We start from the raw sequence: 224131 nt of genomic DNA on the forward strand, positions 1-224131 counted from the left end.
TGACTCGCATACTCGCGAGTGGCTTCGGGGGAACAAATGATTTCGGTTCGAAGCAGCCCCGTCGGTCCTGCCCGCCGCTGACGGTACCGTGGCTGAGGGCGACGGTAAACGGGAAAAGACGGCCCGGAGACGCCTTAGAACGAGACGTCCAGGTCCAGCGCGTCCATCTGCTCCTTGTAGCGGTTACGGATCGTGACGACGGTCACGTCAGCGATGTCGGCGATCTCGCGCTGTGTCCGCTGGTCCGAACAGACCAGCGACGCCAGGTACACCGCGGCGGCGGCGAAGCCGGTCGGCGACTTGCCGGCGTGGAGACCGAGTTCGGTCGTCTCTTGGACGATCTCGGCGGCCTTCTGTTGGGTCGTGTTCTCGAGGTCGAGTTCGCTCGAGAACCGCGGGATGTACTGGCCCGGCTCGACGGGCTTGAGCGAGAGCGATAGCTCCTCGCTGATGTATCGGTACGAACGGCCGATCTCGCGGCGCTCGACTCGGGAGACCTTCGTCAGGTCGTCGAGGCTGCGCGGGATGCTCTCCTGTCGGCAGGCGGCCATCAGGGACGCAGTCCCCATCCCCTCGATGGAGCGCCCGCGGATCAGGTCACGATCGAGCGCCTGTCGGTAGATCACGCAGGCGATCTCACGGACCGACTTGGGCACGCCCGTCGCGCTAGCCATTCGGTCGATCTCCGCGAGTGCCTGCTGGAGGTTCCGTTCGCCGGACTCCTGTGTTCGGATACGCTCCTGCCACGTACGTAGCCGCTGCATCCGGGAGCGCTTCTCCGCGGAGAGCTGGCGGCCCGAGGCGTCGGTGTCGCGCCAGTCGATGTCGGTCGTGAGACCCTTGTCGTGGCGGGCCTGCGTCATCGGCGACCCGACGCGGGATTTGTTCTGTCGCTCGGAGTGATCGAACGCGCGCCACTCGGGCCCGTGATCGATGTTCTCTTCCTCGACGATGATCCCCGTCTCCTCGTGGACCAGTTCGCCCTTGTCCGTGCGGACGAGTTCGTCCTCGTCGATGTCCTCGGCGTCGAGGGTTTCGACCTCGTCGTCGAAGCGGTCGTCCGTTCGCTGGCGGTGCTCCTCTCGGCCGTGGGCTCGCGATTTGGGCTGGGTCACTGATCTGGGTTTGAGGTCGTCGCCGCACGCTGCGTTGACACGTCGACTGCTTCGACGTTCGGCCCATCCGGGCCATCGAGACCTCCGTCCCAGTGTCGGACGGCCCCACTAGTTCCGTCCGAGAGAGTGAGTTTGCATTCCGGCATTACACAGATGAGTAAGTTTTGCTACGGTATAAGGATTTCCCCGGAGCGCACTCAGTGATAACACCGATTGAGCGCTTCTAACCCACGAATTCAGCGATAACGAGATATCGGTTAACACCAGCCTACCCGCTTCCGTACGGCGAGTAGGCGGTTACTACTGCTGTGCTAGCATGGGTCATGGTCGGAACAGAACTAAGTAGTGGGGCTTCACAGGTGCAAGCAGGTCGAACGATGCGTTCCAAGACAGCCACACTCGGACTCGCCTGCCACACCAGTGGCGAGTCCGGGATGACCGGAGTGGGCCGGTCCGGCTACCTTGGGATTGCATCCGTACGTCCGCAGGTTCGGTCCGATCGGCTCGCAGCGTGAATCGGTTCACGGCGGCCCGGTCGGTGCGAACCTGCACTCTCCTGAGCCGTCTGTTCACGCCGCGGGCCAACTCCCACGGGAGCTGGTCCCCCAGCACGTTCGAGTCGTGGTGGGAGCATGCGATGAGCACCAAAAGTTCCGACGGGTCGGCGGTTCGCCGTCAGCCCGTGGGCGTCACCTGTACAGTCAGCGTCCCCCGCAACGCCGCCGGCGACCTCGAAACCGGCGTCCGCAACCGCCTCCGCGGCGCCGACGGCGTCGACGCGGTCGACGAGATCGACCTCGAGGGCATCCGCCCCGGTCTGAACGACCTCACGGTCACCGTTTCGGCCTCGCTTGGCGTCGACGACGCCGCCGACGTTGCGGCGGGCTTGGAGGAACGCTTCGGCGTCAGCGACGTCGAAGTCGAGTTACGGACCGGTCCCCCCTGATCGCCGGACTCGCCCCTCCGACACCGCCGGGATCGGCCCTCCACCTTTTTGACGACGCTTCCGCGCAGCTACTGCGGCCCCCACTCCCACGCCTCGGCGTCCTCGTCGGGGTCGGGGGCACCGAAGTACGCCTCGCGCAGCGACTCGCCCCCCCGGTCGCCGCCGAGGTACTCCCGACGGCGATAAGCGTCGTCGATGCGCGCCTGGAACGCCACCAGGCTGTCCCACTGCATCCCGGCGAAGCCGGCGGCGACGAGCACGAACCCGACCACGGCGGCCAACCCCAACTGCTCGCCGAGGAAGAGGAAGCCGATCACCGCGGCGACGACGGGCGTGACGTAGTTGACGACGCTCGCGCGCACCGGCCCCATGCTGTTGAGCAGTTCGTAGTAGAGCAGGTAGCCGACCGCCCCACAGACGACACCGAGGTAGAGCACCGCCCCGACCGTCTCGAAGCGGAGGAGTTCCAACTCCCCCGTCGGCTCGCCGAGGACGACGCTCCCGAGGTGCAGTTGGATCGCGCCGACGGCCATCATCCACGCCTGGGAGGTGGTCGTCGGCAGCGTCGGCGGCAGCCGTTCGAGCAGCACCGACCCGAGCGCGAACGCCGCCGCGGCGCCGAACAGGACTGCGACCCCGACCATCGTCCCGTCGTCGTTGGGCAGCGTCGCCACCGCGTCGCCGGCGACGCCGACGCCGAGCGAGGGCAGCCCCCAGTGTGGCTCCCAGCCGCCGATGATGGCGACGCCGAGCAGGCCGAGCACCGAGCCGACCACGGTACGCACCCCCAGCCGGGCGTCGAGGAGCACCCACGCGAACACCGGCGTCAGTACCGGCGAGACGCTCTGCAGGATCGCCGCGACCGAACTCGGCACGTACTGCTGGCCGACGAACAGGCCGCCGATGTTGATCGCGATCAGGAACGTCCCGCCGATCAGGACCGTGGTCCACTCGTGGCGTTCGCGGGGGAGCACTCGCTCGCCGGCGATGAGGACGACGCCGAACAGGAACAGCGTGGCGGCGTCGTAGCGCAGCCCCGCGAACAACAGCGGCGGAAGCTCACGGAGCCCCACGTCGATGGCCGCGTACGACGAGCCCCAGACCAACGCGAGCAGCGCGAACACGCCGTACTCCCGCAGTCCGGTGCCAGCACTCATGAAGAGAAACTGTCTCAGCCGACACAAGCGAACGGGAAGTATCTGTGGCACCGCCGGGGACACCGCCGCTGCGCGGGAAGGGCAAGGTAGTTACCCGTTCCGCCCCCGACTCCGGCCATGAGCGTACTCGAGGACGCCCGCGCCGTCGACGCCGTCGGGGGTGTCTGTGACGCCTGTCTGGGTCGGGTGTTCGCCGACCGGAGCTTCGGCCTCACCAACCGCGAACGGGGCCGCGCGCTCCGGACGACGATCGGACTCGAAGACGACGAGCCGCCGGCGTCCGTCGAGCCGGCGGACTGTTGGGTGTGTGAGGGCCACTGTGGCGCCTTCGACGCGTGGGCCGAACGCGCCGCCGAAGCCGTCGAGGGCGTCGAGTTCGGTACCTACCAGGTCGGCACCCGGCCGCCGGCGCTGATCGAGGAGAACGAACGGATGCTGCGTGAGGACGCCGGCCTCGACGCCGACGCGGGGGAGCCGTTCAAGAGCGAGTTCAACCGCGAGGTCGGCAAGCGCGTCGGCCGACTCACCGGAACCGAGGTCGACTTCGAGCGCCCCGACGTGCAGTTCCTGCTGGACCTCGGCGACGACGAGGTCGAGGCGAAAGTCAACTCCGCGTTCGTCTACGGGCGCTACCGGAAGCTCGTCCGGGACATCCCGCAGACGAAGTGGCCGTGTTCGGCCTGCAAAGGCAGCGGCCGACAGGGCCGGGAGCCCTGTGAGGAGTGTGACGGCCTCGGCTACCGCTACCCCGAGAGCGTCGAACAGCTGACCGCGCCGGTCGTCGAGGACGTGATGGACGGCGTCGGCGCGACGTTCCACGGCGCCGGCCGCGAGGACGTTGACGCCCTCATGCTCGGCACGGGCCGGCCGTTCGTCATCGAGATCGAGGAGCCACGCCGCCGGACCGTCGACACCGATCGGCTCCAGTCGGACATCAACGCCTTCGCCGAGGGGAAAGTCGAGGTCGAGGGACTGCGCCTCGCCACCCACGACATGGTCGAGCGCGTCAAGCGCCACGACGCCTCGAAACGCTACAGCGCGCAGGTGGCGTTCGAAGAGGCCGTCGACGCCGAGGCGTTCGCCGAGGCCCTCGCCGAACTCGACGGCACGACGATCGAACAGGAGACCCCGAACCGCGTCGACCACCGCCGGGCGAGCAAGGTCCGCACCCGCGACGTCTACGAGATCGAGGGCGACCTCGAGGACAGCCACACGGCGACCGTCGAGGTCCACGGCGCCGGCGGCCTCTACATCAAGGAACTCATCTCCGGCGACGAGGGCCGGACGAACCCCTCGCTCGCGGGCCTCCTCGGCATCGGCGCCGAGGTGACCGCCCTCGACGTGCTCCGGGTCGACGGCGAGAGCGAGCCCTTCGAGAACGCGGCGTTCTTCCGGGACTGATGCAGATCGGCGCCGACGAGGCCGGTAAAGGCCCCGCGCTGGGGCCGATGGTCGCCGGCGCGGTCCGTGCCGACCCCGGCGACCTACCCGCGGGACTCGACGACTCGAAGAAGCTCTCACCGGCGCGCCGCGAAGAGCTTGCTGCTGCGCTGCGCGACCATCCCGCGATACGGGTCGCCACGGCCGCGATCGAACCCGCACGGATCGACGCTCCCGAGACCGACATGAACACGCTGGGCGTCGCCGCGCAGGCGGAAGCGATCGCCGCAGTCGCCGGGGCCGACGACGACGTGGTCGCCGACGCCGCCGACACGGACGAAGGCCGGTTCGGTCGCCGACTCCGGGATGCCGTCGCCGAGCGCGGGACCGCCCTCACGGTCACCGCCGAACACGGTGCCGACGAGGCTCACGCCATCGTCTCCGCGGCCAGCGTCGTCGCCAAGGTCGAGCGGGACCGCCGGATGGCCGAGATCGACACCGAGTACGGACGTGACGTCGGGAGCGGCTACCCCTCGGACCCGACGACACGAGCCTTTCTCGTGGACTACGTCGACGAACACGGGACACTCCCCGGGTGTGCGCGGACGACGTGGGCGACGTGCGAGGACGCCCTCGCGGCCGCCGAGCAGTCCGGCCTGAGCGACTTCTAGAAGCGATCCAACCCCTCGCCGCGCTCGAACGCCAGCAGCCGCCGCTTCGCGTCGACGCCGCCCGGCGCCGAGAAGCCGCCGGTCCCGTCCGCGCCGACGACGCGGTGACAGGGAACGACGACCGGGAGTGGGTTCGCCCCGCAGGCCTGTCCCACGGCGACGGCACCGGAGCCCATCCGGGCAGCGATGTCGCCGTACCGCCGCGTCTCGCCGTACGGGATCGCCGCCATCGCGCGCATCACGTCGCCGAGGTGGCCCGCCGGGTAGTCCACCGTCAGGTCGAACGCCTGTCGCTCGCCGGCGGCGTACTGGTCGAGTTGGCGCCGGACCTCGTCGTCGCTCTCGGCGAGCAGGCTCGTGTCCAGGTCGTAGGCGTCGCCACGCAGTCGGACGCGCATCTACCGGGGGGAGCGTTCCGGCGGACAAAAGGCTCGCGCCCGGTCAGCGGAACGGCGGGAGCGCCCAGCCGTACGCGATGCCCGCGAGTAGCCCGACGAGCGCCAGCGCGGCGACGACGAGGAACGGTACGCCGAGGATCAGGAGCAGTCCGAGCAGGACCGGCACGACCAGCACCGCGAACGCAACGCCGCCGAGCACCTGCATGAGCGCCCACAGCGGCGAGTCACGTTCTTCACGGACGATCCGCCGGACGGCGGCTTCGGTTCCCGGGTCGAGGTCGCCGTCGTCGCCGCTCGCGTCGCTGTCGTCGGTAGTGGAGGGCATACCCACCGGTTCGTGAGAACGGGAGAAAAGCGCTCCGCCGGTCAGTGCTCGCCGGTCAGCAGCGAGCGCAGGATGTCACCGTAGGCCGGCCGCGTGACCAGCACCCCGACGAGCACGCCGAGGATGGTGAAGATCGCGAACCCGCTGAGTTGGCCGAGCGAGAGCACCGCCAGCGGCGAGAGCGCGACGATGGTCGTCGCCGCCGCGGCGCCGATCACCCAGAACGCCTTGCGGAAGCGGCTCTGGAACACCCGCTGGCTGCTCACCTCGCCCTCGCTCATCACCTCGTCGGCGATGATGATCAGGTCGTCAACCCCGGTCCCGATGGCGGCGATGAAGCCGGCGATCACCGAGAGGTCGACCGGGTAGCCGAGCGCGGCGGCCGCACCCATCAGCACCACGACCTCCGAGAGCGCGGTGACGATCATCGGCCCCGCCACCTCGACGCGGCGGTAACGCGCGAACACGACGCCGCTGACCGCGAGCACCGCGGCGACCCCTGCGAGCAGGGAGTTCGTCTTGAAGCGGTCGGACTGCGAGGGGGCGACGTAGAGCATCGAGTTCGAGTCGAGGTCGAGTTCGGCCGGCAGGGCGCCGGCGCGGAGGTTGATCGCGACTTCCTGTGCCGTCGAGAGGTTCCCGGTGGTCAGGCTGAACCGCGGGTCGTTGGCCCACGTCCCATCGCGCATGGGTTCCGCCAGCGTCGAGCGGACGCCGAAGGAGTTCAGCACCTCGCCGTCCTGCACGAGCAGGATACAGGGCTCCGTCGAGTTGGGGCTCTGCCGGTAGCGACACTCCGTGCCGCCCTCCTGTGCGAGGCCCGTGTCACGGAACCGTTGCTGGACCTCCTGTGCGCTGTCCTCGGCGACGACGACGCCGACCTCGGCGCCCTGGCCGCCCTCGGTCTGTCGGGCGTTACCGACCTGCGAGAGGTCGTCGGAGTCCATCACCGTCGTCCGGACGTACGTCCCGTTCTCGTTGCGGTGGTACGCCTGGATCAGCACCTGGCCGCGGGACTCGACGAGTTCGCGCACCTGGCTCTGGTTCGCGTTGGGCACCTCGACGACGATAACGTCGCCGCCGACGACCCGGACGGTCCCGCCCGAGAGGCCGGCCTCGTTGACCTTCTGGCTCAGGATCGACACCGAGGTCTGTTGAGTCACGGCGGAGACGCGGTTCTCGACGTTCTCGGCCGGGTAGCCGGCCTCCGAGAGCGCGGCGTCGAGGTCTGCTGCGGTGACGTTGTCGGCGGTCACCTCGACGACGGTCGTCTGCTGTCTCGTCTCGCCGTACTCGCCGGGGAACCGCACGGTCACGTCAGACGTCGACGCGTTCGCGATGTTACTGGCAACGTCGGACCGAACAGTCGCCGCCTCGGTCCCGGACGGGACGTCAACCCCGGTCGCGTGTACCCCGATCAGGGGTGCTTGGATCCGCGTCCCGCCGGCGAGTTCGAGGCCGTACTGGATGTTCGTGATCCCGGAGTCCTCGACGGCGGCGTCGTCGCCCCCGCCGTTCCCGCCGGAACTCGCGGCGAGCGTCGGCGAGAACAGCGCGAACGTGCTGGCGAGCACGATGGCGACCAGCAGGACGACTCGCCAGTTGCGCTTGATACTGGCCCACGTTCCCTCGTCGTCGGCCATTATCGGTTCACCCCCTCGAACTTCCACCAGCGAAGCAGCGACATGTTCAGCATGTAGGTGTTCAGCAGGTCGGTCGCCAGCCCGAAGACGAGGATCAGTCCGATCGAGGAGAGCAGGCCGATACCGAACGCCGTCGCCACGACCGTCATCACGATCATCGCGGCGATGGAGGTCAGGGTCATCGTGATCCCGGTCTCCATCGCGCGATAGGCCGACTCGTAGAAGCTCCCCTGCCGTCGGAGCACGTGGTTGTTGAGCAGGATGTCCGAGTCGACGGAGTACCCGATGATCATCAGGAGCGCGGCGACCGAACCGAGCGTGAGTTGGATCCCGAGGACGTTCATCAGCGCCAGCGGCACGACCACGTCGGAGAACGCCGAGAGCACGACGGCGATGCTCGGGACGAACGTCCGGAACATCGCGAACACGAGTACGCTCATACCCACGAAGGCGATGGCGATGCCGCCGAGGGCTTGGATCTGTGCCTCCTCACCGAAACTGGCGGAGGTGCCGTCGATGGAGAGCACACTGAACCCCGCGGCCTCGGCCTGACTCTGGAGGGTGTTGCTTTCGACGCCCTCGCCGAACGTCAGGATGTAGGTGTTCTCCTCGGCGATCGGTTGGACGTTGCTCGGTGCGGGGTCGAAGGCGTCGCTGATCTGCTGTTGTGGGTTCGCACCGTCGACGCCGACGCGCATCTCGGTCCCGCCGGAGAACTCGACGCCGAGGTCGACCGGCGCGCCGGTGGTGACCCAGACCCCACCGATGATGAGGAGGGCGACCAGCAGCACGCCGAGGGGGACGGCGATGAGCTGTCGGTTCGTGTACTCGGAGTAGTCAACCTCCGGAAGCCCGAAGGGGAGGTCGGCAGCGGGCACTCACCTCACCTCCCGGACGAACTGGTTCATACCGCCGATTTCCTCTCGCGTGCCGAATAAGCCTTCTCTTACCGTGACGGAGCGGGGGTCGGTGCCGCCGGAACCCCCCGGAGCCAACGTTGATACGTACCGCGGTCCAAGCGCGGGACGATGCTGCTCCAGTCCGGGCTCCTCGATCCGTCGACGCTGCCGTTGCTGCTGGTCGCCGCAGGGATCGCGCTCTCCATCGCGGAGGCGCTGGCGCCGGGGGCACACTTCGTCGTCGTCGGCGTCTCGCTGCTCGCCGCGGGACTGATCGGCCTGCTGGTCCCCGGCTTGGGGGGGCCGTTCGTGCTCGCCGCGCTCGTGCTCCTGTTCGGAATCGTCACGCTGTACGGCTACCGTGAACTCGACATCTACGGCGGCAAGGGACAGGCCCAGACCAGCGACTCCTCGGACCTGAAGGGTCAGACCGCCCGCGTCACCTCCCGGGTCACCCCCAGCGAGGGCGAGGTCAAGATCGACAACGGCGGCTTCAACCCCTACTACTCCGCCCGCACCATCGACGGCGAGATCCCCGAGGGCGAGGAAGTGATGGTGATCGACCCCGGCGGCGGCAACGTCGTCACCGTCGAGTCCCTCGGCGCCGTCGAGGGGAGCCTCGACCGGGAGATCGAACGCGCCCGCGCCGAGAACGCCCGGAAGGACGCCGCAGGCGAGCGCAACGACGACACCGCCGCCGCCGATGCTGACGCGGACTCCGACGCCGACGCCGAGGAGGAGTTCGAGCGCGAGACCGAGTAGCCCGTTTTTCTCCCTCGGCCCGGCCCCTGACTGAACGCACAGTCAGCATTTCGGGAAACTATTAAGACACCAACAGCCCAACCCCGAGCTATGGTTATAGTACCGCTACAGGTCGGTGGCGTCGTCGGTGGCGTCGTCGGGCTGTTGTTCCTCCTCGTCGTGATCGCGGCGGTCTGGCAGGCCGTGGAGATCGTCGACGCGACGGAGAAGAAAGCCCTCACCGTGTTCGGGGAGTACCGGAAGCTGCTCGAACCGGGTATCAACTTCATCCCACCGTTCGTCTCCCAGACCCACGCGTTCGACATGCGAACGCAGACGCTTGACGTCCCCCGACAGGAGGCGATCACCCGTGACAACTCCCCGGTCACCGCCGACGCCGTGGTCTACATCAAGGTGATGGACGCCCGGAAGGCGTACCTCGAAGTGGACGACTACAAGACCGCGGTCTCGAACCTCGCCCAGACCACCCTGCGTGCGGTGCTGGGCGACATGGAACTGGACGACACGCTCAACAAGCGCCAGGAGATCAACGCCCGGATCCGCAAGGAACTCGACGAACCCACCGACGAGTGGGGGATCCGCGTCGAGTCCGTCGAGGTCCGCGAGGTCAACCCCTCGAAGGACGTCCAGCAGGCCATGGAGCAACAGACCTCCGCCGAGCGCCGCCGCCGCGCCATGATCCTCGAAGCACAGGGGGAGCGACGCTCCGCCGTCGAGGAAGCGGAGGGGGAGAAGCAGTCCAACATCATCCGCGCACAGGGGGAGAAGCAGTCCCAGATCCTCGAAGCGCAGGGTGACGCGATCTCCACCGTGCTCCGCGCGAAGTCCGCCGAGTCGATGGGCGAGCGGGCGATCATCGACAAGGGGATGGAGACTCTGGAGAACATCGGTATGGGCGACTCCTCGACGTTCATCCTGCCCCAGGAGCTCACCTCGCTGGTCGGCCGCTACGGCGAGCACCTCACCGGGAGCAACGTCCAGGAGAAAGAGAGCCTGAACTCCCTCGACTTCGACGCCGAGACCCGGGAGATGCTGGGCCTCGACGACATCGAGGACATCCTCGGTCAGATCGACGAGGCCGCCGCCCTCGACACCGAAGCGATGGAGGAGGAGGCCGAGAAGATCATGTCCGGCGACACCGAGCCGGACATCCAGTCCGCCGACGACGTGGTCGCCGAGGCCGACGACGAGATGGCCGACGCGGTCGCCGAGACAGAGGAGTCCGGCTGACGCCGGATCACCCTCACGAATCGTTCCTCGCCATCGAAATTTTCGCCGGTTATATGACTCCCGACTAGTAACGACTAATCATGAAGCGACGCACGTACCTTCGAACCGCTGGCGTCGGGGCTGCGGGGCTACTGGCCGGCTGCTCGGCGGAACCGACCGGCGACGACACGGCGTCGCCGACCGACGGGAGCACCGACACGCCGGCGGGGACGACTACCGGCACCCCCGAGGGGACGCCGACGCTCCGCGTGGGTACCTACACCTCGTTCATCGACGCCCCGAGCACGAGCCCCGGCGCGTGGGTCAAAGAGCAGTTCGAGGCCGAACACGACGCCACGATCGAGTGGTTCGCCCCCGAGGGCGGCATCGACTACTTCCTCCAGCGACGCAACCAGGGGGTCACTGTCGACACCGACCTCTACGCCGGCCTCACGCCGGAGAACATGGTCCGCGCCGACGACAACCTCCAGGACGGCGACTCGCTGTTCGACGCCGTCGACACGGGGAACATCAGCAACGCCGACCACATCATCGAGGAGTACCAGTTCGACCCGCAGGGTCGGGCGCTCCCGATGGGTGCAGCCTACATCAGCCTCGTCTACAACCAGAACATGCTCGACGAGCGCGGCGTCGGCGCCCCCGAGACGTTCGAGGACCTCACGACCGACGACTACAGCGACGCGCTCCTGATCCCCAACCCCCAGAACAGCGAGACGGGGCTGGAGTTCATGTTCTGGACGATCAACGAGTACGGCGAGGACGGCTACCTCGACTACTGGCAGCGCCTGCTCGACAACGGCGCCCGCATCCTCGAGGGCTGGGGGGCCGCCTACGGCGCCTACAGCGAGGGGGAGGCGCCGATGGTCGTCTCCTACTCCACCGACCAGGTGTTCGCCGACATGTCCGACGCCGACATGGCCGAACACCAGATCGGCTTCCTGAACGGCGAAGGGTACGCCTACCTCGAAGCGATGGCTCGCTTCAGCGACACCGACAAGCCGGACCTAGCCGAGTCGTTCATGTCGTTCATGCTCCGGCCCGAGATCCAGGCCGAAGTCGCCCAGCGAAACGTCGCGCTGCCGGCGGTCGACAACGCCGAACTCCCCCAGAAGTTCGACGACCTGACGCCCGAACCCGAGACGGTCGTGTCGTTCGACTACGACCGCCTCTCCGGGAACGTCGACGGCTGGCTGGAGGAGTGGTCACGGCAGGTCGCCACCCAGTAGCGTGGCGGCGATCCGCCACCGACTCGAAGCGGTCACGTTCCCGCTGGCCGCCGTCTCGACGCTCGTCCTGCTGACGCTGCTGTTCTACTACCCCGTGGGTCGGGTACTCTCGGAGGCGATCTGGCGCGAGGGGCGACTCACCGCCGAGCCCCTACTCGTGGTGCTTCGGGACCCCTTCTTCTTCGGCGTCCTCGCACAGGCCGTCGACGACCCGTCGGTGCTGTGGACCAGTTTCGAACCCCACCACCTCGGTCCGATCACGTACCCGTTCCCGAACTACCGGCTGGGGCTGTTCGGCTTCACCGCCTACCAAGCGCTCCTCTCGACGGTCGCGAGCGTCGCGCTGGGGCTCCCGGGGGCGTACGTGCTCGCCCGCTTCGAGTTCCCCGGTCGGAAGACGATCCGTTCGCTGACCGCGGTGCCGTTCGTGATGCCGTCGATCATGGTCGCCATCGGCTTCATCGCCACGTTCGGCCGCAACGGCGTGCTCAACACCGCCCTCACCGGGCTCGGGCTCCCGCGGGTCGAACTGCTGTACACGCTGCCGATCATCGTCCTCGCTCACGCCTTCTACGACGCGCCGCTGATCGCCCGGGTGACGGCGACGGCGTGGGAGAGCGTCGACGCCGGCACCGCCGAGACGGCCCGGAGCCTCGGCGCGTCGCCGCGGCGGGCGTTCGTGGACGTGGTGTTCCCCCAACTGCTGCCGGCGATCCTCACCGGCGCGCTGTTGACGTTCATCTTCTCGTTCATGTCGTTCGCCATCGTGCTCGCGCTGGGGGGTCTCCAGTTGGCGACCGTCGAGGTCTGGGTGTACCACCGCGTCGGCCAACTCGACTACGCCGGCGCCTCGGCGCTGGTGACCCTGGAGATGGTGTTCTCGCTCGTCCTGACGTACGCGTACCTCCAGTACGAGGCACGCCAGCGCGCCGAGAGCGCCGCCCGGCCGGCGCCGCGAAAGCCGCTGTTCGGTCGGCTCAACCTCGACCGAGTGGCCGTCTGGGGCTACGTCGCCGTCGCGCTGGTGGTGTTCGTCACGCCGATGGCGAGCATGCTGCTTTCGAGCGTCACCGGCCCGAACGGGCTCACGCTCGCGCACTACCAGTTCCTCGTCGACCGACAGCTGACCGCCGAAGCGTTCCAGATCAAACCGCTGACGGCCATCACCAACTCCCTCATCTACGGCGTCGGCAGCCTCGCCATCGCCGTCCCGATGGGGGTGTTGCTGGCGGTCGTCTCCACCCGGGACGTTCCCGGGAGCAAACTGATCGACACGCTCTCGATGGCGCCCTTCGCCGTCTCCGGGGTCGTCGTCGGCCTCGGTCTGCTGCAGGGACTCGTGTTCGGCACCGAGGCGTTCGGCTACCGTTTCACCGTCACCGGCGCCGTCGCCGTCGTCGCCGCCCACGCCGTCGGCGCGTACCCCTTCGTTACGCGCAACGTCGCGCCGCTGCTGGCGACCATCGACCGCTCGGTCGTCGAGTCGGCGCGCACCCTCGGCGCCTCGCGGCTCCGGGTACTGCTCGACATCGAACTCCCGCAGGTGTTCGCCGGCGTCGTCGCCGGCGCAGCGTTCGCCTTCGCCATCAGCATCGGGGAGTTCGATTCGACGGTGATTTTGGCCAGTGGGAGTTCGGCGTACACCATGCCGGTCGCCATCGAACGCTTCATCGGCCGACGCCTCGGTCCCGCGACGGCGATGGGCTGTGTCCTGCTCGTCGTCACCGCCGCCAGCTTCCTCGTCATCGACCGCCTCGGCGAAGGGAGGGGGATGTAGATGGCCCGCATCGAACTCGACGGCGTCCGCAAGACCTTCGACGACGCCGTCGCGCTCTCGGAGGTCTCCCTCACCGTCGAGGAGGGGGAGTTCTTCACGCTCGTCGGCCCCTCGGGCTGTGGGAAGACGACGACGCTCAGAACGATCGCCGGGCTGTCGTCGCCGACCGAGGGCACGGTCCGCTTCGACGGCGAGGACGTGAGTGACACGCCCGTCGAGGACCGCAACGTCGGCGTCGTGTTCCAGAGCTACGCGCTCTTTCCCCACATGACCGTCGCGGAGAACGTCCGCTACGGCCTGCGTTTCACCGACCCACCTCGGGGGCTGACCGTCGACGAGCGCGTCGAGGAACTGCTCGAACTGGTCGACCTCCCGGGAATGGGCGACCGTGAGCCCGACGAACTCTCCGGCGGCCAGCAACAACGGGTCGCACTGGCCCGCGCGCTCGCGCCCGCCCCGGACGTGCTCCTGCTCGACGAGCCGATGAGCGCACTCGACGCGCGGCTACGCGAGCAGCTACGCCGTGCCATCAAGCGTATCCAGCAGGAACTCGACGTGACGACCGTCTACGTCACCCACGATCAGGAGGAGGCGCTGGCCGTCTCCGATCGGCTCGCGGTGATGCACGGCGGCGGTGTCGAGCAGGTCGGCACCCCCGTCGAGGTGTACGAACGCCCCGAGACCGAGTTCGTCGCCTCGTTCGTCGGCGAGAACAACGTCTTCTCGGGGCCCGTCACCGACCGCGAGGGCGACGAACTGGCCGTCGAGGTGGAGGGGGAGACGTTCCACGTCGACGCCGGCGACGCCGACGTGGCCGTCGGCGACAGCGTGACGTTCTGCGTGCGCCCCGTGGCACTCGACACCGACGCCGGCCACAACCGATTCCCGGTCGCGCTCGGAACCACGGAGTACCTCGGCGGCACCACGCGCCTCTACGGCGAGTGGGCGGGCCGCGAGATGGTGCTCCGGCTGCCCGAGCCGCCCGACACCGACGCCATCACGGTCGGGTTCGACCCGGCCGACGCGATCGTACTGTAAGCGGGGTCAGCGCCCGTATCGCACGTACGAAATCAGCAAGAACGCACCGACAGCGCCCAGAACGAACCCCACTACGCCGGCGACGCCGGAAACGGACCGGCCGAGGAGGGCGCCGACGACCAACCCGGAGAACAGCGACCCGAACACGTACAGCGCGCCGGTCTGCCACTCCCCGATCAACTCGACCGCCGAGTTCTCGCTCATACGCCACGACCGCCCGCGGATGGCATAGTGTTTCCCCCGTTGGGAAAGCCGGTACGCTGAAGGGCCGAATCCTGTAACCTACGGGTGATGATCACGCTCGCTTCCGACTTCGGCACACCCTACCCAGCAACGATGAAGGGCGTCATCCTCCGGCAGTGCGACGCCCGACTGGTCGACATCGCCCACGACTTCCCCCGGCAGGACGTGCGCGCCGCCGCGTTCTGGCTCCGGGAGGTCCTCCCCGAATTCCCGCCGGCCACTCACCTCGTTGTCGTCGACCCCGGCGTCGGCACCGACCGCGCCGCGGTCGTCGTCGAGGCAGGCGACCACCGCATCGTCGCCCCCGACAACGGCGTCGCGCTCCCGGCGGCCCGCCGCATCGTCGACGACGACGAGGAGATCGAGGTCTACGAGGTCGCCTACGACGACGACGAGACCGCGAGCAACACGTTCCACGGCCGGGACGTGTTCGCGCCCGCCGCTGCGCGGGTCCACGAGGTCGACGAGGTGGCCCACGCCGACGACGTGACGCCGGTCGACGACTGGGTCGACCTGACGTTCCCCGAGCCGATCCGCGACGAGGACGCCGCGACCGGCGAAGTGCTGGTCGTCGACGACTTCGGGAACACCATCACCAACATCCCCGGCCACGTCCTTGACGGCCACACATCCGTTCGGGTCAACGACGAGTTCGCGCCCGTCGAGGACGCCTACGCGGCCCGCGACCCCGGCGAGCGCCTCGTGACCGTGGGAAGCCACGGCTACGTCGAGTTCGCGGTCAATCAGGGCCGCGGCGACGAGGCGTTCGACCTGACCGTCGGGGACGCCGTCGACCTGGACTGGTAGAACCCCACAGGCTCTCCGCGACCGGGTCGTTTTCAGCCTGCGGCCCCAAGTACGTGGGACGTGCCACCAGACGACGATGACGAGTTCGCGGAGCTCCGCGCCGAGGAGGGAAACGCCATCCTCAGGCTCTTTCGGGAGTACGGTCGGGAGCGCTTCCCCACCTTCGCCGGCGGCGCCGTTGCTGCCGTCGTACAGATGCTCATGGAGTTGGTTCCCTCGCTGCTGCTCGCGGTCGCCATCGACTCCCTGTTCTTCGACACGACGGCGTTCTCGTTGTTCCTCGTGCCCGAGTCGTGGATCCCCGCCGAGCCGGGCCCGCAGTTCCTGCTCGCCGGGACGCTGATCGCCGCCGCCTACGCCGTCGGCGCGGGCTCCAGTTGGGTGAACAACTACCTCTGGAACAGCTTCTCCCAGCACTTCCAGCACTCCGTGCGCGTCGATACCTACGACGCGCTGCAGCGACAGGGCGTGGAGTTCTTCGACAACCGCCAGACCGGCGAGGTGATGAGCATCCTGAACAACGACGTGAACCAGTTGGAGGGGTTCCTGACGACGAACCTCAAGAGCTTCATCACCATCCTCGTCCGGGTCGGTGGGATGGGCGTCGTGATGCTGATCATCAACTGGCGGCTGGCGCTCATCCCCGTCGCTGCCATCCCGATACTGGGCTACCTGAGCTACTGGTTCGTCGAGGCGATCCACCCGAAGTACCAGGAGGTCCGGTCGGCGGTCGGGAAGCTCAACAGCCGGCTGGAGAACAACATCGGCGGCATCGAGACGCTGAAGTCCTTCACCACCGAGCGCTTCGAGACCGGCCGCGTGCGTGACTCCTCGCGGGACTACCTCGACTCCCAGTGGGACGCCATCACCACCCGGATCAAGTTCTTCCCCAGCCTGCAGGTGACGACCGCGGCGGCCTACGTCGTCGTCTTCTTCGTCGGCGGCTGGTGGGTGGTGACTGGCTCGCCGCCCCACCCGTTCTTCTCCGGCGGCGACCCGAACGCCGCCCTGAGTGCCGGGACGCTCGTGCTGTTCTTGAACTACTCACGGCGGTTCGTCTACCCGATGCGCCAGATGGGCCAGATCATCAACGGCTACCAGTACGCCGAGGCCGCCGGCGAGCGCATCGTCGGCCTGCTCGACAGCGAGAGCCGTGTGAGCGCCGACGCCGACGGCATCGAACTCGACGAGGTCGACGGCGACGTGGTCTTCGACGACGTGGACTTCGCCTACCGCGACGAGGCGGGCGAGGCCGAGGAGACGGTGCTGCGCGGGATCAGCTTCGAGGCCGACGCCGGCGACTACGTCGGCCTCGTCGGCCCCACCGGCGCCGGGAAGTCGACGACGATGAAGCTCCTCCTGCGCTTCTACGACCCCGATTCGGGGACGATCTCCCTCGACGGCCACGACGTGGCCGACGTGGACCTGCGGAGCCTCCGCGAGCACGTCGGCTACGTGAGTCAGGAGCCGTACCTGTTCTACGGCACCGTCGCCGAGAACATCGCCTACGGCGTCCCCGACTACGACGAGGACGAACTGCGCGAGGCCGCTGAAACCGCCGGTGCCCACGAGTTCGTCGCCGACCTGGAGGACGGCTACGACACGATGGTCGGCGAGCGCGGAGTCAAGCTCTCTGGCGGCCAGCGCCAGCGGATCGCGCTCGCCCGCACCGTGCTGCGGGACCCGGACGTGCTCGTCCTCGACGAGGCGACGAGCCACGTCGACAACGAGACGGAGGCGGTAATCCAGAACAGCCTCGACGCCCTGACCGAGGACCGCACCGTCTTCGCGATCGCCCACCGGCTCTCGACGGTCCGGAGCGCCGACCACATCCTCGTGATGGACGACGGCGAGATCGTCGAGCGCGGGAGCCACGAGTCGCTGATCGACGAGGAGGGCCTCTATGCGAACCTCTGGCGCGTACAGGTCGGGGAGATGGAGGCGCTCCCCCGCGACTTCGTCCAGCGGAGCCTCGAAGCGGAGTAGTCAACCCGCCGGAACGTTTTCGTTGATTGCCAACAATTGGCACGCATGGACACCTACATGGCGCTGGTCGACGTGACCGACGAGACGGTCCAGAACGTACAGGACCTGGCGACCATCTGGGGCGACCTCACGGGCGACATCGAGGCGCTGGGCGGCGAACTCACGGACGCCTACGCCGTCCTCGGGGAGCACGACTTCCTGATCGTGTTCGAGGCCGACGGCCGCGACGCCGCCTTCCAGACCTCCGTCTCCATCGAGCGCTACGGGCTGGACACCCAGACGATGGAACTGATCCCCGTCGACGAACTCGGCGGGCTGGTCGCGGACATCTAGCTTTCGGTCACGTCTCGGGTGGACGGCTGACAATCGCCGCCGCTCGGACCTAGCAACCCTTTTCGAGCCGCGGTAACACGGGACAGTCGTGACCAAACAGCAGCTGTTCGACGACATCGAGGCCGACGAGGACTGGCTGACCGGCCTCTCGACGGATATCTGGGAGAACCCCGAAGTCGCCCTGCAGGAACACGACGCCGCCGAGGCGCTGGGCGACGCGCTCCGGGAGGAAGGGTTCAGCGTCGAGTTCGGCGTCGCCGGTATCGACACCGCGTTCGTCGCCCGTTACGGCGATGAGGGGCCGGTGGTCGGGACGATGGGGGAGTTCGACGCGCTCCCGGGAATGAGCCAAGCCGCGACCGCCGAACCCGAACCGATCGAGGAGGGCGGGCCGGGGCACGGCTGCGGCCACAACCTCTTCGGCGTCGGCAGCCTCGCCGGCGCCATCGCGGTCAAGCGCGCGATCGAGCGCGGCGACGTTGAGGGCTCGGTCGTCTACCTCGGCACGCCCGCCGAGGAGGTCGGCGCCGGCAAGGTGTACATGATTCAGGACGGCGCGTTCGACGGCCTCGACGCCGTCGTCTCGTGGCACCCCGGCTGGACTAACGCGCCGAACAAGGGCTCCTGCCTCGCGGTGGACACTTTCTCAGTCCGGTTCGAGGGTGAGAGCGCCCACGCCGCGGCGGCGCCCGAAGCCGGCCGGTCGGCGCTCGACGGCGTCCAACTGCTCGGCAACGGGATCGAGTTCATGCGCGAGCACGTCGCCGACCCGGTCCGGATCCACTACGTCGTCACCGACGGCGGGCAGGCCGCCAACGTCGTCCCCGCCGAGGCGTCGATGGAGGTCATGGTCCGGGCGCCCGACCGCGCGGCCGTCGAGGCCGTCTCCGATCGTGTGCGCGACGCCGCCGAGGGCGCGGCGCTGATGTCCGGCACCGAGGTCGACGTGACCAAGACTTCCGGGATGTACGGCGTCCTCCCGAACCACACGCTCGGGGACACCATCCTCGCGAACATGGAGGCCGCCGACTTCCCGCTCTCCGAGGAGCAGGAGGCCTTCGCCGCCGACCTGAAGGAGACCCTCGGGAGCCCATCCTACGCCGACGTGCCCGCTGACCGCCGTGACGAGGCCGCCGAGGCGGCGATGTTCACCGAACCACTCGACGCGCCCGACGAGGGAACGACCGGCTCTTACTCGACGGACTCGGGCGACGTGTCGTGGACCGTCCCGCTGGGGCGCTTCCGCGCGGCGACGTGGCCGGCGGGCACGCCAGCCCACTCGTGGCAGGCCGTTGCCGCCGGGAAGGACCTCGGCACCGCGGGGATGCTCTTCGCCGGGAAAGTGGTTGCTGGGTCGCTCTACGACCTGCTCACCGAGAACGAACTGCTCGAAGAAGCGACCGCGGAGTTCGAGGAACGGAAGGGCGACCGCGAGTACGAGTCGCCGCTGCCCGCCGACGCCGACCCCTACGAACTCACCGACCGCTGAGTACGCGGGCTGCTCCGGCGGCCGCTCTCCCCGCGCCGGACCCCGTAGTTTAAACCCGAGAGCGGGCAAGATTCCGGTAATGAAGCCGACGGAGCTGTCGGGCCTCCCCGGCGGCGTGGGCGAGCACCTCGAGGGCGAGGGCGTCGAGGAGCTCTACCCGCCGCAGGCAGAGGCCGTCGAGGCGGGCGTGACCGACGGCGAGAACGTCGTCGCCGCGGTCCCCACCGCCTCCGGGAAGACCCTGATCGCCGAACTCGCGATGCTCTCCGCGGTCCAGCGGGGCGGGACCGCCCTCTACATCGTCCCGCTGCGCGCGTTGGCAAGCGAGAAGAAGACCGAGTTCGAGCGCTGGGAGGAGTACGGGGTCACCGTCGGCGTCTCGACGGGCAACTACGAGTCCGACGGCGAGTGGCTCGGCTCGCGGGACATCGTCGTCGCCACGAGCGAGAAGGTGGACTCGCTGGTCCGCAACGGCGCGCCGTGGATCGACGACCTCTCCTGTGTCGTGAGCGACGAGGTCCACCTCGTCGACGACCGGAACCGCGGCCCGACGCTCGAAGTCACGCTCGCCAAACTCCGCCGACTGAACCACGACCTCCAGACGGTCGCGCTCTCGGCGACGGTCGGCAACGCTCCCGAGATCGCCGACTGGCTCGACGCCGAACTGGTCGACTCCGATTGGCGACCCATCGACCTCCGCACCGGCGTCCACTTCGGGAACGCAATCAACTTCGCCGACGGCTCACAGCGCGAGGTGCCCGTCGACAGCGGCGGCAAGCAGACCCCGGCGCTCGTCGACGACACCCTCGACGAGGGCGGCTCCAGCCTCGTCTTCGTCAACTCCCGGCGTAACGCCGAGTCCGCCGCGAGCCGGCTCGGTAGCGTCACCAGCGACCACCTGACCGACGAAGAGCGCGCCGACCTCCGCGAACTGGCGACGGCGCTCCGGGACGTCTCCGACACCGCGACCAGCGACGACCTCGCGGAGTGTGTCGCCGAGGGCGCGGCGTTCCACCACGCCGGCCTCTCCAGCGAACACCGGGACCTCGTCGAGGGCGCGTTCCGCGACCGGCTGATCAAGGTCATCGCGGCGACGCCGACGCTCGCGGCCGGAGTCAACACGCCCTCCCGTAGAGTGATCGTCCGGGACTGGCGGCGCTACGACCCGGAGTTCGGCGGCATGAAGCCACTCGACACGCTGGAGATCCACCAGATGATGGGCCGGGCCGGCCGCCCCGGACTCGACCCCTACGGCGAGGCGGTGCTGCTCGCCTCGAACAACGACACGAAGGAGGAACTGTTCGACCGCTACGTCCACGGTGACCCCGAGCCCGTGCGCTCGAAGCTCGCCGCCGAGCCGGCGCTGCGGACCCACCTGCTCGCCACGGTCGCGTCGGGCTTCGCGAACACGCGCGAGGACATCCTCGACTTCCTCGGCAACACCCTCTATGCCGTCCAGAGCGCCGGGAGCGCGCAGTTGGAGTCCGTGACCGACACCGTCCTGAACTACCTCGCGGTCAACGAGTTCGTCGACCGCGAGGACGGCACGATCACCGCGACCGAGATCGGCCACACCGTTTCGCGGCTCTACCTCGACCCGATGAGCGCCGCCGAGATCATCGACGGCCTCCGGGGCAGCGAGGGCGGCGACGACCGAACCGGGAACTACGGCTCCCGGGGCGGCCTCGCCGACCCCGACGGCGACGAGTCGGCGGGCTTCACGACCGCGAACGACCTGCTCGACGACGACGCACTCGCGGGCAGCGATGCTGACGAGGCGGGTGACGCCGACGAGGCCGCGGACGACGAGGATGACGACGTCTCCGCACTCGGCCTCTACCACCTCGTCTCCCGCACGCCGGACATGTACCAACTCTACCTCAAGTCCGGCGACCGCGAGACCTACGAGGAGGAACTGTTCGAGCGCGAGACCGAACTGCTCGGGCGCACGCCCTCGGAGTACGACGACGTCGCCTTCGAGGAGTGGCTCTCGGCGCTCAAGACCGCCCGGATGCTCGAGGACTGGGCCAGCGAAGTCGACGAGGACCGGATCGCCGAACGCTATGGCGTCGGCCCGGGTGACATCCGCGGCAAGGTCGATACCGCCGAGTGGCTGCTCAACGCCGCCGAGCGGCTGGCTGGCGAACTCGACCTCTCGAACGTGGTCTCGGTCCGCGAGGCCAAGAAGCGCGTCGAGGACGGCGTCCGCGAGGAACTGCTCGACCTCACGAGCGTCCGCGGGGTCGGCCGCAAGCGCGCACGGCGCCTGTTCGAAGCCGGCATCGAGTCCCGCGCCGACCTCCGAGACGCCGACAAGTCGGTCATCCTCGGTGCGCTCCGGGGGGAGAAGACCGCCGAGACGGTGCTGGAGAACGTCGGGCGCGAGGACCCCTCGATGGAGGGCGTGGTCGCCGACGGCGACGCGAAACGTGCCGGCCGCGAGGAGGCCGGCGGCCAAGCCTCGCTGGGTGATTTCTGATGCGGCTACTCGACGGTACGGCGACGGTCGACGACCTCGACTCGTTCCTCGCCACCCTCGACGACGCCGCCGAAGCAACCGGGACTACCATCCAAGCGTTCGACGCCGACTACGTGGTCTCCGAGGCCCACCTCGAACGGGCACTCGACCGCGCGGATCGGGCCATCGCCCGCGGCGAGAACGTCGCCCGCGAGCGTGCCGTCGAGGTGCTCTGCTACGCCGCGGGGCGCCGCCAGATCAACCGCGCGCTGGCGATGGGCGTCTCTGAGGGCGAGAACCGCGTCGTCGTGCTCGTCGATGCTCCAGACGGCGACGAAACGGCGGAGGCTGAGGCGGTCGAACGCCTCCGCGGGCACGTCGATCCGGCACCGGTCCTCGGGGAGTACGACGAGGCGACCGTTCGGTCGTTCTTCGACGTGAACGACGCCGAACGCGACGCAATCGAGGGCTCGCTCCCGGATCTGATCCTCGAGCGCGTGGCGCTGCTGGACGTACAGAAGTAGCCGCACTCCAGCGATCGGCGCGGGGTTCGGCTACCTCAGCAGTACGGCAACCCCCTTATCGAACCCTTCCGGCAACAGGTACTCGTGAGTGAGTGGGTCTACCGGGAGGTGAATGAACTGGCTGAGGCGATGGACCGGGCGGACCTGCTCCACCCGGACGTGGAGCGACGCGGTCCGCGACCACCTCGCGGCGGACGACCCGTCGTCGGCGCTTTCGGTGTTGGCCTCGCGGTGACTCCCTGTCGGTTGCTGACACGCCTACCTACGAGGTTATTAGCTCACCCGGCGCTGTAGCGACGGGGACACCCGTTCGCCGACTGTCGCCGAACCCGGTCCCAGACGCACCAATGTCCGTAACTAATCCCCTAAGCAACACGTTCGAGAGTACGATCGCCGGTCACACCGTCCGTGGACGGGCCCACAGCCTGAGTGCGTGGTTCGTCCTGTCGCTGCGCCTCATGATGGGCGCGGCGTTCTTCTGGTCGGGATGGACGAAGCTCACCTTCGTCTCCGGCACCCCCTTCGACGCGACGGGCTACCTGCGCTTCGGGGCCGCCGCCAACGGCAGCCCCCTCGCGGGGACCTTCGCCGCGATGTCCGAGATCGGCTGGCTGATGGCCGTCACGAACGTCGCCGTCCCGTGGGGCGAACTCGCTATCGGACTGGGGTTGCTCGTGGGCGCGTTCGTTCGCCTCGCGGCGTTCTTCGGCGCCACGCTGATGACGATGTTCTACCTCGGCAACTGGAGCGTCGAACACGGCGTCATCAACGGGGACTTCGCGTACATGCTGGTGTTCCTCGCCGTGGCCGCGTTCGGCGCGGGCCGCATCCTCGGCGTCGACGCCTACCTCGAAGCGTACGAGGTCGACGGCCGGCCCCTGATCGAACGTCACCCCGTTCTCGACTACGTGCTCGGCTGAGCACCCCGACGGACCACCGAGACGGGGGGTTCCCCCACCGAACTACCGAGGTCACAACTATTGATACATCGGCGTTCCTAGCTCCGCTATGTCCGCCGTCGGCATCTCCGATACACAGATATCCGTCGTCGTGATCGACGACGACGAGAGCTTCCTCTCGATGACCGAGGCGTTCCTCGACAACTACGACGACCTCTCGGTGGTCGCCACAACCGACCACGACAGCGTCCTCGAGGCCGTCGAGGCCGGCACGGCCGACTGCGTGGTCAGCGACTACGACATGCCCGGCATGGACGGCCTCGAACTGCTCGAAACCGTCCGGGAGGCGGACTCCTCACTGCCGTACATCCTCTACACCGGCCGCGGGAGCGAGGACGTCGCCAGCGACGCCATCTCCGCGGGCGTTACCGACTACCTCCAGAAAGGGGGGTCACGAGACGTCTACCGACTGCTGGCGAACCGGATCCGCAACGCCGTCGCCGAAACGCGGGTCCGAGGGCGTGCCGAGCGCTACGAGACCATCGTCGAAGCGCTGGGCTATCCCGCCTACGTCGTCGACGAGGAAGGGGAGTTCCGCTTCGTGAACGAGGCGTTCGCCGACCTCACCGGCTACAGCGTCGAGGAGATCATCGGCGCCGAACCGGCCCTGATCAAGTCCCCCGAGGGCGTCGACCGTGCGGCGTCGGAACTCGGCGACGTGCTCTCTGCCACCGGGGCGGACACCGCCCGCTTCGACGTGGACATCCTGACGGCCGACGGGGAGGCGATCCCCTGCCGGGATCACATGGCCGCGCTGCCGTACGAGGGCGAGGAGTTCGAGGGCTCCGTGGGGATCCTCCGGAACGTCGCCGCCGAACGCGAACGCGAGCGCGAACTCCACCAGTTCCAGCGCATGGTCGAGACCGCCGGCGAGGCGATCGCCGCACTCGACGCGGAGGGACGGGTGACCTACGCCAACGAGGCGTTCCACGACCTCCTCAGCGTCGACGCCGACGACATCGTCGGCGAGCCGTACATGGCGCCGCTGGTGTGGAAGGGCGACGACCCCGACCCGGTGACGGAGCTACTCGCCCGGTCGCCGCCGGCGACGCGAACGTTCGAGACGCCGGTCGCGGGCTCGGACCGACGGGTCGAGACGACGCTTTCGGTCTCACGGGCCAACGAGGAGCGAGTGGTCACCGCCGTCGTCCGCGACGCCGGCACCATCGACGACGACCTCGACGTCGACCTCGGTGCCCGCGTGCTGGAGGAGGCCTCCATCGGCATCACCCTCACCGGCCCCCGCCGTGAGGGCTGTCCGATCCTGTTCGTCAACGACGCGTTCTGTGCGATCACCGGCTACGACCGCGAGGACGTGATCGGCGAGAGCCACAACTTCCTGCAGGGTCCGGCGACCGAGCAGCGCGCCACGGAGACGCTCCGGCGTGGCCTCGACGAGGGGGAATCCGTCGACACCGAACTGCTGAACTACCGCGCCGACGGCACGCCGTTCTGGAACCGTGTCGAGATCGAACCCGTCCGCGAGGAGGACGGCACGGTCACGCACTTCCTCGGCTTCCAGCGCGACGTGACCGACGAGCGGATGGCCGTTCGGGAGGCGTCGCGCCACGAGGAGCGCATCGAGCGACTCACCAGCGACCTGAGCCACGACATCAAGACGCCGCTCTCGGTCGCACAGGGTCACCTCGAACTGCTCGCTGAGGAGGGGAGCGTCGACCCCGAACGGGTCGAAACGATCGACGACGCGCTCGACCGGTCGCTCGAACTGCTCTCGGAGTTCCGGACGCTCGTCGAGACCGGCGCCAGCGTCCACGACCCGGCGGAGGTCGACCTCGACGCGCTCGTGGCCGAGGCGTGGGGCAGCGCCGCCGCCGAGGAAGCGACGCTCTCCATCGACGAACCCGGACAGGTGCTCGCGGACCCCCAGCGACTCAAGCGGCTGTTCGAGAACCTCTTCCGGAACAGCATCGACCACGCCGGCGCGGACGTACACGTCACCGTGGGTGCGCTCCCGAACGGCTTCTACGTCGCCGACGACGGTCCGGGGGTCCCGCCGGCGGAGCGCGACCGCGTCTTCGATTCGGGCTACAGCAGCCGCGACGACGGCCACGGCAGCGGGCTCGCCATCGTCGAACAGATCGTCGACGCCCACGGCTGGGGGGTCGAGGTGACCGGCTCGGAGGCCGGCGGCGCCCGCTTCGAGTTCACCGGTATCCGGCTCCCACGACGGCTCCCGAGCGAGGTGTGAGCCGCCACTCCGACTTCTCGGTCGCCCGCTGAACGGCCGCGGGTGGACGAGAGAACCGTCGTTCGTCGGGGGCGTCACGGTCTCGCTCGGAACGCGCTCACGACGTGAGGTCTTCGGACGTGACGGCGATGGGTGCCAGCGCTTCGACGACGAACGGCCGGTGTGTCTCGCCGACGATTGCGACGCCGGCCCCGCCGTCGTCGGGCAGATGGGCCCGGATCTGGTCGGCCATGTGGCGCTCGCGGATCGGATACTCCACGTGGTTCCAGAGGTCGCCGTGGGGTGTCGCCGAGGCGACGACGACGAACGTGACGAACGCGGCCACCCAGCCGCCGACCGAGAGAATGACGTACACGACGGCGAGGAGGCCGAACACGACGTGGAGCCACTCGAACACCGTCGGGAGGTAGAACAGCCCCGCTGCCCGCTGTTTGCGGGATAGCTCGACGTAGTGAAGCTCCGCGTTGTTGGCTTCCGCCAGCGAGATGGCCGCCCGCTCACACCACGACCCCGGCGGTGAGACCGGGGTGTCCGACCGGAGGCTCGGCGCGAGCCACCCCAGCGGCCGCCAGAGGAGCGCCTGCCGCAAGCTCCGTTCCTCCCGGTTCAACGCTTCGTGGTACACTTTCGTGACGCCGTCCGGTGCCCGTTCGGGGATCCGCCGGACCAACGTCTCGTCGTTGTGGGCGACTCCGAAGACGTGCACGCTCGGCGGTTCTGTCGTCATTCACTTCGGCGCGTCCCCGACGCCGGTCGACACGCTCCCGGCGGGTGGGGACCCCGACCGACGGGCGTGGCGCTCGACGGGTAGTAACGAAGCGAGGACGTGAGTAGTTCCACCAGGATTCGAACCTGGGTCGTTGCCCCCAGAAGGCAACAGGATTGGCCACTACCCCATGGAACTCTTCGACACGACGTCCGTCTGCCCGACGGGTGTGCCTTCGCACTCCCTCGTAGCCCGCTGGGAACCATGAGTGTTTCGGAGTCGATTACGGCGGCGGCGTGCCGCCGCGGGCGCGCCCGATCAGCCCAGCAGGTACGCCGCCCACGGGTAGCGTTCGAGGAGCGGCTTCCCGTCGATCTCGTACGCCTCGAGGTAGGCGTCGACGCCGAGGATGCGACCCGCGCCGAACGCGGCCACGGCGAGGAACACCAGCATGTACGCGAAGTCACCGTTGATGTAGCCGTGGGAGACGCTCCAGTTGCCGAGGTAGAACAGCAACATCATGAACGCGCCGAAGAAGGCGGCGAGACGGGTGAACCCCCCGACGAGGAGGCCGATCCCGATCAGCAGCTCGCCCCACGGCACGGCCACGTTCACGAAGTCGATGAACCACGGCGTCGACCCCATCGCCTCGAACAGCCCCGCGACGGGGCTGCCGTTGGCCTGCGGGGCGTTCTGGAGGTAGCCCGCCGCCGAGAACCCCCCGGCGAGCACCTTGTCGAGACCGCTCTGTAGGAACGCCAGCCCCATCATCAGCCGCAGCGCGAGGATGAACCAGACGCTGAGCGTGTGGAGTCGCCCCTCCGCGGTGTAGCCGCCGAGCGTGCTCCGGAGCCTGATCTCTTGAGTGGACATACCTGAAACGACGCCCCGAGGGGCCTTCACCCCGGACACCGGTTCCCGACCCGCGGGAACTCCGCCTGAACCACCAGCTACTTGCCGACCTCCGCCCCGTCTCCATCCATGTACGTCGGCCGCTTCCTCGTCGCCGCCCCGGGACTGGCAGCCTACCGCGTCTCCTCGCGCTCGTTCCCCAACCGAAAGGTGATCGAACGCGACGGCAGCCTCACCGTCGTCCCCACGGACGACGCCGAGCCGACCGACAACCCCTACGTCTCCTACAACTGCCTCCGCACCGTCGAGCGCGACGGCGAGGAACTGGCCGTGATCGGCAACGGCTCACACGTCGACCCGATCGCGGAGAAAGCGGGGATGGGCTACCCGGCCCGGGACGCCCTCGCGGCGTCGCTGCTCGCGCTCGACTACGAGAAAGACGACTACGACACGCCCCGTATCGCCGCCGTCGTCGGCGCCGAGACGGCGTTCATCGGCACCGTCCGGAGGGACGCGCTGCTGGTCCACGAGGTCACGGAGCCGACCGTCGTGGCGACCTACGAGACCGACAGCCCGCAGGCGTTCGACCTCGACGCCGAGACCGCCGAGGCCGCCGCCGCGGAACTGTACGACCACGCCTTCGAGCACGCCGTCTGCGCCGCGGGCGTCGCCGTCGACGGCGACGGCATCGAAACCGCGATCCACAACGGCGAGTAGCGCACTTTTTCACTCTCGGGCCGTTCCCGTCTGCCGTGCGACTCGGGGTCATCTCTGACGTTCACGGCAACCTGCCGGCGCTGGAGGCGGTGCTCACGGACATGCCGCCGGTCGACACCGTCGTCTGTGCCGGCGACGTGGTCGGGTACAACCCCTGGCCAGCCGACTGTGTGGCCGCGCTCCGCGACCGCGGGGTCCCGACGGTACAGGGGAACCACGACCGGGCGGTGGCCAGCGGCGACGCTGCCGGCTTCAACGGGATGGCGCGGGCCGGCGTCGAGTACGCTCGGGAACAACTCGGCTCCGGCGCGGTCGGCTGGCTCGGCGCGCTCCCCGCCGAGCGCCACGTCGTCGACGACCGGGTGAAACTGGTCCACGGCCACCCCGACGACCCGAACCGCTACACCTACCCCCGGGATTTTGCGCCGGGCCTGCTCGACGGCGAAGACCTCCTCGTCATGGGTCACACGCACGTCCAACACCACGCCGTCTTCGAGGAGGGGATCGTCCTGAACCCCGGAAGCGTCGGTCAGCCCCGGGACGGTGACCCCGACGCGGCCTACGCCGTCGTCGATCTGGACGACCGAAGCGTGGAAGAACGCCGTGTGCCCTACGACATCGACGCCGTCGTCGACGCCGTCGAGGCTGCGGGACTCCCCTCCCGAATCGGCGAACGGCTGCGAGAAGGTCGCTGACGCCGGAACCGGTCGCCGAGCACCCACCGCTGCCCGGGCCGGTCAGTCGGTCGGCGTCGTACGAGCAGGCTGCCGGGAGCCACGACGGATCGGGGATTGACGGATATATCCGGAGCCGGGTGTTCCGACGGGGTATGAACTTCTGCGACGCGTGTGGCTCGATGATGCGCACGGCGGGTGACACGTGGGTGTGTCGCTCCTGTGAGAACGAGGAGCCGCGGGACTCGCGAGCGGAAGCGGCGATGACGACACGGGACGAACAGCAGAACGACGGGGAACCGCCGGTCGTCGACGGCACCAAAGACGCCACCGACACGATGCAGAAACCCTGTCCGGCGGACGGCTGCGACAGCGACCGGGCCTCCTACGAGACCCGGCCGAAGCCGGGCGGCTCCTACGAGGTCCGGGTGTTCACCTGTGTCGAGTGCGACCACACGTGGCGCGAGTCCTGAGGAGGCGGTTCGCGAGACCGCCGTTTCAGAACTGGTCGTGGATGATCTGGAGCGTCTCGTCCCGGTCCTCCCACGCCACGAAGATGGCGACGGAGGTCGCGGAGGTGATCAGGTCGTGGACGTTGATCCCCGCCTCCGCCAGCGGGTCGACAATCGAGCGGATCACGCCCGGTCGGTTCGGCAGTTCGCCGCCGGTGACCCGGACGACCGCGATGTCGTCCTCGACGGTGACCGAGGAGAGCGAGTCGTCGGCGACGACGGCCTCGTGCAGTGTCGCTTCGGCCTCCTCGGCGACCTCCTTCTCGACGTAGTACGTCAGCGAGTCCATCCCGCTGGCGACGGCGTCGACGTTGATACCCGCCCTGGCGAGCGTCTCGGAGACCTCCGCGAGGATTCCCGGTCGGTTCCGGATCGCCCGGCCGGCGACGGTGAGACAGGACAGCCGTGCCTCCTCCATGTCGATCAGGTGCTCGAAGCTCCCCTCGATCTCCGTGCCGCCAGCGAGCAGGTCGCCGTGTTGGTAGTGGACGACCCGGACCGCGAGGTCCTCGTCCTTGTAGACGAGCGCCGATGGCGCCACCACCTCGGCGCCCCGGAACGAGAGGCTCCGGAGTTCGTCGACGGTGATCGAGCCAACGTTGCGTGCCCCCTCGACGACGCGGGGGTCGCCGGTCATCACGCCCTCCACGTCGGTGACGATGACGACCTCGTCGGCGTCGAGGTAGTTCCCGAGCATCATCGCGGTGGTGTCGGACCCCCCGCGACCGAGCGTCGTCACGTCGCCGTCGGGCCCCTCCGCGAGGAACCCCGTGATGACGGGGACGGTGTCTTCGAGCGTCTCGGCCAGCGCGTCGACGCGGCGTTTGGTCTCCTCGGCGTCGACCTCGCCGCGCTCGTTGGTGACGACCGGCCAGCCGTCGCTGCCGGGTTCGACGAAGGTCGCGTCGACCCCACGAGCGGAGAGTGCGGCCTTCAGCATCCGCACCGAGGTTCGTTCGCCCATCGAGACGATCTCGGCGCGGTCGGGGTCGCTCGCGTCGAAGGAGATCTCCTCGAGCAGGTCGTCGGTCTGTGAGCCCATCGCGCTGGCGACGACGGCGATCTCGTGACCGGCGGCGACTGCGTCGGCGACCGAGTCGGCCGCTCGCTCGATCCGCTCGCCCGAACCGAGCGAGGTCCCGCCGAACTTCGCGACTACGCGCATCGGCGACCACCGCCGGCGTCGTGCGTTCCGTTCATACCTCCGTATCGGGGAGGTCCGGGTTAACGCTGTCTCTCCGGGCCTTCCTCTCCGGTGTCGGGAACGTATCCCACGGCTTATCCGTCGGTGCTCCGTACTACACGTATGAGCGACGATTCATCAGGCCGCAAGAACCTGCGGATGCCTGACGACGACCAACTGTTCGGCGTCGTCACCGAGCACCTGGGCGGCAACCACGTCCGGGTCCGGTGTCAGGACGGCAAGGAGCGACTCGGGCGCATCCCCGGGCGGATGAAGTACCGCACCTGGATCAACGAGGACGACGTGGTCATCATCGAGCCGTGGGACTGGCAGGACGAGAAGGGCAACATCGAGTGGCGCTACGACGAGCAGGACGCTGAGCAGCTCCGGCGCGAAGGCCACATCGACTGACGCCGCCAGCACACCGTTTTCGGCATCGCTCCACGGTTCCGTAGCGTCGGCGCCGCTCGGGGGCCGTACGGGCCGGTAGCTATTTGTTTGCCACTGTCTAACATGCAGATGAACCCGAACCGAGGCGGGTTCCGACGGGAACGACCGTCGTAGCGACAGACGGGTGCACCGGCTATCGAGTGAGCGCGATACCGAACAGACCCCGAGAACCGGAACGGCGACACGTGGGAGTGCCGGGCGACCGACGTTGGTCGCCCGGCGGCGTTGTTGTCCGGTTGGTGTGGGGTATATACACCCTTTTGATCCTTCGCCCCCTACCTCGCGTGTGAACGTCGTACCCGACACCAGCGTCGTCGTCGACGGCCGCGTCTCCGAACGCGTCGCCGACGGGCGCTACGAGGGTGTCACCGTCTACGTCCCCGAAGCCGTCGTTGGCGAACTCGAAGCACAGGCCAACGCCGGCTACGATCCCGGTTGGCGGGGCTTGGAAGAGCTCCAGCGGCTCGCCGAACACGCCGACGCCGGCGACATTCAGGTCGAGTACGTCGGCCGCCGCCCGACCGCCGCCGAGACCGAGGGCGCCGGCGAGGGCGACATCGACGCGCTGATCCGCGACATCGCCGCCGAACACACCGCCACGCTGCTGACCAGCGACGGCGTGCAGGCAGAGGTCGCCCGCGCGAAGGGGCTCGACGTCGACTACCTCGAACCCGTCGTCGACACGGAGTCCGCCCAGCCCGAGAGCGAGGGGCTGGCCATCGAGGAGTTCTTCACCGAAGACACGATGAGCCTGCACCTCCGCTCCGACACTCGCCCCAAGGCCAAGCGCGGCGACATCGGCGAGATGCGCTACGAGGCCATCGCCGACGAGCCGACGAGCGACGAGCAGATGGAGGAGTGGGCCACCGAGATCATCGAGACCGCCCGCGCCTCCTCGGAGGGGTTCATCGAACTCAGCGAGGAGGGGATGGACATCGTCCAGTACCGGAACTACCGGATCGCCGTCGCCCGGCCACCGTTCGCCGACGCCGTCGAGATCACGGCCGTCCGGCCCATCGCCAAGACCACCATCGAGGACTACGCGATGGCCGACGAGCTCAAGGAGCGCTTCACCGAGCGCCAGCGTGGCGTGCTCATCTCCGGGTCGCCCGGCGCCGGGAAGTCGACGTTCGCCCAGGCGGTCGCGGAGTACCTCAACGACAACGACTTCGCGGTCAAGACGATGGAGAAACCGCGGGACCTGCAGGTCGGGCCCGAGATCACCCAGTACACCGAACTCGGTGGCTCGATGGCCAACACCGCCGACTCGCTGCTGATGGTCCGTCCGGACTACACCGTCTACGACGAGGTCCGCAAGACCAGCGACTTCGAAACGTTCGCGGACATGCGACTGGCCGGCGTCGGGATGATCGGCGTCGTCCACGCGACCCGCGCCATCGACGCGCTCCAGCGCTTGGTCGGCCGCGTCGAACTCGGGATGATCCCGCAGGTCGTCGACACCGTCGTCTATATCGAGGCCGGCCAGATCCACACCGTCTTCGACGTGGAGACGGAGGTGAAAGTCCCCGCGGGCCTCACCGCCGAGGACCTCGCGCGGCCGGTGATCCTCGTCTCCGACACCGAGACGGGCAAGCCCAAGTACGAGATCTACACCTTCAACCGACAGGTCGTCACCGTCCCCCTCGACGACGAGGGCGAGGACAGCGGCGTCGACCGCATCGCCAAACAGGAGATCGAGCGGGAGATCCACTCGGTCGCCCGCGGTCACGTCGAGGTCGAACTCCAGGGCCAGAACCGTGCGGTGGTCTACGTCGAGGAGGACGACATCTCCTACGTGATCGGCAAGGGCGGCGGCCGGATCACCGAGATCGAGGACCGCCTCGGCATCGACATCGACGTGCGGACCCACGACGAGAACCCGGCGCCGGCCGGGGGCGGCGAGGGCTCGGCGGCCACGCCGCAGGGCGAGATCGTTCAGCCCGAGATCACCGCCCGCCACGTCGTCATCCGGATGGACGAACACGTCGGCGAGACCGTCGAGGTCCGCGCCGGCGGCGACTACCTCTTCACGGCCACCGTCGGCCGCGGCGGCGACGTGCAGGTGTCCCGGGGCTCGGCAATCGCCGAGGAACTCGAGGACGCCATCGACCGCAAACAGCAGATCACGGTCGTCCCCGCCTGAGCGACGCCGTCACGTCGGCGCCCCCACGCTATTCACTCGCGTACCTAACTGATAAGGTACGGAGCACATCCGTCGCCGTCCCCTGAAGTGGGATGCGGCGAACGTTCGCAACACCCTTCGGACCCATCGCTTGCGGACGACCGCCGCGCGTTCCGGCACCTGTCCGTCGGCCCGGTCGCCACAGAGCGGCCGACGACGGGCCACTCCCCACACTTGCGGCGCCCCCCGGCGCCGTTTCCGTGGCTTGGGGTCACCGGAGTGAAAATCAGTTCTCCGCGGTTTCGAACGACAGCGCCGTCAGCTTCCGGAGCGCCGCCTGCAGGTGTTGGTGGAACGTCGGCGAGGAGACGCCGAAGGAGTCAGCCAACTCCGTTCCCGAACTCCGTCGTGGCTGCTCGAAGTAGCCGCCGAAGTAGGCGGCCTCGAGGATCTCGCGTTGCCGGTCGGTGAGTTCGTCGTACAGTCGGTCACGAAAGCCCGTCATCGAGGTGATCGTCCCCTCGGTCTCGCGTTTCGCGGTCAGGTTGTTCTCGGGGACGGCCGCGCTCACCGCCTCGACGATGCTGCGTACGTCCGCCTCTGGAGCGACGACGGCGGTGAGTTCCATCTCCCCGCCCTCGACCGACGCCGAGACGACGCTGGCGCCGTAGCCCGACAGCGCGACCAGCGCCGAGTCGCCGGTGATCGTACACTCGAACAGCCCGGGTTCGTCGTCGTCACCGTCGACGACGGCCCGAGCGTTGGTGACCGTTGGATCGTCGCCGGCGGCCGCGACCAGCGCCGCTGGGTCGGCGTCCTCGACGTGGAAGTAGCCGATGACGCCCTCGGCCGAGGGGACCAGCCCTTCGAGTTCCAGGCTGGCGCCGGTCTCGTCCGCTGCTCGTACGAGGAATTCGGTGTCGTCGCTCACGTCGAACCGGAGCTGTGTCAGCGCGTCGGCCTGCAGCACCCGCTTGCTCTGGATGGCGTCGATGGCGTAGCCGACGGTCTCGCCGAGCAGCGTGAACGCGGTCCGCTCGCGCTCGTCGAACGCGTCGGGGCGCCGGGCGGTGACTACCAGCGCGCCGTAGGTCGTCCCCCGGTAGGCGAGCGGAACGGTGGCGTAGGCCTCGACCGCCGCCTCGTCGGCGAGCGTCCGGAGGCGCTCAGGCACCGCCTCGTTCTCCGCGGCGTGCCGGAACACCCGGGGCTCCCCGTCCTCGATTGCGTCGGCGACGCCGCCTTCGAGGAGGCTGCCGGCGTCGACCCGCTCGGCGTCGAGTTCGCCGGCGGCCTTTCGGACTCGGCCGCTCTCGCCGGTCAGCCCCGCCGTCACCGTGAGCGCGGTCTGGTAGAGCCGGGAGTCCGCCAGTCGCTCACAGACGGCGGCTTCGACCTCGCCGCGGTTCACCTCGCCGAGCAGCGAGTCGATCACGTCCCGGACCGCGTCGTTGATGTCGTTGAGCGTCTCCAGCGTGTCGTTCTGTGCATCGACCCGTAGCTCCGAGAGCTTCCGGTCGGTGATGTTGAGGTGGAGGACGAGGACGTAGCGCTCGTCGCCGTGTTCGAACGGGAGCGCCCGCATCGTGAACCACCGCTTCTCGTTCGGCCCGTGGCAGGGGTACTCGAAGGCGAACTCGGGCCGCTCGCCGTCGAGAACGGCCGTCAGCCCCTCGTAGGCCTGTCGGGCGAACTCGTCGTCGGCGCCGCGACAGACCGCCGGGTAGTTCTGTCCGATCGTGTCGGGCGCGCCGACGATCTCGTTCTCCTCGCCGAAGGCCCGCCACGCGCGGTTGGTGTGGATGATGTCCCCCTCCCCGTCGAGCAGCGCGATCTGTGTCGGCAGCGCCTCGAACGCCGACTCGGTCAGGGACCCTTCGAGCGTCGGCCGCTCGCTGACGAGGTCGGACTCGTCGGGCCACTGGCGCACGTCGTTTGGCTGCTGTGCCATCTGATTGCAGACGCTACTCGGTTGATCGGGATAAGACTGTGGCCAACGCGGGCGCACGCGCGACCGACGGGTTCAACCCTCCCGACTCACTACCACAGGCCGAATGAGCAAGGAGTCCATCGTGGTCCGCGGCGCCGAGGAGAACAACCTCGCGGACCTCGACGTGGAGATCCCGCGCGAAGCGTTCAGCGTCGTCACCGGCCTCTCGGGGTCGGGGAAGTCCTCGCTCGCGTTCGACACCGTCTACGCCGAGGGCCAGCGCCGCTACATCGAGAGCCTGTCGGCCTACGCCCGGAACTTCCTCGGGCAGATGGACAAGCCCCAGGTCGAGTCCGTCGAGGGGCTCTCGCCGGCAATCTCCATCGACCAGAAGAACGCGGCCAACAACCCCCGATCGACCGTCGGGACCGTCACCGAACTCCACGACTACCTCCGTCTGCTGTACGCCCGCGTCGGCACGCCTCACTGCCCGGAGTGTGGCCGCGAGGTCGGCACCCAGAGCGCCCAACAGATGGTTCGCCGGCTGTTCGAACTGCCGGCAGGCACACGCGCGAAGATCGCCGCTCCCGTCGTGCGCGACCAGAAGGGTGCCTTCGAGGACCTGTTCGAGGAGCTGGTCTCGGATGGCTACGCCCGCGTCGAAGTCGACGGCGAGACGTACGACCTCACCACCGACGACCCGGACCTCGACGAGAACTACGACCACACCGTCGACGTGATCGTCGACCGCATCAAGGTCGACGAGGGCGACCGCTCGCGCATCACCGACTCCGTCGAGACCGCACTGGAGGAGAGCGACGGCGTGCTGAAGGTGATCCTGCCCTCGCCGCCCGAGGACCTCCCCGAATCCTTCGGCGGTAACGTCTCCCGCAGCACCGGGGACCTCGCGGGCGGCGACGCCGATGAGGACGACCGCCTCGTCGTCGAGTTCTCCGAGGAACTGGCCTGCACCCACTGCGGGATCGACTTCTCGGAGATCGAGACCCGGTCGTTCTCGTTCAACTCACCCCACGGCGCCTGCCCCGACTGTGAGGGGATCGGCGAGACCAAGGAGGTCGACGAGGACCTCGTCGTCGTCGACCCGGACAAGCCGATCACGGACGTCTTCGAGGCCTGGAGCTACAACCGCTCGTACTACCGGACCCGCCTCGACAGCGTCGCCGAGCACTTCGGCGTCGACGTGACGACGCCGTTCTCGGAGCTCACGGACTCCCAGCAGCGACAGTTCCTCTACGGCACCGACGAGCAGGTCGTGTTCAAGCGCCAGACGAAGAACGGCACCCGGCGCAAGGAGAAGCGCTTCGAGGGCGTCATCCCGAACCTCGAACGCCGGCACGTCGAGACCGAGAGCGAGTCCACCCGGGACCACATCGAGGAGTACATGGCCGTCACCACCTGCCCGGCCTGTGAGGGGACCCGCCTCAAGCCCCAGTCGCGCTCCGTGCTCGTCGACGGCACCGCCATCACCGAGGTCAGCCGCCTGAGCATCGGCGACGCCCGCGAACACTTCGAGGGGATGGAGTCGGACCTCTCGGAACGGGACCTCGTGATCGCCGAGGAGATCCTCAAGGAGATCCGCGCCCGGCTGGGCTTCATGGAGGAGGTCGGCCTCGACTACCTCACCCTCGACCGCGAGGCGTCGACGCTTTCCGGCGGCGAGAGCCAGCGTATCCGGCTGGCCACGCAGGTCGGCTCGGGCCTCGTCGGCGTGCTCTACGTCCTCGACGAGCCCTCGATCGGCCTCCACCAGCGGGACAACGACCGCCTGCTGAACACCCTCGAAGGCCTGCGCGACCTGGGCAACACGCTGCTCGTCGTCGAACACGACGAGGAGACGATGCGCCGCGCCGACCACGTGATCGACATGGGCCCCGGCCCGGGCAAGCGCGGCGGCGAGATCGTCGCCGAGGGCGACTTCGACGACATCGTCGCCAGCGAGGAGTCGGTGACCGGCGACTACCTCGCCGGCCGCGAGGAGGTCCCCGTCCCCGCGGAGCGACGGAGCTCCGAGAACGCGCTCACCATCGTCGGTGCCCGCCAGCACAACCTCAAGGACGTGGACGTGGACCTGCCGATCGGGCAGTTCACCGCGATCACCGGCGTCTCCGGCTCCGGGAAGTCCACCCTGATGCACGACGTGCTCTACAAGGGGCTCGCCCGGAAGATGAACGACAACACGAGCGTCGACCCCGGCGAGCACGACCGGATCGACGGCACCGAGCACATCGAGACCGTCCGGCTCATCGACCAGTCGCCGATCGGCCGGACCCCGCGCTCGAACCCCGCGACGTACACCGGCGTCTTCGACCACATCCGCGAGGCGTTCGCGTCGACCAAACTCGCCCAACAGCGTGGCTACGAGAAGGGCCGCTTCTCGTTCAACGTCAAGGGCGGCCGCTGTGAGGAGTGTGGCGGCCAGGGGACCGTCAAGATCGAGATGAACTTCCTCTCTGACGTGCACGTCCCCTGCGAGGAGTGTGACGGCGCGCGCTACAACGACGAGACCCTCGACGTGGAGTTCAAGGGCAAGACCATCGCCGACGTGCTCGACATGGACGTGGCGGAGGCCTACGACTTCTTCGAGGCCAACAGCCAACTGCGCCGCCGCCTCAAACTGCTGAAGGACGTGGGGCTCGACTACATGAAGCTCGGCCAGCCCTCCACCACCCTCTCGGGCGGGGAGGCCCAGCGCGTCAAGCTAGCGGAGGAGCTCGGCAAGAAACAGACCGGCGACACGCTCTACCTGCTCGACGAGCCGACGACGGGCTTGCACAAGGAGGACGAGCGCAAGCTGATCGAGGTGCTCCAGCGCCTGACCGACAACGGCAACACCGTCGTCGTCGTCGAACACGAACTCGACCTCGTGAAGAACGCCGACAACGTCCTCGACCTCGGCCCCGAGGGCGGCGAGGGCGGCGGCCACGTCGTCGCCGACGGCACCCCCGAGGAGGTGGCCCGTGTCGAGGAGTCCTACACCGGGACCTACCTCCGGGACTACCTCCCGGCTGTCGATATCGAGGGGCCCCGAGCCGACCGGCGCAAGCCCGCGAAGGAGGACGGCGACGCGGCCGGCGAGGAAGCGACCCCCGCGGCGAACGACGACTGATGGCTCGACCCACCCGCCGGCAACTGCTCGCCGCGGCCGGCACCGCCGCAGCCACCGGGCTCGCGGGCTGTACGGCCGCCGAGCGCGCCCGGCTCAACCCATTCGCCGAGCCGCCGGTGTCGATGACGGTGATCCGCGCCGCCGGCGACGAGTCAGAGACGCGCTGCAGCCTCGACGCCGACGCCGTCGCCGAGGTCCCCGAGCTACAGGGCCCACTGGACGAGCTCAACGGCGCCGACGACGGCGAACGGATCGAGCGTGGCCTCTCTATCCCGACCGGCCGGGAGATCTCGAACCTCTTCACCCGGCAGTGTGACGGCGACATCGGCGGCATCTACCGCTACGACGGCGCCGCCTACCTGATCGGGCTCACCTACCGCGACCAGTCGGCCCATCAGGACCACCACGACCGACTGGGCAACGACAGCCACGGCGGCACCGACACCGACACGCCGGGCAACGAGACGGCGACGCCGAACTGACGGGGTCGCCCCCGGCGCTACCTTTTCGACGGGCGCGGCCCACCGCCTGAGCATGTCCACCATCTACGCTGCCTACGGCGAGACCCTGCTCGTCGTCGACGGCGCCGGCGACGCTGCCGACGCCGGCGGCTCCCCGACTCTTCAGGAGCACCGGTTCGACTCCCGCACTCAATCGGTCGCCGTCACCGACGGGACGGTCCTGCTCGGCACGTTCGAGGACGGTCTCCAGCGATCGACCGACGGCGGCGACTCGTGGGAGCGCGCGACCGGCATCGAACACGACGCCGTCACCGCCATCGCGGCCGCACCGGACGACCCCGCGACCGTCTACGCCGGCACCGAGCCGAGCCGCTTCTACCGCAGCACCGACGGCGGCGCGACGTTCGAGCGACTCGACGGACTCACGGACCTCCCTTCCTCGGACGACTGGGCGTTCCCCCCGCGACCTCACACCCACCACGTCCGGTGGATCGAACCCGACCCCGCCGACCCGGACCTGCTCCACGTCTCCATCGAGGCCGGCGCCCAGGTGCGTGCCCGCCTCACCGACGACGGCGTGGACTGGGAGGACCGCGTCCCCGGCACGAGGCGCGACGTGCACACGATGGCGACCCACCCCGCCACGCCCGGCCGCGTGTGGGTCGCGGCCGGCGACGGCTACGCGGAGACGGCCGACGGCGGTGACTCGTGGGAGCATCCGCAGTCGGGGCTGAACCACACCTACTGCTGGAGCGTCGCCGTCGACCCCGCTGGGGGTGTGGAACCGTCGACGCCGCGGGTCCTGCTCTCGGCAGCCTCGGGGGCCAACGACGCGCACCGACGCGGGGAGTCCTACCTCTACCGGCGCGAGGGAGACGCGTGGGAGCGCCTCGATGGCCGCGGAGTTCCGACCGGCGAGGGAGTCTACCGCGCAGTACTGGCCCGTGGCGCCGACGAGGGGACGTTCTGGGCCGCGAACAACCACGGCCTCTACCGGACCGACGACGGCGGCGACACGTGGGAGCGACGCGTTTCGCTCGCCGACAGGGTCGACGCGCCGACCTGCCGTGGCCTCGTCGTCGTCGACTGACCCGACCTTCAACTACGAGAGCGCGGCCAGTCCCGCCCATGACTTGACTGATCGCCGCGGGCCGAACGGGGCTGTCGCCGGACGCACCGGCCCGCGATAGGGAAGCGCGTCGGCTGTACGCTAACCACGAGACATATGTCCCGAGCGCGGATAGGCGGGGGTATGTACGACTTCGCCGTCGTCGGCGTCGGCCCCGCCGGCGCGCGCGTCGCCCGGCGTGCCGCCGAGGCGGGCCACGACGTGATCGCCTTCGAACAAGGGCAGATCGGAACGCCGCTCGCCTGTTCGGGGCACGTCTCGGGGGACATCTGGGAGTACACGCCGGAGGGCGCCCGCGAGGAGTTGCTCCAGAACCACGTCTACGGTGCCGACTTCCACGTCGGCGGCCCGGGGAGCGAGGCCTACTCCTTCTACAAGGACGAACCGGTCTCGAACGTCATCGACCGCGAACACCTCGACCGGGTTCTGGCCGACGCCGCCGTCGACGCCGGCGCCGACGTCCGTGACGGTCACACGGTCACGGGCGTCGAGGAGGGCCTCGACAGCGTCGAACTCACCGTCTCGCCCGACGACGACGAGCCCTTCACCGTCGAAGCGAAGATGGTCGCCGGCTGTGACGGCCCGGTCTCGCGGGTCCGCCGGTCGGTCGGCCTCCCCGAACCCGACGAGAAGCTCCACGGCGTGCTGGGGTTCGACCCCGAACCTGACCACGGCGACTTCGTCGACGTGCATCTGACGGTGCCGAGTTTCTTCGCGTGGCGCATCCCCCGCGGGGAGGCCGGCGTCGAGTACGGGCTGGCGGTCCGCCCCGACGCCGACGAGGACGCGCGAGCGCGCTTCGACGACCTCGTCGACGCCTACGGCGCCGACATCGACCGCTTCTGTTCCGGCGCCATCCCCATCGGGCCGCCCGACTCGGTCACCTCACACCGCGTGTTCCTCGTCGGCGACGCCGCCGCCCAGACGAAGCCGTTCACCGGCGGGGGCATCCTCTACGGCATGCGCTCGGCGGATCACGCGGTCCGACAGATCGACCCGGACGACCCCGCGACGCTCTCGGCCTACGAGACGGCCTGGCGCGAGGAACTGGAAACGGAGATCAGGATGGGTCACTGGCTCCGCCGGGCGTACTCGCTGCCCGGGCCGATCCAGCGGCTCGGACTCCGTGCGACGTCCGGAAAGATCGGGGTCCACATGGATCGGCCGACGACGCTGTTCTCCCGCGAGCACCTGCGCAGTTACCTGCCTTAGGGCTGTCCCAGCGCCTCGCCGTCGATCATCTCCGCTTCGTGGATCAGGAGTTGGACCAGCGGCTCGTCGTCGCCGTCGTCGTCCTCCTCGAACAGTCTGACCCCGCGGAACTCCACGGGAACCCGTTCGCCGTCGGCGACGATCTCGACTTTGACACCCGTCTCACCGCGACCGTTTCGGAGTTCGCGAAGATAGCGTGCGAGCGCCGGTTGGTCCTCCGGCGCGACGTAGGTGACCGGGTGGTCGCCGATCAGGTGTGGCTCCTCGCGTTCGAGCAGCGAGATGGCGGCCTCGTTGACGTACTCGGTCGCGCCGTCCCGGAGCAACAGCACGGCTTCGGGCAGCATCTCGAGCAGCCGGTGGTACCGGTCGCGCGAGCGGTTCAACTGCTCGGCGTACTCCCGAGCGCGAACGAGCGTGTCCAGCCGGTGGCGGAGCGCACGCTTCTGGACCGGCGCCTCGATTGTGTCGTCGACACTGCTACGGACGTGGCCCGGAAGCTGCTCTAAGGCTTTCAGCGCGTCGCCGCCGGTTCGTTTGGGGAGCAACAGCAACACCGGCAGGAACACCGGCTCCATCCGACGCCGCGCCGCGAGGTTGTCGCCGGACTCCGGCAGCGTCGCGGTGTCGAGGATCGCACAGTCGAACTCCGCGTTGAACGCGTCGTCGGAGTCGGCGACGATCGGCTGGTAGCCCGGCTCGTCGGCCAGCCACTCCCCGAGCAGGCGACGGTTCTCCCCGTCCCGCATCCGCAGGAGGACCCGCCGTTCCTCGGGGGGGTTATTGGCCATTCTCGTCGAACGTCGGCGTACCGGTCAGGATGCCCCTGAGGTCGGTGAGTGGCTCCCCCACCTGCACCCCGTCTTCGGTGATCCGGAACTCCCGCAGTCCGCGTTCGAAGTCGGAGGCGCGCTTCTTGAGCACCCCGGCGGCCTTGTGGAGCTGTCCGTCGAGTTCGAGATACCGGAGGAACATGATGTTGTCCGCGAGGTAGCTGATCCGTGCGCTCGTGGGCTCGAAATCGCCGGTGACGCCCTCGACATCGTCGGTGAGGACGACGGTGACGCCCATGTTCTTACAGTACCGACAGAGCGAGTGGAGTTCGCGGACGAGCTCCTCCTCGTCGCCGCGGATCGAGAGTCGGTAGCCCGAGAGCCCGTCGATCATCACCATCTCGGCCCCCTTCTCCTCGACCTCCCTGCGAACCTTGGCGGCGAACTCGTCGGCCGACACCTGCAGCGGCTCCATCTCCTCGACACGGAGGCTGCCGGACTCCATCATCTCCTCGACGGGGATGCCGATGCTCTCACACCGGTGGACGAACGTCTCCATGGCCTCCTCGAACAGGTAGATCACCGAGCGCTCCTCGCGCTGGGCGGCCTCCTTCATGAACGCGGTGCCGGTGGTGGTCTTCCCGACCCCACTGGAGCCGCTGATAACGGTGACCGCGCCGCGTTCGATCCCGCCGTGGAGCATCGAGTCGAGCCCGGTGATGCCCGACGACAGCGAGTGGGCCTCGAACTCGGTCTCGTGCTGTTCGGGTTCGAGGATCGGGAACACCGTGAGCCCGCCCTCGCCGATCTGGACGGTGTGCTGGCCGCTCTGGAAGTCCGACCCACGGAACTTCGGCACCTCGATGACGCGACCCTTCTCGGCGTGGCTCATCGAGATCGTCCCGTCACAGATGAACTGGAGGTCGTCGTCGGGGTCCTCCTCGGTCGGCTGCGTGGAGAACAGCACCGTCGCCCCCCGCTCGCGGAGGTAGCTCATGAACGAGGCGACCTCCTTGCGGAACTGGTAGTCGTCCGGCGAGAAATGTCGAAGCTGGGTCACCGGGTCGACGAACACCCGGTCCGGGTCGTGTTTGTCGACGGCCTCGACGATGCGCTCGGTGACGCCCTCGGACTCGACCTCGTCCGGCGCGAACACGTCGTAGGACTGGGTCTCCGTGAACACGTCCGAGTCCGGCGAGAGGTCGAGGAACTCGACGTCCGAGACGTCGATCCCGAGGCTCTCGGCGTTCTGCGTGATGTTCTCCGTGGTCTCCTCGAAGTTGACACAGAGGGTCTTTTCCTCGGGTTCGGCGGTCAGGAACTGCAGGCCGAGGATCGTCTTCCCGGTCCCCGGCGACCCCCGAATCATGTACGTTCGCTCCGCGACGAGCCCCCCCTGTAGGACGTCGTCGAGTCCGCCCACACCCGTAGAAACGCGTTCTACCGACATACGGTACAGAACCAGGGCGATACCCAAAAGGGTGACTAGACGGGCCGAACAGGGCCGGAACCGTGCGGGGAGGCCTCAGAACGACGGCAGCCGGCCCGAGCGATCGCTTCCGTCGACGAACGGGAGCGACGCCCGGTCGGCCGGGAACTCCACCCCGTCAGCACGGACGGCCGTCACGGTGGCGTCCCGGGACACGAACGCGAACCCGATGGCCGCCGAGCGCGACGGACTCCAGCACGCTCGCGTCAGCCGGCCGACCGACTCACCGCCGTCGACGACCGCTGCCCCCGGGTCCGGGAGGGGATCACCCTTCTCGCCGCCGAGTTCGATTCCGACCAGCCGCCGGTGGGCGTCGTCGCCGGTCGGGAGCCCCGCGGCGCCAGTCAGCCCGACCGATTCGGGTCGGTTGCCCCGTATCTCGGAGGCGAACAGTGGCGTCCCGGCTTCGAGCGCCAGCGTCTCGTAGGTCCGGTAGCCGAAGGGGGCGGCGCCGTTGCCCCGCGAGAGCAGCGTGGTCCACACCTCCTCGGCGTCGTCAGCGGCACAGATCACCTCGTAGCTCTCCTCGCCGCCGGGGGCGTCGCCGGCGACGACGGAGACGCCGGCGTCACCCATCGACCCGCGGACGAACGAGAACGCCCCCGTTGGCGCGCCGGCATTGTGGAGTACAGAGGCGACCTTCTCGGTCGCCATCGGCCCGTGGACGCCGAAGACGCCGAACTCGGTCGTCGCCTCGCGGACGGTCGCGTCGGCGCCGGACTCGCCGAGTCGGGTGACGAGCGCGTCGGCGCGGCCCGGCGGCGTGAACAGCAGCAGTCGCTCGCCGGTCGTGTAGACGAACAGTTCGGTATCGACCGTCCCCGCGGTGTCGAGGACGAGCGCGTAACAGCCCTCGCCGTCGGCGTCGGGCACGTCGTTGGTGACGGCGTCGTCGACGACGGCGTGGCGGTCCTCGCCGCTCACGACAACGACGCCGTAGCCCATCTCGATCACGCCGACGGCGTTACGGACCGCCCGGACCGCTCGCTCGGCGCGTCCGTACTCCTCGACCACCTCGCGGCCGCCGCGCCGACCGAACGTTGCCCCGTGTGCGGCGTGGCTCCCACCGACGAGCGTCATTGCTGTGGGGTTCGACGGCGCCGGGAAAAACTCCGCCGGTTCGCCGACTCAGAGCCCGAACCGGTTGCGGATGATCGACAGGACGCTCGGCTCCTCGTCGGCCATCTCCTCGGGGTCGGCGACGACGCCGTCCGCGGGGTAGAGGACGACGCGGTCGTCCTCGCGTTCGACCTCGATCAGCTCGGCCTCCTTCAACTCCGCGAGCGCGGGTTCGAGTCGGTCGATGTCGGCGTCGACCGCCGCGCGGAGTTCGAGTACGCTCATCCCTTCGTCGGCGCGGTCCGCAAGCGCGGCAAGCACCCCGAACTCGACTTCATCGCGGTCACGGTGCTCCGGACTGACTGCCATAGGCGCCCCTGGGGCCGGGAGCGGCTTATCGCTACCGGCGCCGCCAGCGGCCGGCGCGGTGATCGCCGGCTGGCGGGCAGTGGCGGGGTATTTTTAGCCCTCCGGGCGTCTATCTCCGATAATGGGACTTAGGTGTCTGCTCGGACACGACTTCGACGAGCCGGAAACCGAGCGCGAACGAAACGAGGAGGGTAACGAGGTCGTCGTTACCGTCCGGGAGGTCAAGACGTGTAAGCGCTGTGGGGAGAAGCAGGTCGTCAGCGAGAACAAAGAGATCACCTCCATCGACCAGCTTCGACAGTCCGCGACGGGCGAGCCCGCCGGGTCGTCGAGCCAGCCCGCGAGCGACGCCGGGAACGCCGCCACGGCGGACAGTCCGGGCGACAGCGCGGCCGACCAGTGGAGTGCCGACGAACTCTCGACGGACCGGGACGACGCCGGCACCGCCGGGAGCCGGCCCGAACCGGACGAGGCTGCCGCCGAGAGCGAGTCGGCGGAACCGGAGTCGGCACCCGCGCAGGACCCTATCGACCGCGGCGTCGCCGACATCATCGAACAGGCCGAGAAGGACGACGACATGCTCGCGAGCGAGGCGGCCGAGTCCGAGCCAGACGCCCAGTCCGAGCAGACCGACGAGGACGACGACGTGCCGGTCCACCCCGGCCAGCGCGGCCCCGACGACGACGAGGAGGCGCCCGACGCCGAGAGCGACGACGGCGTGATCCTCGACGACGGCGACGACGCCCGACCCGAGGACGCCCGCCGGCAGTGGGAGGAGGAGGCCAGTCCCGAGGAGGTCCCCGGGGACGACCTGAACGTCGGTGAGCCCGTCTCGCCCGACGGCGAGGACGCCGAGATCATCGACGCCGGCCCCGAGAACAACGCGACACCGGAGCCGGCGAACGAGCCCGAGAGCCAGCCCAGTTCCACGGCCTCCGTCGCGGAGGACGAGGACGCCGAGATCCTCGATGCCGGCCCCGAACCCTCCGAGAGTCCGGAGCCGACGAACGAACCGGAGCCGGAGCCGACGAGCGAGCCCGAACCGGAGCGCGAGGAGACCGAGGACGGCCACATGCCGTGGCCCGCAGCCCCCGGCGAGGACGAGGGCCACGACGCCACCGTACCCGACGGCGAGCCGGCCGACATCGACTTCGGCGGCGGTATCACTCCCAGCGACGCCGACCGGGACCAACCGGCGGCGACGCGGGAGTCGACGGCACACAGCGAGCCGGAGTCCGACCCGGAACCGGAGCCCGAGACGGAGCCGGCGAGCGAACCGGACCGCGCGAACGGCCACCGGGACGAACAGGGTGACTCGACGGCCGCCGACGCGCCGACCGCGACCGTCGACCTGGAGCAGTCCAGCCGCGACGCCGGCCGACAGTACGTCTGCCCCGAGTGCGGGCTGACCCGCGACGTGGGGAACTCCTCGATGCGGGCCGGCGACATCTGCCCCGAATGCCGGAAGGGGTACATCACCGAACAGCAGAAGGCGGAGTAGCGACGACCCACAACTGGTAAACCGTCGCCTCGCGAAACGGCTCGCATGAAGGAGTACAAGATGCGACGGGGCGAGACCCTCGAAGAGCGCATCCCGGACATGGAAGCGACCGTCGAGGAGTACTTCGGCGAGATCTCCGGCACCGAGGAGTACAAGGGGAGTGACCTCTACGTCGTCGAGGAGCCCGACAACCCCGTGTTCGAGCGCATCGTCGCCGGCGCGGTGAAGTACTCGGGTAAGAAGGACTGGCTCGGCGTGGAGTTCGAGGAGCGTGACCCCACCGAACTCGGCCCCGACGAACTCGAAGCCGCCGGCGAGGCCGTCGACGCCAAGAACGACTTCCTGCTCGAAGCCACCGGCCGCGACGCCAAGTCCCGCCGCGAGTCCCTCAAGCGCGAAGTCGAGGACGACGCCCCCGACTACTAGATCGACTCCGGCAGCCAGCCGCCGTCGATCTCGATGTTCTCACCTGACACGTAATCGCTGTCCGAGTCACAGAAAAAGAGCGCCGCGTTCGCCACGTCCTCGACGGTGCCCCAGCGGCCGCGCGGGGCCTCGTCGGGGAACTCGTCGCTCGTCTCGATCACGTACGGCGAGACGGCGTTGACGGTGATCCCGTCGTCCTGCGTGTCGCTCGCGAGCATCCTGGTGAACATCAACACGCCCGTCTTGGCGACGAAATAGGGGAAGTTCGTCGCTCCGGTCAGTGCCTTGTCGCTGCCCGCGTAGCCGACGTTGACGATCCGTCCCCACTCCTGTCCGCGCATCGCGGGGAGCGCCCGGCGACAGCAGAGCATCGTCCCGGTGAGGTTGGTGTCGAGCACCCGGTTCCAGTCCGCGAGATCGATCTCCGACCAGTGGCGCGGGTCGAAGTCGCCGACGTTGTTCACGAGCACGTCGACGCTCCCGAGTTCCGCCTCGACCGCCTCGAACATCCCGTTCACGCTCTCGGGGTCGGTCACGTCGCCCTGTACCGTCGTCGCCGTCACGCCGAGGGCCTCGGCGTCGGCGGCCGTCGTCGCCGCGGCGGCGTCGCTGCTGTGGTAGTGAACCGCCACGTCCGCGCCGGCGTCGGCCAGCGCGAGCGCGAGCCCTCGGCCCACGCCCGAGGCGCTCCCGGTGACCAGCGCGACCCGGCCGTCGAGGTCTGCGTCGTGCATGCTCGTAGGGTCGAACGCCCGAAACAAGCCCGTTTCGCCCCCGGTATCAGACCGCTTATCCCTCCGGGAAGCCACCTTCGAGCATGCGCAGGCGCGAGGCGCTCGCCGTACTCGCCGGCGGCACGTTCTTCTCCCGCACCGCCGCCGCCCACCCGACGCCGGTCGGCACCCCCGGCGAGGGCACACCCCGTACCAGAGAGGACACCTACGGCCCGGTCGGCCGGGTCGAAATCGAGGGGACGACCGACGCCGTCGTCACGCCCGACGGCGCCACCGCCTTCGTCGCCGCTACCACCGGCTACGCCGTCGTCGACCTCTCGGACCCCACTGACCCGACCGTGATCGCCGAGCGCCGCGGCCTCCTTTCGGACCGCGAGAACGGCCCGCTCCGCGGGATCTACGACGTGAAACGCTCCGGCGACACCCTGCTGGTCGTCGGGCCCGCGAACCCCGGCCAGAGCGCCATCGCCGGCGCGCTGGTCGTCGACGTGAGCGACCCCGCGGACCCGCAACACCGCTCGTTCTACGAGACGCCCTACCCGATCCACAACGCCTTCCTCGACGGTGATACCGCCTACCTGACCGCCAACACCGGCGAGCGCCGCCGGCTGGCGATCGTCGACGTGAGCGGCGAGCCAACCGCCATCGCCGAATGGGACCTCACCGACTACGACGACGACTGGGAGCTACCGCCGCCGATCCCACGGATCCTCCACGACGTGTACGTCCAGGACGACGTGGCCTACCTCGCCCACTGGGACGCCGGAACGTGGCTGCTCGACGTGTCAGACCCGAGCGAACCGTCGGTCATCAGCCACATCGGCCGCGGCCCCGAGACCGTCGCCGACGACTTCCGGTACGGCGACGACAGCTACGACGCGCTGCCGGGCAACGACCACTACGCCGCCGTCGACGAGGCCGGGGACCTGCTGGCCATCGGCCGCGAAGCGTGGGCGACCGAGGACCTCCCCGAGGGCGGCCCCGGCGGCATCGACCTCTACGACATCAGCGACCCGGCCGCCCCCCGACAGCTCTCGACGATCCAGCCGCCGCCGACCCCCGACGCGACGCAGGAGGGTTCGTGGACGACCGCCCACAACTTCGAGTTCCGCGACGGCGTCCTCTATAGCGCGTGGTACCGCGGCGGCGTCAAGCGCCACGACGTGTCGGACCCGACCGCGCCCGAACAGCTGACGTGGTGGGCCGACCGCCCCCACGCGGAGTTCTGGACCGCCCGCGTCGGCGTGCCCGGTTCGACGTTCGTCGCCTCCTCACGGGCGACCACTGACTCGGCGGCGGCGCTGTACGTCTTCCCCGACGGGCCGGGCGAGACGACGTGGGGGTTCGGCGACGACCCGGCGGTCGCGACACGGTCGCCGACAGCCATCGGGACCGACGCTCCAAGCGAGACAGCCGCCGACGGACCCGGGTTCGGGGCGCTCACCGGGCTCGCCGGCATCGGCGTCGGCACGCTGGCGTGGTGGCGCTCGCGCTCGGAGTGATGTCTGACCGGAGACAGGACCCTGCCGCTTTTTCACTTCTCGCGCCGTCCGGACCCCGTGCGCAGACGCGACGCCCTCCGGCTGCTCGGCGGCGGCTTCGCCGGCAGCCTCGCGGTCGGATCGCTGCCCGGGAGCGCCGCCGCTCACCCGACACCCGCCGGCACCGACGCCACGGGCACGTCGGCGCCGCGGGTCGACGCCGGCTACGGCCCGCTCGGGCGGGTCGAACTCCCCGGCGCAACCGAGGCGGTCGTCTCGGCCGACGGCACCACCGCCTTCGTGGCTGTCGGTGACGGCTTCGCGGTCGTCGACGTGAGCGACCCCGCGGAGCCGAGCGTCGTCGCCGAGCGCCGCGGGATCAACGTGAGCCGCGACCTACTCGCCGGTGACCTCGGCCGATCGTTCGACAGCGTCACCGACGTCGCCGTCGACGGCGACACCCTCGTCGTCGTCAACGACGGTGGCGGTATCTCGGGCGCGCTCGTCGTCGACGTGTCCGACCCCGAATCGCCCGAGGAGCGGGCGTTCCACGAGACGACCTACCGGATTCACAACTGCGAGGTCGCCGACGGCCGGGCGTACCTCACCGCCGACTACTCCGGCGGTCGGCTGGACGTACTCGACGTGGCCGGGGAGCCCGAACGGGTCGGTAGCTGGTCGATCACGGACCACGACGAGTCCTGGGGGAGCGTCCCCAACGGCGCTCGCGACGTCCACGACGTGACCGTGCAGGACGGCGTCGCCTACCTCGCCCACTGGGACGCCGGAACCTGGCTGGTCGACCTGCAGGACCCCGACAGCCCCTCGCCGATCACCCACATCGGCCGCGACCCCGACGCTGTCGTCGACGCCTACGGGCGCGACGCTGACACGGCCTACTCGATGCCGGGCAACGCCCACTACGCCGCCGTGGACGAGGCGGGCGACCTGCTCGCAGTCGGTCGTGAGGCACGCGCGACCGAGACGCTCCCCGAGGGCGGGCCGGCCGGTATCGACCTCTACGACGTCTCGAGTTCGAGCGACCCGAGCCACCGTGCCACCATCGTGCCGCCCCGTGACCCCGACGGACGTGGCGGCGTGTGGACGACCCCCCACAACTTCGACCTCCGGAACGGGGTTCTCTACAGTTCGTGGTACAACGGCGGCGTGAAGCGCCACGACGTGTCCGACCCCGCAGACCCACGGGAACTGACGTGGTGGGCCGACCCGCCTCACGCGGAGTTCTGGGCCGCCCGAGCAGCCGTCCCGGGGGGCAGTTTCGTCGCCACTTCCCGGGGCACCGGCCGCTCCCCCGCACGCCTCTACACCTTCCCCGACGGGCCGGGCGAGACGGCATGGGGCTACGGCGAGGGGATCCCCGAGGACCTTCCGACCCGTGAGCCGTCGACGGCCGCCGAGGTCAGCGCACCCGGCTACGGCCCGCTGTCGGCGCTCGCGGGGATCGGCGTCGCCGGCGCGCTGGCGTGGTGGCGGGAACGATCGTGACACAGTTTTTTCGCGCCGTTCGCCATGCAGGGAAACCGCAAGCTACCAGTGTGCGGGTCGCCAAGGACAGCTAATGAGCGAGGAGAGCCTCAAAACACGCGTCGAGAACTGGATGGTCGGGCAGATGCCCATCATCCAGATGCACGGCGGCCGGAGCGTCGTCCGGGAGGCCGACCCCGAGACCGGCACGGTCACCGTCGAACTCGGCGGCTCGTGTGCCGGCTGCGGGATCAGCGACCTCACGGCCCAGAACATCAAGCGCGACCTGATCCTCGAGTTCGACGACGTCGACGAGGTCCACGTGCTCGTCCCCTCGACGGGTGAACAGGGCGAGGCGACCGTCGAGGGCGGCCGCGGCGGCGAACTCCAGTACGGGACCGAGAACCCCAACCACTTCTGAGCCGCGCGCCACGCGCTCACGGCTCCCGCTGACCTTTTCTCGATCACCGACCAGTTTCACGGTATGCAGCGTCGTCAGTACCTCTCCCTCTCCGGACTCGCTCTCACCACCGGGCTCGCCGGCTGCACCGCCCCCGACGCGGCGCCGTCGACGCCCGCCGAGCAGGTCGTCTCCGTGACAGCCACCAACGACAGCGACCGGACGCTCGTCTTCACCGTCGCCGTCGTCGCCGCGGGGTTCGGCGGCCTCCGACTTACCGAGCCGGACGGGGAGGAGAAGACGTTCCCGGACGCAGAGACGGTCGAGGACGTCCCCAACGAAGCGTGGGAGCGAGCGGTCACGTTCACCCCGTTGGGTCCCCACCAGCGCCAGGAGTTCCGCTCGACGAGCGGGTCGGGCAGGGGGATCGAGTTCGACTCGGCCGCCCCCGGCAGTACGGTCGTCGTCACCATCGCCGCCCCGGACGAGACGCCGCCACTCCGGAGCATCAGCGCCGGGGCGTGCGGCACCGCGGCGCGAGCCGAAATCGCGGTGCGTGTCGACGCGGGGGGCGTCGTCAGCCACTCGACGACCTGCACCGACGCGGCGGCCGAGTAGTCAGATCGCGCGCTCGATGCTCGAGGCGACGCTGCGTGCCTTTTCAGCCAGCGCCTCGGGCACCTCGCCCGCGGCGACCGCCTCGTCGAGTTCGTCGTCGTCGACGCGCTCGACGGTGCCGTCGGGGTACTTGATTACGTCGACGTGGAGGTCCACGTAGCGCACCGCGTCGGGGAACAGTTCGACGGGCGTGCAGATGTTGACGTAGGTGCCCTTGTGTTCACCGTCGGCGCTGCGATAGGTCGTCGGGTACCACCAGCGCCCCTCGCGGAACTTCGTGAGCGCGGTGTCGCCGGACGCCCGGGGCGTCCCGAGCGCGTCGTAGCTGCCGCCGCCGGATATCTCTCGTTCGACCGCCAGCGTGCCGTCGCCGTCGCGTTCGACGACCTCGCCCTTCCCGAGCACGATCCGCCGGCCCGCGGGCTTGCCGTGGTCGATCCGCACGTAATCGCCCTCGTTCGGGCCGAACTGGTCGGCGACCACCGGGAACGGGAACTCCGCCCCGAGGTCGCCACAGAGCGCCTCGGCGAAGTCGACGCCCGCGCTGGCAGCGTCGGTGCCGGCCTTGACCCGGTGGTGGCCCGGCATCGTCGTCGTCACCGCGCGGCGGCGTTCGTCGAGCGCGAACCGGGACTCGCGGCCGAACCAGAGCCACGCGCCGGCTGTCGGGCTGGCGATCTCCCGGGTCGGCTCGGGGTCGCTGGCGTCCTCGACGGCGGCTTCGAGGTCAGCGGCCCGTGCTGACGCTCGCTCCAGCGCGTCGCCCAGCGTGTCCATGTCCGCGTCGCGGGCGTCGTAGCCCCACTCCAGCCCCCAACCGTCGGGCGGGTCCCCGCCCAGCAGGTCGGTGATCCCTGCGAGTTCGCGGCCGGCGGCGTCGTCGCGGCCGGCGACGCGGATCCCTTCGCGGCCACGGGAGAGCGTCGCCAGCCCCGCCTCGATCCGGAGGTCGGTGTCGAGGACCGGCCGGTCTTGGTCCCACGGCGCGGCGGCGTCGCTCACCTGCACGCGGACCGCGTCGCCCTCGTCGATGCTGCCGTCGACGTTCCGGAACGGGAGGAACCCCTCGACCGCCCCCAGCGTGACGACGGCGCCGCTGCCGAGCGTCTCGCTCACGCGCCCGTCGAACACCGCGCCGACGGGGGCGGGGTCGTCCCACGCGAGCGTGTCGATCCCCGTCCCGGCCAGCAGTTCACGGATCGACTCGACGGCGTCGGCGTCGCCGGCGACGTTGATCCCCTGTCGATCCGGCCCGGTCTCGATGGCGGCGTCGTGGTCGCCCGCGGGGAGGTCGGCGTCGAACCGCCGCCGGATCGGCGGCGAGGCCTGTACGACACGGTGGCCGGCATCGAGCAGCGTCCGCGTGAGCGCGGTGGCGTAGATCCCCCGTACCCGGACGTTCGAGCCCCCGGCCGTCTCCTCGGTCATGGCTCCCTGTTCGCCGGGGAGGAACAGGTAGGTGACGGTTCCGGACGAGACGTTAAGGCGCTCGCCTGCGCTACGTCCGTATGTCGAGCGACCGCGACCCCGTCGAGGCCGCCGCCGACGGCGCCCGGGACCTCCACGGGATCGCCACGTGGGCGCCACGGTCGGCGGCCGACCGTGCGCTCGCTCTCGCCTACGCCGTTCTGCACGCCGGCGCCCGCATCGGCGTCGTCGTCGCCGCGTTCTCCATCCTCGCGAGCATCGGCGGGGTCGCCGCCGTCGCGGACCCGCGGACGGCGGCGCTCGCGGTGCTCTCGGCGGTCCCCGCGGTCGGGCTTGCGGCCTACGTCTGGTACACCGACGTGACGACCGAACCGCTCTGGCTGCTCGTCGGCACGTTCCTCTTGGGGGCGATCACGGCCGCCTTCGCCGCCCGGCTCAACAGCGGGCTCGAACCCTACGTCGCGGGCCTCGGGACGCTGACGCCGGTGCTGTTCTACTTCCTGATCGTCGGCCCCGTCGAGGAGACGGTGAAGCTGCTCGCGGTCCGGCTGTTGCCCTACGGCAGCGACCACTTCTCGACGGTGCTCGACGGCGCCGTCTACGGCGCGATGGCCGGCATGGGCTTTGCGTTCATCGAGAACGCCATCTACATCCGGCGCAGCCTCGCGGTCGCGGAGTTGGAGATGGGCCTCTCGATGGTCGCCGCGGGGAGTGCGATCACGGCGACGCGGGCCATCGCCGGCCCGGGCCACGTCATCTACTCGGCGTTCGCGGGCTACTACCTCGGGCTGGCGAAGTTCACTCCGGAGCACCGTGGGCCGCTCGTGTTGAAGGGGGTGCTGATCGCGGCGTTCGTCCACGGCCTCTACAACGCCACCATCGGCCTCGGTCCCGCCATCGTCGGCGCGGTGACAGGGCTCTCCGGGCTGGGGTCGTTCCTGCTGTACGTCGCCGTCTTCGACGGCGTCTGGGGACTGTTGCTGTTCAGAAAACTCGAACGCTACCGGGCGGCCTACCACGCCGTCGGCGTGGAGGATAATCGGCGATCCACGCCCCCGGGTCAGACACGCTCTGACGACGGTGAGGAGAGCCGCGGGCCCTCGTCTGCCGACCGGACGCAGTCCGATGACGTCGACGCAGCCGCGGCACGCAGTCGGTTTCAGTTCGGGAACGGGGAGTGACCCCCGCGCCGAAAGGCCTCAGTTCAGCTTCTCGCGCGAGATGCCGACGCCCGTCGGGGTGATGACGATCTGGTCGTCGCCCTTCTGGACGATGTCGCCGTCGACCTCCTGGGCGACCTGCCGGAGTTCGTCGATGATGCGGTCGCTGGCGGCGTCGGTGGTGGAGTGACGGGTGATGTCGGCGATCACGAGGTCGCCGTCGTAGACGGCGTCCTTGATGGCGATGACGTCCTGCTGGCCGGCGATCTCCGCGAACTGCACCCGCATGCTGTTGGCCGCGCCCGGGCTGTCGAAGTCCGCCTCCAGATCGAGAGTGACGTAGTCCTCGGTACTGCGGTTGCCGCCCCCGCCGAGGATTTTGCTCATGATTCCCATGTGCCCGAGAACCGGGGCTGCGGCATTAGTTCTTGCGCCGCGGGTCCACGCCGCCGGCTGCCGCGAGAGCACCACTTTTCCCCGCTCCGGCCCCAGACCCGGCCGTGACTTTCAGCATCTGCGTCCGCGAGGAGTACGAGGACGAGGACGGCAACGACCAACTCCGGTTCGGTGTCGCCGTCACCACGCGCCTGCCGGCTGTCGGGACGCTCTGCCCGTTCGCCTCGGAGAACGGCGCCGTCGCCACCCAGAGTCTGGTCAACGTCGAACTCGGGGAGCGGGGGATCGAGTACATCGACGACGGCCTCGCCGTCGAGGACGCGCTCCAGTCGCTGCTGAACGCCGACGAGGGAGCCGAGAACCGCCAACTCCACGGCGTCGACGCCGACGGCGCCTTCACCTTCTCCGGCGAGGAGTGTCACGGCTGGTACGGCCACACCGAGGGGGAGAACTACACCGTCGCGGGCAACCTCCTCGCGGGCGAGTCCGTCATCGAGAACGTCGCCGAGACGTACGCGGACTCCGGCCGCGACGCCCCCCTCGCCCAGCGCCTGATCGACGCGCTCGGGGCGGGCTACGCCGAGGGCGGCGACAAGCGCGAGGAACTGCACGTCCAGAGCGCGGCGCTGAAGGTCCGTACCACCGAGGATGCCGAGCACGACCCCTACTACAACGACCTCCGTGTCGACGCCACCGAGACGCCGATCCAGGACCTCCGGGAGACCTACCGGCTGGCCAGTGACGGCTTCGACGAGGCGATGGAGCGCTACCAGGAGGCGATGGAGGAAGACGACATGGGCGCCGCCGACGACGGCGGCGACGCCGAGGCCGACGCCGGCACGGCGGAGTAGCCGCCCGAACTGCCGCGTCCCACGGATTGATAGGTTCGGGGGATGTTCCCCCGCGTGTGTCTATCGAGGAACCTCCTGAGGACGCGCCCGACGCCTACCGCGACCTCATCGAGCAGAACCGACGCATCTCCTACCTCGGCGACGCCGGCGGCGTACTCGGCTGGGACCAGCAGGTCACCATGCCCGAGGGTGGCACCCCCGCCCGCGCCAAGCAGCTTTCGGCGATCTCGGCGGTCACCCACGACCTGCTGACCGCCGACGAGTTCGAGGAGGCCCTGATCGCCAGCGAGGAGGCCGCCGACGAACTCGACTGGCGACAGCAGGCCGCCGTCCGCGAGATCCGGCGCAACTACGACCGGACCGCCGACGTGCCCGGCGACCTCGTCGAGGAACTCTCCGAGACGACCACGGAGAACCAGGAGATCTGGCAGCAGGCCAAAGCCCAGAACGACTTCGAGGCGTTCGCCCCCCGACTCGAGAAGCTGCGTGACCTCTCCATCGAGCGGGCCGAGCACATCAACCCGGACCAGCGCCCCTACGACGTGCTCTACGAGGACGGCCTGCCCTACATCTCGCGTGAGCGCACCAACGAGATCTTCGACCGCCTGAAGGAGGAACTCGTCCCGCTGATCGACGAGATCACCGAGAACGGCGACGAACTCGCCTCGCCCTACGAGGGCGGCGACTACCCCGAGGAGGCCCAGGAGGCGCTTTCCGAGGCCGCCCTCGACGCCATCGGCTACGACCGCAACCACGGCCGACTGGACATCTCGGCCCACCCGTTCACCTCGGGCACGCAGTTCGACGCCCGCGTGACGACGCGGTACAAGCCCGAGAACCCGATGGACGCCCTGACGGCGACCATCCACGAGTACGGCCACGCGAGCTACATGCTCGGCCTCCCGAAGGAGGAGTACGGCACGCCGCTCGGCCAGTCGCTCTCCTCGGGCGTCCACGAGTCCCAGAGCCGCTTCTGGGAGAACCACGTCGGCCGCACGAAGCCGTTCTGGGACTTCTTCCTGCCGCAGGTCAAAGAGCACCTCGACGGCGTCGACGACCTGACCGCACAGGAGGCCTACGAGGCGGTCAACCGCATCTACCCGAACAACCTCATCCGGGTCGAGGCGGACGAACTGACCTACCACATGCACATCATCCTCCGGTGTGAGATCGACAGCGCGTTCGTCGCCGGGGAGATCGAGGTCGACGAGATCCCGGAGCTGTGGAACCAGAAGATGGAGGAGTACCTCGGCGTCACGCCCGACGGCGTCGGCGAGGGCTGCCTGCAGGACATCCACTGGTCCTCCCGCTTCGCGGGGTTCCAGGGCTACACGATCGGCAGCGTGCTCGCAGCCCAACTCGACGCCGCGATGCGCGACGACATCTCGGACGTGGACGGCAAGATCCGCAACGGGAACTTCGAGCCGATGCGTGAGTGGATGAACGAGAACGTCCACAGCCACGGTCAGGCCTACAAATCCGACGACCTGATCGAGGAGGCGACCGGCGAACCGCTGACGGCCGACTACTTCCTCGACTACGTCAACGAGAAGTTCACCGATCTCTACGGGCTGTAAGTCGGTAGCCGCGGTTCCGGTGGATTCACGCGTTCTTCGTTTTTCGGGCGGTTTTGGTTCCTGACTCTTCAGCTAGCGACCGCGACAGCGTCTCGATCGGGCGCGAAGCGCGTGCGCCTCCGTGCGCGAGCCCAGCGCGAGGGAGGAGGGAGCGACGACGGAGCGACCGAGTCGGTTGGGGACGGTGGGCTGTGCGGGGCGGTGCGGTTACAAGGGGCCAAGCATCGAGACGTCGCCGTCGCTATCCCAGAACATCCCCGTAGAACCACCAACCACGAATACCGGGCGAAGGAGCAAAGAGTCGGCCCGCCCAATTCGCTTCCGTGAAGGAGTACGAGCGCAAGCAACTGCTCGAGCGGGTCGGCCGCGAGGCCGCCACCATCGGCGCCACGATCCCCGAGGAGATCGAGGTACAGGGGGAGACCCTCGAACTCAAGCAGTTCGTCTTCGAGATCAAGCGCCGCGACACCGTCCCGGCGGGCGAGCGCGAGCGCGTCGATCAGGCGAAACGGAACCTCCGCCGGGAGCGCATCGAGCGCCTCGAACTGATCGAGGAGGGCGAGATCAGCTTCGAGGAGGGCGAGGCACTCGCAAACAGCATCATCGGTATCGACCGCGCCCTCGACGCGCTCGAACAGCTCGGGCCGGCAGACGTGGAGGGCGAACGCGCCCGGAAGGAGGCCGTCGACCAGAAGCGCTGGCTCAACTTCCTCAAGCAGGCGCTCGGACAGGACGAGGGCGGCGGCCGGCGCGGGTCACTCTGAGACCAGTCCGACACCACGCCACCGACCTGCTACCGCGACGAAACCGATCTGACACCACTTCGACCCCATACGGACACCATGCCTACAAACGACGAACTCGCGAGCCTCCTCGAAGAGATGGCCGACCTGCTGGAGGCCACGGACGTGGAGTACAAACCGAGCGCCTACCGCCGCGCCGCCGAGAACGTACGTGAGTACCCCGAGCCGGTCGAGGGGCTGGCCGCCGAGGGCGAGGACGCCGTCTCCCGGATCAACCGCGTCGGCGACGCCATCGCCGCCAAACTCGTCGAGTACGTCGAAACCGGCGAGATCGAGGAACTCGAGGTCCTCCGGGATGAGCTACCCGTCGACATGGCCGCGCTCACGAGCGTCGAGGGCGTCGGCCCCAAGACCGTCGGCACCCTCTACGACGAACTGGGCATCACCGACCTCGACGACCTCGAAGCCGCCGCGGATGCCGGGGAGATTCAGGACGTCAAGGGGTTCGGTGCGAAGACCGAACAGAACATCCTCGACGGGATCCCGTTCGCCCGACAGGCCCACGAGCGCACGCTCTTGGGGAAGGGTCGCCCGCTCGGCGAGGCCGCTCGTGACTACCTCGCGAGCATCGACGCCGTCGAGGCGGCCGAACTCGCGGGCTCGAACCGGCGGTGGAAAGAGACCATCGGCGACGTGGACGTACTCGCCGCCAGCGACGACGGCGAGGCGGTCGTCGAGGCGTTCCTCGAGTGGGAGGACTCCGCGGACACCATCGAGGCCGGCACGACGAAGGCCAGCCTCCGAACCGGCGACGGCGTCCGGGTCGACCTCCGTGTCGTCGATCCCTCGGAGTTCGGCGCGGCGCTGCAGTACTTCACCGGCAGCCGCGACCACAACATCCACCTGCGCAACGTCGCCATCTCCCGGGACCTGAAGCTGAACGAGTACGGCTGCTTCGACGTGTCGGGCGTCGACGACCCCGACGCCGGCCAGCGCGTCGGCGAACGCGTCGCCGGTGAGACCGAGGCCGGGATGTACGAGGCGCTCGACCTGCCGCTCGTCCCCCCCGAGATCAGGGAGAACACCGGCGAGATCGAGGCCGCTCAGGAGGACCAGCTACCGGACCTGATCGAAGAGGACGAGATCCGGGGGGACCTCCACGCCCACACCGAGTGGTCCGACGCCGAAGCCACCATCGAGGAGATGGCGACCGCCGCCGCCGAACGGGGGTACGAGTACCTCGCCATCACCGACCACGCCGAGGGGCCGGGCGTGTTCGGCAACACCGGGCTCTCCCCCGAGGCGGTCCGCGAGCAGATGGCCGCCGTCGATGACGCCCGCGAGCGCCTCGCCGAGGCGGGCCACGACCTCGAACTGCTCCACGGCGTCGAGACCAACATCACCGCCGACGGCGAGCTCTCGACGCCCGACGACCTCCTGGCGGAACTGGACGTCGTCATCGCCTCGCCACACGCCGCGCTCGACCAGGGCCGCGAGGAAGCCACCGAGCGGCTCGTCACCGCCATCGAGCACCCGGAAACGGATATCCTGGGGCACCCGACCGGCCGGCTGATCAACCAACGGCCCGGGCTGTCGCCCGATTTCGAGCGGCTGGCCGAGGCGGCCGTCGACGCCGGCACCGCGCTCGAACTCAACGCGAACCCCAGCCGACTCGACCTCCCCGACGCGGCGGTCCGGATCGCCGTCGAAGCGGGAGCGACGGTCGCCATCGACACCGACGCCCACCGTCCCGGCGCGCTCTCGGAGATGCGCTACGGCGTCCACACCGCCCGACGGGGTTGGGCCGAGACCGCCGACGTGCTCACGGCTCGGGACCTCGACGGCGTGCGGGCGTTCCTCGACTCGTGAGCGACCGCGGCTCCGAACGCAGCGGCGGTGACGGTGGCGACGCCACCGACGCCGACGCCGCCGCCGCAAGCCCGCGGTTCCTGCTGGACGTGATGCTCGGGAAGCTGGCGACGTACCTCCGGATGTGTGGCTACGACACCGCCTACGCGCTGGATCACGGGATCGAGGCCGACGACGTGATCCACGACCTCGCAGGCGCTGAGGATCGGACGCTGCTGACCCGTGACGAACAGTTGGCCCAGCGGACCGACGGCGCGCTGTTGCTCACCGAACGCGAGGTCGAGGGGCAACTCCGCGAACTCCGCGACGCCGGGGTGGCGCTCTCGCTGCCCGAGCAACCAGCCCGATGTGCGGCCTGTAACGGCCGCGTCGGGGCCGTCGACGCCGGCGGTGAGCGCCCCGAACACGTCCCCGACGGCGTCCAGCCCTATCGCTGTCGGGACTGTGGACAGTGGTTCTGGAAAGGATCGCACTGGGCCGACGTACGGGAGACCCTCGCCGCGCTCTGAGCTACCGCCGCGGGGTGTAGTCGTCGCAGGCTTCCATGTCGTCCATCATCTCGTCGTGGGCGCCACAGTAGGGCTGCATCCCCTGTTCGGTCTGGATGTACTCGAAGTGCGTACAGGAGCCACAGTAGCTGTCCCGGTCGGGACCGCTCTCGGCTTGTTCGGGCGCGGCGCCGGTCGGGGTCCAGTCGTCCTCGCGCCGCGGCGAGCGACGACCGTTGTCGACGCCTTTCACGTCGCCGGCCGTGTCGGTGCTGCTGGTGCGGGCGGCACTCCCGTCGGCGTCGACACCTTTGACCTCGGTCGCGCCGCCGGAGCGATCCGAACGGCCGGCGGAACCGGACGACGTGGACCTCGATGGGCCGGGGTCCGACGGCCCGGCGGTCGAGGGGCCAGCCGATCCGGACTGTCCCGTGCCGGAGGGGTAACTCGTCCCGTCGGAACCGGTCGGGCCGGCGGGGCTGTCGTCGGTGTCGATGAACGCGCCGCCGACGTCCACGTCGTTGATGGTGTTCGTCGACGCGCCGCCGTCACTGACCGCGCCGTCGGTGCTCCCGCCGCCGGCGCCCGGCCGGTCGGGGGCCTCAACGTCGGGTGTGCCGCCGAGCACGCCCATACTGCCCGAGAACTTCGAGAGTTCGGAGGTCGGGACTTCGATCACCTTCGTCTCGCCCTGCGTGGTCACTTCGACGCGGGCGGTGCCGCCGGGGTTGTTCCGGGACTCGAAGTTGACGATCCCGGTGAACAGACACCAGAGCGTCGTGATCACGCCGGAGGAGTACAGCAGCGCCACGGGCAGGGTCAGCAGCGTCTTGTCGCCCAGGCAGTTGGTCCCGACCCACTGGCAGGGGAACGCGTGGACGAACAGCGCGACCCCGAGCAGCGAGAGCGCGGCGCCGATGATCGCGGCCACGCGAGTCCGTCGCCCCGAGGGGAGCACGGCGAAAATCCCGAGTATCGCGGCCGGGACGCCGATTCCGCCGAGGACCCCCGCCCACTCCCGGGCGACAGTCTGTGAGCCCACGATGCCGGTCGCCGCGACGAGGATGGCGACGACGACGAGCAGGCCGCCCAGCGCGAACAACCCCAGCCCCGCGTACAGTCGTCGGAGGCTGGTCTGGAACTCCGCGTCGGGCTTGTACACCTCCGAGAGACTGGTCATGTCGTGTGCAACAGGCTCCACCGACAAAAATCCGTACGTCAGACATATATACGCATGCCGACAGGTAGGGCTGTCGATGCCGCCCGCATCGAAAGCGTTACCGTTCGGACAGCCGATACGCCGGCTATGAGCGAAGAGGAGACCGAAGGCGAGGAGGAGCCGGCCGTCGAACTCGGCGAGGGGACCGCCGTCGATGGGGCGCCGCTCTCCCGCGTCGCCTCGCGACTCACGTGGCCACAGGAGCGCAGCCGCATCGTCGAGAAGGAGGGCGACGCGACCATCCGGACGCCCGAGGGGCCGAAACCCCTCGCAGACGTGCTCGAAGAAACCGACACGACCTACTTCGACTCCCGGCGGACGTTCGTCGACGCCGTCGAGGGTGTCGTCGGCCGCGGCCCGGTCGCCACCGAATAGTCAGAACTCCAGCAGGCTGGACTGGATCCCCGCCGCCATCGTCGATTTTCGCCGGAGCCGGCCCTGTCCGACCGGCAGGTGACGACCCACCTCCCCGACCGCCGCCGAGAGGCTCTCCGCGCTCCCGTGTTCGCCCTCGAAGGCGTGCCGGATCGCCTCCCGGACCTGCCAGACACCCACCGGCCCCCAGTAGTCGTCGGAGACGTGCCGGAGGACCAGCGCCTTCGCCTGCCGGCCCCGTTCGGAGAGATGCTCCAGTACGCCAAGCCGGGCGGCGTAGTAGGCGCCGGCGGTTTCGTCGACGTAGCCGGTGCGCCCCTCGAACCCCTCGTGGGCGCTGGCGAGGTAGGTGCCCGCCGCGGGGTCGGGGTTCCAGATGCTCCCGGGGGCCTTCATCTCGACCAGTTCGTACTCCCACTTGCCCGGCGCGAGTATCACCCAGAAGCTGTTGCCGAGGTACTCGTTGTGGTGGACCTCCACCTTGTCGACGCTCTGGTTCCCGCGGAGGGTGCCCCGGAGGTACTGGCCGACGGTGTCGTCGACGGCCGTGATCGACCAGCGGGTCGGAACCAGCTTGCGGTTCTTGGCCTGCCCCAGCGCGCCCGCCGAGAGGATCGTGTTGATGTCGTACACGTCGAACCCGCGGCGGTAGAGGTAGTTGATGGCTCCCTGAGCCTGCCAGTCGTCGTCTTCGAGCGTTTTCTCGACGGCCCGGGGCACGTGGGGGTTCTCGGTGAGGTCGGCCGACTGGGCGGTCGCACGCGGTCCTACCGGCGTCGCCACGTCGTCGCGGGACACGTCGTAGTCCACGTCCGGCCGGCCGTCGAGGCCGACTTCGACGCCGACGGGGCGGTCGGCGATGGCGATCTCCCGTTGGACGCCGGTGAAGCCGTCCCACGCGTCGTTCACGTCGACGCCGACGCCGGTGCGGTTGGAGTTCAGCAGGCTCGTCCGGCGTTCGAACACGTCGGCGATACCGACGCCCTCGTCGTACCACTGGCCGCTGGTCTCGAACCGGCCGGCGTCGTCCTCGTGGCCGACCGGCGAGAGGATCCCCGTCGATACCTTCGGGTAGTCCGACCGACCGACGAAGATGGAGGGCGAGACACTGCCGACGAGCGAGTCGCCGCTGACGTGTTCCTCGAAGCGGTTCTCGAAGGACTCCAGGTGGTCGAGTATCTCGTAGCTCTTCTCCTCGGCGAGGCGCCGCCGTTCGGCGGCCTCGTCGGCCTCGTACTCGAGATACTCGTCCAGTCGCATCACTCCCGACTCGGCGCTACACGGGCTTGAAAGTTCCCCGCGGCGCCCGACGGCGCCGCGGCCGGTCGTCGACGATGCCGTCGCTGTCGGCGTCGATGACGAACGGAGAAGCGGTCGGGAGTTCGTGGAACGCGCCGGGGCGGGTCGACTACCCGTGGATTCCCATCGCCTCGATCTGCTCCTGGTACCGGTTCCGGATGGTGACTTCGGTCACCTGGGCCACGTCGGCGACCTCGCGCTGGGTCTTCTTCTCGTTACAGAGCAGCGACGCCGCGTAGATGGCCGCGGCGGCGTAGCCCGTTGGGGACTTCCCCGAGAGCAGGCCCTGCTCGGCGGTCGTGTCGATGATCTCGCTGGCTTTCGCCTGCACCTCCTCGTTGAGGTCGAGGTCAGAACAGAACCGCGGGACGTACTTCTTCGGGTCGACCGGCCGCATCTCCAGTCCCAACTCCTGTGAGACGTAGCGGTAGGTGCGACCGATCTCCTTGCGTTCGACCCGGGAGACTTCCGAGATCTCTTCGAGGCTCCGCGGGATCCCCTCCTTCCGGCAGGCCGCGTAGAGCGCCGAGGTGGCGACGCCCTCGATGGAGCGCCCGCGGATCAGGTCGCCGTCGAGCGAGCGTCGGTAGATCATCGACGCCACCTCGCGGACCGACCGGGGGACGCCGAGGGCGGAGGCCATCCGATCGACCTCCGAGAGCGCGAACTGGAGGTTCCGCTCGCCGGCGTCCTTCGTCCGGATGCGCTCCTGCCACTTCCGCAGCCGGTGCATCTGGGAGCGCTTCTCCGAGGAGAGCGCCCGCCCGTAGGCGTCCTTGTCCTTCCAGTCGATGGTCGTCGTCAGCCCCTTGTCGTGCATCGTCTTCGTCGTCGGGGCGCCGACGCGGGACTTGCTCTGGCGCTCGGAGTGGTTGAACGCGCGCCACTCCGGGCCGGGGTCGATGTTGTCCTCCTCCAGGATCAGCCCCGTCGGTTCGTGGATCAGCTCCCCGTCGGACGTGCGCCGAAGTTCGTCGGGGTCGACCTCATCGGGGTCGATCTCCTCGGCGTCAGCCGTCTCGGCGTCCCCCGCTTCCTCGGTGTTCCCCCGAACACGCCCCCGCTCGGACTCCCGTTGTCGAGTTGGCCGCGACATCCTGTTCGTTGACGACGAAAGCAACTCGGGTAAAAGTTTGCCAAACCCCAGTTGTTCGGTCGCCGTCAAGCGATCGATCCCCCGAACGAACTGCCTATAGTGGCCCGGCGGGTAAGCCGGCCCATGCCGACCGTCACCGTCGACCCCGAGACGGCACGCGAGCGCCTGCAGGATGCGGGCGTCGAGACCACGCCCGGGAACACCGATCACGAACGCTGGCGCGCCCAACACGGCGACGCCGTGGCCGTCGCCTACGACGACAAGGTCGTCGTACAGGGTGCCACACCCACCGACCTCACCCTCCTGCTGAAGGAGGGTGGTGGCCGCGCCCACGTCTACTTCGACGGCGCGAGCCGTGGCAACCCCGGCCCCGCGGCCGTCGGCTGGGCCATCGTCACCAGCGACGGCATCGTCGCCGAGGGCGGCGAGCGGATCGGGCGCGCGACCAACAACCAAGCCGAGTACGAGGCGCTCCTCCGCGCGCTCCGGGCCGCACGCGACCTCGGTATCGACGAACTCGACATCCGCGGGGACTCACAGCTCGTGGTCAAACAGCTCCGCGGGGAGTGGAACACCAACGACCCCGATCTCAAGGAGAAGCGCGTCACGGCGCGGGAGCTACTCCGGCGGTTCGACCGGTGGGGGATCGAGCACGTTCCGCGGGAGATAAACGACCGCGCCGACGACTTGGCGAACGAGGCACTCGATGACCGATAGCGACACCGGAACGGCCGAAACGGACGCCGACGAGGCGGAGCGAATCCCTGACATCCCGGCCGACGCCGCCGACGAGGCCGAACGGCTCACGCGACTGGCTCGTGCGGCCGAGCGGCGGGCCGACGGCGAGGGCGCGATGGAAGAGGCGGCGGTCTACCGTGAGCGCCGTGACGACCTCCTCGCCGACCACGACTACGAGAGCCGCATCCGGGAGGAGGACGACACGCTCGTGCTCTACCCCGAGGAGTGGCTTGAGGAGGGCATCGTCCAGTTCGACCGCGTCGAGGACACCGAGCGGGCGGTCGAGATCACCCTCTCGGGCCCGGGCGACCCCGAGCACTGGCAGGAGATCGCCGAGCACAACGACGGCCTCGTCGACGCCGTCGCCGAGCAAGCGCCCGATCACGCGGGCAACGCTCGCGCGTTCGCCGACTTCGCCAGCAACCACTACGCCAAGCCTGCCGAGAAACTGACCACGGAGGAGGTCCGGGAGTTCCTCACCGAGTACTACCCGCGCAACGCGTGGCCCAGCGAGACGGAGGCGTCGCTGATCGGTGAGTCCGTTCGAAAAGTGTTCGTCGCGGCCGATACTGAACCGCCGGCGTCGGCGGTCGACGCTTAGGCCTGCTCGTCGAGGATCGCGCGAACCTCGTCGGCACGCTCCTCGTCGGTGACGAAGCGCGAGAGGGTCCACTCGATGCTGTCGAGGACGGCCTCGCGACCCTTCTCGGTCAGCGCGTACTGGTTCGTCCGCTTGTCGAGTTCGCTCTTCTCCACCAGTTCGAGCTCGACGAGGTCGTCGAGGTTGGGGTAGAGTCGACCGTGGTTGACCTCGGTCCCGTAGTACCCTTCGAGCTCCCGCTTGATCGCGAGCCCGTACATCGCCTCCTCGGAGAGGATGATGAGGATGTTCTGCTGGAACGCGGTGAGGTCTCGTGCGATACCCGATTCTTCGTTGACTGCTTCTGCCTCTGACATTGTTTTAGTGGCACCGTTCGGTCCCGCCGCCTCAACGCCGCCGCCCTCCTTCCCGGGGCGTCGTCGTCGAACTGCCACGACGGGTATCGTCTAGTGCTCGCGTTGAAAGGTACTCGTCCCAACCTAAAAGCGTTTTCGCCCGGACAGGAACATCCCGAAAGGCATTTGCCCGACTTGGCGGAACGTTCTGAGGCATGACGAACCTCTGGGAAGACCTCGAAACCGGGCCGGACGCGCCCGAGGAGATCTACGCAGTCGTGGAGTGTCTGAAGGGCGAGCGCAACAAGTACGAGTACGACAAGGACGTGCCCGGCGTCGTCCTCGACCGGGTGCTGCACTCGAACGTCCACTACCCCTACGACTACGGCTTCATCCCGCAGACCTACTACGACGACGAGGACCCCTTCGACGTGATGGTGATGGTCGAGGACGCCACCTTCCCCGGCTGCATCATCGAGGCTCGTCCCGTCGCGCTGATGAAGATGGACGACGACGGCGAGCAGGACGACAAAGTCATCGCCGTTCCCAGCGAGGACCCCCGCTTCGACCACATCGAGGACCTCGAGGACATCCCCCAACAGACCCTCGACGAGATCGACGAGTTCTTCGAGACCTACAAGAACCTCGAGGAGGGCAAGGAGGTCACTACCCTCGGCTGGGAGGACAAGGCCGCTGCCCTCGACGCTATCGAGCACGCACAGGAGCTCTACGACGAGACGTTCTGAGCGGTCCCGACCCCGTCTTTTCGCTGCCGTAGCGCGCCCGCGGTCGACACCGCTGGAGCGAGCCGCGTCGCGGCCGGCGCCGATGCGCCCCAGTTCTCCGAGCACGCCGGGACGATACCCCCGAGACATGGATATACCTCTCACGTATCTCCCCGGGACCCTGGATACGTTATGCGTATGGGTAATCTCTTAGGTGGCGAGACCCACACGTCTACCATGGCTACGAGACAACACTCGGTCGGCATCGACCACGTGACCGTCGTTCCCAAGCCGGCGACGCCGGCCGAGGAGACGGCGGACGATTGCGGCTGCGAGGCGTGTGGCTGTGCGACCGAGGACGACGCCTAACGGCTCTCGATCACGTCGCCGACCCGCTCCAGGCCCTCCTCCAGCTCTGCCGTCGGGAGCCCGAAGCCGATGCGGAAGCGGTCCTCGTAGGGCCCGAACAGGTGCCCCGGCGCGAGCACCACCGACGCCTCCTCGACGACGACGCGACAGAACTCCTCTGCGTCCTCGAACCCCTCCGGCACCGTCACGAAGCCGTTGACGCCGACCGGTTCGGTCCACGCCAGTCCGTGTTCGTCGAGCCAGTCGGCGACGATCCCACGGTGCTTCGTGGCGAGGTCGCGGTTCTCCCGCAGGATCTCCCGTTCCTGCTCACCCATGGCCTGCTTGGCGACGTGCTGGCCGAACAGCGTGGGCGAGATGGTGGTGTAGTCCTTCCAGCGCCAGGCACGCTCGACCACGTCGGCGTCGCCGACGACCCAGCCGAAACGCAGGCCCGCTAGCCCGTAGGCCTTGGTGAGGCTCGTCGTCGAGATGCCGTACTCGCCCATCGCCGCCGCGGGCGTGATCGGCTCCTCGGCGAGCAGTCGGTAGACCTCGTCACAGAGCAGGAACGTGTCGTTCTCGGCGGCGAGGTCGTACAGCTCCCGGACCGTCTCCTCGTCGTGGTACTTGCCCGTGGGGTTGTTGGGGTTGTTCAACACGACGACGGCGGTGTCGTCGCGGATCGCTTCTTCGACGCCCGCGAGGTCGACCGACCAGTCCTCGCGGTTCAAGGGCACCCGAGTGACTTCGCCGAACGCCTCCGGCACCGCGTGGAGCGCCTGATAGGTCGGCGTGACTACGACCGCGTGGTCGCCGTGTTCTGAGTTCAGCAGCGAGAGGAAGGTGAGGAAGTTCGCCTCCTGCGTGCCGACGGTGAACAGCACTTCGTCGGCGCTGCGGCCGTAGCGCTCGCCCACGTCGGCGCGGAACTCGGGATCGCCGTTCGTGGGGATCACGTAGCCGAGTTTTCCGGGGTCGAGGTCGAAGCGGTCGGCCGGCAGCGAGCGGATCCCGCTCTCGGCCAACATGATGTCTGCCTCGTGTTCGTACTCCGCGAACCAGCGTTCGAGCCCGAACGGTGATACGTCCATATCGGCTCTGGGTCGGGGCCTCGCAAAAGTGCCGTGGTGCCGGCGGCGTCAGTCCCCGTCGCGCTGGCGCATGCTCTGTCGGGTGAACTGCGGCGTCGCCCGGATCGCGCGCTTGCGTCGGAACGAGCGCCAGAGCGCCAGGACCAGCGGCGCCGTGACCGCGAGGATGCCGACCGACACCCGCCAGTCCTGCCCGAACGCGTAGATCAGCGCCGCCGAGAGCACGCCGGCGGCGACGAAGATCCCCAGGATCAGCCGCAACGCGAGGTCCCTGAACACGTCGTTGCCGTCCTCGACGTTGATGTTGACCGAGAGGTTCTCGCCCTCGATCCCCGTGAGGACCCGGTCGAGCTTTCCGGGCACCGTCACCAGCGCGCTCGCGGTCTCCTGTACCTGCTTGCCGGCCTCCTCGGCGATCCGTCGGGCGGTCTGCTCGCGGTAGCCCTCCTCACGGAGGTAGTCGGTCGCGACGCTGATGAAGTCGAAATCGGGGTCGAGCGTGACACAGACCCCCTCGACGACGGTGGCGACTCGGAGCACGAGCGCGAGGTTCCGCGGGAGCCGCAGCGGGAACTCGTAGATGGTCCCCTCGACCTGCTCGATGATCTGCTGGACGCGGTACTGCTCGATGTCTTCGCCGCGGGCGTCCTCGATGGCCAACTCCATCACTTGGCCCATCACCTGCCGGTCGGCTTCCGGCGAGAGGGTGCCCATCTCCGTGAGGGCGTCGAGGATGGCGTCGGTGTCCTGCTCGGCGATGGCCACGTAGAAGTCGACGATCTTCTCCTGAATGAACGGGTCGACCCGGCCGCTCATCCCGAAGTCGTAGAAGATGATCGCTCCCTCGTCGTCGACCGCGAGGTTCCCCGGATGGGGGTCGGCGTGGAACACGCCGTCGTCGATGATCATCTGGAGGTAGATGCGTTGGAGGCGGGTCGCCAGTTCGGTTCGGTCGATCCCCTTCGCGTCGAGTTCGTCGATGTCGTTGATCTTCGTCCCCGGGAGGTACTCCATCGTCAGCACGGCGTCCCCGGAGGCGTCGATGTGGGCGTCGGGGATCCGGATGTTGGGGTTGTCGTCGAAGTTCGTCCTGATCTCCTCGAGCATCGCCCGCTCGCGCCCGTAGTCCATCTCCTGGCGCATCGTCTGGGAGAACTCCTCGGCGAGGTTCGACAGCGAGAACGAACTCGACTGGTCGACGAAGTAGACGATGATCGGTAGCGACCAGCGGATCACCCGGAGGTCGGCGTTGACCAGGGGCACGATTCCCGGACGGCGGACCTTCACGGCGACCTGCTCGCCGTCGTGGACCGCACGGTACACCTGCCCGAGACTCGCGCCGCTGATAGCCTCGGTGTCGAAGGACTCGAACGTCTCCTCGACGGGGCCCAGTTCCCCTTCGAGGACCTCCTTGGCCTCGGCCCAGTCGGCCGGGGGGACCTCGTCTTGCAGACTCGAGAGCACGTCGACGTACTCCGGCGGGACGATGTCCGGCCGGGTCGACAGTAGCTGTCCGAGCTTGATGAACGTCGGTCCGAGCGTCAGCAGCGTCTCGAGCAGCGTCTCGGCGCGCTCCACTCGGGTCTCGCTGTCGACGCTTCGGCTCCGACCGAACAGCAGGAAGCGGTTACGGTCCCGCGTCCACGCGAACAGCAGCGGGAAGAACCCCTTCAGGACGACGAGGAAGCGCCAGTAGGCACGGAGTGACGCCAGGCCGAATCACCCCCCTCGTCGCGGCGGCTCGGTGGCGGCGGCGACTCGACGGAGCATCAGGCCTCGCGGATCTCGATCGACTCGGCGGGGTCGGCCGAGCGCTTGGGGACCGTCACCGTGAGCACGCCACGGCTCATCGACGCTTCGGCCTCGGTGCCGGCGTCCGGGGGCAGCGGGATCTCGGCGTCGAGGAAGAGCGGGCGGTCCTCCCGGACGTAGTCGAACGCCCCGTCGAAGGACTTCTCGCGGCGTGCCTCGATGTGGAGTCGGCCGCCCTCCGTCCGCAGGTCGGTGGTGTCGGCGGTCGCTCCGGGGAGGTCGATCACGAGTCGGTAGGCCGACTCGCTCTCGAGCAGATCGGCGAAGATCGCTTCCGGAAGCTCTCGGAGCGCCTCACGGACTGTGTCCATAGCCGGGCTATGGGGCGGAGTATCGAAAAAGCCGGCGGTGGTGGCCCGACTGCGCGGCGACGGTCAGGCGCGATGGTGGACGACGGCGCGGCGACGGTCAGGCGCGTGACTGACCGAGAACGCACGCCGTAGCGGGACCGACGAACACGGGAAACGGGGAAAACGGGAGCGTCTACGAACTCGACGGCGTCATCTCGATGTTCATCGCCTTCTGGATGATCTGGATCGAGGCCGTCGAGCAGAGGAAGTACCAGAAGATCCACGGGCGGATCGGCCCGAGCATCGGCTCGGTCCACTCGAGGGCGCCCCAGATCGGGAAGACGACGGTGCCCAGGTCGTAGTGGCTGACCGCCCCGCGGGCGCCGATGGCCCAGTACATCCACAGGAACACCGGGATGGTGAGGAACATGATCCACGCCATCGGGCGGAACTGCTCTTTGAACATGCCGAGCTGGTCGCCCATGGCCTCCATCTGCTCCTCCTGGATCTTCTGCATCGCGGCGTCGTCACCGCGCTCCTTGGCCTCCTTCCGGCGCTCCTGAATGTCCTTCATCCGGTCCTGATACGCGCCCATCTTGTCCATGTCCATCAGCACACCCCGGAGGGCGGTGGAGTAGAGCCCGGTGGTCATGGCCAGCAGGAGTACGACGGCGTAGAACGGCAACACGTCGAGCAGCGGACCCAACGCGAGGTCGAGGGTCTGCCCGACCGCCTGCCGGATCGGGTTGTACGCGTACCCCACCATGAACAGCAGGGTGCCCACGCCGGCCATCTTGTCCCAGCGCGACCACGACGTGCTCTCGACGTCGTCGAGGTCGGCCGACGAGCCGGAGCTCCCGTCGCCGTCGGCTTCCAGCCCCTGGCGGGCGGCCTCGGGGTCCTCGATCCGGAAGCCGGTCTCGCCCTCGACCAGCACCTCCTTCTGGATCAGGCGGCCCCACTGCCCGCTCTCGATTTCGCCTTTCACGTCCGCCCACCCGACTTCGCCGTCGTCGGCGTGCTCGAGCACCGTCTCGACGACCTCCCGCATGGCGGGGTCCTCCGAGACGAGTTCGCGGACGCGTTTCTCGGTCCGTACCATTGAGTCTCACTTTGCTATCGGGCGTTATGAAGCTTTTACTTGTCGCTGCTCACCTTCGCCGTCGATCCGGGCCAAAAACGATCGGCCGGGCCGCTCAGTCGTCGCCTTCGACGGCGTCGCTCAGGCGTTCGAACACGTCATCGGGCGTCCCCTCGCCGTCGATCTCGACCAGTTCGCCGGTCTCACGGTAGTGCTCGATCACGGGCTCGGTGTTCTCCTCGTACACTTCGAGGCGGTCGCGAACCACGTCCTCCTCGTCGTCGTCGCGCTGGACGAGTCGCTCGCGGATCTCCTCGTCGTCGGGCATGTCGAACTCGACGTGGTAGTTGTCGCCGGTCTCGGGGTCGACGCGGCGGCCGGTCAGGCGCTCGACCAGCACGTCGCGGTCCACGTCGAGGAAGAAGACGTAGTCCAACTCCGTCGCGTCGTCGAGGAACTCGACCTGGTCGAGGTTCCGCGGGTAGCCGTCGAGCACGTAGCCGTCGGCGTCGGTGAGCGCGGCCTCGAGCACTTCGTTGACGACCTCGTCGGGGACGAGTTCGCCGGCCTCCATGAAGCTGCGGGGCGTGCCGTACTCCGTCTCCATGTCCTTGTTCGCTCGCAGGGCGTCGCCAGTCGAGACGTGGTCGAGGTCGTACGTCTCGCAGAGTCGCTTCGCCTGCGTGCCTTTGCCGGCGCCGGGCGGACCCAGCAGTAGGATGTGGTAGTCGGCCATACCGAGTCCGACTGGGTCAGGGCATAAAGGCTTGAAGAAAGCGGCCGAGGCCGGGACTGATTAGTCGGCGGCCCGCAGAGCACCGGTATGACCCGCTTCGACGCCGACACGCCGACCGAGCGCCGGAAGCTGTTCGCCGACGCCGTCACCGCCCACCGGACCCGCGGGAGCGCGTTCCTCACGATCGAGGCCGCACCTCCCGAAACGCCGGCGTTCGACCCCGACGGCGACGACGAGGACGAGGAGGACGAACCTCAGCCGTGGCTCCAGTTCGCCGAGAAGACGTTCAACCTCGACACCACCGACGACGAACTCGACCGCGTCAAGGGCCTCGTCGACGAGTTCCCGGAGTTCCGCATCGAGGACCTGGAGTCGCCAGACACCGCCGAGGGGACGAACGTCCGGATCTCCGCGCGCTCCGACGCGAACCGCCTCGCGGATTTCGCCGACCGCGTCTTCCAAGAGGTGTACGAGCGCGAGGCGGACTACCGCGCGTGGGTCGTCGCGGTCTGAGCGGCACCGTTTTCCCGTTCCCGGCGGAGTTCCAGCCGTGACCGCCGAAGACGACGTCGTCCGCCGGGAACTCCTGTTCGCTGTCGTCGGCCTCGGGCCGGCGGCACTCGTGCTCATCGGCGCGACGGACCCGTTCACAGCGTGGCCCGTCGGCGTCGCCGCCGCCCTCCTCACCTGCCTGACAGTCGCCGCCGCGGACCGACTCCCGGGCTGGCGTGTCGTGCTCCCGCTCGCCACCTTCGCCGTCGTCTCTGTCGGCTTCCTCGTGTTTCGCTACCCACTCCCCGCCGGCGTCGTCGGCGTCGCGATGATCGGCCTGAACGCCGGCTGGGCGCTCAACAGACTCGTGTTCGGCGTCGTCCGGCCCGTTCCGGCGCCACGGCTCGCCCGCGAGTCGGCCTGATCACCACGACGTATCGGGGCGGGATCGAACTTCGAGCATCACCACACCCGCCACGTAGCTCAAAACGCCCGCGGCGATCATCCACGGGGCGGCGTTGCCGGTCCCCCGGAGTGTGCCGTCGAGCACCGCGAGAAGCAGGCCGACCCCGGTCAGGATCGCGCCGAGCACCGCCACGGCGGCGCCCGCCCGCAGCGACCACGTCGGCGGCGGCCCGGGCAGGAAGTAGGCGTTCGCGACGAGCAGCCCGAGCATCCCGGCGGAGACGCCGCCGCCGAACAGCACCACGAGCGCGAGCAGCACCGTCCGGTCGGTCAGCAGCCCCGAGAGCGGCGCGCTCACCGTGTGCCCTCCGCCCCGACGGAACAACCGTTCCGGCCGACGGCTAACTGCGCGGAGGCCGGCGTCGGAAGCATACGGGACTCTCGCAGCCGAGAACGGTAAAACCGCGACCTAGCGCTCCCACTGGCGCCGAGTGAGGTCGGCAGCCATCACGAAGTCGGGTTCGTCGCCGATGTCGACGCCGGCGGCGGCGGTGTCGCTGACCCAGCGCACGTCCTCGGGGACGAGCACTCGCGTCCGGTCGGCGCCCGCGGCAGCGGCGTCCCGCGAGATCGCCGCGAACAGCGCTTCGGCGGCGTCGGGGTCGGCCCACGCCGCGACGCCGTACTCGGCGCGGGTGATCTCCTCGCCGTCCTCCTCGCGCTCGGTCGTTCGGGCGCGGTAGCTCACGCCGCCGATCCCACCGTCGGCCGCCGAGACGACCTGTAGCCGATCGTCCGCGGCGGCGTCGCGAAGCCGTTCGCGGGTGAGTTCCGAGAGCGACCACGACTCGTCGGTGTTGAGCGTCAGCCCGCGGAGGTCGTCCCGGGCGTCGCTGCCGGCCCAGAAGCTCCACGCCGCGTCGGGGTCGGCGTCGACGGCCGCCGCCTCGCCGGTGGCCTCCGGTGCGTCGGCGTCGGGCTCGGGCTCGACCCAGCGGAACTCCGTGCCGGCGTCGAAGCCACAGGCCCGCGAGGTTCCCAGTCCGCCGGTGTTCCACGAGAACACCATGTTCCGGGCGACCCGGCGGCCCGTCTCGTGGAGCCAGTGGAAGCCGGCGTCGTTCATCGCCACGGAGAGCCCGCGGCCGCGGTAGTCGGGGTCGACCCGCATCGCCTGCATCCAGCCCTCGTGGTCGGTCAGGCCGACCGCTTGGCAGATACCGACCGGCCGGTCGTCGGGCAGCTCGCCCACGTCGTCGGGGTCGACACCCTCGACCTCGTCGGCGGCGAGGGGATCGGCGGTCAGATCGGCGGCGACAAACGTCTTCGTGTTCGGGTCGTCGCTCGCCATCCAGCGCGGGAACGCGTCGGCGATGTAGTCGCCGCTCTCCCACGTGTCGGCAGTGAAGGCCGCGAGCGTCGGGAGGTCGCCCGGGACGGCCTCCCGGATCGCGATCTCCTCGTCGTCGGTGTACTCGCGGCTCAGACCCACGGCTTGGACTCCTCGGTGAGTTCACCGGCGAGGTCCCGGCCCATGGCGTCGTCGGGGTTCTTGCTGTTCGCGAGCGCCCACATCAGCTTCACTTTCGCCGTGCCGGGGAGCGTGTCGCCACACTCGACGACGCCGGCGTCGAGCAGGTCACGCCCGGTGTCGTAGACGCGGTCACAGACCCGGCCTTCGAGACACTGGGAGGTCATCGCGACCGTCGTGCCGTCCTCGACCAGTTCCTCCAGCCGCGGGATCAGGTCCGTGTGCACGTGGCCGAGGCCGGTCCCCTCGACGATCACGCCGTCCTTGCCGGTGAGGTACTCCCACGCTGCCGGGTCCATGCCCGGCGTCGGCTTGACCAGTTCCACGTCGGTGGTGAGGTCGTCGTTCAGCGCGAGGTCGGTCCCGCCGCGCTCGGCGTACTCGTCGGCGAACTCGACGCCCGCCGCGTCGCCCTGGCCGTCCTTGGCCGCCTCGTAGTCGACGACGCCCATCGGCTGCGCGCCGACGGTCTCGAAGGCGTCCCGGCGGGAGGTGTGGTTCTTCCGCACGCGCGTGCCGCGGTGGAGCGCACAGTGGTCGTCGGAGGGGGTCCCGTGCATGCAGACCATCACCTCGGCGGCGTCGGCTGTCGCCGCCTCGACGGCACAGACGGCGTTCATCACGTTGTCCGAGGAGGGTCGATCGGCAGAGCGCTGGCTCCCGGTGAACACGATCGGGACCGGCGTGTCGAGCATGTACGACAGCGCGGCCGCGGAGAACTGCATCGTGTCGGTGCCGTGCATCACGACGACGCCGTCGGCGCCGTTCTCGATCTCCTCGTGGACGGCCGCGGCGAGGTCCTGCCAGATCGCGGGCTCCATGTTCTCGCTGAGGATGTCCGCGACCACGCGGCCGCGGTAGTTCGCGCGGCCGGCGAGTTCGGGCACGGCCCGCAGGACGTCCTCGGCGTCGAAGCGTGCGGTCACGGCGCCGGTGCGGTAGTCGACGGTCGAGGCGATGGTGCCGCCGGTCGAGACGAGCGCGACCGTCGGGAGGTCCTCGTCGAACTCGACTTCGGAGGCGTCATCGTCGCCGGCGTCGCCCTCCTCGATGTCGTACACGTCGGACTCCAGTACCTCAACGTCGGCGCCTTCGCGGTCGATCCCGACGTTGTAGCCGCCGTCGAGTTTGAGCACGAGGTGCTCCTCGTCGGTGGTGGGCATCAGCACACCCTCGTCGGTGGCGTCGTCGTGATCGACGCGAACGCGGTCCCCGGGATTCATACGCCGTGGTTCCGGTCGGTCGGACTTGAAACTGCCTTCTTCCCGTGGTCCGCGCGTCGCGTGCTCCCGATCACACACCGGCCCGGCGCAAGAACCATACCTTCAGCCGCCCCAGTTCCGGTATGCAGTTGTCACGAGAGCGCGACGGCGAGGCGGAGGGCGTCGACGCCCTCGACGCCGACGACACCGACGAGACGAGCGACGGCGGTGGCCGGCTCGCGGACGTCCGCGGGCGCGTCGGGAGCGTCTTCTCGATCCGCGGGTTCCTGCTCGCGCTCTTGGTCACTGGCGCGGGCGTCGTCGCCGGCGGCGCCATCGGCGGGATGATCCCCTTCCTCGGGACGGTCGGCCGGATCGTCGGCCTGTTCGCGGCGACGTTCCTGCTGGGCCTCGTTCGCTCACACAGGCAGTACCTCGAAGTCGGCGCAGCCGGCGCGGCGCTTGCGGCGCTGCTCGCGATCACGTCGGTGTTTCAGGGGGTGTTCCTCCCGATCGGCGTCGAGTGGCTCCAACAGTACGGGCTCGCGCTGGGCGCGATCGGCGCCGGCAGCGGGGCGGTGGCGGCGGTCCTCGGCTACTACTTCGGCCGGGACCTCCGTGACGGCCTGACGAAATCGATCTAACCGAGCGTCCAGCCGCCGTCGTCGCGCCGTTCCAACAGCCCCCGTTCGGTAAGCTGTTCGAGCGCGTCCTCGACGGCCGCCGTGTCGGCGTCGATATCGTCGGAAATCGCCCGGAGCGTGCCGTCGGTGGTCACGACCGCCGAGAGGACCGCGGCGTAGAACCGCGAGTCCGCCTCAGCACCGATGTGGCCGTTGAGCCGGTCGAGAACCTCGTTCAGCCGGCCGTCGACCCAACGTTGGGCCAGCGAGAGTTCGCGTTCGAGGTGCTGGAGTCGGTCGAACTCCTCGGCCAGCCCCTCCAACCCGTCGGCCTCGGGCCGGTCGTCGATGTCGATGGTGAGGTGGCTGCACCGCCCGGCCATGTCCAGACTCCGGCTGGCCGGGTAAGCGCTCTTGGCCCCGAAACTGTGGGGCGAGACGCTGACTTCGAGCCGCACCGAGCGCGCGATGTGGAAGTACTTCCGGCGCTGGTCGTCGGTGTGGCTCTCGACCAGCCCCGCCTCCTCGAGCTTACGTAGGTGGTCGATGACGGCTTTGGGACTCACCCCGAGGTACTCGCTGATCTCCGTGACGTAGCAGGACTTATGCGAGAGTAGCCGGAGGATCCGCCGGCGGTTCTCGTTGCCGAGGAGGTTCAGCAGTACCGCCGAGTCCATACCCGCGCTTGGCGATAGGGAGCAAAAAGGCTGTCTCACTGCGGGACCGCTCTCGCCCCCGTCCCCGCTTGCGTTTCCGGGGGGCAAAGGGCTAACCCCACGGAGCCACCACCCCCGAGCGTGTACCGACGCGACCTGCGGGACACCAGCTACGACGGCTTGCTCGCCGACATGGCGAGTGCCGACAGCGCCGTCGTCGCCGCGCCCGCACCCGACGACGGCCGGATCGCCTACGCGCTGAACCGTGAGGACCAGACCGACCTCTGGCTTCACGAGGACGGGACCGACGCCCGCCTCACCAGCGAGGGCGTCTCCGCCATGCGGCGTGGCCGCGGCGACACCCAGTGGGTCGCGTGGAACCCTGCGGGCGACCGCATCGCCTTCATCGACGCCGCCGGCACCCTCTCGGCCGTCGACGCCGCCACCGGCGAGGTCGAGGCACTCACCCACGGCGACGGCCCGGTGATCGGCCTCGCGTGGGGCGAACACGGCGTCGCCGCCGTCACCAACGAGGTCTCCCGGGCCGCGCTGGTCCTCATCGACCCGGACACCGGGGGCCAGCAGATCCTGGCGGACGACGACTACCTCTACAGCGACCCGCGCTGGGGCGACGACGGACTCTACGCCGTCCGGGCTCCCCACCGTAGCCTGTTCGACTTCGAGGCCGAACTGGTTCGCTTCCCGATTCGGGGTGGCGAGATCGTGGCCGACGCCGAGGTGGTGTTCAGCGAGGATGCCGTCCGCGTACAGACGCCCCGACCCCACCCCCACGGCGAGGGTGTCGCGTTCGTCCACGACGCGAGCGGCTTCGACGCCATCCACTACGCCGACGCGGACGCCGTCGATGCGGCGGCAGGAACCGGAGCCGAGGAGTCGGCCGAGACGACGACGGTCCACGCCGCGGACGGCGTCGAAGTCGGCGCGCCCGCGTGGCACCCCGGCGGCGACCGGCTCGCGTTCACCGCCACCGGACAGGGCCGGAGTAGCCCCGGAACCGTCCCCCTCGACGACGATGCCGACGCCGACCTGCTGAGCACGGACGACGCGTTCCACACCGGCCCGGTCTGGTCCGACGGCGACCTGCTCACGGTTCGTGGCGACCCCACGACGCCGCCGCAGGTCTGGAACGCCGACGCGGGCGCAGCCGTGGTCGAGACCGGCTCCGTCGGCTTCGCGGAGCGTCTCGCCTCCCCCACCGAGTTCACCTTCCGTTCGGGCGCTACCGAGATCCACACCCTCGTCTACCCGCCGGTCGGCGGCTTCCCCGACGAGCCCGATTCGGTGCCCGTGCTCGTCCACCCCCACGGCGGGCCGACGGCGTTCGACGACTTCGGATGGGACTACCGCTCGCAGTACTTCGCGGCGCTGGGCTACGCGGTGGCCATGCCGAACTACCGCGGCTCGGACGGCTACGGCCGCGCCCACCGGATGGCGAACGACGACGACTGGGGCGGCGGCGACCTCGACGACGTGGTCGACGCCGCCGAGGCCGCGGGCGATGCGTTCCCCGCCGTCGACGCCGATCGCGCGGGGGTCTTCGGCGGCTCCGGCGGCGGCCTGATGACGGTGAACGCGCTCGGGAACTCCGACGCCTTCGCCGCCGGCGCGGCGTTCTACGGCGTCTACGACTACGAGACGTTCGTCGACGACACCGACGACATCGGGTGGCAGCTGATGAAGCGCGAACTCGGCGACCTCGCCACCGATCTCGACAACTACCGCGAGGCCAGCCCGATCCGGACGGTCCCCGACATCGAGGACCCCGTCCTCGTCCTCCACGGCGAGGAGGACACTCGCGTGCCGATCAGCCAGTCCGAACAGCTCTGTGCGGAGTTGGAGAAACACGGCAAGCGCCACGAACTGCAGGCTTACCCGGAGGAGCCCCACGGCTTCAGCCAGCGGGAGAACGTCCTCGACGCCTACACGCGGGTCGCGGACCTGTTCGCCAAGTACCTCCGGATCGATCCGGACGCGGGAAGCAGCCGACCGCACCGACCGGACGAGTAGCCGTCGAGCCGCGGCTCTCAGGGGTCGGCGTCGAGTGCGGCCTCGACCCGCGGGAGCATGCGTTCGGCACGCTTGGCCGCGAGCGAGCCGAGCCCCGGTGGGAGCCCCTCACTGCGTTCGACGACCCTGCTGACGGCCTCCAGTCGGTTCCGGAGCGACCCGAGTCGCCGGTCGGCGTTGTCGGCCCGTCCGTTCCGGGACGCGTCCCGCGCCGCGGCAGCCACCAGCAGCGCGGCGTCGACGCTGCGCAGCACGCCCGAGAATCCTGTTTCGGCCGGGGGACCCCGGTCGCCGTCGTCACCGTCGCCGTCGTCACTGTCGCCGTCTTCGTCGTCGCTGTCGTTGCTCCCCAGCTCGTTCGCCGCCGGCTCGAACTGGTCCTCGAAGAGCCCGTCGCCCCAGCCATCGACGGCGTCGGGTCCGTCGTCCGGCCCCCCCAGCACGTCGGGGCTGTTAGTCGGTTCCGGTGTGTCGGTCGTGTTCTCGACGCCATCCGTGGTGTCGTCGATCACCGTCTCGACGGTCTCGCCCACGGCGTCGACCACGTCGCCGGCGTTCTCGTTCGCGCGTTCGACCGCGTCGGCGACCACGTCGTCGGTGACGTTCTGCCCCGTCGGCACGTCGTCGATGCCGTCGGCGTCGCCGTCCTCGAACACCGCGGCCTGCTGGCGCGTCTCCGCGAGGAAGCGCACGAGGTAGTCCGCGAGCGCCGTCTTCCCGGTCCCGACCCCGCCGAGCGAGAGCGTCTCGTCGTCGGCGTTGGGGTTGACCCGGAGCGCGCCCCGCTGGCCCGCGTCGTCGCGGACCTCCGCGGTGTAGGCGCCGTCCCGGTGGGCGTAGATCCCGAACGTTCCGTCCTCGCCCGGCGGGCGCCCGTCGTACAGCGTCCCGGCGAAGTCGTCCTCGAGGCCGATAGCGGTCAGCGTCGTTCCCTCGTCGGACTCCCCTTCGACTTTGACGGCGTCCTCGTTCGCGCTCATCGGGATGGCCCCCTCGACGCCGGCCCGAGTGGTCCCTCCCTCGTGGGTGAGCCGTTCGCTGTAGGGCGACATCCCCGCCCCGTTGACGGTCAGTCGGTGCTCACCCTCGGGGGGGTCGTCGACAGCCAGCACACCCGAGAACGACGGTACCGCCTCGGGGTCGCTCTCCAGCAGCGCGACCGTCTCGATGGAGGGAGCGACGAGCGCGACGCCGTTGCTCCCGGGAGCGTCGTCGGCACCGGTTGCCTCCCGGACCGCGCCGAGGATACGGCTCGCGCTCCCGCCGGCTTGGACCGGCTCGTAGCGGTCGGCGAGCGCGGCGCGGTGCTGGGGTTCGCTGATGTCCGCGGTGGGGGCGTCGAAGCGTGGCTGGTCCCACGGCACCCCCGGCGTATTGAGGTGGCTGGCGATGGCGTCCTCGGCGAACTGTGGGACGGTGAAGCTGAAGCTGAGTTGCGGGCCGGTGAAGTCGGTGATGTGGCTCACCGCCGCGATGTCGATCAGTTCGTAGCGTTCGTCGCCGTCGGCGTCGTCGCGGGCGTCGGGGACGAACGTGATCTCCCCCTCGCGCTTGGGAATGTCCGCGGGCGGGTTCGCCAGTTCGTCGTAGGTCGCCACGGTGAGGTCGTCGGCGAGCAGGTCTTCGGGCCGGACGTTCGGCAGCCGCTCGTGTTCGTGGAGCCGCTCGCCGTCGTACTCGGGGATGGCGTACGGCAGCGTCAGCCCCTCGTCCCGCGGGAGCCCGTAGGCCAGCGGGAACGCGGCCTCCCCGGAGATGACCTCCACGGGGTCGTTGCTGATGTCGGCCGAGAGTTCGCCGAGGTCCGTCCGCTGGAACGACGTGGGTCGGGCGTTGACCCCGAGCGTGCTGGAGTGAGAGCCGACCTCGCTGATGATCGAGGCCCGTTCGACGCTCGGGTCGAGGTACTCGTTGTTTGGCACCGTCCGGGAGTGGGCGGAGGCGACGAACAACACCGGCTGGCCCACGTCGGTCGTCGCAGACGCGTTCGCGGAGGCATCGGCTTCGGTCGGCGATTCGGTCCCGGCGCCGTCGTCGGCCGAGCGGTCGACGAACACGTGCAGCACCTCCCAGTCGTGCCAGTGGAAGTTCGTCGAGAACTGGTCGAACGCCGAGTACATCCAGAACTGGACGCAGGCCAGCGGCGAGTCCGGGTACTCGACGACGTGGTAGAACACCGTCGGGTGGGGGTAGCTCTCCTCCCGGGCGTCAGCCGAGTAGCCGTCGAAGGCGTCGAAGCCGTCGACGACGGTCTCGCCGTCGCGCTCGCTCTCGTACTCGCGTGGGTCCGTGGGGAACCACTGCTCGCGGGCGCCGTAGTAGAGCGTCGGCGCGTGGGCCTCGGCGAGCCGCCGGGACTCCTCGCCCTCGACGAGTCTGGTCTCGGCGGCTTCGGGCTCCCCCCCGAGGGCGAACGCCCCCGCCCCGGCTGCGACTGCGCCGCTGCCGGCCAGCAGCCCGAGCATCTGCCGCCTATCGAGGCTGTCGAGGTCCATACCGATCTGTGGACCGTTTCCCGACGCGCGCGTATGTGTCTGTTGGCCCTCACCGAAGCCGTGATACCGCGGCCAGCCCATCGCTCGAGCATGGACGCAGCACTCGTGATTCTCGACGGCTGGGGGCTCGCTCCGGCCGACCAGCCGGGACGGGACGCGGTCGGGACGGCGTCGACGCCCACCTTCGACGCGCTCCGACAGGACGGCGCGTTCGGCACCATGACCGCCCACGGGCGCCGGGTCGGCCTCCCCGAGGGCCAGATGGGCAACAGCGAAGTCGGCCACGTCCACCTGGGCGCCGGGCGCGTGGTCAAACAGCCCTACACCCGGATCAACGACGCCGTCGCCGCCGGCGAACTGGGGGCGATCGACGCCATCGACGACGCCCTCGCTCACGCCGAGGACAACGACGGCCGAGTCCACTTCATGGGACTCGTGAGCGACGGGGGGGTTCACTCGGACCAGGCTCACCTGCACGCGCTGATCGAACTCGCCGCCGAGCGCGGCGTCGACGCCGTCACCCACGCCTTCACCGACGGACGGGACACGGCGCCCAAGAGCGGCGCCGGCTACCTCACCGACCTCCAACAGGTGATCGACCACCACGAGACCGGCCACGTCGCCACCGTTACGGGCCGGTACTACGCGATGGACCGGGACCACAACTGGGAGCGCACCCGGGACACCTACGACGCGATCGTAAACCGCAGAGCACGATACGAAAGCGCCACCGCGGTGGCTGCAGTCGAGGAGAGCTACGAGCGCGGCGAGACCGACGAGTTCGTCGAGCCGACGCTGATCACTGGCAGGCCGGCGCTCGCCGACGGCGATTCGGTGGTCACGTTCAACTTCAGGGCCGACCGGACCCGCCAACTCTGTCGGCTGCTGAGCGGCGTCGGCGCCGACGAGTGGCCGTTCGACCTCGACCGGCCCGACGTCGAACTGGCAACGATGACCCGGTACGAGGAGACCTACCCGTTCCCGGTGGCGTTCCCGCCGAACGACCCCGAGGGGACCCTCGGGGAACTGTGGGCCGACGCGGGCATGCGACAGCTCCGAGTCGCCGAGAGCGAGAAAGCGCCCCACGTCACCTACTTCTTCAGCGGCGGTCGGGAGTCACCGTTCGAGGGCGAGGAGCGACGCATCGTCGCCTCGCCGGACGTGCCGACCTACGACCAGCAGCCGGAGATGTCCGCCCCGGAGGTCACCGACGCCGCGGTGGCGGCCATCGGCGACGAGGAGCGCGAACCCGACGCGCTCGTCCTCAACTACGCCAACGCCGACATGGTCGGCCACACCGGCGACTTCGACGCCGCCGTCGAAGCCGTCGAGGCGGTCGATCGGGAACTCGGCCGACTCGCCGACGCCGTCGCCGACGCGGGCGGGCACCTCCTCGTGACTGCCGACCACGGCAACGCCGACGACATGGGGACGCCCGAGTCGCCCCACACGGCCCACACGTTCAACCCAGTCCCCGTGATCTACCGCTCGCCGGTGGGTGACTCGGGCGCCCGATCGATCCGCGAGGGGGGGTCGCTCCCCGACGTGGCGCCGACGCTCCTCTCGCTGATGGGAATGGATCAGCCCGAGGTCATGACCGGCGAGTCGCTGTTCGACTGACGGCGACCCGGCGTACCGACACATGGCGTCCGTCGGTCAGTCGAGTCCGGCGGGCCGATCACGGACGTGGCGGTACGCCGGCCCGGCGAGGAGGAGGAGTGCCGCGAGGCCCGCGGCGGCGATCAGTTCCGGCTGGATCACCGAACCCAGACCCTCCCGCAACACGCGGTCGATCGACCGGCCGGCGACGACGCCGGCGACGGCCCACGGCAGTTCACCGATCGCGGTGCCGACCACGAACGCCCGGAGCGGCACGCCCGAGAGGCCGGCCCCGACCGATACAACGTCAGATGGTGCCGGCAGCAGGCGGCTGACGATCACGCCACGGAGGTCGCCGGTGGCGTCGACGGCCCGCGCGCCGGCGGTCGCCAAGCGCCCGCCGTCGGCCGACCGCCGAGCGAGCAGGAACGGCGGGACGCTGGTGAGTGCGATCAGCGCCAGCGCCACCGGCAGCCCCCGGAACCCCCAGCCGTAGCCGGCGACGACGGCCAGCAGCGTGGTTGGCCACGCCAGGAACGGTCGGACGAGCGCCAGCGCGACCAGCGCCGCGCCGAACCGGAGCGGGTCCGCCGCCAGCCAGTCCAGCCGGGAGAGCAGCCACTGGGGGGAGGTCAGGAACGCGCCGACGGCGACGACGAGCAGCAGACCGACCCCGACGAGGAGACGCGAACGTCGCTGCACGGGTACTCTCCTCACCGAAGGGCGATGGGGCTTGTGGTCGGTGGGACGTCCGACCGGGCGGTGACGAAACCATTTACGGTCACACCAACAGCTATTTGCAACCAAAGTCACTTATCACGAACATGCACAGACGAGCGTTGCTCCGGACAGCCGGTCTCGGCGGGTTGCTCGGACTCGCCGGCTGTTCGGCCACCGCCGGGAGCGGCGGTGACGACACCGCGAGTGACCGCGGTCCCTTGACGCTCGCGACGGCGACGACTGCCTACGACAGCGGGCTCCTCGACGCCGTGATTCCCGGGTTCGAGGCACGCTTCGGTGCCGCGGTCCAGACGCTCCCACGCGGGACCGGCGGGTCACTCGAAACGGCTCGGAACGGCGACTGTGACGCCGTGTTGGTCCACGCCCGCCCGCTGGAGGACCAGTTCATCCGCGAGGGCCACGGGATCAACCGGCGGAGCGTGATGGTCAACGACTTCCTCGTCGTCGGCCCGCCCGACGACCCTGCCGGCGTTGCGGGCCTCGACCCCGCCCCGGCGTTCCGAGCCATCGCCGATGCCGGGTCGACGTTCCTCTCCCGGGGGGACCGCTCGGGCACCCACATCCGCGAACAGCGCATCTGGGAGGAAGCCGGCCTCGACCCCGGCGGCGACTGGTACCAGGAGACCGGACAGGGGATGGGCAACACGCTCACCGTCGCCGAACAGATGGGCGCCTACACCCTCACCGACCGCGGGACGTTCCTCACCGTCCGGGAGGGGTCGCTGACGGCTCACGTCGACCGCGGCATCGACGACCCGCCGGCGCTGCTCCGGAACGAGTACGGGATCATCCCGACCAACCCCGCGCGCCACGAGGCCGCCTACCCGCTGGCGATGGCGTTCGTCGGCCACCTCACCGGCCCGGCCCGCTCGACCATCGCCGAGTTCCGCGTCGACGACCAGCGGGCGTTCCGGCCCCTCGGGGGCGGCGAGGGGCCCGACTTCGATCAGTACGTCCCCACCGAGTGGGAGGACTGAGCCAGTCGGACCGAGAGACACACAAGTCCTCGCGCCCGAACCCGGATAATGACCGAAATCGACGTGGAGCCGGTGGACTCCGTCGACGACGACACTGACACCGTCGACGTGTCGGGCCACGACGACCACGACGCCCCCGAGACGCTCGCCGCGGACACGCCCCTCCCGACCGATATCGACGCCCCGGAGTACGTGCTCTACGGCGGCAAAGGCGGCGTCGGCAAGACGACCTGCGCGGCCGCCACCGCACTCGCTTCGGCCGCCGACGGCACGAAGACGCTGGTCGTCTCGACCGATCCGGCTCACTCCCTTTCGGACACACTCGACACCGACATCCCCGCCCACCCGAGTCGACTCCGCGAGGACGTGCCGCTCTGGGGCGTCGAGATCGACCCCGACGCCGCGATGGAGGAGGGCTTCTTCGCCGCCCAGCAGGAGGAGGGGCCCGTCGGCGACCTCGCGGGGCTGCTCGGCGGCGAGGGCGGCGGGATGGAGTCGCTTCTCGGCGGCACCATGCCCGGCGCCGACGAGGCGGCGGCGATGCAGAAACTGATCGAGCACATGGACGACCCCCGCTTCGACCGCGTCGTCGTCGACACCGCGCCGACGGGTCACACGCTGCGCCTGCTCCAACTGCCCGAGATGCTGGACACGATGGTCGGCCGGATGGTCAAACTCCGCCAGCAGTTCTCCGGGATGATGGACGGCATTAAGGGGGTGTTCGGCGGCGGCGCCGGCGACGACGCCGGGAGTCAGGACCTCGACGAACTCAAAGCCCGCATCGAGCGGCTCCGAACGCTCCTTCGGGACCCCAACCGGACGGACTTCCGGGTCGTGATGGTGCCCGAGACGATGAGCGTCGTCGAGTCCGAACGCCTCGTCGGACGGCTGGAGGAGTTCGAGATCCCCGTCAGCACGCTGGTCGTCAACCGCGTGATGGAGAACCCGGCCGACGTGGCCGACCTCGCCGACCTGGACGACGACTGGGTGGTCACGCCGAACCTCAAGGACTGTGCGTTCTGCCAGCGCCGGTGGTCGGTCCAGCAGGACGCTCTGAGCCGCGCGAGCGACCTCTACCGCGGCCGCGAGGTCAAGCGCGTGCCGCTGCTGGCCGACGACGTGCGCGGCGAGGCGGCGCTGCGCGTGGTCGCGGCCTGTCTGAACTGAGGAGAGAGCGGCCGACTACGCGAGTCGGTTGCGCGCGAACCGAATCGCGGCGTCGACCAGCGAGTCCGGCAGGAACCGTGCCTTCACGAGCAGCCCCGCGCCCGTACCGACGGGCATCCGCGCGGGCGGGTCGGTGAGGTTCGCGGCGTCGAGGATGCAGTCGGCGACGACGTCGGGTTGGATCGCCCCGGGGCCGCCGCCAGCCAGCGTGTCGCTGTCCTCGAAGAGACTCCAAAACCAGTCGTAGGCGCCGGTACGCTCCCGGCCGTCGGCCTCCTCGTTCGCGCGCTCGGTGAACTTCGTCTCCACCGGGCCGGGCTCGACCAGCACGGCGTCGATGCCGTGGCCCTCGACCTCCCAGCGGAGCGCGTCGGTCATCGCCTCCAGCGCGAACTTCGACCCCGAGTAGGCGCCGCCGCCGGGCATCGAGATCCGGCCGGCGACCGAGGAGAGGTTCACGACCGTCCCCTCGCCGGCCTCGCGCATGTGCGGGAGGACCGCCTTGGTGAGTCGGTGGGGACCGTAGACGTTCACCTCGAACTGCTGTTCGAGTTCCTCGGTTTCGAGTTCCTCCGTCGGCGCGAACTGGGCGTAGCCCGCGTTGTTGACCAGACAGTCGATCCGGTCGTCCTGCCTGAGCATCCGGTTGACGACGTTCCGTACGTCGCTGTCGTCGGTCACGTCGAGCGCGTTGATCCTACAGTCCTCGCGCTCGCCGAGGTCGGCGATGTCGTCGGTGTCGCGCGCCGTCGCGTACACCGTCCAGCCGTCATCGAGGAACGCCTCCGCGGTGGCGCGGCCGATGCCGGACGAGCAGCCAGTGATGAGCACCGTCTCCGGTCGCATAGCTCACCGCTGGACCGGCCGAGGGTTAAGTGTGAGCAAAGCGGGACGCGGGAACGCGGTGGTTCGGGGACGCGGCGACGCGGCGGCCGGGGCTACTCGTACCCTGCCTTCACTTCGTCGGCGTAGGCGTCAGCCAGACGCGTGGGTTCGGGGAGTTTGTAGCCCGCACAGAGCGCGTCCACGAGCTTCACCGTCGTCGCCGCCGAGACGCGGTGGCCCGGCGAGACGTACAGCGGGTTGATCGACTGGCTGCGGTCCCACTGCCGGGACTGGTAAGCGTGCCCGATGACGGTGCCGTCCGGCGCCTCGACGTTCGGTCCCGCTTCGATCGGCGTCGACCAGCCCGCCGGGCGGTCGTCGACGGCCTCGCGGGGCTCGCCACAGAGGAGGCTCTTCGCGACGCCGATGCTCGGGAGGTCGAGGATGACGCCGACGTGGGTCGCGATGCCGGCCTCCCGGAAGTGGATCCGGCCGGAGCCGTCGAACACCGCGAGGTCGGGTTCGGCGCTCAGTTCCTCGAAGGCGGCGAGGATCGGGCCGCCCTCGCGGAACGCGAGCAACCCGGGGATGTACGGGATCGACAGCGGGCTGACCGCGTGGGCCCGTTCGATCACGGCGCCGTCCTGGATCGCGACGACCGCCGAGACCGCGCGGCCGTCGAGGAACGCCTGATCGACCCCCACGATGACGGGGGCGTCACTCGCGACGAGGCGCTCGTTCCCGCTCGCGTCGGCGTCGGCGGGGCCATCGAGGGACACGTCGTCGGGGTCGAAGTCGAGATCGTCCGTGAAGACGGCGGCCTCGGCGATATCGCGCTGGAGTTCCTCCATCTCCGCCCGGGAGAGCGCGGGGTCGGGCCGGAACTCGGGTCGGTCGGGGCGCACGTCAGAACCGGCCGCCGCCGCGGCGACCGGGGCCGCCCGGGCCGCCGCCGCCGAACTGGAGGCGCTGTGGCGGCTCGACTTTCCCTTGGACGTACGTGCCGTAGAGCAGGCCGACCGCCAGCCCGGCGAGGTGTGCCCAGTGGGCGACGTTGCCGCCACCCTCGGCGACCCCGAACCCCTGAAGCAGGCTGAACGCGGCGAAGCCGATGGTCAGCAGCCAGATCGGCACCGGCAGTAGGAAGTAGAGGTAGACCGTCAGCCCGGGGTTCAGGATCGTCAGCACGCCCATGATCGCCAGGAGCGCGCCGCTGGCGCCGACGACGCCGACGGAGACGTCGGGGCCGACCAGCAGGATCGTCGCCCCGATCTGGGCGAGGCCGGCGATGGCGCCGGAGGCGAGGAACAGCGCCGCGAAGCGCTTGCTTCCCAGCCGCCGCTCGACCACCTGGCCGAAGAAGAAGATCCCGATGCTGTTGGTGACGATGTGGACGATCCCCCCGTGGGCGAACACCGAGGTGAACCACGTCCAGACGTACTCGGGGTGACTGGATCGGAGGACGAACAGCGTCGCCTCGAGCTCCGGGGCCACCAGTCGCAGCGCGATCTGAGTCACCCACGTCACCCACATCGCCAGCAGGAACACGAACGTCGTGTTCCCGCGGAAGTAGCTCCGCCACGTCGAGGTCGCGCGGTCGCGCACGTTCCCGACGGCCCCGCCCGAGCGGCCGCCCCCGGTGTCGTCGTCGTACAGGCCGACGGGGTCGTCCCACTGTAGCCCCGGACAGTCGTGGTTCTCCGGGAGCCGGTGTTCCGAACAGAAGGTCCCCCCACAGCGCCGACACTCGTAGGGCATGTTCTCTTGCTTGCCACACACGTCACAGGTCGCCATTGGGGAGGGGTAGCAGGCGCCGGCTAATAGGTCTGGGGCTCTCTACCCGAGCAGCTTCCGGAGGTAGCGGTAGGGGGCGAACAGCGCCTCGCCCAGCCGTCCCCGCATCCCGCCGGCCGCCGCCGTCGCGTAGACGATCACCGGCACGTCCCGCTCCTCTGCCAGCGACACCGCGCGGTCGGTCGTCGACCCGAACACCCACTGCCGGAGGAGCCGCGTCCGGGTCGCGCCGATGGCGAGGACGGCGTCGTGTTTCGCCGCCTCGTCGATCAGCGCCCCGGCGATGTTGTCGCTCGTGACCTCGTGGACGTGCACGTCCTCGTCGTCGTCGAACACCGACAGGGTCGGCTCCACGTCCTCGGCGACGCCGCTCTCGCCCTCGGGGTCGACGCTGACCACGTCGATCCGGCTCCCTTCGTCGCCCAACCGCTCGGCGAGGTCGAGCAGCGCGTTGTGGTGCGGCCCACCGCCGGCGCCGATGGTGAGCCGTGCGAGGTCGGCCGGTCGATCCCCGCCGCCGACGAACAGCGTGTCACACGGCGCCTCGTACTCCACCTGCTCGGTGATGTGGGGGTTCTCCTCGGGAATCCCCATCAGAATGCGGTCGACGCCGTCGTCCCGAGCCGTCTGGAGGATGTCGAACGCCACGTCCCGCGAGACGTGCCCCTCTGCGAGCAGGTCCGCGGCGACCTCCCCTTCGATCCCGGCGAGTTCGTCCTCCAGCCGATCCATACGCTCCTCGGCGGTGTCGAGGAACGCCGTCGAGTCGGCCTGATCGGGGACGTTGACGATGTTGAGCACCTTCACGACCGGCGTCCCCTCGTAGAGTGCGCCGATCCGGGAGGCCAGCCGCGCGTGGTCGGTCGCCCGTTCGAGGCGGTTGATCGGCACCAGCACGGTGAACCGGTCCTCGTCGCCCGCCGGCCGGACCTCGCCGCCGCCGATGGAGCTGACCACCTGCCGCTCGCCGGCGGCCCGCTGGACCAGTTCCTCGGCCTCGGGCGCGCCGCCCCAGAGGACGTAGGCGCCGACGACCAGCAGCGTCAGGCCGACGCCGATGATCACGCCGAGCGTCGGGAGCTGGGTCACCAGCGCGACGTTTGCCAGCACGCCGACGACCGGGAGGTAGGGGACGAGCGGCATCTCGAAGCCGCGGGTGAGGTTCGGCTCGTTCCGCCGGGAGTAGATCAGCGTGACGTTGACGACCGACAGCGGCACGAGGAGGTTGAACGTCGCGAAGCCGGTCAGCGGGTCGAGACCGAGTTCGGGGACCGCCTCGATCGCACCCAGCACGCCGTTGTGGCCGAACAGCGTCATGAACACGAGGATGAGGCCGGCGATCACGGCAGTCGCGCTCCCGACCGAGTAGAACGGCGTCCCGTAATCGGGGTGGATGCGGGAGAACTTCCGCGGGGCGTGACCCTGTCGGCCCATCAGGGAGCCGATCCCGGAGGCCGCGAGGATCGACGCGTTCGACGCCGACACCATCGAGAACACCGCGCCGGCGACGATCAGCAGTTGGCCGACCGGGCCGAGGAAGGCCGCGGCGACCTCGCCCATCGCCGTCTCGCCGGCCTGTAGCACCTCCGCGCGCGGTCGGCCGGCGATGGTCGCGGGGGTGTTGACCATCGCGATGATGACGAACGTGTAGAGGACGGTGACGGTGACGATCGAGGCCGCGATCGCTTTCGGCACCGTGTTCTTCGGGTCGATGATCTCGCCGGCGGAGGCCGCGATGGCCGAGAACCCGAAGAAGGTGATGAACGCCAGCGCCGCCACCGAGAGGATATCGGTCGACTGGCCGGTCAGGCTGCCGAAGTCGCCGGTGAACGTCGTCGTCGCCTCGGCGGGGCCGGCGAAGTTGATCGCGCCGCCGATGAACACCAGTAGCACCGCCACCTTCGCCCCCGTGACGATCACTTGGAAGGTACCTGACTCCTCGGTCCCGCGGGCGTTCAGCGTGCCCAGCAGGACGGCCGCGGTGATCCCGACGGTCCCGTGAGGGAGCGCCGACCCCACCCACTCGGGGAGGATGAACAGGAAGAACCACTCGTCCATCGTCGCGAGGTAGAACGCGGTCGTCCCGGTGTAGCCGAGGAACAGCGAGGCGCCGATAGCGTAGGTCAGCAGGTCCTGCTCCTCGAAGGTGCGGGAGGTGAAGAGGTAGCCGCCGCCGTTCTCGGAGTAGATCGAGGCGAACTCCGAGTAGGCCGCGGCGGTGATGCTGGCCACCAGCGCCGCGATGACGAAGGCGATGACGGCGCTCGACCCGATCAGGTGGACCGCCTTCCCCGACAGCGAGAAGATCCCCGCCGCGATCATCGTCCCCAGCCCCAGTGCGAACGCCACACGGAAGCCGAGTGTTCGGGTTCGCTCTACCACGTCAGACCACCCGTCGCCGGCCGGCGGGCGACGGAACGACCCACGTGCAGCGGCGTCACAGACATGGCCCGAGACTGCTCAGTGGGCACGAAAAAAGGCATCGGGTGGCGGACGGTTTGTTGGCTGTCTGACCCGCCTTCGCCATCGTCGGCGATCGAGGTGGCGCTCGCCGCGTTACTGGTACTCCGTGACCGTCACCGTGTAGCTCCCCGACCCGCTGTAGGAGTCCACGTCGATCTGGAGGTCGGTCGAGTCGTCGGGCGCGTCGACCACGATGGTCTCCTGACTGTCGGCGGTGTAGGAGGCGTAGTCGTAGTCGCCCGGCGACGCGTTCGCGGTGGTGCCGGTGTTGAGGTAGAGGTCGAAGTCCGCGTCGGCGGGCCCGTCGAGTTCGACCACGACCTGCGAGGGCGCGTCGTAGGTCCACCCGTAGCTGTAGTCGTCGTAGTCGGCGTAGCTCGAGAGGCTCCCGTTGACCGACGTGGTGGTGGAGTCGCCGGTGCCGCCGTCATCGCCGCCGTCGCCACCGTCCCCCCCGCCGCTTCCGGGTTCGGTCGTCACCGCCGCCGCGGCGTCGACCTGCCCGCTCCCCTGCTGAGTGCTCGGGAGGCCGATGTCGCCGGCCGTCGACTTGAGGTGGTTCCGGAGGTCGGCGTTCGAGAGGCTCCACTGGGCGAGCGTCAGGCCGGCGACGCCCGAGACGACCGGCGTCGCCATCGACGTGCCCGAAAGCTGTTCGTAGCTCCCGCGGGTTTCCGTCGTCGTCGAGAGCACGTCGACGCCCGGCGCGGCGAGTTCGACGGCGTCGCCGTACTGGGAGAACGACGCGAGGTTCTCGGCGTCGTCGACCGCCGAGACCGCCATCGACTCCGAGTACGCCGCCGGGTAGGAGACCGACGAAGAGCCGTTGTTCCCCGCGGCGGCCACGACGAGCGCGCCGTTGTTCGTCGCGTAGCTCACGGCGTTTTTCATCGTCTCCGTGTAGCCGCCGCCACCGAGGCTGAGGTTGACCACGTCGGCGCCCTGGTCGGCGGCCCACTGGATCGCGTCGGCGATGTCGGCGGTGGAGCCGCTGCCGTTCTCGTCCAGCGCGCGACCGTTGATCAGCGTGGAGTTCCCCTGCCCGGCGACGCCGGTGCCGTTGTCGACGACGGCCGCCGCACAGCCCGAAACGTGCGTGCCGTGGTACTCGTCGGCCGGCACGTCCGGGTACGGGTCCGCGTCGCTGTCGACGAAGTCACGCCCGGGGTCGCTGGCGTAGTTGTCCGCGAGGTCCGGGTGGTCGTACTGGGCGCCCGTGTCGACGACCGCGATGGTCACCGACGAGTCGCCGAAGGTCGTGTCCCACGCCGTCGGCGCGTTGACCTGCTCGGGGGCGTACTGGCTCCCGAACTGTGGGTCGTTCGGTGTCGCGAACGCCTCGTGGGTCGCGTTCGTCTCGGCGTACTTGACGTGGTCTTTGGCCGTAACCGCCTCGATGAAGTTCTCGCGTGCGGTGTCGGCGGCCTCGCTCGGGAACTGCACCGCGACGTAGCGAAGCGTCTCGTTCGTGTGGACGATCTCCGCGTTGCCCGGCACGTACTGTGCGACCGTCGAGGGCACGTCCTCCGCCGTCGCCGACACGCCGACGAGCACCTCGTCCGGCTTCGCCCCCGGCTGTCGGCCCGGGGTTGCGGTCCCCGTCCCGGCCAGCCCGGCAGTCAACCCAGCGATACCGACTCCTTTCAGGAAGCGACGCCTCGCCCAACTGTTGTCACCATCTGCCATGGTTCGAACACACAACGAACACGACAGTATTTATTATTTACTGTTAGTACTGTATCTATCTAGATATAGCGTTAAACGATCAACGAAAGTAGTTCATTCATCACGCTATCTAGTAGTTATCGATCGCTCCCGGAAGCGATTTAGAGGGGCGGCCGCAGGGACGGCTATGAGCTTGCTTCGGCGCCTCCTCGGTGGGCAACGCGAGGGCGTGGCGCTGTTCGTCGACGGGCCGAACGTGTTGCGCGAGGAGTTCGACGTGGACCTGGACGACGTCCGTGCGGCCGCGGCCGCGTCCGGCCGGGTCGTCGCCGCACGCCTCTACCTCAACGAGCAGGCACCCGGCAGCCTGATCCGGGCGGCCGAGGCCCACGGCTTCGAGGTGATCACGACCAGCGGCGACGTGGACGTGAAACTCGCCGTCGACGCCGCGGAGTTCGTGCTCCGGAACCGCGTCGAGACTATCGCCATCGCCTCCCGGGACACCGACTTCAAGCCCGCACTCGAGCTCGCGGGCCGGGAGGGCGTCCGCACGCTCGCCATCGCGCCGGGGAGCTACGGCCGCTCGGACGCGCTCCGGACGGCTGCCGACGAGAGCATCACCCTCGAGGAGTAGCACCGACACGCCTATCTCGGCGCCGTGCCGACCCGGGAACGTGAGCGAGAACGCAGAGCGTCGGCTCGCACGGCGCATCGCGGGCGAGGTGGTCCTCTCGGACGACCCCGGTGCGACGCTGCGGAAGTGGCGCACCGACTTCGAGGTGTCCCAGACGGCGCTGGCCGGAGAGATCGACGTCTCCTCCTCGGTGGTTTCGGACTACGAGAGCGGTCGCCGGGAGAGCCCCGGGATCGGCGTCGTCCGGCGGCTGGTGGAGGGGCTGCTGGCCATCGACGCCGCCCGGGGTGGCGCCCACATCCGACAGTACGCACGGGTCGTCAGCGCCGGCTTCGAGAGCGACATCGTCCTCGACCTGCGGGAGTACTCCCGGGCGGTCCCCATGGACGAGTTCTACGCGGCCACCGGTGCGACCGAACTCGCCGACAGCGGCGCCGAACACGTCAACGGCCACACCGTCATCGATAGCATCGAAGCGATCACCCGGCTCTCCAGCGAGGAGTTCTACCGGCTCTACGGCGAGAGCACCGATCGCGCACTCGTCTTCACGGAAGTCACGCGCGGGGAGTCGCCGCTGGTGGCGCTGCGCGTGCTGACGCCGACGCCGAACACGGTCGTCCTCCACGGGATCGAACCCGAGGACGTGTGGGACCACGCGCCCGCGCTGGCCAAGCGCGACGGGTTCTCGCTGGCTACCTCGACCAAGGACTTAGACGAGATGCTGGCGGACCTGCGGGCGCTGCCCTGAGCGGTCGGCGGCGCTCGACACTGGCCCTGTTCCCGCATCGCCCGTCGGCCCCACGCCCCGCCGTGTCACGGTTCCCCGCGAAAACGCGGGTTTAAACCGCCCCAACGGCAATCGGGCGTATGAGCGAGTCCGCAGAGCGTCTGCCGCTTCCCTGCCCGTCGTGTTCGCCGGGCGAGGAGACGGTCCACGAGGTGCTGTCCCCCGGCGGTCAGACCACGGTTCGGTGTACGGAGTGTGGCCACGTCCACAAGGAGAAGATCGAGACCCCTGACGAGGTCACCGTCGACGTCGTCGTCTCGCAGGACGGCGACTCCTACAAGGCGACCCTGAACGCCGTCGCCGAGGAGGAGATCGAAGCCGGCGACGAGTTCGTCGTCGAGACCCCCGAGGCGATCCAGCAGGTCCGAGTCACGAGCCTCGAAATCGGTCCGGAGCGACGCACCGAACACGCCGAGATGAGCGAGGTCGACACCGTCTGGAGCCGCGTCGTCGACAACGTCGGCGTCAACGTCACCATCCACCCGAAGGAGGGTGACAGCCGCTCGGAGAAGTCCCGAAGCACCAAGGCGTTCCTGCCCGGCGACTTCGAGTTCAGCGTGGGCGAGACCTACGAGTTCGGCGACGACGAGTTCGAGGTCGAGAGCATCCAACTCCGCGACGACGTGGCCGACGACTACCGACACAAGAAACTCGACCACGAGGGCGACACCGCCTTCGGCAAGGACATCAAGCGCGTCTTCGGCCGCGACACGAAGACCAGCGCCTGGTCGGCCTGGTAGTCCGGAAAGCCTCTTTTCACCCGGCGCCCGATCGCTCCCGTGAGCGACCCCGCCGCACGCTTCGAGTCGACTGCCGAACAGTACGCCGTCTACCGCCCGGAGTACGACGACCGGGCTCTCGACTACCTCCGCGAGCGATTCGACCTCGACGGCACGGGTCGCCTGCTCGATCTCGGCTGCGGGACCGGCCGCCTCGGCGTCGCGCTCGCGCCCGACGTGGGTGAGGTCGTCGGCGTCGACCCAAACGAGGCGATGATCGAACACGCCCGCGAGCGCGCGAACGTCGTCGGCGAGACGAACACCGACTGGCGGGTGGGTAGTGACGCCGACCTCGCCGGGATGGCCGACGACCTCGACCCGCTCGGGCTGACAGTCGTGGGGCGGTCGTTCCACTGGATGGATCAGGGGCGCACGCTCGAGACGCTCCACGAGATCACCGAGTCCGGCGGCGGCGTCGCCCTCCTCAGCGACACGGAGTGGCTCGCCCGTGGCACTGCGGACTGGCAGGACGCGGTGTACGACGCCGTCGCCGAGTACCTCGACGACCCACCCGAGCGGACTGGCCCGGTCGAGTACGACGGGTCGTGGATTCGGGCAGTCGCCGACCACGGGTTCGACGACGTCGAACGGCACAGCTTCGAGGTCGAACGCGAGTGGGACGACCGGAGCGTGATCGGCTACCTCCTCTCGCTCTCGTTCTGTTCGCCCGCGGTTCTCGGCGACGACCGCGAGGCGTTCGAACACGCAGTGCGGGAGCGACTGTCGGCGTTCGAGGCGCCGTACGAGGAGGCGGCGACCGTCGAACTCATCGCCGGTCGGCGGTAGGGCGGCTACTCCCGACCCAGCACTTTCCGCACGCACGACGGCCCGAACGGACCCAACTCCCCGCTCTCGAACTGCACGAAGTGACCCGTCGAGATGCTCGCGCCACAGCGCCGGCAGTCGTAGTCGCCGTCGCGCTGGACTACGTCGCTACCCATCCGCACGAACGTCCCCCCCGTGCGAGTGCGCAGTCGACCGTCCTCGCGCTCGATCAGCCCGCGCTTCTCGGCGGCGTCGAGGATCTCCCGAGTGAGCGAGGGGCTGGTGGTCACCGCCTCCAGCCGGTCGATCGTCTCCGCCAGCGAGAGCTCCTCGTCCTCCAGATGGGCGAGCAGTTCGAGGCCGAGCTCCTTTTTCGCCTCGCGGGTCGACACGGGCGGGCGTTCTCGGCCGGGGCGCTTGAGCGTTGCGTGGTCACTCCTCGTTGAGTTCGTACTTCATGATCTCGGCGTGGCGGCCGCCGGGTTCCCGTTCGAGGCCGTAGACCTCGCCCGGCACGTCCCGCAGGTCGTCAGTGGCCGCTTCGAGGCGCGCCACGTCCTCGGTGTCGAGGGAAACCTCGGGCGTCCGGACGGTGTCCTCGAGGTGGTCGGTGTTCCGGGCGCCCACGATGGCGGCGCGGACGGCGGGTCGGTCGAGGACGAAGGCCGTGGCGACGTTGGCGACCGAGGCGTCGTGTTTCGCTGCGACCTCCCCCACGGTGTCGAGCAGGGACTGGTAGCGCTCCCAGCCGCCGGCCTCCTCGATGATGAGTTCGTACTTCGTCAGCGAGCGGTTCTCCATCTCCCCCGTCGGCTCGGGGGCGCCGCGGTAGGCGTCGGTGAGGAAGCCGCCGGCCAGCGAGCCGTAACAGAGCAGGCCGATGTCGTTGGCTCGGCAGTAGTCAGCCAGCCTGCGCTCGGGGCGGCGGTCGAGCAGCGAGTACTGCACCTGGTTGCTGACGACGGGGACCCCGGCGTCGACGAGTTCGGCGAGGTGGTCCCGGTCGAAGTTCGTCACGCCGACGTGGGCGATCTTCCCCCGCTCGCGCAGGTCCGCGAGCGTCCGGGCCGCGTCGACGTAGCCCGGCGTGTCGAAGTCCCACCAGTGGAACTGGACCAGATCGAGCGTCTCGACGCCGAGGCGCTCCCGCGAGCGGTCGATGATCCGTTCGACGTACTCGGGGGTAACCTCGTCCAGCCGGCTCCGGTCCGGGACGAACTTCGTGTGGACGTTGATCGGTGCCGGCTCGCCGCGGCGCTCCTCGTAGGTCGCGCGGAACTCCCCGATGAGGGCCTCGACGCCGGTGTAGATGTCCGCGCAGTCGAACGTGGTGATCCCCCGGTCGACGAAGGCGAACATGTCCTCGACCGGCGTCGCGCTCCGGTCGTCGCTGTGGTCGGTCGCGAGCTGCCAGCCGCCCTTGATGATCGGCGAGACCTCGTACCCCTCGACCAGTTGGCGTGACTCCATCGAACGTCCCGTTTGTCGCGTCGCGCTTAACGTTACGCCCCGCGGGTCAGCGGTCGGTGTCGAGGGCCTCCCCCGACACCTCGTCGTGGTCGAAGCGGCGTTTCTCCGTTCGCGTGATCCGGAACACGCCCTGTACGTTCGGGTCCGGCCCAGAGACGCGGGTGTCCGTGGTCATCCAGTCGTTGGGGTGAGTCTCGCGCTGCTTCGCGGGCAGCAGCGGCAACAGCGCCGACAGCGCGTACATCGAGAACGTCTGGCCCTCCGGGAACACCAGTTCCTCGCCGTGAACTTCGAAGTAGTCGCCCACTTCGTAGCTCGCTACCGGTTCGCCTTCGATATCGACACACTCCACTCGCAGGTCGTACAGTTCGAACGCACCCTCGTCGTCGGTCATCGGCGCTTCTCGGGCCGGTGGGGGAGAAAAGCTATCGGCGCAATAGGGAATTCCCTATCGCAGCATGAGGTGTATTCTTCCCTATTCGGCGCCGGGCTCCCCCGCGAAGAACTCCGCTAACCGGTCGGCAGCCTCCTCGACGCGCGGGGTGACGAGCGCGAAGCGGAGCCAGTCGTCGTAGGCGTCGCCGAACCCCTCGCCGGGCATCCCGGCGACGCCGGCCTCGTCGATGAGGCGTTCGACGTTCTCCATCGTTCCGGGGTACCCTTCGAAGCGAGCCATCACGTAGAACGCGCCGTCCGGTCGGGTGTACTCCGCACCGGCGGCGTCGAGCGCGTCGGTGAACGTGTCCACGCGCTCGCGGATCAGCTCACGGGCGGCCTCGTAGTAGGCGGCGTCGGCGCCGTCGAGTCCCCGGAGAACGGCGTGTTGGCCGGGCCGGGTGGTAGCGACGTTGACGAGCATGTGCCGAGCCTTCGCGTTCTCGACGAGCCACTCCGGGAATATCGCGTAGCCCACGCGGAAGCCGGTGATCGCCAGCGACTTCGAGAAGCCGGAGGTGACGATCCGGTGGTCTGAGTCGATGGTGAGTGCGGACTCGAACTCCCCGGAGAGGTCGAAGTGGTCGTACACCTCGTCGACGACCGCCAGCGCGTCGTACTCCTCACAGAGGCGGATGATCGCTTCGACCTTGCTGTGGTCGTAGACGGCGCCGGTGGGGTTGTTGGGCGTGTTGAGCACCACGAGCGCGGTCTCCTCGCTCATCGCCTCACGGTAGGCGTCGACGTTCAGGCTGCCGTCGCGGTTCGCCGGGACGAACGTCGCGTCGCCGCCAAGTATCTTCGTCTTCCCGGGGTAGTAGGGGTAGACCGGATCGGTGAGCAGCACCTCGTCGCCGGCCTCGCGCTCCAGCGCAGCGGCCATCCCGAGGTAGTTCGCCTCGCCGGTGCCGTTGGTGATCACCACTCGCTCGGGGTCGACGCCGCGTCGCTCGGCGATTTCGGCGATCAGTTCGGGCGTCCCCTGGCTCGGCGGGTACTGGAAGCGGTCCGGCTCGAACTCGGCGTACTCTCTCAGCCCGTCCCGGAGCGCCTGCGGTGGCTCCCAGTCGGGGTTGCCGCTGACCATGTCGATCACGTCGCCCTCGGCGTCGCCGACGTAGCCCATCACGTGGAAGAACTTGGGCTCCTCGTACTCCATACCCGGTGCTGCGGCGGGGAGGGGTATGCCGCTTTCGGCGTCGCGGGAGAAACTCGGGTCGCGGTCGCCTCAGTTCCGGACGAGGCTGGCACCGTCGAACTCGGTGCGGGAGAACTCCATCTCCATCAGGTCGAGGATCGTCGGCGCGATGTCGAGTAGGTCGCTGTCCTCGATGTCGGCGTCGGGGGTGTCGATGAACAGCGAGGCGTTGTCGAAGCTGTGCATCCCGTTCCGGGGACCGTCGGCGAACACGTCGCTGCCGCCGGTGAAGCCGGCCTTCAGGTCGAAGCCGTGGTTCGGGATCGCCACCAGGTCCGGCGCGATGTCGTCGTGGTCGCCGCGGAACGCCTCCTCCTTGACGACGACGCGTTCACAGACCTTCCGGCCGTCGGGGCCTTCGAGCGCCTCGAGTTCGGCCTTGAGTTCCTCGCGGACCTCCTCGTAGTCGTCCTTGGGGACGCTACCGCGGGGTTCGCGGTCCTCGAGATTGATGTAGAACCGGCCGGGGATCAGCGAGTACGCCGTCGTGTCGTCGGCGATGTCGCCGAGTTCCTCGTGGCCGTCGTCCTCGTAGGAGAGCCAGCCCTCCTGTTCCAGCCACTCGTTGAAGTGGACCTCGTAGTCGAGGCTCGTGAACCCGTGGTCGGAGGCGACGATCAGGGTGGTGTCCTCCGCGAGGCTCTCGCGGATCTCGCCGATGTACTCGTCGAGTTGGCGGTAGAACTCCATGAACGCCTCCTTGTCCGGGCCGTCGCGCTCGTAGTCCTCGAACAGGAAGTGGTTGACTCGGTCGGTCGTCATGAACACGCCGAAAAAGAGGTCCCAGTCGTCCTGATCGAGGTAGTGGGTGAACGCCTCGTAGCGCTTGTCCAGCGTCTTGTGGGCGTCGGCCATGAACGGCGACTTGTCGTCGTCGTGGCCCTGCTTCACGTCGGCGTCGATCTTGTAGTCGATCGACTCGAGGTACTCGCGGAGTTCGTCGGGGTAGGCGGCCTTCTCGACGCTGGGCGAGAGGAAGCCCGACACCATGCGCTGGACGTTGCGCTGGGGCGGGAACGTCACGGGGACGTTCATCACCGTGGCGTCGCGGCCGTCGTTGGCGACGCGGTCCCAGAGGCGGGTCGCCTGCACGTCACGACCCATCGGCACGTACGTGTCGTAGGTGCCGATCTCGCGGTCCTGGAAGCCGTAAACGCCGGTTTCGCCGGGGTTGACGCCGGTGGTGAGGGAGGGCCAGCAGGCGCTCGATTCCGGGGGTACGATGCTGTCGATCGGACCGGCACTTCCTTCCTCGGCGAGGGCGGCGAAGTTGGGGAACTCGTCCGGGTGGTCGTCGAGGAGGCTGAACGGCACGCCGTCGATACCGAGAAAGACGACCCGAGGCGCGCTGTCGCCCCGGAGTCGGTCGAACAGTCCCATGCCCCGAATTACCGCCGAACACCTTAAGAAGCTTCCCTCTACGGAGTGCCGGGCCGACCCGGTCCCGCGGTGACGGCCGGCCGTAGGCGAGGAGTGTCTGCGGCCCGGACCACCGCCAATTAACTCCGCGCCGGCCAACCGTCGGCTATGGCACGCAGAAGCCTGCTGTTCTCACCCGGCGACCGTCCGGAACTGATGCGGAAGGCGCCCGGCTCCGGCGCCGACACGGTCTGTTTCGACTTGGAGGACGCCGTTGCCCCGGGCCGGATGGCCGAGGCCCGCGAGGCCGTCCACGGCGTGCTCGCCGACCCCGAGTTCGACCCGGACTGTGAGGTGACCGTGCGCGTGAGCACGGCCGCGGCCGCCGACCTCGACGCCGTGCTCGGCGACGACCCCGAGGCCGTCCGGCTGGACGGCGTGATGGTGCCCAAAGTCACCGACGGCGACGACGTGAGTTGGATCGCGGACCTCCTCGACGAACACGACGTCGACGCGGCCGTGATCGCGCTGATCGAAACCGCCCGCGGCGTGCTGAACGCCGAGGAGATCACCGACGAGCGCGCGACCGACGCCATCGCGTTCGGCGGCGAGGACCTCGCGGCGGACATCGGTGCCACCCGAACCGAGGAGGGAACCGAGATCCTCCACGCCCGCCAGCAGGTGCTGCTCGCGGCGAGCGCGGCGGGCGTCGACGCCATCGACACGGTGTACACTGACTACGAGGACAGCGACGGCCTGCGGGCGGAGACGGAGTTCGCCCTCGAACTCGGCTACGACGGCAAACTCGCGATCCACCCGGCACAGGTGCCGGTCATCAACGAGGCGTTCACGCCGGCCCCCGAGCGCGTCGAGTGGGCAGAACGCGTGGTCGCCGCCCGCGACGAGGCCGACGCCGCGGACCGCGGGGTGTTCAGCGTCGACGGCGAGATGATCGACGCCCCACTGATCGCCCAGGCCGAACGGGTGCTTGAACGGGCCGAGGCGGACGAGCAGTAGTCTGTCACGGTCTTTCCCACCACTACTTCGGCAGGCTTATTCGGGGAACCGCCAATATCCTCCCCAGAATGTCAGACGAGGCAAACCCGTTCGAGAGTCTGCAGGAGCAGATCGACGACGCTGCTGCGTACCTCGACGTCGACGACGACGTCATTACTCGGCTCAAGTACCCCGAGCGGGTGCTCGAGACGAACCTCACTGTGGACATGGACGACGGGTCGATCGAGCGCTTCAAGGCGTTCCGATCGGAGTTCAACGGCGACCGCGGCCCCTACAAGGGGGGGATCCGCTACCACCCGGGCGTCGACCGTGACGAGGTCAAGGCCCTCTCGGGCTGGATGGTGTACAAGTGCGCCGTCGCCGGCATCCCCTACGGCGGCGGGAAGGGCGGCATCGTCATCGACCCCGCGGAGTACTCCGCCAACGAGATCGAGAACGTCACCCGCGCGTTCGCCGAGGAGCTTCGACCGTTCATCGGCGAGGACAAGGACATCCCCGCACCGGACGTGAACACCGGCCAGCGGGAGATGAACTGGATCAAGGACACCTACGAGACGCTGGAGAACACCACCGAACCCGGCGTCGTCACCGGCAAGTCAATCGAGGCCGGCGGGAGCGAGGGCCGCGTCGAGGCGACCGGCCGCTCGACGATGTTCACCGCCCGCGAGGCGTTCGACTACCTCGACAAGGAGATGGAGGGCGCCAGCGTCGCCGTCCAGGGCTACGGCAACGCCGGCTGGATCGCCGCCAAGCTGACCGACGAACTCGGCGCCGACATCGTCGCCGTCTCGGACTCCTCGGGCGCAATCCACGACGCCGGCGGCTTCGACCCCGTCGCCGTCAAGGAGTTCAAGAACGAGACCGGCTCCGTCAGCGGCTACGAGGGTGCCGAGTCCATGAGCAACGCCGACCTGCTCACGATGGACGTCGACCTCTTGATCCCCGCGGCACTCGAGAACGCCATCGACGGCGACCTGGCAGAGGACGTCGAGGCCGACGTGATCGTCGAGGCCGCGAACGGCCCGCTCACGCCCGACGCCGACGACGTGCTGACCGGGAAGGGTGTCCACGTCTTCCCGGACATCCTCGCCAACGCCGGCGGTGTGACCGTCTCCTACTTCGAGTGGGTCCAGAACCGCCAGCGCTTCTACTGGGACGAGGAGCGTGTCAACGACGAACTGGAGTCGGTCATCACCAGCGCCTTCGACGACCTCACGACCGCCTACGAGAGCTTCGACCTGCCGAACTTCCGGACCGCGGCGTACGTCGTCGCCATCCAGCGCGTCGTCGACGCCTTCACCGACAACGGCAACTGGCCCTGAGCGCGAACCGAACCGCGATCGCCCGTTACGGCTTTTCCCGTTCGTTAAGTGACACGGAACGCCCCGTATCGCCCGCTTCGGTAGTTCTTTCATCGCCGACGCCGAGGATCGCGTATGACCAATCTCGGACTCGTGGTGGCGCAGTTCAACGCCTCTGTCACCGAACAGATGGCGGACGCGGCGGCCGACGCCGCAGCCGATCGGGGGGTCGATCTGACCGAGACCGTCGACGTGCCGGGCGCCTACGACAGCCCGCTCGCGGCCGACCGACTGGCCCGCCGTGACGACATCGACGCCGTCGCCGTCGTCGGCGCCGTCGTCACCGGCGACACCGACCACGATCAGGTGATCAGTGACGCGACCGCACAGTCGCTCCAGTCTGTGGGGCTGGACCGGGACACGCCGATCACGTTCGGCATCTCCGGGCCGGGACAGAGCGGCGCGGAGGCCCGCGAACGGGTGGAGAAGGGTGCGGCGGCCGTCGATGCCGCGGTCGACCTCGTGGAGGCCCTGCCATGAGCCGCGAGTGGGAGTTCGCCGAGCGCGTCGGCCGCGTCGAGCCGTCGGCGACCATCGCCATCGGCAACAAGGCCAGCGAACTGGAAGAGCAGGGCGTCGACGTGGTCGACCTCTCGGTCGGCGAACCCGACTTCCCGACGCCCGAGCGCGTCCGCGAGGCCGGCCAGGAAGCGATCGCTGACGGCCACACCGGCTACACGCCGTCGAGCGGGATCCCGGAGCTCCGCGAGGCGATCTCGATGGACCTGAAGGGGAAAGGAATCCCCGCCGGCCCCGAGAACGTCGTCGTCACGCCCGGCGCCAAGCAGGCGCTGTACGAGACCGCACAGGCGCTGGTCGACGAGGGCGACGAGGTCGTCCTGCTGGACCCGGCGTGGGTCTCCTACGAGGCGATCATCAAGCTCGCGGGCGGCGACCTCACCCGCGTCGATCTGGGCCAGCACGACTTCGAACTGGAGCCCGCGCTGGACGATCTGGCCGCGGCGATCTCCGACGAGACGACGATGCTGATCGTGAACTCACCGTCGAACCCTACCGGCGCCGTCTTCTCCGACGCCGCACTGGAGGGAGTCCGTGATCTGGCGGTCGAACACGACGTGACCGTCGTCGCCGACGAGATCTACGACCAGATCACCTTCGACGCCGACCCGACCTCGCTGGCCTCCCTCGATGGCATGGCCGAGCGGACGGTGACGGTCAACGGCTTCTCGAAGGCCTACTCGATGACCGGCTGGCGGCTGGGCTACCTCGCGGCGCCCGAGCCGATGATCGATCAGGTCTCGAAGATCCACAGCCACTCGGTGACGTGTGCGGCCAACTTCGTCCAGCGCGCCGGCGTCGAGGCGCTGCAGAGCGTCGAGACCGAGGTGGCGACGATGGTCGAGGCCTTCGAGAAGCGCCGCGACCTCGTCGTCGACCTGCTCGCCGACCGCGGGAAGGTGATCCCGCGCCCACAGGGGGCGTTCTACGCGATGATCCCGACCGATGAGGGGCCGACCGACGACGTGGCGTGGTGTGACGCCGCGATCGAGGACGCCCACGTCGCGACCGTTCCCGGAAGCGCGTTCAACGCGCCGGGCTACGCCCGCATCTCCTACGCCGCCAGCGAGGAGCGCCTCAAGGAGGGCTTCTCGCGGCTGGCCGAGGAAGGCCTGATCTGACCCCCCGGCCGACTCGTTTCTAGCGGTTCCCGTGGTTCCCCGGTTTCCGCGGTTTCAGTAGATCGACGCGCCCGCGTAGAGCGCGGCGACGAGGAAGAGCCAGACCACGTCGACGAAGTGCCAGTACAGCGAGACCAGCGCGACCGAGAGGTCACGCTCCTCGTCGAACTGGCCCTGTTTCCCGCGAACGTAGGTGATCACCAGCAGGAGCGTCCCGAAGGCGACGTGCAGGCCGTGGAGCCCCGTCAGCCCGAAGAAGGCCGAGAAGAACACGCCGCTGGTCCAGTCGACCCCCTCGAAGACGATGAACTCGTTGTACTCGACGATCTGGCCGGCGAGGAACAGTCCGCCGAGGCCGATGGTGATCCCCAGTAGCCGGTGGAACCGCTCCCGGTTCCCCGAAGCCAGCGAGTGGTGAGCGAAGTGAAGCGTGACAGAGGAGAGCACCAACACGGCCGTGTTGCTCACGACGAGGACGTTCAGGAGGTCGATCTCCGGCAACAGCGAGTCCGCTGGCGGCCACGGCCCCGCGCGGATGTCGAAGTAGTAGGCGAACAGGGCGCCGAAGGTAGCGATCTCCGAGGCGATGAAGCCGAGCATCCCCCAGCGCAGCGAGCGGGCGCTCCGGCGGTCGGTCCCACGGGTCCAGAAGTGCGCGATGAAGCCGTGATAGAGCCAACCGTAGACGCCGATCAGCGTGATCCCGACGGCGCCGACGAACGCGATCGGTCCGATCTCGGGCGCGACGATCGAGTTCCGGCCGCGGCCCAGCAGGAACAGCGCGGCGCTGACGTAGACCGCCGCGGCGCCGATGGCGGTGAGGATCGGCCACCACGACGCCTCGCCGACGCCCCGGGGCCAGTCCTCGACGACCGGGTGGTGCTCGTGGTCGTCGTGGACGGCATGAGCGTCGTCGCTCTCGACCGGCTCGGGCTCCTCGGCTGTCTCGAACTGGAAGCCGCTCTCGGCCTCCTGCCAGTCGTCGCCGTCGCTGGTGGCGTCGTCGGTCGACCCGGCGTCGCCGAGGAACTCGAACCCCTCGCCGTCGCCGTCGGCGTCACGACCCATTCGTCCGAAACCCACAGGCCGCGCCAATAAATGCGTCCACGGCCGGAGTCACCGGACCGTGCCGGCTCAGCGGTGGCCCGAGACTTCGACCGGCTCGTAGGGTGCTTCGAGATACTCCATCTCGGAGGACGAGAGCGACACGTCGAGGGCTTCGACGGCGTCCTCCAGGTGTTCGACGCTGGTGGTGCCGACGATGGGGGCGTCGACGGCGTCCTTGTGGAGCAGCCACGCGAGCGCGATCTGGGCCATCTTGAGCCCCTTCTCGTCGGCCAGCTCCTCGACGCGTTCGTTCACTTCGCGGCCGCCGTTGTCGAGATACGGGTGGCGGTCGGCGTCGGACTCGCTCTGCCCGCGCGCGGTCGCCTCAAGCTCCTCGTGGGGCCGAGCGAGGAACCCCCGGGCCAGCGGCGACCACGGGATGACGCCGACGTTCTCCTGCTGGGTGAGCGGGAGCATCTCGCGTTCCTCCTCGCGGTAGAGGAGGTTGTAGTGGTTCTGCATGGTCGCGTAGCGTTCGAGGTTCTCGCGTTCGCTGGTGTGGAGCGCGTCGGCGAACTGGTGGGCCCACATCGAGGAGGCGCCGACGTAACGGGCCTTTCCGCGGCGGACAGCATCGTCGAGTGCCGACATCGTCGTCTGGATCGGGGTGTCGTAGTCCCAGCGGTGGGTCTGGTAGAGGTCGATGGTGTCCATCCCCAACCGGTCGAGGGAGGCGTCGAGCTCCTGTTCCAGCGCCTTTCGCGAGAGTCCGCCGGAGTTCGGATCGTCCTCGCGCATCTGGAAGAAGCCCTTGGTGGCGACGACCATCTCGTCGCGGTCGTACTCCGCGAGCGCGTCGCCGAGGATGCGCTCGGACTCGCCCCGCGAGTACATGTTTGCCGTATCGAAGAAGTTGATCCCGAGTTCGACCGCGCGGTCGATCAGTTCCCGGCCGTCCTCCTCGCCGAGCACCCAGTCGCGCCAGTCGGGGTCGCCGAAGCTCATGCAGCCGAGCGCGATCCGCGATACCTTCATGCCCGTGTCGCCGAGGGTGGTGTACTCCATGCGGGTGGGTTGCACGCAGCGGGCAAAAAGCCACCCACGCCGGCGAACCCCTTAGTCCCGGAAACTCGCGGCGTAGACGAGGAACGCCCCCGTCAACAACACGAACGCGAGAAACGTCACCAGCGAGAGGACGATCACGATCGGTCCTAACACGTCGAGGTAAGCGTCGCCGCCGGCCGTCGCCGACAGCGCGATGGCTGCGAGCAGCGCGGCGATCAGTCCCAGCAGCCAGTCTCTCAGCAGGTCTTCGTACTCCATGGTCTCCACTCCGCCCGTGTAGGGTAAACTCCACCGGCCGGACGAACTTTACCCCGAGCGCTCGAGGTCCCCGCCATGGAACCGCCCCGCTACGCCCCACGTCCCGACCGACGACGACGATGACGCTGTGGCTGCTCGGTACCCACCTCGACCGGACCGCCGACTACCTCGCCGAACACGACCGCGTTCTCCTCGTCGAGGCGACGGCGTTCGCCGACCGCCGACCGTACCACCCGCACAAGCTGACGCTCGTGTTCGCGGCGATGCGCCAGTTCCGCGACGACCTGCGCGAGCGCGGCCTGACAGTCGACTACCGGCAGGCCGAGACGTTCGCTGAGGGGCTCGACGCTCACTTCGACGACCACCCCGAGGACGACCTGACGATACCTCGGCCGGCCGCGCACGGCGCCGAAGACCGGCTTCGCGGGCTCGTCGACGCCCGCGGTGGGAGCCTCTCGTTCGTCGCCAATCCGACGTTCCTGCTCACTCCCGACGAGTTCGACGAGTGGGCCGACGGCCGAACCACGAACGACCCCGACACCTACCGCCTCGAAGGGTTCTACCGCCACCTGCGCCGCGAGACGGGCGTGTTGATGGACGGCGACGAACCCGTCGGCGGGGAGTGGAACTACGACGAGGAGAACCGTGAGACGCCACCCGACGACTGGGAGCCGCCGGAGCCACCGCTGTTCGAACCTGACGAGACCACCCGCGAGGTAGGCTCGTGGGTCGACGCCGAGTTCGAGACGTTCGTCGACGGCGACACAGAGGCCGCACCGTTCCGCTGGCCGGTCACCCGTGAGGAGTCGCTGTCGGCGCTGGAGACGTTCGTCGACGCCCGGTTCGCCGAGTTCGGCCGGTACCAGGACGCGATGGTCGCGGGCGAATGGGCGATGAGCCACTCGCTGCTCTCGGCGTCGATAAACCTCGGGCTTCTCCGCCCGATGGAAGTGGTCGAACGGGCCGAGCAGGCCTACGAGGACGGTGACGCACCGATCAACAGCGTCGAGGGGTTCGTCCGACAGCTACTGGGCTGGCGGGAGTTCATGCGTCACGTCTACCGACGCTCCATGCCGGAGATGGCCGAGGCGAACCAACTCGACCAGCGCGAGGAACTCCCGCCCGCGTACTGGACCGGCGAGACCGACATGACTTGCCTCTCGGAGGCCGTTAACCACGTCCGGGAGCGTGGCTACGCCCACCACATCGAGCGCCTGATGGTGCTCTCGAACTTCGCGCTGGTCTACGGTGCCGACCCCGGAGCACTCAACGAGTGGTTCCACCAGGGGTTCGTCGACGCGTTCCACTGGGTCACGACGCCCAACGTCGTCGGGATGGGCTCGTTCGCCACCGACGCACTCTCCTCGAAACCCTACGCCTCCTCGGGGAGCTACGTCAATCGCATGAGCGACTACTGCAAATCGTGTCCCTACGCCGTCTCGCGGGACACCGGCGAAGGGGCGTGTCCGTTCAACAGCCTCTACTGGACGTTCCTCCGGGACAACGAGGAGACCCTGCGCGGGACCGGGCGGATGGGCCTGATGTACTCCCACGTCGACGACAAGGACGACGAGGAGTGGGAGGCCCTCGAAGCGCGCGCCGAGACGGTCAGGGAGAAGGCCCGGAACGGGACGCTCTGAGCCGGCCCCGCGGTGGCGAACAGGTGGCCCGACGGCTCCGCGAGCCGGTGGGTCACGCTCCCGCCATGTTCGGCCCGCGGCGGCGTTCACCGCACGGCGAGGATGGTCGCGCTATCGCTGAAAAACTCCGGGCGGCGTCGACGGCCCTTGCGGCGCCGACGGCGCAGTCGCTGACGGCCGGTGAAAAACGGGTGAGAAGTGTGGGCGGCGTTAGTGCTGGTGCCCCATCGCCTCGCTAAGCGAGAGCCCGAAGCGCTCCTCGAAGAGCTCCTCGAGCGTGTCGTTGGCTTCCTGGATCTCGTCGCTCGTGCCACCGTCGGCGTGGTGGACGCGGGCGTGGGCCTGCTGGGCGAACGCCTGCAGCACGATGTCGCCGATGATCTGGGAGCCCTGCTCGTTCTTGTCTCGAAGCAGATCGAGCATCGCGGGGGGCACTTCGACCGTGTCAGTCTGTCCGCCGGGACCTTCGATGGTGTAGGTTTCCGTCTCGGCCATACCCGTCGATGGAGTCTCGGACGTAAGGCTCTGTGGGTCTCGGTCGAACGTTCACCTTCCGGAATGGACGCCGGCGGCCCCTTCGTCTCGGGCCGCCAGCGGCGAAAACCCCTCAGTCGTCGCCGATCATCCGCAGCGGCGACACCTTCAGTCGTCCCCGGTTGCCGCCTCGGGCGCGGCCTCGACGCCGAGTTCGCCGGCGCGCTCGCGCTCTTCCAGCCAGTCGTCGGCGTCGAGTGCCGCCTCGCTCCCCATGCCGGCGGCGGTCACCGCCTGCTGGTAGTGGTGGTCGACGACGTCGCCGGCGCCGAAGATACCGGGCACGTCCGTCGCCGTCTGCCCGCCGTCGCGGCCGCCCTGCGTGATGATGTAGCCCTCGTCGTCGCGCTGGACGCCGGTCCCTTCGAGGTAGTCCGCGTTCGGCGTGTGGCCGATGGCGTAGAACACCGCGCCCACGTCCATCTCGAAGGTCTCGACGCTCTCGTCGCCGGCGTCGAGTTTCTCCTTGGGGTGGCCCTCGGGGTGGCGCACCAGCGACGCGGTGTCGATGCCGTCCTCGGGGGTCCCGTTGATCTCGGTCAGTTCGGTGTTCCAGAGGATCTCGACGTCGCCGCTCTCGACTTTCTCCATGATGCGGTCGATCCAGTAGTCCTCGGCGCGGAACTCGTCGCGCCGGTGGGCGATGTAGACGGTGTCGGCGAACTTGGTGAGGAAGTTCGCCTCCTCCATGGCGGCGTCGCCGCCGCCGACGACGAGCATGTCCTCGCCGCGGAAGAACGCGCCGTCACAGGTCGCACACGTCGAGAGCCCGTAGCCCATCAGTTCGTCCTCGCCGGGGACGCCGAGCGTCCGCGCGGAGGCGCCGGAGGCGGCGATGAAGGCGTCGCAGGTGTAGACGGTGCCGTCGCGCATCTCGACGCGGAACGGCGGCGCGGCGGTGTCGTCGTCGCTCTCGCCGAGGCCGGTCACGTCGGCGACGATGCCGTGGTCGGTCTCGGCGCCGAAGCGCTTGGCCTGCTCTTTCATGTTGTTGACCAACTCCGGACCGGAGATGCCCTCGGGGAAGCCCGGGTAGTTGTCGACTTCGGTGGTGAGGGTAAGCTGACCGCCCGGCTCGTCGCCCTCGAACACCAGCGGCTCGTTGTTCGACCGCCCGGCGTAGATGGCCGCGGTGAGCCCGGCGATACCCGTCCCGGCGACGATCAGGCGACGGTGCTCGACCGCCTCCTCGACGTGTTGAGTCATGGATCAGGCTACGGTACTGTCGGGTATGTACGTTATGCTGTTGGTGTACCGTGCGTGCAAGACCGTGGCCGCGAGGGGCCGGCGCTCCGACAGCCTTACCGACCGAGCGCCGGACCTCGGAGTATGCCCGCCGACCTGGAGGAGAAGACCGACCGCTACGGCGAGATGTTGGCCGACGCCCTCGAGGCCGCCGAACCGGCGGCGCCGCCGGGGACGCCGCTGGGCGAGGCTGCCGCCGAGACCTACGAGATGGCCGACTCCTACCTCGACGACGGCCGGCACTTCCGCGCGGCCGACGACCCGGTGAACGCGCTGGCCTCGTTCTCCTACGGCTACGGCTGGCTCGACGCGGGCGTTCGGTTCGGGCTGTTCGAGGTTCCCGCGGACACGGAGCTGTTCACGACCGACACCCAGCAGTAGGCTACGACCGGGCGTCGTCGATCATCTGGGCGAGCCGATCGTCGTAGAACGCCGCCTCGGCGTCTGAGAACGCCCCGATTTCGAGCATGCCGGCGACCGGCGCCACCAGACTCTCGACACGGTAGAGCGACTCGACGCGGCCGAACCCCTCCGGAAAGGGTCGTACCGACCGATAGCCGTCGTAGAACGACTCCCGAACCGACCACTCCGTCACGGGGTCGTGCATCCACGAGGCGTTCACGGCCTTCACCAGGTCCCGGGCGTCGTGGCCGGCGTAGGCTCGGTCGAAGTCGATCACGCCGGTCAGCTCGTCGCCCTCGAACAGGACGTTGTCCGGGCTGAAGTCGTCGTGACAGAGCACCGGCTCGAAGTCGGTCGGTATTCGGTCGCCCGCGTCCTCGAACAGCGCCGCGATCGCGTCGACGGCGTCGAATCCTGCCTCACGGAGTGTGTCGAGGTTGTCCTTGAGTTCAGCGAGCAGCCACGCTCGGTGATCCGACTCGAACACCGGGTCGACCACCGGCTCGTCGCTCTCGAACCGGAGTCGCCCGGGAACGTCGAAATCGGGGCCGTAGGCGTGGATCCGCGCGAGTTCGCGGCCGGCCGCTCGCATCCGTGCCGCCGAGATGTCCAGCTTCGCCGGCTCGCCCGGCAGTCGCTCGACGACGACGTACTCCCGTCCTGCGTGCGTTTCGACGCCGTCGCTCAGCACCTCGGGCACCGGAACCGGGGTGTCGCGGAACAGCCGGTAGCAGCTCGTCCCCAGTCTGAGGGAGTCGACGCCACCGCCCCGATCGGAGGCGAACTGGACGACGACTGCCCGTCCTGCCACGTCGACGAAGTAGGTTTCGTGGAGGCGCCCGACCTCGGCACGCTCGACGTGGTCCGGCGCGGCCCCGAACGTCCGCTCGGCGATCACCGTGACGGCTGGGTCCATGCTCAGTCGAACCGGTAGCTCGGGCCGTCGTCGCTGTCCTCGACTTCCACGCCGAGGGCTTCGAGACGGTCCCGGAGGTCGTCGGCGCGTTCGTAGTTGCCTGCCTCGCGTTCCTCCTCGCGGAGGTCGAGGACCAGTTCCACGAGGTCCTCGGCGATCTCGGCCTCGCCCTCGGTGGCATCGCCGAACTGGAGGCCGAAGACGCCCTCGCCGTACTCCTCGAAGAACTCGATCGCCTCCCGGAGCGCCCGGTAGTCGTAGGGGGCCCCGCTCTCGACGTGGCGGTTGATCGCGCCGGCGACTTCCAGCAGTTCGGCCATCGCCTCGCGGGCGTTGAGGTCGTCGTTCATCGCCGCCTCGAACTCGGTCCGGGCCGCCGCGAGCGTGTCACGGAACGCGGCGTCCTCGGTCTTGGTCAGGGCGTCGGCGCTGTCGGCGTGTTCGGTCGCGGTCTCGTAAGCCCGTTCGAGTCGCTCCCAGCGCCGGCGGGCCTCCTCGATGGTATCCTCGGTGTAGGCCTGCTGGGAGCGGTACTCCGCGGAGGCGTAGAACGTGCGCAGGACGTTCGGGCCGAACTCCCGGACGGCGTCGCCGACGGTGAAGAAGTTCCCCAACGAGGAGGACATCTTCTCGCTGCCGGCCTGCATGAAGCCGACGTGGAGCCAGTAGTTGGCGAACGGCTGGTCGGTCGCGGCCTCGCTCTGGGCGATCTCGTTCTCGTGGTGGGGGAAGACGAGGTCCTGCCCACCCATGTGGATGTCCAGCGTCTCGCCGAGGTGCGTCATCGACATCGCCGAGCACTCGACGTGCCAGCCCGGGCGGCCCTCGCCCCACGGCGACTCCCACGTCTCGCCCGTCGGGAGCGGCCCCTCGTGGTCGTGCTTCCGGTGTTCCTCGACCGCGTCGGCACCGACGCCGTCGGCCTTCCAGAGCGCGAAGTCCGCTGGGTTGCGCTTCTCTCCCCGCTCGTCGGGGTCGCCCTGCTCCTCGACCTCGTCGACCTCCTGGTTCGAGAGTTTGCCGTACTCCGGGAACGCGGTCACGTCGAAGTAGACCGAGCCGTTAGCCTCGTAGGCGTAGCCCTTCTCGACGAGCGTCTCGATCAGGTCGACGATCTCGGGGACGTGCTCGGAGACGCGGGGGTAGACCTCCGCGCGCAGGAGGTTCAGGTCGCGCATTCGTTGGAGCACCTCGTTGGTGTAGTGGCGGGCCACGTCGGCCTCGGTGTCCCAACCCTCACGCTCGCCGACGCGGGCGGTGATCTTCTCGTTCACGTCGGTGACGTTCTCGACGTGGCGCACGTCGTAGCCCTCGTGGGCCAGCCAGCGGTGGAGGATGTCGGCCTGCGCCCAGAGTCGGGCGTGGCCGAGGTGGGGGTCGTCCGAGACCGTCAGCCCGCAGACGTAGAGCAGGACCGAATCGCCGCTCGCTTCGAACGGTTCGCGCACACCCGAGAGGGTGTCGGTCAGCGAGAGAGTCATGGGCGAGCGTTCTCCGGCCGGCGGTTTGAAGCCGTCGGAAACGCCGCTCGCGGGTGCCTCGACGACTCAGACCGGAACCCGGTCGAGAGCGTTCTCGACCGCCCGGAGCGCCGCGACGCCGTCCCGGCGCGGAACGACGACGAGCAGGGTCCCGTCGGCGACGGCGGCGGCCTCGGTGTCGATGTCCTCGGCGTCGAGTCGGCCACAGACCGACGCGAGCGCAGCCACGTCGACCTCGCCGGCGGCGATTACGGCCGTCGACGACCCGGCGTCGGGGGCGACAGCGGCGCCGCCGACCGAGAGGAGCGGGTCGGCGTCGGCTTCAGCGCTGCCGGCCTCGACGAGGCCGACGCCGCTCTCCATCCGGACCCGAGCGTCGACATCGGCAGTCTCGAACGGCGGGAGGTCGTCGGCGAACCGCCGGAGCGCCGTGGCAACGGCGTCGGTCTCCCCGGCGCTGTCGTCCAGGAACTCGGCGGCGGCGGTGTAGTTAACAACGCCGGCCCGGAGCGCGTACAGGAGGAACGGCTGTTCGCGGACCGCCTCGCGGGTCGCTGCTGCGGTGGACATGCGCGAGAATCGCCGGGGGGACGGCAAAAGTCCATCCACCCACGGTCGTTCCGTCGGACCTACTGGGGGCGACCGGTCAGGCCAGCGCGAGCACGACCCCGACGACGGTGATCAGCGCCACGAAGGCGGCGGCGGCGACGACGACGGTGCTCCCGACGCTCACCGCGACGGCGGCCGCCGCCAGGAGCGCCACGCCGGCGAGCGAGAGCAGCGCCACCGTCTCGGCGTCGGGCGGTTCGCGTTGTTCGATCTGTGGGGTCCCGAGGTCGTCGTCCACGTCGATGCCGTAGCCCGACTCCCGCGAGGGCTCGACCCGGACCTCGACCGTCGCCGTCTCCGCGCCGTAGCCGACCGAAATCGTGAGCGTCCCCGTCACCGGCGTCTCGATCGAGCGGGTGTCCACGCGGAGGTGGCCGATCCCGTCGCCCCCGACGTACTGGCTCCCGTCCCGGAGTCGTGCCACCCGAGAGAGCGTCTCGTCCAACCTCACGTGTACGTGTGACCCGCCCCCGTGGTTCTCCACGGCCACGTCGAACGGCCCGTCGGCGACGAACGACGCCGGCGCGTCGATGTCGCGGGGGCGTTCACGGTTCAGGTGGACGGAGAGCGCCGACACGTTTGGCGGGTGAGTATCGAGGGGGCAAAAAGCTTCACCCCGAAGACCGGCCGTGAGGCGGGCGCTGCTCCCGATTTCGGGGTAACGCTTATGCTGACTGCGCCGAATGTTTGGTGTATGGGTGCAAGTAGCACACCGCCCGTCGTTCGCGACGAACCGTCCCGCAACCACGGTCCGGACCTCACGGCCGTCGGTACCGACCTCGTCATCTGTGACGGCGAGGCGATGACCTACGGGGCGTACCGACGGGACCGAGGGGAGTAGACTCCCCGGTTAGAAGGCGCCGCCGTCGAACGTCGTTTCTGCGTGAAGGTCCGTCTTGAGCGCGTCGTGGACCTTACAGAGTTCGAACGCGCGGTCGATGGCCGGCTGGGCGTCGGCCTCGCTCACGTCGGCCTCCGCGGAGATGTCGAACTGGATCGCCGCCAGCTTGTCGTCGTCGTTGAGGTCGCCGGTGATCGAGAGTTCGAGCTTCCCGAGGTCGCCCACGTCGCGCTGTTTGGCCCCGACGCGGAGCGCGGGGACGTAGCAGGCGCCGTAAGCGGCGAGCAGCGACTCCAGCGTGTCGGGGGCGGACTCCCCGCCGGGGTCGATGTCGACGGAGAAGTCGCCGATGTCTGTCGTGGACTCGTAGCCTTCCTCGGAGACGGTGGTGACCTGTTTGCTCATTTGCGAGCAGAAGTTGGGGTGGTCGGGGCCTAAATCTTGCTGCCCCGGCCCCGACGCGAACGGGGCAACCTACTCCGCGAGGGTGTAGGACTCGTCGCCGTCGAGGACGACGACCTCCGCGTCGCTCCCGGTCGCCTTGACCTCGCGGACGAAGTCGTCGGTCTCGATCTCGATCGGCGGGAACGTGTCGTAGTGCATCGGGAACGCGGTGTCCACGTCGAGCCAGTCGACCGCGATGGCGGCCTGTGCCGGCCCCATCGTGAAGTGGTCGCCGACCGGTACCGCGGCGGCGTCGGGTTCGAGGAACGGCCCGATCACGTCCTTCATCTCGGTGTGCAGCGAGGTGTCGCCGGCGTGGTAGAACGTGGTGGCGTCGGCGTCGGACTCCTGTGTCGGTTTCTTGTCGCTGATGACGAAGCCGGCGGGCATCCCCCCCGAGGCGCCGTAGCCCGTGTCGAGTCCGTTCGAGTGGTCGGCCCGGACCATCGTGACGAACGCGTCGCCGAGTTCGACGGTGCCGCCGAGGTTCATCCCGGTGGAGTCGTCGATGTCGTAGTTGTCCGCCAGATAGCCCGTGATCTCCGGCGTGGCGACGAAGTGGGTCCCCTCGAAGCGGTCAGCGTCGCCGATGTGGTCGGCGTGGCCGTGCGTGATCAGGACGTGGTCCGGGTCGACCTCCTCGGGGTCGATCTCCGTGAAGGGGTTGTCGAAGAACGGGTCGATCAGGAACTCGGTGTCGTCGACGGTAACCGTCCAGGTCGAGTGGCCGTGCCAGGTGACTTCGAAGGACATGCGACCGACAGTAGGGTCGGACCCATCCTGAATGTTGCCCCCGATGTGGTAATTCGCCACCGCCGATAGCTCGGCGTCGGCGTCGTCGCCGACGTGCGACATCCATAAGTCCCGAGAGCGGCGAGACCGGGTAATGGGAGTCCACCGACGAGCGGCCGAACTCACCGATGCCGGTGAGACGGTCGCCATCGCGACGGTTACCGAGGTCGAGGGGAGCGCTCCGCGCGAACCCGGGGCGACGATGCTGGTTCGGGAGAACGGGGACATCGAGGGCACCATCGGCGGGGGCACCGTCGAGGCGCTCACACAGGAGGCCGCACTCGAAGCGATCGAGGAACGCGAGCCACGGAACGAGCGCTGGGAGCTGACCCGCGACGGCAACACGGGGATGGTCTGTGGCGGCTCGATGTCGGTGTTCATCAACGTCTTCGTCGGCGCGCCGGAACTCATCGTCGCCGGCGCGGGCCACATCGCGGTGCCGCTCTCGCGGATGGCCGACGAGATGGGCTACGACGTGTCGGTCGTCGACGACCGCGAGGGGTACGCCGATCCGGAGCGGTTCCCCGAGGCGACCGTCTACACCGGCGACTACGACGAGGGCATCGCGGAGTTCGGCATCGGCTCGAACACCGCCGTCGCCATCGCCAGCCGGAGCGGCACGTTCGACCGTATCGCCGCCGCGGAGGCGCTGCAGCGGGGAGCCTACTACGTCGGCCTCGTCGCTTCTGACACGAAGGCCGATCACGTCCGCGAAGGGCTCCGTGAGGACGGCGTCGACGACGAGGCGATGGAGCGACTGCACGCCCCCGTCGGCATCGACGTCGGCGGCGGCGCACCCGAGGACGTGGCCCTCTCGATCTTGGCTCAGCTTAACCGCGTTCGGCACGGCCTACCGGCGACACCGGAAACCAGCGAATAGGAGGCTTAGGCGGGCCTAAAACCGAAGTTCCGAGGTCCGAACATTAAAGACCGTTCAGGACCGCTAATCAGGGTATGTCGACAGACAGCACCGATCCTGACGATACCCCATCCCTCGGCGGGGATGACGACGGCGGGTTCGACGACCCGTCACGCCGACAGGTAATCAAGGGCGCCATCGGGGGCACGCTGGTCGCCGCAAACGCGTACCTGTTCAACAACGTCCGGCAAGTCGCCGCCGACGACGGGAGCAGCGACCCCGGCCTACGGGAGCAGGTCACGGGTCAGGTCATGCTCAACGTCAACGGTCGCCAGCGGACGGCGACGATCGCCGACCAAGAGCGACTCACTGAAACGCTACGTAACCAACTCGGTCTCACCGGTTCGAAGTTCGGCTGTGACCGAGCGATGTGTGGTGCCTGTACCGTCGAGGTCGACGGCAACCCCGTGTACGGCTGCACCTACTTCACCCGTGACGCCGTGGGCACGGAGATCACCACGATCGAGGGCCTGGAGTCCGACGGCGAACTCCACCCGCTGCAGGAATCGTTCGTCGAGGGACTCGGCGGCCAGTGTGGCTTCTGTACTCCCGGTATGATCATGAGCGCGAAGTCGCTGCTCGAGGAGAACCCCGATCCGAGCCGCGAGGAAGTGAAGGAAGCGCTCGCGGGCAACCTCTGTCGGTGCGGTAACTACGAGAACGAGATCGACAGCGTGCTCGCCGCGGCGGAGGAGATGTAACCATGTCTGAGGACTTCAAACACGTCGGCGAGGACTTCGAGGTACCGGACGGCCGACCGAAAGTGACCGGTGAGGCGCGCTACGTCGACGACTACCAGTTCAACAACCTGCTGCACGCCAAGACGGTCAAGTCGCCGTACGCCCACGCCCGTGTCGTCAACATCGACACGTCCGCCGCCGAGGCGATGGACGCGGTGAAGGCAGTCGCGACCTACGAGGACGCCCCCGAACCGGGTCTCGGTCAGCCGGTGCTCGCGGAGGAACCGATGGTCTACGGCTACCCCGTCGCTGCCGTCGCCGCCGACAACGAGTACGCCGCCGCCGCGGCCGTCGAAGCGATCGAGGTCGAGTACGAGGTGCTGGATCAGGTAACCGACCCGATCGAGACGCTCAAGCCGGGCAGCCCGAACGCCCGCCCCGAAGGGAACGTCCCGACCGGCGAGGCTGGCGGCGAGAGCGCCGAAGGGCAAGGCGGCGCCAGCAACCAGGTCGGTACCGTCAAACTCGACAGTGCGGAGTTCACTGACGAGGACGGCAACGATCTGGTGATGCCGCGGAACATCCCCGACGAGGCGTGGAACCTCAAGTGGTCGTGGGGCGACGTGAGCGAGGGGTTCGAGAAGGCGACGGAGATCGTCGAGAACACCGTCAAAGCACAGCCGATCCCGACCAACCCCCTCGAGCCGCGATCGACCGTCATCGACTGGGGGGCCGATGGGCGAGTGAAGGCGTGGGTCTCCAGTCAGAGTATGAGCCTGACCCACACCGGTCTCGCGGGGATGCTCGGCATCAGCCCGGCGAACCTCACCATCATCAACAACTTCACCGGCGGCGGGTTCGGCTCGAAGGGGACCAGTTACCCCCAGATGGGCGTCCCGGCCCTGCTCTCGAAGCAGGTCAACCGCCCCGTGAAAATCCGCGGCAGCCGAAAGGAGGAGTTCCACTGGGGTAACGGCCGTGCGACGATGATCCTTCGATCGAAGATCGGCGTCGACGACGACGGGAAGATCGTCGCCATGGACCTCGAATCGATCGGTGACGCCGGCGCCTACGGCGCCGACGCTCTCTCCACGATCAGTTCCGGCTACAACTGCCTCTCGCAGATCTACCAGCCCGAGACCCTCCGTGTGCGTGGGCTCGGGGTGTTCACCAATACGCCCAAGCGTTGGCCACAGCGTGGCCCCGGGCAGAACCAGGCGGGCATGGCGATCGCGCAAGTGATCGACGAGGCCGCCGAGGCCATCGGGATGGACCCGTACGAGATCAAGCGGATCAACGCCGCACAGCAGGACGCCCCCGACGGCGAGTTCGATCCGGAGAACGCCCCGGTCGCCAACGCCTCGCGAGCGCCGATGTCGAGTGCACACCTCGGTCGGGCCTACGAAGAGGCTGCCGAGGCGATCAACTACGAGGAGAAGCGCGAGCGCTCCGGAACGATGGAGGGCTCGAAAGTGTACGGTGTCGGCTCCGGTGGCGCCTCTCACCACTGTGGGTACATCGGCTTCGACGGCCTCGTCGGCGTCCACACCGACGGCACCGTCGAGGTCCGACAGGGTGCCGGGAACCTCGGGACCGAGTCCTTCGCCGCGGTCGGCCGGATGGTCGCCGAGACGATGGGCGTCCCGTGGGACCAGGTAGAAGTCTCGTGGGGCCGCAGCGACGAGGCCTCCTTCTCGCTCGGGCAGTTCTCCTCGAACACGACGTTCACCGAGGGGCTGGCCAACGTGAAGGCCGCCGAGACTGCGATCCAGTACCTCACGGAGCTCGCTGCCGACGAACTCGGCGGCGCACCCGAGGACTACGAAGTCACCGAAGGCGAAGTCGTCAACGGCGACACGGGCGAGAGCCTCACCCTCGGCGAGACGGCACAGCTCGCCGTCGACGCCGGCGGCAAGTACGACGGGAGCGAGATCCCCCAGAAGTACCAGGAGAGCCTGGTGCCGCTGACCATCGGCGCCGCCCGTGGACTGACCGGGAACGCGCTCGTCGCGTTCGGGAAGTCCACCGGCGAGGACATGGGCGGGTACGTCACCGCCATGGCCGGCGCCATCGCCGAGGTTTCCGTCGACGTTCAGACCGGCGAGGTCAACGTCGAGGAGATGGCCAACTGGAACGACTCCGGCCGCGTCATCCACCCCGAGAGCTTCTCGGCACAGGTGGAAGGCGGGACGATCCAGGGAACCGGCTACGCGCTTATGGAGCAGTACCGCCACGACGAGGACACCGGTATCCCGCTCAACACTGACTTCTACAAGAACAAGGCGCCGGGGATCCTCGACTACTCCGAGACCCCGCTGAAAGTCGGCGCCGTCGGCGCGCCCGACCCGTTCGGGCCCCACGGCGCGAAAGGTGTCGGGGAGCCGCCGTACGGCTCCGCGGCTGCCGCAATCGCGAGTGCCGTGCGTGACGCGCTCGGCGTGACGTTCACGGACTTCCCGATCGACCCGAGTTCGGTACTCGAGAAGATCCGGAACGGTGAGACGGCGATCGACCCGGAGGACATCTAACAATGCAACAGGACATGATTCCGCCGCTCGAACACATCGACGCCACCAGCGTCGATGAGGCGGTGCGAACACTACGTGAGCACGGCACCGACGCCGCGACCATCGCGGGAAACACCGACGAGATCAACTGGATGAAAAACCGGATGCGCACGCCGGAGGTCCTCGTCGACATCAAGGGGATCGAGGAGCTCCACGGCGTCGAGACCACCGGTGACGGTGGCCTGCGAATCGGCGCGCTCACGACGCTCACCGAGGTCGTCGAGAGCGACGCCGTCAACGACGGCTTCTCCGTGATCGCCGAGGCCGCCGAGCAGGTGGCCACTCCCCAGATCCGGAACCAGGGCACCATCGGCGGGAACCTCTCACAGGACTCCCGCTGCTGGTACTACCGGAACGGGTTCGACTGCTACCGTGCGGGCGGGAACACCTGCTACGCCATCACCGGCGAGTCCCGTGACCATGCGGTCACGGACTACTCCCGGTGTATCACGGCTCACCCCTCCGACGGCGCCGTCGCGCTGATGGCGCTCGACGCGGAGGTCGTGATCGAGGGCGCCCGCGGCGAACGCCGCGAGAAGCTCTCGGAGTTCTTCGTGGGTCCCGAGGAGAACATCACCGTGATGAACGACCTCGCCCACAACGAGATCCTGAAGTACATCGAGGTGCCCGCGACGTACAAGGGCGCGAACTTCTACTACGAGAAGGTGACCGACCGCGACTCGTGGGACTTCCCCATCGTCAACATCGCGGCCGCCATCCAGACCGACGGCAACAGCGTCTCCGACGCACGCCTGGTCAGCAACGGGCTGGCGCCGACGCCCAAGCGACTCCGCCGCGCGGAGAGCGCCATCCAGGGCCAGTCGCTGAGTGACGGCAACATCGCCGACGCGAGCGACTCCGTGCTGCCCAACGCGGCGCCCCAACCGGACAACGCCTTCAAGGTCGACCTCGCGGACAACCTCGTGAGCCGCGCGCTGTCGAGCGCACAGTAACGGCTCGCTTCCGTCTCCCGGCCCCGGATTTTTTTCGACGCCCATCGCCGACGAGCGGCGGCGTTGTCCCGGTCGTCGCGCTATCGAACCTGCCCGCTTCAAAACATAACTAAACAGTAAGTTGTTACAGAAACCCACTCACGTACTGCGTTTCCTATGTGTCTCGTTCACGAACCACTATGACTCGGTTTTATTGTTGTCTCCTCGAAAGTCGGTGGTACATGTCTGACCCTCACGGACGACGTAGTGACGAGTCACGATCGACCAGCCGCCGTCGGTGGCTACAGGCCGTCGGCGTCGCCGGCGCCGCCGGGCTGGCCGGCTGTACGGGCGGCAGCGGCGACGACGGGACCGGGTCGCCGAGCGAGACCGAGACGGACGGCGACGCGCTCGGTACCGCGACCGAGCAGTCAACGCCCCCGGCGGAGCTCCCCGAGGTCACGGGGACGTACAACACCGTGCTCTCCAGCCCCGTCGACACGCTCAACCCCCTGTACAACAACGCGAACAGCGCGGGGACCATCATCAGCTACGCCCTCGAGATGGGCTATGGCTTCCAGCCCGGCAACCGACAGCTCCCCCAACTCTACGAGCTGACCACCGAGGACGGCGGGAAGACCTGGACGGGCAAGGTCCGGGAGAACCTTCAGTTCAGCGAGCCCTACGGGCAGGTGACTGCCGAGGACTTCGTCTATCAGGTCCAGGAGCTTCACCAGGCCGACTGGGCGTCGACGGCGAGTTCCAGCCGCTGGCCTGCCGAAGTCACGATCGAGCAGACCAGCGAGTTCGAGTTCGAGATCACGCTGCCCAGCGCGAACCTCCTCTACCCCCAGACGTACGAACCGCTGCTCTACCCGATCCCGAAGGGACTCCTCGAGCCGTACGTGGCCGAGGAGGACGACCAAGGGCTCCAGCAGGACGAAGAGCTACTCAACCTCGAGTTCACGGGGAACCTCGGCGCGTACACGTTGGAGGAGTGGAACCGATCCAGCGGCATGACGTTCACCCGCAACGAGGATTACTACCTGCGCGACGCCACGGACCAGAACGCGCTGTTCGAGGAAGCCCCGTACTTCGAGGGGCTCGAGGTCACCATCGTGCAGGAGCAGGCCTCCCGCCTCGCGGCCCTCGAAACGGGCGAAACGGACACTGCCTCCGTCCCCCCCGAGCGCGTCGAGCGCTTCGACGGCCTCGACAACGTCGACGTGAAGGTCGTCCCGCAGCCGTACAACGAGGTCTGTGTGTACAACATGCGGGAGAACGGATGGAACGCCGGTCCGGGCAACCTCTTCCGCGAGAAGAAGTTCCGTCAGGGGCTCGGCTGTGCGGTCGACAAGCGCACCCTCGTCGAGGGCGTGTTCCGCGATTACGCGAACGTCGAGTACACGTGGCAGCCCCGCTGGTCCCAGTGGTACCCCAGCGAGGCCGACATGATGGAGTTCGGGACCGGCGACCTCTACGGCGCCGAGGCAGCCCAGAGCCGCATCGAGGAAGCCATTGACAACGTCGAGTACGACTACAGCTACGACAGCAACGGCCGACTGCTCAACCCCTCGGGCCAGCAGTGTACGATCACGCTGTACCACAGCGCGGGGCAGAACACCGAACGGTCGATGGCGGAGTTCATCGCCCAGGAGTTCGAGGACAACGCCGGGATCGCTGTCGAGGTCAACGCGATTCAGGGCGCGCAGTTCGCTCGTGAGTACTGGCAGCAGGAGATCCCGGAGAACGCCGACGAACTCGAGTGGTCCAACGGCGCCTACAACGCCGGCCCCCGGGACGTGGCAACGAGCCCGAACGCGTGGGACATGACCGTCGTGTTCGGGCTGAACACCTACCCGCTGAACCCGCTCGCGGGTGAGGTGTTCTTCCAGAAGGACTCGTTCTACAACCCCTACGGCTACTACCCCTCCTGGGACGCCAAGAGCCTCTTCGAGGAGGCAAACGCCGCGGAGAGCCAGGAAGAACTCGAGGAAATCTTCGGCGAGATCTTCGTGAACATCGCCGAGGACCAGCCGATGGGGATGCTCGCGTTCCCCGCCGACACCGTCGGCTACGCTGCTGACCTCGACGGCCCCGTCGAGAACTTCTTCAACGGCTGGGACTTCTCGGCCTGGCACCGCGACGAGTAACGACGACGCTCACGGGCCGCCCCGTGGCCGTGACTACTCCACTTCTTCGCCGGCGATGGCGACCCGGAAGCTGGCGAACTCGCGAGCGTAGCTCGGGACGTCGCCCAGCGTCCGGAACGAGATCCCGACGGTGACCGACTCGCCCGGTTGGATCTGCCGGCCCGGCCGCGTCGACCGGGCGCCGATTGCCGCGCCGTTCTCGTCGTAGAACGTCGCCACCACGTCCGTGAGTTCGCGCGGGCTGTCGCCGCGGTTGGTGATCGTCGCGGAGACGTCGATCTGGTCCTGTGACTGTCTGAGGACTCGCTGTTCGGTTACCTCCAGCCCCGAGACGACCTCGCCGCCCCGGTCGTAGCTCACCGAGGTCTCGACCTCGTCGATCTCGGCCGCCTCGCGCATGTGGACGTTGAACGGCACGACCTCACCAGAAGGGATCGTCTCGATGAGGGTCCGGCCCGTCCGCTCCTCGATCACGTCCCCGTCACGCAGGAACTGGACCGTGACGGTGACGTTGGTGATCGGCCCGTCGTAGCGGTTCGACACCTCACCGACGGCGGTCGGGCGACCCGACCGGTCGAGGTGCGTCGTCGTCTCCTGGACGAACGCCTCGTCGGCCGTGGGTTCGGTGTCGCCCATCAGCAGCGCCTCGCCGCCGACGAGTCCGCCGTAGGTGAGGACTCCGGCCACGATGGCCACGATGAGGACGACGACGTTGCCCTTCATCGGTCACCCTCCGTTGTCCGGGTGCGGTGGGTTCTTCCCGACAGGCCTCCCTGTTCCGGCCGATGACGACGATCCACGTCTACGCGGACCCGCTGGACCCCCGCGGCTGGGGGTCCGAGCCGGCGCTGCGGCGCCTCCGGCTGACGCTGCCCGACGCCGACTGGCAGCTCCGACCGGTGGAGATGGTCCCGGATTGGGACTCCTACACCGGTCCCGAACTCCCGGGTCGTGAGGCCGCTGCGGCCACCTGTGCCCGGGTCAGCGAGGAGAGCGGGATGCCCATCGACGAGTTCCTCTGGTTCCAGAACCCGCCCGAGCGCTCCGGCCCGGCCACGCGCGGCGTGGCTGCGGCGCTGGAGCAGGGCGAGACGGCCGGCTGGCGCTTCCTCCGGGCCGCACGGGAGGCGACGTACATCCGCCGCACCAACCTCGACACGGATGCGGCCGTCGTCGACCTGGCGGCGTCGGTCCCGGACCTCGACACCGAGGCGTTCGAGACGGCTCTCGATGCCGGCCCCGAACTGCCCGACTGTTCGGCTGCGACGGAGGTCCACGGCGTCGGCGACGCCGGCGGGCGCCCCGAGCTCCCGACGATCACCGTCCGTGGCGACGCCGACGAACGCGGGCTCTCCGGGTTCGCCGACGCCGCCTCGCTGGACCACGTCGTGCAGACGGCCACTGGCTCCACCCCCGAACCGGCACGCGTGGGCGCCGTCGAGGCCGTCGAACGGTTCTCCGCGGAGGGATGGCTCGCGCCGATCGAACTCGCCGCCCTCGCCGGCGTCAGCTACGACGACGCCGTCGACACCGTGGCCGACGCCGAGGGGATCGTCGAACGCGGGTTCGCCTCCGAACGGTTCTTCCGGAGCGCCGAGTACGTCGCCGACGCCGGCGAGGCAGAAGACGCCGACACCGACGAATGACGGTCCGCGTGTTCGAACTCCGTGGCGTCTACGTCTTCGAGTACGACGGCGAGGTGCCCCCGTCGATCGAAGGCGCGTACAACGAGTTCGAGGGGCGCTACGAACTGGCGTCGAAAACGGAGTTGGACGGGCTCCCGGAGTCGTACGAACTCGTCGAGGACCCCGACCCGTACCGCGTCGAGTTCCGGGGCGACCCGCCGGACTCGGTGACCGCCGCGGCACTGTTCGTCGAAGACGGTCCGATGTCGACGACCGTACTTTGCCCGGACGAAGACAGTGTCGAGCGTGCGATCGACGCCGGCGGACGACGAGTCGACTGAGCACCGGCGTTAGGCCGCTCGGTCGGCCACGGCGGCGCCGAGGTAGCCGAAGACGGTCCAGGAGATCATCGTCCCCATCAGCGTCGCGAACACGACCGGCCAGAGCGAGACGCCCACGTTCGAGGTGACGAAGCCGGGCCACGCGCCGACGTAGCCGGTCAACAGCACGAGGACGGTGACGGTAAGCGACGCGAACACGCCGGCGACGGCGCCGTCGACGGACCGCGCTTCGGACCGTGCGGAGAAGAACGCGGCGGTCGCCCCGCCGACCAACGGCCACACGACCAGCAGTGCGCCGAACGCGAGCAGGCCACTACCCCCCAGCACGAGCGTCTGGAGCAGCGTGAGCAGCACGATCGTTCCGCCGCCCGCGACGTCCGACGGGATCGGCAGCATCGGCGATGTCGATTTCGAAGTAGCCATGGCAAACACTGTGATTGCGAGTAGGATAAACGTACCGCAGACGACGGGCTACGCGAACCGTTTGACCGCGTCCCAGTACTCCTCCGGGGTGTCGATATCGACGAAGATCCGCTCGTCGTCGACGGCGACTTCCCGGGTGTCGGTGTCGTCGGCGTACACCACCGCACGCGCGCCCTCGGTCTCGGTCGCCGGGTCGTGCAACAGGGCGTCGAACGTCGAAGCGGCGAACAGCGGCGGGTGGCCGCGCCCGCCGTCGGTCGTCGGCTGGATCACGTCGGCAGCAGGCTGCTCGCTGAAGGCGTCGATGACCGCGCTGATCGCGTGGGTCGGGATCAGCGGGTAGTCCACCGGCGAAAGCAGGAGCCCGTCAGCATCCCGGTCCTGTGCTTCGCGCACGCCCTCGCGGACGGAGGAGAGCATCCCATCCTCGTAGCGCTCGTTCTCGACCACCGTCGCCCCCGAGAGGTCGGCACGCTTGCGAACCTCGGCAGCTTCGTGGCCGAGGACGACGACGATGTCCTCGACGCCCGCCCGGTCGTACTGGGCGATCAGGCGCTCGACGAAGCGGTCGCGTTCGACGGTCAGCAGCGGCTTGGGGAACCCGCCCATCCGGGTCGACTTCCCGGCCGCGGTGATGAGGCCGATCAGCGAGGGCTCACTCATCCTCGTCGCCGGAGTTGCGTTCGAGGTGGTCGGTGAGCTCGTCGAGGAAGAAGAGCTTCATCACGACCGACTGGAACACCGACATCCCGTTCATGTTGTCGACCTGTGCGGAGGTGATGCGGTCCTGCTGACCCAGCAGCACCAGCACGTTTCGTGCTTCCTCGACTTCCGCGCTCAGGTCCTCGACGAAGGTCAGATAGGCCTCGGTGTCGAGTTCGTCGTGCTCCTCGGGGACGGCGAGGGCGGCATCGACGGCGGCGTCGAGGGACTCCTCGAAGCCGGTGACGAACTCCCGGATCTGGTCGGTAGAGGACTGCACGGCCTCGCGGCCGACGCCCTGTCCCGCAAAGGAGATCAGGAACTCGTAGGAACTCTCCATCTCTTCGATCTGTGCGCGTAGCTCAGTAACCGGCTGGTCCATACCCCGTTGATGGGAAAGAAGTGGGTTTAGTCCTCCCGGTTCGGCGTCGGTCGCCAGCCGCCGGACGGCCCGCGCTCGGCGCCGCCGGCCGCCCCGAGTTGGCGAAGCGCGATCCGGCAGGTGTCGGGGTCGAGCGTCGAACAGGCCGCCACGTCGGCGACGAACGACTCGCCGACGGCGTCGAGCACCCGTCGGGACTTCTCCGAGAAGTCCTCGCCGCTGAGGTTCTCGGCGGTCCGCTGACCGAGCCCGTAGGCCTGGATCACCTTCCGGCCGTACCGTCCCTCCCGCCAGAGGTCCCGGCCCATGTCCGGGTCGTACCGGCCGAGTACGTCGGCGAACTCCTGGAACCCCTGGGAAAGGTCGATCACGACGGTGTACCGCCCCGCCGTGAGCCGAACGACCGGCGGTGCCGGGACGGATGCCGGCTCCGGTGTATCCGACGTGTCGTCGGCTGTCTCCCCGTCGCCGTTCTCACCCTCCGCATCGTCGTCAGTATTGTCGGCTTCCGCCTCGTCTCCATCCGGGGCCGACGCCCCGTCACCGAGCAGGCGGGCGTCCAGCCGCAAGCGCCCGGGCGTCCCCCGGACCTCGTGTTCGTCGAGCCTGTCGAACATCGCCTCACCGATGGCCAGATCCCGCCCTAATCCCGCCGTCGTACGACGGCTCCCGATGGCCGCACGGATCTCGTCGGCGTCGAGGCCGTCGATTTCGGTACCCACGTCGGCGACGGCGTCGGCGCTGCTCGGGGGCGAGCCGCCGGCGAACGAGGCGGCGTTGAGTCGGTGGTAGAGCTCCATCGCCCCCGCCGGGTCCATCGCGCGCGCCGCGACGAGCGCCTCGCAGGCGACCCACGACGCCGGGACGCCCGCTTTGAGTGGTTCGGCTTCGACCGGGAGGCCGGCGGCGTCGGCGGCCCGTCGGGCGTCGGCGGCGTACGTCGCCGCGGCCTCCCCTTCGAGCGGGTCGGGAAACGCGACGGTCGGGCGCAGCGTCCACGTCAACTCCGGGTACGTGTACGCGACACGTTTCAACGTCGACCGGTGGCGCCAGCCCGCGACCGAAAGCGGGTCACAGAACAGTTCCGCGTGAAGCTCGGCCATGAGCCCTCAGTCGTCGGATTCGGGCTCGCCGCCGTCGGCCGCTCGTTCCGCGCCGACCTGCCAGCTCGCCGGCGAGTACTTCTCGGCGTACTCCTCGACGGTGACCTTGCCGGTGATCATGCTCTTGGTGATCTCCCACTCGTTGGGGCGCAGCGCGAAGTAGACGTGCCCCATCACGAGCGCGAGCATCCCGACCGCGAAGAAGTCGTGTAGTACGAAGCTCCACGAGATCAGACCCAGCGAGTCGGCGGTCCCGAGGCCGAACTCGACGCCGAGGAACGTGAACTCACGGGTCGGCTCCCAGAACAGCGAGAGAACCTCGACGCGTCGCCAGAGAACGAACCCGGTGAAGATGATCCCGAAGGTCGCACCCGTGACCCCCCAGTGGAGCAGCTTCTGGGCGCTCGGGTACTCGAACTGTCGCGGGTACTCCTCTTTGAGACCGATCAGGTTCTGGAACCGCGCGATCAGGTCCTTGACTTCCTTCGTGCCGACCCACATCTTGTCCCACGTACCCTTGTACGCGACGTGGCCGACGTGGAACAGGACGTAGGCGATCAGCACTATCGCGGAGACGATGTGGATGGTGAGCCACGAGATCCCCCCGACCGCCTTCACGGTCACGTCGTTGTTCATGATCAGGAACCCGGAGAGCATCATCGCGAAGATAGAGATCGCCATGACCCAGTGTGACGCGCGCTGTGCGAAGGTGAACCGGCCGATCTCCTCGACGCCCTGTGACTCGAGGGACTGTTCGACCTCACGCTTGGACGGCCCGTCGCTATCAGAGTGCTCCGTAGGGTTCAGTATCTCCCGTAGGACGTAGTGTCCGAGGAAAGTAAGCGTCGCAACGAAGGCCAGAACGAGGAGGACGTCCCAACTGAGGCCGACAACGACCTCGCGTCCTGCCCGCTGTGTGAAACGGAATACGTCGATACCAAATGGCATAGCTTCGGTTATGCGGAGGGAAGGACTTAAACCCACGGACCGCAGCCGTTGCTCGCCGAATATCCCCCCTGTAAGCATCGTTCTACAACGACCAACGGGAGCCCCTCACGGGGTGTGTGTTTGTAGATGGTATCCATGGGTACAGAGACCATGTTACTAAACAACAGGTTTATTAAGGGCATCGGACAATTGGCGAGTCACATGTCTGACCCGTTTGGACGACGTGGAGACGATAAGAATTCGACCATCGACCGGCGTCGCTGGCTCCAAGCCATCGGCGTAGCCGGTGCCGCCGGTCTGGCCGGCTGTACCGGCGGCGACGGTACGGATACCCCCGCGTCGGACACCGATACGGACACCCCACAGAACGCGATGGGGACCTCCACCCCGACGCCCTCGGGCGAGCAGGAGATCCCCGAGGTCGGTGGCACCTACCGAACTGTCACCAGCAGCCCCGCCGAGACCCTCAACCCCCTCTACAACAACGAGGCGGGCGCCGGGACCCTGATCGGCTACGCGCTCGACCTCGGCTACACGTTCAAGCCGGGGAACACGCTCATGCCCCAGCTCTACGACCTGACCACCGACGACGGTGGGAAGACGTGGACGGGGAAAGTCCGAGAGAACCTGGAGTTCGGCGCCGGCTACGGGCAGGTCACTGCCGAGGACTTCGTCTACCAGGTTCAGGAGCTCCACCAGGCCGAGTGGGCGTCGACGGCCGACTCGAGCGCGTGGCCGGCGGAGGTCACCATCGAACAGACCAGCGAGTTCGAGTTCGAGATCACGCTGCCCAGCGCCAACCTGCTCTACCCGCAGACGTACGACCCGCTGCTCTACGCGATCCCGAAGGACCTGATCAAGCCGTACGTCGAGAACGAGGACGACAAGGGTCTCCAGGAGGACCAGGAGCTGCTGAACCTCGAGTTCACGGGGAACCTCGGCGCGTACACGCTCGAGGAGTGGAACCGATCCAGCGGACAGACATACACCCGTAACGACGACTACTACCTGCAGGAGGCGACCGACCAGAACGCGCTGTTCGAGAACGCCCCCTACTTCGAGAGCCTCGAGAACTCCGTCGTGCAGGAGCAGGCCTCCCGCCTCGCGGCCCTCGAGACGGGCGAGACCGACTCCGCGGCCGTCCCGCCCGAACGCGTCGAGGAGTTCGACAGCATGGACGGGGTCAACGTCTACCTCATCCCGCAGCCGTACAACGAGGTCTGTGTGTACAACATGCGGGAGAACGGATGGAACGCCGGTCCGGGCAACCTCTTCCGCGAGAAGAAGTTCCGCCAGGGGCTCGGCTGTGCGGTCGACAAGCAGACCCTCGTCGAGGGTGTGTTCCGTGGCTACGCGAACGTCGAGTACACGTGGCAGCCCCGCTGGTCCCAGTGGTACCCCAGCGAGGCCGACATGATGGAGTTCGGGACCGGCGACCTCTACGGCGCCGAGGCCGCCCAGAGCCGCATCGAGGAAGCCATCGCAAACACCGAGTACGACTACAGCTACGACAGCAACGGTCGTCTCCTGAACCCGTCCGGTGAGCAGTGTACGATCACGCTGTACCACAGCGCGGGGCAGAACACCGAACGGTCGATGGCGGAGTTCATCGCCCAGGAGTTCGAGGACAACGCCGGGATCGCTGTCGAGGTCAACGCGATTCAGGGCGCGCAGTTCGCTCGTGAGTACTGGCAGCAGGAGATCCCGGAGAACGCCGACGAACTCGAGTGGTCCAACGGCGCCTACAACGCTGGCCCCCGAGACGTGGCAACGAGCCCGAACGCGTGGGACATGACCGTCGTGTTCGGTCTCAACACGTACCCGCTGAACCCGCTCGCGGGTGAGGTGTTCTTCCAGAAGGACTCGTTCTACAACCCCTACGGCTACTACCCCTCCTGGGACGCCAAGTCCCTCTTCGAGGAGGCGAACTCTGCAACGAGCCAAGAGGAACTCAAGGAGATCTTCGGCGAGATCTTCGTGAACATCGCCGAGGACCAGCCGATGGGGATGCTCGCGTTCCCGAGCGGCCGTAGCGGCTACTCGGCGGACATCGACGGCCCTGCCGAGAACTTCTTCAACGGCTGGGACTTCGGCGCCTGGCACCGCGAGGAGTAACACCGGAGTCGGCGGGCGTTTTTTCGCGGCCTGGCGGGTCCGCCCATCGAAACACACATGGGGTAGTCATGTCGTACCGGTACACACCGGAGCGATAGTTTCCCACTCATACGCATACGATCCGGCGGCGGCGAAGTCGACAGAACTGACAGCCTAACAGACGGACGGAGTTTACAACATACACATGAGGCGATAAGCAATGGGAATGGAATGGTACATCGTCAGGCGGGTCGCGTGGGCGGCCATCGTGACGTTCATCATCGTGTCGATCACGTGGGGGCTGATGGCGGCGGCGCCGAACCCCGAAGTCCAAGCGGCCGCGACACAGGCGGCGATGGACGGCGACGACCCGACGGCGGCGGCCGAGCGTGCCGAGGCGCGACTCCAACTCGACCGACCGCTCCATGAGCGGTTCATGGACTACGTCGTCGGCGTCTACACGCTCAACTGGGGCTGGTCGAACACGCGGAACCAACCGGTGACACAGGCGATCCTCGAGTCGCTCTACTACACCGTCCAGTACTCGGTTCCGTGGACGATCCTGACCGTGTTGATCGGACCACTCGTGGGGCTGTACTCGGCCGCCAACCAGTACAGCTGGAAGGACCACGTAGCGACAGGCTTCGCGTTCTTCGGGTTCGCGATCCCGAACTTCTTCTTCGGGATCATCCTGTTGCTGTTGTTCGGCGTGACGTTACGCTGGATACCGATCGTCTATCAGACCGACGTACCGGTGTTCAGCGTCCAGAACGCCATCCAACTCGCGGTCCCGGTGTTCGTGCTGGTGACCGGTTCGATCGGGGCCATCATGCGCGTCTCGCGGAACGAGTCCGTCGAGTACACGAACGCGGACTTCGTCAAGACCGCGAGAGCGAAGGGTGTCTCGACCTACCGGATCTACTTCCGGCACGTCCTCCGCCCGACGATGGTGCCGCTGTCGACGACGATCGTCGGCTACCTGCTGGCGCTGTTCACGGGGTCGTCCCTGCTCGTGGAGGTCGTCTTCGGCATCCCCGGACTGGGTCGGACCCTCTACGACGCGGTGGTCGCACAGGACACCAGCCTCGTTCTCGGCTCGACGTTGTTCTTCACATTCGTCGCGACCATCGGGAACCTGATCCAGGACTTGGTGTACACACTGCTTGACCCGCGTATCAGCTTCGAGGATCGATAATGGCGACGGATAGACAAACCTTCGACGACGTCGACTGGGGACAGATCACCGAGGAGTCCGACCGTGAGCTCTCGCCGAACTTCCTGATCCTGGCCGGCGGGACGGCCCTGATGCTGCTGGTCGCCGCGTTCGACTACCTGTTCGTCACGGGTACCTACGACGACGCCATCGGGATGGACTTCGGGGACCAGTACACCCCGACGTTCGACTTCATCGGCTGGGGGTACGACGTGACACAGCTCGACTGGCTGTTCGCGTTCTCCATACTCCTGTTCGGGACGTACGTGATCCTCCCGCTCTACCAGAACCCGCGGATGAGCAAGTACTACTGGCGGGAGATGAAGCGCAATCGGCCGGCCATGGTCGGTCTCGGCTGGCTCGTCTTCATCTTCGTGATGGGCGTGCTCGGCCCGGTCGTCATCTCGCCCCCGCGTGCGGACCTGGCGGTGCAGTACCAGCCGCCGTTCCTGATGTCCATCGACAACCTGTATCCGATCCGCTGTGTCGGGCCCGTCGTCGACGGCGCCTGCCAGGGGACCCTGCAGTACCCGCTCGGGACCACTACCGACGGGAAGGACATCTTCACGATCATCGTCTACGGGATGCAGATCAGCATGAAGATCGGCTTCATCGCGACGCTGATCGTCATCACCATCGGGACCGCCGTCGGCAGCGTCGCCGCCTACGCCGGTGGGCTGGTCGACGAGGTGCTGATGCGGTACGTCGACATCCAGCAGTCGTTCCCGACGTTCATCCTCTACCTCCTGATCCTCTACATCTGGGGGGCGAGCCTGTTCCTGTTCGTGGTCCTGTTCGGGCTGTTCGCGTGGGAGGGAACCGCCCGGTACGTCCGGAGTAACGCCCTCGCGAAGACCGAAGAGGAGTACATCAAGGCCGTACAGCTCAGCGGCGCGAGCACCTACCGGATCGTCCGCGCACACATCATCCCGAACACCGCGAGCAGTATCGTGACCGACATCACGCTGCTCGTCCCCGGGTTCATCCTCGCGGAGGCGCAGTTCGCGTTCCTCGGGCTGGGTGACTCGACGATCCCGTCCTGGGGCGTCCTGATCGCGGCGGGCCGGTCCGACCTCGCGTTCGCGCCGTGGATCACGCTGGCGCCGGGGATGTTCCTCTTCCTGACCATCCTCGCGTTCAACTTCCTCGGAGACGCACTGCTCGACGCACTGAACCCCGAAGCCGACGCGGAGTCCGAATAATGTCAGAGGAACCACTACTCAAGGTCGAGGGACTCACCACCGAGTTCACGACCGACAACGGAACGTTGACCGCCGTCGACGGCATCGACTTCGAGATCAACCGCGGCGAGACGCTCTGTCTCGTCGGGGAGTCGGGGTCGGGAAAGACCGTCGCCAGCGAATCGATCACCCGCATCGTGCCGACGCCGCCGGGGGAAGTCTCCGGCAGCGTCGTCTTCGACGGGCAGGAGATCACCGCGATGAGCGAGTCCGAACTCCGGGGTATCCGCGGCGGGCGGGTCGCCCACGTGTTCCAGAACCCCCAGGACGCGCTCAACCACTGCTATACGGTCGGCTGGCAGATCGTGGAGGCCATTCAGACCCACGACCCCGACGTCACCAAGCAGGAAGCCCGCGAGCGCGCGATCGAACTGCTCAGCGACGTGGGCGTCGCCAACGCCGCCGCGCGGCTGGACGACTACCCCCACGAGTTCTCCGGCGGCCAGAAACAGCGCGTGATGATCGCGATGGCGCTGGTCACCAACCCCGACCTGCTCATCGCCGACGAGCCGACGACGGCCCTCGACGTGACCGTCCAGGCCCAGATCCTGAACCTGCTTGAGGACATCCAGGACAAGTACGACATGAGTATCCTCTTCGTCACCCACGACCTCGGCGTCGTGGCCGGCATCGCCGACGAAGTGGTCGTCATGTACGCCGGCAAGGTGATGGAGCGCGGTGGGGTCCACGAGATCTTCGACAACCCCTCACACCCGTACACGCGGGCACTGCTCGAGTGCCTGCCCGGCAAGGCCCGATCCGCGGAGGGGATCCCCGGATCGCTCCCCTCGCCGATCAACCCGCCGGACGGCTGCCGGTTCGCGCCGCGGTGTGACTACGCGGTCGAGGAGTGCCGTGCGGGCGACCAGCCCCCCGAGGAGCCGCTCTCGGAGAACCACGCGGTCTCCTGTGTCCACTACCAGCAGGGGTACGACCCGTCGGTAGTGCGCGGCGAGGCCACGCAGGGCGACGACGCGACCGCCGGAGGTGTTACCAGTGACTGACGACCCGATCGTCTCCGTTCGAAACCTGAAGAAGCACTACCCGATCACCGAGGGGATCCTCTCGCGGCAGGTCGGCGCCGCCAAGGCCGTCGACGGCATCAGCTTCGACATCGCCGAGGGTGAGACCCTCGGACTGGTCGGCGAGTCCGGCTGTGGGAAGTCCACTGCCGCCTCCTCGATCATCCGCCTCGAGGACCCTACCGACGGTGAGGTCATCTTCAACGGCGGCGGCCGGCAGGGCCGCACCCGCAACAGCGACGGGACCCACCCCAACGACATCACGAAGTTCCAGGACGAGGAGCTCAAGGCGTTCCGCCGTGACGCCCAGATGATCTTCCAGGACCCCTCCTCCAGCTTGGACCCGCGGATGACCGTCGGCAGCTCCGTCGCGGAGATGCTGCTGGTCCACGGGATGACCGACAAGCAGCGCCGCCGCGAGATCGTCGAGGACCTGCTCGAACGCGTCGGGCTGTCGGCGGACTACTACGACCGCTACCCCCACGAGTTCTCCGGCGGCCAGAAACAGCGTATCGCGATGGCGCGGGCGCTCGTGCTCAACCCCGAGTTCATCGTGGCCGACGAGCCGGTTTCCGCGCTCGACGTCTCGATCCGCGCGGAGATCCTCTCGCTGCTGAACGACATCCAGGAGGAGTTCGGCCTCTCGATGCTGTTCATCAGCCACGACATGAGCGTGATCCGGGAGGTCTGTGACCGGGTCGCGGTGATGTACCTCGGCGAGATCGTCGAGATCGGCGACACCGAGGACGTGTTCTCGGACCCCCAGCACCCCTACACCGAGGCGCTGCTGTCGGCGATCCCCACGCCGGACCCGACGGTCGACCGGAAGAACATCGAACTCAAGGGGACTGTCCCGAGCCCGATCAGCCCGCCCTCGGGCTGCCGGTTCCACACGCGCTGTCACCGGGTGATCCAGTCCGACGAGTACGACCTCGAACAGGAGCACTGGCGCGCGTTGTTGACGTTCCGCGACCGAGTCCGGGGCGGCGAGGTCGACCCAGACAGCATCCGGACCGCGCTCTCGGGTGAGGAGCGGGACCCCTCCGACGTGACCGACGAGACGGTCAAGTCCGAACTCAGAACCGAGTTCGACCTCCCCGAGCGCATCTCCGACGCCGACGCCGAGTCGACGCTCGAGACCGCACTCGACGCGCTCGCCGAGGGTCGCTTCGACGACGCCACCGAGACGCTCTCGACGTTCTCCACGCCCTGCGAGAAGGAGGAACCGGGCGAGACCGACCACGGCGACGGGCACCTCTCCTCGTGCCTGCGGAACCAGTCGGAAGTTCGGGCCGAGCCGGCTCCCGCCGACGACTGACTCGTCGGTTCTTCGCGGCTTTTCGTCCCGGTCTCAGTTCTCAACCGCTCCCCGAACCGTCTCCGGGGTGAGTGGCATATCCAGGTGCTCGACGCCGAGCGCGTCGACGACGGCGTTGACCACCGCGGGCGGCGCCGCCACGGTGCCGCCCTCGCCGATCCCTTTCACGCCGAGTTCGTTGTGACTGGGTGTCTCCTGTGTCCGGACCTCGATGTCCGGCAGGTCGTTCGCCCGTGGCAGCGCGTAGTCGAGCATCGTCGCCGCCGCGAGGCCGCCGTCCTCGTCGTAGGTCGCCCGCTCGGTTCGGGCCTGACCGATGCCTTGGGCGACGCCGCCGTGGACCTGCCCGGCAACGATCTGGGGGTTCACCCGGACGCCGCAGTCGTCGACGGCCACGTACCGCTCGATGTCGAACTCGCCGGTCTCGGGGTCGACCGCCACCGCCACCGCGTGCGTGCCGAAGGTGTAGGCCGTGTCCGCCAGTTCGTAGAACGTCGTCGCTTCCAGTCCGGGCGAGAGGCCCTCCGGCAGCCCGCGGCCGTAGGCAGCTCCCGCTATCTCGGCGAAGGTACACTCTTCGGCCCCCTCGCTGGCGACGGCGAAGCCCGAGTCGGTCGGTTCCACCTCGGTCGGGTCGGCATCGAGTTCGGCCGCGGCGATGCGCCGAGCTTTGTCGAACACCGAGCGTGCACTCTCGGCGACGGCGTTGCCGCCGACGACGGTGCTCCGGGAGCCGAACGTCCCCGTCCCGGTCGGAACCTTGTCCGTGTCACCCTCGACGACTTCGATCTCTCCCGTGGGGACAGGGAGTTCCTCGGCGACGATCTGGGCGTAGATCGTTCCGTGACCCTGTCCGTGGTCGTGGGTTCCGGCGGAGACCGTGACGCCACCGTCGGGGTGAACCCGGACGACGCCGCTCTCGAAGCCGCCGCCGGTGCTCTCCACGTAGCTGGCGATCCCGACCCCACGCAGTCGGCCGTCGTCGTCGCGCTCACCGCCGCGGGGGGCACCCTCGACGGCGTCGACGGCGTCGTCGAGCGTCGGTTCGTAGTTCCCGCTGTCGTAGGTCGCGCCGACGGCAGTCTCGTGGGGGAAGTCGTCGGCGCCGACGAGGTTCTTCCGGCGGAGGTCGACGGGGTCGACGCCGAGTTCGTCGGCCGCCGCGTCGACCAGCCGCTCGGTGACGTAGATCGCTTCGGGCCGGCCCGCCCCGCGGTAGGAGTGGACCGGCGCCGTCGTCGTGAACACACAGCGCGAACGGCAGTAGACCGCCGGGATCTCGTACTGGCTGGCGAGCAGCCGACCGTACCAGCCCGGCATCGCGCCGCCGCCGCCCAGTGCGAAGCCACCGATCCCCGCGTGGGTGTCGACGCGCAGCCCCCGGAAGGTGCCGTCCCCGTCCAGCGCCAGTTCGGCCGTCGTCCGGTGATCCCGGCCGTGGGCACCCTCGCGGTAGTTCCCCGAGCGGGTCGCCGTCCACTTCACCGACGTGCCGAGGTCCCGGGCGGCCCAGGCGGCCATCGCCTCGCCGGGGTGGTGGTGGCCCTTGTGGCCGAAGCCGCCGCCCACGTCGGGAGAGATCACGCGGATCTGCCGCTCGGGAACCCCGAGCGTGTGTGAGAGTTTCCGCCGGTGGCCGTGGGGCGACTGGCTGCTCATCGTGACCGTGAACCCCTCGGTACGGTCGAACTCCGCGAGTGCCGCCCGCGGTTCGAGCGCGCTGGGGATCAGGCGGTTGTTCTCCAGTTCGACCGCCACGACGCGCTCGGCGCCGTCGAACGCCCGGTCGGTTTCCTCCCGGTCGCCGAGTTCACCGACCGCGGCGACGTTGTCCGGCGCGGCATCGAACAGCGTCGGCGCCCCCTCGTCGGTGGCTGCGACCGGGTCCGACTCCACTCCGAGCGGATCGTACGCCACCTCGACGGCATCGACGCCGTCGGCGGCGACGTACCGATCGGTCGCAACGACCGCGGCGACGGGCTGACCGTCGTAGCGCACGCGGTCACGGGCGAGCACCGGATGGCCCGGCACCTCGCAGTCGAGCGGCCCGGTCGAGACCGGTAGCTCCATCGGCGAGTCCCCGTCGGCGAGGTCCTCCCACGTGTAGACCGCGAGCACGCCGTCGATGGCCGCCGCGTTCTCGGTATCGATACTGTCTACGTGTGCGTGAGCGTGCGGACTCCGGACGAACGCGAGCGCCGCAGCCTCACGGCCGAAGTCGTCGGTGTAGGTCGTCTCGCCCCGCAGCGCGCGGGCGTCCTCCCGGCGGAGCGGACTGTCACCGATTGAGTCGCCCGCGCCGGACCCGCCCGACTCCGCGGTCGTCGGCACCGACCCCTCGGCTTCGAGGACGCTCTCCTCGCCGCTCATGCGACCACCCCCTCGCGCCCGACGGCACGAGCCAACGCCTCGGAGACCGCCTGCTCGGCGTATTTCGGGAGCAGCGCCCGGCGCTGGTCCGCGGAGACGATGTGGTCCTCCCGGACGGGGGCGTCGACGCCGTCGCCGGCCCGAGTGGTCGCGCTCTCGACGGCCTCGACGGGCGCGCCCGCGTCGGCGCCGGCGAGTCGGTCCTCGACCGCGGCGAGCCGCGTCGGCGCGTCACAGAGCCCGACTGCAGCCACCCGGGGACCGATCACGACGCCGTCGACGACGCGGAGCCGTGCGGCGACGCCGACCGCCGCGTAGCCCGTCGAAGGGTGGGTCTTCCGTGCGTAGGCGCTCCCAGCGTCGGGAGCGAGCGGGACCGAGATTCGGGTGAGCAGTTCGTCGGACGCCCGGACCGTCTCGTGGTCGCCCGTGGCGAACCCCTCGGCCGACACCTCTCGGTCGCCGTCCGGTCCGACGAGGTGGAGCGTCGCGTCGGCGGCGAGCGTCGCCGCGGGGATGTCACTCGCGGGGTGGGCGGCGGCGAGGTTCCCGCCGACTGTCCCGCGGTTCCTGATCTGGGCGTCGCCGACCGCGCGGGTCGCGTCGAGGAGTGCGTCGGCGCCAGTCGGGGCCGCATCGAGCAGGTCGGCGTCGGTCGTGAGCGCGCCGACCGAGAGCTGTTCGGTCGTCGTGTCCCCCTCGTCGGCGACGCGCTCGACACCGCGGAGTTCGTCGAGACCGCCGAGGTCGACGACGGTCCCGGGGCTCACAGATCTGGCTTTGAGCATCGGGATCAGGTCGTGCCCGCCGGCCAGGGGGACCGCGTCGGGCGGCGCGACCGCGTCGAGTGCGGCGTCGAGACTGGTGGGCCGTTCGTAGTCGAACTGTGGCGGGATCATCAGTCGTCGCCCCCGGTCGGTGCGCCCCCGTCGACCGTGTCGGCTTGGCCGGCCGTGCCGCCGTCCGTCTCGATCGGTTCCAGCTTTGCCGCGGCGGCTTCCACGGCGTCGACGACGTTCTCGTAGCCCGTACAGCGACAGACGTTCCCCTTCAGCCCCTCGCGGATCTCCTCGCGGGAGGGGTCGGGGATATCCGCGAGCAGGTCCCGCGCCCGGAGTACCATCCCCGGCGTACAGTAGCCACACTGCAGGCCGTGTTCCTCGTGGAAGCTCCGTTGAACGGGGCCGAACTCGTCGTTGTCCCCGGCCGGCGTGGCGCGGGGATCGCCCGCGTCGACTTCAGCGAGCCCTTCCGGCGCGCCGTCGACGCCGCCGACGGTCGTGACCTCGCTCCCGTCGGCCTGCACCGCCAGTACGCAGCAGGACTTGACGACGTCGCCGTCCATCTCGACCGTGCAGGCGCCACACTTCCCTGACTCACAGCCGACGTTGGGCTGGGTGTAGCCCCACTCCTCCCGGAGCGCGTGGACGAGCAGGCGTCTGGCCTCGACCGTCGCCCTCTCGGCAGAGCCGTCGACGGTCACCGTGACCTCGTGTTCCGACATACTGTCAGGTCCACGCGAGGGACCATATTGGTTGGTGCGGGGGAGCGTTGCCGGTGACCCCCAGCCAGCGCCGCCGACGGGTAAGGCGTATGTCCGAGGGGGCCCAACTCGCGCCGATGAGTGACAGCGCGCCCTGGCTCGTGCTCGGGGGGACACACGGGCAGGACCCGACGACGTTCGTGCTGCTCTCGGCGGCCGCGGTGTTGACGGCGGTCGTCGTCGGCGTCGCCGTCGCGGCGTTCGTCCGGCGGCGCTCGCGGCGCTACCTGCTGGTGGCGCTCGCGCTGTCGACGCTGCTCGCCCGCAGCGCCGTCGGGCTTGGCGCCTACGCGGGCACGATCGGTCCCGGGCTCCACCACACGCTCGAACACGGCCTCGACGTGGCGATGGCGGCGCTGGTGATCGCCGCGGTGTTCCTCGTGGGCCGCCTCGGTCCCACCACGGCCCAGGCCGATGGCGGCGTCGACGGGGGCGCCGGTGGGACCGACGCGCCGACGGCGGACGAGCACGACCGCCGGTGATCGACCTCCCGAGCGTTTCGACGGTCGCACCAGAATCCACTTTCCCGTGGATACCGTATCCAGACTATGAGCGACTCACACGGCATCGACCGTCGAGCGTTCGTGAAGGCGGCCGTCGCCATCGGCGGGGCGTCGGCGCTCTCGGCCTGCCTCGATCGCGGGCCCGAACTCGACGTAGCTCGGGGACCCGAAGACCCCGCGTCGGCGTTCCCCGAGCGCCAGCACGCGTGGAACGCCGCGCTGCCGACGGACGACGCTGGCAACAACCACCACCCGCGCCACCGGATCCTCCTCGCGCTCGACTACGACGGCGACGGGACGCCGACGGACGCCGAGCGTGAGGCCGTCGAAGCGGCGCTCACCGGCGTCGAACGCGCCTACGAGCGCTCGGCAGACGGTCTGCTTCTGACGATCAGCTACTCACCCTACTACTTCGCGCGTTTCGACGCCGACCTCCCCGGGAGCGTCGATCTCCCCGAGCCACGCGCGCTCTCTGACTTCGAGGATCCCGACGCCGACGACGTGGACGCCATCGTCCACCTCGCCAGCGACCACGGCGAAGTCGTGATGGGCGCCGAGGAGGCCCTCAAGGGCGAGGTCGAGGAACTCAACGGCGTCTCCCAGCCCGAATCTGCACTGACCGACGCCTTGTCCGTGCGCGAGCGCCGGACGGGGTTCATCGGTGACGGCCTCCCCGCGGAGAACCAGGACGTGAACGGCGTCCCCGACGACGGACCGGTGCCCGAGGACGCCCCGCTCTACATGGGGTTCGAGTCGGCCTTCGAGGGGAACCAGCCCGGCGAGGACCGCGTGACCATCGAGTCGGGTCCCTTCGCCGGCGGCACGACCCAACAGCTCTCGACGCTGACGCTCAACCTCAACCAGTGGTACGAACAGGACAGCCGCGACCAGCGTGTCTCCAAGATGTTCTGTCCCCACCACGCCAGCGAGGGCACCGTCGAGGGGACCGGCGAGAACCTCGGGAACGACCCACAGATGGACGACTGCGGCGACCCGACCGAGACCGCCCGGAGCGAGGGCGTCGTCGGCCACAGCCAGAAGATGGTCGACGTGCGAGAGGACGACAAGCCGATCATCCTGCGCCGGGACTTCGACTCGACCGACGGCGACCGGGCGAGCGTCCACTTCCTCTCGTTGCAGCGGACCATCGCCGACTTCGTGACCACCCGCGAGGCGATGAACGGCGACGCCGTTGCCGCCGACTCCGCGGTCGGTCAGCGCACCAACAACGGTATCCTCCAGTACATCAACACCGTCCGGCGGGGGAACTTCCTCGTGCCGCCGCGCTCGCTGCGCGCGCTCCCGCCTTCGAACCCAGACAGTGACGCCGCCGACACGGCGGAGGTGGCCCGTGCGTAAGCCCTCCCGCCGGTCGTTCCTCGCGGGCGTCGGCGCTGCCGGGATCGGTGGGCTGGCTGGCTGTGCCGGCTTCGAACTCCAGTCGGGGAACCAGGAGCCGCCGCTGGTGGAGAACCGCCCCGACGCGGTCTACGTCCCGACCCACACCGAGGGGATGGGGATGGCGGGGATGCAGAGCAACGGCGGCTACAGCTGTGCGCTGACCTACAGCTTCCCCCACCGATTCTGGACGGTCGACGGCGATGAGACCACGCAGGTCGAGGTCGGGGGGAGCGACGCGGTCCACCTCATGCCCATCGTCTGGCACAGCGAGACGGGGGTCGTCCCCTCGGACGTGAACCCCCGGATCAGCATCTCACGGGACGGCGAGTCGGTCGTCGACGGCCTCAGCCCGTGGCCGATGCTCTCCCAGCGGATGGGCTTTCACTTCGGCGACAACGTCGGCCTCCCCGAGCAGGGCGAGTACGACGTGACCGTCGCCGTCGGCGAGGGGGGCAGCCGCCGTACCGGCTCGTTGGCCGAGGCCGGCGCCGCCGAGTTCGAGTTCACCCTCGACTACCAGCTCTCGGACCTCAACGAGCTCCCCTTCGAGGACGTCCCGCCGGCGAGACAGGGGACGCTCGGCGCCGTCCAGCCGATGCAGATGGACATGGTCCCGCTGATGCAGGCCCCCACCGAGGGCGAACTCCCGGGCACGGTCCACGGGACCGCCGAGAGCGGCGACGCCGACCTGCTCGTGACGAGCCTCGACGACGCCGCGGCGTTCGGCGGCGAGTCGGGCCAGCAGTACCTCGGCATCTCCGCGCGGACGCCGTACAACCGCCTCCCGGTCCCGCTGATGTCGCTGTCGGCGACGCTGACGCGGGGCGGCGAGACGGTGTACGACGACTACCTCTACGAGTGGCTCGACGCGGACCTCGGCATCCACTACGGCGCGCCCGTCGACGGCGTCGAGAGCGGCGACGAACTGACGATCAGCGTCGACGCGCCCTCCCAGACCTCCCGACACGAGGGCTACGAGACGGCCTTCCTGGACATGCCCGACGCGACGCTCACCCTCTGAGCCGCGGTCAGCCCGACACCCGGGCTCACTCCCCGTCGGTCCGGAGGTGGAAGAAGACGTACGTCTGTGCGTAGCCCGCGTAGGCGTCGACGCCACCCTTGCCGAAGGGGTCCCCGTCGGCGGGCAGATCGGCGCCGAGCCGTTCGCGGATGGCCCGGGAGGTCTCGGCGTAGTTCCCGCCCTCACAGTCGGGGAAGTAGTCGCCGATGGCGGTCTGTATCCACGTGTCGAGCGGGATCGCCTGCAGGTAGCCAAGCGAGAACAGCAGCACGCAGTCGGCCACCTTGTCGCCGACGCCGACGAACTCCGTCATGTAGTCCCGAGCCTCCTCGTAGGGGAGGCCGATGGCGTCCTCGGGTCGGGCTTCCCCGCTCGCAACCATCTCGGCGGTGCGCTGGACGTACGGCGCGCGGTAGCCCAGACTCAGGTCCCGGAGTTCGTCCTCGGTCCGGGCCGCGAGCGCCTCGGGCGTCGGGTAGGCGTGCAGCGTCCGCTCGCCGACGGCGACCGGCGTGCCGTAGTGCTCCCGGAGCGCGTTCTGCATCCCGAAGATCCGGCTCACGCGCATCTGGGCCGAGCAGATGAACGAGATCAGACAGGGGAAGGGTGGGTCGCGGACGAGTCGCATCCCGCGGTAGCGGTCGTAGGCGCGGTCCAGCAGCGGCAGGTGATCGGTCGCGTCGTAGATGGCGTCGAGGTCGTCGTCCAGTCGGAGCAGGTGGGTGAGGATCGACTCGCCGTCGACCGGTTCGGTCGGTGCCCGGGCGTCAGCGGCGCCGTCGGGGACCGCGCCGTCGGCCACGAGCGGGATGCCGCCCGCTTCCCACTCGACCGTCCCGTCGTCGACGCCACCGGTCTGGCGGGCGCGGACGACCGTCGGTCGGTCGGTCAGGTCGGGCGTCGGCGGGAGCACCGTCTCGTACCACGCGTCGCCGCCGTGGGCGACCGCGTCGCTGTACTCCTCGCCGTCGGTGCGCTCCCAGAGGTACGTTTGGCCGCTCTCCAGCGTCGACTGCAGGTCGAACGGCCCGGAAAGGTCGGAAACGTCGATGCGGCCGGTCTCCATTACCCGGACCTGGACCGGCGACGGCTTCGGGGTTTCGGTAGTAGGCGTCGGCGCCTCAGCGGTTCCGGCCGAGCGGGAAGTCGATCCGCTCCGGTTCAGCCGCCGAACAGCTCGCGCCCCGTGCCGTCGGTGACGGCGCCTCGGGCAGTCTTCATCGTTTGGTGCATCTCGGCGAACGCGGCCGTCCGGCGTGTGGAGGAATTCATGTTACTCAACAACACACTCTACCCTTGAGTATCTTCGGGGGGTGTCACAACGGCTATGGGCCGGCCGGCCACAGCGTGGAACATGACCACGAGCGACTGGGGCGACTGGCTCCCGCGAGCGATCAACGCGGCCGATCCCGACGGTGTGGCGGTCTGGTACCTCGGCTGTAACGGCTTCGTGTTGAAGGGCAGCGAGGGAACGACGCTGTTCGTCGATCCGTACCTCGGAACGGGCGACCCGCCCCGAACCGTCCGGATGATCCCCGTCCCGTTCGACCCCGAAGACGTCGCCGCCGCCGACGCGGTGTTCGCCACCCACGAACACAGCGACCACGTCCACGGCGAGTCCCAAGCACCCATCCTCGAACGGACCGGCGCGCCGTTCGTCGCGCCCGACGCGTCGCTCGCGGCCGCACGGGAGGATCAGACGTGGGAGGACCGCTGGGACATCGACGCCGAGCAGTTCCGTGAGGTGGCCGAGGGCGACGTACTGGAGATCGGGGGGTTCACCGTCCACGTCGTCGAGGTGAACGACCCCGACGCCGAACACCCGGTGGGCTACGTGTTCGAACACGACGCCGGCACGGTGTTCCACCCCGGTGACTCCCGACCGGCGGACTCCTTCCCCGAACTGGGCCGGGAGTTCGACATCGACCTCGGCATCCTCGCGTTCGGGACGGCGGGGATGATCCCGGACAAGGAGACGCGGGAGCCGAAGTACACGCAGTGGTACAGCGACGAGGGGCAGGTCGCTCAGGCCGCCAACGCGCTCGGACTCGACCGACTGTTGCCGAGCCACTGGGACATGTGGAAGGGGCTGACCGCCGACCCGACCGCGCTGCACGAACACGTCGCGTCCTTCGACTACCCCCGGCACCTCGAGGTGGCCGAAATCGGTGATCGAGTCGATCTTCCCGACGAGCCGACGACGCGATAGTGTAATTATTCCTAAATACCCGCGTTCTTTATAGGCTTGTCATGAGTCGGTTGCTCCATGACAGAGGGGTCCGAACTGACCGAGCCGGTCTACGCTGAGGAGGGTGGCGTCTCCGTCGAGAAGTCGTTCGTCGACGAGGACTTCCCGGTACCGGCGATCCAGTTCACGATCGTCGCACCGGAGGAGCAGTCGGTCGAGGCGAAGATCATCGACCGCATTCCGGAGTCGTTCCCGATGGACCGCGTCGGCTTCCATCCGGACTACGAGAGCGAGAACTGGACGGCGTACCAGGACCACCGTGTGGAGTTCGAACGCGACCTGGACGCGGGCGAGGAAGTCGAGACGGTGTACGGGATCCGGACCGACGATCCCTCGGACGTTCAGGAGTTCCTCGTCGAACCGATCGTCGAGCGCCTCGACGACGCTGCCGAAGCCGCCGAGGACGCAGTCACCGATGCCGCGGATTCCGCGGAGGAGGGCGTCGAGGAGCTGCTCGGCGAGGACTCGGCGCAGTCGGTCCGGGACGTCGTCGGCGAGGAGGAAGCGGCCCTCGACGGGCTCGAGGAGGCAAAGCGCCAGCGTGCCGAAGCCGAAGCGGCGGTCGAAGGCAGCGACGAGCCTGAAGCCCGAGCGGCCGCGGAAGCGGCGGCGACGGAGGCCGCAGCGCAGGGCGCCGACACCGAAGCGGTCGAGGACGCCGCGAAGAAGGCCCAAACCCAAGCGGAACACGAGGAGGAGGCAGAACGGGCCCGCGAGGACGAGGCCAAGAGCGACGAGCCCGAGACCGCCCCCGACACGGCCCGGAAGGGCGAATCCGCACAGGCTGGCGGGGCCGCGGCCGCCGCCCCCGCCGCCGAGGCGGGTGTCGGCGCCAACAGCGAGGCCGTCGAAGCCGAGCAGGCCGCCGAATCGGCCCCGGACGCGGCCGCCGACGCACACACGGCGGCCGAGACGTCTGAGGAAGCGACGGAGGACACGACAGCGGCAGCGGCGGAGGCTGCCGCTGCGGACGCAGCGGAGCCGGCGGAGGCGGGCGTCGGTGCCAACACCGCCGCCGTCGAGGCCGACGGACAAGCGTCGACCCGCCGGTGGGCCCAGCACAACCCGACCAAGGAGGCACAGGCCTCCACGAAGGAGTGGGCCAGCCAGGAGCCGACGCCGGCGACGACCACCGCACAGGAGTCGACCAAACAGTGGGCCGGTGCCGGACCGACGCCCGACCCCAACGGCACGCAGGCCTACGAGGTCGAACTCGAACCCGACCGCGAGCCCGCCCCCGAAATCGAGGAGCGCGACGCCCAAGCCGCCGAGCCGGCGGAGGCCGGAGTCGGCGCCAACGCCGCCGCCGTCGAGAACGTCGCGCAGGACGCGGGCAGCGAAGCGGTGACCGCCGAGGCCGGCACCGGCGTCGCCGCCGACGCCGAGATGGGCCGGGTCGCCGACAAGCTGGCCGAAGAGATCCGCGCCGGCGACGTGAGCGAGGAGAACCTCATGTTGCTGCGCGAGGAACTGGACTTCGGCGTGCCCAAGAGCGTCGACGTGCGGATGGCGCGCCTGCAGTCCCAGATCTCGAAGCTCGACGCCTACACCGACGCCCTCGAAGGGTTCATCGACGAGGAAGGGTCGGCCGCCGACGTGGTCGGCCAGTTCGAGAGCCGCGTCGCGGACCTCTCCTCGGAGGTCGAGGCGCTCGAAGGCGAACTCGCCACCGAACAGCGCGAGCGTGAGGCCGTCGAGGGCCGCGTCGACAGCGCCCACGAGGACATCGACGCCATCGAGTCCGAGATCGTCTCGCTGACCGACGAACTGGGCGACACGGAGATGACCGTCGAGAACCTCGACGAGGAGTTCCAGTGGGTCAAAGAGGACGTGGAAGCCCACGACAAGGAACTCGAGGAGATGTCCACGGACCTCGATGACGTGGAGTCACAGCTTGCCTCCGTCTCGGGCCGCGTGAACAACGTGATGAGCCGCGTCGGCAAACTCGAGGACGGCCAGCAGAACGTCGAGGAACTCGATAAGGAGATCGAGGCCCTCGAGTCCCACATCGAGGACGTCGAGGCCGAAATCGCGGATATCGAGGAGTTCCGCGACCGCATCAGCCAGGCGTTCGGTCCCGCTCAGTAAGCCGTACCTCCGTTTTCGGCTCCGATCAGTACGTCCAGCGACGCTCGACGCGTGAAGCGATTTCGGGGTAGGTCTCCCGCAGCGTCGTTGGATCGGTCTCGCCGTCGACGTTGATAACGTGGACCTCCCCGCGCTTGCCGTCGTAGGCGTTCTGAAAGTCGTAGACGACGCCGAGGACCTCCACGCTGTCGGGGACGTCCTCGCTCTCCAGAAGGAACTCGACCTGCCGGTCGACGTTGTACTCGACGAGGTGGTTGACCGCGGCCTCCCGGGTGAGTTCGTCGGGAAGTCGCTCGACGCCGGACGCCAGCCCCGGCGCGAGCAGGTCGATGCAGTGTTCGATTCCGGGCGGCTCCGAGAGCCCGTCGGTGAGGTGGTCGTACGTCGCCGTCACCGCGCCACAGCCCGTGTGGCCGACGACGACAGCAACGTCAGTGCCGGTGTGGGCGAGCGGGTAGAGCACGTCACCGGAAACCCGCGGGCCGGCGTCCGTTCGCTGGACGACACGGTTGCCGATGTTCCCGCAGGTGAACAGCCAGCCCGGCTCGTCGTTCCCCCAGATCCCGTCCTGTAGCACCCGGGAGTCCGAACAGGAGACCGTGACCGCCTCGGGGTGCTGTTCGTGCACGAGGCCGTCGAACCGCTCCTCGAACGCGTCGGCGTGGTCGGCGTTGCGTTCGAGCATGGTCAGGAAGGTCTCGTCCATCGACCTCACTGTGTCCGGTCGGCGAATAGCTCCGGCGGTTCCGGTCGCGCCGAAACAGTTAGGACGCTGACCGAACAACGGGTTGTCGTGTCAGGTCCCCGGCCCTCCATCCGGGCGGCAGTCGCGGTCCTCGCCGGCTCGACGGTCGTCGGTGCCGAACTCGCCGCGCTCACCCTCTCCACACGGCTCTCCGTGGCGACGCTCGAAGGAACGATACCGACGACCCTCTCGGCCCTCCCGGTCGTCGCCGTCAGCGCCGCCGCCGTGGGGCTCGTCGTCGGTGTACGTCGTCACGAGGCCGACGGGGTGTGGTTCGTCGGTTCGGGTGTGGGGTTGATCGTCGCCGCACCCGTGACGGCGTTCGGTGGCGGCTGTGCGTTCGTCCACGAGGGGGTCGGCCTGTTCCGAAGCGGCGTCCGGATCGGTATCGCGGTCGAACAGTGTGTGACGTTCCTCAACGGCGCGCTGTTGGTGCTCGGCTACGGCCTGCTCGTCGGGGGGCTGTGGCTCGGGTCTGAGGACCTCCCGGTGCCGAGTGTGGCCACGCGCCGCTCCCCCGAACCGTCTGAGTAATCAGTCCCACGCGATCCGGAACAGTTCCACGTCGAGTTCCTCGCGGTCACGGTCGTGGTGGTCGTAGAGCCGCGGCACGTCGAAGGTGGCCGCGAACGCGTGGGTCACCTCGCCGCCCCGGTCGGCGACGAAGGACTCGACGAACGACTGGCTCCCGGCGTTGTGGATCGAGTACGAGACCGCACAGAGGTCGGCCGCGGCGTCGAGAAAGGCCCGGTCGGCACCTTCGTTCCCGGTTCGGGCGCCGAAGGGGGGGTTCATCACGACCGTCGAAACCGAGCCGTCGGCCAGCGGCGGCCGGGTCGCGTCCCCGCGGAGCCAGTCGACGGGCGTGACGGGAGCGACCGCGCGCTCGTTCTCGCGGGCGACTTCGAGTGCGTCGGCGTCGCGTTCGAGGCCGAGGACGCGGGCCGGCCCGCGACAGGCCGCCGCGAGTGCGAGCATCCCCGTCCCGGTGCCGAGGTCGAGCACCGTCCGACCGGCGACGTCGCCTTGTAAGTCCGCGAGGTGAAGGAGGTGTGCCGCCAGATCCGGCGGCGTCGAATACTGTTCGAACTCGATCTTCGGGTCACGAAACCCGGAGAGCCCGTGGAGTCGTTCAGCCAGCGCCCGCTTGCCCATTCAGGCCGAACCGTCGAGACCCTCGACCGAAAGGGTGACGCCTTCCCGGCGGGCCCGCTCTTCGAGCGCCGAGAGGGCGGGTCGGACCTTCCCGGCGTCGCCGACGGCGTCGACCTCGACGCGCACGACGCCGACACCGAGGAACGAACCAGCCTGGACCAGGTCACGGAGGCGGTCGGCTTCCCGCTGAGTCGCCAGCGAACAGTCCTCCGCGAAGTCGGCGGTCACGCGCAGCGCGGCGGGCTGGTAGCCCTCGGCGGCGAGTTCGGCTTTCAGCTCCCGAAGGTACTCCGGCGCGGTCGTCGACAGTGACGACGCCGTCAGCTCGACGGGCTCGACGTTCGACGGGCGACAGTCCGCGAGCGCGCTCTCGACTGACGTGGGGCTCGTGCTCATACTCACACATATCTACTGGTTATGCAAAAAGGTTACTGAATGTCTGATGGTAATCTCTCGGCGGTGACTACCGGGGCGCGCGGTCGGGGACCGGTAGCGGGGCGAAAACGGGCAACCCACCGCTGTCTTGCGATTAGATTTGTGCCAATTCAAAGGACGGAAAAAGTCTTATCTGTCGGGGTCACCAGAAACCTTTTAATGGAACGTCCGAGCCGGGAGCGACAGCGGGAGTCCGAGTCCGAGTCCGAGTCGGCCGAGGAGGTGCTTACCTGTCCGGAGTGTAACTCAGACGAGGTCGTCACCGACGACGACCAGGGCGAACTCGTCTGTGACGACTGTGGCCTCGTGCTCGACGAGCGCCAGATCGACCGCGGGCCGGAGTGGCGCGCGTTCAACCACTCCGAGCGCCAGAGTAAGTCCCGCGTCGGTGCCCCCATCACCGAGACCATGCACGACCGCGGACTGACGACGACCATCGACTGGAAGGACAAGGACGCCTACGGTCGAAGCCTCTCCTCCGAGAAGCGCAGTCAGATGCACCGTCTTCGGAAGTGGCAGGAACGCATTCGGACGAAGGACGCCGGCGAGCGGAACCTCCAGTTCGCGCTTTCGGAGGTCGACCGCATGGCCTCTGCCCTCGGCGTCCCCCGGTCGGTGCGCGAGGTGGCGTCGGTGATCTATCGGCGCGCGCTCAACGAGGACCTGATCCGCGGGCGCTCCATCGAGGGCGTCGCCACCGCCGCACTCTATGCGGCCTGCCGACAGGAGGGGATCCCGCGGAGCCTCGACGAGGTCGCCGAAGTCTCCCGCGTCCCCCAGAAGGAGATCGGCCGCACCTACCGCTACATCTCCCAAGAACTCGGCCTCGAACTCAAGCCGGTCGACCCCAAGCAGTTCGTGCCGCGCTTCGCCTCCGAACTCGGACTCAGCGAGGAGGTACAGTCGAAGGCCACGGAGATCATCGACGTATCCGCCGAGCAGGGTTTGCTCTCGGGGAAATCCCCGACGGGATTCGCCGCCGCGGCCATCTACGCGGCGTCGCTGCTCTGTAACGAGAAGAAGACCCAGCGCGAGGTCGCCGACGTGGCCCAGGTGACCGAGGTCACCATCCGGAACCGCTATCAGGAACAGATCGAAGCGATGGGCTTCCGCTAAGTCCACTCGCCGGCACTCCCGTTCTCAGACGTTCACGAACACGACCAGCGTGCGGTCGGTCAGTCCCGTGTCCACCTGGTAGCGCTCGTAGCCGGTGAGCTGTCGGGTCAGGGTCCCGCGGTACTCCGGCGTCGTGACGACGACGGGTGGCGCGCTGTCGGGCACCGCATCGGGCGCGGCGACACTCGACGTCTCGGCGTCGGCGCGCTCGACGTACCACGCGAAGGGGAGGCGTCGGGCGAAGGCGTCCTGCTCGGCTTCGGGTACCGGCGGCTGGGCGAGCGTCGCCTCGTCCCCGACGGCGAGGCCCTCGCCGACGTAGAGCACGTCGGTGCCGCCGTTGGCGGTGATGGCGACGGACATGTTCTCGACGACGGCGTGCATCTCCGAGCCGGGCTGTGCGTACCCCGGCAGCGAGTCCTCGGGTGCCGGCTCGTCGTACACCTCACCGGCGACGACCGCACCGGTGTGAACCCCGGCGGCGGAGAGCAACAGGAGCGCCGCGGCGAGTCGGGCGGCGTCGGCGGCGTCGACGGCGGCGCTCGCGTGTCGCCAGAGTGCCACGATTCCGACTGCGGCGGGGACTGCCGCCGGAACGAGCGGGTGGAGCGCGACCCACGGCTCGTTCACCTCGGTCGCCACCGGATAGAGCAGTAGCCCGGCACCGGCCCAGTAGGTCGTGAACGCGACAACCGGTCGGCGGGTGCCGGCGTAGCGCTCCCGGAAGAAGCCGTAGACGGCGAGGCCGACGACCGGCAGCGCCGCCGCGACGAGCACCTCGGCGTTGCCGACGACGAAGGGGAGCAGCGGGTGGTCGTTCGTGTACGTCGGGGGGGAGTGTCGGCCCAACACCCGAACCGAGAGGAAGCGTTCGACGGCGCCGACGGTGCCAGCGTCGAGCGCCGTCAGCACCGTCGACGGGCGGCCGAGGTCGGTCCAGCCCCGCGGAACGTAGAAGAACATCGCGGTGGCCAGCGCGACGACGATCCCACGGAGCAGCGCGACCTGCCTGCCGACGAGCCACGAAGCCAGCCCACTTGCGCGGGCCCTGACCGTCGCGAGGTCGGTGCCGCGGAGTCGCGCCTCGTCGACGGTCAGTACGGCCGCGAGCAGCCAGCAGAGAACGGTTGCGAGGACGAACCCCGACGTGGTGAGTGCGAGCCCGAACGCGCCGGCGGCGGCGTACACCGAACGGCGGTCACCACGGACCCGTGCCCGCAGGGCGAAGCCGACGGCGACCAAGGAGAACGCCGCCAGCGGGAGGTCCCCGCGGAGGACGCGGGAGTAGTAGAGTAGCGGCGGGGCCACGGCGAGCAGGAGGGCGAGGGCGACCGTTTCGGCGTCGGAGAGGCCGACACGGGGCAGTCGTGCGGTGTCCACGAGGGTCTCGCCGGACTCCTCGGTCCCGTCGTCGTCGACGAGCGTCGCACGACGGAACAGGAGCGCGGCGAGGGGCAGCAGGCCACCGATCAGCGCGACGGGGACCCGGGCGGCGGCGTCGCTCGTCAGGCCGAGGCCGAACAGCCACCGGCCGACGACGTAGAGGAACGGCCCGCCGGCCACGGGGCGGTACTCGTAGACGCCGGTATCGAGCGAGCGCAGCGTCCAGTAGCCCACGCGGGCCTCGTCCCAGTGGAACGGCCGCGTCCCGAGGCCGATGAAGCGGGCCACCACCGCGAGCGCCGCCAACGCGAGGACGGCCCGCTCGATCCGATCGAGTCGGCGCATGCCCGTCCCTGCCGCGCGCTGTGCCATGAAGGTTCGGAAGCGCAACCGGCGCCGCGAGGGTTCGAAATCGCCTTCCCGCCGAGGGCGTATCTCCGGACATGAGCGTACTCGACTCCCTGCCGGACCGCCCGCTGACCGACGCCGAACTCGCCTCGTTCAACCGTTCGGACGCCCTCGAAGCCGCCGTCAACGTCGCCGACCTCGAACACCCCGACGGCGACGAGATCGTGGGGCTGCTGCTCGCGACCGAGGACTGGGTCAAGGGGTTGGCCTACGAGATCGACGGCTGGCGCGTCGTCGAGACCCACCCGATCGGCGACGACGAGAACGACCGCTTCGAGGGGATGCGTTCCTGCGAATCCGCGGTCCGGGAGGCGCTCGACTGACGCTGCCGTACCGGGGTTTCTAGCCCCTGCGGTCGTTACTGTCTGCCGTGATGTACGACGACATCCTCGTTCCGACCGACGGAAGCCCGGCCGCGACCGCCGCCATCGACCACGCCATCTCGCTGGCGAAGACCTACGACGCCACGGTCCACGCGCTGTACGTCGTCGACGCGAGCGCGTTCTCCTCGATCGAGGCGGGCTCTGAACTCGTGATCGACGCCCTCGAGGAGGAGGGCCAGCACGCCGTCGAAGAGATCACCGCCGCCGCCGAAGCGGCGGGCATCGACGTCGTCACCCACGTCGTCTCGGGGACGGCCTACCGACGCATCCTCGACTACGTCGACGACGAGGGGATCGACCTCATCGTCATGGGGACCCACGGCCGCAGCGGCGTCGAGCGGTTCCTCCTCGGAAGCGTCACCGAGCGCGTCGTCCGTACCGCCGACGTCCCCGTCCTCACGATCCGGCAGGGCGGCAAGGACGAGGGCGAGGACGGCGAGTAGCCACCGACGGCAGCATAAACCCTTTTCTCGGCTCCCCACGGAGGCGGCGTATGACCGAGCACACCGTGGAGTTCGTCGGCACCGGGGAGACCATCGAAGTCCCCGAAACCCGGCCGATCCTGCAGGTCTGCATGGAGGAAGGGATCGCACAGGAGTACTCCTGTCGCGTCGGCATGTGTCTGGCTTGTTCGGCCGAGATCGTCGAGGGGGAGGTCGAACAGACCATCGTCGAGCAGCGTGCACTCACCGAGGAGGAAGCCGAGGACTACGCGCTGACCTGTATGGCCCGCCCGAAATCCGACCTCAAACTCGACCGCGGGAGCTACCCGCCGAGCATCGAGGACACCGCGGCCGATCCCGACGCCGACGCCGCCGCGGCGGACGACGACTGACCCGGCGACGATGGAGGGCGCGACGTTCCGGGCGGCCGTCGAGGGGACGGCGGACGACGAACTGGCCCGGATCGGCGCCGACGGCCTGTTGATTGCCGTCTGTGGCGGCAAGCCGACCGAACGTGACCTCCTCGAAGCCGCGGCGACCTCCGAACACGCTGCCCACCGCACGTTCTCGGAGTGGGCGACTGACGAGCCGAACGACCGCGCCAGCGAGGCGTTCGCGGCCGTCGCCGACCGGGAGGCGACCCACCGCGAGCGCGTGCTCGCGGCGATTGACGGCGCGTACGAACCGGTCGACGGCGGCGCGCTCCACACGTACCTCCGCGGCCGTGAGGGCGCGCTCGTTCGCGTCGCGGCGGGGATGGTCGGCCGCGGACTGGTGGTGGATCGAACTCACGGCCAGTTGGCCTCGTTTTTCGCCGACGCCGGCGACGACACACGGGCCGCGCTGTTTCGAGAACTCCGGACCGAGACGGTCGCGGGAACGGATCGCGGCGTCGCGCTGCTGGAGACCCTGTGTGACTCCGCCGCCGACTGGGCCGACGCACGCGGCGTCGCCGCCTACACCGTCCAGATCGCCGTCGACGACTACGCCGACGCGCTAGATCGGGCAAGCGTCGGTTCCGAGGGCGACAACCGCTGCTGAGCGTCGTAGCTCCGTCGGAATCGGCCCAACGTTGAAAGGGCTCGATCCGCAACGAACGGAATAGAGGGAATGAGCGTGGGACTACTGAGTTCCATCTCGGACGCGATCTCGGGCGGCGGCGACGGCGACGACGACGTGTTCACCTACCGGTGTGCGTCGTGTGGCGCCGAGTTCGACCTCCCCAAGACGCGCATGATGGGCGTGCGCTGTCCTGACTGTCGGTCGATGGACGTTCGGGACGCGGCCGAGAACTGACCGAACGTCCGTCGGCGGCCGCCGTCGACCGAGCGTCTCCCCGTATTTTCACGTCGGGAGCGGTGCCGCCGACGGCGCCGGTCCCGGTTCGTCGGGGTCGGCCCGATGGACAGCCATATGCACACCGCGCCCCAAACCGACCCGTGCAGTTCGTGGGCTACGATTCGGGTGACGTTGACGGGAGCCAGCGGCTCTCGTCCGCCAACCAGAACGCTTTGCGGTCTGGTGATGGCGGCCTCCTGCTCGCCGACGCCGGCGAGGTCGAGTACGTCGATCTGACGCCCGGCACCGAGATCGCCTACACGCTGGGTGAGCGCCACTGTGCCGGCGTCGTCGACGACGGCGAGCACGTTGCCTGTGACGCCGACGGCGCGCCGTACTGTGACCAGCACAGCCACGTGTGGGTCTGTGCGCGCTGTACGGGCGACTGTCTGAAAGACGAGATGGACTGCTTCGAGGACCACGCGGTCTACCTCGCGGCCTTCGCCCCGGACACGTTCAAGGTCGGCGTCACCCGCGAGTGGCGCCTCGAAACACGCTTGCTGGAGCAGGGTGCCGACCGCGCAGCCCACATCAGGACCGTCGACGACGGCCGTGCCGCCCGGCGGATCGAGGCCGGGATCGCCGAGCGCATCCGCGACCGGATCAGGGTGCCGACGAAGATCGACGGCCTCGGCGGCGCCGTCGACGACGACGCGTGGCGGTCGCTGCTGGCCGATTTCGACCCGATCGAGACGTTCGAGTTCGACTACGGCCTCGACCTTGAGGGGCGACCGGTCGCCGAGACGATGGCCAGCGGCACCGTTCGCGGCGTGAAGGGACGGATCCTCCTGCTGGACCGCGGCGGTAGCACCTACGCGGTTGACCTGCGGGAGTTGGTCGGCTACGAGGTGACCGAGGGGGCGAGCGAACGCGAGATGCAGTCCAGTTTGGGCGCTTTCGGCTGACCGGGAGGGCGACGGTTTATGGTCTCGGCCGTGGAACCACGAAGCATGATTCCGCTTGACGAAGCCGTCACCGCCCGGCTCGAGTCCCACGGCGAGCGCTTCGAGGTGCTCATCGACCCCGACGCCGCCCTTGCGATGAAACGCGGGGAGTTCGACGGCGATTTGGAGGACGTGATCGCCGCCGAGGACGTCTTCGAGAACGCCTCACGGGGCGACCGACCCGCCGAGGCCGACCTCGAGGAAGTGTTCGGCACGACCGACCCGATGGAGATCATTCCGGAGATCGTCGAACGCGGGGAGATCCAGATCACCGCCGAGCAGCGCAAGGAGATGGAGGAGCAGAAGCACAACGCGCTGATCAACAAGATCGCCCGGAACGCGGTCAACCCCCAGATGGACAACGCCCCCCACCCGCCCGAGCGCATCGAGCGGGCGCTGGAGGAGGCCGGCTTCCACATCGATCCGATGGAACCCGTGGAGTCACAGGTCGACGACGCCCTCGACGCGCTCCGCCCGGTGATCCCGATCCGCTTCGACGAGATCACCGTCGCGGTCAACGTCCCGCCGGACTACGCGGGCAGCGCACAGGCGAAGATCCGCCAGTACGGCGACCTCGAACGCGAGGAGTGGCAGGCCGACGGCTCGTGGATCGGCGTCGTCACCTTCCCCGCGGGGATGCAGAACGACTTCTACGACCTCGTCAACGAGGAGACCAGCGGCGAGGCCGAGACGAGCATCGTCAAGGAGAAAGACGACCTGAAGACCAGATAGCCGGGACGACTGCCGGTCACCCTCACGCCAATTTTTATGCGTTTGTCAGAAGTCTGTACGGGGTAGATGTGGCAAAACGGCGAGGGTGGGAACGAGCCGGAGTGGCGTACAGTCGAGACCGAGTTCAACATCAACCTCTTCGGGACGGTACAGACCGTCGAAGGGCCCTACGCGGTCGGTGAGGGTGGACATCTCGTCGCCGACCGTGGGGATGGCTGGGAGGTAATCTTCGACGACGGCCCGTCGACGCGGCAAAACCAACTGCGCGCGATGGACGTGACCGACGACGGCAAGCGGGTCTGGATGGTCGGCTCCTCGGGGGCGATGGCGTGTTACGACGTGGAGGAGCGCAAGAAGTTCGACTACTCCTACCCCAACGAGATGACCTCGACGTGGGAGGCTATCGCCGTCTGTGGCGACCGGGGTAACGAGAAGGTGCTCGCCGCGAACGGCTCCGGCGAGGTGCTGCCGTTCATCATCAGCGGCTACGACGTGAACTGGGAGCCGATGTCCAAGCCCGCCGGGAAGGGCTCGAACGTCGCCGCGCTGGCGGCGACGCCCGACGGCGTCGGCTTCGCCGTCGACACCTCCGGGAACGCGTTCAAGACGACGCCGGAGGGCTGGGAGGACATCGGCGTCGTCAACGCTCAGGTGAAGTTCTACGACGTCTACGCCGGCGAGAACGAGGAGGTGTACATCGCAGCCGGCGACGGCCGGGTCTACCGCTACGACGACTCCTACAACGACTGGACGCCCATCGGCGTCACCGACGAGACGTCGATGCGCTCCATCGACGTCTACGAGCAGGACGGCGAGCGACAGATGGTCGTGCTGGGGAACAACGGCAGCGTCTTCCAGCGCGACGACGGCGACCGGTGGGAGGAGATCCCCTCGCCCACAAGCGCCGCGCTGTTCGACCTGAGCCTCGGTTCGCCCGACATCGCCGTCGGGAAGGCCGGCACGGTCATCGAGCGACCACGCGGCACCACCCGCGACGCCGGCAGTTCGCCCGACGGCGACGAGTTCGACGGTCGAGGCGAGAACGACGACGGTGACCAGTACGGGAGCGACGAGGACGGCTCCACGTCCGAAAACGGCACGACCGACGGGACGGCTGGCGACGACCCGACGGAAGACGACACGGCCGACGACACCACCGAGGACGAGCAGACGGCCGACGACGAGGAGTCACGCTCCGACGAGGAGATCATCGCGGAGATCGTCGACCTGCTGCAGGAACTCAGCGACGGCGACGATGACGACCTGTCGCTGTCGGACCTGTTCTCGTAAGACGCGCGAAGCGTCGTCCGCGGTTTTTCGAAAACGGGATCGTCGTTCAGGCGCGCCGCCAGCCGACGAAGAAGCCGCCGGTGAAGCCGGCGGAGACGGAGATCGTCGAGAGGATCGTCTCGAGCCACGACGGCGGCGTCCCCGAGGCGGCGTCCTGTCCGGCGCCGATGATCCCCGCAGTCAGCCGGTCCCAGTCCACGGTGATGATCCCGCGGGACTCGAGGAACTTGAACAGCGCCATCTCTAGGCCGACCAGCACGGCGATGATCTTGGCCACCTTCTTCGCAGCGAACCCGATCAGGGCGCCGACGACCGCCCCTGTACCGGCTTCGATGCCGAGCTGTTGGAAATCGAGGTCGAGCTGCAACACGACGGGATCCATGCCCCCTACTGGGTCGGTCGCCGTTAAGTGGTTTGTGGGCCGCACCCATCGGGTCAGTGATTGGGAGAAGTGCCTGCCCGTCGGGAGTTCTCCTCGGAAACGTGGGGCCAGCGGCCCGGTATCCGTCCGGCATGGCGGACCCTCCGGGCCGATATCGACGCCGAAGACTGGTCAGGGCGGTCAACGGGAACGCCGACGCCACCGCGGAGAACGTATGCAGTTTCTCGGAGGAACCCGGAAACTGGCCGAACGGCCCGGCGACGACTCCGAGACGGTTCGTGCGGTGATTCAGTCGGCGGCACGGGACGGCGGGGACTGATCGAGGGGCGTTCGATATCTGACCATCAGCGGAGGACTTTTCACCGCGAGTACAGTACGACGGGTGACTATGTGGGATACGGGTGCGGGTACGCGAGAGCCGGCGTGGGAACCGGCCGAGACCGAGTTCGAGATCGACCTGTTCGACGTGGTTCACACCGTCGAGGGGCCGTACGCGGTCGGCGCCAGCGGGACGCTGGTCGCCGACACCGGCTCGGGCTGGGACGTCGTCTTCGACGACGGCCCCGCGACGCGGGAGGCACAGCTACAGGCCGCCGACGTGACCGCCGACGGCCGGCGGGTCTGGATGGTCGGGACCTCCGGCGTCGTCGCGTGTTACGACGTGGAACAGGCACGGAAGTTCGACTACTCCTCCCCCGACGGGATGACCTCGACGTGGGAGGGCGTCGCCGTCGCCGGCCGGAAGGGTCGGGAGAAAGTTCTCGCGGCGAACGGTTCCGGGGAGGTCCTGCCGTTCCTCGTCGACGGCTTCGAGATCGATTGGGGCCAACCCCGCAAGCCCGCGGGCAAGGGGGCGAACGTCGCTGCGCTCGCGGCCAGCCCCGACGGCGTCGGCTACGCGATCGACACCGCGGGCAACGCGTTCAAGACGACCCAGCGGGAGGGCTGGGCCGAGATCGGTATCCTCGACTCCCAACTCAAGCTTCACGACATCCACGCCGGGGCGAACGGGCGTGTCTACGTCGCCGCCGGCGACGGCAACGTCTACCGCTACGACGACTCCTACGAGAGTTGGACCCCCATCGGGGTCACCGACGGGATCGCCCTGCGGGCCATCGACGTCGCGGTGTACGAGAACGGCACCGGCGAGATGGTCGTGGTCGGCGACGACGGCTCCCTCTACGAACGGGTCGGCGACGAGCGCTGGGTCAAACAGCCCACCCCCGTCGATGCGACGCTCCACGGTCTCAGCGTGGGCGACCTCGATGTGGCGGTCGGCACGGGCGGGACCGTGCTCGAACGCCCACAGTCGACCCGCTACGACCGGAGTTCGGCAGACGGGGACACCTACGACGGCCGCGGCGAGACCTACGACGAACCGACCGACCGTCGGCGGACGGCCGATGCCGACGACGCCGCCGACGGGAGCGACAGCGAGGACGGGGACGCGGTGGGCGACGGCGACGACGCCAGCGACCTCACGACCGGCGAAGTGCTCGTCGTGCTCGCCGACGAACTGGACATCGAGGAACTCTCCTCGGCGGCGGGCTACAACACGACCGAGATCCAGCAGCGCCTGATCGAACTGGCCGACGAGGTCGGTGTCGACCCCACGCGGGTCCGCAGTGCGCTGGCCACCGACGGCGGGAACGACTCGTAACCGCGTCGAACCACGTTTCCCGGGCGGATAGGCCCCGGCAGTCGTCACCCGGAATGGTGTGGTGGCTCTTGTCACGATCGCGTCACAAGACTCATACGCCGCGCCCATCCACCAACACGCATGAAGCAGTGGGTCCGCAGCCAGCTTACCCGGGCCTATGAGCGCCTCCTCCGCCGCGAGGGCGAGGGGGGGCCCTCACACGTCGCCATCATTCAGGACGGGAACCGCCGCTACGCCCGCGAGCGCGGCGATGACGCCACCGACGGCTACGACGCCGGCGCCCGAACCACCGAGCAGGTGCTGGAGTGGTGTCAGGACATCGGAGTGAAGGAGCTCACCCTCTACGCGTTCTCGACGGAGAACTTCAAGCGCCCGCCCGAGCAGCGCGAGAAGCTCTACGACCTGTTGGAGGACAAACTCCGCGGTATCGCCGACAACGAACGCATCCACGAGAACGGGGTCGCCATCCGCGCGATCGGCGAGACCGACCGGCTCCCCGAGCGCGTCCGCGAGGCCATCGACTACGCCGAGGGCCGAACCGCCGACTACGACTCGTTCCGGCTCAACGTCGCGCTGGCCTACGGCGGCCGGAACGAACTGCTCCGGGCCGCACGCGACGTGCTCGACGACGTGGCTGCCGGCGACCTCGATCCGGCGGGGATCGACACCGACCTCGTCGACGAACGCCTCTACGGCCGGGAAGTCAGGGACGTGGACCTCATCATCCGCACCGGTGGCGACGAGCGCACCTCGAACTTCCTCCCGTGGCACGCCAACGGCAACGAGGCCGCGGCGTACTTCTGTGCGCCCTACTGGCCGGAGTTCTCGAAGATCGACTTCCTGCGGGGGATTCGCACCTACCAGTCACGCGAGCGCTCCTGGCAGCGCACCCGGAGCGACCGCGCGGCCGCCATCGTGCGCGCCGTCGCCGAGACCGAACTCGCCGAGGCCAGAACCGTCGCCGGCCGGCTCCGGGAGAAACTGCCCGGGGCGGCCCCGGAACTGGACGCTGAACTGGACGCCCGGGGAACCGAGTCGGCCGACTGACTCCGGTCGGCGACGATCGCCGATCCGGACCACTTCTCACTCCCCGAACCGTCGCTGCCGGTCCTCGAACTCCCGGACCGCCCGCAGGTAGTCGCGCTTGCGGAAGTCACGCCAGTTCACGTCGGTGAAGTAGAGCTCCGAGTAGGTCGACTGCCAGATGAGGAAATCCGAGAGCCGTTCGGCCCCGGTCTTGATGAGCAGGTCTGGCTCCTCCGGGAAGACGAGGTGGTCGGTGACGGTATCCTCGTCCACGTCCTCGGGGTCGAGGTCGCCGGCGGCCACGTCCTCGGCCATCTCTCGGACCGCGCGGGCGAACTCCCCGCGACCGCCGAGGCCGACGTTGATCCGGATGGGGGCGTCGGCGCGCTCGGCGTCGTCGGGGCCGCGGACCGCGATCTCCCGGGGGGCGTCGATGGCTCTGAGTTCGCGGATCAGCGTCGGGACGACCGCCTCGTCGAGCACCGACACCGAGACGGTGACGCGGTCGGCGCCGTAGTCGAACGCCCAGCCGAGCGTTCGCTCGAGGGTCTCGTAGGCACCCTGTTCGAGCAGGTCGCGCTCGGTCAGCACCAGCGCGACGTGGTCGGGGCCGTCGGCGTCGGCGAGGCGGTGGCGGAGGGCGAGATAGGCGTCGTACGCTCCCACACCCGCGGTAGCGCTCGCGGACTCGAAAAGGCTTCGGGGCGTCCAACGGCGGCGCCGCCGGCGGGTGATACGGCAACGTAGTGCGGTGTCGGGACCGTTAAGTACGCGTCGGGGGTAGCCGCCGACGTGAACCGGACGCTCAAGCGCGACGGCGGGTTCGCGCTGGTTTCCCTGCTCGCGCTCGCCGCGCCGTTGTTCGGGGCGGCAACGGCGCTGCCGTTCCTCGCCATCGCCGGCGTCGCGGCGTTCCTCATCGACGAGGGGCCCGTCTTCGAACTGTTCGCCCGGCCGCGTGACTGGCAGGCCGGGCGGCTCTACGGCCTCGCGGCGTTCGCGCTGTCGGCGGCCGTGCTCTCCTTTCTCTCGATGCCGCCGGTCACGGCGACCTACACCATGCCGCTGCCGTCGTTCGCCGCCAGCGTCGTCACCGTCGGCGTCGGCACGCTCGGGGCTACCTTCGCCCGCGAGTACGTCGACGAGCCGTTCCTGATCCTCTCGGCGTTCGCCGTGGTGGGGTTCTTCGCGGCGCTGCTGGCACAGCTGACGGTCGTCGCACTCGGGGCGACGCCGCTCTCCATCGTCGCCGTCGCGCCCGTCAGCCTGCCGACGCTGACGTTCCACGCCGCGCTGGCGGCGCTCGTCGGCGCGCTCACCCGATCGCTGCTCGCCGCCGACGACCGCGCCGCGGTGGCGTTCGCCGTCGGGGCGACGATGCTCGTCGTCGGCGCGCTCTCGGAGCCGGTCCACGTCCTCGACGTGGGCCTCGCACTCGGCGTCGCGCTCCTGCTCGGCGGGATCACCTACGCCACCGGCACCGCCTCGGTGGAGGGGATGCTTTCGGGCGTGTTGCTCTGTCTGGTCACCATCGTCCTCGGCGGGCCGGGCTGGTTCGCGCTCCTGCTCACCTTCTTCGGCGTCGGCACGCTCTCGACGAAGTTCCGCTACGAGCACAAAGCCGACCGCGGCGTCGCCGAGGAGAACGAGGGCGCCCGGGGGCTCGGCAACGTCCTCGGTAACGCCGGCGTGGCGCTGTTGGCCGTCGTCGGCTTCGCGGCCGCGGGCGACCTCCCGATCGGCGGAACGCTGTTCGCGGTCGCGTTCGCCGGGTCGCTGGCGACGGCGATGGGCGACACGCTGTCGAGCGAGATCGGTGGGCTGTTCGACACCCCGCGGCTGGTCACCTCCGGCAAGCGCGTCCCGCCCGGCACCGACGGCGCCGTGACGTGGCAGGGCGAACTCGCCGGCCTCGTCGGCGCCGCGGCCGTCGGTGGGCTGGCGACGCTGCTGCTCGACGTGGGCCAGGACCCGCTGCTCGTCGTCGGCATCGTCGCCGGCGGCGGGTTCGTCGGTATGACCGCCGACAGCGCGCTCGGCGCCACCGTCGAGGGCGACGTGGTCGAAAACGAGACCGTGAACCTCCTCGCGACGCTGACGGGCGCGCTCGCAGCCGTCGTCCTGTTCGTGCTGGTCGCGTGATCCGCGACGCCCGCCCGGGGGACCGACCCGCGGTTCGGCGCCTCCAGGCCCGACTCCCGGAACCGGCACCCGACCTCCTCGACCCCGTCGCCGGTGGGAGCCTGCTCGTCTCCACGGCCGACGGCGCCATCGTGGGCTACCTCATCTGGTTCCCCGGATCACCGGTGTACGCCGCGGAGATGGTGGTCCACCCCGACTACCGTCGGGAAGGGCGCGCCCGTGCGCTGTTTCACGAGATGTTCGACCGCCAGCCAGCCGGTACCGAGATCGAACTCCGGGTCGAAGCCGACAACGAGGCTGCACAGGACCTCTACCGTGAGTTCGGCTTCGAGCGTGTCGCCGTCGAACCCGACGCCTACGACGCCGGCGTCGGCTACCGGATGCGTGCGGTGGTCGGCGGCAACTGACCCCCCGATAGCACTACGGTGGTGGAGCGTTGATTGCCATGTGAAACCATGCCGAAGAAGCCAGCCGACTCCCGAGCGGTCGAGTACCTCTCGGAGCACGGGCCGTCCCCGCGGGGTGAGTTGCCGGTGAAGAACCTCGCGAAGAACGTCCGTGCGCTCGTGGGGACGCTCAACATCACCGGCGGGCCGGGCGGCGGTGGCTCGACCGCCGGCGTCGCGGGCGGACTCACCGGGATCGCGTACCTCCGGGGCGAACACGACCTCCGGCAGGTACTCGAAGCGTGGCTGGCGGAGAACGAGGCGCAGATGGAACAGCTCCCGTCCGACTCCGTCAGGCGGCGCCTCCGGGCGTCGGTCCCCCACGAACAGCGCGACGTGGTCAGCGACGTGCTGACCGAAGCGGGCTACGAGGTCGACTACACCGACCGCGGCGGCAGGCAGACCGAACCGTTCGAGTGTGGGCTCTGTGGGGAGTCGGTGCCCGACATCGCCTCCCACCTGCCGGAGTGCCCCGAGCGCTGATCAGGGGAGGAAGCCGTCGACCGGTCGGACGTGGGGCAGTGCCGGCTGCTTGACGAACTCGCCTGTCTCGCGGGCGACAGCGTGTTCGAAGCCGCGTTCGGCCGCGGCGTCCAACGTGCGCTGGTCGAGTGTCCCGTCGAGGACGACCGCGTAGCCGCCGTCGCTCCCGTCGACGGTGTCGTAGGCGTGGCCGGCGGGCGCCTCGGCGGCCGTCTCCAACTCGGCATCGAGCAGTCGGACGGTGTCGCTGTGGCTCCCGACGACTTCACGGACGTGGTCCCCGAGCGTCGGCGCCGGCTCTTCGGCGTCCTCAGCGTCCGCTACGTCCGCCTCGCTTTCGGCGACGTCGTCGGTCAGCGACGCCGACGCGCCGTCGCCGTCAGCGGAGTCCTCGTCGCCTGCGTCGCTACCGGGTCCGTCGGTGGTCGAGGGCGATTCGGGGCTCTCGATCCGGCCGTCACGGATCGGCGGTGGAGTCTCGCCGATGGCCGGTGCCGACCCGTCGGTGCGGGCGGTCTCGCTCGTCCCGCCGGTGGCGACTTCCCGGGCCGACTCGGGGTCGGCGGCGTCGCGGGCCTCGACGTACACTTCGTAGGGCGTCTTCTCCCGGAGCGCCGCGAGCAGTTCCCCGCGGGGGAGTTCCTCGACGGACTTCCCCTCGGGGGCGAAGGCGACGAAGTCCACGTCGCCGACCTGCCCGAGTTCGCGGAGGATCAGTTCACCGCCGCGGTCGCCGTCGAGGAACGCCGTGGTCGTACGCTCGCGGGTCAGTACCGCGACCTCCTCGGGGACGTTGGTCCCCTCGACGGCGACGGCGTTCTTGACGCCGAAGTCGAGCAGGCGGGACACGTCGGCCCGTCCTTCGACGACGACGATGGCGTCGCCGTCCGCGACGTTCGGGCCGGCGGGGTAGCCCTCGTAGTCGTCCATCCGGCCGACCCGAACCGATTCGCGGACTTCCTCGTGGAGTTCGTCGCTGGTGAGGACGGACTCCTCGAAGGAGTCGGCGAGCAGTTCCTTCGCGCGCTGGACGACGATGCGGCGCTTGGCCGCCCGGACGTCCTCGATGTCGGTCACTTCGATGCGGGCCTGACAGGGGCCGACGCGGGAGATGGTCTCCAGCGACGCCGCGAGGATGGCCGTCTCGACCTTGTCGAGCGAGGACGCGATGGTCACGTCGCCGAAGGACTGCCCCCCTTCGGTCTCGACGCTCACGTCGATGCGCCCGACCTTCGAGGCGTCCTGCAGGTCACGGAGGTCCATCTCGTCGCCGAGTAGGCCCTCGGTCTGGCCGAACACCGCGCCGACCACGTCGCTGCGTTCGATGACGCCGTCGGCGGAGAGTTTGGCGTGGATGAGGTATTTGGCTGTGTCTTGCATGGTGAGTGCCCCGGTGGGGGCTGAATGGTGATGGAAACGGCGGCAGTGCCGCCACTCGTTAAAAGACGACAGGGCTGGATATAGCTGTCGTAGGACGGGAGGACGAGCCACACCAACAAGGGCCTGTCAGGCGCCGAAGGCGTGTCTGACGCGTTCTCGCGGGCTGATACGGGGAGAAAACGTTTAACGATCACCTGTGTCGTTCGTCGTATGCGAAAGCGATCCCTCCGAACGCCAAACGCCGATCGGGGTACCCCGCAGACGCCCGTCGACGCCGGCCTCCCGGCCACACCGGACAGGGTCCGGTTGCCCACGGAGCACGGCTCTTCGGCGTCGACGGCCCTCGACAGCGGCCTCGAGCCCACCGAGTCCGTCACTCGCCGGGTCGACGCCGACCCGGTGACGGCGCTGCGCTACCAGGAGTTCGGAGCCCTCCCGCTCACCCACGTCGCCACTGTCTCGACCGGTGATGCCGGCCCGCGCGTCATCGCCACGCTCGCCAACGACAGCGGCGAGACGTGGGCCTACCGCGTCCCGAAAGGGCCGGCACCCTTCGCTGGCGGCCGTGCGACGCTGGGCGACGCCGAAGTCAGACTCGCCCCCGACGAGGAGCCGGCCCCGCTGACCGACGGCGTGCTCCACCCGGGTGAGTCGATCCACTCCGCGGTGTCGGCCTCGGCACTCACCGGCGCCGAACCGGGGTGGCCGGAAGGCGAGTACCGGTTCCAGCAGCCACTCACGGTCTGGACCGACGAACGCGCCCACAGCTACAACTGGCGGGTCACGCTCCGGGTCTGAGCGGACGGCCGAAGCGACCGTCCTTCGACTGTCGGGTCCGCCTGTTCAGCCTACTCCCCGGTGAGCGCCTGACTCGCCGGCGAGAAGTCGACCGTCTCGCCGAGGTCTGCCTCCACCGCTTTCTCGTAGAGCAGGTACGCGCCGGCGACCGTCTCGATCCCGGTGCCGCCGGAGTCGAACACCGTGATCTCCTCGTCGTCGGTCCGGCCCTCGGCCTCGCCGGCGACGACCTCGCCCAGTTCCGCGTGGACGTGGTCCTCGTCGACGACGCCCTCGTTGAGGGCGTTGATGAACGAGCCAGCATCCGTGGTCGCGCGGGCCCGGAGGTCCGGGACGTACTTCGCGCGCTCGATCGTTCTCGCGTCGAGTTCGTGTTTCTCGGCGTCGTACTGTCCCATCGCGGTGACGTGAGCACCCGGTTCGAGGTCGTCGCCGTCGAACACCGGTTCCGGGGCGGTCGTGGCGGTGATGACCACGTCCGCACCCTCGACCGCCGCGGCCGAGGAGGCGACGGCGGCGACGGCGGCGTCGAGGCGCTCGTTCATCTCGCCGGCGAACGCCTCGCGGGACTCCTTGGTCGGGGAGTAGACCCAGACCGTTTCGAGGTCCCGGACTTCCGCGGTACAGCGGAGTTGGCCCCGGGCCTGCGCCCCCGAGCCGATGACGGCGACGCTCGTGGCGTCCTCGCGGGCCAGCGCGTCGACACCGACGGCGCCGGCGGCGCCGGTCTTGAAGGGGTTCATCGACGCGCCGTCGAGGACCGCCAGCGGCTCGCCGGACTCGGCGTCGAACAGCGGCGTGGAGAACCACGCGTCGCGCTCGCCGAAGCCGGCGCTGTACATGTAGCCGCCCATCGCGCCCGTGTCGGGCAGGACCGCGGCGTAGGTCGTGAGCATCCCCGGCGGGTCGGCGTTGCCGAGTTTGGTTCGCGGTTCGGCGGCGGCGCCCTCGCCGCGCTGTCGATAGCCCTCGCGGACGGCGTCGACGTACTCGGCGGGGTCGGCGAGGCCGTCGAGTTCGTCGCTGCGCAGGAACAGCGTCTCGGTCATACTCGCAGCGTTGGGGGCGAGCGTCTAAAGGGTACCTGCCGTCGCACGGCGGTGGCCGATCAGTCGGCGTCGGTTCGGCCCGCCGGCGGATCGGTCGCCCGCTCGCCGACGGCCGGCGCGCGGACGAAGAGCGCGTGGGCGACCACGAGCGCGGCCGCCGTGCCCCCGGCGAGCACCGTCGAGGTCGGGGGGAGGCCGACGGTGGAGAGAACGGTCGTTACACCAACCAACACGCCCGGAATCAGGGCGAGAACGTAGTCGTAGTACCCGAACATATGCGGCGTAACGTTACGTGGTAGCCGTCTTAATTGTTACTCGTGGGGTGGCTCGTGGTTTCTCGTAACTTATGCACGGACTGGCGACTGCCTCGGAGGGGAAAACCGGGACGAGAAGCGGCGGTTCAGCTGAGTTTGAACGCGACCCAACGCCAGCCACCGAGGGCCAGCGAGCCGACCGCCAGCATCACGACGAGAAAGACCGCCAGCCCGGTGCTGAAGTCGCTCTGGACCGCGCCGCGGACGACGACGCCGACCAACGCGGCCGGGATCCAAGAGCGGATCGCCAGCGGCACCGCGGCCTTCGCGGACTCGGCGGCGCCGGCCGAGTAGGCGCCGATCGGGACGCTCGCGACCGCCCAGCCCAGCAGGAACGGCGCGGCGGTCGTGGCCAGCGCCGTCGGCCCGGTCAGTGAGCCGTGACTAGTCATGCCGATCGCGATCACCGTGACGATCGCGATCACGTCGCCGACGACGAGCGGCGCCGCCGATCGGTCGACCCGCTTCGAGAGGAACGACTCGCTCATGCCCGGCGGTTTCACCTCCTCCGTACTGACTCCTTCGCTCCGCGGTCGTCGCTACTCTGCCGCCCGCCCATCGCCCACCGGCTCGCCCGGCACCTTCCCAACCGCCGTGTAAACGGTTCCACGATCGAGGACGCGCGACTGTAGCCCCGCGCGGGTCAGCTCTTGGCTGGCCGCGTCGGCGGTCACGAACTGGGAGTCCATCCCGAACAGCGCCTCGAAGACCGCGATCCCGCGCCCGGGGACCGTCGCCGGGTCGAAATCGCGGATCACCACCACCCCGCCGGGGGCGACGACCCGCGCCGCCTCGGCGAGCGCCGACTGCCGCTCAGGGAGGTGGTGGTAGGCGTCGACGATCACCGCGGCGTCGACGGCGTCGTCGGCCAGCGGGAGACAGCCGGCGTCGGCCCGCACCGTTGCCAGCCCGCGGGCCGCCGCGCGGGCGAGCATCGGCCCCGAGAAGTCCGCGACGAGCGGGTCGTACTCCTCGGCGAGGGCGTCGGCGACGCGCCCGGTGCCGCCCGCGAGGTCGAGCACGCGCTCGATCGGTCGGTCCGCGAACGCGAACGCTTCGACCGCCCAGTCCGTCGTGGGCGGCCACATCAGCGCGTCGTACAGTCGGGCGCCGCGGTCGAAAAAGCGCACGTCGCCGCGTCCCAGCCAGCCGGTCATGGGGCCGAGTCGGCCGGCCGGCGACATAAACCCCGGGCGAGCGAACGCTCATTAGTGTCCAGACGTTTGCATGGGGTATGGAGTTCGCGTTGCTGGGCTGGCCGGAGGCGGGCCCCACGCTGCGGCTGGACTTCCGGGAGTTCAGCTACGCGGGGAAGTTCGTCATGAGCAACACGGGGAAAGCGGTCGCTCGCGACCCCGACGGGCCCCGCGAGGCGCCCCCGCGGATCGACGCCGACATCGAGCGCCCCGACGTCGGGAGCGACGACGACCCCTTCGAGCGCGACGTGGTCGCCGCCGCGGCGTTCAACGAGGACCGCACCGACCCGGGCGTGCTGTGGATCCGCTACATCACGACGCGCCAGGACCGCCGCGGCGAGGGTATCGGCGCCCGACTCGCGGCGTTCGTCGCCCGGCGGGCCGAACGGCGGGGCTACCGCCGCTGCCGCATCGCGGTCAACAACCCCTTCGCCTACCACGCGCTCTACAAGGCCGGCTTCGTCTTCACCGGTCGCGAGACCGGCCTCGCGGAGTTGGTGCTCGAGCGCCCCGGCCAGCGCGACGCCGTCACCTACCAGTGCGGGCTGGACACGTTCCGGACCGACGAGGACCGGGACCTGAGCGAGGACGAACGGGCGTTCCTCGCCCGCCTCGACGACGCCGACGCCCCCGACCTCGTGACGGTGCCCGAGGGCCACGACGAGGGGACCGAGCCTGCCGCCCACTGAGGGCGAACCTCCACCTTCAAGCCCGGCGGTCGGCTACCCGAGGTATGGGCAATGCGGACCTACGCGCGGTCGCACACATCGAGGACGTTCCCTTCGCGGAACTCTCCGGGAGCGTCGTCGCCGTCGACGCACACAACTGGCTCTACCGCTACCTCACGACGACGGTGAAGTTCACCGCCGACGGGGTCTACACGACCGACGCCGGGGAGGAAGTCGCCAACCTCGTCGGCGTCGTCCAGGGGCTGCCGAAGTTCTTCGAGGCCGACGTGACCCCCGTGTTCGTCTTCGACGGCGGCGTCACCGACCTCAAGAGCGACGAGGTCGAGCGCCGCCGCGAACAGCGCGAGCAGGCCGAGGAGCGACGCAAGGAAGCCGAGGAGGCCGGCGAGGCGGTCGAAGCCGCCCGACTCGAAGCCCGCACCCAGCGGCTGACCTCGGTGATCCACGAGACCACCCGCGGGCTGCTCGACCGACTCGACGTGCCCTACATCGAGGCGCCCGCCGAGGGGGAGGCCCAGTGTGCCCACATGGCCGCCGTCGGCGACGCCGACTACGCCGGCAGCGAGGACTACGACACCATGACCTTTGGCTCGCCGCTGACGCTCCGGCAACTCACCTCGAAGGGCGACCCCGAACTGATGGACCTGCAGAAGACCCTCGCGAAGCACGACATCACCTACGAACAGCTCGTCGACGTGGCGCTGCTCATGGGCACGGACTTCAACGAGGGCGTCTCCGGCTACGGCCCGAAGACCGCCGTGAAGGCGGTCAAGGAACACGGCGACATCTGGGGCGTGATGGAGGCCGACGACGTCTACGTCGAGAACGCAGACCGGGTGCGGGAGCTGTTCTTCGACCCGCCGGTCACCGACGACTACGAACTGGACCTCGACATCGACCCGGACCTCGACGCCGCCCGCGAGTACGTCGTCGACGAGTGGGAGGTCGACGCCGAGGAGGTCGAGCGCGGCTTCGAGCGCATCGAGGAGTCGCTCGTCCAGACCGGGCTGGACGAGTGGACCTGAGCCGGCGGCTCAGCGCGCCGGCTCGAAACTGACCGACAGCGCTCCGGCCGCCGAGGATGCGCCCCGTACGTAGGCGACCGGCGCGTCGATCCCCGCCGGGTCACGAACCACGTCGAAGCAGTCGATCCGGATCACGTAGCGGCCGCCGTCGACCGTCCCGCGCAGTACCGGCCCAGTACTCGTGAGCACGACGTACGGCGGCGCCGGCACGGGCCGCGCGGGCAGTCGGTCGCCGGCGGCTTCGACGGCGTCGGCGAGGACGCGCGGGAGCGACCGGAGTACGTCGCGGTCGTCGAGTTCCACGCGGAACGACTCCCGCAGCGCGTCCCGATCGGTCGTCGCCCGCCGGCCGTCGTCGAGGCGGGACCAGTCGGCCGCGACGGCGTCGGCGGCGTCGAGAACGGCGTCGATGGGTGACTCGTGGGCCGTCAGCAGGTGATCGCGCGCGGCGGCCGTGGCGTCGTCTGACACGCCCGAGGGTGGCGGTGCCCCTCGGCTTCAGTCTACCCCTCCGCCACCACCGACTCGTTTTTCCCCGTCGCCGCCCGGGGTTCGGGTATGACTCCAGACGAACTCGAAGCGGCGATCGAGGACGGTATCGAGGACGCCGACGCGACGGTGACGCTCCCGCGGGCTCACCACGACAGGGACCACCAGGACGCCCACTTCGCGGCGGTCGTCGTCTCGCCCGCCTTCGAGGGCGAGGGCCTCGTCCAGCAGCACCAGCAGGTGTACGACGCCGTCGGCGACGCGATGACCGACACCGTCCACGCCCTGGAGATCGAGACGTACACGCCCGAGGAGTACGAGGCCAAGCAGGCTGCCGAGGAGTAGCGGGAACGTTTTCACGCCCGCCGCGTTTGACCGACTATGGCCCTCCCGTCGGCGTGGAGCCGACGCTCGTTGACCGTGGCGAGCGTCGCGTACGCGGCCATCCTGCTCGTGACGGTCGTCGAGACGCCGCCGACGGTCCCGATGCTCGTGGGAGCAGTGTTCGTCTTCGCGCTGTCGGGGGGCGGCACGGTCCGGCTCGCCGACGAACACGGGCTCCGACTGCCGGCGGCCGCCTTTTTCGCCACCGTTGCCCTCCTGCTCGCGGGGGCGTGGTGGCGCGGTGCCGGGGGCGTCAACGCCTTCGTCGCGATGTCGATCCACCTGCTCGGTCTGTTCGTCGTCGCGGCGGTCAGTTCGGGCGAACTGTTCCTCAAACAGCTTCTCGGCGCCCGTAGCCAGTAGTCGCCCGCCGGCGACGACACCGGTGGGTTTTACGACGCGCCGCGCGACCCTGCGCGCATGAGTGAGGACTTCCGAACCGAAGCGGACAGCCTCGGTGAGATGCAGGTACCCGCGGACGCCTACTGGGGCGCCCAGACCCAGCGCGCCGTCGAGAACTTCCCCATCTCGGACATCGTGTTCGGGCGACGGTTCGTCCGCGCGCTCGGCGTGGTCAAGAAGTCCGCCGCCCGCGCGAACCGCGACCTCGGCCACGTCGACGACGACGTCGCCGAGGCCATCGTCGCTGCCGCCGACGAGGTGATCGCCGGCGACCTCGACGAGCAGTTCCCCGTCGACGTGTTCCAGACCGGCTCGGGCACCTCCTCGAACATGAACGCCAACGAGGTCATCGCCAACCGCGCCGCCGAGATCATGGGCGCGGAGATCGGCGACCGCGTCGTCCACCCGAACGACCACGTCAACTTCGGGCAGTCCTCGAACGACGTGATCCCGACGGCGATGCACGTCGCCGCCCTCGAGGCCGTCGAGAAGGACCTCGTGCCCGCTCTGGAGGTGCTCGAAACCGAACTCGAAGAGAAGGAAGTCGAGTTCGACGGTGTCGTCAAGACCGGCCGCACCCACCTACAGGACGCTACGCCCGTCCGACTGGGCCAGGAGTTCGGCGGCTTCCGCACGCAGGTCGAGAAGGGCCGCGAGCGCCTCGACAGCATCCGCCCGCGACTGGAGGAACTGGCTCTCGGCGGCACCGCCGTCGGTACCGGGCTCAACACCGACCCCGAGTTCCCCGAACTCGCGGCGGAGTACATCGCCGAGGAGACCGGCCTCGGCTTCCGCGAGGCCGACAACCACTTCGAGGCGCAGTCGGCCCACGACGCCATGAGCGAGGCCCACGGCGCGCTGCGCGTGATCGCTGGCAGCCTGAACAAGATCGCCAACGATCTCCGCCTGCTCGCCTCCGGGCCCCGCAACGGCCTCGGCGAGATCGAACAGCCGGAGAACCAGCCCGGCTCCTCGATCATGCCCGGCAAGATCAACCCCGTCGTCGCCGAGGCAGTCAATCAGGTCCACAAGCAGGTCGTCGGCAACGACGCCGCGGTCTCGGCGGGCGCCGCCGAGGGCCAGATCGACCTGAACCTCTACAAGCCGGTGATCGCCCACAACTTCCTCGAGTCCGCCGAACTCCTCACGAACAGCGCGACGACGTTCGCCGAGAAGTTCGTCGCCAAACTGGAGGCCAACGAGGAACACTGTGAGGCACAGGTCGAGCGTTCGATGGCGCTGGCGACGGCGCTCAACCCCGCGGTCGGCTACGACAAGGCCTCGAAGATCGCGAAGCAAGCGCTCGCCGACGGGAAGTCCGTCAAGGAGGTCGCCGTCGACGAGGGCTACCTGACCGAGGAGGAGGCCGCTGAAGTACTCGACCCGGAGAAGATGACCCACACCGGGATCCTGGGCGACGACAACTGAGGCGCCCGCCCGCGACTGCTACCCTTTTTACCCCCGCCGCTCCCCAAATCAGCCATGAGCGACGACGCCCGCGACTACGAGGAACTCGGCCTCGTGGCCGGTCTGGAGATCCACCAACAGCTCGACACCGAGACCAAGCTGTTCTGTGAGTCGCCGACCGAACTCCGCGAGCCCGAGGAGGCGACCCACACGATCACCCGCGAACTCCACCCGACCCGGAGCGAACTCGGCGAACTCGACGAGGCGGCGATGGAGGAGAGCCGCGTCGACCGTACGTTCGAGTACCTCGCCTACGACACGACCTGCCTCGTCGAGGAGGACGACGAGCCGCCGGCCCGAATCGACGAGGAGGCCCTCTCCGTGGCGATGGGCATCGCCGACCTGCTCGACGCCGACGTGGTCGATCAGGGCCACGTCATGCGGAAGCTGGTCATCGACGGCTCGAACACCTCCGGCTTCCAGCGCTCGATGCTGTTGGCCCAACACGGCGAGATCGAGACCGACGACGGCAGCGTCGGCATCGTCGACGTGATGCTGGAGGAGGAGTCCGCTCAGCGCGTCGAGGAAACCGAGGAGGGCGTGCGCTACTCGCTGGACCGACTCGGCATCCCCCTCGTGGAAATCGGGACCGCGCCGGACATCCGAACCCCCGAACAGGCCTACGAGGCCGCCGAACACATCGGCATGCTCCTGCGCTCGACCGGCTCGGTCAAGCGCGGGCTCGGGACGATCCGGCAGGACGTGAACGTCTCCATCGAGGAGGGCGCCCGCGTCGAGATCAAGGGCGTGCAGGCGCTGGGCGACATCCGCGACATCGTCGCCGGCGAGGTCGACCGTCAGGCCGAACTGCTCGATATCCGTGAGGAACTCGCCGCCCGCGACGCCGCCGTCGGCGAGGTCGAGGACGTGGCGCAGGTCTTCGAGGACACCGACTCCGGCGTCATCCGCGGCGCGCTCGACTCGGGCGGCGAGGTGTTCGCCGTGCCGCTGTACGGCTTCGACGGACTGGTCGGCCGGGAACTCCAACCCGACCGCCGACTCGGGACCGAACTCTCCGACCACGCCAAGCGCGCGGGCGCCGGCGGCATCTTCCACACCGACGAACTGCCGGCCTACGGTGTCACCGCCGAGGAGGTCGAGGCCCTGAAGGCGGCCGTCGACGCTGGCGAGAACGATGCCGTGGCCCTCGTCGCCGCCGACGCCGGCGTGGCCGAGCAGGCCATCGAGGCCGCCGCCGACCGCGCCCGGACCGCCATCGAGGGCGTCCCCGAGGAGACCCGCGGGGCCAACGACGACGGCACGACGCGCTACCTCCGGCCGCTGCCCGGCGCGGCCCGGATGTACCCCGAGACCGACGTGCCGCCCGTGGAGCCGGACCCGAGTGAGGTCGAGACGCCCGAACTGCTCACGGACCGCGTCGAACGCTACGCCGCCGAGATGGGCCTCGACGAGGGACTCGCCGAGCAGGTCGCGTTCGGCCGCCGGATGGTCCTCTTCGAGGAGGCCGTCGAGGCGGGCGTCGATCCGACGTTCGCCGCCTCCACGCTGGAGTCGACGCTCACGGAACTCAGCCGCGAGGGCGTCGACGTGGACGCCATCCGCGACGACGCGCTACTGGGGACGCTCCTGCTGGTCGAGGACGGCGAACTGCCGAAGGAGGGGGTCAACCCCGTGCTGACGGCGCTCGCCGAGGACCCCGAACTGACGCCGGAGGAAGCGATGGACGAGGCGGGCGTGGGCGGCGTCAGCGAGGACGAGGTCCGCGAGGCCGTTCAGGAGGTCGTCGAGCGCAACGCCGCGCAGGTCGAGGAACAGGGAATGGGGGCGTTCTCGGCGCTCATGGGCGAGTGTATGGGCGCGCTGCGCGGGCAGGCCGGCGGCGACCTCGTGAGCGAGACGCTCCGCGAGGAGATCCAGAAGCGCGCCTGATCGGTCGCGGCGGTTCCACTGCGGTCGGACTACTCTTCTGCCAGCATCTCGACCAGCGTCTCCAACGAGTAGCTCTCCAGCGGTCGCTGGCCGTCACGCAGCGACTTGATGACGAACGTCGAGTCGGTGCGGTCGACCGACTCGATGTCCTCGAAGGCCCGGATCAAGCGCTCCACGTCGTCGCTGTCGGGGAGCCGGGCGACGACGACGAAGTCCGTCTCGCCCATCGTGAAGTACGCCTCCGTCACGCCCTCGACGGCGAGCAGGCGTTCGCTGAGCGCCTCGTGGGAGCCGCTGTAGTCCGCGAGCACCTCGACGACGACGGTGACGCCGAGGCCAAGCGCGTCGAGGTTCAGGTCGTAGAGGTCGTTCTCGATCACGCCGTCGTCCCGGAGGTTGTTCAACCGGTAGTGGATCGTCGAGACGGGGATGCCCGTCTCCTCGTTCAGTCGCTCGGGGCTGCCGGTGCCCAGGTCGGAGATGGCCTTGAGCAGGCGCACGTCGCGCTCGTCCATGACCCTCCTGTCGACCCCCGGAACCAAAGGGATTGCGCATACCTTGGCTTTCTCACTAACTGAATCGAAGTTTCCAGAATCAAAATCGAAAAACGACGGAACCGAGGGAGACAAGCATAAGTATCGATCTCGATTCGGTACAAACACGAAAATGAGTGCGATTCGCTGGAGTCGCGGCCAACTTCTGGCCGCTGTGTTGTTCGTTTCCCTCGCATGGATCTGGGGCGGCGCGTTCGTCGCCATCGAGATGGGGCTGGGGTCGGTGCCGCCGCTGTGGTTCGCCGGCCTCCGCTACCTCCTCGCGGGTGCAGTGATTTCTGCGGTCGCCGCCGCGACTGGTCGCTTCCGTCCGAACGGCCGTGACGAGTGGCTCGCGGTCGGCGTCATCGCCACGTTCGTCGTCGCCGGCTACCACGGCCTGCTCTATCTGGGGACGACCCTGATCCCGGGGTCGATCTCGTCGGTGATCGTCAGCCTCTCGCCGGTGCTGACCACCGTCGCCGCCGGCCTGTTGTTAGCCGAGGAGTCGCCGGACCTCGTCGACGGCCTCGGTCTCCTGTTCGGCGTCGGCGGCGTCGTCGTCATCGCCAACCCCGGCGGGGCATCGGTCCCCCTCGCTGGCGTCGGGCTGGTGTTCGTCGGCGTCGCGCTGTTCGCCACCGGTTCGGTCGGGCTCCGCGCGCTCGACTCGGACCTGCCCCCGGCGGCGCTGCAGGGTTGGGCGATGCTGGTCGGTTCGACGGTACTCGTCGTCGGCGCCATCGCCCGGGGAGAGGCGTTCCCCACGGGTGTCGCCAGCGGCGAGTCGGCGCTGCCGTTCGTCTACCTCGTGCTCGGCGCCGGCGTCATCGGCTACCTCGCCTACTTCGAACTGCTCTCGCGGGTCGGCCCGGTCCGTGTGAACCTCGTCGCCTACCTCGAACCGGTGACGGCGGCGATGGGCGCGTGGGCGGTGCTCGGCCGCGCGCCGACGGCGACCACCGGCGCGGGGTTCCTACTCGTCTTCTGTGGGTTCGCCCTGGCGACGGCCGACGACCCGCTCGCGCGGCTCCGCCCCGACACCAGCGACGACGTGATCCGCAGCGACCTCTCCGAGGGCGGGAACGTCGAAGTCCACTACGCGGACTGACAGCGCCGGAACAGCCAACACGACGCCGGGTGAACGGCGGCTGTGACCACCTACTTCGAAGACGTCTCCGTCGGCGACACCGACGAGTTCGGCACCTACGAGGTGACCGAAGCGGAGATCCTGGAGTTCGCCGGGCAGTACGACCCGCAACCGTTCCACACCGATCCGGAAGCCGCCGCTGAGACGATTTACGGCGGCGTCATCGCCTCCGGCTGGCACACCTGCGCGATGACGATGCGACTGCTCGTCGACGGCCACTTCGCCGACAGCGCGGCGATGGGCGCACGAGGCGTCGAGGAACTGCGGTTCCCACGACCGGTTCGCCCGGGCGACTCGCTCTCGGTCCGGACGGAAGTGCTCGAGAAATCGGTCGACAGTGCGGACCGCGGGACCGTCCGGGTTCGCTCGGAGACGGTGACCGACGACGAGGTGGTGCTCTCGATGACCAGCGAAGTGATGTACGCTCGACGGTAGTTTCGAACGCGGGGCCGGCGCCGTCGGTCGGACTCAGCGCCGCAGTTCGTCTTCCTCGTCGAGTTCGTCGAGGAGCTTTCGTCGCTCGTCCAGTTGGTCGGTCGCGCGCCGCAGAACGCCGAGCAGCGTCGTGACCTCCCGATCGGTCGGGTTCGCCCGACCCACCAGCCGGCGGAGCATCCGCTCGGTCTTCTCGTGTTTGTGCTCGCGGTGGCCCATCGACTGCAGGAACTCGTCCCAGTAGTCGTGGAGCCGCTCGACCTCTTCGGGGTCGGCACGGTGGGCGTCGATGTCCGGTAGCTGGGTCTCGCCGTTTTCGAGCGTGAGCGTTCGGAGTTCGTACAGCGTCACCGTCGCCGCCTGCCCGAGGTTCATCACGGGGTAGTCGGGGTCGGCGGGGATCGAGGCGACCTGATCGAGCTGTTCGAGTTCCTCGTTCGAGAGCCCCTTGTCCTCGCGGCCGAACACGAGCGCGACGGGCGCATCCACACCGCGGAGTTGGTCGACGAGACTCTCCGGCGTCGCGTAGGGGAACCGGACGTGCTTGCGGCTGTCCTCGCCGGTGATGGCGGTGAAGCCGACGGTGTGGTAGTTCGCACAGACCTCCTCGAAGCTGACCTCCTCGGCCTCGGGAAGCACGTCCTGCCGGGCGTGGCCGGCGAAGCCGTAGGCCTCGCCGTCGGGCTCGATTTCGGGTGGATCGACCAACAGCAGGTCCGAGAGGCCGAAGTTCTTCATCGCGCGAGCGATGGTGCCGACGTTGCCCGGCGTCTGGGGTTCGACAATACAGACCGAGATGTCGGGCGCGACGCCGGCGGCGTCGGCCGCCGCATTCTTGGACCCGTCGCCGCTCGCGCCGTTCGTCGCCGGGTCGGTGTGCTCGTCGCTCATCCGCTCGGGTACTCGGTGTCGAGGTCGAGCCCCTCCATGTCGAGGTCCTCCTCCTCCCCGGCGTCGCCGTCGACCTGGTCGGGGTCGCGCAGGTCGTAGCGTTTCTCCTCGTACTCCGCGGCCTCCTCGAGGCGGCGCTGTGCCTCCTCGGGGGTCGGGAGGTTCGGCAGGCTTTCGGGTGACTCCTCGATGTGCTCGTCCGGGCCGTACCCCTCGGGTGCGCGGTTGCCCGCGGCGAACCACTCGTGGAAGCTGTCGCGGAACTCCTCCTCGCCCGTGAGGTCGCTGCCGCCGGTCTCGCGGAACCAGTAGAGGAAGTCGCTCTCGTGGGACTCACACAGCAGCACTTCGTCCCCGGGTTCGCCGTAGACGATGGCTGCGGCTTTCGCCCGCTTGCGGTACTCCTCGCCGTGCTCGAGGTAGCAGGCGTCACAGGGCTGGTCGAGCAACATCCCGAGTCGCAGGATGCGGTTCCGGGTGTCGTCGCTCATCTCGTCGAGGGGGGCCCACTCCCCGTCGTCGGTGAATACCTCCTCCTCGTCGAACCGCCAGCCACGAAGGCCGACGCTCACTTTCGCCATTACCGGTGATTCCCGCCACGCGGGCAAAAAGGGCGCGCTCCCGGCCGGTCAGCGCACACTCTCTTTGCGGTCGGCCGCGATGGGGGCCCATGCCGGACCTGCTCGATACGTACATCGAGAACCGCGAACCCGTCCAGCCCACCGACGCCAACAGCTACGGCACCGCCCACGGCGGGAACGTCACCAAGTGGATGGACGAGGTCGGCGCGCTCTCGGCGACCCGTTTCGCCGGCGAGAGCTGTGTCACCGCCTCCATCGCACGGATGGACTTCGAGCGACCGATCCCCGTCGGCGAGACGGCGGTGATCCGGGGGTACGTCTACGACGCCGGCGAGACGAGCGTCGACGTGCGTCTGGAGGCGTTCCGCGAGAAGCCCCGCACGGGCGAGCGTGAGAAGACCACGGAGTCGTACTTCGTCTTCGTCGCCGTCGACGAGGCGGGTGATCCCCAGCCGGTGCCCGACCTCACCACCGAAACCGAGCGGGCGTCGATGCTCCAGCGGAAGGCCCGCGACGGCCGAACCGACTGAGGGGGGAAAGCATACACCGCTGCCCCGCGAGTCGCCGACGATGCCCTCCACCCGCCGCACGGTTCTCGCCGGGATCGCCACGACGAGCGTACTCGCCGTCGCCGGGTGCACCGGCGACGCCGATTCCCCGTCGACGCCCGACCCGATCGATCTGACGCTGAACAACCACACCGACGAGCAACACGAGGCCGACGTGCTGATCGACCTCCGTGACGAGGCGTTGTTCGATCGAACGATCACTCTCTCCCCCGGCGGCGTGATCGACGAGTACGTCGAGAGCCCCCCGGAGCCGGGCGAGGCGACGCTCTCGGTCGCGCTCGACGGCGGCGCCCCCGAGGAATGGTCGATCAGACTCGGGCCGTCGACGGGGCTGGCGGACATCGAGATCACCGTCCAGGAGGACGGCTCGGTTTCGGTCGGGGCCAGCCGGGAGTGACCGCTCGTCCCTGACCGGTCGGTGCCGGTCGGCCACAAACCACGTCGTACCTTTATCGGAATCGCTTGCGGTGTTGGAGGAGAATGTCACAGATTTCGACATGGGTCGACCCGTCGACGTTCGACGGGCTGGTGGAGTTCCTCCCGACGCTGCTGGGGGCGGTCGCGATTCTGGTGGTCGGGCTGGTGGTGGGACGGATCGTCGGCGGAATCGTCACGCGGCTGGCCCGGCGGGTCGGTCTCGGGCACTACGCTGGTGGCACCGCCGTCGAGGGCGTCGAACGGAACGACGGCATCGCCCGTGGGCTGGGGCGCGTCGTCGCCTACTACGTCTACCTCGTCGCGCTGCTCGCGGCGGCGGACGTGCTGGGGATCAACGAACTGACCTCGCTGCTCTCGGACTTGGGGAGCTACACGCCGGTCGTGCTAGGTGCGCTGGCGGTGCTGATCGTCGGGTTCGTCGCCGGCCGTATCGTCGGCGACATGGTCGCCGGCGTGGTGAGTGATTTCGGCGTCGGGCGCTACCTCCGGGAGACGCCCTTCGCCGCGGTCGGCGACGAGTACCCGTTCAGCTACCTCGTCGGGACGCTCGTCACCTACTACGTCTACCTGCTGACGCTGCTCGCGGCCGCGGACATCCTCGACATCGGCGCGCTGTCGACGCTGCTCAACGAGTTCGCGAGCTACTTGCCGGCGCTGACGGCGGGTTTGCTCGTCCTGCTCGTCGGCGTCTGGCTCGCCGAGCGCGCTGCGGAGGTCACCGAGAACACCGGCGACGGGCAGGCGACGCACGTCGCCGGCCTTGCGGTGAAGCTACTCGTCTACTACCTCACGATCACCGTCACGCTGGCGACCGTCGGCGTGGACGTGTCGGTCCTGACGAACCTCCTCTCGACGGTCGTCGTCGTCTTCTCGGGCGCGCTGGGGCTCTCGCTGGCGATCGCGTTCGGCCTCGCGTTCGGCCTCGGCGGCCGGGACTTCGTCGCCGAGAACATCGACGACTGGGCTGCCTCGATCGGCGACGTGGTCGCCGACGGCGACGGCAACGACGAGGACGGCTTCCAGTTCGACTGAGCCGACGGTAGCTATATCGGCTGTTTCTCCCTATCGACGCCTGTGCCGATCGACTCCCTCCACCTCCTCCCGCGGGACCAACGTGAGTGGCTCCTCCCCGTCGGGTTCGTCGGGCTGATCCTCCTCACCTACCTCCTCGGTCTCGTCGTCGGGACCGTCACGAACGGCGAGCCGACGCTCCCGCGGGTCGTCTACCGACCGATCCTCTTCCCGGGGCTGTTCACGCTCGCCCCCATCGGCGTCGGCGCGGCGAACACCTACCGAGGAGCCAGTCTCGCGAGTACGCTGGCCGCCGGCGTCGCCCCCGGAGTCGCGTTCTTCCTACTCGCCCGTGGGTCGCTCCTGCTGGGTGTCAGCGACGGCGGCGACGCCCCGGCGTGGGGGCTGGCGGTCCTGTTCGGCGGTGTCGGCGTCGCCGGCGCGCTCGCGGGCGTACTGCTCGTCGTTTTCGGCTGGGCGATACAGCAGTGGCTGGGGGACTCGTGATCGGACTGCAGAAGGGGGCCGGAAGGGATTGTGACCTACCGGAACTTCGCTCCCGTTGGTCGCTCGTTCCGTCGTTCAAATCCCTGCATATCCCGTTCTCGCGAAACGCCGTGACGCGGCGTCGACGCGCCGCTCGACGGTTTGTTTCGCGCAGAAGCGGGCCGGAAGGGATTTGAACCCTCGACCGACGGATTAAGAGTCCGTCGCTCTCCCTAACTGAGCTACCGGCCCTCATAACCACATCCCGGCGGCGGGATAAAGAGGGTTTCCTTTTCGACCCGGACCGAACGGTGGACCTTAAGTGTCGTCCGCCGGAACCCGAGCGTACACATGAGCACCGGGGTCAGTATCTCCTCGATGTCGTCGTACGCCATCCTCGGCTGCGGGAGCGTCGGCCACGCCGTCGCCGAGTCGCTCGACGCCGAGGGGAAGAACGTCCTCATCCTCGACAAGGACGAGGACCGCGTCGAGGCGCTGCGCGATCAGGACCTCAACGCGGTCGTGCAGGACATCGCCGGCCCCGGCGTCGTCGACGCCGTCGCCGACCGGGACGTGGTGCTGATCCTCGCCTCGGACGTCGAAGCCAACAAGGCCGCCGTCGAGGCGATCCGCGAGCGTGACGAGGACCAGTTCCTCGTCGTCCGCGCCTCCGACCCCGTGAGCGGCGACGAACTCCGCGAACTCGGTGCCGACGTGGTCATCAACCCCTCCGAGGTCATCGCCGACTCCGCGCTCCGGACGCTGGAGTCCGGCGAGATGGAGTACAAGGCGGGCCAACTCGCGGAGATCCTCCGCAACGCCGACGAGAGCCTCGCCATCCTGACCCACCACAACCCCGACCCCGACTCCATCGCCAGCGCGGTCGCGCTTCGGGCCATCGCCGAGAGCTACGACCTGGACGCCGACATCCTCTACGACGGCGACATCGGCCATCAGGAGAACCGCGCGTTCGTCAACCTGCTCGGGATCGAACTCACCGACCGCGAGGACGCGCCGCCGCTGGAGTCCTACGGCGCCCTCGCGCTGGTCGACCACATGAAGAGCGGCGAACTCGAGATCGACGCCGCCATCGACGTGTTCATCGACCACTACGAACCCGACGAGGAGCTCGACGCCTCGTTCGTCGACGTGCGTCCCAACGTCTCCTCCACGTCGACGATCCTGACGAAGTACATGCAGGAGTTCGACATCTCCCCGAGCGAGGAGGTGGCGACCGCGCTGCTCTACGGCATCCGCGCCGAGACCCTCGACTTCAAACGCGACACGACGCCGGCCGACCTCACCGCCGCGGCGTACCTCTACCCGTTCGCGGACCACGAGACCCTCGAACAGGTCGAGTCGCCGTCGATGTCCCCCGAGACCCTCGACGTGCTCGCCGAGGCGATCCAGAACCGCGAGGTACAGGGGAGCCACCTCGTCTCCAACGCGGGGTTCATCCGCGACCGCGACGCGCTGACCCAAGCGGCCTCCCACCTGCTCAACCTCGAGGGGATCACCACCACGGCCGTCTTCGGTATCGCCGAGGACACCATCTACCTCTCGGCGCGTTCGAAGGACATTCGGCTCAACATCGGCAAGGTGTTGCAGGACGCCTTCGGCGACATCGGCGAGGCTGCGGGCCACTCCACGCAGGCCAGCGTCGAGATCCCGCTGGGCGTCTTCGGCGGCATCGAGACCACCGAGGAGAACCGCGACACGCTGCTCACCCTTGCCGAGGAGGCGGTCCGGCGAAAGCTCTTCCGCGCGATGGGCGTCGAGGGCGAGAGCAACGGCTCGTAACCCCACCCCCCGTGCTGTGAGCTATCCCGGCTCCGACAACAGCTATCTCCTGGCGTAGCGACCTCTCAGATATGCAGACTACCCGTCGCGCAGCCCTCGGGTTCGGTATCGCTGCTCTGAGCTCGCTCGCCGGCTGTCTCGGCGCGCCACTCGACTCCTTCAGCGAAGCCAGCGAGTCGATCGACCGGGGGTTCACCCCCGCGGACGTCGACACCGTCACGGTCGTCAACGGCGTCGGCGACGTGACGGTCCGAGCCGAGGAGACCGACGCCGTTCGCGCCCGGGTGGAGAAGCGGGTCCGCGGTGACCGTGGCGCCCTCGACGACGTGCGGGTCCGTATCGACCTGAGTGACGGCGAACTCACCGTCGAGACGAGCAGCGATCGGTCCCCGGCACTCAGGCTCCGGAGCCCCACGACGACGGTCACGATCACCGTTCCCGACGACGACAGCGCCCCCGATATCGCCGGGGTGGTGACGCAGGTCGGCGATGTCTCGTTGTCCGGGACGCGGGGGAACACGCGGGTCCAGACGGAGGTCGGCGACGTCTCGGCGACGGCGGTCGAGGGCTACCTCACGCTCGAAACCGAGGTCGGCACGGTCACCGCAAGCGACTGTACCGGGCTCGACGCGGCCACCTCGGAGGTCGGCGACGTGAAGGTGGACCTCCTCGCGCTCAGAGGGGATGTCGAGGTGGGAACCGACGTGGGTGACGTGGTCGTCGGCGTCGCCGACGATCTGGACCTCGACGTGCTCGCCGAGTCCGACGGGGGCGTCGATTCGGACCTCGAACTCGACGACAGCACGGTCTCGAACGGTCGGGTGAGCGGGCGCCTGAACGCGGGCGGCCACCGACTCCACGCCTACACCGACGTGGGCGACGTGTCGCTCCACGTGCTCGATGGGGGCGCCTGAACGGGTGGAGCGCCGACAGAAGGGTTCGTGATCGAGCGCGGGCCTACGCCAGCGTCTCCTCGGCTTCTTCGGGGCCGCGGAGTCGCTCGATGATGTCGTTGATCAGGATCACGTCGCCGACCGCACGGACCCACCGGTAGGGGACCATGACGCCCTTGCCGGCCTCGATGTTGCCTTGGAACAGCTCGTTGTTGAGATCCGCCAGCGCGAGCCCCGTCACCTGCTGGGCCCCGAGATCGAGGCGTACATCCTCGACTTCGCCGACGAAGACCCCGTTGTTGGAGTAGACCTCACGGCCCACGAGCGCGGTGATCTCTTGGGAATCGACGTTCATACCCCAGCCGACGACCCCGCGAACAATAATACTTCGTTGTCCCACCGGTCCGATCCGGGGGCTGCCACAACGCACTTCCACTGTCCGGCCGACCGTTCGGTATGGTCGATATCCACGTCACCGACGACTCGGTTGACCCGACGGGGGCGACGCTGATCGAGGGGATGCCGGGCGTCGGACTGGTCGGCAAGATCGCGACCGACCACATCATCGACACCGAGGAGATGACCGAGTTCGCGACCGTCCGCGGCGAGGGGATCCCGCCGGTGACGGTGTTCGACGACGGCGAGCGCGGGGTGAACTCCCCGATCCGGCTCTACATCGACGACACCGAGGGGGTGATCGCCCTCCGCAGCGACGTGCCGGTGGACGTGGTCAACGCCCCGCTGTTCGCGGAGCGACTCACCGAGTGGGTGGTCGAACACGACATCCTCCCCGTCTACCTCGGGGGGCTGGCGGCTGATCGGGGCGCCGACGAGGTCCCGAGTGTCGAGGGGATCGGGGTCGGCGACGGGCAGGACCGCCTCGACGAGGCGGCGGTCGCCCCGCCCGACGACGGCGGGATGATCTCGGGCCCCTGTGGCGCACTCCTCTCGGAGGCCGCCGACGCGGGCGTCGACGCCGTCGGCCTCATGGTCGACACCGACCCGCGGTTCCCGGACCCGCAGGGAGCACACGCGCTCATCAAGCAGGGGATCAACCCCGTCGCCGGCACCGACGTGCCGACCGAGCGACTGGTGGACGAGGCCGAGGAGATCATGGAACAGCGCAAGGAGTTGGCAAAGCGAATGCAACAGGCCGACCGGAACGAGGCCACGCAGGTCTCCCGTACCGGGATGTTCCAGTAGTCAGGGCGGCTACTTCTGTCGACGCCGTCGCCGGCGGCCGTGCTGGCTCGCCCCGGTTACGAACCCGCGAGCGACACGCCGCCGCTCGCGAGATCCCGGGCGAGTCGCCCCAGCCACCCGACGAGCGCGCCGACGGCGAGCGCCAGCGGGAAGACGACGAAGAGGCCGGCGATGGCTTGCGGGCCGCCGGTGATCCAGAGTGCCTGCATCGGTGAGTCGAGCCCCTGGAACGCCACGTACCGAGCGATACCGACCCCAACCATCGTCAGCGGTACAGCCACGCCTGCCGCGACCGCGCCTTCGACCGCGCCGTCGTAGCTATCGGGGGTGCTCACGACGCCGGCGAGGAACGCCCCGAGCAGCGCCGATAGGGTCGCTGCTGTCGGAAGCCCGGACAGCACGACAGCCGCTGCGATCACGGAAGCGACAACGGACCCGAGGAGGGTAGCACGTCGGTCCATGAACAGGTCATTTATCCGACCTCTCAAAAACGGTTACGGTTACTGCACTGCCTCGTAGGCCTCCTCCATGATCGCCAGCGCCTCCTTCAGTTCCTCGGTGCCCGTCGCGTAGGAGATGCGGGCGTACCCCTCGCCGGCGTCGCCGAACGCCTCCCCGGGGACGACGACGACGCCGCGGGCGATACACTCGTCGACGAACCCTTCGGGCACTTCCGGCATGACGTAGAACGCGCCCTCCGGTTCGGGCACGTCGAGGCCGATCTCCCGGAGACCGTCGACGACGAGGTCGCGCCGCCGTTCGAAGCTCTCAGCCATCTCCCCGACCACGTCCTGTGGCCCGCTCAGGGCCTCGGCGGCGGCGTACTGCGCCGGCGCCGACGCGCAGGCCTGCACGTACTGGTGGACCCGGAGCATGCGCTCGATGCGGTCGGGTGTTGCCGCGACCCAGCCAAGCCGCCAGCCGGTCATCGAGTAGGTCTTCGAGCAGGAGTCGACGACGACGGTCTGCTCGGGGGCGAACTCGGCGGGCGAGCGGTGTTCGCCGTCGAAGACGATCCGGCCGTACACTTCATCGGAGATACAGACCAGATCGTGCGCCTCGGCGATGCGGGCGAACGCCTCCACGTCTTCCGTCGGTGAGACGGCGCCGGTAGGGTTCCCGGGGCTGTTGACGACGAACGCCGCGGTGTCCTCGGTGACCGCGGCCTCGATAGCTTCGGGGTCGATGGTGAGGTCGTCCCGGACTGGCACGGGCACCGGCTCGGCACCGGTCAGTTTCGTCAGCGCGTCGTAGGCGACGAAGCCGGGGTCGGGGATGATGACCTCGTCGCCGGGGCCGACGTGGGCCTCCAGGGCGATGTGCAGGGCCTCGCTCCCGCCTGCGGTGGCGATCACCTGTTCGGGGTCGTACTCGAGGCCGAGGTCGCGTTCGTGTTTGGCGACGATCCCCTCGCGGAGTTCGGGGATCCCCTTGTTGCCGGTGTAGGCGTCGGTCTTCCCCGCCTCGATGGCGTCGACGGCCGCCGACCGCGCGTTGTCGGGCGTGGGGAAGTCGGGCTGACCGATCCCGAGGTTGATGGCGTCCTCACCGGCGGCTTCGAACACTTCCCTGATCCCGGAGATGGCGATGCGCTCCACGCGGTCGGCGAACTGGGGCATACCCGGAGGTTGGCCGGAACCGCGTTAATGGTTCGCTCTCCGGCGGCCGAAGTTCCCGGCAGTTCTTGCAGCTTCCCCGGACGGCCTGCCGTGGCGTCGACCCGAGACAACGACGCCGTCACCGCTGTTGCCGGCGTCTGCCGGCCGAACCGGGCGTCATCGACCGAACGAGGTTCTCTCCGGCGACGAGTCGTGGTTAAGTGGCGGAGCGTAACCGTGCACAATGAGTGAGCAGAGACGTGTCTCGCGGCGTGACGCGCTGAAGGCGACGGGTGCGACGGCGACGTTCGGGCTGGCCGGCTGCCTCGGCGGCGGCGGTTCGGAGGCGCTGAACGTGGCGTACATGCCGATCTACCCCGACATGCAGTACTTCGTGATGGAGGAGGAGGGCTACTTCGGCGAGATCGATGCGACCGTCGAGGGGACGGAGTTCTCGAGCGGGCCGGACATCGTGAAGGCCTACGCCTCCGGTGACATCGACGTGGCGATGTTCGGCATCGTCCCGGCGATGATCGTCATCGACCGCGGGATCGCCGCGCAGGTCGTCGCCGCCAACATCCAGGAGCCGATGGGGATCATCGGCCACGAGGAGTTCACGGCGATGTGGGACCCCGAGAACCCCGCGGACTCCTTCGCCCAGTGGGCCGACGAGAAGGGTCGGCCCTTCGAGTTCGGCACCTTCCCGCAGGGCTCGGTGCCGGACATCCTGCTTCGCTACTGGCTCTCCGACGAACTGGGGATCGATCCGGCCGCCAACGAGAACGTCGAGATCACCGGGCTCGGCGGCGCCAGCGCGACGTTCCAGGGGCTCGCCAACGGCGAGGTCGACGGCACGTCGATCATGGAGCCGGTGCCGACGAAGATCCAGAACGCTGGCCTCCCCTACGAGTTCGTCGCCACCTCGGGTGAGTTCATGCCCGGTCAGCCAGCGGCGGTGACGCTGATGACCGACGAGGTCCGGAACTCGGACACGGGCAGCCAGTTCGTCCAGCAGCACCAGCGCGCGACGGAGTTCGTCAACGACAACCGCGAGACGGCCGCCGAACACGCCAGCACCGTCATCGGCGAGTCCTCGCTCGCCCCCGAGACCGCGAAACAGGCGATGGACTCCCCGCTCTCGAACTTCATTACCGACCCGCACGCCATCGAGGGCGGCACCGAGGCGTTCGCTCAGTACGCCGCCGATCTCGGTAAGACCGACGCCGAACTCACGACCGAGGAGATATTCGACTACTCGCTCTACGACGGGCTCTGATGAGCGGGGGCCTCGAAACCGATCTGGGGACCGAGTTCGGCGGCGGCGAGTACGACCTGCACCGCCTCGGGCTCGGCGCCGCCGGCGTCGTCGCGTTCGTCCTCGTCTGGGAGATCGCGTCGTGGTTCAACCCCGCGTACGTGCTCCCCTCGCCCCGGGCCGTCGCCGACGTGTTCGTCGTCGAACTCCGTTCGGGCGCGATGCTGACCGCGCTCATGGCCAGCGTCACCCACTGGCTCCCCGGCACCGTCGTCGGCACGACGCTGGGAATCGCACTGGGCGTGACGATGGCCTACAGCGACCTCGCCGACGACCTCGCGACGCCGATCGTCCGGGTCCTCCGGCCGGTGCCGCCGCTGGCGCTGATCGGGTTCGCCATCGCGTGGATCGGGCTGAACCACGCCGGCGCGGCGTTCATCATCGCCGCCGGCGCGTTCTGGATCAACTACTACGCGGCCTACGGCGGCGTCGACGGCGTCTCGGCGGAGTTCCTCGACGTGGCCCGCTCGCTCGGCGTCGACACCGACCTCGGACTGATCCGGAAGGTCGTGCTCCCCTCGGCGCTCCCCGAAATCCTCACCGGGATCCGGACCGGGATCGGGCGGTGCTGGATGCTCATCATCGCCGCCGAACTGATGGGCGTGCCCGGCCTCGGCCGGGAGCTCTACACCGCCTCCCAGAACCTCTCTGTCGACGCCGTGCTCGCGTACATCCTGGTGATGAGTCTGGTCTATCTCGTGCTCGACACGGCTGTGGGTCTCGTTCAGAACCGGGTGTTGGCGTGGCAATGAGCGGTGAAAACCGCGTCGTCGTCGACGGCGTCTCGAAGGTCTACGACGACGGCGGCGACGGTGGCGTCCGCGCGCTGGACGGCGTGGACTTCGGCGTCGAGGACGGCGAGTTCGTCTGCATCGTCGGCCCGTCGGGCTGTGGGAAGACGACGCTGTTCCGGATCATCGGCGGGCTGGAGCCGGCGACGGTCGGCGAGGTCAGGCTCTCCGGCGACCCCGTGATCGAGCCGTCGCCCGACCTCGGGATCGTCTTCCAGGAGTACCACCTGTTCCCGTGGCGGAGCGTCCGCGGGAACGTCGCGTTCGGGCTGGAGCAGCAGGGCGTCGACGCCGACTCACGTGAGCAACGGGTCGCCGAGATGCTCGACCTCGTCGGGCTCGAAGGGTTCGCCGAGAGCTACCCGAAGGGACTCTCCGGCGGCATGAAGCAGCGAGTCGGGATCGCTCGCGCGCTCGCCGTCGACCCCGAGATCCTGCTGATGGACGAGCCCTTCGGCAGCGTCGACGCCCAGACCCGGTCGATGCTGCACGCGGAACTGCTGTCTATCTGGCGCGAGACCGGGAAGACGGTGCTGTTCGTCACCCACGACGTCGACGAGGCGGTGACGCTCGCCGATCGGATCGTCGTGATGGAACCCAGCCCGGGACAGGTGCAGGAGGTCGTCGACGTGGGCCTCGGCCGGCCCCGAGAGCGAACCGACGAGGCGTTCGCGGAGAAAGTCGAATACGTCCGCGGGCTGATCAGCGAGTAGTCGGGTGGGTCCCGTTTTTCACTGTCCGGTGTCCCGGATGACGTACGTGTCGGACGCCTTGTCGAAGAGCCGCTGATTGTCGTCGTTCACCGCGATTGTGGCCATACCGACCAGCCACGTCGGCCAGCCGCCGAACAGCGCTGGGATGTTCCGCCCGAACGCTTGTCCGTAGTGAATCTCGCGCCCGTCCCGACTGACGACGCGAACGTTCATCGCCATCTTCCCGAGGGTCTTGCCGTAGCGTCCCTCCAACAGCGTTCCGTAGCCGAGCGCGACGCCGACGAACGTGACGACGCCGAGGAACTCGGCTTCGGCAGGATCGGTGACGGGTAGGAGGCCCACGAGGGTGACGATGACGGCGACCATCAGGAAGAACATCGCCACGAGGTCGATCAGTTGGGCGACGATCCGCGCGCCGAGCACGTTCACGTCGCCGGGGTACGAACCGGACCGGGAGGGCATGGGTAGCCCACCGGCCCACGACGCGAAAAGACTACTCCTCGATTTCGTCCCGCAGCGTCTCGATGCGGGTTTCCAGCTGTGAGAGCGCCACGTCGGCGTTCATGTAGCCCTGATCGTACTCGCTATACACCTTGTCGGCGGCGTCGAGGAACGCCGAGACGGCGTCGCTGTCGTCGCTCATGGCTCTCGATACCGGCCCCGTCGTGGTAAGCCGTTCGGCACGACCCCGAAATCCACAAGCGCCGGGGCGGTCAAGCCGGGGTATGACGCTCACGCTCCGCTTCGAGGACGGGACGGTTCGGGCCGTGAGCAGCGGCGAGGGCGACGACGCGGCGTCAACGCTCGGCGAACTCGACGACGAACACGACTACCTCCACGGCGACGACCGCAGCGGCGGCTACCGGACGCCGGCGTACCGCTACAGCGACCTCAAGGACGCCCTCGACGAGCGGGGTGTCGACTATGTGGATCAGGTACTCGACACCGAACGGCTCGATCTCTCGACGCGCTATCAACTCAGAGAGTACCAGCAGGAGGCCCTCGATGCGTGGCGCGACGCCGGCGACCGCGGCGTGGTGGAACTCCCGACCGGCGCGGGGAAGACGGTGCTCGCCATCGCCGCGATGGCGGCGCTCGGCGTGCCGACGCTGGTGGTCGTGCCGACCGTCGACCTGCTCGATCAGTGGCGCCGCGAACTGGAAGCCGAGTTCGACGTACCGATCGGGCAGTTCGGCGGCGGCGAACAGCGACGGGAGCCGATCACCGTCTCAACGTACGACTCGGCGTACCTGAAAGCCCACGACGTGGGCGGGTCGTTCGGCTTCGTCGTCTTCGACGAGGTCCACCACCTCGGCGGCGAGGGCTACCGCGAGATCGCGCGGCTGCTCGCGGCGCCCGCGCGGCTGGGCCTGACGGCGACGTTCGAGCGCCCCGACGGCGCTCACGAGCAGATCGTCGACCTCGTCGGCCCGCGGGTGTACGCGCTCGACGCGGACGACCTCGCCGGCGAACACCTCGCCGACTACGAGATCCGGCGGATCGAAGTCGATCTGACCGCGGCGGAGCGCGAGGCCTACGACGAGGCTCAGGGCACGTTCGTCGACTACCTCAAGCGCTCGGGCATCTCGATGAACCGCGGGAGCGACTATCAGGAGTTGGTGAAACGCTCCGGCCGCGATCCGCAGGCTCGTGCGGCGCTGTTGGCCAAGCAGCGCGCCCGGCGGATCGTCCGCGAAGCGGACCGGAAGGTCGCGGAGTTGGGAACGCTGCTGGACCGCCACCGCGAGGATCGGGTGATCGTCTTCACCGCGAGCACGGACTTGGTCTACCGGCTCTCCGAGCGCTACCTCTTGCCGGCGATCACCAACGAGACCGGCGCGCCCGAGCGTCGAGAGATCCTCGATCGCTTCCGCTCGGGGGAGTACTCGCGGGTCGTGACCGCGAACGTCCTCGACGAGGGCGTCGACGTGCCGGACGCGAACGTCGCCGTCCTGCTCGCCGGGTCGGGGAGCGAGCGGGAGTTCACCCAGCGGCTGGGACGGATCCTGCGTCCCAACGCCGACGGCTCGCAGGCGCTGCTCTACGAGGTGGTGAGCGAGGAGACCGCCGAGGAGCGTGTCGCCGAGCGCCGCCGCTAGATCTCGCCCTCCCAGCCGTAGGAGAGGCTCCCCTGCCCGGCCCACTCCTCGTAGGGCACGTCGAAGACGAGTTCGAACTCGGCCTCGGCGTCGCCGTCGAGTGAGACCTCCCGGCGGGCCTCGTACTCGGTCTCGCCCGAGTCGGCGTTCACGGTCGCACGACCGACGAGCACGTCGCTCCGGGTGGCCCCGACGGTGTTCTCGACGGTGATCACGAACACGAGCGAGCCGTCGTCTCCCTCTCGTGGGACCGCGTCGACGATCCGGAGGTCCCGGCCGCCGCCACCGCCGCCGGCGGGTTCGCCGCCCTCCGGCGTCGTCGGGGGGTTTCGGGGGCCGGAGCCGTCGCTGGGCCCTACACAGCCAGCGAGCGCGACCGCGGCCAACGGAAGGAACTGTCGTCGCTGCACGGTGGCCACTGTGCGGGGTGGACAATCAGCGTTCCCCTTACCGACGCCTCGCTGGCGGCCAGCGACGGTTATGCGAACAGGCGGCGCGCGTCGCTCCGCGGGGGGTGCGCCACACGCCCGTCTCGGCCGCCCCGCGGCGTCGGTCAGCGAATCACGGGGAGTGGTCCCGCCATCGTACTTGAGTTCTCGGGCCCCGCTCCGGCGGCGTTTTACCGGCCCCCCGCCAACGCCGGGTGTGCTGCGGAAGGAACACCTCCGGGTGTCGCGGGCCGGCGGCGGCTACCACCCACAGTTCACCGACGAGGGCGACCGCGCGCTGGCGGCGAGCCTGCTGGGGACGTTTCAGGGCCACGTCGGCGAGCGTCGGGCGACGCTCCGGGAGGCACTCGACGACGCCGAACGCGGGGCCGACTCGTTCAAACTGGTCCGCGGGCTGGCGGCGCTGTTGGAGCGCGAAGCGACGTTCGAGACCCGGGCGGCGGTGCCACCGCAGCGGACCCGGCGGGTCGTCTTCGAGAGTGCCGAGTCCGTCGGCGTCGCGAGCGAGGACGAGCGCACGGAGGCGCTCTCGCTCGCCGCCGATCGCCTCGGCGTCGACGCCGACACAGTCGAGCGGTCACTCTACGCCGACCGCGACGAGAACCAACTCCTCGCGGCGTTCGAGCCGCGCTGGAGCCCCGAAACGCTGTTGGAGCAGTACGACCTTTCGCTGGCCCAGACCGCGCTGTTCGACGCCACCGAGGTCCGCGTCCGCTCCTCGGAGCCGGCCGACCTCGTGAGCGCCGTGAAGCGGTTGGGGCTGATGTACGAGGTCCGGCATACCGACGACGGCCGGGAACTGGTCGTTACCGGGCCGGACTCGCTGTTCCGGGCGACCCGGCGCTACGGCACCTCGTTCGCGCGGCTGCTGCGCTCGGTGGCCAAGACCGACGACTGGCGGCTCTCGGCGACCATCGACGACCGCGGGCGCGAGCGGACGATGACGCTCACCGACGCCGACGTGTCCGTGCCGGGCGTCGAACCGATCTCGGAGCCGACCTACGACTCCGCGGTCGAGTCGGAGTTCGCGGCGGCCTTCGCGAGCCTCGACACCGACTGGGAGCTCGTCCGCGAGCCCGAACCTTTGGAGACCGGCACCCGCGTGATGATTCCGGACTTCGCGTTCGACTACGCACCGGCCGGCGCCGACGTGGGCACCGTGGCCGAGCGTTTCCGCGTCTACTTCGAGATCATGGGGTTCTGGACGCCCGAGTACGTCGAGAAGAAGCTCTCGCAGTTGGAGACTGTCGAGGACGTGGAACTCCTCGTCGCCGTTGACGAGTCCCTGGCCGCGAGCGAGGCGATCGAGGCTCGGGACCACCGCGCGATCCCCTACGCCGGCTCGGTGCGCGTGAAGGACGTACTCGACGCGCTGCGGGCGTTCGAGGCCGGCCTCGTCGCCGACGCGGCCGCCGACCTCCCCGACCAGATCGTCCCCGAGGCCGACGCGATCGGGCTGGAGGAACTGGCCGCCGAGTACGGCGTAAGCGTCGACGCCGTCGAGGGCAAGTCGTTCCCCGAACACCGCCTCGTCGGGCGAACGCTCGTCCGACCCACGGTTCTCGATGCGGCCGGCGAGGGAATCGAGGCCGGCATGTCCCTCGCCGACGCCGAGGAGCGACTGGCCGAGCACGGTATCACCGACGCCTCCGCGGCGCTCTCGGCGCTCGGCTATCGGGTCGAGTGGGAGGGGCTCAGCGGCGGGACCGTTCGGGAGAAGGCGGAGTCGACGGCGGAGTAGTCAGTCCAGCACGGCCAGGTCTTCCTGATACCCCTTGGGAACCCGCGAGCGGAGTTCGCCGTGGAGGTAGAGCCCCACCCCAATCGGCTCGCGCTCGCCGGCGAGCTCGTGGGCGGCGATCAGGTAGCCCCAGTCGCCGTCCCAGCGGTCGAGCTGCTGGTCGTGGCCGGCGGCGAACGCCGACGCCTCACCGGGTTCGAGTTCGATCACGTTCTTCGTCGCGTCGCGGGCGAAGCGCTTGACGCCGGTTGTGGTGGGTTTCCAGTGCTCCTGTCGGGTCCGGAGGACGGTCATCCCCAGCCCCTCGACGCGGATCGGCGACGGGAGGTCGGCGCTGAACGCCCAGATCTTCCCCGATCCCTTCTCCCAGAAGGTGACGTCCTCGAACGTCTCGGGGTCGACGCCGAAGCGCTCTTCCCACCAGTCGACGACCTCCTCGCGGGAGGCCCGTCCCTCGACCTCGCGGTCGGCGGGCGTCGCCGGCAGTCGATCGAAACGCTGGCCGTCGTTCTCGCTCATGCTTCCACCTCCTCGTCGCCGGCGTCGGCGCCACCGACGCGCAGTTTGGCGACGAAGAATCCACCCGTGTCGTTCTGGTGGGGGTAGACCCGATGGGCCTTCGTCAGTGACTCGTCGAACTGCTGGTCCTCCCACTCGGTGACGCCGGGCGCGGTTTCGAGCGGGGCGTCCCACTCCATCATCTCGGCGTCGGTCGTTTCGAGGGCGTGGTCGACGACGGCCTCGTTCTCCTCGGGGGCGAACGTGCATGTCGAGTAGACCACCTCGCCGCCGGGGCGGGTCAACGAGATGGCGCGACTGAGGATCCCCTTCTGGACGCCGACGAGCCCCTCGACGTGGTTCATCGTCCACTTCTCCAGCACGTCGGGGTTCTTCCGGCAGGTCCCCTCACACGAGCAGGGAACGTCCGCGACCGCCCCGTCGAGGGCGTCGATACCGATCTGGTCGAGCGAGAAGTTCCGGGCGTCCTTGTTGGTGACAACGAGGTTGCTTACGCCGAGCCGTTCGGCGTTGTGTCGCAGCGCCGAGAGCCGGCCGAGGTTGTTGTCGTTGCCGATCAGTACGCCCGAGTCATCCATCAGGTCCGCGAGGTGGCAGGTCTTGCTCCCGGGGGCCGCACAGGCGTCCCAGACCCGGTCGCCCGGGTTGGGGTCGAGTGCGAGCGCGGGGAGCGCGGAAACCTCCTCCTGTCCGTGAAGCCAGCCGTGGACGTATGGCCACGAGGTACCGGGCGAGCCCTCGGGTAGACGCAGTAGGCGGTCGTTCCACTCCACGCGCTCGTACTCGACGCCCTCCTCGTCGAGGGCGCGGCGGGCACGCTCGGGCGTGACCCGCTGTTCGTTGACCCGGACGACGGAGGGGAGCGGCCGGTCGCAGGCGTCGCGGAACGCCTCGGCGTCGTCGACGAGGCGCTCGTAGCGGTCGAGGGGGTTCATACCCGGAATGGCCGCCCGCGGCGTTTGTCGGTTTCGGAGCGGCGCGGCTCAGTCCCCCCCCCCGAGGAGCGGCTCTCCGAGGGCGAGACGGACCAGCGCCGTCGCCGCCCCGAGGACGACGGTGACGGCGATGCCGACGGCCGTCCCGACGGCCGCCCCCAGCCACGAGAACGCGTACGTGCCGGAGACGAGTCGGGGGAGCGAGTCGGGGAGTATCCACCCGAGCACCGTCAGCAGCACCACCGCGACGGCGAACGCCGCGGTCAGCACCGCGGCTCGGACCGCCGCGGGACGGTCAGCGAGCGGGCCGAACCGGAACCGGCCGGTGCCGGGCGGGAGCGCGTAGCCGGACTGGAGGAGCAGCGCGCCGCCAGCGTGGTCGAGAAGGACGAACGCCACCGCGAACCCCACGGGGACGCCGTCTGTATCCGGTGGCGGTTCCGGGATCGTCGCACCGACGTAGACGCCCCAACAGAGCACGACGGTCCCGGACAGGAGGAGGGCGCCCCGGACGAGACCGAGGTAGCGTTTCAGGGACACGCCACCCCGGTTGGTCGAACGGGGTATATGCTTTCGGTGGACGGGGGCGCCCCCCGCTCTTTAGGCGATCCCTTGCGACGGGACGGGCATGGCACGAATACGGGTCGTCGACGAGGGGGTCGATCTCCACAACCCCACGCTCGTCGAGGGGTTCCCGGGGGCGGGGCTAGTGGGGAAGATCGTCGCCGACCACATGGTCGACGCGATGGACCTGACACACTACGCCAACGTCCACTCCGACAGCTTCGATCAGGTCGCGGTGTACGACCGCGGTACCCCGGAACTCGCCAGTCCCGTCAGGCTGTACGCCGACGACCGTGGCGAGGTGCTGGTCCTGCAGAGCGATATCCCCGTCGAGGCCGACGCCGCCGAGGAGTTCGCTGCGGCGTTCGCGCCGTGGCTGGAGGACAACGCGACGCCGGTGTTCATCGCCGGCCTCCCGACCAAGCAGCGCTCCTCGACGCCGGAGCTGTTCGGCGTCGGCTCCGGGGCGGGCGTCGATACCGTCGGCGACGCCGGGCTCGCACGACCTCCCGAGCGCGGCGTCGTCTCCGGACCCGCCGGCTCGTTGTTGGGCCACGCCGTCGAGAACGGGCTGGACGCCGTCGGCCTCATCGTCGAGTGCGACCCGCGCTTCCCGGACCCCGTGGCGGCGAAGACGCTGCTCGAACGCGGCATCGAACCGATCATCGGCCGCGACGTGTCCGTGGGGATGCTCGAGTCCCAGGCCGAGAAGATCCAGCAGGCGAAAGAACGACTCGCCCGCCGGATGCAGGACGGCGGCGACGCCAGTTCGGAGGCGACGCCGCTGCGGATGTTCCAGTAGTAGGTCGGATCAGCTCCCGGTGTCGTACTTGTAGGTCGCCTCCTCGGCGTCGATACCGAAGTCCTCGGCGGACTCCTCGGGTTCGTCCGGTTCGTCGGCGCCCTTCTCGGCCCGTTTGAAGCGTTCACGTAGCTCCGCGGGCATCTCGAACCCGGCGGTGTCGATGGCGACGACGACCACGTCCTCGCCGACAGTCTCGCGTTTCTGTTCGAGGCGGCGCTCGATCACCGGCGGTACCTCTTCGGGGTCGTCGAAGCCGAACTGCCGGAGGTAGTCGTCGCTGTCGGTGATCGAGTACACCGTCTCGAACCCCTCGTCGGCGGCGAGGTCGATCAGGCGCTCGATGACGTGGGCGCCGACGCCCTGCCCTCGCCAGCCGTCGACGACGCCGATCCCGGTCAGTTCACAGCGTTCGCCCTCGTCGGTCTTGTGGATCCGGTAGCGGCCGAAGCCCGCCCGGTCGTTCGAGCGTTCGTCGACCGCGATCACGTAGTCGCGCGAGCGGAAGGCGACGCTGTCGAGCCCCATCTCCTCGATCCGGTCGAGCAACCACGCCTCGTCCCGGTTTCGTGCGTCGCGGACGTACATGATCCGGTGTAGGGACCGGGTGGGGAAATGACTGTCGCGCGGAGGGTCACTCCCGGTCGGCGTCGGGGTCGATACCGAGCATCCCCGGCGTGATCGTGTCGGGGATGAGTTCGCCCAGCGTGTACTCGACGTACTCGCCGTCGCCGGTGTCACAGTAGACGGGCACGTCCTCGTCGCCGAACTCCGCGAGAGTCTGGCGGCACATCCCACAGGGGGTCAGCCCCTCGCTCTCCGTCGAGGTGACGGCGACCGCGGCGATAGCGCGGTGGCCCGCCCGGACCGCGCTTCCCACCGCGACCTCCTCGGCGTGGAGGGCGTTGCTGTAGTTGGCGTTCTCGATGTTACAGCCCGTGAACACCTCGCCGTCGGCGGTCAGCACCGCGGCACCGACAGGGTACTCGGAGTAGGGAACGTACGCGGCGTCGAGGGCCTCGCCGGCGCGCTCGATCAGCGCCTGCGGGTCGGGGTTCTCCATACCGACAGAACCCGGCCGTCCGACTTGAAACGACTGGAACCGGCCGGTCCCACGGCGGCCCGTGCGGGTCAACCCGCAGGAGGGCGGCGTCCCGTCCGTCGGCGGGCGCTGAAGAGCGCTCGGTGGCCCCAAGTGTTATGTCGGCGGATGGGTCTATTCCGTCGATTTCGGGAGGAATGAACTCTCTGACGGCCGGCCGTGTTAACATGGCTCAAAGTAATCCTATAACCCTCCGGCCGGTACAACGCGATGGGTATGAAGAAGCAGGAACTCATCCACCTTCACGGCCTTCTCTCCGAGGTACGAGCCGAGTACGAGGAGTCCGAGGAGACACTCGACCTCGAGGGGTACGAGGCGTACGGCGTCCAGCCGACGTCCATCCACCGCTCGAAGACCGACCACAAGCACGCGGTCTTCGAACTGGTCAACGGTCTGACCGAATCGCTCTCCGAACAGGAGACAGTCACTCCTACAGCCGACTGAGTCGCGGCCGGCCGTCCTCCACGACCACTACGCTCCGAGTGGCGACGCCGTCACTCGGTGTTGCGCTCGACCATCTCCTCGAACTCGGGCAAGAGCGAGCCGTCGCTGTCCGACTCGGGGTCGCTCGTCTCGGCCGTCTCCTCGTCGGCCGGTTCGTCCTCGACGGGACCGACCGAGACCCGTTCGAGCGAGATTCCGTCCAGCCGGCTACCGATCTCCGATCGGGCGATCCGGATCGCGTGTTCGTCGCTGGCCACGTCGTAGACGACCATCTCCAGTTCCAGCGCGACCAGCGCCTCGCCGGCCGCGACCGTCGCCGGCGGGATATCGTCGCCACGGGGTGACCGACGACGCCGCGGCTCGATGTTCACGTACGAGAGGTCGGGGTTGAGCGACTTCCCGACCTTCGAGATCGCGGCGCCGACGGCCGCGTCCGGCGTCGCTACGTCGAAAACCGGCACCGCTGCCTCCAGCACGACTCGTCGGTCCATTCAGCCGAAGCTTGGTCATCGAAGGCTATCAACGTTCGGCCCCGCGACAGCTATTTGCCGTTTCGTGGGTATCGTTCCCATATGTCTCACGTCGCCGAACTCACGGGCATCGCCACGGGCGACACGCCGTCCGGAAAGGAGGTCCCCGCGGCCGTGTTGGCGGCTCGCGGGGAGTTCCTCCCGATCTTCGTCACCGACGATCAGGCCGACGCCATCCGGCGCGGCATGGCGGGTGACCCCTTCGACCGACCCCTGACCCACGACCTGTTCGTGGAGATGGTCGCGGAACTCGGCGGCGCCTTCGACCGCGTTCGCATCGACGACCTCCGGGAAGGGACGTTCTACGCCAAGATCGACGCCCAGCGCTACGAGGCCGGCGAGCCCGAACCCCTCACGTTCGACGCCCGCCCCAGCGACGCCGTCGCCATCGCCATCCGGGCCGACTGCCCCATCGAGGTGAGCGACGCCGTGCTCGACGCCGCCGGCCGCACCGCCGAGGAACTCGGCGTCGACGGCGTCGACCGCGACGAGTAGTCAGTCCGCGGCCGCCGGCACCCGCTGGGCCTCGATCCGCTCGCGGGTCTCCGGCGACAGTTCGACGAGGTGGCAGATCGGGTTCCCCGGCGAGACGACCGGGTTCTCCAACGTCCCGACCAGCAGCCCCGTGAACGGCGCGGTCATCTCCACGGACTCGGTCTTGAACGGGTTCGAGATCTCACAGACCGTCTCGCCCTCGTGGACCACGTCGCCGGGCTCGAAGCGGGCCTCGACGATCCCGCCGGCGTCGGCCCTGATCCACGTCTTCTCCGCCCAACCGTCGACGACGGTTCGCCACTCGGGCCGGGCGGGCGTCGCGTTCGGCTCGATGTCGTAGGCGCCGAAGACGCTGTGGACGCCCGCCAGCGCCTGGTCGATGAACTCCCGCTGGAAGCGGTGGGCCTCGCCCATCTCGACGGTGATCGTCGGGATTCCTCGGTCGGTCGCCTCCGTGCGGAGCATCCCCGACTGCCCCTCGCCGTCGAAGACGATGTTGGCCCCGAACGCCTCGACGAGGTCGGCGACGCCGTGGTCGGTCAGGTCAGCCCGGACGTGGAACGCGTTGGTCCGCCCGCGGGTGGAGGTGTGGAAGTCGATCCCGAAGTCACACGGTTCGACGAAGTTCCGCCACACGTCGTAGGCGATCCGTCGGGAGCTGGTGGAGTCGGGGTGCCCCGGGAACGAGCGGTTGAGGTCCCGGTCGTACACCGGGAGGTAGCGCTCCTGGGCGACGAACCCCGGGACGTTCACGACGGGGAGACAGACCACCGTGCCGGCGATGTCGGTGTGGTCCCACTCGTGGGCGACCTCCCGGACCGCGGCGACGCCGTTGAGTTCGTCGCCGTGGATCGCCGCCGAGAGGAAGCAGGTCGGCCCGTCCTCGACGCCGTTGATGATCGTGACGGGCATCCGAACCGGCTCGCCCAGATACGTCTCGCTCACGGTGTAGCGGATGTGGGCCGTCTCGCCGGGGTGAACCCGACCGCCGTCGTAGGAGAACGCGGCGGTGTCTGCGGACATACTCCTGTTTCACGGGGGAGCGCCTTATGAGTCACCGTCGGCGCGAGCGACGGGCGGCCACGTCCGCGCGCTGCCGAACCGCCGACCGGCGGCTTTGAGTGGGCACCGCGTCCACTCCCGGGTATGACCGAAACGGCGACGCTCGCGGAGTCCTACACCGAGATGACCGAACTGCTGCTGCCCAACGACACCAACAACCTCGGCCGGGCGCTCGGGGGGGCGGTGCTGCACTGGATGGACATCTGTGGCGCCATCGCGGGGATGCGCTTTGCGAACAAGCAGGTCGTGACGGCGTCGATGGACCACGTCGACTTCATCTCGCCTATCGACCTCGGCGAGGTCGCGGTGGTCCAAGCGTACGTGTTCAACACCGGCCGCACGAGCATCGACGTGAAAGTCGACGTGCGCGCCGAGGACCCACGGGAAAACGAGGAGCGAAAGACCACCGCCTCCTACTTCACCTTCGTCGCGCTCGACGACGACGGCCGGCCGACGGAAGTGCCCGACCTCGACTGTCCCAGCGACGAGGAGGAGGCGCTCAGGCGGGAGGCCGTCGACGGCCGGCGCGAACAGTTCGAGGACCTCATCGACCGGATGGAGGACTGAGGCCGACCCCGACCCGGCTCCGTCGCTCAGCGCGGGTCGGGACGGGTGCCGAGTGTCACGTCGAGCGTCCGTTCCTCGCCGTCGCGGATCACCGTCACGGAGATGGTGTCGCCCGGACTGGTCTCGAGGGCGAGGTAGGTGCCGAGTTGGCCGGTCGTGGCGATGGGCGTATCGTCGAGGGCGACGATCACGTCGCCGCCGGTCGGCTGGGGCGACCCTTCGACGATGACGGTCTCGGCCCCGCCACGCAACGTGCCGTCGGCGGGACTCCCGGCGGGCACCGCCGCGAGGTAGACCCCGCGGGCGGCCTCGAGGTCGTTCGCCTCCGCCAGCAGCGGCGTGACCGGGAGGATCCGGACGCCGAGGTAGGAGTGTTCGTACTGGCCGTTCTCGATCAGTTCCGGGATGACCCGTTCGGTCAGGGCGGCGCTGACTGCGAAGCCGATGTTCTCGCCGCCGGCCTGCGTGATCACGCCCGCCACGTCGCCGCCGAGCGTGAGCAGCGGGCCGCCGCTGTTGCCGGGGTTGACGGCGGCGTCGGTCTGGACCGCCCCGGAGATGGTGAAGTTCCGGACCGAGGATATCGTTCGGTTCTGCCCGGAGACGACGCCGGTGGTGAGCGACCCCTCCAGCCCCAGCGGCGCGCCGACGGCGGCGACGCGGGTGCCGACTGGCGGCTGTTCTGCCAGCAGCGGCAGCGGCTCCGCCTCGACCGGCGGGTCGACCGAGAGCGCCGCGAGGTCGCTGTACGGGTCGGTGCCGAGCAGTTCGGCGGTCACCCACTCCCCGTTAGCGAACTGTGCGCGGACCGTGTCCGCGAGGTCGACGACGTGGTCGTTCGTGACCAACACGTCGTCGTCGTAGAGCCAGCCCGACCCCTCGCCACGGACGCCGCCGGCGTCGTACACCCGGAGCCGGACGACGGAGGGCGAGACCGCCTCGTAGAGCCTCGCGAACGGCTGGTCCTCCGGGTTGTCGAGCCCGGCCACGCTCGGTTCCCCCTCCGGCGCCGTACAGCCCGCGAGACCGGCGAGACCGACACCCGCAGCGGCGAGAAACTGGCGTCGTGACGCGTTCATGCGTCGGCGTTCGAGAGTCGTGTGAATAAACGTCAGGGTCCCGGCCTCCGTCAGGAGGCGATGTGTTAAGCTTGTGGCGTGCTTACACGTGTTGGGGAGATGGCTCCGGCAGGAAGGAGACGGACCGGTATCACGTGACGGCCGTCGCCGGAGGAAGGGCCCCTGCCCCGTCGGTCGGTCGGAGGGGACTGACCGACGGGCAGCCGTGTCCCCGTTACTCGTCGCCGAGCACGCCGCTCGCAGCCCACGGGAGGAAGCGGCCCTCGCCGGCGTCGATGCACTCGCGGTGGTAGGCCTCCCGCCTGCCGAGGTCCGGATCGGCGACCCACTCGAACCCCCCGAGCGGCAGGCCATCGGCGTCGAGCGCTTCGGCCGCGGCTACCTCCCGACGACAGAACCGACAGGTGAACGTCGATTCGGGCGCCGACTCGGTGTCCCCGGCGTCGACGCCCCTCGCGGCGTCACCGGTCGCCGCGGCGAACTCGACGGCGCCGGCGAGCGTTTCGTCGACGTCGGCGGGGTCGGCCGCCCGGAGTTCGTCGGCCCAGCCGCTCAGCTCCGCCGAGCGATGCCCGAGTTCGTCGCCCCCCCGATGCATAGGGATACTGTCGATTCCGACCGGCAAGAAAGCGTGGGGGGCGGGAGCACGGGACTGACGGAAGCGCGGGGATTATCCGTCCACACCCGGTAGCACCGCTAATGAGTCAGGACGCCGCGGGCGACGCAACGACCGAAGGGGACCTCCGGAACACGGGGATGTCCCTCAAACACGACCGGGAGTGGGACTACGAACTCGAACGCATCATCGAGGAGATCGAGGAGAAGGACGCCAAGAAGGTCGGCCTGCAGTTCCCCGAAGGGCTCAAGCGCCGCGGCCCCGCCGTCGCCGACGACCTGCGGGAGCTCGCCCCCGACGACGTGACGTTCATGCTGTCGGGCCAGCCCTGTTACGGCGCCTGCGACCTCGACACGTTCCTGATGCGCCGCACCGACGTGTTCGTGCACTTCGGCCACTCGCCGATGAAGAACTCGGACAAGATCATCTACGTGCCGCTCTTCTCGAACGTCGACGTGTTCCCGATGATGGAGGACGCGCTGGAGGAACTCCCCGAGGACGACGTGGGGCTGGTCACGACGGCCCAGCACATGAACCTCTTCCCGGAGATGAAGGAGTGGCTGCAGGAGAAGGGGTACGAGGTCCACACCCGGAAGGGCGACGACCGCCTGACCCACGAGGGCCAAGTCCTGGGCTGCAACTACGCCTCCGCGGACATCGACGCCGATCAGGTGCTCTACGTCGGCGGCGGGAAGTTCCACCCGCTCGGGCTGGCGATGGAACACCCCGACAAGAAGGTCGTCATCGCCGACCCCGTGAACAACGTCGTCACCGTCGCCGACACGGAGAAGTTCATGAAGCAGCGCTACGGCGCCGTCCACCGCGCGATGGACGCCGAGAAGTGGGGCGTCATCTTCTGTACGAAGATCGGGCAGGGCCGCTGGGAGATGGCCGAGAAGATCGTCGAGGAGAACGAGAACGCCTACCTCATCACGATGGACGAGGTCACGCCGGACCGCCTGCGGAACTTCGACATGGACGCGTTCGTCAACACCGGCTGTCCCCGGATCACCACCGACGACGGCCCGCAGTTCCACAAGCCGATGCTGACCCCCGGCGAGTACGAGATCGCGGTCGGCCACGAGCCCCTCGACTCGCTGGAGTTCGACACGTTCCACGGCACCTGGTAAGCGACCAACCGCCGTCCCCACCCGTGGCGTCACCTCGTCGGGCGACGCGCCTCAGGCGGGGCCTTTCCCGTACGTGTCGAGCCCGATAACCGAGTTGAGCGGACACTTCTGGGTCGCGGCGGTGACGGTCAAGACCGCACCGACCAAGACCGACACGGCTGCGAGCACCAGGACGGTGGTGCCCAATGCGGGCGTGAAGAGCCCGGCGAACGCGGCGAGCCCCACGATGATCAGTAGCGGTCCGACGATGAACCGGGCGATACGGTCGAGTCCTCCGACGTTTTTCTCCATAGTCGCGTCACCTCTGTACAAGACTGTTGGTCCCCTGATGACTTAAGCACACGCTAGATTCCCGCGGCTTGAACACTCTCGTACCGAACCCACACTCGACACCGCCGTGGTCCCGGGTGTCGCATACCCGGCCGGCGGCGTCGCTCGGTGACGTACCTCTCCTGCCCGCCCCGTGGTCGCCGCTGGACCGGGGCGGAACCGACCGCGACGGCAACGCCTTTGCCTCCGCCGGCCGCGGTTCGGAGCATGGACATCGACACCAGTGCCCTCGACGCCTACCTCGACGAGCAGGGCCTCGACGGCTACGCGGTCTACGCCGCCGGCGACGACTCCACGCAGCGCTACCTCTCGGGCTTCGACGCGCCAGACCCCTTCTTCACGGTCTACACGCCCGAGGAGACCGCCCTCCTCGCCTCGGGACTGGAGTACGGCCGCGCCTCGAAGGAAGCCCGGGGCGTCGTCGACCGTACCTCCGACTACGACTACCAGTCGCTCCGCGAGGAGTACGAACCCGGAACCGCTCGGGCGAAGCTACAGGCCGCGTTCCTCGACGCCCACGGCGTCGACTCCGTCGCCGTCCCCGAGAGCTTCCCCGTCGGCGCCGCCGACGGCCTGCGCGAGGAGGGGATCGCACTGGCGGTGGACTCGGCGGGCGTCGTCGACGACATCCGCGCGGTGAAGACCGACGAGGAGATCGAGTACGTCCGCGACGCCACGCTCGCGAACGAGGCGTCGATGCAGGCCTGTGAGGACCTGCTGGACGCCGCGAGCGTCGAGAACGGCGTCCTCTACTACGAGGGCGAACCGCTGACCAGCGAGCGCGTGGCGACCGAGATCGAGGTCACGCTGCTCCAGCACGGCTGTGCGCTGGACGAGACCATCGTCGCCTGCGGCGTCGACGCTGCCGACCCCCACGACCGCGGGAGCGGCCCGCTGGAGGCCGGCCAGCCGATCATCGTCGACATCTTCCCCCGGGACAAGGAGAACGGCTACCACTCCGACATGACCCGCACCTTCGTCAAGGGCGAGGCCAGCGACACCATCTCCGAGTGGTACGCCCTCACGCAGGAGGCCAAGGAGGCCGCCTTCGACGCGCTGGCGCCCGGCGCGACCGGCGCCGAGGTCCACGCCGCCGTCTGTGAGGTGTACGAGAACGCCGGCTACCCCACGCTCCGGGCGGACCCCGCGACGGAGACGGGGTTCATCCACAGTACCGGCCACGGGATCGGCCTCGACGTGCACGAGGCGCCGTCGCTCTCCCCCCGCGGCGACGAACTGAAGCCGGGCCACGTCGTCACGATCGAACCGGGGCTCTACGACCCCGCACACGGCGGCGTCCGGATCGAGGACATCGCCGTCGTCACCGAGGACGGCTACGAGAACTTCACCGACTACCCCGAACGGCTCGAACTGTAGAACCGACCGCTTTTCACCCGACGACACCCTCCGTCCGGTAATGACGCTCTGTATCGTCGGCGCCGGTGCGATGGGCCGCTGGCTGGCCGCGACCGTTGACGCGGCGCCGGCGCTCGACACCGATCTCGCCTTCGCCGACACCGACGCCGACGCCGCCGCGGACGCGGCAGCGGCGTTCGCCGACGCCGAGACGGTACCGCTCGACGGCGGGACGCCCGCCGCCGACCGCTCGTTCGAAACCGTCTGTCTGGCGGTTCCGATCCCGGCCGTGGAGGCCGCCGTCGCGAACTGGGCGCCCCACGCCGAGTCGGCCATGCTCGACCTCTCTGGCGTGATGGTCGGTCCCGTCGACGCCATGCGCGAGCACCTGCCCGGCCGCGAGCGCGCGAGCCTCCACCCGCTGTTCGCCCCGCAGCGAGCACCGGGCAACGTCGCGCTGGTCGCCGACTCGGTCGGCACGACGCTCTCGCCGCTCCTCGATGCGCTCCGGGAGGCCGGCAACGACCTCTTTGAGACCACCCCCGAGGAACACGACGACGCCATGACCACGGTCCAAGCAAAGAGCCACGCCGCCGTGCTCGCGTGGGCGCTGGCCGGCGACGACGTGCGCGAGGAGTTCCACACGCCAGTCTCGGCGGGCCTCTCGGACCTCGCAGGGACCGTTACCGAGGGCGAAGCGCGGGTCTACGCCGACGTGCAGGAGGCCTTCGGCGGCGCCGACGCCGTCGCCGAGGCGGCCCGGGAACTCGCCGACGCCGACCACGAGGCGTTCGCCGCCCTGTACGAACGGGCCGCCGAGCGCGCCGGGTCGACGCCGACGACGGAGGGTGAGCGATGAGCGTCGACCGCTCGCGGCTCCGGGACACCGTCAACTACCTCCGGGAGGTCAGACCGATCGACCCCGCCGAGATACAGGAGTACTTCGACGAGGCACCCCACCCCGCGGTCGTCAAGCAGGCGCTCCGGGACGAGGCGTTCGACCTCGACCTGATCGAGCGCGAGGACGGGACCTTCGTCCCCGCGAGCGACGCCCCCGTCTCACCGCCGGGCTGGGAGCCCGAGGGACTGCCGAGCGAGTACGAGCGCGTCGTCGTCGACCGACTCGTCGACCGTTTCGGCCTTGACTGGGCGGACGGCCAGTCCGGCGACGACCTCCGCGAGGCGGTGCGTCGGCTGAAGGCGGACTACTTCCACGGCAACCCCGTCGAGTACGACGAGACCGCGGCGCTGGGGTACGCGGTCTACCACCTGCCGGACTACTACGCCGCGATGGGCTACGTCCTCGACGACCTCGCGGAGAACAGCGACCTCCCGCGGAAACTTCGCGTGCTCGACGTGGGTGCCGGGACCGGTGGCCCCGCGCTGGCGCTCTGTGACTACCTCGCCCGCGGCGCCGAGGGCGACGATGAGGGGCCGCCGCTGGTGGAGTACCACGCGATCGAACCCTCGCCCGCGGCGGATCTCTTGGAAGACCTCCTCGACGAGACCCCGCGAAACGTCCACACGACGATCCACCGGGAGACCGCGGAGGCGTTCGACCCCGAATCGCTCGGCGAGATCGACCTCCTCTCGTTTTGTAACGTCCTCTCCGAACTCAACGACCCCGAAGCGACCGCCGAGCGCTACCTCGACGCCGTCGCCGACGACGGCACGCTGCTCGGGATCGCGCCGGCGGACTTGGAGACGGCGACTGGCCTGCGCGGGGTCGAACGCGCGCTCGCCAAACCGGACTCCGGGCCGTCGGTCTACTCGCCGACGCTCCGACTGTGGCCCGGCGAGGCGCCGTCGGACCGTGGCTGGTCCTTCGACGTGCGCCCCGAGGTCGAGGCGCCGCGGATGCAGCGGCAGTTGGACGAGGGCGAGCGTGGCGAGCGCGGCAGCGAACGGGACGACCCGGGGACGTTCACCAAGACGACGGTGCAGTTCGCCTACACCCTCCTGCGGCCCGACGGGAAGCGCCGAACCCCCGTGGTCGCCTCGGCGGAGCGCCACGCGAAGGCCGCCGAGAGCGAGCGCCACGTCAGCAACCGGATCGACCTGCTGACGGTGAAGCTCAGTCCCGACCTGAGCCGGCAGGGCGAACGCCAACGCGAGTACGGCGCCGACCCGAACCCGCTGTTCAAGATCGGCGACGGGAGCGAGCAGGTCGAACACTACGCCGTGCTCACCCAGCACACCGAACTGAACCGCGCGCTCGGTGAGGCGGCGTACGGCGCGGTGCTCTCCATCGAGAACGCGCTGGCGCTGTGGAACGACGACGAGGAAGCGTACAACCTCGTCGTCGACGGCGAGACGGTCGTGGACCTCGTTGTTCCCTGAGACCGGTGGATGGGCCGCCATCCGAGAACGGCGGCCCACACGCTGGGCTCGTGTGAACCCTGATTCACAGAACGGTTAATGAACAGCCTGCCCACCGCTCTCCCGTGAACACGACGCTCGTCGGGTCGCAGTTCGGTGACGAAGGCAAAGGACGGATGACCGACGTATTCAGCGCGGCGGCGGACGCCGTCGTCCGCTTCCAAGGCGGCGACAACGCCGGCCACACGATCGATGTCGACGGCGAGGAGTACTCGCTCCGACTCGTCCCCAGCGGCGTGGTACGGGGGAAGACGGGCGTGCTCGGTAACGGCTGCGTGGTGAACTTCGAGACGCTGTTCGACGAACTCGACCGTCTGCGGGAGCGCGGGCTCACTCCCGAGGTGTACGTCTCGGGCCGGGCGACCGTCGTCCTGCCCTACCACCGCGTGCTCGACGGGGCGGAGGAGCAGGCCCGGGAGGTGTCGGCGACGGCCGTGGGAACCACCGGGAACGGCATCGGCCCGGCGTACGAGGACGCGACCGGCCGTCGAGCGATCCGCGTCGCCGAACTGCTCGCCCCCGAGACGCTCCGAGAGCGACTGGAGCACGTCGTCCCGCAGAAGCGCGTGATCGCGGAGTCGCTCTACGGCGTCGACACCGGCGAGGCGTTCGACGTCGACGCGCTGTTCGAGCAGTTCCGGGCGTACGGCGACCGGCTTGACCGCGAAGGAATGGTCGTCGACACCGGATCGTTCCTCGCAGACCACGACGGCAACGTGGTGTTCGAGAGCGCACAAGGCACCCACCTCGACCTCGACCACGGGAGCTACCCGTTCGTGACGTCCTCGAACCCGACCGCCGGCGGCGCCGTCGTCGGGACGGGCGTTCCACCGGAGACGGTCGCGGACGGCGAGACTGTCGGCGTGGTCAAGGCGTACCTCTCCCGGGTCGGCGCCGGCCCGATGCCGACCGAGTTCGAAGGTGAGACGGCGACGACGCTCCGGGAGGCCGCCGGCGAGTTCGGCACCGTCACGGGCCGACCACGTCGCGTCGGCTGGCTTGACCTGCCGATGCTCCGGCACGCGACCCAAGTCAACGGCTACACCGGCATCACGCTGGGCCACCTCGACGCGCTGGCTACGCTCGACGAACTCGAGGTGTGTACTGCGTACGAACTCGACGGCGAACGGATCGAGACGCCGCCGCACTCGGCCGACCAGTGGGAGCGGTGTGTCCCACAGTACGAGCACTTCGACTCGTGGGACGAGCAGGACTGGCAGTCGGTGGCCGACCGCGGGTACGAGGCCCTCCCCGAGAACGCGAGAGCCTACGTCGAGTTCGTGAGCGAGGATCTCGGCGTCCCGGTCTACGCGCTCGGCGTCGGGCCGGGCCGGGCGGCGACCATCGTGCGGGAGAACCCGGTAATCGAGGCGGACACGGGGGCCCAGCGACCGAAACGATGAGCGTCGACGGCGTCGAAGGGCCGATCGGACGAACGACCATGGAGCCACGACGATGAGCGACGAAGGGTTCGACCGCGGGACCGCGCTGTCGCTGCTGGCCGACGAGAGCCGTGTCCGGATCATCGAGGAACTCGGCGACGCGACCGTCTCCCCGGACACCGGCATCCCCTCCGTCCCCTACGCGGACCTGAAGTCCCGCGTGGGCATCCGTGACTCCGGCCGCTTCAACTACCACCTGACGAAGCTACTGGGCAACTACGTCGCGAAGGGCGAGGCGGGCTACCGGCTCCGGTGGCCCGGGATGGTCCTCTACCGTGCGCTCGTCGCCGGCCTGCTCACCGGCGAGGCCGACCGCTCCATCGACCCGGCCCCGGTCGGCGTCGACTGCTACCGCTGTGGCGAACCCGTCGAGGGGCACCTCTACGAGACGCTGTTCCGGGTGCGCTGTTCGGCCTGCGAGGCGAACTACGCGGACATCTACGTCCCGCCTCGCGGGCTCGTCGGGAAGGACCCCGAGGCGATGCTCGAGACGGTCCACCGCCGAAGCCGGACCGTCCTCGACGCCATGAGTTCGGGCCAGTGCCCGTGGTGTGCCGCCGAGGTAGCCGTCGAGATCCGGGATGGCGACGGGTCACTTCCATCGCTGCACGACACCCGGGATCTCGAAGCCTACGCCGTCTTCCGGTGTACGAACTGCACCGGGTTCAACTACACCCCTGTCTCACAGGTGCTGCTCTATCACCCGGCGGCCATCGCGTTCTACCACGAGCACGGCCGGGACCTGACGGCGGTGCCGAAGTGGGAGCTCCGGTGGGCGGTCACCGACGAGACGACCGAGGTGCTCGGCAGGGACCCGTGGCGGTTCCGGGTTCGCGTGCCGCTCCCAGGAGAGACACTCGTCGCGGTGATCGACCAGCACCTCGACGTGGTCGAGAGTCGGATCGAAGAGGCCGAGGGGTAATCAGGCGGCCGGGAGAACGAGCGACTACTCCAGTTCCGGCGTTTTCTCCCCGGCCGGCACCACCACTTCGAGCCAGTTCTCCTCGGGCGGCAACGGACAGGAGAACGTCTCGCTGAACGCACAGAACGGCGAGTACGCGAGGTTGAAGTCGAGCGTGACGGTGTCGCCCGTCTCGAGTTCACCCTCCGGTTCGAACTCCATGTAGCGCCCCCCGTGGTAGGTCTGCTGGCCCGTCGTCTTGTCCCGGAACGGCACGAACAGGGTGTCCTCCTCGCTGTTCTCCTGCCGGTAGGCGTGGAGCTCACAGTCCTCGCCGCGGAGTTCGAAGGCGAACGTGGCGACGCGGAGGTACCGCACCGGCGGCCCGTTGGTCGTCTCCATCTCGACGGGTTCGGGTTCGTCGTGGACCTCGGCCACGGCGGCGACCCGGAAGTCCTCGTTCGGCTCGAAGTAGTCGAGCCCCTCGAACCCGTCGCGGTGTTCAGGCGGGACCGGCGACTGTGGGTGTTCGGCGAAGAAGCGGTCCTTCTCCTCGCGGTTGGCGCGGAGTTGCTGCTCCCAATCGGTGGTTTCGCTCATGGGCGTGGTTGGGCCCGGGAAGCCATGAGTCCGGCGTTCCTCACGGTGACCCGTGACCTGCGGCGCTCCCCAGCGTCGACGCCCGTGGGCTGCCGCGAAGCCAACCCCTAACACGTGGGGTTCGCTACCACGGATCGATGAAGGTCATCGACTGCGGCACGCTGGTAGACGGCACCGGGAAGAAACCGCTCGAGGACGCACGTATTCTCGTGGAAGACGGCCGCGTCGTCGAAGTCGGCCCCGCCGAATCCGTCGACGCGCCCGAGGACGCCGAGCACGTCGACCACTCCGGGGAGACGGTGATCCCGGGACTGATCGACGCCCACCTGCACCTCAAGGGAACGCGCTCGATGGAGCCGTTCGACTGGATCCGGGAGTCGAGCGAACTCAACACCGCGCGGGCCAGCGCCGACGCGCGGACGCTGCTGGAGGCGGGCTTCACCGCAATCCGTGACGTCGGGAGCGAGGCCGGAATCCCGCTGCGCAACGCCATCGACGAGGGGACCCTCCCCGGGCCGCGCATCTTCACCAGCGGCCAGAGTTTCTCCCAGACCGCCGGCCACGGCGACGCCCACTACCTCCCCTACGAGTGGGCGACCAGCGAGGCCGCCGGCGGCGACGGCATCGTCGACGGCGCCGACGAGTGTCGGAAGGGCGTCCGCCGGCGCATCCGTGAGGGCGCGGACCTCATCAAGATCATGACGACCGGCGGCGTGCTCAGCGAGAAGGACGCCCCCGACCAGAGCCAGTTCACCGACGCCGAGATCCGGGCGTTCACCGAGGAGGCCCACCGCGTCGGCATCCCCGTGGCCTCCCACGCGCAGGGCGCGCCGGGGATCAAGTCCGCACTGGAGAACGGCGTGGACACGATCGAACACGGCTTCTACATCGATCAGGAGTGTATCGATCTCTTCGAGGAGACCGGCGGGATATTCGTGCCGACGCTGGCCATCGTCTACCGGCTCGTCGAACACGGGGCGGAGCACGGCGTCCCCGACTACGGCCTGCGGAAGGCCCGCGAGGCCCACGAGGCCCACGTCGAGTCGACCAAGCGCGCCTACGAGGCCGGCGTTCCGGTCGCCCTCGGGACCGACTTCCTCGGGCCCGAACTCGTCCCGCACGGCAAGAACGCGATGGAGGCCGAACTGTTCGTCGAGGAGGTCGGCATGAGCGAACACGAGGCCATCGTCGCCGGCACGGGGACCGCCGCCGAAACGGTCGCTGCCGACGACATCGGCACGCTCACGGTCGGCAACCACGCCGACATCGTCGCGTTCGAGGACTCGCCACTCGACGATATCTCGAACCTCTACGAGCCCGACGCGGTGTACAAGGGCGGCGAGACGGTCTGAGCGAGGCTATCGGAGCCGATCCACTTCTTTCGCGATCTCTCGACGCTTCAGCAGCGAGAACCCGGAGATGATGAGCAGGAAGCCGGCGACCGTCGCCAGCGTGACCACCTCGTCGAGCACCAGCCAGCCCGACAGCGCCGCGAATATCGGCGCGACGTAGGAGACGAGGTTGATCTCGATGGGACCCAACCGGTCCAGCAGTTCGAAGTAGATCAGGAAGCCGAGCGCGCTCGCGAGGATCGAGAGGTAGAGCAGGCTGAGGACGATCCCGGGCGTGAGTTCGAGCGACGTCGGCGACTCACCGAGCCCGAGGCTGAGCGCGTGCATCAGCAGCGCGCCGAGCAGCATCGACCAGCCCTCCATCGACTCGATGGCGAGGTCGCTGTCGAGCCGGCGCGTGAGCACGCTGCCGAGCGCGAACGACGCCGCGGCGGCGACGATGAGCAGCTTCGCACCCATCCCGCCCGACAGCAGCGCGTTCGGGTCAGGGTTCGTGAGGACAACCGCGCCGACGAGACCGAGCAGCAGGCCGAACAGCCCGATCGCTTCGAGCCGTTCCTCGGGGACGAACACGCGAGCGAAGCCGGTCGTCAGCAGCGGGCTCAGACTCACCAACACGGCCGCCGAGCCGCTGGTGACGGCGTCGTCGGCCTCGCCGATGAACAGGAACGCGTGGTAGGCCGCGATCAACAGCACGGCGCCGACGGCGACGGTCGCCCACTGGTCGCGCCCCCGCGGGAGCGGGTCGTCGAGTACCCACCAGGCGTAGCCGAGCATCAACACGCCGGCGATGTCGTAGCGAACCGCCGCGAACAGCACCGGCGGGAAACCGGCGTCCAGCCCGGCCTTGATGGCCATGAACGCCGAGCCCCAGATCGCTGCAAGCAGCAGGAAGAGTCCGAGGTTCCGATAGCGAGACACGAGACAACCGAGCGCGAGGGGGGGCTTAGGGGTACTGCTTTCGCCCAATCAGGCCGCGCCCGCGGCGTCGCGTTCCGTCCGGAGACCGCGCAGCAGGTCCTGGCGGGTGATGATCCCCACCAGTTCCTCGCCGTCGAGCACGGGCAGGCGGTTGATGTCCCGTTCGGGGTCGGCGAGCAGGTCGAGCAACACGTCGATGCTCGCGTCCACGTCGACGGTCACGGGGTCGGGCGTCATCACCGAACTGATCGGGTCGTCGGCGTGGGCGGCGATATCCACGTCGTCGCCGGGCAGGTCGAACGCGTAGGTCAGCGTGTCGACGATGGGCGGGATACCGATCGGGATCCAGAGCACGCGGTCCTCGACCTCGAACAGGTCCACGAGGTCGCCCTCGGTGACGACGCCCGCGAGTCGGCCGTCCTCGTCGACGACCGGGAAGCCGCTGTAGGTCACGTCGGCCAGTTTGGCGAGCACTTCGCCGACTTCGTCGTCGAGTGCGACGGTCTCCACGTCGGTCGTCATCACGTCTGCGGCGTTCATACGTGAGCTATCGGGCGGGGGATACGTCAACGTTGCTGCCGGACTGGGAGGCGGCGACGGCCAGCCGCCGATGTGTGCAAAAAGGACCGCGGGCGCCGCTACTCGTGCAGGTGGCAGGCGATCACGGTGTCGTCGCGGCCGGGCGTCGCGTCGGGTTCGGTCGTCTCACAGACCGTCTCGAAGCGCTCCCGGAGCGTCTCGGCGGCACCGTCGAGGTCCCCGCCAGCGGCCGCTTCGAGCGCCTCGTCGACGACCGCCGCGTTCTCGCCGTCGAGTCCCGGGACCTCCTGTTCGCGGTAGTCTGCCGGCCCGACCTCCCGCACGGCTTCCGGGTCGAGGTCGCCGCCTTCGACCGCCTCGCGGAGGTTCATCACCGCACGGAACGCCGCCTGCTCGATCTCGACGTCCTCGGGCGGGATCACCTTCGGACAGCGGGTTCGGAACCGACAGCCCGAGGGGGGGTTCCGCGGCGACGGCACGTCGCCCGAAAGCGTCGCCACCCGGCGACCCTGCTCGCTCACCTCCGCACGCGGGACGCTCGCGAGCAGCGCCTCGGTGTAGGGGTGATCGGGGTTCTCGAATATCTCGTCGGTCGGCCCGAGTTCGGCGATCCGGCCGAGGTACATCACCGCCACCCGGTCACAGATGTGCCGGACGACGCTGAGGTCGTGGGCGATGAACAGGTACGTCAGGCCGAACTCGTCCTGCAGGTCGTCGAGGAGGTTCAGCACCTGTGCCTGCACGCTCACGTCGAGCGCCGAGACCGGTTCGTCGAGGACGATGAAGTCCGGATCGAGCGCGAGCGCCCGGGCGATGCCCACACGCTGGCGCTGGCCGCCGGAGAACTCGTGGGGGTAGCGGTCGATCTGGTCGGCCGAGAGCCCAACCCGTTCGAGCAGTTCGCCCGCCCGGGCCCGGCGGACCGCCCCCTCGCTCCCCGTCACGGTCACCTCGACCCGGAGTTCGTTCTCACCTTCCTCGACGGTCGCGCCGAGGAGGTCCTCGTGGACCCCGACGGTCGCTTCGGGGCCGTCCTCGCCCTGCCGGACCGTCACCGGCACGCGGGCGACGCCGTTCTCAGGGTCGACGACGCGGTCGATGTCGTCGGCCACGTCGACCTCGACCATCCGGTCGATCCCCTCGCCGACGGTGATCTCGGCGTCGGTGCCGACCGTCGGGTCGGACTCGGGGAGCCCGTGGATCCGCATCCCCTCGGCGACGACGGCGCCGACGGTCATCCGCGGGTCGAGACTGGAGAACGGGTCCTGGAAGACGATCTGAGCGCGCCGGCGGAACGCGGCCATCGACGTGTCGTCGAGGTCGAACACCTCCTCGCCGTCGAAGGCGACGGTGCCGCCGGTGGCCTCGCGCAGTCGGAGCAGCGTCTCGCCGGTCGTCGACTTCCCGCAGCCCGACTCGCCGACGAGTCCCAGCGTCTCGCCCTCCCGTACGTCGAAACTGATGCCGTCGACGGCTTTCACGCTGGTCGCCTCGCGGCCGAGCACGCGGTCGAGCAGGCCGCCGCCGTCCTCGTAGTACTTCCGGAGGTTCCGGACTTCGAGCAGCGGTTCGGCGCCGTTGGAGCGTGTTCGATCACTCGACGGGTGCGAGCCGTCGGCGCCGTCGGGGGCGGTCTCAGTCATCGCTCACCTCCGGGGCCGCGGCGGGTGCAAGCGCCTCCGCGGGGTCGTACTCCCGGTCGGCGAGCACACAGCGCACCCGGTGGTCGACGCCCTCGACGCTCGCCGGGGCGTCGTGTTCGTCGATGCGGTGCAGGCAGGACTCCATCGCCTTCGGACAGCGGTCGGCGAAGTAGCACTTCTCGCCCATCTCGGAGTCGAGCAGGCTCGGCACGTTCCCCTCGATCGGCGAGAGCCGCGGCGCGGGGTCCTCCAAGTCCGGGATCGACCCCAGCAGCCCCTCGGTGTAGGGGTGGACCGGGTTCTCGAACACGTCCTCGAGGGAGCCGCGTTCGACCACCTCGCCGGCGTACATCACGCCGACGCGCTGGCACATCCGCGCGATCACGCCGAGGTTGTGGGTGATGAGCACGACGCTCATCCCCTCCTCGTCCTGCAGGTCCTTCAGCAGGTTCAGGATCTGGGCCTGAATGGTCACGTCCAGCGCCGTCGTCGGTTCGTCGGCGATCAGCACGTCGGGTTCGCCGGCGAGCGCTTGGGCGACCATCGCCCGCTGGAGCATCCCGCCGGAGAACTCGTGGGGGTACTCCTCGGCGCGCTGTTCGGGGTCGGGGATGCCGACCCTGTCGAGCAGTTCGACCGCGCGCTCGTGGCTCTCGTCGCTCACGTAGTCCCGGGAAGGGACAAGCGAGTCGACGAAGTAGCTCGCCAGCCCGTAGCCCTGCGTCCGCGAGCGGGTGCGACGCGGGTTCGCCCGGGCCCGGCGCTGGACCTCGACGGCCTCGGCGATCTGTTCGCCCACCGGGATGGTGGGGTTGAGGCTGCTCATCGGGTCCTGGAAGATGGTGGCGAACGCCGGCCCGCGGAGCCACCGGCGGGTGGCTTCGGGGAGTTGGCGCACGTCCACGTAGTCGCCGTCGACGGCCGACGGGTGTGAGTCGCGGTGTTCGTCGGCCAGTTCGGCGTCGCGGTACCAGACCTCGCCCTCGACGATCCGGCCCGGCGACTCCACGAGGTCGATCAGCGAGAGCGCGGTCACGGACTTGCCCGATCCCGACTCGCCGACGATGCCGAACACTTCACCGTCACGGACGTCGAAGTCGACGCCCTCGACGGCGTTGACCTGCCCCTCCTCCGTGAAGAAGCGTGTCGTGAGGTTCCGTACTTTGAGTAGTTCCTGAGACATATCTAGACACCACCTTCCCCTTCGATCCCGGGGTCGAGCGCGTCACGCAGCCAGTCCCCGACGAGGTTGACACCGATCACGGCGAAGACGATGGCGAGCCCCGGCACGGTGGCGATCCACCACGCCGTCGAGAGGTACGCCCGCCCCTGCGAGATGTCGAAGCCCCACGAGAGGGTCGTCCCCGAGAAGCCGAGGAACGACAGCGAGGACTCCAACAGGATGATCGCCGCGACCTGGATGGTCGCGAGTACGAGGATCGGCGTCGTCGCGTTTGGGAGCACGTGTCGCCCGATGATCCGGGCGTCGCTGGCGCCCAGCGCGCGGGCGGCCTTGACGTACTCCTCCTCACGGATCGAGAGCGCTTCACCCCGGGCGATCCGGGCGAACCATACCCAGTTCACGAGGCCGACGACGACGATGACCGTCCCCGGCAACACGAACGAGTCGGGCATCCCCGTCGACAGCCCGAGCGCCGACCGGACGGGGTCGACCAACCCGAGCATCACGAACGGGTCCGGCACGTCGACGGCCGCCCGGCCCCAGAGGCCGATCAGCGATATCGCCAACACCAGCGAGGGGAACGCCAACGACACGTCCGCGAACCGCATCAGCGCGTCGTCGACCCGGCCGCGGTAGTAGCCCGCGACGAGGCCGACGCTCACGCCGAGTATCGCCGCGAGCGCCGTTCCCAATATCCCCACGAGCATCGACGTGCGGGCGCCGTAGACGGCCCGCGAGTAGACGTCCTGTCCGAGGGAGTTCGTCCCCAGCGGGTGGTCGGCGGTCGCGTTGATCGTCACCGTCTCGTTGACGATCTGGAGCGAGCCGTTGACCATCTCCGAACTGGTCTCCTGTGTGGTGCGGCTGAACCCCATCGGCGGGAGGTTCCCGTTCTCCAAGTTCTGGTCGGTGGGGTTGTGCAGCGCGATGAAGGGGGCGAACCCCGCGACCAGCACCATCGCGAGCACGAGCACGATCCCGATCTTCGCCAGCGCGCTCGACCGGAGCTCCTTGCGGAGGTTCCGGAGCGTCCGCGGCGAGATCATTCGGCGACCACCTGCGGGTCGAGCGACGCGTAGACGGCGTCGACGACGAGGTTCACGATCACGAAGCCGGCGCCGATCACGATCAGCGACGCCTGCAGGATCGGCCAGTCACGCGCGTTGATCGCGTTGATCAGCGTCGTGCCCAGCCCCGGCCACGAGAACACCGACTCGGTGATGACCGCGCCGCCGATCAGCGTCCCCAACTGCAGGCCGAGGACGGTGATGATCGGGATCAGCGTGTTCCGCAGCACGTGTTTGTAGCGGATCAGCGACTCGGGCAGGCCCTTCGCCCGGGTCGCCTGCACGTAGGACTGCCCCAACTCCTCGAGCATCCCCGAGCGGGTGAGCCGCGTGATGAGCGCGGTGAAGTACGTGCCCAGCGTGATCGCCGGCAGCACGATGTGGCGGGCCCACTGGAACATCGCGTCGGCGCCCGCCGAGACCCCTTGGGCGGTCATGATCCGGAACGCCTCGACGAAGCCGAACGCGCGGCCGCTGGTCGGGAACAGCCCGAACTCGACGGACAGCAGCAGCACGAGCATGATCCCGAGCCAGAAGTTCGGCGTCGAGATGCCGACCAGCGAGAACGTCGTCGCGCCGTAGTCCGCCGGCTGGTGGCGCCGCGTGGCGCTGATGACCCCCAGCGGGATCGAGAGCGTGATGGCGACGAGGCTGCTGACGACCGCGAGTTCGATGGTCGCGGGCAGCTTCGTCACGACGATCTGACTCGCCTCGATGCCGGAGATGTAGGAGTAGCCCATGTCCCCCTGCAACAGCTCCCAGAGGTAGTCGAGGTACTGGACGTACAGCGGCTGGTCCAGCCCCAACTCCTCGGCGATCCGCTGGCGAAGCTCGGGGCTGGCGTCCAGCGGCGCGACGGCGTCGACGGGGCTCCCGGGCGTGATAAACCGCAGGAGGAAGACGATGCTGATGACCCCCCACACGACGACGACCCCCTGGAGGCCGCGCTTGAGCAGGAACCGTCCGTACGACATCTATTGTTCGCTCGGCAGGCTCTGTGCCTCGCTGATCAGTCGGTCGAACTCCTCGTCCGACCAGCTCGTGAGGTTCCCGTCGCTGGTCAGCAGCGGGATGAGCGTCTGACTCGCGTCGAACGTCTCGTTCCCCCAGCCCAGCAGGTACCAGTGCGGGTTCGTCTCGAGGTTCCCGTCGGTGACCTCGCTGGCCAGCGCCGAGAAGTCACGCTGGTTCACGCTGGCGGTGACGTTGGGCAGGTCGTCGAGGTAGCCCGCGACCGCTTGTGCGATCTCCACGTCGTTGAGGTAGCGCCCGACGGGGGTGTGGAGTTCGACCTCCACGCCGGCGTAGCCCGACGCCTCGACCAGCGCCTCGGCCTCGTCGGGGTCGTAGGGGTACGGGTCGAGGTCGCCGTTGTAGCCGAAGAAGCCGTCCAGCGTCGGCTGGGCGGTCGGGTCGCCGAACGTGTCGAGGACGTTCTCGATGATGCTCTCTAAGTCGATGGCGTAGTTGACCGCCTGGCGGAACTCCGCGGAGTCGAACGGCTCGACGTCGTAGCGCATCGCGTTGAAGATGACGCGCGTCGACGGCACCGCGGAGATGCTGGTCCCATCGTTGTTCTCGATCCGGCTCACTTCCTGTGGCGGCACGTTGACGATGATGTCGGACTCGTCGGAGAGCAGGGAGTTCACCCGCGTGCTGGCCTCGCTGGAGGCGGTGACCGTGAGCGAACTGATCTCGGCGGCCTCCCGCCAGTAGTTGTCGTTGCGGTTGAACACGACCTGCACGTCCTGCTCGTAGGTCTCCAACACGAACGGCCCGGTGCCGTCGATGTTCTGGTTGACGTAGGAGTTCTCGTTGGCCTCGACCCACGACTTGTTCATGATCGGGCCGTAGCTGGCGAACAGCGAGAACACGATGGGGTTCAGCCCCTCGCTCATCACGTCGACCGCGCGCTCGCCGTCGACGACTTCGGCGCCGGTGACGCCCGCAAGCTGGTCCTGCTGGGGGCTGGCGATCCCGGTGTCGGGGTCGACGATGCGGTTGATCGAGTAGGCGACGTCCTCCGGCGTGAGGTTGTCGCCGGAGTGGAAGGAGACGTTCGAGCGGATCTGGAAGCGGATCAGGCCGTCTTCGATCCGGCTGTAGTCGGTCGCCAGCTTGTTGACGATCCCACCCTCGCGGTCGCGGTCGAGCAGCCCCTCGTAGGCCTGCAGGACGATGTTGTCAGTCGGCGTCTCACGGTGGTCCTGCGGGTCCAGCCCGCTGTCCATCGAGGACTGGTTGATCACCACGTCGTCCCCGCTGTCGGTCGCGGGGCTGATCTCGTAGGCGTCGATGAACTCGTCGGCTCGCGCCTCCCACTCGATGTCGGCGCTCTTGCCGTACACCGAGTACTGTCGGTTCAGGAACACCCAGGGCGACTGATCGTGGGCGCGGCGGTTGGCCCGCTGGAGGTAGCCGTCGCGGGTCTCCGGCTCGGGACGCTCGGTCGGCGTGTCGTCGCCGCCATCGCCGCCGGAGTCCGTCGGCGTGTCGGTGTCGTCCATGTTCTGCTCGCCGTCGGTGTCGGTGCCACCGCCACCACCACAGCCCGCCATGGCGGTCGCCGCGGCCGTGCCGGCGAAGCCGAGGAACTTCCGTCGTCCCACGTTGGGTGTGTCTTTGTCAGACATAGACTGTCGGTCGGGACGGACCGACTTATACCCTGCGCCGGTATGGCATACCAATCAACTGCTCGCCGTCCGTCGAATTCGTGTCCGTTGATAACTACGAACGGCGCAGAACACGTCGATTCCGACCGATAAAAGTCGACGGAAAAGGGCCGTCGTTACTCCTGCTGGGCGTCAACGGCGGCGACGCCGGCGAGGTTGACGATGTCCTTGACTTCGTCGCCGCGCTGCATCACGTGGACGGGCTTGTCCATGCCGACGAGCATCGGCCCGATGGCCTCCGCGCCGCCGAGCCGCTGGAGCAGCTTGTAGGCGATGTTGCCGGCCTCGAGGTTCGGGAAGACGAGCACGTTCGCGGGCTCGTCGAGGTCCGAGAACTCGTAGGTGTCGGTGAGGATCTCCTCGACGACGGCAGTATCGGCTTGCATCTCGCCGTCGACCGGGAAGTCGACCCCGGGGTCGTCACGGAGGCTCGCGGCCGCGTCACGGGGCTTGCGGGTGCCCTCGTTCTCGACGGAGCCGAAGTTCGAGTACGACAGCAGCGCCGCGCGCGGCTCGACGTTGAACCGGCGTGCCAGTTCGGCGGTGTGTTTGGTGATCTCTTCGAGCACCGCCTCGCTGGGGTCCTGGTTCACCGTCGCGTCGGCGACGAACACGACGCGGTTCTTGAACGTCAGCATGTAGACGCCGGCGGCGTACTCGGCGTCCTCGGCGGTGCCGATCACTTCGAGCGGCGGACGCAGCGCCGAGGGGTAGTGGTGGGTCAGCCCCGTCAGGAGCGCGTCGGCGTCGCCCTGCTCGACCATCGCGCTGCCGAGGTAGTTGGTGTCCCGGCGGACCAGTTCGCCGGCCTCGCTCCGGGTGACGCCTTTGCGCTGGCGGAGTTCGTAGAGCCGTTCGGCGTAGGCCTCGGTGTCGTCGGCGCGCGGGTCGACGGTTTCGGGGGTGAAGTCCAGCCCCAACTGGCCGACGATGCGCTCGATCTCCTCGCGGTTGCCGAGCAGCACCGGCTCGGCGATGCCCTGCTCCTGGATCTGGGCGGCCGCGCGCACCATCTTCTCGTCGGCGCCCTCCGCGAGCGCGACGCGCTGTTTGTTCGTCTTGGCCTTGTTGAGCACGACCCGCATCATCTCGCGGGACTTGCCCAGCCGGGCCTCCAGCTCCTCGGCGTACTCGTCCACGTCGATCTCGGTGCGAGCGACGCCCTCCTCCATCGCCGCCTCGGCGACGGCCGGCGCGACCTGAAAGAGCACGCGTGGATCGACGGGCTTCGGGATGACGTACTCCGGACCGTACTGGAGGGGCTGGTCGCCGTAGGCCTTCACGACGGCGTCTGGCACGTCCTGCCGGGCCAGGTCCGCGAGCGCCTCGGCGGCGGCGCGCTTCATGTCCTCTGTGATGCCAGTCGCGCGAACGTCGAGGGCGCCGCGGAACAGGAACGGGAACCCGAGGACGTTGTTGACCTGGTTCGGGTAGTCAGAGCGCCCCGTCGCCATGATCACGGTGTCGTCGCGGGCCGCGCGGGCCTCCTCGTAACCGATCTCCGGTTCGGGGTTGGCCATCGCGAAGATGATGGGGTTGTCCGCCATCGACCGGACCATCTCGGGGGAGACGATGCCGCCGACCGAGAGGCCGACGAACATGTCGGCGCCGTCGATGGCGTCCGCGAGGTCGCCCTCGGGCAGGTCGCGGGCGAACTCCTTTTTGTACTCGTTCACGTCGCCGTTCTCGGCGCGCTCCTCGGTGATGATCCCCGAGGAGTCACACATCGTGATCCTGTCGGGGTCGGCGCCGAGTTCGACGTAGAACCGCGCGGTCGCCAGCGCGGAGGCGCCGGCGCCGGAGAACGTGATCTCCATCTCGGAGATGTCCTTCTCGAGCACGTCGACGGCGTTGAGCAGGCCGGCACCGCTGATGATCGCGGTGCCGTGCTGGTCGTCGTGGAACACGGGGATGTCCATCGACTCCCGGAGTCGCTGCTCGATCTCGAAACACTCGGGCCCGGCGATGTCCTCGAGGTTGATCCCCCCGAACGTCGGCTCCATGGCCTCGACGCACTGGCAGAAGGCGTCCACGTCGGTCTCGTCGAGTTCGATGTCGAACACGTCGATGTCGGCGAAGCGCTTGAACAGTACGCCCTTCCCCTCCATCACGGGTTTCGAGGCCTGGGCGCCGATGTCGCCGAGGCCGAGCACGGCGGTCCCGTTCGAGACGACGCCGACCATGTTCCCCTTGGCGGTGTACTCGTAGGCGCGGTTCTCGTCCTCGGCGATGTCGAGACACGGCGCGGCGACGCCCGGCGAGTACGCCAGCGAGAGGTCACGCTGCGTGTTAGTCGGCTTCGTGGTGGATATCTCGATCTTGCCCGGCGGGTCGACCCGGTGATACTCCCGGGCGTCGTCGTCAAGTCCCATACCCCCGGGTGTTCCGGGGCCGCCAAAAGTCTATCCACTCCCGTCGAAACTCGGTTAGACGATCGTCGAACTCAGTTCTCGACGGTGTCGAACTGGAAGCCGCCCGTTTCGGGCTCCGACCCGTCGCCGTCCCCGGCTTCGTCTCGGGGCGCGGCGTCGCTATCGACCGGGGGTGCGCCGTCACCCGCCTCAGCGGGCGCGTCGGCGGCTGTCAGCCCACCGTCCGTCGCGCCGGCCGCCGGGTCGAGCCCCCCGGTTCCAGCCTCGGTTCCGTCCGGGAGTACCACCGAGACCGGATCGTCCGGCGGCTGTTCCGTGCCGGCCACGCCGATCACGTCGAGGTCCGCGTCGGTCGTCCCCAGCACCGTGAGGTCGTAGCTCGCGAGATACACGACCGTCGCCGCCCGAACTGGGAGCACCGCGAGGAAGCCAACGAGCGTGCAGGCAACGCCGAACCGGACGACCCCGACGGTCTCGACGCCGGCCGAGACGGTGCCGAACAGCGCGACGAGAGTGACGAAGCCGGCGAGGGCGAGCCCCGTGACGACGGTGCCCGCAGCCACCAGCGCCAGGGTGAGCACCGCCGCGGCCACCAGCCCGCGGGTGAGGAGGTAGCCGACGAAGCCGCCGCGCCGGCCCTCGAACGCCCGCCAGAGTCGGCGCCACGACGCCATCGCGCCGACGCCGGTGGCGAGCATCGTCGCGGGCAGCAGCGAGTGTGTCGCGTGGACGACGCCGAGGATACCGACGCAGACGCTGGCCACGACGAGCCCCGTGACGGCGGTGACGGCGATGTCGGCCGGCCCGGCCATCGTTCCGCCGGTGATCGCCAGCCAGCCGTCGTGGGCCGCCCGGAGCGTGACGCCGGCCGCGGCGCTCACCAGGACGAGCGCGGCGAACGCGAAACAGAGCCAGCGGACCGAACGGCCGAGCCGCCAGCGAACGTCCTCGCTCAGTCGGAGGCGGTCCGACCGGAGTCCCGAGACGAGCGCGAACCGCCCGTAGCCGTCGGCGACGACGGCGCCGAGGACGAACAGTCCGGCCGCGAGCGCCATCGGCAGACCTCGGTCGCCGACGGCCGCCGGCACCGTAACCCGGGCGGCGGCTGGCGAGAGCCACCCGACGCCGACGACCAGCGAGAGCAGCGAGAGCCGGAGCCAGCGCCCCCGCTCCGGGAGCAGGAAGCCCCTCGCTGTCGCGGCCGCCCCGACGACAGCGCGCACGGCGTGCCACGACATTCGGGTATCCGAACCCACGACACGGCAAAATAGCTACGGGGCCGTCGGGGCCTGACCGTCCCGGCGCTGGCGAGCGATCAGGGCGCCGCGGCCATGGTGCCGCGGTCAGGGCGCGTACGGCGCGTGGCGTTCGAGCGTTCGGTCGTAGCCGACCGCCTCCACCTCGAACGTCGGCCAGTTCGGCGTCGCCGTCAGACACTCGAAGGGGTTCTCGCCCGCCTCGACGAGGTAGGTGTCCTCGCTGCGCGCGCCGCCGACGACGGGGTTGTAAGCGTATCCCATCGGCGCCCGCACGGGGGCCTCGGCGCCGGGCGCGGCCAGCCACTCCCGACGGGCGAACCCCGCGGCGCCGCCCTGTTCGCCGGCGTCGAGCGCCTCGGAGGCACCGAGTTCGTCGTAGGCCTCGGCGACGGCGTCGAACACGTCGCCGGCGGTACCGTCCGACGCCACGGCCGCCTCCGTCGCCGCAAGCGCGGTCGCCTCGACCCGGGCCGCGGTGCGGAACTGCTCCTCAAACCGGGCCGGCGGATCGAACGCGATCGTCCGCGAGAGCGAGGCGTGGAGTCCACCGCGCTCGGCGGTCACGCTCACGACCGCGTAGTCGCCGAGCTCCCCGGCACCGGCCGGCGGGGAGCGGTACGCCTCGGCGCGTTCGCTTCCGGCAACGCGAACCTCGGCGGCCGACATCGCGCCCGAGGAGAGGGCGATCCGCAGCGCCGAGGCGACCTCGTGTTCGGTGTCCTCGGGACCGAGTTCGCGGCAGACGCGCTCGACGGCCGCGGCAGTCTCCTCGGCCAGCGAGCGGTAGCGCTCTACGTCGGCCTCCGTGAGCGGCTGGCGCAGCCGGGCGGCGTCGATCCGCTCTATCCCGGGGGCATCGAAGTCCGCGGCTGTCTCGGCGGGCGAGGCGTCGGCGACGGCTGCCGGCAGCGACTCGTGCCACGGGACGGTCTCGACGGCGAACCCGTCGGGCAGTTCCTCGGCGGCGATACGGGTGGCCTCCCCGGCCGGCGCCACCGCCCGGAGTGCCGGGTCCTCGCCGGGGACGTAGCCCGCGGCGGCGACGCCGAGTCCGTCGGCGTCGACGGGGCTGTTGTCGCCGCCGGTGAGCCACGCGAACGCGTCGGGGCGGGCGAACCAGACGGCGTCGAAGCCTGCCGCCGCGAGGTAGCTATCGAGACAGGCGGTACGTGCGTCGTGGTCGACCATACGGCCGCTGGCGGCGGCGGCGACTTCAACGCGCCGACTCGGGGTCTCGCGCGCGAGCGCGCCTGCAACGGAACCCACAAGTGCGAGCGGTCCGGAGTCAACCCGAATGAAGCGTCCCAGCTACCGGCAGTTCGCGCTGTTCACGACGGCCCTGACCGGGAGCCTGATCGCGCTGGGTATCTACACCTCCGCGACGGGTTCCGGGCTGGCCTGCGCACAGCAGTGGCCGCTCTGTAACGACGGGCTCCTGCCACAGACGCTCCCTGGGTTCTTCGAGTGGTTCCACCGCCTCGTGGCGATGATCACCGGCTTCGTCATCATCGGCCTCGTCGCCGCCGCGTGGCGTGGCGGACAGGAACGCCGGACCGCACTCTACGCGACGACGGCGCTCGTGTTGCTGCCGTTCCAGATCGCGATCGGCGCGATCACGGTGACGCTCGAAGGGGCGATCCCGTGGGGTTACTCCGTGCCGACCCACGCCGCCCACCTGCTGTTCGCGCTCTCGATCTTCACCGCGCTGGTGCTCTCGACGCTGTCGGCGATGCGCGGCCACTACGAGCGCTCGGCGCTCGACCGGAGCCGCCTCGCGCTCGGGGCCACGCTGGTGCTCCTCCCGGTGAACTTCGTCGCCAGCCGCGTGACGAAAGTGGTCGAGTACGGCCCGCCCGGGCAGGCCCTGTTCATCCTGACGGCGCTGGCCACTTTCGCCACGCTCGTCGCCGCAATCGTCTGGCTCCCCGAGACGAACTTGGCGCAGTACCGTCCCGGCGCCGCCGTCGCCGCCGGCGCGATGTTCCTCGTGATGCTGCTCGGCCGTGACCTGGTGATCTACACCGAGGGCGCCCGCCTCGTGAACGGGCTGCTCTACCTGATCGCCTTCGCCGCCGCTGCCGTCGTCGCCTACGCCGCCCGCGGCGAGGCCGAGGACGGTCGACCGTCGCTGGCGTAAGCGACCGAGACGGCGGCCGCTGCTTCTTTCGCCGTCCCCTCGGCGCTACTGTTCCGTCGCCGTCGCCGCCGGCTCTCGGGGTCGGGTGCCGCAACGCTCTTGGCTTCGCCCCCGCAGCTATCGCTCATGCAGCGGTCACGCCGCGCGATTCTCGCCGCCGTCCCGGTTGCGCTCGCCGGCTGTGGCCAGTCGCTTCGGGAGAACACGGTCCCGGGCGGGCTCGACATCCGGAACCGCCGGTCGGGCTCGATCACCGTCGCCGTCAGAGCCGCGGTCCGCCCCGAACTCCGAACCGAGGGGGGAAACGGCGTCGGTCAGGACAGCGCCACCTCGACGCCGGTGACGCCGCGGGACGCCGATCTGGAGCCCCCCGACAA

233 protein-coding genes and 2 tRNA genes (2 of these 235 only partly in view) are annotated in these 224131 nt (G+C 69.0%); 126 read left to right on the forward strand and 109 right to left on the reverse strand.

Annotated features, from left to right (window positions below; translation table 11 throughout):
• Both NO998_RS03255 and NO998_RS03260 read right to left on the reverse strand, forming a co-directional pair.
• Positions 1-10, reverse strand: partial view of an amidohydrolase gene (locus NO998_RS03255; protein WP_267645604.1) — the start only. It extends 1181 nt beyond the left edge of the window; the window shows 10 of its 1191 coding nt (coding positions 1-10); its start codon is at positions 8-10; its stop codon lies beyond the left edge, outside the window.
• A gap of 124 nt (positions 11-134) precedes the next feature.
• Entirely contained in the window at positions 135-1016 is an 882-nt protein-coding gene (locus NO998_RS03260) for a transcription initiation factor IIB (RefSeq protein ID WP_321169527.1), read from the reverse strand.
• A gap of 736 nt (positions 1017-1752) precedes the next feature.
• Between NO998_RS03260 and NO998_RS03265 the strand changes: the two genes are divergently transcribed.
• On the forward strand, positions 1753-2061 hold the full coding sequence (locus tag NO998_RS03265; protein ID WP_267645606.1) for a hypothetical protein: 309 nt from the start codon (positions 1753-1755) through the stop codon (positions 2059-2061).
• 68 nt (positions 2062-2129) lie between these two features.
• On the opposite strand, the gene NO998_RS03270 is transcribed toward NO998_RS03265, so the two are convergent.
• Positions 2130-3218: a DMT family transporter gene (locus NO998_RS03270; protein WP_267645607.1), complete on the reverse strand. Its 1089-nt coding sequence runs from the start codon at positions 3216-3218 to the stop codon at positions 2130-2132.
• 117 nt (positions 3219-3335) lie between these two features.
• On the opposite strand from NO998_RS03270, the gene NO998_RS03275 reads away from it, so the two are divergent.
• Both NO998_RS03275 and rnhB read left to right on the forward strand, forming a co-directional pair.
• On the forward strand, positions 3336-4619 hold the full coding sequence (locus NO998_RS03275; RefSeq protein ID WP_267645608.1) for a tRNA pseudouridine(54/55) synthase Pus10: 1284 nt from the start codon (positions 3336-3338) through the stop codon (positions 4617-4619).
• The gene (gene rnhB, locus NO998_RS03280; protein ID WP_267645609.1) at positions 4619-5269 is read left to right on the forward strand and encodes a ribonuclease HII; all 651 of its coding nucleotides are present in this window, start codon (positions 4619-4621) and stop codon (positions 5267-5269) included. The genes NO998_RS03275 and rnhB overlap by 1 nt, the downstream gene beginning before the upstream one ends.
• On the opposite strand, the gene NO998_RS03285 is transcribed toward rnhB, so the two are convergent.
• Genes NO998_RS03285 through secF form a run of 4 tightly spaced genes read right to left on the reverse strand, consistent with a single transcriptional unit; the run spans position 5266 to position 8513 of the window.
• A complete protein-coding gene (locus NO998_RS03285; protein WP_267645610.1) occupies positions 5266-5667 on the reverse strand; it encodes a methylated-DNA--[protein]-cysteine S-methyltransferase in 402 nt (133 codons plus the stop codon). The two genes, rnhB and NO998_RS03285, sit on opposite strands and share 4 nt — an antisense overlap.
• A 43-nt stretch (positions 5668-5710) precedes the next feature.
• Positions 5711-5992 (reverse strand): hypothetical protein, encoded by a 282-nt coding sequence (locus tag NO998_RS03290; protein WP_267645611.1) that lies wholly within the window; start codon positions 5990-5992, stop codon positions 5711-5713.
• A gap of 41 nt (positions 5993-6033) precedes the next feature.
• Positions 6034-7635 (reverse strand): preprotein translocase subunit SecD, encoded by a 1602-nt coding sequence (locus NO998_RS03295; RefSeq protein ID WP_267645612.1) that lies wholly within the window; start codon positions 7633-7635, stop codon positions 6034-6036.
• Positions 7635-8513, reverse strand: a complete 879-nt coding sequence (gene secF / locus NO998_RS03300) for a protein translocase subunit SecF (RefSeq protein ID WP_267645614.1) — start codon at positions 8511-8513, stop codon at positions 7635-7637. Before secF ends, NO998_RS03295 begins: the two co-directional genes overlap by 1 nt.
• Before the next feature lie 150 nt (positions 8514-8663).
• On the opposite strand from secF, the gene NO998_RS03305 reads away from it, so the two are divergent.
• The 5 genes from NO998_RS03305 (at position 8664) to NO998_RS03325 (ending at position 14567) form a co-directional block, all read left to right on the forward strand.
• Complete coding sequence (locus tag NO998_RS03305) at positions 8664-9296, forward strand: NfeD family protein (protein ID WP_267645615.1); 633 nt, start codon at positions 8664-8666, stop codon at positions 9294-9296.
• A 90-nt stretch (positions 9297-9386) separates the two neighbouring features.
• Positions 9387-10526 carry an SPFH domain-containing protein gene (locus NO998_RS03310; RefSeq protein WP_267645616.1) on the forward strand — a complete coding sequence of 380 codons (1140 nt, stop codon included), beginning with the start codon at positions 9387-9389 and terminating at the stop codon, positions 10524-10526.
• A gap of 80 nt (positions 10527-10606) precedes the next feature.
• Entirely contained in the window at positions 10607-11752 is a 1146-nt protein-coding gene (locus tag NO998_RS03315; protein WP_267645617.1) for a thiamine ABC transporter substrate-binding protein, read from the forward strand.
• Between the two features lies 1 nt (position 11753).
• The gene (locus tag NO998_RS03320) at positions 11754-13529 is read left to right on the forward strand and encodes an ABC transporter permease (protein ID WP_379821156.1); all 1776 of its coding nucleotides are present in this window, start codon (positions 11754-11756) and stop codon (positions 13527-13529) included.
• Positions 13530-14567, forward strand: coding sequence for an ABC transporter ATP-binding protein (locus NO998_RS03325; protein WP_267645618.1), 1038 nt, complete (start codon positions 13530-13532; stop codon positions 14565-14567).
• Between the two features lie 6 nt (positions 14568-14573).
• On the opposite strand, the gene NO998_RS03330 is transcribed toward NO998_RS03325, so the two are convergent.
• Positions 14574-14771, reverse strand: a complete 198-nt coding sequence (locus NO998_RS03330) for a DUF8144 family membrane protein (RefSeq protein ID WP_267645619.1) — start codon at positions 14769-14771, stop codon at positions 14574-14576.
• A gap of 87 nt (positions 14772-14858) precedes the next feature.
• Here NO998_RS03330 and NO998_RS03335 point away from each other — a divergent pair, with 87 nt between their 5' ends.
• The 8 genes from NO998_RS03335 to NO998_RS03370 all read left to right on the forward strand — a co-directional run bounded on the left by NO998_RS03335 (position 14859) and on the right by NO998_RS03370 (position 25575).
• Positions 14859-15617, forward strand: a complete 759-nt coding sequence (locus NO998_RS03335; RefSeq protein ID WP_267645620.1) for an SAM hydrolase/SAM-dependent halogenase family protein — start codon at positions 14859-14861, stop codon at positions 15615-15617.
• Positions 15618-15677: 60 nt separating this feature from the next.
• Positions 15678-17603 (forward strand): ABC transporter ATP-binding protein, encoded by a 1926-nt coding sequence (locus NO998_RS03340; RefSeq protein WP_267645621.1) that lies wholly within the window; start codon positions 15678-15680, stop codon positions 17601-17603.
• Positions 17604-17648: 45 nt separating this feature from the next.
• Entirely contained in the window at positions 17649-17936 is a 288-nt protein-coding gene (locus NO998_RS03345) for a GYD domain-containing protein (RefSeq protein WP_267645622.1), read from the forward strand.
• A gap of 88 nt (positions 17937-18024) precedes the next feature.
• Positions 18025-19425: an amidohydrolase gene (locus NO998_RS03350; protein WP_267645623.1), complete on the forward strand. Its 1401-nt coding sequence runs from the start codon at positions 18025-18027 to the stop codon at positions 19423-19425.
• Positions 19426-19504: 79 nt separating this feature from the next.
• Positions 19505-21904, forward strand: coding sequence for an ATP-dependent DNA helicase (locus NO998_RS03355; RefSeq protein ID WP_267645624.1), 2400 nt, complete (start codon positions 19505-19507; stop codon positions 21902-21904).
• Positions 21904-22407, forward strand: a complete 504-nt coding sequence (gene cgi121 / locus NO998_RS03360; RefSeq protein WP_267645625.1) for a KEOPS complex subunit Cgi121 — start codon at positions 21904-21906, stop codon at positions 22405-22407. Before NO998_RS03355 ends, cgi121 begins: the two co-directional genes overlap by 1 nt.
• A gap of 347 nt (positions 22408-22754) precedes the next feature.
• On the forward strand, positions 22755-23327 hold the full coding sequence (locus tag NO998_RS03365; RefSeq protein WP_267645626.1) for a DoxX family protein: 573 nt from the start codon (positions 22755-22757) through the stop codon (positions 23325-23327).
• An 88-nt stretch (positions 23328-23415) separates the two neighbouring features.
• Positions 23416-25575, forward strand: coding sequence for a PAS domain S-box protein (locus NO998_RS03370; RefSeq protein WP_267645627.1), 2160 nt, complete (start codon positions 23416-23418; stop codon positions 25573-25575).
• Positions 25576-25672: 97 nt separating this feature from the next.
• On the opposite strand, the gene NO998_RS03375 is transcribed toward NO998_RS03370, so the two are convergent.
• The 3 genes from NO998_RS03375 to NO998_RS03385 form a co-directional block, all read right to left on the reverse strand.
• Positions 25673-26302 (reverse strand): hypothetical protein, encoded by a 630-nt coding sequence (locus tag NO998_RS03375; protein ID WP_267645628.1) that lies wholly within the window; start codon positions 26300-26302, stop codon positions 25673-25675.
• Between the two features lie 104 nt (positions 26303-26406).
• Positions 26407-26479: transfer RNA gene (locus NO998_RS03380), tRNA-Gln, on the reverse strand.
• Between the two features lie 120 nt (positions 26480-26599).
• On the reverse strand, positions 26600-27154 hold the full coding sequence (locus NO998_RS03385; protein WP_267645629.1) for a DoxX family protein: 555 nt from the start codon (positions 27152-27154) through the stop codon (positions 26600-26602).
• A gap of 108 nt (positions 27155-27262) precedes the next feature.
• Between NO998_RS03385 and NO998_RS03390 the strand changes: the two genes are divergently transcribed.
• The 3 genes from NO998_RS03390 to NO998_RS03400 all read left to right on the forward strand — a co-directional run bounded on the left by NO998_RS03390 (position 27263) and on the right by NO998_RS03400 (position 28997).
• On the forward strand, positions 27263-27850 hold the full coding sequence (locus tag NO998_RS03390) for an IMP cyclohydrolase (RefSeq protein ID WP_267645630.1): 588 nt from the start codon (positions 27263-27265) through the stop codon (positions 27848-27850).
• Between the two features lie 35 nt (positions 27851-27885).
• Positions 27886-28545: a metallophosphoesterase family protein gene (locus tag NO998_RS03395; protein ID WP_267645631.1), complete on the forward strand. Its 660-nt coding sequence runs from the start codon at positions 27886-27888 to the stop codon at positions 28543-28545.
• 134 nt (positions 28546-28679) lie between these two features.
• Entirely contained in the window at positions 28680-28997 is a 318-nt protein-coding gene (locus tag NO998_RS03400) for an RPA12/RPB9/RPC11 RNA polymerase family protein (protein WP_267645632.1), read from the forward strand.
• Positions 28998-29022: 25 nt separating this feature from the next.
• Here the strand turns inward: NO998_RS03400 and NO998_RS03405 are convergent, their stop codons facing one another.
• Positions 29023-30201, reverse strand: a complete 1179-nt coding sequence (locus NO998_RS03405) for an aspartate kinase (RefSeq protein ID WP_267645633.1) — start codon at positions 30199-30201, stop codon at positions 29023-29025.
• A gap of 141 nt (positions 30202-30342) precedes the next feature.
• Here NO998_RS03405 and NO998_RS03410 point away from each other — a divergent pair, with 141 nt between their 5' ends.
• Entirely contained in the window at positions 30343-30630 is a 288-nt protein-coding gene (locus NO998_RS03410) for a translation initiation factor eIF-1A (protein ID WP_267645634.1), read from the forward strand.
• Positions 30631-30955: 325 nt separating this feature from the next.
• Positions 30956-32812 carry a PINc/VapC family ATPase gene (locus NO998_RS03415; protein ID WP_267645636.1) on the forward strand — a complete coding sequence of 619 codons (1857 nt, stop codon included), beginning with the start codon at positions 30956-30958 and terminating at the stop codon, positions 32810-32812.
• A gap of 265 nt (positions 32813-33077) precedes the next feature.
• Here NO998_RS03415 and NO998_RS03420 read toward each other — a convergent pair whose 3' ends face one another.
• Positions 33078-34742 (reverse strand): bacterio-opsin activator domain-containing protein, encoded by a 1665-nt coding sequence (locus NO998_RS03420; RefSeq protein ID WP_267645637.1) that lies wholly within the window; start codon positions 34740-34742, stop codon positions 33078-33080.
• A 103-nt stretch (positions 34743-34845) separates the two neighbouring features.
• Here NO998_RS03420 and uvrA point away from each other — a divergent pair, with 103 nt between their 5' ends.
• From uvrA to NO998_RS03440, 4 genes are all read left to right on the forward strand, one after another.
• On the forward strand, positions 34846-37848 hold the full coding sequence (gene uvrA, locus NO998_RS03425; protein WP_267645638.1) for an excinuclease ABC subunit UvrA: 3003 nt from the start codon (positions 34846-34848) through the stop codon (positions 37846-37848).
• Complete coding sequence (locus NO998_RS03430; RefSeq protein WP_267645639.1) at positions 37848-38330, forward strand: hypothetical protein; 483 nt, start codon at positions 37848-37850, stop codon at positions 38328-38330. The genes uvrA and NO998_RS03430 overlap by 1 nt, the downstream gene beginning before the upstream one ends.
• A gap of 52 nt (positions 38331-38382) precedes the next feature.
• Entirely contained in the window at positions 38383-39399 is a 1017-nt protein-coding gene (locus NO998_RS03435; RefSeq protein ID WP_267645640.1) for a WD40/YVTN/BNR-like repeat-containing protein, read from the forward strand.
• A 162-nt stretch (positions 39400-39561) separates the two neighbouring features.
• Complete coding sequence (locus NO998_RS03440) at positions 39562-40650, forward strand: geranylgeranyl reductase family protein (RefSeq protein ID WP_267645641.1); 1089 nt, start codon at positions 39562-39564, stop codon at positions 40648-40650.
• Here the strand turns inward: NO998_RS03440 and NO998_RS03445 are convergent.
• The 4 genes from NO998_RS03445 to NO998_RS03460 all read right to left on the reverse strand — a co-directional run bounded on the left by NO998_RS03445 (position 40647) and on the right by NO998_RS03460 (position 44340).
• Positions 40647-41441: a PAS domain-containing protein gene (locus tag NO998_RS03445; protein WP_267645642.1), complete on the reverse strand. Its 795-nt coding sequence runs from the start codon at positions 41439-41441 to the stop codon at positions 40647-40649. The genes NO998_RS03440 and NO998_RS03445 overlap by 4 nt on opposite strands.
• A complete protein-coding gene (locus NO998_RS03450) occupies positions 41431-42873 on the reverse strand; it encodes an ATPase domain-containing protein (protein ID WP_267645643.1) in 1443 nt (480 codons plus the stop codon). The genes NO998_RS03445 and NO998_RS03450 overlap by 11 nt, the downstream gene beginning before the upstream one ends.
• Positions 42874-42948: 75 nt before the next feature.
• Entirely contained in the window at positions 42949-43992 is a 1044-nt protein-coding gene (locus NO998_RS03455) for a glycine cleavage T C-terminal barrel domain-containing protein (RefSeq protein WP_267645644.1), read from the reverse strand.
• A gap of 48 nt (positions 43993-44040) precedes the next feature.
• On the reverse strand, positions 44041-44340 hold the full coding sequence (locus NO998_RS03460; protein WP_267645645.1) for a DUF6432 family protein: 300 nt from the start codon (positions 44338-44340) through the stop codon (positions 44041-44043).
• A gap of 121 nt (positions 44341-44461) precedes the next feature.
• Here NO998_RS03460 and NO998_RS03465 point away from each other — a divergent pair, with 121 nt between their 5' ends.
• Both NO998_RS03465 and NO998_RS03470 read left to right on the forward strand, forming a co-directional pair.
• A complete protein-coding gene (locus tag NO998_RS03465; protein ID WP_267645646.1) occupies positions 44462-45841 on the forward strand; it encodes a DUF7093 family protein in 1380 nt (459 codons plus the stop codon).
• A gap of 45 nt (positions 45842-45886) precedes the next feature.
• Complete coding sequence (locus NO998_RS03470; protein ID WP_267645647.1) at positions 45887-46267, forward strand: DUF5611 family protein; 381 nt, start codon at positions 45887-45889, stop codon at positions 46265-46267.
• On the opposite strand, the gene NO998_RS03475 is transcribed toward NO998_RS03470, so the two are convergent.
• Positions 46264-47001: an SDR family NAD(P)-dependent oxidoreductase gene (locus tag NO998_RS03475; RefSeq protein WP_267645648.1), complete on the reverse strand. Its 738-nt coding sequence runs from the start codon at positions 46999-47001 to the stop codon at positions 46264-46266. The two genes, NO998_RS03470 and NO998_RS03475, sit on opposite strands and share 4 nt — an antisense overlap.
• A gap of 83 nt (positions 47002-47084) precedes the next feature.
• On the opposite strand from NO998_RS03475, the gene NO998_RS03480 reads away from it, so the two are divergent.
• The 4 genes from NO998_RS03480 to NO998_RS03495 all read left to right on the forward strand — a co-directional run bounded on the left by NO998_RS03480 (position 47085) and on the right by NO998_RS03495 (position 50985).
• The gene (locus NO998_RS03480) at positions 47085-48503 is read left to right on the forward strand and encodes an LVIVD repeat-containing protein (protein WP_267645649.1); all 1419 of its coding nucleotides are present in this window, start codon (positions 47085-47087) and stop codon (positions 48501-48503) included.
• Between the two features lie 57 nt (positions 48504-48560).
• Positions 48561-49988, forward strand: a complete 1428-nt coding sequence (locus tag NO998_RS03485; RefSeq protein ID WP_267645650.1) for an LVIVD repeat-containing protein — start codon at positions 48561-48563, stop codon at positions 49986-49988.
• 73 nt (positions 49989-50061) lie between these two features.
• Positions 50062-50388: a NifU family protein gene (locus tag NO998_RS03490; RefSeq protein ID WP_267645651.1), complete on the forward strand. Its 327-nt coding sequence runs from the start codon at positions 50062-50064 to the stop codon at positions 50386-50388.
• A gap of 63 nt (positions 50389-50451) precedes the next feature.
• A complete protein-coding gene (locus NO998_RS03495; protein WP_267645652.1) occupies positions 50452-50985 on the forward strand; it encodes a hypothetical protein in 534 nt (177 codons plus the stop codon).
• Here NO998_RS03495 and NO998_RS03500 read toward each other — a convergent pair whose 3' ends face one another.
• Entirely contained in the window at positions 50986-52413 is a 1428-nt protein-coding gene (locus NO998_RS03500; protein ID WP_267645653.1) for a ribonuclease FAU-1 family protein, read from the reverse strand.
• A gap of 80 nt (positions 52414-52493) precedes the next feature.
• Between NO998_RS03500 and NO998_RS03505 the strand changes: the two genes are divergently transcribed.
• The gene (locus NO998_RS03505; RefSeq protein WP_267645654.1) at positions 52494-53594 is read left to right on the forward strand and encodes a PrsW family intramembrane metalloprotease; all 1101 of its coding nucleotides are present in this window, start codon (positions 52494-52496) and stop codon (positions 53592-53594) included.
• 18 nt (positions 53595-53612) lie between these two features.
• On the opposite strand, the gene NO998_RS03510 is transcribed toward NO998_RS03505, so the two are convergent.
• The gene (locus NO998_RS03510) at positions 53613-53969 is read right to left on the reverse strand and encodes a cell division protein SepF (RefSeq protein ID WP_267645655.1); all 357 of its coding nucleotides are present in this window, start codon (positions 53967-53969) and stop codon (positions 53613-53615) included.
• A gap of 104 nt (positions 53970-54073) precedes the next feature.
• Here NO998_RS03510 and NO998_RS03515 point away from each other — a divergent pair, with 104 nt between their 5' ends.
• From NO998_RS03515 to NO998_RS03535, 5 genes are all read left to right on the forward strand, one after another.
• On the forward strand, positions 54074-54820 hold the full coding sequence (locus tag NO998_RS03515) for a DUF1028 domain-containing protein (RefSeq protein WP_267645656.1): 747 nt from the start codon (positions 54074-54076) through the stop codon (positions 54818-54820).
• Positions 54821-54876: 56 nt separating this feature from the next.
• The gene (locus NO998_RS03520) at positions 54877-56397 is read left to right on the forward strand and encodes a carboxypeptidase M32 (RefSeq protein WP_267645657.1); all 1521 of its coding nucleotides are present in this window, start codon (positions 54877-54879) and stop codon (positions 56395-56397) included.
• A gap of 323 nt (positions 56398-56720) precedes the next feature.
• Positions 56721-57161 (forward strand): DUF5788 family protein, encoded by a 441-nt coding sequence (locus NO998_RS03525; RefSeq protein WP_267645658.1) that lies wholly within the window; start codon positions 56721-56723, stop codon positions 57159-57161.
• Positions 57162-57239: 78 nt separating this feature from the next.
• Positions 57240-59009: a DNA polymerase/3'-5' exonuclease PolX gene (polX, locus tag NO998_RS03530; RefSeq protein WP_267645659.1), complete on the forward strand. Its 1770-nt coding sequence runs from the start codon at positions 57240-57242 to the stop codon at positions 59007-59009.
• Complete coding sequence (locus NO998_RS03535; protein ID WP_379821171.1) at positions 59006-59518, forward strand: Mut7-C RNAse domain-containing protein; 513 nt, start codon at positions 59006-59008, stop codon at positions 59516-59518. Before polX ends, NO998_RS03535 begins: the two co-directional genes overlap by 4 nt.
• A gap of 1 nt (position 59519) precedes the next feature.
• On the opposite strand, the gene NO998_RS03540 is transcribed toward NO998_RS03535, so the two are convergent.
• Positions 59520-60677: a cell division protein CdpA domain-containing protein gene (locus NO998_RS03540; protein ID WP_267645660.1), complete on the reverse strand. Its 1158-nt coding sequence runs from the start codon at positions 60675-60677 to the stop codon at positions 59520-59522.
• A gap of 126 nt (positions 60678-60803) precedes the next feature.
• On the opposite strand from NO998_RS03540, the gene NO998_RS03545 reads away from it, so the two are divergent.
• On the forward strand, positions 60804-61091 hold the full coding sequence (locus tag NO998_RS03545) for a DUF5789 family protein (RefSeq protein WP_267645661.1): 288 nt from the start codon (positions 60804-60806) through the stop codon (positions 61089-61091).
• On the opposite strand, the gene nreA is transcribed toward NO998_RS03545, so the two are convergent.
• On the reverse strand, positions 61092-62351 hold the full coding sequence (nreA, locus tag NO998_RS03550; RefSeq protein WP_267645662.1) for a DNA repair protein NreA: 1260 nt from the start codon (positions 62349-62351) through the stop codon (positions 61092-61094). It abuts the gene before it with no gap.
• A 148-nt stretch (positions 62352-62499) separates the two neighbouring features.
• Positions 62500-63486 (reverse strand): transcription initiation factor IIB, encoded by a 987-nt coding sequence (locus NO998_RS03555; RefSeq protein ID WP_267645663.1) that lies wholly within the window; start codon positions 63484-63486, stop codon positions 62500-62502.
• A 123-nt stretch (positions 63487-63609) separates the two neighbouring features.
• Here NO998_RS03555 and rnhA point away from each other — a divergent pair, with 123 nt between their 5' ends.
• Positions 63610-64203, forward strand: a complete 594-nt coding sequence (gene rnhA / locus NO998_RS03560) for a ribonuclease HI (protein ID WP_267645664.1) — start codon at positions 63610-63612, stop codon at positions 64201-64203.
• On the forward strand, positions 64193-64825 hold the full coding sequence (locus tag NO998_RS03565; protein WP_267645665.1) for a DUF7108 family protein: 633 nt from the start codon (positions 64193-64195) through the stop codon (positions 64823-64825). The genes rnhA and NO998_RS03565 overlap by 11 nt, the downstream gene beginning before the upstream one ends.
• On the opposite strand, the gene NO998_RS03570 is transcribed toward NO998_RS03565, so the two are convergent.
• Positions 64822-65181 carry a PadR family transcriptional regulator gene (locus tag NO998_RS03570; RefSeq protein ID WP_267645666.1) on the reverse strand — a complete coding sequence of 120 codons (360 nt, stop codon included), beginning with the start codon at positions 65179-65181 and terminating at the stop codon, positions 64822-64824. The two genes, NO998_RS03565 and NO998_RS03570, sit on opposite strands and share 4 nt — an antisense overlap.
• A 194-nt stretch (positions 65182-65375) precedes the next feature.
• Between NO998_RS03570 and NO998_RS03575 the strand changes: the two genes are divergently transcribed.
• Positions 65376-65906, forward strand: coding sequence for an inorganic diphosphatase (locus NO998_RS03575; RefSeq protein WP_267645667.1), 531 nt, complete (start codon positions 65376-65378; stop codon positions 65904-65906).
• A gap of 216 nt (positions 65907-66122) precedes the next feature.
• Complete coding sequence (locus tag NO998_RS03580) at positions 66123-66254, forward strand: hypothetical protein (RefSeq protein ID WP_267645668.1); 132 nt, start codon at positions 66123-66125, stop codon at positions 66252-66254.
• On the opposite strand, the gene NO998_RS03585 is transcribed toward NO998_RS03580, so the two are convergent.
• The 5 genes from NO998_RS03585 to NO998_RS03605 all read right to left on the reverse strand — a co-directional run bounded on the left by NO998_RS03585 (position 66251) and on the right by NO998_RS03605 (position 71246).
• Complete coding sequence (locus NO998_RS03585) at positions 66251-67327, reverse strand: aminotransferase class I/II-fold pyridoxal phosphate-dependent enzyme (protein ID WP_267645670.1); 1077 nt, start codon at positions 67325-67327, stop codon at positions 66251-66253. The two genes, NO998_RS03580 and NO998_RS03585, sit on opposite strands and share 4 nt — an antisense overlap.
• Before the next feature lie 48 nt (positions 67328-67375).
• Positions 67376-69040: an ABC1 kinase family protein gene (locus NO998_RS03590; RefSeq protein ID WP_267647181.1), complete on the reverse strand. Its 1665-nt coding sequence runs from the start codon at positions 69038-69040 to the stop codon at positions 67376-67378.
• A gap of 56 nt (positions 69041-69096) precedes the next feature.
• Entirely contained in the window at positions 69097-69450 is a 354-nt protein-coding gene (locus NO998_RS03595; protein WP_267645671.1) for an Hsp20/alpha crystallin family protein, read from the reverse strand.
• 172 nt (positions 69451-69622) lie between these two features.
• Positions 69623-70531: a DUF106 domain-containing protein gene (locus NO998_RS03600; RefSeq protein ID WP_267645672.1), complete on the reverse strand. Its 909-nt coding sequence runs from the start codon at positions 70529-70531 to the stop codon at positions 69623-69625.
• A gap of 94 nt (positions 70532-70625) precedes the next feature.
• On the reverse strand, positions 70626-71246 hold the full coding sequence (locus NO998_RS03605) for an adenylate kinase (RefSeq protein WP_267645673.1): 621 nt from the start codon (positions 71244-71246) through the stop codon (positions 70626-70628).
• Positions 71247-71333: 87 nt separating this feature from the next.
• Here NO998_RS03605 and NO998_RS03610 point away from each other — a divergent pair, with 87 nt between their 5' ends.
• Together NO998_RS03610 and NO998_RS03615 are read left to right on the forward strand one after the other, a co-directional pair.
• A complete protein-coding gene (locus tag NO998_RS03610) occupies positions 71334-71759 on the forward strand; it encodes a DUF7975 family protein (RefSeq protein WP_267645674.1) in 426 nt (141 codons plus the stop codon).
• Positions 71760-71796: 37 nt separating this feature from the next.
• Entirely contained in the window at positions 71797-72162 is a 366-nt protein-coding gene (locus tag NO998_RS03615; RefSeq protein ID WP_267645675.1) for a hypothetical protein, read from the forward strand.
• On the opposite strand, the gene NO998_RS03620 is transcribed toward NO998_RS03615, so the two are convergent.
• The 3 genes from NO998_RS03620 to gatD all read right to left on the reverse strand — a co-directional run bounded on the left by NO998_RS03620 (position 72163) and on the right by gatD (position 74897).
• The gene (locus NO998_RS03620; protein WP_267645676.1) at positions 72163-72501 is read right to left on the reverse strand and encodes a hypothetical protein; all 339 of its coding nucleotides are present in this window, start codon (positions 72499-72501) and stop codon (positions 72163-72165) included.
• 111 nt (positions 72502-72612) lie between these two features.
• On the reverse strand, positions 72613-73635 hold the full coding sequence (locus tag NO998_RS03625; protein WP_267645677.1) for a GNAT family N-acetyltransferase: 1023 nt from the start codon (positions 73633-73635) through the stop codon (positions 72613-72615).
• A complete protein-coding gene (gene gatD, locus NO998_RS03630; protein ID WP_267645678.1) occupies positions 73626-74897 on the reverse strand; it encodes a Glu-tRNA(Gln) amidotransferase subunit GatD in 1272 nt (423 codons plus the stop codon). The genes NO998_RS03625 and gatD overlap by 10 nt, the downstream gene beginning before the upstream one ends.
• 122 nt (positions 74898-75019) lie before the next feature.
• On the opposite strand from gatD, the gene NO998_RS03635 reads away from it, so the two are divergent.
• A complete protein-coding gene (locus tag NO998_RS03635; RefSeq protein ID WP_267645679.1) occupies positions 75020-75520 on the forward strand; it encodes a hypothetical protein in 501 nt (166 codons plus the stop codon).
• Here NO998_RS03635 and NO998_RS03640 read toward each other — a convergent pair.
• Positions 75517-76176 (reverse strand): ArsR/SmtB family transcription factor, encoded by a 660-nt coding sequence (locus NO998_RS03640; RefSeq protein WP_267645680.1) that lies wholly within the window; start codon positions 76174-76176, stop codon positions 75517-75519. The two genes, NO998_RS03635 and NO998_RS03640, sit on opposite strands and share 4 nt — an antisense overlap.
• 120 nt (positions 76177-76296) lie before the next feature.
• On the opposite strand from NO998_RS03640, the gene NO998_RS03645 reads away from it, so the two are divergent.
• Positions 76297-78183, forward strand: a complete 1887-nt coding sequence (locus tag NO998_RS03645) for a S9 family peptidase (RefSeq protein WP_267645681.1) — start codon at positions 76297-76299, stop codon at positions 78181-78183.
• A 17-nt stretch (positions 78184-78200) separates the two neighbouring features.
• Here NO998_RS03645 and NO998_RS03650 read toward each other — a convergent pair whose 3' ends face one another.
• Entirely contained in the window at positions 78201-80678 is a 2478-nt protein-coding gene (locus NO998_RS03650; RefSeq protein WP_267645682.1) for a hypothetical protein, read from the reverse strand.
• A 90-nt stretch (positions 80679-80768) separates the two neighbouring features.
• Between NO998_RS03650 and gpmI the strand changes: the two genes are divergently transcribed.
• Positions 80769-82298: a 2,3-bisphosphoglycerate-independent phosphoglycerate mutase gene (gpmI, locus tag NO998_RS03655; RefSeq protein WP_267645683.1), complete on the forward strand. Its 1530-nt coding sequence runs from the start codon at positions 80769-80771 to the stop codon at positions 82296-82298.
• 36 nt (positions 82299-82334) lie between these two features.
• Here gpmI and NO998_RS03660 read toward each other — a convergent pair whose 3' ends face one another.
• The gene (locus tag NO998_RS03660) at positions 82335-82979 is read right to left on the reverse strand and encodes a TVP38/TMEM64 family protein (RefSeq protein WP_267645684.1); all 645 of its coding nucleotides are present in this window, start codon (positions 82977-82979) and stop codon (positions 82335-82337) included.
• Positions 82980-83101: 122 nt separating this feature from the next.
• Here NO998_RS03660 and NO998_RS03665 point away from each other — a divergent pair, with 122 nt between their 5' ends.
• Positions 83102-83995 (forward strand): ABC transporter substrate-binding protein, encoded by an 894-nt coding sequence (locus NO998_RS03665; RefSeq protein ID WP_267645685.1) that lies wholly within the window; start codon positions 83102-83104, stop codon positions 83993-83995.
• A gap of 48 nt (positions 83996-84043) precedes the next feature.
• Entirely contained in the window at positions 84044-85162 is a 1119-nt protein-coding gene (locus tag NO998_RS03670) for an ArsA family ATPase (protein ID WP_267645686.1), read from the forward strand.
• Positions 85163-85177: 15 nt separating this feature from the next.
• Here the strand turns inward: NO998_RS03670 and NO998_RS03675 are convergent, their stop codons facing one another.
• The 5 genes from NO998_RS03675 to NO998_RS03695 form a co-directional block, all read right to left on the reverse strand.
• Positions 85178-86008, reverse strand: coding sequence for an SDR family oxidoreductase (locus NO998_RS03675; protein ID WP_267645687.1), 831 nt, complete (start codon positions 86006-86008; stop codon positions 85178-85180).
• A gap of 92 nt (positions 86009-86100) precedes the next feature.
• Entirely contained in the window at positions 86101-86892 is a 792-nt protein-coding gene (locus tag NO998_RS03680) for an endonuclease V (RefSeq protein ID WP_267645688.1), read from the reverse strand.
• A 1-nt stretch (position 86893) separates the two neighbouring features.
• Positions 86894-87781 (reverse strand): rhomboid family intramembrane serine protease, encoded by an 888-nt coding sequence (locus tag NO998_RS03685; RefSeq protein ID WP_267645689.1) that lies wholly within the window; start codon positions 87779-87781, stop codon positions 86894-86896.
• A 42-nt stretch (positions 87782-87823) separates the two neighbouring features.
• Positions 87824-90163, reverse strand: a complete 2340-nt coding sequence (locus NO998_RS03690; protein ID WP_267645690.1) for an amino acid permease — start codon at positions 90161-90163, stop codon at positions 87824-87826.
• A gap of 174 nt (positions 90164-90337) precedes the next feature.
• Positions 90338-91930, reverse strand: coding sequence for a S8 family serine peptidase (locus NO998_RS03695; RefSeq protein ID WP_267645691.1), 1593 nt, complete (start codon positions 91928-91930; stop codon positions 90338-90340).
• A 166-nt stretch (positions 91931-92096) separates the two neighbouring features.
• Between NO998_RS03695 and NO998_RS03700 the strand changes: the two genes are divergently transcribed.
• From NO998_RS03700 to NO998_RS03715, 4 genes are all read left to right on the forward strand, one after another.
• Positions 92097-92543, forward strand: coding sequence for an NYN domain-containing protein (locus tag NO998_RS03700; RefSeq protein ID WP_267645692.1), 447 nt, complete (start codon positions 92097-92099; stop codon positions 92541-92543).
• 40 nt (positions 92544-92583) lie between these two features.
• Entirely contained in the window at positions 92584-93291 is a 708-nt protein-coding gene (locus NO998_RS03705) for a helix-turn-helix domain-containing protein (RefSeq protein WP_267645693.1), read from the forward strand.
• A gap of 119 nt (positions 93292-93410) precedes the next feature.
• A complete protein-coding gene (locus NO998_RS03710; RefSeq protein ID WP_267645694.1) occupies positions 93411-94070 on the forward strand; it encodes an HVO_0476 family zinc finger protein in 660 nt (219 codons plus the stop codon).
• A 39-nt stretch (positions 94071-94109) separates the two neighbouring features.
• Positions 94110-94895 carry a class I SAM-dependent methyltransferase gene (locus tag NO998_RS03715; protein ID WP_267645695.1) on the forward strand — a complete coding sequence of 262 codons (786 nt, stop codon included), beginning with the start codon at positions 94110-94112 and terminating at the stop codon, positions 94893-94895.
• A 5-nt stretch (positions 94896-94900) separates the two neighbouring features.
• On the opposite strand, the gene NO998_RS03720 is transcribed toward NO998_RS03715, so the two are convergent.
• The 5 genes from NO998_RS03720 to NO998_RS03740 all read right to left on the reverse strand — a co-directional run bounded on the left by NO998_RS03720 (position 94901) and on the right by NO998_RS03740 (position 99357).
• Positions 94901-95266, reverse strand: a complete 366-nt coding sequence (locus NO998_RS03720) for a DUF5830 family protein (protein ID WP_267645696.1) — start codon at positions 95264-95266, stop codon at positions 94901-94903.
• Positions 95267-95306: 40 nt separating this feature from the next.
• Positions 95307-96344, reverse strand: coding sequence for an aldo/keto reductase (locus NO998_RS03725; RefSeq protein ID WP_267645697.1), 1038 nt, complete (start codon positions 96342-96344; stop codon positions 95307-95309).
• Between the two features lie 46 nt (positions 96345-96390).
• Positions 96391-96738, reverse strand: coding sequence for a TIGR04076 family protein (locus tag NO998_RS03730; RefSeq protein WP_267645698.1), 348 nt, complete (start codon positions 96736-96738; stop codon positions 96391-96393).
• An 81-nt stretch (positions 96739-96819) separates the two neighbouring features.
• Positions 96820-97938 (reverse strand): pyridoxal phosphate-dependent aminotransferase, encoded by a 1119-nt coding sequence (locus tag NO998_RS03735; protein WP_267645699.1) that lies wholly within the window; start codon positions 97936-97938, stop codon positions 96820-96822.
• A 69-nt stretch (positions 97939-98007) separates the two neighbouring features.
• Positions 98008-99357: an alkaline phosphatase family protein gene (locus NO998_RS03740; RefSeq protein ID WP_267645700.1), complete on the reverse strand. Its 1350-nt coding sequence runs from the start codon at positions 99355-99357 to the stop codon at positions 98008-98010.
• Between the two features lie 147 nt (positions 99358-99504).
• On the opposite strand from NO998_RS03740, the gene NO998_RS03745 reads away from it, so the two are divergent.
• The 4 genes from NO998_RS03745 to NO998_RS03760 all read left to right on the forward strand — a co-directional run bounded on the left by NO998_RS03745 (position 99505) and on the right by NO998_RS03760 (position 103354).
• Complete coding sequence (locus tag NO998_RS03745) at positions 99505-100353, forward strand: HpcH/HpaI aldolase/citrate lyase family protein (protein ID WP_267645701.1); 849 nt, start codon at positions 99505-99507, stop codon at positions 100351-100353.
• 68 nt (positions 100354-100421) lie between these two features.
• A complete protein-coding gene (locus NO998_RS03750; protein WP_267645702.1) occupies positions 100422-101675 on the forward strand; it encodes a Glu/Leu/Phe/Val family dehydrogenase in 1254 nt (417 codons plus the stop codon).
• Positions 101676-101789: 114 nt separating this feature from the next.
• Complete coding sequence (gene ribH / locus NO998_RS03755; RefSeq protein WP_267645703.1) at positions 101790-102194, forward strand: 6,7-dimethyl-8-ribityllumazine synthase; 405 nt, start codon at positions 101790-101792, stop codon at positions 102192-102194.
• On the forward strand, positions 102191-103354 hold the full coding sequence (locus NO998_RS03760; protein WP_267645704.1) for a pyridoxal phosphate-dependent aminotransferase: 1164 nt from the start codon (positions 102191-102193) through the stop codon (positions 103352-103354). The genes ribH and NO998_RS03760 overlap by 4 nt, the downstream gene beginning before the upstream one ends.
• 54 nt (positions 103355-103408) lie before the next feature.
• On the opposite strand, the gene NO998_RS03765 is transcribed toward NO998_RS03760, so the two are convergent.
• From NO998_RS03765 to NO998_RS03775, 3 genes are all read right to left on the reverse strand, one after another.
• Positions 103409-104422, reverse strand: a complete 1014-nt coding sequence (locus NO998_RS03765) for a cytochrome c oxidase subunit 3 (RefSeq protein WP_267645705.1) — start codon at positions 104420-104422, stop codon at positions 103409-103411.
• 66 nt (positions 104423-104488) lie between these two features.
• Entirely contained in the window at positions 104489-105466 is a 978-nt protein-coding gene (locus tag NO998_RS03770; protein ID WP_267645706.1) for an aldo/keto reductase, read from the reverse strand.
• Positions 105467-105517: 51 nt separating this feature from the next.
• A complete protein-coding gene (locus NO998_RS03775; RefSeq protein ID WP_267645707.1) occupies positions 105518-105724 on the reverse strand; it encodes a hypothetical protein in 207 nt (68 codons plus the stop codon).
• 119 nt (positions 105725-105843) lie between these two features.
• Between NO998_RS03775 and NO998_RS03780 the strand changes: the two genes are divergently transcribed.
• On the forward strand, positions 105844-107364 hold the full coding sequence (locus tag NO998_RS03780; protein ID WP_267645708.1) for a cryptochrome/photolyase family protein: 1521 nt from the start codon (positions 105844-105846) through the stop codon (positions 107362-107364).
• Positions 107365-107574: 210 nt separating this feature from the next.
• Here NO998_RS03780 and NO998_RS03785 read toward each other — a convergent pair whose 3' ends face one another.
• Positions 107575-107859 carry a DUF7545 family protein gene (locus tag NO998_RS03785; protein ID WP_267645710.1) on the reverse strand — a complete coding sequence of 95 codons (285 nt, stop codon included), beginning with the start codon at positions 107857-107859 and terminating at the stop codon, positions 107575-107577.
• A gap of 147 nt (positions 107860-108006) precedes the next feature.
• Entirely contained in the window at positions 108007-109104 is a 1098-nt protein-coding gene (locus tag NO998_RS03790) for an NAD(P)/FAD-dependent oxidoreductase (RefSeq protein ID WP_267645711.1), read from the reverse strand.
• Positions 109105-109227: 123 nt separating this feature from the next.
• Here NO998_RS03790 and NO998_RS03795 point away from each other — a divergent pair, with 123 nt between their 5' ends.
• Positions 109228-109524, forward strand: a complete 297-nt coding sequence (locus NO998_RS03795; RefSeq protein ID WP_267645712.1) for a DUF357 domain-containing protein — start codon at positions 109228-109230, stop codon at positions 109522-109524.
• A gap of 1 nt (position 109525) precedes the next feature.
• Here NO998_RS03795 and NO998_RS03800 read toward each other — a convergent pair whose 3' ends face one another.
• The 4 genes from NO998_RS03800 to NO998_RS03815 form a co-directional block, all read right to left on the reverse strand.
• Positions 109526-110461: a phosphotransferase enzyme family protein gene (locus tag NO998_RS03800; RefSeq protein ID WP_267645713.1), complete on the reverse strand. Its 936-nt coding sequence runs from the start codon at positions 110459-110461 to the stop codon at positions 109526-109528.
• A gap of 2 nt (positions 110462-110463) precedes the next feature.
• Positions 110464-111942, reverse strand: a complete 1479-nt coding sequence (gene cysS / locus NO998_RS03805; RefSeq protein ID WP_267645714.1) for a cysteine--tRNA ligase — start codon at positions 111940-111942, stop codon at positions 110464-110466.
• Positions 111943-112008: 66 nt separating this feature from the next.
• Positions 112009-112512 (reverse strand): DUF7523 family protein, encoded by a 504-nt coding sequence (locus NO998_RS03810; RefSeq protein WP_267645715.1) that lies wholly within the window; start codon positions 112510-112512, stop codon positions 112009-112011.
• Between the two features lie 76 nt (positions 112513-112588).
• The gene (locus NO998_RS03815; protein WP_267645716.1) at positions 112589-113128 is read right to left on the reverse strand and encodes a DUF7524 family protein; all 540 of its coding nucleotides are present in this window, start codon (positions 113126-113128) and stop codon (positions 112589-112591) included.
• Positions 113129-113245: 117 nt separating this feature from the next.
• On the opposite strand from NO998_RS03815, the gene NO998_RS03820 reads away from it, so the two are divergent.
• Complete coding sequence (locus NO998_RS03820) at positions 113246-113392, forward strand: hypothetical protein (protein ID WP_267645718.1); 147 nt, start codon at positions 113246-113248, stop codon at positions 113390-113392.
• Positions 113393-113401: 9 nt separating this feature from the next.
• Here NO998_RS03820 and NO998_RS03825 read toward each other — a convergent pair whose 3' ends face one another.
• On the reverse strand, positions 113402-113797 hold the full coding sequence (locus tag NO998_RS03825) for an OsmC family protein (RefSeq protein ID WP_267645719.1): 396 nt from the start codon (positions 113795-113797) through the stop codon (positions 113402-113404).
• Positions 113798-113866: 69 nt separating this feature from the next.
• On the reverse strand, positions 113867-114589 hold the full coding sequence (locus NO998_RS03830) for a metal-dependent hydrolase (protein WP_267647182.1): 723 nt from the start codon (positions 114587-114589) through the stop codon (positions 113867-113869).
• Positions 114590-114722: 133 nt separating this feature from the next.
• Between NO998_RS03830 and NO998_RS03835 the strand changes: the two genes are divergently transcribed.
• The 5 genes from NO998_RS03835 (at position 114723) to NO998_RS03855 (ending at position 121879) form a co-directional block, all read left to right on the forward strand.
• On the forward strand, positions 114723-115508 hold the full coding sequence (locus NO998_RS03835) for an XdhC family protein (protein WP_267645720.1): 786 nt from the start codon (positions 114723-114725) through the stop codon (positions 115506-115508).
• A 74-nt stretch (positions 115509-115582) separates the two neighbouring features.
• Positions 115583-116248 (forward strand): (2Fe-2S)-binding protein, encoded by a 666-nt coding sequence (locus tag NO998_RS03840; RefSeq protein WP_267645722.1) that lies wholly within the window; start codon positions 115583-115585, stop codon positions 116246-116248.
• A gap of 2 nt (positions 116249-116250) precedes the next feature.
• On the forward strand, positions 116251-118755 hold the full coding sequence (locus tag NO998_RS03845; RefSeq protein WP_267645723.1) for a xanthine dehydrogenase family protein molybdopterin-binding subunit: 2505 nt from the start codon (positions 116251-116253) through the stop codon (positions 118753-118755).
• 2 nt (positions 118756-118757) lie between these two features.
• The gene (locus NO998_RS03850; protein WP_267645724.1) at positions 118758-119747 is read left to right on the forward strand and encodes an FAD binding domain-containing protein; all 990 of its coding nucleotides are present in this window, start codon (positions 118758-118760) and stop codon (positions 119745-119747) included.
• Between the two features lie 221 nt (positions 119748-119968).
• Positions 119969-121879 (forward strand): ABC transporter substrate-binding protein, encoded by a 1911-nt coding sequence (locus NO998_RS03855; protein WP_267645725.1) that lies wholly within the window; start codon positions 119969-119971, stop codon positions 121877-121879.
• 33 nt (positions 121880-121912) lie between these two features.
• Here the strand turns inward: NO998_RS03855 and NO998_RS03860 are convergent, their stop codons facing one another.
• Positions 121913-122602 (reverse strand): DUF3426 domain-containing protein, encoded by a 690-nt coding sequence (locus tag NO998_RS03860; RefSeq protein ID WP_267645726.1) that lies wholly within the window; start codon positions 122600-122602, stop codon positions 121913-121915.
• A gap of 62 nt (positions 122603-122664) precedes the next feature.
• On the opposite strand from NO998_RS03860, the gene NO998_RS03865 reads away from it, so the two are divergent.
• Entirely contained in the window at positions 122665-123525 is an 861-nt protein-coding gene (locus NO998_RS03865; protein ID WP_267645727.1) for a DsbA family protein, read from the forward strand.
• Positions 123522-123845: a hypothetical protein gene (locus NO998_RS03870; protein WP_267645728.1), complete on the forward strand. Its 324-nt coding sequence runs from the start codon at positions 123522-123524 to the stop codon at positions 123843-123845. Before NO998_RS03865 ends, NO998_RS03870 begins: the two co-directional genes overlap by 4 nt.
• Before the next feature lie 9 nt (positions 123846-123854).
• Here the strand turns inward: NO998_RS03870 and NO998_RS03875 are convergent, their stop codons facing one another.
• The 5 genes from NO998_RS03875 to NO998_RS03895 are packed head-to-tail and all read right to left on the reverse strand — an operon-like array spanning position 123855 to position 127403.
• A complete protein-coding gene (locus NO998_RS03875) occupies positions 123855-124268 on the reverse strand; it encodes a hypothetical protein (RefSeq protein ID WP_267645729.1) in 414 nt (137 codons plus the stop codon).
• A gap of 48 nt (positions 124269-124316) precedes the next feature.
• A complete protein-coding gene (locus tag NO998_RS03880) occupies positions 124317-124931 on the reverse strand; it encodes a nucleotidyltransferase family protein (protein ID WP_267645730.1) in 615 nt (204 codons plus the stop codon).
• Positions 124924-125352 carry a hypothetical protein gene (locus NO998_RS03885; RefSeq protein WP_267645731.1) on the reverse strand — a complete coding sequence of 143 codons (429 nt, stop codon included), beginning with the start codon at positions 125350-125352 and terminating at the stop codon, positions 124924-124926. Before NO998_RS03885 ends, NO998_RS03880 begins: the two co-directional genes overlap by 8 nt.
• Positions 125353-125378: 26 nt before the next feature.
• Entirely contained in the window at positions 125379-126455 is a 1077-nt protein-coding gene (locus tag NO998_RS03890; protein ID WP_267645732.1) for a hypothetical protein, read from the reverse strand.
• A 6-nt stretch (positions 126456-126461) separates the two neighbouring features.
• Positions 126462-127403: a cytochrome b/b6 domain-containing protein gene (locus NO998_RS03895; RefSeq protein ID WP_267645733.1), complete on the reverse strand. Its 942-nt coding sequence runs from the start codon at positions 127401-127403 to the stop codon at positions 126462-126464.
• Between the two features lie 372 nt (positions 127404-127775).
• Here NO998_RS03895 and NO998_RS03900 point away from each other — a divergent pair, with 372 nt between their 5' ends.
• The 5 genes from NO998_RS03900 to NO998_RS03920 all read left to right on the forward strand — a co-directional run bounded on the left by NO998_RS03900 (position 127776) and on the right by NO998_RS03920 (position 134291).
• Positions 127776-129518, forward strand: coding sequence for an ABC transporter substrate-binding protein (locus NO998_RS03900; protein ID WP_321169523.1), 1743 nt, complete (start codon positions 127776-127778; stop codon positions 129516-129518).
• Between the two features lie 199 nt (positions 129519-129717).
• Positions 129718-130692 (forward strand): ABC transporter permease, encoded by a 975-nt coding sequence (locus NO998_RS03905; RefSeq protein ID WP_267645735.1) that lies wholly within the window; start codon positions 129718-129720, stop codon positions 130690-130692.
• Complete coding sequence (locus tag NO998_RS03910; RefSeq protein ID WP_267645736.1) at positions 130692-131912, forward strand: ABC transporter permease; 1221 nt, start codon at positions 130692-130694, stop codon at positions 131910-131912. Before NO998_RS03905 ends, NO998_RS03910 begins: the two co-directional genes overlap by 1 nt.
• Positions 131912-132955, forward strand: coding sequence for an ABC transporter ATP-binding protein (locus NO998_RS03915; RefSeq protein WP_267645737.1), 1044 nt, complete (start codon positions 131912-131914; stop codon positions 132953-132955). Before NO998_RS03910 ends, NO998_RS03915 begins: the two co-directional genes overlap by 1 nt.
• A complete protein-coding gene (locus tag NO998_RS03920) occupies positions 132948-134291 on the forward strand; it encodes an ABC transporter ATP-binding protein (RefSeq protein ID WP_267645738.1) in 1344 nt (447 codons plus the stop codon). Before NO998_RS03915 ends, NO998_RS03920 begins: the two co-directional genes overlap by 8 nt.
• 33 nt (positions 134292-134324) lie before the next feature.
• Here the strand turns inward: NO998_RS03920 and NO998_RS03925 are convergent, their stop codons facing one another.
• From NO998_RS03925 to NO998_RS03935, 3 genes are read right to left on the reverse strand one after another with little or no spacing between them, the layout of a single operon-like run.
• On the reverse strand, positions 134325-136661 hold the full coding sequence (locus tag NO998_RS03925) for a xanthine dehydrogenase family protein molybdopterin-binding subunit (protein WP_267645739.1): 2337 nt from the start codon (positions 136659-136661) through the stop codon (positions 134325-134327).
• The gene (locus tag NO998_RS03930) at positions 136658-137560 is read right to left on the reverse strand and encodes an FAD binding domain-containing protein (RefSeq protein ID WP_267645740.1); all 903 of its coding nucleotides are present in this window, start codon (positions 137558-137560) and stop codon (positions 136658-136660) included. Before NO998_RS03930 ends, NO998_RS03925 begins: the two co-directional genes overlap by 4 nt.
• Entirely contained in the window at positions 137560-138165 is a 606-nt protein-coding gene (locus NO998_RS03935) for a (2Fe-2S)-binding protein (RefSeq protein WP_267645741.1), read from the reverse strand. The genes NO998_RS03930 and NO998_RS03935 overlap by 1 nt, the downstream gene beginning before the upstream one ends.
• A gap of 116 nt (positions 138166-138281) precedes the next feature.
• On the opposite strand from NO998_RS03935, the gene NO998_RS03940 reads away from it, so the two are divergent.
• The 3 genes from NO998_RS03940 (at position 138282) to NO998_RS03950 (ending at position 141129) form a co-directional block, all read left to right on the forward strand.
• Entirely contained in the window at positions 138282-138686 is a 405-nt protein-coding gene (locus NO998_RS03940; RefSeq protein ID WP_267645743.1) for a DUF7471 family protein, read from the forward strand.
• A 66-nt stretch (positions 138687-138752) separates the two neighbouring features.
• On the forward strand, positions 138753-140066 hold the full coding sequence (locus tag NO998_RS03945) for a DUF7405 family protein (protein ID WP_267645744.1): 1314 nt from the start codon (positions 138753-138755) through the stop codon (positions 140064-140066).
• Entirely contained in the window at positions 140059-141129 is a 1071-nt protein-coding gene (locus NO998_RS03950; RefSeq protein WP_267645745.1) for a DUF7350 domain-containing protein, read from the forward strand. Before NO998_RS03945 ends, NO998_RS03950 begins: the two co-directional genes overlap by 8 nt.
• A 25-nt stretch (positions 141130-141154) precedes the next feature.
• Here NO998_RS03950 and NO998_RS03955 read toward each other — a convergent pair whose 3' ends face one another.
• Positions 141155-142195: a DNA-3-methyladenine glycosylase family protein gene (locus NO998_RS03955; protein WP_267645746.1), complete on the reverse strand. Its 1041-nt coding sequence runs from the start codon at positions 142193-142195 to the stop codon at positions 141155-141157.
• A 288-nt stretch (positions 142196-142483) separates the two neighbouring features.
• On the opposite strand from NO998_RS03955, the gene NO998_RS03960 reads away from it, so the two are divergent.
• Both NO998_RS03960 and NO998_RS03965 read left to right on the forward strand, forming a co-directional pair.
• Entirely contained in the window at positions 142484-143338 is an 855-nt protein-coding gene (locus NO998_RS03960; protein ID WP_267645747.1) for an MBL fold metallo-hydrolase, read from the forward strand.
• Between the two features lie 57 nt (positions 143339-143395).
• Positions 143396-145465, forward strand: coding sequence for a hypothetical protein (locus NO998_RS03965; protein WP_267645748.1), 2070 nt, complete (start codon positions 143396-143398; stop codon positions 145463-145465).
• 25 nt (positions 145466-145490) lie between these two features.
• On the opposite strand, the gene NO998_RS03970 is transcribed toward NO998_RS03965, so the two are convergent.
• Entirely contained in the window at positions 145491-146171 is a 681-nt protein-coding gene (locus NO998_RS03970; RefSeq protein WP_267645749.1) for a carbonic anhydrase, read from the reverse strand.
• A gap of 87 nt (positions 146172-146258) precedes the next feature.
• Here NO998_RS03970 and NO998_RS03975 point away from each other — a divergent pair, with 87 nt between their 5' ends.
• A complete protein-coding gene (locus NO998_RS03975) occupies positions 146259-146744 on the forward strand; it encodes a hypothetical protein (RefSeq protein WP_267645750.1) in 486 nt (161 codons plus the stop codon).
• On the opposite strand, the gene NO998_RS03980 is transcribed toward NO998_RS03975, so the two are convergent.
• Positions 146745-147365 carry an METTL5 family protein gene (locus NO998_RS03980; protein WP_267645751.1) on the reverse strand — a complete coding sequence of 207 codons (621 nt, stop codon included), beginning with the start codon at positions 147363-147365 and terminating at the stop codon, positions 146745-146747.
• On the reverse strand, positions 147366-147761 hold the full coding sequence (locus tag NO998_RS03985) for a DUF7961 family protein (RefSeq protein ID WP_267645752.1): 396 nt from the start codon (positions 147759-147761) through the stop codon (positions 147366-147368). It abuts the gene before it with no gap.
• 198 nt (positions 147762-147959) lie between these two features.
• On the opposite strand from NO998_RS03985, the gene NO998_RS03990 reads away from it, so the two are divergent.
• Positions 147960-148916, forward strand: coding sequence for a transcription initiation factor IIB (locus NO998_RS03990; RefSeq protein ID WP_267645753.1), 957 nt, complete (start codon positions 147960-147962; stop codon positions 148914-148916).
• Positions 148917-148940: 24 nt separating this feature from the next.
• On the opposite strand, the gene NO998_RS03995 is transcribed toward NO998_RS03990, so the two are convergent.
• Positions 148941-150644, reverse strand: coding sequence for a flippase activity-associated protein Agl23 (locus NO998_RS03995; RefSeq protein ID WP_267645754.1), 1704 nt, complete (start codon positions 150642-150644; stop codon positions 148941-148943).
• A 98-nt stretch (positions 150645-150742) separates the two neighbouring features.
• On the opposite strand from NO998_RS03995, the gene NO998_RS04000 reads away from it, so the two are divergent.
• From NO998_RS04000 to NO998_RS04035, 8 genes are all read left to right on the forward strand, one after another.
• Positions 150743-151030 carry a DUF7964 domain-containing protein gene (locus NO998_RS04000; RefSeq protein WP_267645755.1) on the forward strand — a complete coding sequence of 96 codons (288 nt, stop codon included), beginning with the start codon at positions 150743-150745 and terminating at the stop codon, positions 151028-151030.
• 50 nt (positions 151031-151080) lie between these two features.
• The gene (locus NO998_RS04005; RefSeq protein WP_267645756.1) at positions 151081-151533 is read left to right on the forward strand and encodes a universal stress protein; all 453 of its coding nucleotides are present in this window, start codon (positions 151081-151083) and stop codon (positions 151531-151533) included.
• Between the two features lie 50 nt (positions 151534-151583).
• Complete coding sequence (locus NO998_RS04010) at positions 151584-151925, forward strand: 2Fe-2S iron-sulfur cluster-binding protein (protein WP_267645757.1); 342 nt, start codon at positions 151584-151586, stop codon at positions 151923-151925.
• Positions 151926-151935: 10 nt separating this feature from the next.
• The gene (locus tag NO998_RS04015; RefSeq protein WP_267645758.1) at positions 151936-152574 is read left to right on the forward strand and encodes a rubrerythrin family protein; all 639 of its coding nucleotides are present in this window, start codon (positions 151936-151938) and stop codon (positions 152572-152574) included.
• Positions 152575-152643: 69 nt separating this feature from the next.
• A complete protein-coding gene (locus NO998_RS04020; RefSeq protein WP_267645759.1) occupies positions 152644-152829 on the forward strand; it encodes a TFIIB-type zinc ribbon-containing protein in 186 nt (61 codons plus the stop codon).
• Positions 152830-152972: 143 nt separating this feature from the next.
• Complete coding sequence (locus NO998_RS04025) at positions 152973-153776, forward strand: DUF2797 domain-containing protein (RefSeq protein WP_379821212.1); 804 nt, start codon at positions 152973-152975, stop codon at positions 153774-153776.
• Between the two features lie 45 nt (positions 153777-153821).
• A complete protein-coding gene (locus tag NO998_RS04030) occupies positions 153822-154547 on the forward strand; it encodes a ribosome assembly factor SBDS (protein WP_267645760.1) in 726 nt (241 codons plus the stop codon).
• Positions 154548-154613: 66 nt separating this feature from the next.
• On the forward strand, positions 154614-155837 hold the full coding sequence (locus NO998_RS04035) for a WD40/YVTN/BNR-like repeat-containing protein (protein ID WP_267645761.1): 1224 nt from the start codon (positions 154614-154616) through the stop codon (positions 155835-155837).
• Between the two features lie 46 nt (positions 155838-155883).
• Here NO998_RS04035 and NO998_RS04040 read toward each other — a convergent pair whose 3' ends face one another.
• Positions 155884-156219 carry an FUN14 domain-containing protein gene (locus NO998_RS04040; protein ID WP_267645762.1) on the reverse strand — a complete coding sequence of 112 codons (336 nt, stop codon included), beginning with the start codon at positions 156217-156219 and terminating at the stop codon, positions 155884-155886.
• A 388-nt stretch (positions 156220-156607) separates the two neighbouring features.
• Here NO998_RS04040 and NO998_RS04045 point away from each other — a divergent pair, with 388 nt between their 5' ends.
• Both NO998_RS04045 and uppS read left to right on the forward strand, forming a co-directional pair.
• Positions 156608-157879 carry a WD40/YVTN/BNR-like repeat-containing protein gene (locus NO998_RS04045; protein ID WP_267645763.1) on the forward strand — a complete coding sequence of 424 codons (1272 nt, stop codon included), beginning with the start codon at positions 156608-156610 and terminating at the stop codon, positions 157877-157879.
• A gap of 120 nt (positions 157880-157999) precedes the next feature.
• Positions 158000-158926 carry a polyprenyl diphosphate synthase gene (gene uppS, locus NO998_RS04050; RefSeq protein WP_267645764.1) on the forward strand — a complete coding sequence of 309 codons (927 nt, stop codon included), beginning with the start codon at positions 158000-158002 and terminating at the stop codon, positions 158924-158926.
• Between the two features lie 36 nt (positions 158927-158962).
• On the opposite strand, the gene NO998_RS04055 is transcribed toward uppS, so the two are convergent.
• Positions 158963-159571: an undecaprenyl diphosphate synthase family protein gene (locus NO998_RS04055; RefSeq protein ID WP_267645765.1), complete on the reverse strand. Its 609-nt coding sequence runs from the start codon at positions 159569-159571 to the stop codon at positions 158963-158965.
• Positions 159572-159697: 126 nt separating this feature from the next.
• Between NO998_RS04055 and NO998_RS04060 the strand changes: the two genes are divergently transcribed.
• The 3 genes from NO998_RS04060 to NO998_RS04070 are packed head-to-tail and all read left to right on the forward strand — an operon-like array spanning position 159698 to position 161976.
• Positions 159698-161047, forward strand: a complete 1350-nt coding sequence (locus tag NO998_RS04060; protein ID WP_267645766.1) for a DUF92 domain-containing protein — start codon at positions 159698-159700, stop codon at positions 161045-161047.
• The gene (locus NO998_RS04065) at positions 161044-161454 is read left to right on the forward strand and encodes a GNAT family N-acetyltransferase (RefSeq protein ID WP_267645767.1); all 411 of its coding nucleotides are present in this window, start codon (positions 161044-161046) and stop codon (positions 161452-161454) included. The genes NO998_RS04060 and NO998_RS04065 overlap by 4 nt, the downstream gene beginning before the upstream one ends.
• Positions 161455-161502: 48 nt before the next feature.
• Positions 161503-161976, forward strand: a complete 474-nt coding sequence (locus tag NO998_RS04070) for a hypothetical protein (RefSeq protein WP_267645768.1) — start codon at positions 161503-161505, stop codon at positions 161974-161976.
• Here the strand turns inward: NO998_RS04070 and dnaG are convergent, their stop codons facing one another.
• Positions 161977-163356: a DNA primase DnaG gene (gene dnaG / locus NO998_RS04075; RefSeq protein WP_267645769.1), complete on the reverse strand. Its 1380-nt coding sequence runs from the start codon at positions 163354-163356 to the stop codon at positions 161977-161979.
• Between the two features lie 210 nt (positions 163357-163566).
• Here dnaG and NO998_RS04080 point away from each other — a divergent pair, with 210 nt between their 5' ends.
• Positions 163567-164154, forward strand: coding sequence for a hypothetical protein (locus NO998_RS04080; RefSeq protein ID WP_267645770.1), 588 nt, complete (start codon positions 163567-163569; stop codon positions 164152-164154).
• A 50-nt stretch (positions 164155-164204) separates the two neighbouring features.
• On the opposite strand, the gene NO998_RS04085 is transcribed toward NO998_RS04080, so the two are convergent.
• From NO998_RS04085 to NO998_RS04100, 4 genes are all read right to left on the reverse strand, one after another.
• Positions 164205-165203 carry an ornithine cyclodeaminase family protein gene (locus tag NO998_RS04085; protein ID WP_267645771.1) on the reverse strand — a complete coding sequence of 333 codons (999 nt, stop codon included), beginning with the start codon at positions 165201-165203 and terminating at the stop codon, positions 164205-164207.
• Between the two features lie 59 nt (positions 165204-165262).
• Positions 165263-165478, reverse strand: coding sequence for a DUF8015 family protein (locus NO998_RS04090; protein ID WP_267645772.1), 216 nt, complete (start codon positions 165476-165478; stop codon positions 165263-165265).
• Between the two features lie 125 nt (positions 165479-165603).
• On the reverse strand, positions 165604-166005 hold the full coding sequence (locus tag NO998_RS04095; RefSeq protein WP_267645773.1) for a DUF3054 domain-containing protein: 402 nt from the start codon (positions 166003-166005) through the stop codon (positions 165604-165606).
• A gap of 51 nt (positions 166006-166056) precedes the next feature.
• Positions 166057-166674: a class I SAM-dependent methyltransferase gene (locus tag NO998_RS04100; RefSeq protein ID WP_267645774.1), complete on the reverse strand. Its 618-nt coding sequence runs from the start codon at positions 166672-166674 to the stop codon at positions 166057-166059.
• Positions 166675-166751: 77 nt separating this feature from the next.
• Between NO998_RS04100 and NO998_RS04105 the strand changes: the two genes are divergently transcribed.
• Together NO998_RS04105 and fen are read left to right on the forward strand one after the other, a co-directional pair.
• Entirely contained in the window at positions 166752-167402 is a 651-nt protein-coding gene (locus tag NO998_RS04105) for a GNAT family N-acetyltransferase (RefSeq protein ID WP_267645775.1), read from the forward strand.
• Positions 167403-167446: 44 nt separating this feature from the next.
• The gene (gene fen / locus NO998_RS04110) at positions 167447-168427 is read left to right on the forward strand and encodes a flap endonuclease-1 (RefSeq protein ID WP_267645776.1); all 981 of its coding nucleotides are present in this window, start codon (positions 167447-167449) and stop codon (positions 168425-168427) included.
• Positions 168428-168436: 9 nt separating this feature from the next.
• Here the strand turns inward: fen and NO998_RS04115 are convergent, their stop codons facing one another.
• A complete protein-coding gene (locus NO998_RS04115; RefSeq protein ID WP_267645777.1) occupies positions 168437-168898 on the reverse strand; it encodes a DUF7988 family protein in 462 nt (153 codons plus the stop codon).
• A gap of 87 nt (positions 168899-168985) precedes the next feature.
• Between NO998_RS04115 and NO998_RS04120 the strand changes: the two genes are divergently transcribed.
• The 4 genes from NO998_RS04120 to gatE are packed head-to-tail and all read left to right on the forward strand — an operon-like array spanning position 168986 to position 173059.
• Positions 168986-169261: a BolA family protein gene (locus NO998_RS04120; protein WP_267645778.1), complete on the forward strand. Its 276-nt coding sequence runs from the start codon at positions 168986-168988 to the stop codon at positions 169259-169261.
• 36 nt (positions 169262-169297) lie between these two features.
• Complete coding sequence (locus NO998_RS04125; protein ID WP_267645779.1) at positions 169298-169663, forward strand: hypothetical protein; 366 nt, start codon at positions 169298-169300, stop codon at positions 169661-169663.
• A gap of 57 nt (positions 169664-169720) precedes the next feature.
• Positions 169721-171130, forward strand: coding sequence for a class II fumarate hydratase (locus NO998_RS04130; protein WP_267645781.1), 1410 nt, complete (start codon positions 169721-169723; stop codon positions 171128-171130).
• Between the two features lie 54 nt (positions 171131-171184).
• Entirely contained in the window at positions 171185-173059 is a 1875-nt protein-coding gene (gene gatE / locus NO998_RS04135) for a Glu-tRNA(Gln) amidotransferase subunit GatE (protein WP_267645782.1), read from the forward strand.
• A 29-nt stretch (positions 173060-173088) separates the two neighbouring features.
• Here gatE and NO998_RS04140 read toward each other — a convergent pair whose 3' ends face one another.
• Positions 173089-173574 carry an Lrp/AsnC family transcriptional regulator gene (locus NO998_RS04140; RefSeq protein ID WP_267645783.1) on the reverse strand — a complete coding sequence of 162 codons (486 nt, stop codon included), beginning with the start codon at positions 173572-173574 and terminating at the stop codon, positions 173089-173091.
• A 193-nt stretch (positions 173575-173767) separates the two neighbouring features.
• Between NO998_RS04140 and NO998_RS04145 the strand changes: the two genes are divergently transcribed.
• Both NO998_RS04145 and NO998_RS04150 read left to right on the forward strand, forming a co-directional pair.
• Positions 173768-174703, forward strand: a complete 936-nt coding sequence (locus NO998_RS04145; protein ID WP_267645784.1) for a DMT family transporter — start codon at positions 173768-173770, stop codon at positions 174701-174703.
• 42 nt (positions 174704-174745) lie between these two features.
• Entirely contained in the window at positions 174746-175177 is a 432-nt protein-coding gene (locus NO998_RS04150) for a MaoC family dehydratase (RefSeq protein ID WP_267645785.1), read from the forward strand.
• Between the two features lie 33 nt (positions 175178-175210).
• Here NO998_RS04150 and NO998_RS04155 read toward each other — a convergent pair whose 3' ends face one another.
• Together NO998_RS04155 and NO998_RS04160 are read right to left on the reverse strand one after the other, a co-directional pair.
• On the reverse strand, positions 175211-176068 hold the full coding sequence (locus NO998_RS04155; protein ID WP_267645786.1) for an RNA methyltransferase: 858 nt from the start codon (positions 176066-176068) through the stop codon (positions 175211-175213).
• The gene (locus NO998_RS04160; protein WP_267645787.1) at positions 176065-176649 is read right to left on the reverse strand and encodes a DUF8114 family protein; all 585 of its coding nucleotides are present in this window, start codon (positions 176647-176649) and stop codon (positions 176065-176067) included. The genes NO998_RS04155 and NO998_RS04160 overlap by 4 nt, the downstream gene beginning before the upstream one ends.
• 89 nt (positions 176650-176738) lie before the next feature.
• On the opposite strand from NO998_RS04160, the gene NO998_RS04165 reads away from it, so the two are divergent.
• From NO998_RS04165 to NO998_RS04180, 4 genes are all read left to right on the forward strand, one after another.
• Positions 176739-177179 carry an acyl-CoA thioesterase gene (locus NO998_RS04165; RefSeq protein ID WP_267645788.1) on the forward strand — a complete coding sequence of 147 codons (441 nt, stop codon included), beginning with the start codon at positions 176739-176741 and terminating at the stop codon, positions 177177-177179.
• 40 nt (positions 177180-177219) lie between these two features.
• Positions 177220-177615 carry an Ig-like domain-containing protein gene (locus tag NO998_RS04170; protein WP_267645789.1) on the forward strand — a complete coding sequence of 132 codons (396 nt, stop codon included), beginning with the start codon at positions 177220-177222 and terminating at the stop codon, positions 177613-177615.
• A gap of 83 nt (positions 177616-177698) precedes the next feature.
• The gene (locus NO998_RS04175; protein WP_267645790.1) at positions 177699-178688 is read left to right on the forward strand and encodes a mechanosensitive ion channel family protein; all 990 of its coding nucleotides are present in this window, start codon (positions 177699-177701) and stop codon (positions 178686-178688) included.
• Between the two features lie 42 nt (positions 178689-178730).
• Positions 178731-179174: a hypothetical protein gene (locus NO998_RS04180; protein WP_267645791.1), complete on the forward strand. Its 444-nt coding sequence runs from the start codon at positions 178731-178733 to the stop codon at positions 179172-179174.
• Positions 179175-179331: 157 nt separating this feature from the next.
• Here the strand turns inward: NO998_RS04180 and NO998_RS04185 are convergent.
• Positions 179332-179405: transfer RNA gene (locus NO998_RS04185), tRNA-Lys, on the reverse strand.
• A 99-nt stretch (positions 179406-179504) separates the two neighbouring features.
• On the opposite strand from NO998_RS04185, the gene NO998_RS04190 reads away from it, so the two are divergent.
• Positions 179505-180953 (forward strand): DHH family phosphoesterase, encoded by a 1449-nt coding sequence (locus NO998_RS04190; RefSeq protein ID WP_267645792.1) that lies wholly within the window; start codon positions 179505-179507, stop codon positions 180951-180953.
• 71 nt (positions 180954-181024) lie between these two features.
• Complete coding sequence (locus NO998_RS04195; protein ID WP_267645794.1) at positions 181025-181867, forward strand: DUF4097 family beta strand repeat-containing protein; 843 nt, start codon at positions 181025-181027, stop codon at positions 181865-181867.
• A 43-nt stretch (positions 181868-181910) separates the two neighbouring features.
• On the opposite strand, the gene NO998_RS04200 is transcribed toward NO998_RS04195, so the two are convergent.
• Positions 181911-182201, reverse strand: coding sequence for a PRC-barrel domain-containing protein (locus NO998_RS04200; RefSeq protein WP_267645795.1), 291 nt, complete (start codon positions 182199-182201; stop codon positions 181911-181913).
• 101 nt (positions 182202-182302) lie between these two features.
• Here NO998_RS04200 and NO998_RS04205 point away from each other — a divergent pair, with 101 nt between their 5' ends.
• On the forward strand, positions 182303-183049 hold the full coding sequence (locus tag NO998_RS04205; RefSeq protein ID WP_267645796.1) for a proteasome assembly chaperone family protein: 747 nt from the start codon (positions 182303-182305) through the stop codon (positions 183047-183049).
• Positions 183050-183105: 56 nt separating this feature from the next.
• Here NO998_RS04205 and NO998_RS04210 read toward each other — a convergent pair whose 3' ends face one another.
• Positions 183106-183510 (reverse strand): hypothetical protein, encoded by a 405-nt coding sequence (locus NO998_RS04210; RefSeq protein ID WP_267645798.1) that lies wholly within the window; start codon positions 183508-183510, stop codon positions 183106-183108.
• Between the two features lie 39 nt (positions 183511-183549).
• Positions 183550-184668 (reverse strand): pyridoxal phosphate-dependent aminotransferase, encoded by a 1119-nt coding sequence (locus NO998_RS04215; RefSeq protein WP_267645799.1) that lies wholly within the window; start codon positions 184666-184668, stop codon positions 183550-183552.
• A gap of 223 nt (positions 184669-184891) precedes the next feature.
• Between NO998_RS04215 and NO998_RS04220 the strand changes: the two genes are divergently transcribed.
• Genes NO998_RS04220 through NO998_RS04230 form a run of 3 tightly spaced genes read left to right on the forward strand, consistent with a single transcriptional unit; the run spans position 184892 to position 187466 of the window.
• Positions 184892-185923, forward strand: coding sequence for an ABC transporter substrate-binding protein (locus NO998_RS04220; protein ID WP_267645801.1), 1032 nt, complete (start codon positions 184892-184894; stop codon positions 185921-185923).
• The gene (locus tag NO998_RS04225; RefSeq protein ID WP_267645803.1) at positions 185923-186714 is read left to right on the forward strand and encodes an ABC transporter permease; all 792 of its coding nucleotides are present in this window, start codon (positions 185923-185925) and stop codon (positions 186712-186714) included. Before NO998_RS04220 ends, NO998_RS04225 begins: the two co-directional genes overlap by 1 nt.
• Positions 186711-187466 (forward strand): ABC transporter ATP-binding protein, encoded by a 756-nt coding sequence (locus NO998_RS04230; RefSeq protein WP_267645805.1) that lies wholly within the window; start codon positions 186711-186713, stop codon positions 187464-187466. Before NO998_RS04225 ends, NO998_RS04230 begins: the two co-directional genes overlap by 4 nt.
• Positions 187467-187484: 18 nt before the next feature.
• Here the strand turns inward: NO998_RS04230 and NO998_RS04235 are convergent, their stop codons facing one another.
• Both NO998_RS04235 and NO998_RS04240 read right to left on the reverse strand, forming a co-directional pair.
• Positions 187485-187928 (reverse strand): RDD family protein, encoded by a 444-nt coding sequence (locus NO998_RS04235; protein WP_267645807.1) that lies wholly within the window; start codon positions 187926-187928, stop codon positions 187485-187487.
• A 31-nt stretch (positions 187929-187959) separates the two neighbouring features.
• Entirely contained in the window at positions 187960-188109 is a 150-nt protein-coding gene (locus NO998_RS04240; protein ID WP_267645808.1) for a hypothetical protein, read from the reverse strand.
• Positions 188110-188191: 82 nt separating this feature from the next.
• Between NO998_RS04240 and NO998_RS04245 the strand changes: the two genes are divergently transcribed.
• Complete coding sequence (locus tag NO998_RS04245) at positions 188192-189565, forward strand: DEAD/DEAH box helicase (RefSeq protein WP_267645809.1); 1374 nt, start codon at positions 188192-188194, stop codon at positions 189563-189565.
• Here NO998_RS04245 and NO998_RS04250 read toward each other — a convergent pair.
• On the reverse strand, positions 189562-189975 hold the full coding sequence (locus NO998_RS04250; protein ID WP_267645810.1) for a hypothetical protein: 414 nt from the start codon (positions 189973-189975) through the stop codon (positions 189562-189564). The genes NO998_RS04245 and NO998_RS04250 overlap by 4 nt on opposite strands.
• Before the next feature lie 235 nt (positions 189976-190210).
• Between NO998_RS04250 and NO998_RS04255 the strand changes: the two genes are divergently transcribed.
• Positions 190211-191755, forward strand: coding sequence for a DUF790 family protein (locus NO998_RS04255; protein WP_267645811.1), 1545 nt, complete (start codon positions 190211-190213; stop codon positions 191753-191755).
• On the opposite strand, the gene NO998_RS04260 is transcribed toward NO998_RS04255, so the two are convergent.
• The 3 genes from NO998_RS04260 to NO998_RS04270 are packed head-to-tail and all read right to left on the reverse strand — an operon-like array spanning position 191756 to position 193749.
• Positions 191756-192274 (reverse strand): DUF7122 family protein, encoded by a 519-nt coding sequence (locus NO998_RS04260; RefSeq protein ID WP_267645813.1) that lies wholly within the window; start codon positions 192272-192274, stop codon positions 191756-191758. It lies immediately after the preceding gene.
• Positions 192271-193209 carry an RsmB/NOP family class I SAM-dependent RNA methyltransferase gene (locus tag NO998_RS04265; RefSeq protein ID WP_267645815.1) on the reverse strand — a complete coding sequence of 313 codons (939 nt, stop codon included), beginning with the start codon at positions 193207-193209 and terminating at the stop codon, positions 192271-192273. The genes NO998_RS04260 and NO998_RS04265 overlap by 4 nt, the downstream gene beginning before the upstream one ends.
• Before the next feature lie 48 nt (positions 193210-193257).
• Entirely contained in the window at positions 193258-193749 is a 492-nt protein-coding gene (locus NO998_RS04270) for a hypothetical protein (protein ID WP_267645817.1), read from the reverse strand.
• Positions 193750-193837: 88 nt separating this feature from the next.
• On the opposite strand from NO998_RS04270, the gene NO998_RS04275 reads away from it, so the two are divergent.
• A complete protein-coding gene (locus tag NO998_RS04275) occupies positions 193838-194575 on the forward strand; it encodes a proteasome assembly chaperone family protein (RefSeq protein WP_267645818.1) in 738 nt (245 codons plus the stop codon).
• Positions 194576-194584: 9 nt separating this feature from the next.
• Here NO998_RS04275 and NO998_RS04280 read toward each other — a convergent pair whose 3' ends face one another.
• Together NO998_RS04280 and cdd are read right to left on the reverse strand one after the other, a co-directional pair.
• Complete coding sequence (locus tag NO998_RS04280) at positions 194585-195163, reverse strand: GNAT family N-acetyltransferase (RefSeq protein ID WP_267645819.1); 579 nt, start codon at positions 195161-195163, stop codon at positions 194585-194587.
• A gap of 46 nt (positions 195164-195209) precedes the next feature.
• Positions 195210-195638, reverse strand: coding sequence for a cytidine deaminase (gene cdd / locus NO998_RS04285; RefSeq protein WP_267645820.1), 429 nt, complete (start codon positions 195636-195638; stop codon positions 195210-195212).
• A gap of 255 nt (positions 195639-195893) precedes the next feature.
• On the opposite strand from cdd, the gene NO998_RS04290 reads away from it, so the two are divergent.
• Positions 195894-196121 carry a UPF0058 family protein gene (locus NO998_RS04290; RefSeq protein WP_267645822.1) on the forward strand — a complete coding sequence of 76 codons (228 nt, stop codon included), beginning with the start codon at positions 195894-195896 and terminating at the stop codon, positions 196119-196121.
• Between the two features lie 50 nt (positions 196122-196171).
• Here NO998_RS04290 and NO998_RS04295 read toward each other — a convergent pair whose 3' ends face one another.
• Positions 196172-196612, reverse strand: coding sequence for a DUF555 domain-containing protein (locus NO998_RS04295; protein WP_267645823.1), 441 nt, complete (start codon positions 196610-196612; stop codon positions 196172-196174).
• An 81-nt stretch (positions 196613-196693) separates the two neighbouring features.
• On the opposite strand from NO998_RS04295, the gene NO998_RS04300 reads away from it, so the two are divergent.
• Positions 196694-197146, forward strand: a complete 453-nt coding sequence (locus NO998_RS04300) for a bifunctional nuclease family protein (RefSeq protein ID WP_267645825.1) — start codon at positions 196694-196696, stop codon at positions 197144-197146.
• On the opposite strand, the gene NO998_RS04305 is transcribed toward NO998_RS04300, so the two are convergent.
• Entirely contained in the window at positions 197147-198169 is a 1023-nt protein-coding gene (locus NO998_RS04305; RefSeq protein ID WP_267645826.1) for a succinylglutamate desuccinylase/aspartoacylase family protein, read from the reverse strand.
• A gap of 123 nt (positions 198170-198292) precedes the next feature.
• Here NO998_RS04305 and NO998_RS04310 point away from each other — a divergent pair, with 123 nt between their 5' ends.
• On the forward strand, positions 198293-198775 hold the full coding sequence (locus NO998_RS04310; protein ID WP_267645828.1) for an acyl-CoA thioesterase: 483 nt from the start codon (positions 198293-198295) through the stop codon (positions 198773-198775).
• Between the two features lie 26 nt (positions 198776-198801).
• Here the strand turns inward: NO998_RS04310 and NO998_RS04315 are convergent, their stop codons facing one another.
• A complete protein-coding gene (locus NO998_RS04315; protein ID WP_267645830.1) occupies positions 198802-199854 on the reverse strand; it encodes a S1C family serine protease in 1053 nt (350 codons plus the stop codon).
• A 214-nt stretch (positions 199855-200068) separates the two neighbouring features.
• Entirely contained in the window at positions 200069-200452 is a 384-nt protein-coding gene (locus tag NO998_RS04320; protein WP_267645832.1) for a hypothetical protein, read from the reverse strand.
• A 101-nt stretch (positions 200453-200553) separates the two neighbouring features.
• On the opposite strand from NO998_RS04320, the gene dph2 reads away from it, so the two are divergent.
• Positions 200554-201600: a diphthamide biosynthesis enzyme Dph2 gene (dph2, locus tag NO998_RS04325; protein WP_267645833.1), complete on the forward strand. Its 1047-nt coding sequence runs from the start codon at positions 200554-200556 to the stop codon at positions 201598-201600.
• 51 nt (positions 201601-201651) lie between these two features.
• Here dph2 and NO998_RS04330 read toward each other — a convergent pair whose 3' ends face one another.
• Positions 201652-201891 carry a YgaP family membrane protein gene (locus NO998_RS04330; RefSeq protein WP_267645834.1) on the reverse strand — a complete coding sequence of 80 codons (240 nt, stop codon included), beginning with the start codon at positions 201889-201891 and terminating at the stop codon, positions 201652-201654.
• Between the two features lie 246 nt (positions 201892-202137).
• On the opposite strand from NO998_RS04330, the gene NO998_RS04335 reads away from it, so the two are divergent.
• The 5 genes from NO998_RS04335 to NO998_RS04355 all read left to right on the forward strand — a co-directional run bounded on the left by NO998_RS04335 (position 202138) and on the right by NO998_RS04355 (position 208029).
• Positions 202138-203307, forward strand: a complete 1170-nt coding sequence (locus NO998_RS04335; protein WP_267645836.1) for a M24 family metallopeptidase — start codon at positions 202138-202140, stop codon at positions 203305-203307.
• A 40-nt stretch (positions 203308-203347) separates the two neighbouring features.
• On the forward strand, positions 203348-204145 hold the full coding sequence (locus NO998_RS04340) for a prephenate dehydrogenase/arogenate dehydrogenase family protein (RefSeq protein ID WP_267645837.1): 798 nt from the start codon (positions 203348-203350) through the stop codon (positions 204143-204145).
• A complete protein-coding gene (locus NO998_RS04345; protein WP_267645838.1) occupies positions 204142-205626 on the forward strand; it encodes a small ribosomal subunit Rsm22 family protein in 1485 nt (494 codons plus the stop codon). The genes NO998_RS04340 and NO998_RS04345 overlap by 4 nt, the downstream gene beginning before the upstream one ends.
• A gap of 104 nt (positions 205627-205730) precedes the next feature.
• Positions 205731-207068: an adenylosuccinate synthase gene (locus NO998_RS04350; protein WP_267645839.1), complete on the forward strand. Its 1338-nt coding sequence runs from the start codon at positions 205731-205733 to the stop codon at positions 207066-207068.
• Positions 207069-207120: 52 nt separating this feature from the next.
• On the forward strand, positions 207121-208029 hold the full coding sequence (locus tag NO998_RS04355) for a DUF7351 domain-containing protein (RefSeq protein WP_267645841.1): 909 nt from the start codon (positions 207121-207123) through the stop codon (positions 208027-208029).
• Between the two features lie 24 nt (positions 208030-208053).
• On the opposite strand, the gene NO998_RS04360 is transcribed toward NO998_RS04355, so the two are convergent.
• Positions 208054-208608: a DUF1684 domain-containing protein gene (locus NO998_RS04360; RefSeq protein ID WP_267645843.1), complete on the reverse strand. Its 555-nt coding sequence runs from the start codon at positions 208606-208608 to the stop codon at positions 208054-208056.
• Between the two features lie 137 nt (positions 208609-208745).
• Here NO998_RS04360 and NO998_RS04365 point away from each other — a divergent pair, with 137 nt between their 5' ends.
• Positions 208746-209960, forward strand: a complete 1215-nt coding sequence (locus tag NO998_RS04365; RefSeq protein ID WP_267645844.1) for a metal-dependent hydrolase family protein — start codon at positions 208746-208748, stop codon at positions 209958-209960.
• 6 nt (positions 209961-209966) lie between these two features.
• On the opposite strand, the gene NO998_RS04370 is transcribed toward NO998_RS04365, so the two are convergent.
• The 10 genes from NO998_RS04370 to NO998_RS04415 all read right to left on the reverse strand — a co-directional run bounded on the left by NO998_RS04370 (position 209967) and on the right by NO998_RS04415 (position 222805).
• Positions 209967-210881, reverse strand: coding sequence for a DMT family transporter (locus NO998_RS04370; RefSeq protein WP_267645846.1), 915 nt, complete (start codon positions 210879-210881; stop codon positions 209967-209969).
• A gap of 48 nt (positions 210882-210929) precedes the next feature.
• Positions 210930-211421, reverse strand: a complete 492-nt coding sequence (locus tag NO998_RS04375) for a CBS domain-containing protein (protein ID WP_267645847.1) — start codon at positions 211419-211421, stop codon at positions 210930-210932.
• Between the two features lie 98 nt (positions 211422-211519).
• Positions 211520-213064, reverse strand: a complete 1545-nt coding sequence (locus NO998_RS04380; RefSeq protein ID WP_303648135.1) for an ABC transporter ATP-binding protein — start codon at positions 213062-213064, stop codon at positions 211520-211522.
• A complete protein-coding gene (locus NO998_RS04385) occupies positions 213057-214247 on the reverse strand; it encodes an ABC transporter ATP-binding protein (protein ID WP_267645848.1) in 1191 nt (396 codons plus the stop codon). The genes NO998_RS04380 and NO998_RS04385 overlap by 8 nt, the downstream gene beginning before the upstream one ends.
• Positions 214248-214249: 2 nt before the next feature.
• Positions 214250-215293: an ABC transporter permease gene (locus NO998_RS04390; protein ID WP_267645849.1), complete on the reverse strand. Its 1044-nt coding sequence runs from the start codon at positions 215291-215293 to the stop codon at positions 214250-214252.
• The gene (locus NO998_RS04395; protein WP_267645850.1) at positions 215290-216288 is read right to left on the reverse strand and encodes an ABC transporter permease; all 999 of its coding nucleotides are present in this window, start codon (positions 216286-216288) and stop codon (positions 215290-215292) included. The genes NO998_RS04390 and NO998_RS04395 overlap by 4 nt, the downstream gene beginning before the upstream one ends.
• On the reverse strand, positions 216289-217947 hold the full coding sequence (locus tag NO998_RS04400) for an ABC transporter substrate-binding protein (protein WP_267645851.1): 1659 nt from the start codon (positions 217945-217947) through the stop codon (positions 216289-216291). It abuts the gene before it with no gap.
• A gap of 155 nt (positions 217948-218102) precedes the next feature.
• Positions 218103-220358, reverse strand: a complete 2256-nt coding sequence (locus tag NO998_RS04405) for an NADP-dependent malic enzyme (RefSeq protein ID WP_267645852.1) — start codon at positions 220356-220358, stop codon at positions 218103-218105.
• A gap of 71 nt (positions 220359-220429) precedes the next feature.
• Complete coding sequence (locus NO998_RS04410; RefSeq protein ID WP_267645853.1) at positions 220430-221596, reverse strand: DUF7544 domain-containing protein; 1167 nt, start codon at positions 221594-221596, stop codon at positions 220430-220432.
• Between the two features lie 105 nt (positions 221597-221701).
• Positions 221702-222805, reverse strand: coding sequence for a M24 family metallopeptidase (locus NO998_RS04415; protein WP_267645854.1), 1104 nt, complete (start codon positions 222803-222805; stop codon positions 221702-221704).
• Between the two features lie 106 nt (positions 222806-222911).
• On the opposite strand from NO998_RS04415, the gene NO998_RS04420 reads away from it, so the two are divergent.
• Together NO998_RS04420 and NO998_RS04425 are read left to right on the forward strand one after the other, a co-directional pair.
• On the forward strand, positions 222912-223754 hold the full coding sequence (locus NO998_RS04420; protein ID WP_267645855.1) for a COX15/CtaA family protein: 843 nt from the start codon (positions 222912-222914) through the stop codon (positions 223752-223754).
• A gap of 126 nt (positions 223755-223880) precedes the next feature.
• Positions 223881-224131 carry the 5' portion of a hypothetical protein gene (locus NO998_RS04425; protein WP_267645856.1) on the forward strand. Its footprint extends 229 nt past the window's final position, so the window shows 251 of its 480 coding nt (coding positions 1-251); the start codon lies at positions 223881-223883; the stop codon falls past the right edge of the window.

It is taken from the genome of Halolamina litorea (assembly GCF_026616205.1).
Taxonomy (GTDB): domain Archaea; phylum Halobacteriota; class Halobacteria; order Halobacteriales; family Haloferacaceae; genus Halolamina; species Halolamina litorea.

Coding starts and splice junctions, on each gene's coding strand:
- NO998_RS03265 (WP_267645606.1), top strand. CDS start 1,753: ATGAGCACCAAAAGTTCCGACGGGTCGGCGGTTCGCCGTCAGCCCGTG.
- NO998_RS03270 (WP_267645607.1), bottom strand. CDS start 3,218: ATGAGTGCTGGCACCGGACTGCGGGAGTACGGCGTGTTCGCGCTGCTC.
- NO998_RS03275 (WP_267645608.1), top strand. CDS start 3,336: ATGAGCGTACTCGAGGACGCCCGCGCCGTCGACGCCGTCGGGGGTGTC.
- rnhB (WP_267645609.1), top strand. CDS start 4,619: ATGCAGATCGGCGCCGACGAGGCCGGTAAAGGCCCCGCGCTGGGGCCG.
- NO998_RS03285 (WP_267645610.1), bottom strand. CDS start 5,667: ATGCGCGTCCGACTGCGTGGCGACGCCTACGACCTGGACACGAGCCTG.
- NO998_RS03290 (WP_267645611.1), bottom strand. CDS start 5,992: ATGCCCTCCACTACCGACGACAGCGACGCGAGCGGCGACGACGGCGAC.
- NO998_RS03295 (WP_267645612.1), bottom strand. CDS start 7,635: ATGGCCGACGACGAGGGAACGTGGGCCAGTATCAAGCGCAACTGGCGA.
- NO998_RS03305 (WP_267645615.1), top strand. CDS start 8,664: ATGCTGCTCCAGTCCGGGCTCCTCGATCCGTCGACGCTGCCGTTGCTG.
- NO998_RS03310 (WP_267645616.1), top strand. CDS start 9,387: ATGGTTATAGTACCGCTACAGGTCGGTGGCGTCGTCGGTGGCGTCGTC.
- NO998_RS03315 (WP_267645617.1), top strand. CDS start 10,607: ATGAAGCGACGCACGTACCTTCGAACCGCTGGCGTCGGGGCTGCGGGG.
- NO998_RS03325 (WP_267645618.1), top strand. CDS start 13,530: ATGGCCCGCATCGAACTCGACGGCGTCCGCAAGACCTTCGACGACGCC.
- NO998_RS03330 (WP_267645619.1), bottom strand. CDS start 14,771: ATGAGCGAGAACTCGGCGGTCGAGTTGATCGGGGAGTGGCAGACCGGC.
- NO998_RS03335 (WP_267645620.1), top strand. CDS start 14,859: ATGATCACGCTCGCTTCCGACTTCGGCACACCCTACCCAGCAACGATG.
- NO998_RS03345 (WP_267645622.1), top strand. CDS start 17,649: ATGGACACCTACATGGCGCTGGTCGACGTGACCGACGAGACGGTCCAG.
- NO998_RS03355 (WP_267645624.1), top strand. CDS start 19,505: ATGAAGCCGACGGAGCTGTCGGGCCTCCCCGGCGGCGTGGGCGAGCAC.
- cgi121 (WP_267645625.1), top strand. CDS start 21,904: ATGCGGCTACTCGACGGTACGGCGACGGTCGACGACCTCGACTCGTTC.
- NO998_RS03365 (WP_267645626.1), top strand. CDS start 22,755: ATGTCCGTAACTAATCCCCTAAGCAACACGTTCGAGAGTACGATCGCC.
- NO998_RS03370 (WP_267645627.1), top strand. CDS start 23,416: ATGTCCGCCGTCGGCATCTCCGATACACAGATATCCGTCGTCGTGATC.
- NO998_RS03375 (WP_267645628.1), bottom strand. CDS start 26,302: ATGACGACAGAACCGCCGAGCGTGCACGTCTTCGGAGTCGCCCACAAC.
- NO998_RS03385 (WP_267645629.1), bottom strand. CDS start 27,154: ATGTCCACTCAAGAGATCAGGCTCCGGAGCACGCTCGGCGGCTACACC.
- NO998_RS03390 (WP_267645630.1), top strand. CDS start 27,263: ATGTACGTCGGCCGCTTCCTCGTCGCCGCCCCGGGACTGGCAGCCTAC.
- NO998_RS03400 (WP_267645632.1), top strand. CDS start 28,680: ATGAACTTCTGCGACGCGTGTGGCTCGATGATGCGCACGGCGGGTGAC.
- NO998_RS03405 (WP_267645633.1), bottom strand. CDS start 30,201: ATGCGCGTAGTCGCGAAGTTCGGCGGGACCTCGCTCGGTTCGGGCGAG.
- NO998_RS03410 (WP_267645634.1), top strand. CDS start 30,343: ATGAGCGACGATTCATCAGGCCGCAAGAACCTGCGGATGCCTGACGAC.
- NO998_RS03420 (WP_267645637.1), bottom strand. CDS start 34,742: ATGGCACAGCAGCCAAACGACGTGCGCCAGTGGCCCGACGAGTCCGAC.
- uvrA (WP_267645638.1), top strand. CDS start 34,846: ATGAGCAAGGAGTCCATCGTGGTCCGCGGCGCCGAGGAGAACAACCTC.
- NO998_RS03430 (WP_267645639.1), top strand. CDS start 37,848: ATGGCTCGACCCACCCGCCGGCAACTGCTCGCCGCGGCCGGCACCGCC.
- NO998_RS03435 (WP_267645640.1), top strand. CDS start 38,383: ATGTCCACCATCTACGCTGCCTACGGCGAGACCCTGCTCGTCGTCGAC.
- NO998_RS03440 (WP_267645641.1), top strand. CDS start 39,562: ATGTACGACTTCGCCGTCGTCGGCGTCGGCCCCGCCGGCGCGCGCGTC.
- NO998_RS03445 (WP_267645642.1), bottom strand. CDS start 41,441: ATGGCCAATAACCCCCCCGAGGAACGGCGGGTCCTCCTGCGGATGCGG.
- NO998_RS03450 (WP_267645643.1), bottom strand. CDS start 42,873: ATGTCGGTAGAACGCGTTTCTACGGGTGTGGGCGGACTCGACGACGTC.
- NO998_RS03455 (WP_267645644.1), bottom strand. CDS start 43,992: ATGACGCTCGTCGGTGGGAGCCACGCCGCACACGGGGCAACGTTCGGT.
- NO998_RS03460 (WP_267645645.1), bottom strand. CDS start 44,340: ATGGCAGTCAGTCCGGAGCACCGTGACCGCGATGAAGTCGAGTTCGGG.
- NO998_RS03465 (WP_267645646.1), top strand. CDS start 44,462: ATGGGACTTAGGTGTCTGCTCGGACACGACTTCGACGAGCCGGAAACC.
- NO998_RS03470 (WP_267645647.1), top strand. CDS start 45,887: ATGAAGGAGTACAAGATGCGACGGGGCGAGACCCTCGAAGAGCGCATC.
- NO998_RS03475 (WP_267645648.1), bottom strand. CDS start 47,001: ATGCACGACGCAGACCTCGACGGCCGGGTCGCGCTGGTCACCGGGAGC.
- NO998_RS03480 (WP_267645649.1), top strand. CDS start 47,085: ATGCGCAGGCGCGAGGCGCTCGCCGTACTCGCCGGCGGCACGTTCTTC.
- NO998_RS03490 (WP_267645651.1), top strand. CDS start 50,062: ATGAGCGAGGAGAGCCTCAAAACACGCGTCGAGAACTGGATGGTCGGG.
- NO998_RS03495 (WP_267645652.1), top strand. CDS start 50,452: ATGCAGCGTCGTCAGTACCTCTCCCTCTCCGGACTCGCTCTCACCACC.
- NO998_RS03500 (WP_267645653.1), bottom strand. CDS start 52,413: ATGACCGAGGAGACGGCCGGGGGCTCGAACGTCCGGGTACGGGGGATC.
- NO998_RS03505 (WP_267645654.1), top strand. CDS start 52,494: ATGTCGAGCGACCGCGACCCCGTCGAGGCCGCCGCCGACGGCGCCCGG.
- NO998_RS03510 (WP_267645655.1), bottom strand. CDS start 53,969: ATGGGAATCATGAGCAAAATCCTCGGCGGGGGCGGCAACCGCAGTACC.
- polX (WP_267645659.1), top strand. CDS start 57,240: ATGCCTACAAACGACGAACTCGCGAGCCTCCTCGAAGAGATGGCCGAC.
- NO998_RS03540 (WP_267645660.1), bottom strand. CDS start 60,677: ATGACCAGTCTCTCGGAGGTGTACAAGCCCGACGCGGAGTTCCAGACC.
- NO998_RS03545 (WP_267645661.1), top strand. CDS start 60,804: ATGAGCGAAGAGGAGACCGAAGGCGAGGAGGAGCCGGCCGTCGAACTC.
- nreA (WP_267645662.1), bottom strand. CDS start 62,351: ATGCGACTGGACGAGTATCTCGAGTACGAGGCCGACGAGGCCGCCGAA.
- NO998_RS03555 (WP_267645663.1), bottom strand. CDS start 63,486: ATGTCGCGGCCAACTCGACAACGGGAGTCCGAGCGGGGGCGTGTTCGG.
- rnhA (WP_267645664.1), top strand. CDS start 63,610: ATGCCGACCGTCACCGTCGACCCCGAGACGGCACGCGAGCGCCTGCAG.
- NO998_RS03565 (WP_267645665.1), top strand. CDS start 64,193: ATGACCGATAGCGACACCGGAACGGCCGAAACGGACGCCGACGAGGCG.
- NO998_RS03570 (WP_267645666.1), bottom strand. CDS start 65,181: ATGTCAGAGGCAGAAGCAGTCAACGAAGAATCGGGTATCGCACGAGAC.
- NO998_RS03575 (WP_267645667.1), top strand. CDS start 65,376: ATGACGAACCTCTGGGAAGACCTCGAAACCGGGCCGGACGCGCCCGAG.
- NO998_RS03580 (WP_267645668.1), top strand. CDS start 66,123: ATGGCTACGAGACAACACTCGGTCGGCATCGACCACGTGACCGTCGTT.
- NO998_RS03585 (WP_267645670.1), bottom strand. CDS start 67,327: ATGGACGTATCACCGTTCGGGCTCGAACGCTGGTTCGCGGAGTACGAA.
- NO998_RS03595 (WP_267645671.1), bottom strand. CDS start 69,450: ATGGACACAGTCCGTGAGGCGCTCCGAGAGCTTCCGGAAGCGATCTTC.
- NO998_RS03600 (WP_267645672.1), bottom strand. CDS start 70,531: ATGGTACGGACCGAGAAACGCGTCCGCGAACTCGTCTCGGAGGACCCC.
- NO998_RS03605 (WP_267645673.1), bottom strand. CDS start 71,246: ATGGCCGACTACCACATCCTACTGCTGGGTCCGCCCGGCGCCGGCAAA.
- NO998_RS03610 (WP_267645674.1), top strand. CDS start 71,334: ATGACCCGCTTCGACGCCGACACGCCGACCGAGCGCCGGAAGCTGTTC.
- gatD (WP_267645678.1), bottom strand. CDS start 74,897: ATGAATCCCGGGGACCGCGTTCGCGTCGATCACGACGACGCCACCGAC.
- NO998_RS03635 (WP_267645679.1), top strand. CDS start 75,020: ATGCAGTTGTCACGAGAGCGCGACGGCGAGGCGGAGGGCGTCGACGCC.
- NO998_RS03640 (WP_267645680.1), bottom strand. CDS start 76,176: ATGGACTCGGCGGTACTGCTGAACCTCCTCGGCAACGAGAACCGCCGG.
- NO998_RS03650 (WP_267645682.1), bottom strand. CDS start 80,678: ATGGACCTCGACAGCCTCGATAGGCGGCAGATGCTCGGGCTGCTGGCC.
- gpmI (WP_267645683.1), top strand. CDS start 80,769: ATGGACGCAGCACTCGTGATTCTCGACGGCTGGGGGCTCGCTCCGGCC.
- NO998_RS03665 (WP_267645685.1), top strand. CDS start 83,102: ATGCACAGACGAGCGTTGCTCCGGACAGCCGGTCTCGGCGGGTTGCTC.
- NO998_RS03670 (WP_267645686.1), top strand. CDS start 84,044: ATGACCGAAATCGACGTGGAGCCGGTGGACTCCGTCGACGACGACACT.
- NO998_RS03675 (WP_267645687.1), bottom strand. CDS start 86,008: ATGCGACCGGAGACGGTGCTCATCACTGGCTGCTCGTCCGGCATCGGC.
- NO998_RS03685 (WP_267645689.1), bottom strand. CDS start 87,781: ATGGCGACCTGTGACGTGTGTGGCAAGCAAGAGAACATGCCCTACGAG.
- NO998_RS03695 (WP_267645691.1), bottom strand. CDS start 91,930: ATGGCAGATGGTGACAACAGTTGGGCGAGGCGTCGCTTCCTGAAAGGA.
- NO998_RS03700 (WP_267645692.1), top strand. CDS start 92,097: ATGAGCTTGCTTCGGCGCCTCCTCGGTGGGCAACGCGAGGGCGTGGCG.
- NO998_RS03710 (WP_267645694.1), top strand. CDS start 93,411: ATGAGCGAGTCCGCAGAGCGTCTGCCGCTTCCCTGCCCGTCGTGTTCG.
- NO998_RS03725 (WP_267645697.1), bottom strand. CDS start 96,344: ATGGAGTCACGCCAACTGGTCGAGGGGTACGAGGTCTCGCCGATCATC.
- NO998_RS03730 (WP_267645698.1), bottom strand. CDS start 96,738: ATGACCGACGACGAGGGTGCGTTCGAACTGTACGACCTGCGAGTGGAG.
- NO998_RS03735 (WP_267645699.1), bottom strand. CDS start 97,938: ATGGAGTACGAGGAGCCCAAGTTCTTCCACGTGATGGGCTACGTCGGC.
- NO998_RS03740 (WP_267645700.1), bottom strand. CDS start 99,357: ATGGGACTGTTCGACCGACTCCGGGGCGACAGCGCGCCTCGGGTCGTC.
- NO998_RS03745 (WP_267645701.1), top strand. CDS start 99,505: ATGGCACGCAGAAGCCTGCTGTTCTCACCCGGCGACCGTCCGGAACTG.
- NO998_RS03750 (WP_267645702.1), top strand. CDS start 100,422: ATGTCAGACGAGGCAAACCCGTTCGAGAGTCTGCAGGAGCAGATCGAC.
- ribH (WP_267645703.1), top strand. CDS start 101,790: ATGACCAATCTCGGACTCGTGGTGGCGCAGTTCAACGCCTCTGTCACC.
- NO998_RS03760 (WP_267645704.1), top strand. CDS start 102,191: ATGAGCCGCGAGTGGGAGTTCGCCGAGCGCGTCGGCCGCGTCGAGCCG.
- NO998_RS03765 (WP_267645705.1), bottom strand. CDS start 104,422: ATGGGTCGTGACGCCGACGGCGACGGCGAGGGGTTCGAGTTCCTCGGC.
- NO998_RS03770 (WP_267645706.1), bottom strand. CDS start 105,466: ATGGAGTACACCACCCTCGGCGACACGGGCATGAAGGTATCGCGGATC.
- NO998_RS03775 (WP_267645707.1), bottom strand. CDS start 105,724: ATGGAGTACGAAGACCTGCTGAGAGACTGGCTGCTGGGACTGATCGCC.
- NO998_RS03780 (WP_267645708.1), top strand. CDS start 105,844: ATGACGCTGTGGCTGCTCGGTACCCACCTCGACCGGACCGCCGACTAC.
- NO998_RS03785 (WP_267645710.1), bottom strand. CDS start 107,859: ATGGCCGAGACGGAAACCTACACCATCGAAGGTCCCGGCGGACAGACT.
- NO998_RS03790 (WP_267645711.1), bottom strand. CDS start 109,104: ATGACTCAACACGTCGAGGAGGCGGTCGAGCACCGTCGCCTGATCGTC.
- NO998_RS03795 (WP_267645712.1), top strand. CDS start 109,228: ATGCCCGCCGACCTGGAGGAGAAGACCGACCGCTACGGCGAGATGTTG.
- NO998_RS03800 (WP_267645713.1), bottom strand. CDS start 110,461: ATGGACCCAGCCGTCACGGTGATCGCCGAGCGGACGTTCGGGGCCGCG.
- cysS (WP_267645714.1), bottom strand. CDS start 111,942: ATGACTCTCTCGCTGACCGACACCCTCTCGGGTGTGCGCGAACCGTTC.
- NO998_RS03810 (WP_267645715.1), bottom strand. CDS start 112,512: ATGTCCACCGCAGCAGCGACCCGCGAGGCGGTCCGCGAACAGCCGTTC.
- NO998_RS03820 (WP_267645718.1), top strand. CDS start 113,246: ATGGGTGCAAGTAGCACACCGCCCGTCGTTCGCGACGAACCGTCCCGC.
- NO998_RS03825 (WP_267645719.1), bottom strand. CDS start 113,797: ATGAGCAAACAGGTCACCACCGTCTCCGAGGAAGGCTACGAGTCCACG.
- NO998_RS03830 (WP_267647182.1), bottom strand. CDS start 114,589: ATGTCCTTCGAAGTCACCTGGCACGGCCACTCGACCTGGACGGTTACC.
- NO998_RS03835 (WP_267645720.1), top strand. CDS start 114,723: ATGGGAGTCCACCGACGAGCGGCCGAACTCACCGATGCCGGTGAGACG.
- NO998_RS03840 (WP_267645722.1), top strand. CDS start 115,583: ATGTCGACAGACAGCACCGATCCTGACGATACCCCATCCCTCGGCGGG.
- NO998_RS03845 (WP_267645723.1), top strand. CDS start 116,251: ATGTCTGAGGACTTCAAACACGTCGGCGAGGACTTCGAGGTACCGGAC.
- NO998_RS03850 (WP_267645724.1), top strand. CDS start 118,758: ATGCAACAGGACATGATTCCGCCGCTCGAACACATCGACGCCACCAGC.
- NO998_RS03855 (WP_267645725.1), top strand. CDS start 119,969: ATGTCTGACCCTCACGGACGACGTAGTGACGAGTCACGATCGACCAGC.
- NO998_RS03860 (WP_267645726.1), bottom strand. CDS start 122,602: ATGAAGGGCAACGTCGTCGTCCTCATCGTGGCCATCGTGGCCGGAGTC.
- NO998_RS03865 (WP_267645727.1), top strand. CDS start 122,665: ATGACGACGATCCACGTCTACGCGGACCCGCTGGACCCCCGCGGCTGG.
- NO998_RS03870 (WP_267645728.1), top strand. CDS start 123,522: ATGACGGTCCGCGTGTTCGAACTCCGTGGCGTCTACGTCTTCGAGTAC.
- NO998_RS03875 (WP_267645729.1), bottom strand. CDS start 124,268: ATGGCTACTTCGAAATCGACATCGCCGATGCTGCCGATCCCGTCGGAC.
- NO998_RS03880 (WP_267645730.1), bottom strand. CDS start 124,931: ATGAGTGAGCCCTCGCTGATCGGCCTCATCACCGCGGCCGGGAAGTCG.
- NO998_RS03885 (WP_267645731.1), bottom strand. CDS start 125,352: ATGGACCAGCCGGTTACTGAGCTACGCGCACAGATCGAAGAGATGGAG.
- NO998_RS03890 (WP_267645732.1), bottom strand. CDS start 126,455: ATGGCCGAGCTTCACGCGGAACTGTTCTGTGACCCGCTTTCGGTCGCG.
- NO998_RS03895 (WP_267645733.1), bottom strand. CDS start 127,403: ATGCCATTTGGTATCGACGTATTCCGTTTCACACAGCGGGCAGGACGC.
- NO998_RS03900 (WP_321169523.1), top strand. CDS start 127,776: ATGGGGACCTCCACCCCGACGCCCTCGGGCGAGCAGGAGATCCCCGAG.
- NO998_RS03905 (WP_267645735.1), top strand. CDS start 129,718: ATGGGAATGGAATGGTACATCGTCAGGCGGGTCGCGTGGGCGGCCATC.
- NO998_RS03910 (WP_267645736.1), top strand. CDS start 130,692: ATGGCGACGGATAGACAAACCTTCGACGACGTCGACTGGGGACAGATC.
- NO998_RS03915 (WP_267645737.1), top strand. CDS start 131,912: ATGTCAGAGGAACCACTACTCAAGGTCGAGGGACTCACCACCGAGTTC.
- NO998_RS03925 (WP_267645739.1), bottom strand. CDS start 136,661: ATGAGCGGCGAGGAGAGCGTCCTCGAAGCCGAGGGGTCGGTGCCGACG.
- NO998_RS03930 (WP_267645740.1), bottom strand. CDS start 137,560: ATGATCCCGCCACAGTTCGACTACGAACGGCCCACCAGTCTCGACGCC.
- NO998_RS03935 (WP_267645741.1), bottom strand. CDS start 138,165: ATGTCGGAACACGAGGTCACGGTGACCGTCGACGGCTCTGCCGAGAGG.
- NO998_RS03940 (WP_267645743.1), top strand. CDS start 138,282: ATGAGTGACAGCGCGCCCTGGCTCGTGCTCGGGGGGACACACGGGCAG.
- NO998_RS03945 (WP_267645744.1), top strand. CDS start 138,753: ATGAGCGACTCACACGGCATCGACCGTCGAGCGTTCGTGAAGGCGGCC.
- NO998_RS03955 (WP_267645746.1), bottom strand. CDS start 142,195: ATGGAGACCGGCCGCATCGACGTTTCCGACCTTTCCGGGCCGTTCGAC.
- NO998_RS03960 (WP_267645747.1), top strand. CDS start 142,484: ATGACCACGAGCGACTGGGGCGACTGGCTCCCGCGAGCGATCAACGCG.
- NO998_RS03965 (WP_267645748.1), top strand. CDS start 143,396: ATGACAGAGGGGTCCGAACTGACCGAGCCGGTCTACGCTGAGGAGGGT.
- NO998_RS03970 (WP_267645749.1), bottom strand. CDS start 146,171: ATGGACGAGACCTTCCTGACCATGCTCGAACGCAACGCCGACCACGCC.
- NO998_RS03980 (WP_267645751.1), bottom strand. CDS start 147,365: ATGGGCAAGCGGGCGCTGGCTGAACGACTCCACGGGCTCTCCGGGTTT.
- NO998_RS03985 (WP_267645752.1), bottom strand. CDS start 147,761: ATGAGCACGAGCCCCACGTCAGTCGAGAGCGCGCTCGCGGACTGTCGC.
- NO998_RS03990 (WP_267645753.1), top strand. CDS start 147,960: ATGGAACGTCCGAGCCGGGAGCGACAGCGGGAGTCCGAGTCCGAGTCC.
- NO998_RS03995 (WP_267645754.1), bottom strand. CDS start 150,644: ATGCGCCGACTCGATCGGATCGAGCGGGCCGTCCTCGCGTTGGCGGCG.
- NO998_RS04000 (WP_267645755.1), top strand. CDS start 150,743: ATGAGCGTACTCGACTCCCTGCCGGACCGCCCGCTGACCGACGCCGAA.
- NO998_RS04005 (WP_267645756.1), top strand. CDS start 151,081: ATGTACGACGACATCCTCGTTCCGACCGACGGAAGCCCGGCCGCGACC.
- NO998_RS04010 (WP_267645757.1), top strand. CDS start 151,584: ATGACCGAGCACACCGTGGAGTTCGTCGGCACCGGGGAGACCATCGAA.
- NO998_RS04015 (WP_267645758.1), top strand. CDS start 151,936: ATGGAGGGCGCGACGTTCCGGGCGGCCGTCGAGGGGACGGCGGACGAC.
- NO998_RS04020 (WP_267645759.1), top strand. CDS start 152,644: ATGAGCGTGGGACTACTGAGTTCCATCTCGGACGCGATCTCGGGCGGC.
- NO998_RS04030 (WP_267645760.1), top strand. CDS start 153,822: ATGATTCCGCTTGACGAAGCCGTCACCGCCCGGCTCGAGTCCCACGGC.
- NO998_RS04035 (WP_267645761.1), top strand. CDS start 154,614: ATGTGGCAAAACGGCGAGGGTGGGAACGAGCCGGAGTGGCGTACAGTC.
- NO998_RS04040 (WP_267645762.1), bottom strand. CDS start 156,219: ATGGATCCCGTCGTGTTGCAGCTCGACCTCGATTTCCAACAGCTCGGC.
- NO998_RS04045 (WP_267645763.1), top strand. CDS start 156,608: ATGTGGGATACGGGTGCGGGTACGCGAGAGCCGGCGTGGGAACCGGCC.
- uppS (WP_267645764.1), top strand. CDS start 158,000: ATGAAGCAGTGGGTCCGCAGCCAGCTTACCCGGGCCTATGAGCGCCTC.
- NO998_RS04070 (WP_267645768.1), top strand. CDS start 161,503: ATGCCGAAGAAGCCAGCCGACTCCCGAGCGGTCGAGTACCTCTCGGAG.
- dnaG (WP_267645769.1), bottom strand. CDS start 163,356: ATGCAAGACACAGCCAAATACCTCATCCACGCCAAACTCTCCGCCGAC.
- NO998_RS04080 (WP_267645770.1), top strand. CDS start 163,567: ATGCGAAAGCGATCCCTCCGAACGCCAAACGCCGATCGGGGTACCCCG.
- NO998_RS04085 (WP_267645771.1), bottom strand. CDS start 165,203: ATGACCGAGACGCTGTTCCTGCGCAGCGACGAACTCGACGGCCTCGCC.
- NO998_RS04090 (WP_267645772.1), bottom strand. CDS start 165,478: ATGTTCGGGTACTACGACTACGTTCTCGCCCTGATTCCGGGCGTGTTG.
- NO998_RS04095 (WP_267645773.1), bottom strand. CDS start 166,005: ATGAGCGAGTCGTTCCTCTCGAAGCGGGTCGACCGATCGGCGGCGCCG.
- NO998_RS04100 (WP_267645774.1), bottom strand. CDS start 166,674: ATGACCGGCTGGCTGGGACGCGGCGACGTGCGCTTTTTCGACCGCGGC.
- NO998_RS04105 (WP_267645775.1), top strand. CDS start 166,752: ATGGAGTTCGCGTTGCTGGGCTGGCCGGAGGCGGGCCCCACGCTGCGG.
- fen (WP_267645776.1), top strand. CDS start 167,447: ATGGGCAATGCGGACCTACGCGCGGTCGCACACATCGAGGACGTTCCC.
- NO998_RS04120 (WP_267645778.1), top strand. CDS start 168,986: ATGACTCCAGACGAACTCGAAGCGGCGATCGAGGACGGTATCGAGGAC.
- NO998_RS04125 (WP_267645779.1), top strand. CDS start 169,298: ATGGCCCTCCCGTCGGCGTGGAGCCGACGCTCGTTGACCGTGGCGAGC.
- NO998_RS04130 (WP_267645781.1), top strand. CDS start 169,721: ATGAGTGAGGACTTCCGAACCGAAGCGGACAGCCTCGGTGAGATGCAG.
- gatE (WP_267645782.1), top strand. CDS start 171,185: ATGAGCGACGACGCCCGCGACTACGAGGAACTCGGCCTCGTGGCCGGT.
- NO998_RS04140 (WP_267645783.1), bottom strand. CDS start 173,574: ATGGACGAGCGCGACGTGCGCCTGCTCAAGGCCATCTCCGACCTGGGC.
- NO998_RS04155 (WP_267645786.1), bottom strand. CDS start 176,068: ATGAGCGACGAGCACACCGACCCGGCGACGAACGGCGCGAGCGGCGAC.
- NO998_RS04160 (WP_267645787.1), bottom strand. CDS start 176,649: ATGGCGAAAGTGAGCGTCGGCCTTCGTGGCTGGCGGTTCGACGAGGAG.
- NO998_RS04165 (WP_267645788.1), top strand. CDS start 176,739: ATGCCGGACCTGCTCGATACGTACATCGAGAACCGCGAACCCGTCCAG.
- NO998_RS04170 (WP_267645789.1), top strand. CDS start 177,220: ATGCCCTCCACCCGCCGCACGGTTCTCGCCGGGATCGCCACGACGAGC.
- NO998_RS04175 (WP_267645790.1), top strand. CDS start 177,699: ATGTCACAGATTTCGACATGGGTCGACCCGTCGACGTTCGACGGGCTG.
- NO998_RS04190 (WP_267645792.1), top strand. CDS start 179,505: ATGAGCACCGGGGTCAGTATCTCCTCGATGTCGTCGTACGCCATCCTC.
- NO998_RS04195 (WP_267645794.1), top strand. CDS start 181,025: ATGCAGACTACCCGTCGCGCAGCCCTCGGGTTCGGTATCGCTGCTCTG.
- NO998_RS04200 (WP_267645795.1), bottom strand. CDS start 182,201: ATGAACGTCGATTCCCAAGAGATCACCGCGCTCGTGGGCCGTGAGGTC.
- NO998_RS04205 (WP_267645796.1), top strand. CDS start 182,303: ATGGTCGATATCCACGTCACCGACGACTCGGTTGACCCGACGGGGGCG.
- NO998_RS04210 (WP_267645798.1), bottom strand. CDS start 183,510: ATGGACCGACGTGCTACCCTCCTCGGGTCCGTTGTCGCTTCCGTGATC.
- NO998_RS04215 (WP_267645799.1), bottom strand. CDS start 184,668: ATGCCCCAGTTCGCCGACCGCGTGGAGCGCATCGCCATCTCCGGGATC.
- NO998_RS04220 (WP_267645801.1), top strand. CDS start 184,892: ATGAGTGAGCAGAGACGTGTCTCGCGGCGTGACGCGCTGAAGGCGACG.
- NO998_RS04225 (WP_267645803.1), top strand. CDS start 185,923: ATGAGCGGGGGCCTCGAAACCGATCTGGGGACCGAGTTCGGCGGCGGC.
- NO998_RS04230 (WP_267645805.1), top strand. CDS start 186,711: ATGAGCGGTGAAAACCGCGTCGTCGTCGACGGCGTCTCGAAGGTCTAC.
- NO998_RS04235 (WP_267645807.1), bottom strand. CDS start 187,928: ATGCCCTCCCGGTCCGGTTCGTACCCCGGCGACGTGAACGTGCTCGGC.
- NO998_RS04240 (WP_267645808.1), bottom strand. CDS start 188,109: ATGAGCGACGACAGCGACGCCGTCTCGGCGTTCCTCGACGCCGCCGAC.
- NO998_RS04245 (WP_267645809.1), top strand. CDS start 188,192: ATGACGCTCACGCTCCGCTTCGAGGACGGGACGGTTCGGGCCGTGAGC.
- NO998_RS04260 (WP_267645813.1), bottom strand. CDS start 192,274: ATGAGCGAGAACGACGGCCAGCGTTTCGATCGACTGCCGGCGACGCCC.
- NO998_RS04265 (WP_267645815.1), bottom strand. CDS start 193,209: ATGAACCCCCTCGACCGCTACGAGCGCCTCGTCGACGACGCCGAGGCG.
- NO998_RS04275 (WP_267645818.1), top strand. CDS start 193,838: ATGGCACGAATACGGGTCGTCGACGAGGGGGTCGATCTCCACAACCCC.
- NO998_RS04280 (WP_267645819.1), bottom strand. CDS start 195,163: ATGTACGTCCGCGACGCACGAAACCGGGACGAGGCGTGGTTGCTCGAC.
- cdd (WP_267645820.1), bottom strand. CDS start 195,638: ATGGAGAACCCCGACCCGCAGGCGCTGATCGAGCGCGCCGGCGAGGCC.
- NO998_RS04290 (WP_267645822.1), top strand. CDS start 195,894: ATGAAGAAGCAGGAACTCATCCACCTTCACGGCCTTCTCTCCGAGGTA.
- NO998_RS04295 (WP_267645823.1), bottom strand. CDS start 196,612: ATGGACCGACGAGTCGTGCTGGAGGCAGCGGTGCCGGTTTTCGACGTA.
- NO998_RS04300 (WP_267645825.1), top strand. CDS start 196,694: ATGTCTCACGTCGCCGAACTCACGGGCATCGCCACGGGCGACACGCCG.
- NO998_RS04305 (WP_267645826.1), bottom strand. CDS start 198,169: ATGTCCGCAGACACCGCCGCGTTCTCCTACGACGGCGGTCGGGTTCAC.
- NO998_RS04310 (WP_267645828.1), top strand. CDS start 198,293: ATGACCGAAACGGCGACGCTCGCGGAGTCCTACACCGAGATGACCGAA.
- NO998_RS04315 (WP_267645830.1), bottom strand. CDS start 199,854: ATGAACGCGTCACGACGCCAGTTTCTCGCCGCTGCGGGTGTCGGTCTC.
- NO998_RS04320 (WP_267645832.1), bottom strand. CDS start 200,452: ATGCATCGGGGGGGCGACGAACTCGGGCATCGCTCGGCGGAGCTGAGC.
- dph2 (WP_267645833.1), top strand. CDS start 200,554: ATGAGTCAGGACGCCGCGGGCGACGCAACGACCGAAGGGGACCTCCGG.
- NO998_RS04330 (WP_267645834.1), bottom strand. CDS start 201,891: ATGGAGAAAAACGTCGGAGGACTCGACCGTATCGCCCGGTTCATCGTC.
- NO998_RS04335 (WP_267645836.1), top strand. CDS start 202,138: ATGGACATCGACACCAGTGCCCTCGACGCCTACCTCGACGAGCAGGGC.
- NO998_RS04340 (WP_267645837.1), top strand. CDS start 203,348: ATGACGCTCTGTATCGTCGGCGCCGGTGCGATGGGCCGCTGGCTGGCC.
- NO998_RS04345 (WP_267645838.1), top strand. CDS start 204,142: ATGAGCGTCGACCGCTCGCGGCTCCGGGACACCGTCAACTACCTCCGG.
- NO998_RS04355 (WP_267645841.1), top strand. CDS start 207,121: ATGAGCGACGAAGGGTTCGACCGCGGGACCGCGCTGTCGCTGCTGGCC.
- NO998_RS04360 (WP_267645843.1), bottom strand. CDS start 208,608: ATGAGCGAAACCACCGATTGGGAGCAGCAACTCCGCGCCAACCGCGAG.
- NO998_RS04365 (WP_267645844.1), top strand. CDS start 208,746: ATGAAGGTCATCGACTGCGGCACGCTGGTAGACGGCACCGGGAAGAAA.
- NO998_RS04375 (WP_267645847.1), bottom strand. CDS start 211,421: ATGAACGCCGCAGACGTGATGACGACCGACGTGGAGACCGTCGCACTC.
- NO998_RS04380 (WP_303648135.1), bottom strand. CDS start 213,064: ATGACTGAGACCGCCCCCGACGGCGCCGACGGCTCGCACCCGTCGAGT.
- NO998_RS04385 (WP_267645848.1), bottom strand. CDS start 214,247: ATGTCTCAGGAACTACTCAAAGTACGGAACCTCACGACACGCTTCTTC.
- NO998_RS04390 (WP_267645849.1), bottom strand. CDS start 215,293: ATGATCTCGCCGCGGACGCTCCGGAACCTCCGCAAGGAGCTCCGGTCG.
- NO998_RS04395 (WP_267645850.1), bottom strand. CDS start 216,288: ATGTCGTACGGACGGTTCCTGCTCAAGCGCGGCCTCCAGGGGGTCGTC.
- NO998_RS04400 (WP_267645851.1), bottom strand. CDS start 217,947: ATGTCTGACAAAGACACACCCAACGTGGGACGACGGAAGTTCCTCGGC.
- NO998_RS04405 (WP_267645852.1), bottom strand. CDS start 220,358: ATGGGACTTGACGACGACGCCCGGGAGTATCACCGGGTCGACCCGCCG.
- NO998_RS04410 (WP_267645853.1), bottom strand. CDS start 221,596: ATGTCGTGGCACGCCGTGCGCGCTGTCGTCGGGGCGGCCGCGACAGCG.
- NO998_RS04415 (WP_267645854.1), bottom strand. CDS start 222,805: ATGGTCGACCACGACGCACGTACCGCCTGTCTCGATAGCTACCTCGCG.
- NO998_RS04420 (WP_267645855.1), top strand. CDS start 222,912: ATGAAGCGTCCCAGCTACCGGCAGTTCGCGCTGTTCACGACGGCCCTG.